Raw genomic sequence first — 230,686 nt, forward strand, 5'->3', positions numbered from 1 at the left:
GTCTTTCTGTTCGGCAATTTTTTCCTGATGGTCGGCGCGAAGCTTGCTGTCAGTACAGTTAGCTTTGACTTCGCTTAACGCCTTTTTCAGGCCGCTAATGCGGTTCTGATTGTTATGCTTTTCGGCATAACCAATTTCACGCTGAATGTCTTGCTCTTTTTCCTGACAGAGTGATGTTGCTGCTGCACTCGCACTAAGAGACGCGAGGGCGAGCGCAAAGACGATGCGGTATTTCATGTATGAATCTTCCATTTTGCGTAGTACATCTGGAATGTACTTTCCCAGTAAGTGAGCACCGCGATGGCGCTCACATTACTAAGCATAGTAAGTAAAAGGCGAAATGACCAAAGTAAGTGAAACTATTCAGATTCCTGGAAGTTTTTAGCCAAATCGGTGTGACGTATCGCGCAGCAGTGATAGCCAGCCCACGGGGTCGTTTTCTTCTTCCTGTAGCGAAACGACGTAGACGTGCGGCAGCGTGCTATCCAGTACGCGCTTCGCCGCAGCGCTTTGTTCGCTGGATTCAAAGGTGATCAGCAGCGAATCATTGTGCGGGGTGATGCTCTTAAAACGAATACCGTTGGCATCCAGATGGTGTGAGATAGAAAAACCATCGGGCATGCTGGCTTGGCTCATTGGGCGAATCGCCAGCGTAGACTCTTCACGCTGCAGCGCGGCCCACATCCAGAGAAGCGCGCATAACAACAGCAGCACGCTCATGCTGAATGCAAACCGGCGAAGATGAATGCGGCTCGGCACCATAGTTAGCCTCGGTTACCGTATTTTTTCTTCCACACCACGACCAACGAACCGCACAGGCCAAAAATCAGCAGCGCCACTGGCAGCAGCATCAGGCAGGACATCAGTGCGTCTTCATACTTCTGGAACACCGGCGTTTTGCCCAGCAGGAAGCCCAGGGTGGTCAGAATCAACACCCACAGCAGGCCGCTCATCCAGTTAAAGAACTGGAAGCGTGCGTTGCTCAGGCCGGACAGGCCCGCGATGGTAGGAAGCAATGTGCGAACAAAGGCAATGAAGCGCCCTACCAGCAGTGCAGAGAGGCCGTGTTTGTGGAAAAGATGATGCGACCGCTGATGATAATGCGCGGGGAGGTGTGACAGCCAGTTCTGGACGACACGGGTATTACCTAGCCAGTTGCCCTGGATGTAGCCCACCCAGCTGCCGAGGCTGGCGGCAACCGTCAGCAGTATAATCGTCTGCGGGAAGCCCATTGCACCTTTAGCAATGAGAACGCCGACCAGCACCAGCAGGCTGTCGCCCGGCAGGAAGGCGGCCGGCAGCAGCCCGTTTTCCAGAAACAGGATCATAAATAAGACGAAATACAGCATGCCGATCATGGAGGGATTCGCGAGCGTCTCGAAATCCTGGCTCCATAAGGCATTTAAGAGTTGGGTTAGTAGTTCCATTCACGATTCCTGTTACTTCGATTAAGGTCATGCCTGAATGCGCTGCGATATCTTCTCTATTTCTATTTTAATAGCATCGCGGTAAATACGCGCTGAACAGTCCCTGTTTTGGCGAAATAATCTCAAACGGATTGTCGAAGCGACAAAATGCATTCAATTGTAACAAACGGTGCAGTTTTCCGTCATAGAAATTGCAATGTGTTGCTGTTTGATTTTGCGGTTTAGCGCGGGGAGAGGCTAGGGGATTTACAAAGGCTTACCCACACAGAATGTCGGGCAAGCCTCGTTGAACAACTGAGGGACTTATTTACCGCCGAGGGCGACGGTATCAAGGTGGACGACCGGGTTCTCAGCGAACAGATAGCGGTCGGCGTTGAATTCAAAATCATCGCTGGTTTCGTTGAACAGCATCAGCTTGGTATTTTCCAGATGCTGCCACATGGCCAGCTTCGCCGCGTGCGGGTCTTTGCGAATCAGCGCCTTGAGGATCTGATCGTGGTCATCGCACCAGTTATCGACGGTGCGGGCATCGATATGGTCGTGCAGTTTTTTCCAGTACGGGTTATGTACTCGCTGGGTCCACATTTTTTCAACGATGGCGGCCAGCGCGGTGTTCTGAGTTGCCAGCGCAACCTGCACGTGGAACTGGAGATCCCACTCGGAGTCGCGGAAGCATTTCTCTTTGCGCGCCTTCTCCTGGATCTCCATTAGCTTCATGATGTCCTGCTTGGTGACCTGGGTGGCGGCAAATTCGGCGATATTGCTCTCAATGAGCTGACGCGCCTGCAGCAGTTCGAAAGGACCGTAGTTGGCAAATTCCAGATTTTCGTCCGGCACCTGGTGGTGCTTCGGCTGATTAGAAATAACGTGGATGCCTGAGCCTTTACGTACCTCAACATACCCTTCCACTTCAAGCATGATGATGGCTTCACGCACGACGGTGCGGCTGACGCTTTTTTCATCAGCAATAAAACGCTCAGCGGGAAGCTTGTCGCCCACAAGGTAAACGCCTTGCTCAATGCGTTCTTTTAGCTCAGCGGCCAGTTGCTGATACAAGCGACGTGCGTCGGCGATTTCCATATGCTCTCCAGGCAGGGTACGGCAGAATGAATTTGTTATACCACTTTTACGAGCAGCTAACCACAATTTGACATGAAAAAAGCCGCCTTGATCAAGGCGGCTTAGGAGAAAACCTACTTCGCTCGCAGACTTAGTTTTGCGTCGCCTGCTGAGCCGGACGGTTAGCGCCGGATTGACCGTCGTCAGCCTGTTTATTTTGCAGGACGGTCCAGATAACCACTGCGCCTAACAGGTCGAAGATAGCCAGTACGGCGAACAGCGGGCTGAAGCCAATGGTGTCGGCCAGGGCGCCAACGACCAGGGCAAACATGGTGCTTGCCATCCACGCCGCCATCCCGGTCAGGCCGTTTGCCGTTGCCACTTCGTTACGACCGAAGACGTCAGAAGAGAGCGTAATCAGCGCGCCGGACAGGGACTGGTGAGCAAAGCCACCGAGGCACAGCAGGGCGATGGCAATGTAAGGGCTGGTGAACAGACCGATCAGGCCAGGGCCAATCATCAGCAGCGCACCCATGGTTACAACCATTTTACGGGACACAATCAGGTTAACGCCGAACCAGCGCTGGAACAGCGGCGGCAGGTAACCACCGATAACGCAGCCGAGGTCAGCAAACAGCATCGGCATCCACGCAAACATCGCGATTTCTTTCAGGTCGAAGCCGTACACTTTAAACATGAACAGCGGGATCCAGGCGTTGAAGGTACCCCATGCTGGTTCTGCCAGGAAGCGCGGCAGGGCGATACCCCAGAAACGACGGGTCTGAATAATCTGCCACGGAGACATTTTCTTCGCGTTGTTGGTCTGGTGTGCTGCTTCCTGACCGCCAATGATGTATTCACGTTCTTCGTCGGTTAGTTTTTTCTGATCGCGTGGGTGTTTGTAGAATACCAGCCAGCACATTGCCCAGATGAAGCTCAGCGCACCGGAGATGATGAACGCCATCTGCCAGCTGTGCATCACGATAGCCCAGACCACCAGCGGCGGAGCAATCATGCCGCCGATAGAAGAACCGACGTTGAAGTAGCCGACAGCGATAGAACGCTCTTTTGCCGGGAACCACTCGGAGCTGGCTTTCAGGCCCGCAGGGATCATTGCGGCTTCAGCGGCACCAACCGCACCACGTGCGATAGCCAGTCCGCCCCAGCTGCCTGCCAGCGCGGTTGCGCCGCAGAAAATAGCCCAGGCAACGGCGAAGAAGGCGTAGCCAATTTTGGTACCGAGGATATCCAGAACATAGCCGGCAACCGGCTGCATCACGGTGTACGCTGCGGAATAAGCAGCGATGATGTATGAATATTGCTGTGTGGAAATGTGCAGCTCTGCCATCAGCGTTGGCGCCGCTGCTGCCACGGTATTACGTGTCAGGTAGCCCAGCACGGTGCCCATCGTCACCAGTGCGATCATGTACCAACGTAATCCTTTAATTTTTCGCATGTAAACCTCATCGTGTTGTTATAACTGCGGGTCCTGCAGCCATCTTCCCGTTTGCTCGGAAGATGTCATTCTCGAAGGGCTTACCGTGGAAATGATCCCCGGTACGGCCCGAACTTGCCAGTAAATCAGCGTGCTTAATTCGGTATCCGTACCGCTCAATCAAGTGTCTGTATCGACCACCGCTAATGTATTCTGTCGCTCAATGTGTTTCGACGGAGGGCAAGATAACTTGTCATACAACTTTAAAAGGTGAATACCGTCACAAAAGAGGTATTTTCCATAGAGTTTAAGGGGTAGATAGGGCACACCAGGCGTGGCGCGGCTTGCAGCGTTGTTTTGGCGATTTTTATGTCATTTTTTGTCAAGGTTTATTGATCTAACTCACGAAAAAATCTTCGGTCTGGCGAAATTGGTGTGATAACTTTGTCTGCATTACAGATAAACATCTGACCCACTCGCTGAGAGGAAGACGATAATGACCCCGTTTATGACTGAAGATTTCCTGTTAGATACCGAATTTGCTCGCCGTCTGTACCACGACTACGCAAAAGACCAGCCGATTTTCGACTATCACTGCCACCTGCCGCCGCAGCAGGTTGCTGAAGACTATCGTTTTAAAAACCTGTATGACATCTGGCTGAAGGGCGACCACTACAAGTGGCGCGCGATGCGTACCAACGGCGTAGCAGAACGTCTGTGTACCGGCGATGCGTCTGACCGCGAGAAGTTTGACGCGTGGGCGGCGACCGTTCCGCACACTATCGGTAACCCGTTATACCACTGGACTCACCTGGAGCTGCGCCGTCCGTTCGGCATTACCGGTAAACTGCTGTCTCCGGCAACCGCAGGTGAAATCTGGGACGAATGTAATGCGCTGCTGGCGCAGGACAAATTCTCCGCGCGCGGCATCATGAAGCAGATGAATGTGAAAATGGTCGGCACTACCGATGATCCGATCGATTCTCTGGAGCATCACGCGACCGTCGCGAAAGACGGTTCCTTCGACGTGAAAGTGCTGCCGAGCTGGCGCCCGGATAAAGCCTTCAACATTGAACAAGCGACCTTCAACGACTACATGGCGAAGCTGGGTGAAGTGTCTGACACCGACATCCGCCGTTTTGCTGACCTGCAAACTGCACTGACCAAGCGTTTGGATCACTTCGCGGCTCACGGCTGTAAAGTTTCTGACCATGCGCTGGACGTTGTCCTGTTCGCGGAATCTAACGAAGCCGAGCTGGACAGCATTCTGGCCCGTCGCCTGGGCGGCGAAACGCTGAGCGAGCATGAAGTGGCGCAGTTCAAAACTGCCGTGCTGGTGTTCCTGGGTGCGGAATATGCTCGTCGTGAATGGGTACAGCAGTACCACATCGGCGCGCTGCGTAACAACAACCTGCGCCAGTTCAAACTGCTGGGCGCGGACGTTGGCTTTGACTCCATTAACGACCGTCCGATGGCGGAAGAACTGTCTAAGCTGCTGAGCAAACAGAACGAACAGAACCTGCTGCCGAAAACCATTCTTTACTGCCTGAACCCGCGCGATAACGAAGTGCTGGGCACGATGATCGGTAACTTCCAGGGCGAAGGTATGCCGGGCAAAATGCAGTTCGGTTCCGGCTGGTGGTTCAACGATCAGAAAGACGGTATGGAACGTCAGATGACGCAGCTGGCACAGCTCGGCCTGCTGAGCCGATTCGTCGGTATGCTGACCGATAGCCGTAGCTTCCTGTCTTACACCCGTCACGAATACTTCCGCCGTATTCTGTGCCAGATGATCGGCCGTTGGGTTGCTGCGGGCGAAGCGCCTGCCGACATCCAACTGCTGGGTGAGATGGTGAAAAACATTTGCTTTAACAATGCGCGTGACTATTTCGCCATTGAATTGAACTAAGGTCTGGGTGAAGGTATGCAATACATCAAGATCCATGCGCTGGATAACGTCGCGGTAGCGCTCGCTGATTTGGCTGAAGGAACCGAAGTCACCGTTGACGGTCAGGTGGTCACCTTGCGCCAGGCGGTGTCCCGTGGCCATAAATTCGTCTTATGCAATATTGCGAAAGGTGAAAACGTCATTAAATACGGTTTGCCAATTGGTCATACGCTGGTGGACGTCGCGGCGGGTGAGCATATTCATGCCCATAACACGCGCACCAATCTGAGCGACCTGGACACGTATCGCTACCAACCGGATTTCCAGGCCGAAGTCGCCCAGCCAGCCGATCGCGACGTGCAGATTTATCGCCGCGCAAACGGTGAGGTTGGGGTACGTAACGAACTGTGGATCCTGCCGACCGTCGGCTGCGTTAATGCGATGGCGCGCCAGATGCAGAACCGTTTCCTGAAAGAGACCAATGACGCCGAAGGTATCGATGGCGTGCATCTCTTCAGCCACACTTACGGCTGTTCGCAGCTGGGCGACGACCATATCAACACCCGTACCATGCTGCAAAATATGGTGCGTCATCCTAACGCGGGTGCGGTGCTGGTGGTGGGCCTGGGCTGCGAAAATAACCAGGTAGATGCGTTCCGCGAAACCCTTGGCGAGTTCGATCCTGAGCGCGTTCACTTCATGGTCTGCCAACACCAGGAAGACGAAGTGGAAGTCGGGATCGAACATCTCCATCAGCTGTACAGCGTGATGCGCAATGATAAGCGCGAGCCGGGCAAACTGAGCGAGCTGAAGTTTGGTCTGGAATGCGGCGGGTCTGACGGCTTGTCCGGTATTACAGCCAACCCGATGCTGGGCCGTTTCTCTGACTACGTGATTGCCAATGGTGGCACCACCGTGCTGACCGAAGTGCCGGAAATGTTCGGCGCCGAGCAACTGCTGATGGATCACTGCCGCGATGAGGCGACCTTCGAGAAGCTGGTGACCATGGTCAATGACTTCAAGCAGTACTTCATTGCTCATGACCAGCCCATCTACGAGAACCCATCGCCGGGTAACAAAGCAGGCGGGATCACCACGCTTGAAGATAAATCGCTGGGCTGTACGCAAAAAGCGGGCTCCAGCCAGGTGGTTGACGTGCTGCGCTACGGCGAGCGTCTGAAAACCCACGGCCTGAACCTGCTGAGCGCACCGGGCAACGATGCGGTTGCCACCAGCGCGCTGGCGGGCGCGGGCTGCCATATGGTGCTGTTCAGCACCGGCCGCGGCACGCCTTACGGCGGCTTTGTGCCTACGGTGAAAATCGCCACCAACAGCGAGCTGGCCGAGAAGAAGAAACACTGGATCGACTTCAACGCCGGCCAGCTGATTCACGGTAAAGCGATGCCTCAACTGCTGGAAGAGTTCGTTGACGTTATCGTCGACTTCGCCAACGGCAAGCAGACCTGCAACGAGCGCAACGACTTCCGCGAGCTGGCTATCTTTAAGAGCGGCGTCACATTGTAATCAAAGTGTGATCTGATACGATAAAACGGCGTTTCATCTTTTGAAGCGCCGTTTTTTTATGCTTGTTTAACAAGGACCCCCTCCATGACTGCGTATTGGCTTGCCCAGGGCGTAGGCGTTCTGGCGTTTTTGATTGGTATTACCACCTTTATCAACCGCGATGAACGACGCTTTAAATTTCAGCTGTCTCTCTACAGCGCTACGATTGGCGTGCACTTCTTTTTGATGGGGGCATTTCCCGCCGGAATGAGCGCCGAGCTGAACGTCATTCGTACCATTATTTCGGTCTATACGCGTCGTATCTGGGTGATGTTTGTGTTTATCGCGCTGACGTTGATCCTGGGGCTGGGCAAACTTCAACACGCCATGGAGCTGCTGCCGATTGCCGGTACCGTTGCCAGCACCTGGGCGCTGTTCCGCTGTAAGGGTCTCACGGTACGCTGCGTGATGTGGTGCTCTACCGCCTGCTGGGTAATTCACAACTTCTGGCTCGGTTCGATTGGCGGCACGCTGATTGAGGGGAGTTTCCTGGTGATGAACGGGCTGAACATCATTCGCTTCTGGCGCATGCAGCGCAAAGGCATCGATCCGTTTAACGTCGAGAAGAAAGTGCAGGAAGAAAACCCCTCCGCCTGACGGCAAAGGGGCTGGTGTGATTAGCTGCGCAGCGCGTTTTTCGCCAGACGCTCGTCTTCCGCCTGACAGGCGGCTGCGGTAAACAGTACGTCGGTTGACGAGTTCAGCGCGGTTTCACAGGAATCCTGCAGGACGCCGATGATAAAGCCCACGGCAACGACCTGCATGGCCACATCGTTCGGAATACCGAACATGTTACAAGCCAGCGGGATCAGCAGCAGGGAACCGCCCGCTACGCCGGAAGCGCCGCAGGCGCACAGTGAGGCCACGACGCTCAGCAGCAGCGCGGTCGGCAGATCGACCGGAATACCGAGGGTATGCACGGCCGCCAGCGTCAACACGGTAATGGTGATAGCGGCACCGGCCATATTGATGGTTGCACCCAGCGGGATGGACACGGAGTAGGTGTCGCGGTCGAGGTTCAGTTTTTCGCACAGGCTCATATTGACCGGAATATTGGCCGCTGAGCTACGGGTAAAGAAGGCGTAGACGCCGCTTTCACGCAGGCAGGTCATCACCAGCGGGTAAGGGTTGCGGCGAATCTTCCAGAACACCAGCAGCGGGTTAATGACCAGCGCAACCAGGAACATACAGCCAATCAGTACCAGCAGCAGCTGTGCGTAGCCCCACAACGTGCTAAACCCGGTCGTGGCCAGCGTCGAGGCCACGAGACCGAAGATCCCCAGCGGCGCAAAGCGAATCACCACCTTCACGATAAAGGTCACGGCATGAGAGATGTCGTTGATTAAATTCTTCGTGGTTTCATTCCCATGGCGCAGGGCGAAGCCAAGGCCGACCGCCCATACCAGAATACCGATGTAGTTGGCGTTAAGCAGGGCGGCAATCGGGTTAGATACCATGCTCATCAGCAGGCCGCGCAGCACCTCAACGATGCCGGAAGGTGGTGCAATATCTTCTGCTGCCGCGCTGAGGTGTAGCGTAGACGGGAAAAGGAAGCTGAACAAAACGGCCGTTAATGCCGCGGCAAACGTCCCCAGCAGATAGAGAAACAGAATGGGGCGGATATTGGTTTTTTGCCCCTGCTGATGGTTAGCAATAGAGGCCATAACCAGCATCAGTACCAGCACCGGCGCAACCGCCTTCAGCGCGCCAACGAACAGCGTGCCCAGCAGCCCAGCGGCCTCGGCGGCAGGCTTGGAAACGACAGCGAGAAGTACGCCCAGGATCAAACCCACCAGAATTTGTTTCACCAGGCTACCAGCCATCAGTACACGCAAAAATCCGGGAAGCGAGGATTTTGTTGTCATTTATGCATTCCTTAATGTGATGTGTCGTGTCTTTCCAGTGACGTATTATTTGTTACGTTTATGTCTGGATGTAAAAAAATGTTTGCCAGATCGAGTATAAGGAAAGTCGTCGTTTGGGGAAGTACAAAATGCTGGAATTTACGCCATGCGTCATATTTTTTAACCAATAATTCACATTTCGTGACGCCAATCGCGTACAAAAGAGGGGCAGGGCGAGGCGTTCACGCCGGGGGATGTGGTAGGAGATATCCCCGGCATCGCAGTGCTCTGCCGGGGACGCCATTACAGGGCTTTATTTTTTATATCATGGCGATGGTTAACCCACGCATTGATCAGGAGCGTAACGACCAGGATCCCACCCACGACGCCGAGTGAGATGGCGATAGGGATATGGTAGAACTCGACGATCAGCATCTTGATGCCGATAAACACCAGGATCACCGCCAGACCGTACTTCAGCATCGAGAAGCGCTCTGCTACGCCCGCCAGCAGGAAGTACATCGCACGCAGGCCGAGGATAGCGAACAGGTTCGAAGTCAGTACGATAAACGGATCGGTGGTGACAGCAAAGATGGCCGGGATGCTGTCGACCGCGAAGATCACATCGCTCAGTTCGACCAGAATCAGCACCAGCAGCAGCGGCGTGGCAAACAGTACGCCGTTCTTACGCGTGAAGAAGTGCTCGTTTTCGATTTTGTCGGTCATGCGCAGATGCCCGCGCAGCCAGCGTACCAGCGGTTTGTCGCCGATGCCGCCTTCGTCTTCTTTTGCCAGCGCCATCTTGATGCCGGTGAACAGCAGAAACGCGCCGAACACGTACAGCAGCCATTCAAACTGGGAAATCAGCCAGCTTCCGGCGAAGATCATGATGGTACGCAGCACAATCGCGCCAAGCACCCCGTAGACCAGCACCCGACGCTGCAGCGCCGCAGGCACCGAGAAGTAGCTAAACAGCATCAGCCAGACGAAGACGTTGTCCACTGCCAGCGATTTTTCGATCAGATAGCCGGTGAGAAACGCCAGCGCCTGTGGATCGGCGACCGCGCGCCCCTGGGTTTGCACCAGATACCACCAGAATGCGGCGTTAAACAGCAGCGAGAGGGTAACCCAGACCAGCGACCAGCTTGCCGCCTGCTTCATTGACATGGTGTGAGCGCCACGGCGCCCCTGTAATAACAGATCGATGGCAAGCATGATCACCACGACGACAGCGAATCCGCCCCAGAGCAACGGTGTGCCGACAGTATTCATAGAAATTTCCTTACGCATAAAAAAAACGGCTAACGTCAGAAGACGATAGCCGCTGCTTTTTTATGCATAGACCTCGCCTTCCGGCAAGGTCTCACTTACAACAAAAAAAGAATGCGCTGACGCATTCCTTTTTCGTTGCCCGGCGACCGGATACGGTTTTGCACGTATCGTAATGACGATCCACCGACAAGGAAGTTACTCCCCTTTGCACGTAACAAAATATGACAGGCCATTGATTTCGTCAATGGCCGACAATATCCGTTTACGTTGCTTTACGCAGCAGGCGCATCCGCCGGGAACACGACGCCGGTCTGGCGACGAATTTCGGTCTGAACTTTGGCGGTAATACGGCTGACTTCAAGCCCCGGGTGGTCCACTTCGTTGTTTTCGACCAGCCGTGCAAACGCCTCGGCTTCATACAGCATAGTATTAATATGCTGCGGCTGGCTAAGATCCTGCGCTTTGCTGCCGCGCGGCACGAAGGAAACCTTCTGGCACTCGGAGATTTTCTCAATCACCAGCGCGCCCGCTTCCCCCTGGATTTCGCTCGGCAACGTGGAATCGCTGACTTTCGAGTGCTGTAACGTCACGCTGAAGTCGCCGTAGTCCATCACCACCACGCCGTGGGCGTCTACGCTGCTGTCCAGCAGGCTTGCTGAAGCCTGAATCTGCTTTGGCTCGCCCCACAGCGCAATGGCCGAGGCCAGGCAATAAAAGCCGATATCCATAATCGAGCCGTTCGAGAAGGCTGGGTTAAAGGTGTTTGGGTTTTCGCCATCAAGGTAGCGCTGGTAGCGTGAAGAGTACTGGCAGTAGTTGATGAACGCTTTACGAATCTGCCCCAGCTTCGGCAGCGCCTGCTGAAGCTGCTGGAAGTTTGGCAGACTGGCGGTTTTAAACGCTTCGAACAGCACCACCTGGTTTTCGCGCGCAGCGGCAATGACCCGCTCGGCTTCGTCAATATTGGAGGCCAGAGGCTTCTCGCAGATAACGTGCTTTTTATGTCGCAAGAATAGCTCGGTCTGTGGAGCGTGGAGCGAGTTTGGGCTGGCAATGTACACCGCATCAATATCGTCGCTCTGCGCCATAGACTCCAGCGAGGTGAAAAGGTGCTCAACGGGATAATCATTGGCGAAGCTTTGCGCCTGCTCAAGGCTGCGGGAATAAACGGCGGTCAACTTATACTTGCCGGTCTCATGGGCGGCATCGACAAACTGGCGGGTGATCCAGTTTGTTCCAATCACAGCGAAACGTATCATAAACGCCTTCAGGCTCCATAAAGGGATTCTTTGGTCAATGTACCATGCCTTTATGACAATGCCAGTGCCCGACTACGCAGTTTCCTTTAGCGAAAGGTGCGTCAGCCACAGACGAGTATCAAACTCCAACTGATGGTACTGCGGCTCCATATGACAGCACAGCTGATAGAAGGCCTTGTTGTGATCCTTCTCTTTCAGGTGCGCCAGCTCGTGCACCACGATCATCTTCAAAAAGGCTTCCGGGGCGTTGCGGAACACGGTCGCGACGCGAATTTCCGCTTTCGCTTTCAGTTTGCCGCCCTGCACGCGCGACACGGCGGTATGCAGCCCGAGCGCGTTCTTCAGCACGTGGATCTTATTGTCGTACATCACTTTATTGATCGGCGGTGCGTTGCGCAGATATTGGCTTTTGAGATCCTGTGTGTACTGCCAGAGGGCTTTGTCGGTGGCGAAATCATGCGTGCCCGGGTAGCGCTTTTCCAGCACCGCCCCCAGGCGCTGCTCCGCAATCAGCGTACGTACCTGAGAAAGCAGATGCTCGGGATAGCCCTGGAGGTAAGTTAGTTGGTTCATCTTTGCCCATGCCAATCATAAAAAGTGTATACTCACGCACCCTTTTCAGGGATACGCCGAAATTTTACCATTCAGGAGGGCCGATGAGCCACACAGACAACGGTTTCCGTTCACTGACACTTAAACGTTTCCCGGATACGGACGACGTTAACCCGCTGCTGGCGTGGGAAGCGGCAGATGAATATCTGCTGCAACAGCTGGACGATACCGAGATTAGCGGCCCAGTGCTTCTCCTGAATGATACTTTTGGCGCGCTGGCCTGTGCGCTGGCGGAGCACACGCCATACAGCATTGGCGACTCCTACCTGAGCGAACTGGCAACGCGTGAAAACCTGCGCCATAACGATATCGCCGAATCGAGCGTGAAATTCCTCGATAGCACCGCGGAGTACCCGCAGGCACCGGGCGTCGTACTGATTAAAATTCCGAAAACCATGGCGCTGCTGGAACAGCAGCTGCGCGCGCTGCGCGACGTGGTGACGCCACAAACGCGGATTATCGCCGGGGCTAAAGCCCGTGATATTCACACTTCCACGCTGGAGCTGTTTGAAAAAGTGCTTGGCCCGACGACCACCACGCTGGCGTGGAAAAAGGCGCGTCTGATTAACGGTACTTTCACCAGGCCTGAACTGGCTGAAACCGCGCAAACGCTGAGCTGGAAGCTGGAAGGCACCGATTGGACCATTCACAACCACGCTAACGTTTTCTCCCGTACCGGGCTGGATATTGGCGCGCGCTTCTTTATCGAGCATCTGCCGGAAAACCTCGAAGGGGAGATTGTTGACCTGGGCTGCGGCAACGGCGTGCTGGGCATGACGCTGCTGGCGAAGAACCCTGAGGCTAGCGTGGTATTCGTTGATGAATCGCCGATGGCGGTGGCGTCAAGCCGTCTGAACGTGGAGACCAACCTGCCGGACGCGCTGGATCGCAGCGAGTTTATGATCAACAACGCGCTCTCCGGCGTTGAGCCGTTCCGCTTCAACGCCGTGTTCTGCAACCCGCCGTTCCACCAGAAGCACGCGCTGACCGATAACATTGCCTGGGAGATGTTCCACCACGCGCGCCGCTGCCTGAAGATCAACGGCGAGCTGTATATTGTGGCTAACCGCCATCTCGATTATTTCCACAAGCTGAAGAAGATCTTCGGTAACTGTGAAACCATCGCCACTAATAATAAGTTTGTGATTCTGAAGGCGGTGAAGCTGGGCCGTCGTCGTTAAATAGCTAAATATCGGTGCCGGACAAGACATGAACGTCTTATCCGGCCTGGTTCTGGAATCGTGTTCGCAAACGATAAATTCTCCCCGTTATCCCCCCTCCTTCTCTTGTTATCTCTGGCGTATCGTCACGTTGATTCCTACAAGGTCATGAGTTGCCAAATTGGCAACTCATGTTATTATGTTGCCAATTTGTCAACGGACGTGATAAAGAATGCATCTGATATCAATGGCTGCAATTGACGAGGGATGTGGCAGATTTCCCCAGTTTGCGAAAGAAATTAAGCTGTTAGGTAAGGTGATTGCGAAAGCAAACTGTCCAACGCCAGAAGCGTTGAGGGCATTTTATCCCTCATTGGATAACTTCAAATATCTTGATAAACACTATGTTGTGAACATTGCTAACAATAATATCAGGGTGATTGCGTTGATTTTTTTCGAAAGCCAGAAGTTTTATATCCGGCACATTTTTAACCACGCTGAGTACGATAGGTTCACAGATAAACACAGAACGAAGGGGAAGAAATCATGATTATGATGACGGCAAAAGCCCTGAAAGCCACAAAAACGCTGGTTGCTGAAATTCCTCTTCTGGGAGATAACCCCACAGAGGCCGATCATCGTGACGCACTGGAACTGCTGGCGGAACTGCTGATGGACGACCCAACAAATCCGTTGGTTGATCTACTGTGCGTTCGCATCCGTGCGTATGAGGACAACCAGCCGAAATTACGTGCGTTACGTGAAGAGATTGAGGCTATTCCCACGGGCATCGCGATTTTGCGAACCCTGATGGAGCAGCATAAACTGACGCTTTCCGATTTTGCCGATGAGATTGGCAGCAAGTCGATGGTTTCACGCGTACTCAGCGGTCAAAGAAAATTAACGCTGGATCATGTCAAAAAGCTGGCCGCTCGATTTGGCATTTCACCCGCGTTATTTATTGATTAACCGCTAAATCCCCAGCGCCAGCTTCGTTCCCTGCGCAATAGCCCGTCGTGCGTCCAGTTCACCGGCCACATCGCTGCCGCCAATCAAATGCACAATCTTCCCTGCCGCCAGCAGCGGTTCTTGCAGCGCGCGGTTCGGTTCCTGCCCGGCGCAGATAATGACGCTATCTACCGCCAGCAGCTGACTTTCGCCGCCGATTTCCACGTGTAATCCCGCATCGTCGATCTTCTGATAGCTGACTGCCGGGATCATCTTCACGCCGCGTGAAAGCAGGGTGGTGCGGTGGATCCAGCCGGTGGTTTTGCCTAACCCCTCGCCCGGCTTGCTGGCTTTACGCTGTAGCATCACAATCTGTCGCGGGCTGCGGGCCAAATGCGGACCTTCCGGGCGCAGGCCGCCCGCCTGCTGCAGGCTAGTATCGATCCCCCATTCCACGCAGAATTCGGCAATATTCTGGCTGGTGGGGTTGCCCGGCTGGCTGAGATACATGGCCGTATCAAAACCGATGCCGCCGCAGCCAATAATGGCCACACGTTGCCCAACCGGCGCTTTGTCACGCAGCACGTCCAGATAGCTCAGCACCTTCGGATGGTCGATCCCCTCGATCGGCGGCGTGCGTGGCGCGATCCCGGTGGACAGGATCACTTCATCAAAGCCGAGTAAGTCGTCGGCGTTAACGCGCCGGTTTAGCTCCAGGGTCACGCCGGTGACGTCGATCATGCGGCGGTAGTAGCGCAGCGTCTCGTAAAACTCCTCTTTACCGGGGATCTGTTTGGCGATATTAAACTGCCCGCCGATCTCGGCGCTGCCGTCGAACAGCGTGACGTGATGGCCGCGTGCAGCGGCGTTGATCGCAAAGGCAAGGCCCGCGGGACCCGCGCCGACCACCGCCAGGTTTTTACGCACGACGGCAGGGACGATCGGCATTTTGGTTTCATGACAGGCGCGCGGGTTCACCAGGCACGAGGTCACTTTACCGACGAAGATCTGATCCAGGCAGGCCTGATTACAACCGATACAGGTGTTGATCTCGTCGGCGCGCCCGGACTGTGCTTTGGACAGCAGCTCGGCGTCGGCGAGGAACGGGCGTGCCATCGACACCATATCGGCGTCGCCGCGCGACAGAATGTCATCAGCGACCTGCGGATCGTTAATACGGTTGGTGGTGACCAGCGGGATCGTCACCCGGCCTTTCAGCTTGCGCGTCACCCAGCTAAACGCACCGCGCGGCACCGGCGTCGCAATGGTGGGGATCCGCGCTTCGTGCCAGCCAATACCGGTATTGATGAGCGTTGCGCCTGCCACTTCAATCGCCTGTGCCAGTTGGACGGTTTCATCAAAGATGCTGCCCTTATCGACCAGATCGAGCATCGACAGGCGATAGATGATAATAAAATCGTTACCTACCCGCTGGCGTACCGCGCGAACGACTTCGACGGCAAAGCGCATGCGGTTGGCGTAGTCGCCGCCCCATTGATCGTCGCGCAGGTTGGTGCGGGCGGCGAGAAATTCGTTGATCAGGTAGCCTTCCGATCCCATCACCTCCACGCCGTCATAGCCTGCCTCCCGGGCCAGCTGAGCGCAGCGGGCAAAATCGTCGATCAGCATCAGGATTTCCTGGTGGGTGAGCGCGTGTGGGGTGAAGCGGTTGATCGGCGCCTGAAGGGCCGAGGGTGCCACCAGGTTTGGCTGATAGCTGTAGCGGCCGGTGTGCAGAATTTGCAGGGCAATTTTACCGCCTTCCTGGTGTACCGCATCGGTAATCGTGCGGTGATGCGGCAACTGGCTGACATCGTTAAGCATCGCGCCGCCCGCCATGCCTACGCCGGTGGGATCGGGGGCTATCCCACCGCTGACGATCAGCGCCACGCCGTGGCGCGCGCGCTCGGCGTAAAAGGCGGCCAGGCGCTCAGCGCCGTCAGGGTACTCCTCCAGCCCGGTATGCATAGACCCCATCAGCACACGGTTTTTCAGCTGGGTAAAACCCAGATCGAGCGGGGCGAACAGCGACGGATAGCTCATAAGAATGTCCAGTATGTGAAATTATTGTTATGTGGTCGGATGAGTTACTAATTTAGCCGTCGGCGGGGAAAAGGGAAAAGGGGATTGCGATGATTGTGATGGGATTCAAAGAACGCCCCCGCAGCCGGGGGCGTGACTCAGGCCGTAGGATCGCTAAAGGTGACACGTTTTCCAATGGAATCAAAAAGATGAAGGTGCGATTCCTGCACGGTCAGGGTCAGCGCGCTTTGCGCCGGGAAGCTGAGCTGCTGGAAGGACTTCAGGCAAATCGAATGTCCGGCAACGTCCAGCCATACCAGCGTGGAATCGCCCTGCAGCTCGCACAGGCGGGTGTGCCCGCTGAGGCTAAAGTCGCCGGGCTGCTGGAGCTGCATGTGCTCCGGGCGGATGGCGACAAACATCTTATCGTTTTCACGCACGCCGAGCGGCTGACGAGAGAGCGGGAAGATAATGTTCTCGGCAATATGCAGCGCGCCCTGCCGCCAGACGGCGGGCAGAATGTTGATTTTAGGCGTACCGATAAACTCGGCGACAAACAGGTTGGCCGGGGTGTTGTACAGCTCCAGCGGCGTGCCGACCTGCTCAATTTTTCCCTTATACAGCACGACGATACGGTCCGCGAGGGTCATCGCTTCAACCTGATCGTGCGTCACGTAAATCATGGTGTTTTTCAGCGTGTTGTGCAGCTGCTGGATTTCCTGGCGCATCTCCACGCGCAGGGCGGCGTCCAGGTTTGACAGCGGTTCGTCGAACAAAAACAGCGCCGGTTGCTGAACGATAGAGCGCCCGATGGCCACGCGCTGACGCTGGCCGCCTGAGAGATTCTGTGGCAGCCGGTCGAGCATTTCATCAAGCTTGAGCATGGTGGCCGCATGGGCGACGCGGCGGGTAATTTCCGCCGGCGGGGTGCGAATATTGCGTAGCCCAAAGGTCAGGTTTTCCCGCACCGTCATGTGCGGGTAAAGGGCGTAGGATTGAAAGACCATCGACAGGCTGCGTTTGCCAGCAGGCAGATGGGTGACGTCCTGGTCGCCCATCATCAGCTTGCCGCTATCGGGCATTTCCAGCCCTGCCACCATGCGCAGCAGCGTCGACTTGCCGCAGCCTGAAGGGCCGACCAGAACGATAAATTCCCCCGACGCGATCTCCAGCGAGAGGTTCTCGATGATGGTGGTTTTATCGTATTTTTTATGGATGTTGCTGAGGGAAAGGGCGGTCATAGCGTCTCCTCCGCGCCGCGCTGAGCGGCAATAAACGTTAAAATCTCATCGGTTTTGGCGGCCAGCAGAGCGGTATCGCCGCGCGTTTCAACGTTAAGCCGCAGCAGCGGTTCGGTGTTGGAGGCGCGTAAATTAAAGCGCCAGTCGGCAAAGGCCAGGCTGATGCCATCGCAATCATCGCGCTGCGGTGCTGCCGACTGATAGTGCTCGGTAATGTTGCGGACCATCGCCAGCGGATCCTTCACCTGCAGATTGATCTCGCCGGAAACCGGGTAACGCGCCTGCGCGGCGGTAATGTGGGAAGAAAGCGGCTGAGGGTCGCCGCCGAGGATTTGTAGCATTAGCATCAGTGGGATCATGCCGCTATCGCAATAGCCGAAGTCGCGGAAGTAGTGATGGCCGCTCATTTCGCCACCGTACACGGCATCTTCCTCGCGCATTCGGGCCTTGATAAACGCATGGCCGGTTTTACTGACGACGGGCGTACCGCCGCAGCGGGTGACGATATCCAGCGTGTTCCACGTCAGGCGTGGGTCGAGAATAATGCGGCTGTCGGGATACGTGCGCAGGAAATGCTCGGCGAACAGTCCGACCAGATAGTAGCTCTCGATAAAACTGCCGCGCTCGTCAAAGAAGAAACAGCGGTCGAAGTCGCCGTCCCAGGCGATGCCGAAATCGGCCTGATGGTCGATAACGGCCTGCTGGGTAACCAGACGGTTTTCCGCCAGCATCGGGTTGGGTACCCCCGCAGGGAAGTGGCCATCCGGGTGATGGTGAAGACGTATAAACTCCACCTGCACGCCCGCGTGGGCCAGCCCTTCAGCAATTGCATCCAGCGCAGGCCCCGCGGTGCCGTGCCCGGCATTAGTCACGATGCGCAGCGGGCGGACCGGCGGGCGTTGCAGGAAACGCAGCAGGCAGTTAACCCAGGACGGGCGATTATCAAAATCTATCAGGCTACCGCGATGTACCACGGGAGAAAAAGCGTTCCGCTCGGCGAGCGCTTTAATCTCCAGCAGGCCATTGTCATTACTGATGGGCCGCGCCTCTTCACGCACCAGCTTCATGCCGTTGTACTGGGCGGGATTATGGCTGGCGGTGACCTGAATGCCACCGTCAGCCCGTAGCTCGCGGGTGGCGAAATAGATCTCCTCGGTACCGGAAAGACCAATATCAATGACGTCAACGCCGCTGGCGGTCAGACCTTCCGCAAGCGCCGCCTTCAGCGATGCTGAGCTCAGGCGCACGTCGCCGCCGACGACGACTCGCCGCGGGCGCAGCCAGGTCGCGTAGGCGCGGCCAATGCGAAAGGCGATCTCCGGCGTAAGGTTAATACCGACTTCACCGCGAATGTCGTAGGCTTTAAAACAGGTTAGTTCATCCATAATCCACTCTTCTGTTAAGCAATAGGCACTCAGGCCGTCTCCCGCACGATGAGCTGATATTCCAGCGCATAGTGGGTGACAGGCCCGTTTTTCAGGAGCAATTCCACCGCAATTTCGCCTTTATGTTCGGCGTCCTGAGCGATGGTGGTGAGGCCAAGGCCGCCAACGACGGGCATGATGTTGTCGAAGCCGGTGACGGCGACCCGCTGCGGAATGGCAAGATGGTGCTGCTGGCAGTAGCGCACCGCGCCGAGTGCGAAGCGGTCAGAGAGGCAAATCAGCGCGCTGATTTCCGGGTGTTCGCTCAGCAGCGCCTCGGCGGCCAGCTCGCCGTGCTGCTCGTCGTGCTGGGTTTCAAACAGCCAGCAGTGGGTCAGCGGAATGCCGTGCTGGCGAAAGGCGTCGCGGCAGGCGTTAACGCGCGTCAGCATCAACGTATTATCGCCGGCGACGGCGCGGCTGAGGTGTCGCATACCCTGCGCGCCGGGGCGCGAGGCGAAGGCGATAATGCCAAAGCGGCGGTGCCCTTTGCCGATCAGATAGGTGGCGATATCGCGCATTGCGGCGGCGTTATTTATCGACACGCTGCTGTATTGCGGCAGCTGAAAATCGAGCGTGACCACCGGCAATTGGCGGGCGAGGGTTTGCTGAATAACGGCCGCGTTATTGTGGGTGGCGTTCAGGATATAGCCGTCGACCAGCGTGGTCAGAGAGGGCGTCTGGTTTTCTGCACCTTTACGCAGCGGAATGAGCACCAGGTTTATACTCTGCGCTTCGCAGCGCACGGCGATCCCGCGCATCAGTTTAATATCGTGGGGGTCGATAAAGACGTAGCTCATCGAATCGTTAAAGATGACGCCGATGGTGTCTGATTTTCCGGTTCGCAGCGCGCGGGCAAGCTTATCCGGCCCCTGAAAGCCAATCGTCTGTGCATAATTTAAAATACGGTCGCGCAGCTCGGCGGAGAGTTTCTCAGGATTATTCCATGCATTTGAAATTGTAGTATGAGAAATACCCATATCTTTCGCCAATGATTTAATGGTTATTCTTTCTGTCTTTGGCCTTGGGTTATTATTATGAATTATATTTTTATTTTTTATATTCATTGGTTTTATGTATTTATATTTTCTCTTATTCGATATAGGTGGCTGAGTTTATCGTTAAACAAAAATAGTTTTGTGATTTGTTTAACGTTAAACATAAAAAAGGGATGTTAGCTTACGCAGCATTCAAAGCAGGGTAGCGGTAAGCCAATAACACTTATTGAGAGTTAGGGAGAAATATCGTGAAAGTTGCAGCGGTTGCTAAATTAACGGCGTCAATATTACTGAGTCTATGTATTTCCGGATGTGGTCCGGATGATAAACAAGATGCGCAGGATAATGCCAAAACACCGATTAAAATGTGGGTGGCGCCCAATGAAAATGAAGAAGCCTTCTGGAATAAAATGGTGGCGGAATGGAATAAAGACCCGTCCCATACGCCCGTTGAATTTACAACTATTCCTGCGGCTAATAGTTCTGAAGAAGCGATTATGAATGCCCTGGCTTCCGGAACGGAGCCGGATATTTCCAGTAATATTTTTATTGGCTTTGCCAGTCAACTGGTTGATGTCGGGCAAATTGAAGATTTAGCCAAAATGCCGGGCTTCGATGAACTGGTGAAAACGCGGCAGATGTCGTCGATTATTCCGGCCTGGCAGCTCAACGGTCAGCAAAACGTGCTGCCGATTTATGTTAACCCGATAGTCTGGTGGTGGCGCGGCGACCTGTTGAAAAAGTACGGCTTTGACCATGCGCCGACCCGCTATGAGGAGCTGTATCAGCTGGCAGAACGCCGGGCGGCGGATAACAACGGCTACGTTATGCAACTGACCGCGGGTAAAAACTGGTGGGAACGTTGGTTTGACTTTATCCCGCTGTACTACGCGCAGAACGGCGGCAAAGCGTACATTGCGGACCAGAAAGCACAGTTTAATAACCCTGCGGGTCAAGCCGTGCTGACGTTTATGGGCAAAGTATTTAACAGCAAGTGGAGCAGCTATGACTTCACTTCCGCCGATGACCCTCTGGCGACCGGCCAGGTGCTGGCGTCCGCTCGCGGGCCGTGGGACCTGGCGCGCTATCGTAAGCAGTACCCTGAGGTGCTGAAAACCATCCAGATTGGCCCGATGTTAACCGAAAGCGGCGTCGACCATCCGCACACCTTTGGCGACAGTAAAGGGATGGTTGTATTCAGCTCCAGCAAGCACAAAACGCAGGCCTGGGCCTTTATTCAGTGGGTCTTCGGCGATGCCGAGCACGACCGCACCTGGCTTGAACTGACCGGTATGCCGCCTGCGCGAGCCGATCTGATGAGCAACCCGCTGTTTACCGACTATTTCGCACAGAACCCGCTGGAAAAAGACATCGCTTCCTACGTTGACGTTGCGCTGCCGCCGGTTGCCACCACGCAAACTACGGAGATCCAGCGCAGCATGACGCAGATGCTGGAGCGCGTCATTTTCAACAATGATGCCCCAGCGAAGGCGCTGGAACAGTCGCAGCAGGAAATTGATAAGCTGCTGGCGAAATAAGGGGCGCGTCATGGCTGGATATGATTCCCGTACCGGAGGCCTGCTGGCCTCCACATGGATCGGTTATTCATTGCTGTTCTGGTTTTATCCGCTGGCCTGGCTGGCGGTGCTGAGCGTGACCCAATGGCAGTTTATCGGTACGCCCCGTTTTTCGGGGCTACAAAACCTGCTTGGCGTGGTCAATGATGCGCTTTTCTGGACGTCGATGTGGAATATCTGTCGCTTTCTGATGTGGTATATCCCGATTGTCTTTATCGCTTCGCTGCTGTTTGCCGCCGGGTTGCGGCGAATTAAATACGGCAAAAGCTTTATTGCGCTCAGTTTTTTATTAGCCAATATTTCGTCTGGCGTCGCCTATTCCATCGTTTTCTCGAGGCTGTTTAGTGAATATGGGCCAGTGAATCAATTTCTTCGTGAATCTATTGGCGTCTCGGTGCCGTGGTTTACCAACCCCGACTGCGCCATGTTATCGATTGCGCTGATCGTTACGTGGAAATTTGTCGGCTATTACGGGCTTATTCTTTATTCCGGCATGCAGGCTATTCCTAATGATATTTACAGTGCGGCAATGCTCGATAAAACCGGGCGTTTTAAACAAGGCTGGGCCATTACGCTGCCGATGATGAATCCGCAGATTGTGATGGTCATGGTGCTGGCGATAACCGTGGCGTTCAGCATTTTTACCGAGCCGTATTTAATTACCGGCGGCGGCCCGCTGAACAGCACCACCAGCCCGATGGTCGTGATGTACGAAGCGGCCTTCCAGAATATGAAACCCACCTGGGCGGCAACGATGTCCATTATTGTCGCGGGCTGCAGTTTCCTGGCCATTTGGGTTTTCCGTAAACTGTTTGAGAAGAATATCGAGATTGTGTGAATGAAAAAACTCACTCCCCTGAGCCTGGTAATTCATGCGGTGATGTTTTTACTGGCGCTAAGCTGGCTCTATCCGTTTATCTGGATGACGATTTCTTCGCTGAAGCCGACGGCGGAGATTTACACCACCGGGCTGTTTTCCGGCCATCTGACGCTGGAGAACTACACCTTCTTGTTTGATAACAGTAACCGGGCGGATAAACCCTTCCTGCGCACGTTGGTTAACTCGCTGTTTGTCTCCATGACCATTACCGTCTGCGTGACCGTGACCTCGATGCTGGTGGGCTATGCGCTGGCGAAAACTGAGTTTCGTGGGAAAAGTGCTTTCCGTAACCTGCTGATTGTGCAGATGGTTTTCCCGGTATTTATGTTCATTATTCCGCAGTTTGTGCTGATGCGTGAGCTGGGGCTGGTGAATGGCTATAGCGCGATGATTCTGCCCTACGCCATGAGCGCATGGGGGATTTTCATGGTGTCGCAGAGCTTTAAGGGCACGCCGAACGATTACCTGTACGCCGCACGCCTTGACCACGCCAGCCTGTGGGGCATTCTGCGCCATGTGATGATGCCGCTGAACAAATCCATTCTGGCCATCGTTGCACTCTTCACTTTCTCCAGCTCGTGGGACAACTTTCTGTGGCCGCTTATCGTGATGCGTGACGTCGACAAGATGCCGTTCTCGGTGCTGCTGGCGACGTTCAGTAAATCCTACGGCGTCTATCTTGGCCCGGTGATGGCGGGCGCAGTCGTGCAAATGCTGCCGGTAGTGGTGCTGTTTATCCTCTTCCGCAAATATTTCCTGCAGGGCATGTCGTTATCATTGAAATAAGGAATTAACCGGTGAGTCATCAACCCTGGTGGCAGGCGTGCACCTGCTACCAAATCTATCTGCCGTCGTTTTGCGACGGCAACGGCGACGGGCTGGGTGATTTTCCCGGTCTGCTGTCCAAAGTGGGCTACCTGAAAGCGCTGGGCGTCGGCGCTATCTGGATAACGCCGTTTTACCCTTCGCCGCTGGTGGATAACGGCTACGACATCAGCGACTACTGCGCCGTCGACCCGCGCTTTGGCACGCTGGCCGATTTCCGTGAGGTCGTGGCGCGCTGCCACGCCTGCGGCATTCGCGTGATTATCGATCTGGTGGTAAACCACGTCTCTTCGGCGCATCCGTGGTTTCGCGATGCCTGGAATAACCCTGACAGCCGCTATCGTAATTACTTCCTGTTCAGCAAGCAGCCGAACAACTGGCAGTCGTTTTTTTCCGGCAGCGCCTGGCAGGCTGAGCCGGACACCGGCGAGTACTACTACCATAAGTTCGCACCGGAACAAGTTGACCTGAACTGGGCGAATCCCAAGGTCGAGCAGGAAATCTACCGAGTGGTTGATTTCTGGAAAGCGCTGGGCGTCGACGGCTTCCGTTTTGATGTGATTAACTTTCTGACCACCAACGGCATCGGCCCGGACAACCCGGATGAGCACAACGAACAGCGCCATGCGTTCGATGTCAACCAGCCCGATATCATCGCCACGCTGGGGCGCTTGTGCCGCTACGTGCGCCAGCAGGGCGAGACGTTTCTGATTGGCGAAATCGGCAGCGATGAACTGGATGTTCTGGCGCGCTACCAGCGCCGCGATCTGATGGACGTGGTGTTCAATTTCAATATCGGCAGCCAGAAGACCTTCGATATTGCGCGGCTGTGCGAGCAGATTAACGCCACGCGGGTCCAGCAGAGCGGGCTGCCGACGCTGTTTTTCTCCAGCCACGACATGCCGCGAATGATTAGCCGCTTTGGCGAAGGCCCGCGTGATACCGAACGCGCGCTGGCGGTGCTGGCGCTGCAGCTGACGGTGCGTGGCGTACCGTTCATCTTCCAGGGCGAAGAGTTGGGTATGCCGGACTACCGTGCGCAGACCGTGGAGCAGATCTTTGATATTCAGGGAAAAACCCACTATCACACCGCCAGGCAGCAGGGGGCTAAGGCAGACGACGCGCTGGCGCAGGCCATTGCGCATTCGCGCGATGCTTCGCGGGCGCCGCTGCTGTGGTGCGATGCGCCGTATGCGGGGTTCTCAACCGTTGAACCCTGGATGCCCGTGTGCGCCGACTACCCCGAACTCAATGCGCAATGGCAGCAGGAGACGCCGGGCTCCCTCTGGCGGCAGTTCCAGTCGCTGATTGCGCTGCGCGCCGCTACGGCAGCGCTCCGCGAGGGAGAGAGCAGCCCGCTGTCGCTGACGGACGACTGTATCTGCTTTACGCGCCAGACGGCCAGCGAGTGCGTCTGGGTCGCCATCAATTTTGGCTCGCCGGTGCCGAACCCCTTACGGGATATCGCCGCCGACGTGCTGTACGGCACAGACGCCCAGCGGTTGGGCAAAAATCAAATTCTGATGAAAAGGAGCGTTCATGAACAGACACAGCGGTAATCCACTTATCACCCCAAAAGACGTGGTGCCTTCTCTGCCGGGGCGCAAAGTTGAGTGTGTCTTTAATACCGGCGTGACCGAATACAACGGCGAAATTATTCTGCTCCTGCGCGTGGCGGAAAGCGTGCTGAGCGATAACCCGCAGCAGATCGTCGTGCCGCTGCTGGAACGGCAGGCGCAAGGCTGGCAGCAGGCGACGAAAACCTTCGATCGCGGCGACGACCGCTTCGACTTTAGCGATCCCCGCACCATCGTACTGAAAAGCGATCCGGCGGTGGTCTGGCTGACCTCGATGTCCCATCTGCGTCTGGCGCGCAGCAAGGACGGCGTAAATTTCACCATTGATACCCAGCCTTTTATCATCGCCGATAGCCGCTATGAAGAGTTTGGCTGCGAAGATGCGCGTATTACCCGGATCGACGATCTCTGGTACATCAACTACTCCGCCGTTTCGTCGCTGGGGATCTCTACGGCGCTGGCGACCACCCGCGACTTTATTTCGGTAGAAAAGCGCGGGCTGATTCTGTGCCCGGATAACCGCGACGTGTGCTTCTTTCCGGAAAAAGTCGGTGGCCGTTATATGGCGCTTACCCGTCCCGCGCCGTGCCACTTTGGCCATCCGGAGATTTGGATCTGCGAGTCTCCCGATATGCTGCACTGGGGGAACCATCAGCATCTGCTGGGTCGCTCTGGCGACGAGTGGGACTCACGTAAGTCCGGCGGCGGCGCGCCGCTGATTAAAACCGATCGCGGCTGGCTGGAGATCTACCACGGCGTTGATGCCGATCAGCGTTATTGCCTGGGGGCGCTGTTGCTCGATCTTCACGATCCGCTGAAGATTCTGGCCAAATCGCCGGTACCGCTGCTGGAGCCCACCGCCCCGTACGAACGCGAAGGTTTCTTTGGCAACGTGGTGTTCACCTGTGGGGCGCTGGTCCGCGATGATACGCTGCACGTCTGGTACGGCGCGGCGGATGAATGCACCGCGCTGGCGACGCTGCCGATGGATGCCCTGTGGCAGCATCTCGGGCTGGCGTGATGCGCGACAACGTTGACGACCTCTACCAGCACTACCGGGCGCGGCCGCAAACGGGACGCCGTGGCAAAATACGCTTCTCAGGCGTTGATGGGCTGGACGTCTATAACCCCACCGCACCGTTCAGCGATGGCGAGCGATGGTGTATTGCCGCGCGGACGGAGGCGCGCGACAGCGAGGCATCTCAGGTACGCTTTTTCGCCTGGGACGGCCTTAATGCTGCCGCGCTGCTGGACGATATGCCGACGTATGCGTTGCAGGATCCTTTCGTGGGTCGGATTGGCGGACATCTGCTGTTCGGCGGCGTAGAGGTTGCCTTTATGCCGGAAGGCGAGGTTTGCTGGCGGACGCAGTTCTTCGCGGGCCCCTGCATTTCGGCACTGCGTCCGGTGGCAACCGGCCCGTGGGGGATGAAGGATATCCGCCCGGTTGAGCTGCCCGATGGGCGTCTTCTGGTCTTTACCCGTCCACAGGGAGAGCCCGGCGGACGCGGCACCATCGGCTGGGTACTCTTATCGCGGCTGGAGGATCTCAACGCGCAGACTCTCGCTAACGCTACGCTCATCGATCACGTTGATCCGTTGTGCTGGTGCGGGGTGAACGAAGCGCGGGTGTTGCCGGATGGGCGGGTCGGCGCGCTGGCGCACGTGGCGCGATATGACGAGCAGGGCAACCGGCATTACTACGCGGCGCGCTTTCTCTTTGACTATCAGCAGGGTGTGAGCAGCCCGATGGCCATTATCGCCTGTCGGGACGATTTTTTGCCCGGCGAGGGCAAACGTGATGATTTACGGGACGTGGTATTTCCAGGCGGTTTACTGGAAAGTGAAACGGGCGAAACGCGTCTGTTTTGCGGCACTAGCGATTGCGAGGTGCAGTGGCTGGACATCGCTTCACCGTTTAGCGGCGAATAAAAATAACGCCCCCCTACGCTGTCGTAGGGGGCGTGAGTTTACTGCTCGGTGGTAAGCTGATCCTGGCTAACGCGCAGAGCTGCCAGCGCTTTACGTGCCGCTTTCAGCACCTGGTCACACTGTTCCATCGTCAGCGTTAACGGCGGCTCAACGCGGATAGTTTTCGCGTTGTTGAGCGTGCCGGCCACCAGAACGCGCTGGCGGAACATCTCGCTGGCAAAGTTGTAGCCGATTTCGTTATCGACAAACTCGATAGCCATCAGCATCCCCTTACCGCGCGCTTCCCGCACCAGGTCTGGATATTCACGCGCCATTGAGCGGAAACCGTCCAGCAACATATCGCCCTTCTGTTCCGCCTGGGCAGGCAGATTTTCAGTCAGCAGTACGTTGATGGTTGCCAGCGCTGCCGCGCAGGCCAGCGGATTGCCGCCAAATGTGGTTGTGTGCAGGAACGGGTTGTCGAACAGCACGGAGAACACCTCTTCGGTGGCGATTGTGGCACCGATCGGCATGACGCCACCGCCAAGGGCTTTCGCCAGGCACAGAATGTCCGGCTGCACGTTTTCATGCTCACAGGCGAACATTTTACCGGTACGGCCCATGCCGGTTTGCACTTCATCAAAAATCAGCAGCGCGCCGAACTCGTCGCACAGCTTACGCACCGCGGGCAGATATCCCTGCGGCGGCAGGATCACACCGCCTTCACCCTGAATAGGCTCCAGAATTACCGCCGCGACGTCGTCGCCCGTTTTCTGGCACTCGCTGAGCATCGTGCGCATCGCGTCAATATTGCCGAACGGTACGTGGCGGAAGCCTGGCAGCAACGGCATAAAGGGCTTGCGGAAGGTTGACTTGGCGGTGGCGGAAAGCGCGCCAAGCGATTTACCGTGAAACGCGCCGCTGGTGGCGATAAAGGTAAATTTGCCGCGCGGCGATTGATACGCCTTCGCCAGCTTCAGGGCGGCTTCGACGGACTCGGTGCCGCTGTTGCTAAAGAAGCTGTATTTCAGTTTGCCCGGTGCCAGTGCGGCCAGCGTTTTGGCGAGCATGGCGCGCAGCGGATCAAGCAGTTCCTGGCTGTGAAGCGGCTGTTTGGCGAGCTGATTCTGTACGGCGGAAACCACAGTTGGATTACGGTGCCCCACGTTGAAAATACCAAAACCGCCCAGGCAATCCAGAAACTCCTGGCCCTGGGTGTCGACAAGCGTATTTAATCCTCCCGCCTGCCACTCTACGGCTCCGTAATCCCCACCGGCAGTTACAGATTTTCGGTACTCTAAAAACCCCGGATTCACATGCTCTTTAAAGTATTCCCTGACCTCCTGGTTAAGTGCTTTCATCTCCTCATGGTCAAGCGTGCGCTTTTCAATGAGATTCAGTGCGTGTGCGCTGCAGGCTAAAGCCGATGCGCTGGAAGGTAACCTGTTCAAAATATGCTCCTGGGGGTCACGTATCACACGATACTGAGATTAAGTATTGCAGGGATTACGCCACTTCAGTGGCGGCAATGAAAATCGGGATAAACGCCTGTGAATAACGGGGGTGTACAAGATTTAATCGTCCAGCGCAGCGGAGGGGCATTTGGGGGCGGTATCGGAAGAGGGCACGCTGCGCCATGAGAGGGCAGGTTTTGCGCCAGGATAGCGCGGCATAAAAAAAGTAGGGCTTTTGCTCATTTTGCGATCTAACGCAAAATTAACAATTAAGATTAATTAAAATCCCTCCGATATAACAATTGTAATACATTTTCTTTCTGCACCTGAAAAGGATGTCCGTATGTCTACCCTGTCCGATCTGAACGCGTCCGCCTCCCTGCTGGACGAACACACCACGCTTATGTCGACCACTGACCTCAATAGCTACATTACCCACGTCAACGATGACTTTGTGAAGGTCAGCGGCTACAGCCGCGAAGAGATGCACGGCAAACCGCACAACCTGGTGCGCCACCCGGATATGCCCAAGGCGGCGTTTGCCGATATGTGGCGCACGCTCAAGCAGGGGGAACCGTGGAGCGGCATTGTCAAAAATCAGCCAAAAAACGGCGGCCATTATTGGGTGCGCGCGAACGCTATCCCGCAGGTGCGTAATGGTAAAACGATCGGCTATATGTCGATTCGGACGCGTGCGACGGCCGAAGAGGTGGCCGCCGTCGAGCCGCTGTATCAGGCGCTGCGTGAAGCGCGCAGCCATAAACGCCTCGATAAAGGTCTGGTCGTAAGCAAACGCTGGTGGGGCCGTCTGTCTGCGCTCCCGCTGCGCTGGCGCGCCAGAAGCGTAATGCTGGGATTTTATCTGCTGCTGGCGGCGAGTCTGCTGGCGCTGAGCGCGCCGGTGTCGGCGGTACTGGTGTCAGCGCTGATTCTGCTGCTGACAACGGCGGTGTTTGAATGGCAGATCGTTCGCCCGATTGAAAACGTTGCGCGTCAGGCGCTGAGCGTTGCGACCGGCGAGCGTAATAGCGTAGAGCATCTGCAGCGTAGCGATGAACTGGGGTTGATGCTGCGCGCCGTAGGCCAACTGGGCCTGATGTGCCGCTGGCTGATTAACGATGTCTCAAGCCAGGTCAATAGCGTGAGCAACGGCAGTGATGTGCTGGCGCGCGGTAACGAAGACCTGAATCAGCGCACGCAGGAAACGGTGGTTAACGTCCAGCAGACCGTGGCCACCATGAGCCAGATGGCCACGTCGGTGCAGAATAACTCGCAGACCGCAGCGGAGGCCGACAAGCTCTCGCTGGCCGCCAGCGGCGCGGCGGCGCAGGGCGGCCAGGCGATGCACCGGGTGGTACAGACGATGGAAGAGATTGCCGACAGCACCCAGCGTATCGGCTCGATTACGACGTTGATTAACGATATTGCCTTCCAGACCAATATCCTGGCGCTAAATGCGGCAGTAGAAGCCGCGCGGGCGGGAGAGCAGGGGAAAGGGTTTGCGGTCGTGGCCGGCGAGGTGAGACATTTGGCCAGTCGAAGCGCAACGGCGGCCAACGAAATTCGTCAACTGATAGAAGCCAGCGCCAGCAAGGTACGGTCGGGATCCGAGCAGGTGCATGCGGCAGGGCAAACGATGGATGACATTGTCTCGCAGGTACAGAATGTCACCCAACTGATTGCACAGATTAGCCAGTCAACCTCCGAGCAGGCGACCGGGCTTTCTGAGTTAACCCGTGCGGTATCGAAGCTCGATGAAATCACCCAGATGAATGCCGGGCTGGTGGCGGAAAGCGCCAACGTATCGGCGATGGTTAAGCACCGCGCCAGCCGACTTCAGGATGCCGTCACCGTACTGCACTAATCCAGCTGTGAAATCTCCAGCGCCGCGCGGTCGATGACGCCGACAATCTGCTTGAGCTGCGCGTCGCTGATTTCTTCCTGGTTAACTTTCAGGTCGAGTACGGCCTTGAAGTTATCCAGGGCGCGCTTCATTTGTGGGTGCTTACGCAGTTCGTGACCGACCATTCTGGCCTTCAGACGCACCTGAATCTGCGCCAGCTGTTCTTCGCTCTCCGCCAGCGCCTGCGTTCCTTCGGCGGTAATGGCGATCTTTTTGCGGCCGCCATCCTCTTCGTGCACGGTAATCAGCCCCTGATCTTGCAACAGATCAAGCGTCGGATAGATCACTCCCGGGCTCGGGCTATAGTGGCCCTGGGTCAAGGCTTCAACGGCCTTAATCAGCTCGTAGCCGTGGCTGGCGTTATCCTTCACGATGTTGAGAATGACCAGACGAAGCTCACCGTGGCCGAAGAAACGCTGGCGACGTCCGCCGCCGTGGCCCTCACCATGCCCGCCGCGGTGTTCGCACTCGCGATGCCCGCCGCGATGACCACGGCCACGATGTTCAGTATCAGAGAAAGGTTTCATTGTTTTTTCCTTATCGTTATTTAGATATATCTAATTTATATCTAATAATGATAATTTAGCAATGCAGAAATAAGTAATTTTTTTAATTGATTGATAATATTTGTTATTTTTTGTTGTGTCGGTTTTTTGTTACTCATTTATCGCTATATCATAAAAACTGCTTGCTTTCTGTTTAACTAGCAATCATTATCATTTGCAAATTGTTTAGATATATCTATTTGTGAGAGAGACGCCAGATGAAAGAAAAAAAGTACCCACAGCGCGTACGTAATGAACTTCGCTTTCGCGAACTGACGGTGCTGCGCGTCGAGCGTATCAGCGACGCTTTTCAGCGCGTTGTGCTGGGCGGTGAAGCGCTTGATGGCTTTAGCTCGCGCGGTTTTGATGACCACACCAAGCTGTTTTTCCCTGAGGCCGGGATGAACATCACGCCGCCGACGGTGACTGATGAAGGGATTGTGTGGGCCGAAGGCGTTCGCCCACAGTCGCGAGACTACACCCCGCTGTACAACGCTGAGCGTCATGAACTGGCCTACGATTTCTTTATTCACGAAGGGGGCGTCGCCAGCCGCTGGGCGATGAATGCCAAAGTGGGCGATACGTTAACCCTCGGCGGGCCGCGCGGCTCGCTGATTGTGCCAGAAGATTATGCATGGCAGCTTTACGTTTGCGATGAAACCGGTCTGCCGGCGCTGCGTCGCCGCTTGATAGCGCTGAGTGCGCTAGCAAAGCGTCCGCAGGTGACTGCGCTGGTGATGGTGGGGAATACGGCGGACAAAGCCTATCTGGCCGGATTTGATGACGTGAACATCGAGTGGATTAGTGGATATGATAGCGCCGCCGTGGCCGCGCGGTTGGCGCAGCTTAAGGTTCCTGAGTCAGATTACTTTATCTGGCTGACCGGCGAGGGTAAGGTGGTCAAAAAACTGACCGACGATTTTGTGACCGACGACCTCGACCCTCAGTTGGTGCGTTCCAGCGCCTACTGGCACGCAAAATAACGCTATTTTTCCTCCTGCGGCCGCCGATGATTTTGCTGCGGCTGCCGATATCAATGGCGCGTTCTTGCGCCATTTTCAAGGCCTCCCGACAGCAGCAATCTTGCTGCGATCATTATTGCCACTTATCGGTTATGTACCGTTGAAGAGGCTCTTTTCCCTACTTTTTATACTTTTATTTTCCCCGTCTTTGACGCAATTATTGTCGAGTTTTGATTTGATAATTGTTTGTTTTATATGGTAAATAAAACAATGTTTGCATGATATTGTGATGTCAATCACCTTAAGCGTTTTGCCAATGCAAAATCTATAAAACTAGATGTTTGTCGAGTTTTCATCTAAAAATAGCGGTGAAGGGGCTAGACATGACCATATTATGGTTATCAAATGGTTAAAAAACACCGAGTTTAATGTGAAATTTCGACAAAATTAGAAAATGACTAGCCTGCTTACACGACTTACCTGCGTTACAACGCACCTTCTCTGGAGAAACTATGCATTCCTCTGTTAACAAACACGAAAGCCGTACCTTTTTCGGTCACCCGTATCCGCTCGGGTCGCTGTTCTTTACCGAAATGTGGGAGCGCTTTTCGTTTTACGGCATTCGCCCGCTCCTGATCCTGTTTATGGCCGCGACCGTGTATGACGGCGGCATGGGGTTAGCGCGTGAGAATGCGTCGGCCATTGTGGGTATCTTTGCCGGCACGATGTACCTGGCGGCGCTGCCGGGCGGTTGGCTGGCAGATAACTGGCTTGGTCAGCAAAAAGCCGTATGGTACGGCTCAATTCTGATTGCGCTGGGTCACCTGTCGATTGCGCTCTCCGCCTTTATGGGCGACAACCTGTTCTTTATCGGCCTGATGTTTATCGTTCTGGGATCGGGGTTGTTTAAAACCTGTATCTCCGTGATGGTCGGTACGCTGTATAAAAAAGGCGACGCCCGCCGCGACGGCGGTTTCTCGCTGTTTTACATGGGCATCAACATGGGCTCGTTTATCGCGCCGTTGATTTCCGGCTGGCTGATCAAGTCACACGGCTGGCATTGGGGCTTCGGTATCGGCGGTATCGGGATGCTGGTGGCGTTGGTTATCTTCCGCGTGTTCGCTGTGCCGGCGATGAAACGTTACGACAGCGAAGTTGGGCTGGATTCCACCTGGAATAGCCCGGTCGCTAAGAAGAACGGCGTGGGGGCCTGGCTGCTGGCGCTGGCGGTTGGCGTAGCGGTCATTATCACTCTGATTGCCCTGGGTATCATCGTGATTAACCCGGTCGCGGTGGCGAGCGTGCTGGTGTACGTGATCGCCGCGTCGGTCGCGTTGTACTTCGTTTATCTGTTTGCCTTTGCGGGCCTGAGCCGTAAAGAACGCGCGCGCCTGCTGGTGTGTTTTATCCTGCTGGTGTCCGCCGCGTTTTTCTGGTCGGCGTTCGAGCAGAAGCCCACCTCCTTCAACCTGTTTGCTAACGACTACACTAACCGCATGATCGGTGATTTCGAGATCCCGGCGGTGTGGTTCCAGTCGATTAACGCGCTGTTTATCATTCTGCTGGCTCCGGTGTTTAGCTGGGCCTGGCCTGCGCTGGCGCGTCGGAACGTGCGTCCAGGCAGTATCACCAAGTTTGTTATCGGTATTCTGTGTGCGGCGGCGGGCTTTGGCCTGATGATGCTGGCGGCACAGAACGTGTTGAGCAACGGCGGGGCTGGCGTATCGCCGCTATGGCTGGTGGGCAGCATCCTGATGCTGACGCTCGGTGAACTGTGCCTGAGCCCGATTGGCCTGGCGACCATGACGCTGCTGGCGCCGGAAAGAATGCGCGGCCAGATGATGGGCCTGTGGTTCTGCGCCAGCGCGTTGGGTAACCTGGCAGCGGGCCTGATTGGTGGCCACGTTAAGGCTGACCAGTTGGACATGCTGCCGGATCTGTTTGCCCGCTGCTCTATCGCGCTGCTGATTTGCGCGGCAGTGCTGTGCGTGCTGATTGTGCCGGTACGCCGGATGCTGGAAAACAGCAAATCCAGCGCGGAGCAGAGCCCGACCACTCACGCCTGATTGTTCTTTCTGCGGTATCAGCCGGCGCTTGGGTGCCGGCTTTTTTTTGTCCGTAAAACGATAAAACGGGGGATACTTCACGAAAAAGTGCAATAACGTGAGCTGTTTCTTTGTAATCGCTGCTGATTCCGGGCAATAGTATAGACTTGTTTACTACGTGGTTAATTTAAGGACATGAATATGCCAGCAGTCATTGATAAAGCATTGGATTTTATTGGTGGTATGAATACGTCTGAGCCGGTGCCACAGTCTATGGACGAAAGTACAGCGAAGGGAATTCTCAAGTATTTGAACGAACTGGGTACGCCGGTGAGCGCTGCCGACATTACGGCACGAGGCGATCGCGATGGCTGGAACGCCGGGTTTACCCAGAAGGTTGTGGGCTGGGCCGAGAAGGTCGGCTCTGGCGATCATATGCTGATTAAAAACCCGGAATATTTTTCCGATTACATACGTGAAGAGCTGCGCGCTCTGGTATAAACCGTCCTGTATGCCGATAAGGCGGATGTGAAAGCATCCGCCTGCCGAAGCCACTCATTGTAGTGGCTTTTTGTTGCCTCAAATACCGATAAATAGCCCGGACAGCGAGTATGATGATGGCGGTTATTTAATCTCTACGGCGGTTAAGCTATGCCATAAATGTGATTCAGTTGCCGTGAACTGTATTGTGGATATATTTTGTGGTGAACAGCGGAATTATCCTGAATTGGTTTTTATTATGATTTCAGATGTATTGATTAAAATATGAATTATTCAAAACCTTATTTTCATCTTCTCCTGCTTTGATTGTCAGGAAGGCAAGAAGGTGCAGGCGGCAAGCGCACTGTGAAAGATTCATTAGTCAGTTAATTATTTCAATGTTCTTCTGAAAAATAATGCCTTATCCGGTGCGTAACGTGGCAATATTATTCACGAAACAGTAAAGGGGCATTTCTATTAAATGGATTTCATTCGAAATTCATTGTGTTGAATCATTTGTTATTTTTTAACAATATTATTTCCATTGAATAACAAAGTATAAATAACATGGCGTTTTTTTAGCGTTATGATCTTATTTTATACATGTTCATGTGTTTATTTATTAATGTTGTTTGAGCGTGATGCCGATGAAACATTCCAATATTAATGCGAGCAGTTTTAACCCCTGATTTCACGCATGATGTGGTTAGCGTTACCCATTTCAACATTCACAGCGACAGGCTAAAAAACCAGCGCATTTCTGGCGCCGGTTTTACTTTATTATAAGTTTAACAAGATATTACTAATGAGATTTCACATTCTGGCTGCCATAGTCATAACTACCGCGTCACATACCGCTTGGGCAAAACAGCACGCCGATGATTGTCTGCAGGTCGTGGGCCAGGCCTATGCCTTTATTGAACAAGCGCTAAAAGAGAAGCCCGAACTGGCATATTCCCCCGTTCGTACGAATGAAACGTCCGGCATGCTGATGGAGGCTTGTATGGACGGTATGACGCAAGGCCATCACCACGACACGGGCAAACTCACTATGTTATTTGAAAATGTCGAAACCGAGTCCCACAGACTGCATCCGAGCCTGGAGCAGTCGCGTTTTTTAGTCAACCACGAAGCGATGGCGCAGGCATATCTGGACGGTTACGAAATCGGTAACGATGGCGGGGCCCGCTAAGCGCGATGGCGGGATGCCGCTTATGATCGGGCTTCGGGGCGGCAATCGCCGCCCCTGTTTGTCGTCAGGATTTTGGAAACACCCAGACGTGCTGTTCCGGCAGTGCCAGATGACAGTGCTGTGAACCGCGTACATCGTTACCGTAAGCGCGGATAACAAAGTTATCGCCCGGCGTGCGGAACAGGTACTCCCAGCGGTCACCAAGATACATGCTGGTGAGCAGCGGCAGCGCCAGCTGATTCTCCCCCGGTCCCTCGACCAGCGCCACGCGCTCGACGCGGATCACCGCGGTGCCTTCATGACCCACCTGTATCCCTTCACCCGCCTGGCCCCACAGCGTCCAGCCCTGGCCTTCAATACGCGCTTTGCCGTCCCGAATCTCGGTCACTTTGCCGTGCAGCCGGTTGTTGCTGCCCATAAACTCGGCCGTGAAGAGCGTTTTCGGTGACCCGTACATCTCCTGCGGCGTGCCCTGTTGCTCAATTTTGCCGTTGTTGAGCAGCAGAATACGATCGGAAATTGACATCGCTTCGTTCTGATCGTGGGTCACCATCAGCGCAGAAAGCCCCAGTTTGATGATCAGCTCGCGCAGGAACACGCGCGCCTCTTCGCGCAGCTTCGCATCAAGGTTGGACAGCGGTTCATCGAGCAGAATCACGGGCGGGTTGTAGACCAGCGCGCGGCCAATGGCAACGCGCTGCTGTTGGCCGCCGGAGAGCTGGTGCGGGTGGCGCTTGCCCAGGTGCCCCAGACCCAGTTGATCCAGCACGTCCTGCACGCGTTTGTTGATCTCCGGACCGGGAACCTTGCGCAGCTTCAGCGGATAGGCCACGTTCTCAGAAACGGTTTTGTGCGGCCACAGGGCGTAAGACTGGAACACCAGCCCCAGATTGCGCTCTTCGGCCGGAATTTCGCTGCGCGGCGTGCCGTCGTAGACTTTGCGATTGCCGATGGTAATTGCGCCCTGCGTGGGCTTTTCCAGCCCGGCCACCGCCCGTAGCAGCGTGGTTTTCCCGCTGCCCGAGGGACCCAGCAGAGAAACCACTTCGCCGCGTTTAAGGTTCATGGTCACGCCCTTTAACACCGGGTTATCGCCGTAGGTTAAGTGCAGGTTTTCGACCGATAATTCAATCATGTAATTTCACTCCAAAACGAAGGGCCACACCCAGACCGACCACCACCAACAGAATGTTAATAAACGAGAGCGCAGCAACGATATCAATTGCGCCAGCCGCCCACAGGGACACCAGCATCGAGCCGATGGTTTCCGTCCCCGGCGACAGCAGGTAAACGCCCGTTGAGTATTCCCGTTCGAAGATCAGGAACATCAGCAGCCATGAACCAATCAGGCCGTAGCGTGAAAGCGGAATGGTGACGTGGCGGGTGATTTGTCCACGCGTCGCGCCGGTACTGCGCGCCGCTTCTTCCAGCTCCGGCCCGACCTGCAGGAGCGTTGAGGAAATCAGCCGCAGGCCGTAGGCCATCCACACTACCGTGTAGGCCAGCCAAACGCTGAAAATGGTGCTACGTAACGAGCGCAGCCAGACTATCAGGGTATCGCGCAGCCACTGTGACCACGGCATGCCCGAAAGCCAGCCGGATTTCAGCGCGTTATCGAGCCACATCGGCAAAAACAGGAAGACCCACAGAAATGCCAGACCGGCGAGCAGGCCTGGTACCGCACGGGGGACCAGCACGCTGTAGTCGAGGAAGCGCGTGGTGTTATCCGGTTTACGGTGCATCGCGATGCCAATAAACAGATAGCAGCCCACCGCCAGCGCGCCGCCGATCACGCCAATGGCCATGGAGTTGACGATGGCCCGCAGCAGGTTCGGCTGCGCCCAGATGGTGCGGAACGTATTGAGCGAGAGCTCGTCCCAGAGCGACACGCCAACGCCCCAGTTGGAGATAAAAGCGCGGAGCACCACGCCCATCAGCGGGACGCCGATGGTCACGGTGAGCCAGAAGGCGACTACCGCCCCTGCCACCCAGCGCCATTTCCCCAGCGGCAGCGCGCGCGCCTGTGAGGCCTTTCCCTTCATGGTGACAAAGCGGTTCGCCGTACGCATCAGGCGGCGTTGCAGCATGACCAGCGGAATAGTCAGGCAGATAAGCACCACCGCCACCGCGGCCATCAGATGGTAAGACGGCGTACCAAGCTTATTGGTGAGCTGATACAGGTAAGTCGCCAGTACCATGTTGCCTTCCGGATCGCCCAGCACCAGCATCAGGCCGAAGACTTCCAGGCCGAGGAAAAACAGCAGCACAATGGCATACAGAATGGACGGCCGGACCATCGGCAGGCTGACCGAGGTCATGACCTGTAGCGGAGACGCACCGGCGATCCGCGCGGCTTCTTCGACGTCCGAACTCACGCTGCGCAGCGCCGAAGAGATGTACAGATAGGCGTGCGGAACGTGGGTCAGCCCGGCGATGACCACGATGCTCGACATGTCGTAAATGTTCCACGGGACGAAGCCGATCAGCGACTGCGCCCACAGCGACAGGAAACCCACGGGACCGGCGGCGACCACGTAGCCAAATGCCAGCACCATCGGCGAGACAAAAATGGGGACCAGGATCAGCGGTTCAATTAACCGTCTGCCGGGGAGATCGGTGCGCACCATCAGAAACGCCAGCACGCCGCCGAGAGGGATGGCGATGATGACGAGGCCGAAAGCCAGAATAAACCCGCTTTTCAGCGCCTTGTAGAAGTCAGGGTCGGTAAAAATGAAGCCGAAGGATTCCAGGCTCCAGGTCTTTGCCGGTGAAAAGAAGGGCGCGGACAGGAAGCTTTGGATCACAATAAAGGACAGCGGCGTGTAGATAACCAGCGCGGTGAGCAGCACGACGACGCCGCGCGGCAGGCTTTGCCACTTTCTGCGTAATGCATTCATAAGCGAAGAGATCCGATAACACGAATTCAGGTAGCGAGCAGCAAGCGCGCCGGCGAACGGCGCGCTTAGGTTACGCGTTTATTTGGCCGCGGCTTCACGCCACTGTTTGATGTAGTCCAGACGTTTTTTCGGCTGCAGGTATTCAAGCAGCGACTCATCAACCGGGATCGGTTTCAGCGCGTTGCCCAGCATTTTGGTCATGCCGTCGATGTCATTTTTGCCATCGATGTCGTTACGGATGGAGGGGATATCCGCTTGGTTGGCCAGAATGTTTTGCCCTTTTTCAGACAGAACGTAGTCCAGCCACAGTTTTGCGGCGTTAGCATGTTCTGCCTGCTGGCTGATGAAGGAGACGCGCGACAGCACCAGGGTGTAGTCCTTCGGATAGGCAATGCCCAGCGACGGATCGGTTTTGGCTCGCGCTTCAGCGTAGGACCCCAGGATATTGAAGCCAATTAAGTTTTCGCCGGAGGATACCCGCTCCATCATCGTGCCGGTAGATGACTGCACGGCTAAGCCGCCTTTAGCGACATCGGCCAGCGTTTTGAAGTAGTGCGGATCGGCCTTGTAATCCTGTACCGACAACATGAAGCCGAGCCCGGATTTTTCGATATCGTAAGTGGTGACCTTACTTTTAAATTTGTCGACCTGGCTGGCGATCAGCTTGGCCAGCGCGGCGTGAGAATCCGGCACTTCATTCACCGGGATGAGGCGCTTATTGTAGATAAACACCACCGGCTCGTAGGTGGTGCCATAGGCTTTATTGCTCCAGACCGCCCATTTTGGCAGTTGGCTTTGTTCCGGCGAAACGTACTGCTGGGCGTAGTCGGTCGCCAGCTTCAGCGCGGTGTCCATCGAGGAGCTCCAGACGACGTCGCCGCTGCCGCCACCGGCGGCCTGTTCACTGATAAAGCGATTGTACAGCTCGGTGCTGTTCATATCGTTGTATTCGACTTTGATGCCGGGATAGAGGGCTTCAAAACCCTGAATAAGCGGCCCGGCCGCTTTGGTGTCGGTGGTAGAGTAAATCACCACTTTGCCTTCTTTCGTGGCGGCATCAACGACCTTCTGATAGTCGGCCGGATAGCCCTGCGGCAGAGCGGACAGCGCGGAGGATGACATGAACACAGCAGCAGAGAGCAGAGAAATACGGAATACGTTCGACATTATTATTAACCTTTTAGTTACGTTTGAGGAACTAAAAGTCAACATAGCTGACGCGGCAAAGGTGACAAGAGGGGGGCCAGCGCGGGCTGGCCGAAATGTGATAGTTGGCGTTTTTTCAGCAATTAACACCATAGAAACCGCGTGCGCGAAGTTAATTAGCGTCGTTTTTTTTACGGTATAAACGGCGTGGATGACCAATATTGCCGTACTGAATTTCGATGGTAATAAAGCCGATTTCCACGCAGTATTCCAGATAGCGACGTCCTGTCGTTTTGCTTATCCCGGCTTCTTCTACGATCTGTTCGACGGACCAGCTAAACTCCGGGCGCTCGCTGAAAAGACGTTTGACGCGTGCCAGCGTGGCGGGCTCGATCCCCTTTGTCGACGGTGCTGCTGAGGCATCGCCTGCGGGTAAATTAAACAGTTTGTCCAGCGCGCGCTGGTCGACAACCTTCACCTGGCGCAGCGTGTGCTCCAACAGCATAAAGCGTTCAAGCGAAGCGCGCAGACGATGGGAAAAAACCGGCTTAATGAGATAGTCAAACGCGCCGCTGCGCATGGCATGGCTACAGGTTTGCATATCGCTGGCGGCGGTTATAAAAATGACGGCACAGCCAAACTGCTTGAGCAGCGGGCTGTCGATGAGTTCAACGCCCTGACCATCCGGTAAATAGTTGTCCAGTAGTACCAGACGCGGCTGGTGGCGGGAAATCAGCTCGCGGGCCTGTTCCAGCGAACCGGCGATGCCGACCACTCGCAGATGAAAATTTTGCTCAATATACTCCCGATGCAGCTGCGCCAGATGCGGCTCATCTTCAACAATCACAACCTCAAGAGGACGGATATCAGTCATAGGAAAATCCTGCACAAGGAGGGGCATTGAATGGGAGGAAAACCGTAAACACGGTTCCCTGCGGAGCGTTATCGCTCATTTCGATGCTGCCGCCGGCACGCCGGACGTAGCCCGCCACGAGGTAGAGGCCGATGCCATGTTCTGCACCGGTGAGTTCGCATCCTGTGGACGTTTTGCTGGTGAAGCCTTGCTCGAAGATATACGGCTTCATGCTTTCATCGACGCCGCAGCCCTGGTCGGCGACCTCGATAACCAGCTCGTGGTTTCTATCTGAAATGTAGACGTCAACCGGCGTGGCGCGTGCGGATGTTTTTAGCGTGGCATCGACGGCGTTATCCACCAGGTTGCCGATGACTGACATCAGCTCGGTTTCGCTCAGCCCTTCCGGCAGACGAGAAAGCTGGCAGGCCGGGTCGAAAAGTAGCTCTACGCCCTTTTCGCGGGCGCTAACATATTTCCCCAGCAGCAGGCCGCACAGGGCAGGAGAGACAAACTGCGTGGAGAGAAAATCCAGCACCTGCTGGGCACCTTCCGCCTGTACCTGAATGTAGCGTAGCGCATCGTCATAGCGCTGCATTTGCAGCAGGCCGACCAGCGTGGCGGTCCAGTTAAGCTGCTCATGGCGCATGATGCGCAGATTATCGGCGTAGCGGGTTACCTGACTCAGCTGGCTACTGAGCGTATTGATATCGTTTTTATCGCGAAAACTGAATACCCAGCCGCTGGGAACCCCGGGCTCGACTTCAATGGCGACCCGGTTGACGATGGTTTCCCGTTGATTCAGGACGGTGATGTGATCGTGATGGCGGCTATCATAAGCGGTATTACCTGGTGCAAAAAACGACGGCGGCAGTTGAATAACCTTATCAAGCGGCTTGCCCAGCAGCGCTTGCTCGCTGTGGGGAATATTGAGCATTTCCCTCGCGGCGCGGTTGATCAGGATTAATTGTTTATCGACGTTGACCGCAAACACCCCCTCATACATGGCCTCAAGCAGCGCTTTTTGCTGCAATACCAGTTGGGCAATATCTTTGGGCTCCAGGCCGAACATCTGCTTTTTCAGCGTGCGAGCCAGCAGCCAGGAAAAGATAAACAGCATCAGGAGCAGGGCGAAGCCATACAGCGCGGTTCGCCATAGCAAACGGGCGTTAATATTGGCGATATAAGAGGTGAGGTAGCCAACGGAGACGATACCGATAACCCGATGTTGGCTATCGAAAATGGGGGCTTTGCTGCGCAGCGACACGCCAATCCCTCCTTTACGCACCGAGATAATGGTTTTGCCGTTGAGTACGTCGCGGTTATCCCCGCCGATCATCGGCAGATTAAGGCGCTCCGGTGATTCCGAGTGGTACAGATGCTGTTCGTGAACGTCGCCAATCACAATATAGCTGGCATCGCTTTCGGCGCGCAGCGGCTGAATAAGCCGCGCAATGCCGGGAATATCGCGCTGCAGCACCTTTTCCGCAAGCCCGGGCATTAATGCTATCTCGCTAGCCTGTACGCGGGCGCGCTGACCTAAATCATGGTGCAACTGGCGGTCAATAAAGTGGAAGAGCAGCGTGCCCAATAGCGCCAGCAGCAGACAGGAAAAAACCACCAGTGCGAGAAAGAGCTTCATCTGGAAGGATAATTTGAGTTTCATAGGATCCGCAGCGGCCTGAGCTGAAAGGGTCGTTCGGAAAGCCTATCATGCGAAAATCCGCAGCGTAATTGAGGGACTGCAGAGTTGTGAACTGCCTACGTTCTGTGATGATGGGCCGCGGTGGGGACAAAAAGGAGCCGGGTAGGAAAACCAACAAAAAAGCCACTTCGCTGGAAGTGGCTTAATGATATGACGTTAAAGCTAAAATTTGGTGGCCCCTGTTGGGTTTGAACCAACGACCAAGCGATTATGAGTCATAAAATCGGCATGTTTCTAATCGTTCGCTATTGACGCTTATTGTATTTTTAATTGTCTATAATCAATCAGTTATGATGTTGTTTTTGTTTCTGATTGGTTGTCTCGTCTCCCCATTGTACTATCGTTACCTGACCCATTACCTGACCCAAAATGGGCATCGGGTCAGGTAACGCTTATCCTTAGAAAGGTAACCTCATGGCCGCTAATCTTACCGAGACTGCTATACGTGGATTGAAGACAAAAAGCACGTCGTACTACGTGTGGAGCAACAGTGCTCAGCGTGGTACCGGCAGGCTTGGCGTTAAGGTTCAGCCTTCAGGCAGCAAGGTTTTTTATTTCCGTTACTACGTTGAGAAAGGGAAGAAAGAAAAATTCATTCAGTTAGGCATCTGGCCTGAGATGAAACTGGTGACGGCCAACGAGCTGGCGAAAAAGTACGGAGCTTGGCTTGTTGAAGGAAAAGAACCCCAGCAAGAACTTGAGCAACAACGCTTGGCCGAGCAGCACATCATGCAGCTTCATCGTTCACAGGGATCGTTTAAAGAACTAGTGTATGGTTACGTTAATAAGATGAAGCTCGACAATAAGCGGACCTGGGCCGATGTACTGAAGCGTCTTGAAAAAGAGTGCTATTCAGTCATTCCTCGCGAGACCAAAGCGAAAGATGTCACGCCCTTACAGATCAAAACGATCTTGTCAGGCATTATCCAGCGTGATGCGGTGGTCCATGCAAACCGAGTTCGTTCCTATCTGATGGCGGCATTCAACTATGGGCTTAAAGCCGATAACGATCCGATGAATACCAGCGTGGGCATTACGTTCGGGCTTGAAGTTAATCCGGTATCGGCTATACCGAAGCAGTCCTCGGCGGAGAAAGTGGGTGATACATGGTTAACGCTTGAAGAGCTACGTTTTGTCATGGAACAGTTCGCTGGGGCAACCAACGTTGGGCCGTTGATGCAGCATCTTATTCGCTTCTGTGTTTATGCTGGCGGGCAGCGCCCGTTTGAAATGATTGCCAGCCAGTGGAGTGCGATTGACTGGCAGCAAAAGACGTTACTGGTCATAGCTGATGTATCGAAAAACAAGCGCGAGCATCTGATCCCGCTGACTGAATCGGCATTACAGGAATTAGCCTCAGTGAAAGAGCTGACTAAGGAAAGTAACAGTCCGTATATTTTCCCGCTATCAACCAACGGTGAGCGCCCGGTACGTACCGATAGCCTGGCCCGTTCCATCATGTATTTCCGTGCTTTTAATCCTGAGTTTAAAGTTTTCACGGCGCGAGATTTACGCCGGACCTGTAAAACGCTGATGGGGGAGGCGGGGATCAGTAAAGAGATCCGTGACCGCATTCAGAATCACGCTTTAAATGACGTCAGCTCGAAACACTATGACCGCTATGATTATCTGACTGAAAAGCGCAGGGCGCTTGAGATCTGGGAAGATCGGGTTAATAACTATCAACGGCAGCAGGAAAACAACGTTGTTAACTTGTTTGGGCGGAGGTAAGAGCTTGTCAAAATATGAGCTTAATTCAGCGGAAGAGCGTTATCAGCCAGGCTCTAACGACCTGGTGCTTGCCAATAAATTGGGGATAGTTGATGAGCAGGAAATGGAGGCGCTGGAGTCTGGCTTGCTGTTGATGCTTTATGAGCAGTTATTTATCGAAGGCCAGCCGCCTGCTGAGCTGGCTTTTGAACATATCAGCGGCTGGCATCGTCAATGGCTGGGGAATGTGTACGACTGGGCAGGGAGGCTACGTAACGCTAACCTGACTAAGGATGGTTTTCAGTTTGCGGCTGCCGACAGGATTCCGCTGCTGCTTGATGGCTTCGAGAAGCAGTTTCTTTCTCTGTCTGGTGAACTCAAATCCCTGGCTCGTCTGGAGCTGGTAAGTTATCTGGCTGTATGCCATGTGGAGTTTATTTTGATCCACCCCTTCAGAGAAGGTAACGGGCGTCTGTCGAGGCTACTTTGCGATGTGCTGTCGGTTCTGGCAGGGAAGGGCTTACTTGATTACAGCCTGTGGGATGAGCACAAGGCGTTTTACTTCAAGGCAATACAGGCGGGTGTTTCAGGGAACTACAGCCCCATGATACAACTGGTGAACGATATCTTGCCAGACTAGCGAGCGAGTCCAACGGCTTTCGCTTGTGCCCGATTTTTTTTGAGTTGCTGCTCAATTTTTTGCACTGAAGCACCGGTTTCGATCGCGGTTGAGCTGGCAACGGCGCGATAAATCTGTGCTTTTGTAACTTGCGGTAATGTTGATTGGCTACTCATCTGAGGACTCCTTATGCTATCTGGCTATAATAGTGGTACAGGCTAAGTCTAGCAAGGTTGCTGAATGTGTTATAAGGCTTTCAACTACAGCATATTCGATTAGAAAAAAATTAACAATTTCTTAATATTTATTGAGCCTGCTCGGATTACTTTTTCAGTATATCTCATTATCAATTTGTAGTTTGTTAAAAGTGATATGTAAAAAAGTCCCATGTAAGTTAGGTTTTTTAGTATTGTACTAATTAGTTATCAATTACAATGATAGCAATGCATTAAAAAATACAAATGAATTAAAGTGTTATGTGATGGGAGTTGATAATGAAGTTCTTCTATTCTTTATCCGAAGTTGTTGATAAGTTTGGTCTAGATATTGAGTTTATTATTAGCGAGTGGATAAAAGGAAAGTTTTATATTTTTATTAATTTTGATGGTGAACCATGTACGTTAAGGCATTGTCGCGAAAATAAGGATGATTTTGAATATGATGTCCGTAATGGAATGGATTTATTTCAGCACGAAAGTAACCCGCTTCATGAATATTTATCGTTTACACCTGAACAGAACTTAGAAAAACACTTTCAATGGAAATTTAAACATGAGTGGTCTATTCGCTTCTTTAAAGGATATAACGAGTACAGATATGATGGAATGGCGTATGGTTATTGGCATATAAAACCGACAAAGACTACGCATTTTAGCCGTGCACAGTATGTATTGTCTGATAAAGAAAAATATAATGATTTGAAAAACAAAGCTGGAGTTGTTTTTGTTTCTCCTTTTCATAATGCTGATTATGACTATTTGGTTTTCCGTAAATCTTTAACATCGGAAATAAAAAATCTTTATATTGAAAGAGAAGCGATTGAGTCATTTTATAATGATTTTATATCTGAATCTACTATTAAAAATGTTGATGGTAGTATTAATTTTTCTGAGGAATATGAAGATGTAATAGTATCTTACTACCCACCGAATAGTAGGTTTGCATTATACATTCTAATCAATGAGATTTTTTCTCGAAATGGAAAGGTCCCTCCAGGTAAAGTTGCTTGGTTTTTTCAAAAAAAAGGTATTCCGATAAACCCATCAACGGTGAAATTGTGGATGGATAATCCACCAGTCGAACGTAATGTACAGTTTCGAGAAAAAACAAGAGACAGTGAGATGATCTATATCCTACTGCGTGAGCATTTTAAAGATAAAAAATTTTTGAGAAATCCTTCTGCTGTAACTGAAGTGCTAACAGAAATAGCACAGTCAAATACTTACAATTTTGATGTTAACTTTACTTACGAAGATGTATGTAAATGGTTGAAATTAAATAAAAAATAATCATCACCACCACTTGCTAAGCACTTGCTAAGCCTTAGCAAGTGGTGTGCCGCTTTTTTTAAGCTCATCCATAGTTCATTCTTCTTCTGCCAAAACGAAGGAGTCAAAATGGATACAATATTTATCAAACCCACATCTCAACAGCGGCTACAGGTCTTGAAAGATTACGGTGAGCCTTGTGACCGACTCGTTAGAGAGAAAGAACGTCAATATATTACTTCTGTATCACGTTCAACTGCTTGGAAGCTTGAACGCTCAGGCCTGTTCCCCCAACGTAAAATGCTTGGGGCTAAGTCGTGTGGTTGGTTGCTTAGTGATCTACTCTACTGGATAAATGAAAAGTAGTGGCTATACACATCCTAATTCATCATTATTTTTTTTGCCAAAAATAGAGGGTAGATACCATGCATGTTTAAAAGAACTAAGAGTAAGCAGAATAGAGAACTTTGCTTGGAGTTTCTGACGCTCCCCACTTTTGCACAACGATTGATACGCTATATACATTATAAAACAGGCGCCGCAGCTGAGCTCATTTTAATAGTGTTGCTTGGTGTAATGGCGTATGCCTGTCAGGATAAATTTGATGTTCAGCTTAAAAATGGGAAAACCTTTACATCGCTTTACCTCCTATTTTTAGCAAGATCAGGTAGCAGGAAATCAACCGTCTTCAGGTTGTTGATGGAGGAAATCTATCGTCTGGAAAAAGAACTGAAAGATGATTTCCTGTTAAAGGAGAAAGTTTATGAGCAGAAATTCGCATCCTGGGAAGTAGAATTAAAAGAGTATAAAAAACAATACAGTAAAGCTATTCGTCAGAAGAACGGTGTAACTGAAACGCTTGAAGCGCTGGAGGAATGCCATGCAAGAAAACCGGTTGCCCCGATAAGAAAGTTTCTTACTAAAAACGATTCAACAAGTGAGGGACTTAGAAAGGTATTAGCGCAGGGCTCTCCGTCGTTGATGCTCGGGTCTGATGAGGCCGGAGGGTTATTCGACGGTAATCTTTTCCGTAATACACCAGTACTCAACTCTCTTTGGGGAGAAGGGAAAATAGCAGACAGCAGGGCTTCACGCGACAGCTACGATGTTGATGATGCACGGCTAAGCATGTTGCTAATGATGCAACCTGGTTTGTTTGATTACTATCTTGGAAAACAGGGCAAAATTGCAAAAGACTCAGGATGGTTAGCTCGTTTATTACCAATTGACATGGAACAAATACCTGAACTATGCAACATCCCTGATGATGCCTGTTCATGGTCTGATGAGCCAGAGCTTGAAGAATTTTTCTCTATTCTCACTAAGCATCTGCAAGATGGAATGAGACGTAGAGGGAAAAATGAAGAAAGAATCTGTATTACTTTATCTGAAGAGGCGAAAACGTTATGGGATACACAAAGTCAACGAATTCGGGAACTAATGAAACTAGGAGAGGAGCTGCACCATTACGATGATTTTGGTGCCCGATTTATGGAGCATGCTTCAAGAATTGCAGCAGTAATGCAAATGTTTATTACACCTGATTTACCAATAATTACTAAGGAGACATTAGCGTCAGCCTTTAAAATAACTGAGTGGTGCCTTAATCATTTAATTGTAAAAATAGACTCTACCAGAAAGCCTAGTGATTCTGAAATATTGCTATTTTGGCTCGAGGAACATGTTATCAGTAATCAATCTTTCGATTTCAGGAGGCATAGTATTCGTAGAGATGGTCCAAATTGTCTTAGGAATATCGAGCGCCTGATATCTGTTTTAAATAAGCTTGAAAGTGAGGGGAAGGTTCAGTTATTCAAGGAGGGTGGCGTTGATTACGTGAAATTTATAGGTTCAGAAATGAAGCCTGAAAATCTCGCAAATGCATTAAATATACCGACACTTTCATCTGGATCAGTTGTTTTTAATAAATTACCACGATCTGAATAACTTCAGAGTAATTATTTTTTTTCTGGTTAATATTTTTTGTTCTTAAGGCTAGTAACACTGAGGCTTCGGTTTAAATTATTGAGGAGAGTAACCTATGGGTTTTAACTGGTATATGTAATATACCTTCGTCAGTGATTTACTCTTATACCCGTACATCCCCCTACAGGGATTATATCCAACATCACATGGGTAGCGTGAGGGCTACCCATTACCTAATGATTAATATTTACAGAATGAAGGATTATTATGGAATCACTATATTCACTTACCAATGAAGAAACCGATAGCTTGGTAGAAATAGCCTCCAGAAAGTATAGATCGCCTATTGACCTCGATATTCTCAATCCACTACTCAACATGGCCTACAGCACACTGGAGCAGCATAACCGAATACTAGCTATTCGTACTGACACAAGGTTCGCTCAATCCTATGTACCGGGAGAGCCTGATCTACCAATATGCTTCCAGCGCGATGATGCGCAGGCAATCACTCGCTTCTTCGAGTCACTGAAAAGCCAGTTACGGGCAGATCATAACCGGTCCAGGAGACCGGGTAACCCAACATTTCCATCTTATGGGTGGTGTAGAGAGCGCGATAGCAGCGTACACCCTCATTATCACCTTGCGTTATTGTTCAACGCAGACGTCTATGGGTACTTGGGCAATTACCATGACTCCGATGCTGACAATATGGCTACCCGGATACAGAAAGCCTGGTGCAGTGCTCTAGGGCTTGCTCACGAAGATTACTCAACATTAGCTGAATTCCCACCGAATGCTGTTTACAGGTTTAGCCGATTTGATGCACTGGATCGTAATCCAGTCTACTGGAATTTTCTGGTTCGACTGGCGTACTTCGCCAAAACCAGAACTAAGGATGTCCACAGCGGTTACCGGAACTTTGGTACAAGCCAATACTCGGGCTAATTATTCGTAAGGCATAGTGCTCAACCCAATAACCGTTGCGCCGGTAAAGGTGTGATCTTACCCGCATAAAAAGCACTCTCCCTAGTGAAGAAATTTTAAATCGTAAATCCAAACCCTGCTACAACCCGCTACATGTAGCAGCTGTAGCAGCCTTCCAGAAAACAAGACATGCATTTTCAGCTTAAGCGATACGGCTTACAACAACCGGCTTGAACGTTCAAATATCACCTATCAGCGTAAACAGGCAATGTACATGCGGATGGCAGCCTTCCCGGCGGTGAAGACGTTCGAGGAGTACTACTTCACCTTCACCACCGGTGCCCCTCAAAAGCAAATCCAGTCGTTACGATCCCTGAGCTTCATCGAGTGTAACGAAAACATCATGTTGCTGGGGCAATCAGGCGTGGGGAAAACGCATCTGGCGATAGCCATGGGTTACGAAGCAGTGTGGGCGGATATCAAGGTTCGTTTCACAACAGCAGCAGACCTACAACTACAGCTGTCGACTTGACAGCGCCAGGGCCCCTACAAAATTACACTCAATCACAGTGTCATGGCCCCAAAGCTGCTTATCATCGATGAAATAGGCTATTTGCCGTTCAACCAAGAGGAAGTCAAGATGTTCTTCTAGGTAGAAGAGCGCGATGATCCTGACCTCCAACCTGCCGTTCGGGTAGTGGGAACAGACGTTCGTAAGTGATGCATCCCTGCTCATTTCAAAAAGTAATCCTCTGGCTGAGAATTACCCTGAATAGCTTAAAGCAGAACAGGTTATAATATTTTCCCTCATAGGCTATCGCCCAAAGTTACTGGAAAGGATAAGTAAGGGATGCAATTCATCACTAATGGCCAATAACCGTGCTGTGTCTTTCCACTGATTTTTTTTATTATTGCGACATAGTCTGTCGCATGCATCTAGCATACTCAGGTCGTTATCTGGTGGAGAATAAACCGGTTAAGTATTGACGGCTATTGCCGATAAATCTGATATATATATAAGTGTGTTACACATTCAGCGTGCTGCTACAGGAACCGTAATGGCAAAGCGAACAAATAGCGTCGATACCACATTTTTTTCTCTTGAGCTGTTGCGTCGTATTCCGCGCAGTCAGCGCATTACCGCCCAAGAGTTGCATCAGCAACTTACAGATGCGGGAATTGAGCGCAATGTGCGTACCATTCAGCGCCAGCTTGAACGCCTTAGCCAGCACTTCGATCTAGAGTGTGATGATCGCTGCCGCCCCTATGGCTGGCGATGGCGGGCAGGTTCGCGAGGCCTGAGCATGGCGCAGCTATCGCCAGCAGAATCGCTGCTGATGCAAATGGCGCAGGCGCATTTAAAGCATCTGCTACCTGCGCATCTGATGGCTTCATTCTCGCCGTTTTTTAGTCAAGCAGGACACACTCTTAACCACAGCGAACAGGCGCATCGAGAGCGGGAATGGTCACAGAAGGTGCGGGTGGTCGCTGCCAGCCAGTCGCTCCTACCACCAGTGATTCAGGAAGGCGTGTTTGACGCGGTCAGTGAAGCGCTTTATCACAACCGTTGGCTGAATATTGATTACAGCAATGCTCACGGTACTCGCCGTCAGGCGGAGGTGATGCCCCTCGGGCTAGCGCAACAGGGCTCGCGGCTTTATCTGGTTTGCCGCTTTAAAGGCTACGATAACGAACGCAGTCTGGCCCTGAACCGCATTGCCTCGGCGGTCTGCAGTACCTTTCACTTTACACGCCCCGCAGATTTTAACCTCAAACGTTACGACGATGATGGGCGCTTCGGATTTGGCGAGGGGAGAAGTATCCGCATTCATTTCACCCTCGAAACTGCGCGGGCGCAATTGTTGCTGGAGTCACCACTATCAGCGGATCAACAGGTCAGCGAGCTTGAAGACGGGCGGCTGCATTTTAGCGCCACGGTCATCGACAGCCCGATGCTTGATGGCTTTCTTGCCACCTTTGGCAACACCATTAGCAACATTAAACGCGAAACAAACAATGTCAGTACAGAACAGGAAAACAATGATGAGTGATGGTGATCGTCAACTGCTGCCAGTATTACGCGATGCATCGGATAGCGAATTGGCCCCGCTGGTGGAATACATTACGAAGGCGTTCAGCAACGGTATTGAGAGTAAAGCACGTTATAAAACCCATTACCCCGCGCACAGTCAGTATACCGATCTGATTGCCCATGAGCTGTGCGAGTTTGGTGGCAATACTGTCGTCAATCTGTTTCGCGGTGGCGGCCCGGAGTGGAAAACCGTGGTGATTGATGTGGCGGACAAGTTTGACGCGACCTACGAGAAGGATTGGAGCGTTGATCGTATCGAACTAGCTGTGCTGGCGGCAATTACTCGCAAGGCTTGGTCGGATATGGACCAAGCTCAACGCAAAAATCTGCTTGAAAAAATGGATCTTACTCAGAGTAGTACGATGCTTTTCCCAGAAGCAAAATTAATGACGCAGTTGCAGTCTAGCCGCTTCTCAAGCTTGCTCTTGGCATCGTTAATTGCCAACGTCTTTGCCAGCCAACTGCTCGGACGGACGGTGGTGATGTCCGCAGCCTCGTTTGTGGCTGCGCGAGGGGCAGCTTCTTTCTTGGGGCCGATTGGCTGGGTGATTACTGGGCTATGGACCGCCCTAGACCTGGCGGGACCAGCGTTTCGCGTTACGATTCCTGCAGTGGTTCAGGTAGCACTACTTCGCCAACGGATTCACGCTACGGCGCAAGCCGATAAAGTTTGGTGGGAGTATCATCGCTGGCAGGATGAGAAAGATGCTGACAGCTGGGTGGCGAACATGTTTCGTATGGTAGGACTTTCTACTGCAGCCAGTGTAAGGCGTGAGCGCAATATGGCGTTTGAGCAGGGAGTAGTGGCCGGGCAACAGCAGACGACGGAAGAGTATGCAGATAAGGTCCTCAAACAAATGGATGAAGTTCAGCGTTTTGAAAAACGTTGTGAGGCAATGCTGGCTGTTGCCTTTGCTTGTGCTAAAGAGGAAGGTATCGCGCCGTCTGACGTGCGTAGCGATATCGAAACCTGCTGCTTGGGGATGATGAGCTGGCATCTTTCCTCGATATTACAAGCCACAATTAATCGTCTTATTGCCAATCCGCCTGATATCCACACTGCGCTTGAACAGGCGTTCGAGTTAGGTATTCAGGAAACTGAGGCTGCTGAGCTAATGGCGGTGCTTCGTGAGGCATTTAGCCAGCGTGCAGATGTGTTTTAAGGGGAGATTATGGACAGAAAAACACTTTTATTGCGTCTGAACCAGCAGCGTCAACGACAGACAAGAGAGCTCATACCATCACCAACAAAAGAGGTCGTTACAGTATCCGATGTCAGTGTTTGGCAGGCACATCAGCAAGTTCGGCAGTATCAACAGAAGTGGCGCACGGAACAAACAACATTGATGCTGGCTGAGTGCCGACAGCGTCTTCTGCATAGCATTATTGGTCCGTTTGGGCTGGGGAGTATTGTCTCTGCATGGGACAAGGTGGGGGGGAATGTCGATACCATTCATAATGTTCGCTCCGGGGTGTATGCCACGGAAGAGGAGCAAGTGCGTTATGAAAGCCGCGGTAAGTACAACAGTGATCCATACCATAAGCACGACAACTACAAGAAGACCAACGCCGAAAACAGTAAAAAACAGGATGCAGGCGAAGCAGTGGATGCCTATACCGGACAGGCACTGAGCAGGAATACCGATGCGGAGCAGGATCACCTTATTTCTGCCGCCTCAATCCATAACGACCCTGCGGTTTGGCTGGCGGAAGCAAATGGAGCTGATCTGGCGAACCACAAAACCAATCTGCATCAGACGCACCACTCGATCAATGAATCGAAGTTGCAAAAGAGTGCAGAGGAGTACATCGCCTGGTTGAACAAAAACCGCGCCGATCGCGATTCCAAAATTGCCCGGTTGGAAGAGAAAGCCAAAAATGAGCCCCTGAGCAAAAAAGATCAGAACGCACTGGAGAAGTACAAACAGCAGAACGCCGTCGATCAGGAAAAATTGCGCGAGCTGGATGAAGTGGCGCGCAAGCAGTATGAAAGCAGTCTTCGTTGGGGCTACTACGGTAGTGCGAAATTCGGTGCATATTTACTGAAAACCAGCGCTGTAGAAGCGGGGAAAATGGGCCTACAGCAGGCGATTGGCTTGGTGTTGACGGATTTTGTCGACGGCCTGTTGTTGGAAGTTCACGACAGCTGGCATAACGGGTTTTGTGATGGAGTGGATCAGGAGCATGTCTGGGAGGCATTAAAAATCCGTGCTGGGCGGGTGGCCAAGAGTTGTCTCGATAACTGGCGCAACGTGCTAACGGCGTTTCGTGACGGGGCCATTAGCGGAATCATTAGTAACTTGATGACAACGCTGATCAACACCTTCTTCACAACTGCTCGCAACCTGGTGCGAATGATCCGCGAAGGGGTTTTTTCGCTGTTCCGCGCAGCCAAAACTGTATTGATGCGACCAGAGGGTACAAGTCGTTCCGAAGCACTAGATGCAGGGCTAAAGATTGCTGTCAGCGGCGCATTCGTCATTGGTGGCGTACTGCTTGAAGAGTACCTCAGCAAAACTCTCGGTGCGCTGTTTACTGTTCTGCCCGGTGGGCTGATCACTACTCTAGTGGCTGTGCTGACGGGGTGCGTCACCGGCCTTGGTACCGTATTAACGGTCTATATGCTTGATCGATTAGATCTGTTTGGTGCGCAGCACCAGCAGGAAGACAATGCAGTACTAACGATGTTACAGGACGGCAGGGCGCAGGCCGATGCGCGTTTACAGGCTTTGTTGGGATCGGACCCGGAACCTGTCTAAATGCATCAAAGGCACCGAGGAGATATACGCAGAGAATTGGTGTTTGAAACATACACTGCAAAAGAGTTTGATTTGTACCAAATTGAATTTTTTTTCAAAAATATGGCGGAATATTATATATGGATTTAAATGGTCATTTGCTTTATGTGGATATCACCCAGATCTGCGGCATCGGCTGTGCGTTCTGCATGTATGCGGATAAGCACGTAACGGGTAAGAGTATGGTGCTGTCAACGCAGGCACGTGACAACCTGTCGGCGCTCATTAATGATCCATCTGTAAAGCGTATTTCCGTGAGTGGCGAAGGTGAACCGCTCAATAACATTCATACCTTTTATGACTTACTGGCGTTGTCCCGAGGGGGCAACAGCTTTGAGTTTATTACCAGCGGTTTTTTTCGCCATGAGAAGATGGAAAAGATCTTTGATGAGATCAATCGTCTTATCTCCGCCAATGGTGATACCTGTAATATTCGCCTGAGTTCAGATAGCCACCATATTGAAAAAGTAAAATGGCGTGCACATGGATTTAGCCTAGATTATGTTCAGCGCAAAAAACCGTCATCGCTCAGTTTTTCATTTCGCTCAATTGATATCGATCGGGCCTTCACTCGCGAATATCTGGTGAGTGAACTGGCCTCATGGGGAATTAACGCCAGCATAAAGCCAGTCAGCGTACTGGAAGACAAATTATTAATAGGTGCGGACACGTTTAACATCGACTACAAAAATCTGGTTCATCCGGCAAGAGATACGCCGGAGGGTTATCTGGACTTACAGGGATATATTGCCGCGATTGAGTCCAAAGTGGATAAACCTTTTACCTTTGGCAGCCTGAACCGTGCACCCCAGCCCAATGGCATGGACGTGACAATTAAACCCAACGGCGATGTGTTTCTGTACGGTATTGAGACCGAGCGTGTTGCAAATATCCATTCTGATGCGATCGACTGGCATCATCTGGCGAGCCATGTGCGGGAGAATCCCTTGTCGCGCGCGTTATATACCCAGCCGTTAACTGAACTGCTGGCGCGGCTGGAAGACACCCCGCAGCTTCGCGCGATCATCGCGACCGCCAATAATCCTTACTGGCTGGTCAAAGAGATGGGGAAGCATTCCGGGTTGCTTGAACAATGGAAGGCAGCATGATTGATTCGCACTGCCACTCGTTCTACTCGAAACATGCTGTAGGTACCATCGACGAACTTGTTTGTGCCTCGATTGCTGCGGGGGTGACGGTACTCACCATCACTGATCATGCTCCGTTCCCGGTGGATGCGCAGAACCGTTTGCTGGAATCGGAACTGGAGAGCTATTTCACCGATATTGATAAGGCGCAGCAGGACTATAAAGGAGAGATCACGCTGCTACGCGGTCTGGAACTCGATTATATGCCGGGTACTGAGCGTTATAACCGGCAATTACTTGCCCGCTATCCAATGGATTTTGTCATCGGTTCAATTCACTACGTCACTGTTGCCGAAGAGCCGATGGTGAAGGTCTGGGAACTGCCCCGGTTAGCGGCAGACTCCTTTCTGGACAAGTACTTTGCTCAGCTTGAAGCGTTGCTGGAAAGCCGGTTGTTTGATGCGGTTGGGCACGCTGACACGCTACTGCGCGCAATCCCAGAGGATGTGTTTTTGCGTCGCTTTGAACCGTTGATTGCGCCGCTCGTACGCAGCGGTATTGCATATGAACTGAATGCTTCGGGCCTGCGAAAATCCAGCCTTGATCCTACGACGGGTAAAGAAATTGCAGGAAGATGGTCCTATCCTTCCCGCGCTTTGCTGGAGAAATTACTGAGGAACAATGTTCCATTGACCATCGGATCCGATGCGCATGATCCTCGTGATGCCGGAACGGGGATCGCCGAGTTGATGGAGGCACTTAGGCCATTAGGGCTTCAATCCATCAGCTATTATCAGCAGCGTCAACGTATTGATGTTCTGTTGGATGACCTTCAATTTCACACTGTGCCAGTGTCTCTCTAAGGATCTTCACCATGAATGGACTAAAAACTCCGCATTCACTTGCGTGGAACACGTTGCACAACGAACCGCTCGCAACCCAGTTGGCAATGTTTCGCCAGGCCAGTGCACAGATCAATGCGCAGGATGTTAAATCCGGTTTTCGCGCGTTTGCGACCGATTTGCTGGCGCGCGGTTTGATCGACATGTCCGATTACGTCGCTATTTTTGGTGGTAAGGCGCTGCATTATCTGACGCCGAATGCGACTGGATCATTTTGCGATATGCGCACTGGTGCTGACGCTACAACATTGGCGGGCATTTATAGCCGTGCGAAATATGGCGGAGTGAGCGAGATACGCTATCTGGCACGGTGCGTTATCGACTATCTTGCCGCAGAACTGGATGACACCTCCTCTTCATGGTCAGGGTTGTTTTGCAAGGCCAAAGAGGAGGGAGAGAGTGTTGTGATGATGACCACGGGCTGGCGTAATGTGCCTTCCACGGCCAATGTGCTCTACGATATCGTGGTTGAGGAAATTAATCTCACGTTGGCGCATAAAGGATTGCCCACCATTATCAACGTTAAACTGCCCAGGATTGCGCCTCCGTGTGAAAATTATGCCAGCCTCAGCCAGGCCGAGCGCGATCGGGTCAATCTTGTGCAGGATCATGTGATTCCAGCGGAGAATTTTTACCGATGGAGCGGCGTGCATGTCATTTTCGGAGATGACGTGCTGGTGACTGGGGCAACGGCGGACAAAGTGTTGTATGAATCGCTGTGTAACGGCGCCCGATCATTTCGTGCCATTTACCCAGTGGCGCTAGATCCCCGGGTGGCATTAACTGATGCGTCGGTGGAGGATCGGCTGAACAGCGTGAGCGTAAAGCAGCATTTGGATGAAAACGTCGCGCAACTGCTCTCTGTTCCGGGCTATCAGCCCATTCTGCGTGCGTTGCGTCTGTTATTTGGCGAAGACAACCGGGATAGTTTACCGGCTTTCCTGCCAAATGTGCCGGTGCTGACCTGGCTTAATCTGTATAAATCAGCGTTAAATAATGAGTTTTTGGCTCAGCCTGCATGCGCGCCATCACTGGTGATGCTCAGAACATATCTGATGCAAAATGGGCTGTTGTGTGCGAAAGGTAAGGTGCTGGTGAAATGACGTCCGACACTACCCATTACGTTAGTTACTGGGAAAACGCACCGGGTCAGACTATGCCGGCTTATGTTGCCCTGGCACTGGTTTCTATGCGCAGAGCTCTGGGCGATCGTTTTCTTCTGCTTACGCCGCGAACGGTAAGCGAGCACATCGATGCTGACATCATGAATAAAGCTTGGGCTTTTGAACCGCTGAGCTTTACGCTGGCGAACGGCATTGAAGCTATTGTGGCGAAGAGCGATTTCATTCGCATGGCGTTTGTACATCGCTGGGGCGGGGCATGGTTGGATGCGGATACGTTGCTGTTTAGAGATCCGAGTGTTGAGTTATTTCCGACAGGGCTGAGCGATAAATTGCACTGGCATAGCGAGTGTATTTTCGCGTCCCTGCCGGGAAACCCCATACTTGCGCAAGCCTTAGCTATAGGGCTTGAGAGCGAGAATCACGCTTGGGGTAATCCTGGGAGAATCAAAAATATCATTGCCCAGGCTGCCGATGCTGCCATCCCGATTGGCGGGGAGGTCATCGATCCCGGATACCGTCCTCTTTACAACTTTGCTGGTTGCGAGGTGATGCGTCGCACCGATATTGCCGTCGGGGCATTTTTGATTAACGACGTGGCCATTCTCAAACTTTACAACACCTATTTCCGGCGTACCGAAGCCCGGAGAGAAACCGTGGCTGAATTCCTGGCGGGTGGCTCGCTGCTGGCAAAACTGTTTTTGCATATTGAGGCGAATGCGGATTACTGGGTTGATGGAAGTGACAAATTGATAGCTTCCGTTGCCTGAGTACCGCTTTCGCCCAGTACGATAGCCTCAGCGGGTAAGTGGAGTCGACAGTGCGTGGCGCCATTGAGGTTAATGTGCGGCGCGATTGCTTCGTGAATGGTCGGCGTCCGGCGGTGTGGCGAGCTGTGGGCAATATACAGCCATGCGGGGATTCGTTCAGTTAAATGGCTGAATTCAAGTTCAATGCGCAGTAGATCGAATATCTCGGTGGTGCGTCCACTGGGAGTCCAGGCCAGCGGTGCGGTACGGTGATCGGGCCGCACGACTGCGACAGGAACGCTGAATTCAAGGTTGATCGTCCCGGCATAACAGCCTGCAACTTCAGGAAATTTTTCACAGATTAAGGGCAGTTGTCGCGCCAGCGTGCCCGTCGCTACCCCTAGCCCAGGGATGATTCTGGCGTTAAGCGACATGCTGTTTTTCGCTTGTGCTGGCAGTGTTAAGAGAGTCTGCAATGCGTTCATTAATGACGTTAGCGAAAAAGCATCCATATTTTTTTTGCCCGTACGACGGAGTGTGTCTGGCTGTTGCTCGCTGTAGATCACTTGTGTAAAAGGTGAGCGAGGCGGCAACCATGGGTTGTGTTGACCTGCAATCAACGGGTAGATCGCCACCAGCTTCGCTTTCAGGCCAACAGCCATATGCACAATGGCAGTATCCACACTAACAACTGCCTGCGCGCGGCGAATATAGCCTGCAACCTTTTCGGGTGTTAGCCCGTCGTGCAAGACTGCCACATTATCGCGTGCAACTGAGTTTTCCAGATGCTGTGCGCTGTGCAGCGTTGAAGGGCTGCAAAGAATTCCCACGGAATGGCCGGGAAACTCGTCGGTGATAGCTTGTAGAGCTGCGGTTGCACGGGAAGGGGATAGCCCCTTGTCTCTTCGGCTGGCATAAGGATTAAAAAGTATTTGGGGGGAAAGTGCCGCAGGCGGGAGCTCGGCAGGCAACGGCACAATGTACTGGGTGTCGATCACTTTCGCGCCTAGATCCTGCAGAATATATTTGTACTGCTCCACGATATTGAGCGTGTTTGCAGAAAAACCCATTTTACGATTCACACAGCGCAGCGAATCATCAAGGGAATAGAGACTCCCCGGGCGGAGTAACCGCATAAAAACGATTTCGGCAGGTTGCAGTCGTCCAACCAGATGAACAACGACATCGACATTACTTAGCTGGTTCACCAATCTGCGTAGTTCACCAAGCCCTGGATGCGGATTCGTAACGATGACTTCATCCACACCGAAGGTGTTGGTATGCATTTCAGCTAACTCGTTAACCGTAAGTACAGTCAATCGGGCATTGAGCTTACGTGATTCGCGAAAAAAGAAAGAAGATACGATGGAGTCGCCCAATTTTGCGTCCCAGCGAAGCAGAAGAATATGCAGTTTTTCGCCGGGGGTTTTCGTGGGCAGAGGTTTGTCCGCCAGCAGGCGAAATATCAACCTGGAAACCGCTTTGCGTAAAAGCTTTAAACTTAACAATGTGCTCACCAGTCCTTTGCTCAGAGGGCCGATCCCGGCCACACGGTTTTTTCAGGGTGATGTGGGGTATTCTAATCGTGAATTAACATCACATTGCATCACTATTATCTCCCGGTCGGCTTTTTCCTGTTTTACATGGTGTTCATTGCGTCACAGGAACTGCTGACGGATGTAACCAGCCCCTGAATCTCATAGAAGAGATACGTTATAGTGGTGGAGGGCATTCAATGTCTCCTGAGCAACGTCAGCATCGCGTATTCATGGCTTACTATGTTTTTAAAGCCTTGTCCCTCCGGACCCCACTCCTCATAGCTCATCATGATTGCTTGTTTTAGGCTCTCTGCTCGTTCTGTTTCGACGTAGAATTTTTTCTTGTCTGCTGGCGAATAATTACTAAGTCTCGAGTTGCTGCTTGGTGAGATCAGGCAGAGGTTACCGAAACGATGGACATCATCCCCCATTTTTTTTGCGCCAGAGGGGTCGGTTTGAGGAAAGTAGTGCTCAACCGATGTTCGGCCCGATGAAAACTGAAAGCCATCAAAGTGTTTCTTAATATCTGGATTATTAAGCCCTTTACCATCGAATGATTGGCCCGTAGTAAGATCACGCCACAAACGATAGTCGAGCAGATTAAACACAAAGTTCTGTACGCTGGTACCGCGGTGCAGAGCCTCTGCATCGAATTGCTCCTTTTCACCACAAATCTCAGCCAAAAACTCATGGCTGAGTTGCTCAAGCTCTCTGAGGTAAGCCGCTCCGTCAACGTTCAGTTGACCCAAAGCCAGAGTATTCAAAATGGCCAGTGAGCGATTGAGCCATCGCTTATAAACATAGGCAGGGTGGGAGACATGGAACATCGACAAGATCATCGCTAGTTGTTTATTTACACCAGACAGTTCATCTTGATCGAAAGAGTTGTTATAGCTAAAGCTCGAATTCCTGTCTCTGGCATAGTACTCAAGCGTCAGCAGGCTCCACTTCTCAGCCTGGTCGCGCTTAATGATATAGCGATCAAATAAGACTCTAAACTTCAGCAAGTTAAAAGCAAACTGGGTGATTTTTTTTCGGTCATTTTTTATGATTTCAAATGCCTGAAGTAGCTTTTTATCGTCCAATGACACGTCATTATCCACTGTCACTTTTAGCACATGCAGTAGGAAGTTGGAGAAATCGATAATCGAATCAAAACGCTGCTCTTTTGCTTTTTCATCGTTGTCATCAGTGTGATGAAAGCGTCGTCTTTCGATAATATCCCGTATAGTCAGCTTTTCGTCTGTATCACCATTAGTTTCTATCGCGCATTTTATCTCTTCAAAACTCGCCGGGAATCCTAACCACTGCTCACCAAATAATGCTTTGCGAGCCTCTGAGCTAAAGCCCAATTGCACATAGCGATTCATATCAGCGCAGGCATCCCATATGGCAGAAAAGCCGTTTCTTGCGGCAGCTTCACCGTTGTAAACTGACATCAAATTCGCTTTCAACACTTCGTGTTTTTCTAGCTGTTCACCTCGGTTATTCATGATCTCAAAGTAGTGGTTGAGATCAGTCTCTGTTGGCACAGGAACCCGTAAAATAGTGACGTGTTTGAGTAGATATCGGCAAAAGTTGTTGGTGTCTATGTCCTCTTTCTCAAAGTAGCGTTCAATAATAGTAAACGCCGCTCGGATTGAGGGTTCTTCAGGATCATTGCTCTGATCCTGTTGAAACAGCTTATGTAGCGTTCGGGCTGATTTAGGGCGGCTGTCAAAGTCGAGATTAAGGTGAAGCGGGGATAAATCTTGTTCGCTGCAACAAGCAACTTTTTTTAAGTATGCGAGCAAAATCGACAGCGTTGTGTACCTTTGCTGTCCATCAATCGTTTCATAGACTATTACGCCTTGGTGTGCGCTATCAGCGCCATCTCTGACATATACCACCAAGCTGCCCAGATAGTATTTCGTGTCTTCCTGTTGCCCTGCATTTTTAAGGGCTTCAGCAGCATCTGCAATGTCCCGAATAAGCTGTTCAATCTCCTGCGCGCCCCAGGCGTAGTTACGCTGATAAATAGGGATAACATAATGGCTATTAGCGCTGAATAACTGTTCGATGGTCAGCAAGGCTAAATCATTACTCGTCGGCATCTACATCTCCCAGCATCTGAGCGATTGAATCTTCTACGGGTTTGGCATTTTGAAAACGAATGTTTATACAACGCTTTGGCTGAAAGCGTAGGACTTGTTGTGGGTGGATCGCTTTATCGAGCACTCTCAATAGTCCTCGGGGCTCACGCGCATGGCCATCAACACTGTCCATGCCGATTTTTTGATATTGCAAGCGCAAGTAGTAACTCCAACAAAAACAGATTGTTGCGGCTTGAATTAATTCTTTGTCGCCAAACTTATCGTAATAGGCCATCACTGCACACATAAAGAGATTTTTAATATACATATCCCCTTTGCGTGAACTGCCAGCGTAACGGGTATGTTTTTTTAAGAAATTGCCAAGCAGCGCGTTGTCACCTTCAAATAGGGTGTGATGCAGGGATTTGTAGTGCTGGATATACTCAAAAAAGCGCTTTCCGTTAATTATTAACTGATTAACTTGAAACGGATAAGGTTTATTCTGCTTGTCCCACTTCCTGATAGGGTCGTTATTGTAATGCTCAACTGCAAAATCCAGGGCGAGCAGAGACTGCAGATAGTGGTAATCAGAGGTGGAGAGGTTGACGCCTTTGAACACCTCAAGATTGTGGCGGCTGAACTGCACGCCATAATCGCCATCCAGCCATCGGCGCAGGCGGAACAAATACTCGCCCATAATGAGGTGAAGGTTAGCGGATTCATCATCCGGACTGACTCCTTGCTCCCACAGGCTAACGTGGTGTAGTCGTTCCGCTTGCTCTGTAGCATCCATCATTTCGCGCAAATGGTATGCCTTTAGTAAGTCATGGGGCGCGAGGGCCTTACCCCTGGCGTTTTGCGAGTCGAAAAACTGAAAGGCTTCGCTCAAATCATCGAGCGTCACTTCGATCAGTTCACACTTGTTACACACGAAGTGAAGTAGTGATTTGCGCTCGTTATCATTTAGTCCCACAAGGCGGTTCTCAATGACTTTGGCATTGTGCTCAAGGTTATTGATGCTAGTCCTTGAAGCAAAAGATTGTTCCAACAGAGGCGTTGAAAACTCACCACTCTGATCGAGCACTGAGCAAAGCAAGGTTAAGGTCAGAAGGCGCTGCTGACCATCAACGATATCGAGCTCACCTTCATAAGCGGGATTTAACTTATCCCGATGCAACACCACAGTCCCAAGGCGATAGCTCTGTTTATTTTGGTGGGTTAACACATCATCAATTAGTTGATTGACGTGTTTTTGTTGCCATTTGTAGGGGCGCTGGTATGACGGAATAGTGAGGCGCTGCTCTAGCAGCATCCTCGTTTTTTTTACCTGATAGGATACAGTTCCCATGGCTACATTGCCTGCTCAACAATCGCATCTGCCGGTTGGAGTTGGATATTCTGGCTGGTTCCCTGACGAGTTTTTCGAATATCCCTGAGGATCATTAGCTCATTTCCTTTTTGTTGTAGTCGGATTCAAGTCCGAAGATAAACGTTAAGCCGCCCTTTATCGTCATGCGAATATTGCCGATGACTACATGTTCTTCAGACACTGGTTCGGTCTGCTGCATCACGCGCACAGATAAGTTAATCGCAGCTAAAGTATCTTACCTCAAAGCATTGCTCGGCCGTTTTCAGATGGGAACTAACGCCGTAATACAAACGCAAACAAGAGATGCCGGACGAAAGCTCAGATGCGGCCATGTGCATAGGTGGCAATTTGTGTGCGCCATAATCTCACCACCACATGGCCAATCCTTTGTATCTTACTTTACCACTTCCATCAGCTTACCGAAGCTATCCACTACGTCATACTTCACGTTTTCTGGAGCAAACTTCTTGTTGATCTCATCGAAGAACTTACGGGCACATTTTATCTTGGTGGCTTCAATAGGCCGTAAATCCAGTGACGACATCGAGCCCTTGGTCTCAGCAACGAAATACACATGCTTGACCGAGCCTTCTTTGAAGGAAATGGCCCAGTCGGGGTTGTAATCGCCGACAGGGGTTGGGATCAGAAAACCACGTGGCAACTTGGCATATACCACCACATCCTTGCTAGTATCCAACTCTTCGACGAACTTGCGCTCAATCGCGGAGTCGGTAAGCACGTAATCATAGATGTGATTTTGCAATTTATTCCCGGCCTTACTGAGATCCTGTTTGCTCTGGCCTGTGGTAAAGATGTCCAAATCAAACTTGTCTTCTAGCGTGTCATAGGCCAAATGCTCGATAATGACATTGGCCTTTTGTTCGTTGACCAAGCGAATGGCTTCGGCAATGAAGCTTTCCGGGTTGCTCTTGAATTGTGCGAAGACGTCGGCATTGAGGCCTTTAAGAATTTCGGCAACGGTTCGTCTTGTAAGCAAAGTTCCCTCTGATAACTTGCCAATCAGATCGTACTGCACAGCGGAGTGAATGGAGGCGTTGTGCGATTCTGTTTCGGTAACTTTCAGCTCGAAGGCATTACCCTTTTTGAGGTCATCGTAAGTTGCCGTATCAGCTTGCTCGCCACGATGGATGGTGTATTGCAACGGTGTCACTCGCAACCCGGCATTCTTGTCATTAAGCGCCTTGATCGCATTGCTCACTAGTTCAACATCATCAAACAGCACGCTGTAAGTAGCCTTACGATTGATTCGCCCCCAAAGCGCCTTGAATTCCTGCTTTTCAAAGTTGGCGTTGGTCTGCAATCTTTTGGGCTTGCGACCATCGTCTATCTGCATGAGTTGGCTTTCGCTGAATACGCTATCAATCAGCTGAAATATCTGCTCTGCATAGGGTTGCAGTTCATCCGGCAATGCCTCCAGCGTGCCGTCTTTCTTAGCTTGATGGTACTTCTCCGTGATGTTGCGTTTCTTATCGACGTAGCCGTTCTGGATCAGATAAAACTCGATGTCCGTGGCCTGGTCCTCTGATACCGTAATTGAGCCTTCCTTCGTGTTCAGCATCTTGCCCGTGAAGTAGGCCTTGTCCGCCACACGCGGACGAGCTGACAAGGAGTCGCTAATGTCCTTCTGCAAGGCTGTTACGAAGTCCTTGTAACTTTCGCTGGCCACAACTGTCAGTACGTTAATGTCATGAACAATCGACGGATGATCCATGCGATCACCATTCTGATTGACAGACAAACGCAGGCCACGCCCGACCTCCTGACGACGTGAAATGGTGTTATCACTATGTTTGAGCGTACAGATAACGAACACGTTCGGGTTATCCCAACCCTCACGCAAAGCCGAGTGTGAGAAGATAAAACGCACTGGCTCAGCTAGTGATAATAACCGTTCCTTGTCTTTGAGGATCAGATCATAAGCATCTACATCATCCGACAAGCCCGCATTTTCACCACGCGCAGCAACCTTGGGATCGGTGAGGCGCTTGCTCTTCTTGTCGATAGAAAAGTAGCCGCTATGCGTCTTATCGGCCGCAATGTGGCGTAGATATTTAGCATAAGGGGCGTCCCCCTCCATAAACCCATTATCAAACGCTTCTTGAAGATGCTTAGCGTACTCCTCTTCAAAGATTTTTGCGTACTCGCCTTTTTCATCGGCAGCAGAGTAGTCCCGGTACCTGGCTACTTCGTCGATAAAGAACAGCGAGAGAACCTTCACCCCTTTATCGAAAAGCTCCATCTCCTTATCAAAGTGCGCCTTGATCGTCTCACGGATCTGAATGCGGCGCAGCGCTATCTCGGAAATATCACCAGTCGCATCACCCACCGTCAGCTCTACGCCATTGGTAAAGCTCAAGGTGTCCGTATTGGCATTGATGTCCGATACCACAAACCCATCGCGGTATTGATCCAGCTCGTTCGATAGCACAAACAGATTGTCACCCTTGCCCAGCTTGCGGGTGACGCGCTTGATATTGCCCCCGCTGAGTTTCTGTTCGAACTCCACAACCGCGACTGGCGGTTTTTTGTTTGAGATTTCGATGGCTTGTAAATAGAGATAGGCGTTGGTTCCCGCCAGTCCCTTCACCGAGATACCGCGCACCTCAATTTTCTTCACCAGCTTCTGGTTGTAGGCATCGAGCGCATCCAGGCGGTGGATCTTGTTGTGTGTGGTCTTATGGGTAGCGGAATAGCGCAACACCATCAACGGTTTGAAATTCGCAAGGGAATCCAGCGTCTTGCCTCCCTCCATCCGTTGCGGCTCATCGAGGATCAAGATGGGGCGGTTTGCGCTGATCACATCGATCGGGCGACGTGACTGAAAATCATCGAGCGCTTCGTAGATGCGGCGATTATCTTTGCCAGTGGCGTTAAACGCTTGTACGTTGATTACCATGACATTGATACCAGCATCGAAGGAGAAGCTCTCCAGATGGTGCAACTGCTTAGAGTTGTAAATAAAGAAGCGCGCCTTCTTGTGGTAGGTCTCCTGAAAATGCTCGGCCGTGATATCGAACGACTTGGCCACGCCCTCGCGGATGGCAATGCTCGGTACCACTATGACGAACTTACTCCAGCCATACTGCTTGTTCAGCTCGAAGATCGTTTTGATGTAGCAGTAGGTCTTACCAGTACCTGTTTCCATCTCAATATCAAGATTTAGCCTGGCGACCTTAGTTTTGATCAGGTTATCTGACAACGGCAGGTTTTGCTGGCGCTGCACCTTTTTGATGTTATCCCGCAAGGTATCATCATTGAGGGTTAGCTCAGCATTTTTAAAACCGGTATCTAGAGCAAACAGATCACCCATGCCGTTTTTGGTATTACCAGGGTCAAGGCGATAGCTCATGGCTGAATCAGAGGCCGGTCGCTGCCCCTGAAAAATATCTATGACCGCCTGCACGGCGGCAGCCTGATAGGGCTGATGTTTGAATTTAAGCTTCATTGCGCGCCTCCTCAGATACATTTCACTTCGGTGACGGGTGACATGAGCTTGAAAATCTGCTCGACGTTGATCTTGGCCGCGCTGTTTTTGAAGCCTGCATCGCGGAACACCACACGTAGCGGTTGATGCTTGGTTAGTTCCTTCACAAAGGCTTCGTCAATACTGCCGCTGGCGTCGAAGCAGGCGGCAAGCACATTGCCATCGACAAAGAACACGTCCTTACCTTGGATGGACTGCTTGGCGATTGGCAAAGCCAGATCGACGCCCCAATCCAGCATCACCTGGAACAACAGGTCTTCAGGAGTGCGGTCGGGCTTGATGTTGTCAACGAACAGATCGAGGTTGGCCTCGTGCAACGCGTCGGGTGCGTAATAGACGTCGGCCATGTTGGAGGTGTCGATTTTGAGAGTGCGGAAGCCGATGTCTTTTTTCCAATCCTGGTGGCATTTGCCCTCTAGAAGCTTCGTACCGACCCTACGGATACGCTCCTTACTGATATCAGCAATTGTCTTGTAGCCTGCCTTGAATGCCTCAGTCGATTCGTCGCATGTTTCTGGGAGCTGCACCAGAATGAACTTGCGATTACCTCCATCCTGCGAGTTAAGGGTCATAACGCCGTGCGCGGTGGTTGCAGAACCAGCAAAAAAATCGAGCACTATGCAATCAGGATCAGACCTGCAAGCAGATAAAGTCAGTTTTGCCAAAAGTTTTGATGGCTTTGGAAAGCTCATAAGACTTTGGGCGCCAAATATCGCATGCAACTCATCAAAGCCGTCCTCGTTCGTTCCCCATCCATCGGAGAACAAATCGTCTGAATAAACAAAATCGAATCCAGTCGACTGATCGCCTTTCATTGGAAGAAGATCCTTAAGCATCTTCTCGCGGGGCTCAGTTACGACTCTACGAAAGTAAAGGTCCTGAGTGACGTAGAGACTTTTATCCTCAGCGTACTTATTGAGCAACTCTTGCGAGTAGATCCAATTGCTTTCAACCTTTACATCCTCCACGAGCACACCATCGCTAATCACAAGATCGGACAGAAGGATCATTTCCATGTTTCCAGAACTGATCCTGCTTCCTGCTGCGACGCGATGATTTTTTTCCCGATACTTGCTAGGGATACCTTTTTTTATAACTCTTACGCCACGAGAGTTCGTGGTCTTAATCACCGGATAGGTTTCTTCGCCTCTTGCTATCTCCCCGACAAGGCCTTTGAAAGAGGCCAAGTTTTTCGCGTATGCAACCACGTACTCCTTAACATTCGTTGATGAGCCAGAAAGAAAGGCCCCCTTTTTCTTTTTCTCCCATACCAACTGGGCAACGAAATTACTTTCCCCAAATATTTCGTCCAGTACTTTCCTGATGTTTTGTGATTCGCAGTCATCAATGCTGGCAAAAATGACGCCATCTTCCCTGAGAAGAGTTCTCGCAAGGCGCAGTCGGGAGTAGATCATCGACAACCAATCTGAATGAAATCGGCCGTTAGATGCAGGATTGGCGACTAGCTTGTTTCCCTCTGCATCCTTTTGATTTGAGCGACGCAGAAAGTCCTCCGCAGACTCGGAAAAATCATCTTCGTAGATAAAATCATTCCCCGTGTTGTACGGCGGGTCGATGTAAATCATCTTGACCTTGCCAAGGTAGTTCTCCTGCAGCAGCTTCAATGCATCAAGGTTGTCACCCTCAATGAAGATGTTCTTGGTATCATCGAAATCCACGCTTTCTTCGCGGCAAGGACGCAGCGTCTTGGCAATCGGCGCGTTGGCCGCAAGCAAGGCTTCGCGCTTTCCTGGCCAGTTCAGGTGGTAGCGTTCCTGCGGCCCTTCTACAATCGATTCGGCAAGCTCTTGCCGCAACTGGTCGAAATCCACCGCCAGCTTCACGCTGCCGTCCTTGCCCTTGGCTTCGGTGACGCAGCCAGGAAACAGATCGCGAATGTGGGCGATGTTGTCTTGCGTGAGATTTGGTGAATGCATTTTTAGCTTTTCCATGTTCTTTTTCCTCTGGTCGCTATGCTTTTTATGGAAAAGGCATAGCGGCTAACAATTCAAATTCGTATTAGTAGGGTTAGTCGCCTTGTTGCCAGTTTTGGCAAAAGTGCGGGCGCAGACTTTCGATGGCGGATGGCAAGCTGCCCTGGCAGGTCACGCCCAGGTAGGTGGCAGCGCGGGTGGTACCGACGTACAGGTATTTGTCGAACAGTGCCGGGTGCAGCGTGGCGAGCTGGTCAATGCTGACAAAGAATACCGCCTCAAACTCAAGGCCTTTGATGTGCTGGATGTCGAACACACGCACGTTGCTTTCCTGCCCCACAGCCTGGCCTTCTCGGCAGGCGATGACCTGGATGTTGTGCTCCGCCAAGGCAGTGTTGAGTGCTTCGGCAACCGGGGCTACGTCGTCCTCGGTATTTACAAAAATGGCGGTGGATGGCAACTGGCCGACAAAGCGCTCAATCTCGCGAATGCGATCAGCCAGCCAGCCGACAATGGTTTCTGCGTTGGTCGCGTGCTCCAGCAAGGCCGGCGCAACGCCCATGCTGTCCATATGCGCTGGCAAGCTGGCGTTTTGCTCGGTGCCACCGACAGCGCGGATCATGGCGCGGGCCAAATCGTTCAGTTGCTTGCTCTGCCGATAGGAGACAGTGATCTCCTTGATATCGAAATCGGCGAAAACCCACTTCAAGTCGTCGGCGGAGCGTGCGCCCCAGGTGGTCAGGCGTTGATTGAAGTCGCCACAGGCGAAAAATGAGCGCAGCCGCGGATGCGTCAGCGCCGCCATGCTCGCCAGCTGGATGGGCGAGAAGTCAGTGGCTTCATCCACCAGGATCTGGTTGCAGTAATGCCCCAGAATGGGCTGGAGCGATGACCACGCGGGACTATCTATGTCGCGCTGAACGTTGGGCCGACTGAGCAGGTCGCCTGCGGCGCGCAAGATCGCAAGCAGTACTATGTCCAACTCCAGGGGGTGGATGTCGCGCGCCTCAAAGCCTTCGTGGCGATACCAGGTGTTTGCCGGTTGGCGTTCGCGCCTGAATGCACGGTAGCGCTTCGGGATGCCCTCGAGGTAGCGCTTGACCGGATTAACGAAGCGGCGTGCACTGGCCTGCACCAGAAGACTTGCACCCACCTCAACGCGATCCGCTTCTGTCAGACTACGCTCCCCTAACCACTCGATGATTTTGCCATTGCGAGAGGCTTTGCTGACTGTGCGCTTGGATGCTGCTGCCCGGGCTTGGGCGCGTACCGCTTGCATGTAGGCATTGAGCGCCGCGGTACGGCCTGTGCGGGATGCTGTGATGTCTTCTTCTTCATCGGCATCCGGGTCGTCCTGGTCGTCCTCTTCAGTCGCTTGCCCTTGTTGGAGGCTGTCGATCATGCGGGCCAACTCATCCAGAAAAGCTCGGTTGCGTTTGAGCTGCAGGTTGAGTGCGGCTTTGATCTTGGCGTCCGAGCCTTCCTTCAGGCTGCTGACGAGTGCCTGCACTTTGGCAATCTCCACCGACAGTGAGCCAAACATCGCCGCCAGTGCGCCATCGGCCGCGCGCGACAAGATGTCTTGCAGACGTGCGCCGAGACTTAGGACGTCGGGCGTTTTGGCATCGTGGAGCAGGGTTGCTGCTTCATGCAGTTCCTGCACATAGGCCTTGCGCTGCCATTCATCGAAATCGTCAAACCATTGAATGGGGCTCTCTAGTGCGGCATCGGTCATGCTGGTCAGTCCGTCTTTCAGAACAAAGGTACCGCTACCGGAAGCCCTTCTGAGGACGCCGAATACGTTTCGGGCCAGCTCGCGTCGATAGTCTTGCCACGTTCTGATGCGCTGATCCGAGGCGGGAACACCTTCACGCGCAAATGCTTCCTTGAGGTACTGCTTGAGCAATTCCGTGGGCGTGAACATCAGCCAGTTGTTGGCGTGCGCAATGCCTTGGGCTGAAGCGATTGTTTCAACCAGACGTTGTTCGCCTTCATCCAGGTAGGCGGTGTCGAGTTTTTGGCCGAGGCGGCGGATCAGGGTGGTCGTCTTGCCTGTACCTGGCGGGCCCAGGATCAAAAGACGATTGTCGATAGGGCGACGGAAAATCTCATCTTGATATTGATCGAGGATAGGCTGATCACGCAGTCCCATCTTGGTGATGACGCTGCGGCGAACACCGTCGATGATGTTGGCCTTGACTGACTCCTCGGCCAGCAATTGGCCAAGAATATCTTCGGTGACTTCTTCTCCCGCAACCGCGGTCAGCAGCGCACGCAGCGACTCGATAGTGAACGGCCCAAAATGCTCGGCTTCAACTACGGTGTCGCGTGAATCCCACCCACCGGCAAGCGCATTGGGCCGAAGCTGGGCTCGCTCAAGAACCTCAACGACGGTTCCATTGGGAAGCGTGAACTCTGTGCCTATTGCCAACGAGGCCAAGCGTCCAACCGGTGCGCGGTAGCTGGCCAAATTGGGGAAGCCCGATACCGGCGTCGTGCGGCAGATGTAGTAGGTTTTCTCTTCACCCTCTTCATCGACCACCACAACACGAGCGATGGCAGGCTCCGCCACTAGTACCTGATAGCTTTCACGGTTCTCCTGACCGATCTTATCCAGCCTTTGTATGGCTGAACTGGAAGTCATTGTGTTGATGTTTGCCAGCGCATCGGAACCAGGTGTCCGCCCATCGTACAGTTTACCCTTGGCGGTTTCAGCGATGCTTTCGAGTTGCGCCAACGCTTCATCAGCGAATTGCTCAATGTGTTTCCTTGACTCTTCATTCAGGCTTTGCGTCATGCACTCTCTCTCCCAGTCAATTCTTCAAGTTCATTTTTGAGCCGCCGCAAGTGCGCGTTGATCTCTACTTTGCGGTTGAATTGTTTTTCTTTGGCAAGTCTGCTCGCAGCTTTCTCAACCTCACGCTGCTTGGCTGCAACCAGTTCCACGCGTGAAACCAAGTCAGCGAGAGTTTCTTGTGGGCGCGCTGGCATGGGGATCAGACGGTGAAGCACCTGCTCATACAAGCTGCCCAGGTCGAGTGCTAAGGGCATGGTGGCGCGCTCATAGTCACTCGACAACCAGGCTGTGGCAAAGTAGTCACTCAAGACCCAACGACTGGCGTCTGACTCATTGGGGCGTTTGTATGCAGCGATCACCTTTGTTCGCTCATCAAAGCTCAGCTCGAAGATGACGGGAAACTGCACCGCGCCATCGATGCAACGCAAAACGTCCATATTCAGCTCCAATGTCTTGAGCTGAATTGAGAAAATCTGAAGCTCTGGTACTCCCGGCCTGGCGGGCAGGTTGATCGTTTCTGGGGCCAACTTGTATTGCCAGACGATTTGCTCCACCTGCTCGACGAACAAGTCCTTCAGCCTTGTATTAGCGCCGCTGTGTTCGTAGATCTTATTCTTTGGCAGGGTACGACCAAAGACAGCCTGCTTCGGATAGTTAATGAAGGCGGTATTCGACTCAAATCGCGCAGACTGACTCATCCGGCCTCCTGAATCACGAGGAAGGTAATCAGTTCGAAGTCGTCCAGTCCGACGATAGTATTGACCAACGCGGTGGTCTTTCCGCTGCAGAAGAGGCTGTCCAGATCCTTCTCTTCCTTCACCTCGATCATTGAGCGGATGGCCTTGCCAAGCAGGTCCGAATACATCTGCATCTTGCGGCCATCGGCCGTTTCCTTATTGAACAAGAGACAGGCATCTGTAATAGGCTGGGCTTGTCCCTTACAGCATGTGCGAACCAGATCCAGCAAACGTTTGACTTCGGTGTGATCGTGAATGACTTCCCCCTCGCGATTAATGTAGACGAGGTAATAAGGGTGCAGGCGGTTGTGTTGACTGACGTTGACGCTTGGATTCCGGTTGCGTAGCGTGAAGATCACACCCGGGCGTAGGCCCATCTCCGGCTTGGCAGGCACTACGGCGTGCATCCCGCTTGGCACGTTGCTCAATTCGCCATTGACCTTCACATAGTTGAGCAAGTCCATTCGGAAGTCATTGAGCCCGAGATCAGTAATCGACACTCCGGTTTTCAGGTCTTCCAGCTCAATCACTTCCTCTTGCAAACGTCGCAATTGCTCTTTGCGATAAGACACATCGTTGGCTTGGGCGCTCAGCACATTGTCATCACCGGTGGCTGTAACATCGGCAATCATCATTCGGCTCTCAACCCGTTCCTTCAGGTTGATGTATTCGTCGAGAGAGATGTCTGGCCAGTAGTTAACCAGTTGGATGCAACTGTTGGGTGAGCCGATGCGATCCACACGGCCGAAGCGCTGGATGATGCGCACGGGGTTCCAGTGGATATCGTAGTTGATGAGGTAGTCGCAGTCCTGCAGGTTCTGGCCTTCAGAGATACAATCGGTGCCGATCAACACATCTATCTCTGCCTCCTCATTTGGCAGCACGATGGCTTTCTCCTTCGAGTGCGGAGAGAAGAGAGTGAGCAGTTCCTGGAAGTCATAGCTCTTCTTGAGCGTGCTCTTCGGTACCCCTTTGCCGGTGACTTTTGCACTGTGCAAGGCCTGTGTAGCCAGCAATTCCTGAGCCAAATTGGCATACAGATAGTCAGCGGTGTCGGCGAAGGCGGTGAAGATCAGCACCTTCTTGTTGCCGGGATTCAGCGGTGCGGCGATCTTCTCCAGAACCAGTGTCTTGAGATGCTGTAGTTTGGCATCATCGGCAGCCGTGATCTTGTTCATCGACGTCAGCAAGGCATCAATGATTTCCAGATCAACCTTCAGTTCGTGCTCCCATGAAGGTAAGTCCATATCGGCGAGGCTGATCTTGACCTTGCCGCCAATCTCGCTGTCGCCAATATCAGGCAAGTCGTCGTCCGCATCGAGGTTTTCTAACTGGTCGGTCAGGTCATTTATTCTGCTGTCAATGCCACTGAGGTCGCCAGTCTGATTGAAAGTGCTGATCTTGCCTAGCGTATTCGTGTGGTTCGCGCGCAGGGACTGGAGCGTCAAGCGGAAAGACTCAATCGAGCTTTCCAGGCGCTTGAGCAGGTTGGTCGTCATCAATGCCTGCAGGCTCTTTTCGCGGTCGACTTGCTTAAGCTTGCCTTTGCCTGCAACCTGAGTGTCATACATCTCCTCGTACTTCTTGAGCCGACTGGGCAGGATGTAGCTGATCGGCGCGTAAACAGCGAGCTTGAGTAAAGACAGCTGCTCGAAAATTTCGTTGAAGCTCATCACATCCGTTCGCTGCGTGAGCGGGCTATGGAACGACAAGGGTTTGCGGCGCTCAGGGAATTGGCCGATTTCCTTGGTATCGTAGAAGGTTTGAATATGCTTGCGCGAACGTGCGATGGTGACGCTGTCGAGCAACTCGAAGAAGTCGAAGTCCAACGATTCCAGGATGGCCCGCGCTGTGCGCTCTTCCGATGGAAGCTTTGCCCACGCATTGAAGCTGGCCTGTGCACTACGGAAAATGTCCTCTACCGTCTTGCCGGTGCGCAGCTTCTTGCTGAGGTTTTCGGAGTCGCCTTCGTAGGCCAGCGCCAGTTGGTTGCGCAGGTCGTTGAAGCGGTTGTTCACCGGGGTGGCCGAAAGCATCAATACCTTGGTTTTCACTCCCTCCTTGATAACCTTGTTCATCAGCTTCTGGTAGCGGGTTTCCTTGTCCTTATAGGCGTCATTGTTGCGGAAGTTGTGCGACTCGTCGATGACGACGAGGTCGTAGTTGCCCCAATTGATGCGATTCAGCGGTGTGCCGAACGACTCACCGCTCGTACGGCTGAGGTCGGTATGACAAAGCACGTCGTAGTTGAACCGGTCGCGAGCAAATATGTTGGTCTTGAGGTTGCGGCTGTAGTTCAGCCAGTTGTCCGCCAGCTTCTTAGGGCATAACACCAAAACTGACTTGTTGCGTAGTTCGTAATACTTTACCACGGCCAGCGCGGTAAAAGTCTTTCCCAAACCCACGCTGTCGGCCAGGATGCAGCCGCTGTAGCTTTCAAGTTTGTTGATGATCCCGGTAGCAGCATCTTTCTGGTAATTGAAGAGTTTGTTCCAGATGAGCGTGTCTTGATAGCCCGTGCGGTCGTTCGGCAGGACATCCTCGTTGATGTCGTCCAGAAACTCATTGAAGATATTGTAGAGCATCAGGAAGTAGATGCTCTCGGGCGAGTTTTCCTGGTAGACGGATGCAATGTGGTCGCATATCTGCGCCGTTACATCCTCCAGCTTCTCGGGGTCCTGCCAGATCTGGTTAAACAGACTGAGGTAGGTCGCCGTAAATGTCGGCTCGTCCATCTTGTTGACGAAGTTGGAGACAGCGTTGCCCTGCTGGTAGCCGAGATCGACGGCGGTAAAGCCGTGCAGTGGCATGTAGGCAGTATCTGCGGCAGCAGCCTGAATGCAAGTAAATTGCTGCATCGGTGCCTTGCTGCGATTGGACTTGAATGTTGCCTTGCGCCGCATCCAGTCCGCGCACTCTTTTGCAATTGCGCGCTGGGTCAGTTTGTTACGCAACTGAATTTCGAACTCACTCCCGTACAAGCTCCGTTCGCGGTCAGCCTTCGGTATGTGGAATTCTCTGCGTTCCTTGCGAATCTTGTCGGTAACCTCGTTAGCGGTAAACGTCGGCGAGGTAAAGATGAATTGCAGCTCGTCGATTTTTTCCAGCTCTGCTTTGAGCGCTTCGAACGCGTACATCGAAAAGCAGGAGGCGGCGATCTTCAGGCGAGCACCAGGTTTGAGCGTCTGCTTTAGGTCGTCTCCGAGCAGACGGTTGATATTGTCGATCAGTTCCATTAATAGTCAGCCTTCTTAGTGGCGCTATAGCCTGGTGCCAGTAAGGCATTTTTTACGCCGTAAATTGCGAGATGATCTTTGAGCCATAACCGGTACTCCGGTCCGAGAAGGCAATGATCGGGTGAGCAGTCTACCCGCCAGCGCTGCAACATATAGCCCACCACCGCAGCGCGAACGCGCATTTTGATCGAACCATCTGTCATCCCGTAGTCCATCTTGATAATATCGGGCCGATCAACGTTCGGGTGCGGCACGAAATCCAGCTCGACGATGCGCGTCCATTGGATGTCGTTATCCTGTCGTTCGTTGGCCTGTGGCTCCTCGTCGAGCAATGTTGGTGCTTCGATGCGGGTGACGACGAAATCCCGAAACTCTCTACTCTTGCGATCAAAGGCCCGGACGTGCCAGCGTAGGCCGGTATCAACCAAGGCAAAGGGCACAATTATCCGCTCGGACTCGCCGCCGCTCATCGAGTGGTAGCAGATGGCGACAGGTCGCTTGGCGTGGATGGCTCGGCAAATCGCTGCTAACACATCCATCTTGGGGATGCACAGGGCTGCGGGGGATTCACATGGTAGCAGCGCCTGCATTGAGCCGTTCACGCCATCGCCAAAGCCGAAAGCCAGCGCCGACAGAACACGCTGCGATGCGTGTTTGAACAACGGGGAAAACGCCTGCCCGATGCGATAGATCTTGTTGCTACCATCGAAGGTGATGTTATGCGGCACGATTTCCCGGTACAAAGCCAAATCGCGTGTCGCCCCTGCTGGAGCCACGCCGAAGCGCTCAATCAGATCTGGGCGACCGATCTCACCGAAGAAATAGAGCCGAAAATCGATGTAGGCCAGCCGCTCTCGCTGGGCCACACTCAAGTCCTCAAGCCGCTTAGAAGGGGAGCTAGGCATGAATCATCACTATATGGGAAAATGAAAATTGAATACGGTAATCCATAAAGTGCCATGGTTGTAATCAAATTGATGATAATCATGCAATAATACTTATGTAACAGCAAGAAATGATGTCTCAAACATAGACAGTCATCATATTGGCTGATGTTTCTATATCGTTAGATTGATGCTAGCCAACTATAAAACCTTACTGCCCAATGCCCAATGCCCAATGCCCAATGCCCAATGCCCAATGCCCAATGCCCAATGCCCCTCGGGCAATTTGCTCTTATCCACTGATCTGGTTTGCGGAGGAGGGGGTCAAGATAACCTAACTACTCAGGGAGCGGGATCAAAGGCGCAGTGACTTAACGCTTACCTTAATTTAAATTATTTTCAGATATATATCATTCTTCTGAACATACCTGATCAACGGCAGAATCTCACGATTCTGCCGTTTTTGTATTATTTTTCAGAGGAGTAGCAATGAACAATTCTGAAGGTTTGAAGTCGTTTCGGCAATCACTTTCTGGCCTGCCACAGTGGGCATCAGAGCGGATTCTGCAGCAAATAAACCAGTTAACCGACTACGAGCCAGTGATAGGTATTCTGGGTAAAACCGGGGCGGGAAAGAGTAGCCTTTGCAATGCCCTTTTTGCTGGTGAGGTATCCCCGGTCAGCGATGTCGCGGCCTGTACCCATGAGTCATTGCGCTTTCGTCTGCAGGTCGGTGAGCGATTTATGACCATTGTGGATCTGCCCGGAGTTGGCGAAAGTGGCGCTCGCGATATCGAGTATGCTGCACTGTATCGCGAACAACTCCCCCGGCTCGATCTGGTGCTGTGGCTGATTAAGGCTGATGACCGGGCGCTGGCGGTGGATGAGCACTTTTATCATCAGGTGATTGGGGAAGCTCACCGGCATAAGGTGCTGTTTATTATCAGCCAGTCAGATAAGACTGAACCCACCAGCGGTAGTGGTCAATTGTCCACGGCGCAGAAGCAGAATATCAGCCGTAAAATCAGCCTTCTGCATGAACTGTTCCAGCCCGTGCATCCGATCTGTGCGGTGTCGGTTCGTCTGCAATGGGGACTGCGGGTAATGGCGGAGCGTATGATTCGTTGCCTGCCACGCGAGGCCAGCAGTCCGGTGGCGGTACAGCTTAGTGCTCCACTTCGTACCGATGCCGTTAATAAAAAAGCCCGTGACGATTTTGGTGAAACGGTCGGCTCGGTACTGGACACAGTAAGTTCCCTGCCCCTGGTACCGGCCCCGGTTCGGACAGTCATCCAGTCTGTACGCGACATCGTGGTATCAGTCGCTCGTGCAGTCTGGAATTTCTTCTTCTGAAAATTAACCCTCTAGCCCATTTTTCCCTCAGCCCTGCCGCGACCTTGCGGCGGGGCTTTTTGTATTTATTTTCCATCATGAGGAGTTTGCTTATGACCCGTCTGGCTTCGCGCTTTGGCGCAGTAAATCTTATCCGTCGTGACCGTCCGTTAACCCGCGAAGAACTGTTTCTTGTGGTACCTAGCGTTTTCAGCGAGGACAAACACAAATCCCGCAGTGAACGATACACATATATACCCACCATCTCTCTGCTGGACAGTCTGCAGCGAGAGGGCTTTCAGCCGTTCTTTGCCTGTCAGACCCGCGTGCGTGATCCTGGGCGTCGCGAGCATACAAAGCATATGCTGCGCCTGCGTCGGGAGGGGCAGATTACCGGTAAGCAGGTGCCGGAAATTATTCTGCTCAATTCTCACGATGGCTCCAGTTCATATCAGATGCTACCGGGACTATTCCGTGCGGTATGCCAGAACGGACTCGTCTGCGGTGAGTCGTTTGGCGAGGTGCGGGTGCCGCACAAAGGAGATGTCGTGAGTCAGGTGATTGAGGGGGCGTATGAAGTGCTGGGGATTTTTGACCGTGTGGAAGAGAAACGGGATGCCATGCAGTCGCTGATGTTGCCGCCACCTGCACAACGGGCTCTGGCACAGGCTGCACTGACGTACCGTTTCGGAGAGGACCACCAGCCGGTGACAGCACCTCAGATACTCTCCCCACGCCGCTGGCAGGATGAGAGCAATGATCTGTGGACCACATACCAGCGTATTCAGGAGAACCTGATTAAGGGCGGGCTTAGTGGCCGGAGTGCAAAAGGTGGGCGAACGCATACCCGCGCCGTGCGTGGTATCGACGGAGATGTGAGGCTCAACCGGGCTCTCTGGGTGATGGCTGAAGCGATGCTGAGTGGGTTTCAGTCCTGAGTTTGTTATCAGCATGTTAGGAAAGGACACTCCCTGTCCATTTTACCTCCATTGGATTGAGTGTTTTTTCACCGCATTTCACGGTGTGCCGCGTCATGCCTGCTTACGGAGGCAGATAAAAAATAGTTCATTCCATGTCCATACCCTGTCCGCCCTCCTCTTTAGAATCATTTCATATTCAGTCAGTTAACTATTACGGAGATTTAAGATGACACAGGCAGAGCGCCGTCATGACCGGCTGGCTGTCAGGCTGTCACTGATAATCAGCCGCCTGGTTGCAGGTGAAACGCTGAACATGGCGCGGCTGGCTGCAGAGTTTGGTGTGTCAGTCCGTACCCTGCGACGGGATTTTCGCGAACGGCTGATGTACCTCGACCTTGAGTATCGACGGGGGCAATGTCGCCTGCGCAGCACCGGTGGGGGCGTACAGGGCGAGCTTGATGCGCTGACCTTCGCGCACCGGGCCGGACTGGCCGATATTTTTCCGGGGCTGGACCGGCGTCTGGCGGGCATGCTGCTCACTGCGGGAGGGATGCCGTGTCTGGTATGGCAGCCGCCACAGTCTGTGTCACCGGCCATCTCACTGGTGTTCTACCGTCTCGTCAGTGCCATTACCGCCTGCCAGCGGGTACTACTGCTGGCCGAGGGAGAGCGCTGTGACGGGCTGGCTCCGTACCGCCTGATATCACTCGACGGCTGCTGGTACCTCACCGGTGAACTTAACGGGCATATCACCGTGCACCCTCTGGCGACCATCCATGCGGTGACAGTCCTGAACACCACTTTTACCCCGCGAAAACGTCTCAGCCAGTTAACCACACAGGCGGGCTTTATCCGGGCTCTACCGCACTTCAGCTGTATTCGCGAAATCCTGTCTCCTGGGCCCTCTGAGGAGGAGCGGGGCAACACACTGATTTAATTACCTCTGTTAAGAAGGAAAAACAATGACCTGGTATTACGAGAAAAATGGCATACGTCACGACAATGTGACCGAAGACGACATCACTGGCCTGATTGCGCGCGGTGAACTCACCGCTGCCACGCTGGTGTGGCGACAGGGAATGACGGATTGGCAACCGGTCTCCGCCACCCCGCTGGCTTCAGCGCTGCTCCACAGCACTACACCACCAACGCTGCCGAGGAACCGCATTCCGGGTGGAGTGATATGGACGCTGGCATTTGCTCCCTTCATTGGTTATACGCTCGAGCTGTGGACTGCAGGGCTGAACGGAATGTCTTTTGACGAGGCATATGAGGCTGTCTCGGGCGGGCAGTACTGGTTTATCACGCTGCTGCTCAATATCGCTCTGGGGTATCTCGATGAACGACGCCTTCGTAAGGCCGGAGTGGATACCACCATGTTCGGCAAACTGGCCTGGCTGGTGCCGTTCTATTTGTGGCGTCGAGCGAAAACTCTCGGTCAGAAACCGGCTTACTTCTGGGTATGGCTTGTGATGCTGGCCCTGACCGTATGGGCCTGAATCACCGCTACCTGATACTTTCTCTGTCAAGGACTAACGTAATGAAAACGCTGATTAAAATACTGGGCATTTCCGGCAGCCTTCTGCTTTGTGCAGGGGCTCAGGCCCAGCCCTATAACCGGACGCTACCTGCAGTCGTCAATGACAACAGCGGGAATATTTTCTGGTGTGATGCGCATCGTCAGGTTACCGGAAAATGCGAAGCCATGTCTGTTGACCGTCAGGGCGGGATGGTCACGGTGCGTTCAGCACCTTTTAAAGACTGCGAAGGCGGCCTGTGGGGCTGGATAACTATCATGCGCAACGATGTGTCGAAGGGATTCACCATTACTCCGGATAAGAAATTCGGTCTCACCGTAAAAGATCTGTGCCGTCCGGGCACGGTAGTGACCTTTAAGCCCAACCAGAAGAAGCCGGAATATGACGACCTGGTGGCACTTTACCAGGGCAAAGAGCTGTTTCGCTACCGGCGCTTCTGATAACACCCGATATCAACCACTCTTATTTTGCCCAACTGCGGGCTGGATTAATTCAGGACGAAGACCATGCTGAAAATACTGACCTCTGCTGTACCCACCCTCATTCTGTCACTTGCCGCATTCAGTGCCGGTGCCGCTCAGCTTCCGGCAAGCCTTATGGATAAAGACAATCCCGGCCAGGAATACTGGTGCCAGGGAAACGATATCAACACCTCCATGTGCTCACTGACAGGTGTCAGCGACGACCATAAATTTGCCCTGATTAACGACCTGCCGGGCCCGGCCTGTGAAGACCTAAGCTTCGGGGTTATCGACCTGGTGCGCCAGACCGGTGTCAACATTCCTTACGACGGTGGTGACTGCAAGGGCGATGTGCAGGCCGGGTTTGTGCGCGGCACAAAAGATAATGCCCTGTATGTGAAAATTGTCCGGGGCAGTAAAACCCTGCGGTTGTATAAGGTACAAACCGGTTACTGATAATCACCCCACACCTGCACACACTCATAGCCCCTGACGCTTCTGCGTCAGGGGCTTTTGCTTTTAAGGTACATCGAATGTCTGAATCTCACATGCTGCCACCGGGACCTTTCACCCGACAGCAAGCTGAAGCGGTTACCCGCCGGTATCACAACATCAGCATTGAAGACGACCAGGGTAGCCACTTCCGCCTGGTGGTTCGTGACTCTGAAGGTCGAATGGTCTGGCGGGTGTGGTGCTTTGAGCCTGATGCTGGTGAAGGACATAACCGTTATATCCACAAGTCAGGCATCCTCAGAGCATCCTCCTCCTGACCACACCCATTCATCATCCCTGTATGTCCTTTATTTCCCATACGCCAGCCATCGTCGCTGGCGTTTTTATTGACGGAGAATATCCATGACGACACAAACTCAATGCAAATTGATGTCCGCTAATGAACCTCAATTTGACCTCACTGCAACACCAGTGCCTGACGAACAGCGCCTCGATTTCTGGCCGCTGTACTTTGGCGATATCCCGCAGTGGATATCGCTGGAACCGCGTATTTTCGCCTGGATGGAGCACTTCTGCGATGAGTACAGCGGTGGAATCTGGTCCTTTTACACACTCAGCAATGGCGGCGCGTTTATGGCTCCTGATGCTGACAGTGACGATAAATGGCATCTTTTCAACAGTATGAACGGTAATGGTACGCAAATGAGCGCAGAAGCCGCAGGTATTGCTGTCTGCCTGATTGTATACAGCCATCACGCCTGTCGCACCGAATGCGACGCCATGACTAAACACTATTACCGACTGCGGGATTACGCTCTGCAGCACTCTGAATCCAGCACCATTCTGCGCATTATTGATTGAGGACACTCATGATGGAACAGTCACTGATCCCACCAGCTCCGGCACTACCACTAACCGCACAACGCACGGTAAAACGCGCCTTAACGCTGCTTGACCGACACCTGCGCGAAACAGGCGTGGCATTCACCTCCACTCAGGCTGCCCGTGACTGGCTGAAACTGAAAATGGCGGGACTGGAGCGCGAAGAGTTTATGGTGCTGTATCTGAACCAGCAGAACCAGTTGATTGCCCATGAAATCCTGTTTGCCGGTTCCATTAGCAGTACCGAGGTACATCCTCGTGAGGTGGTCAAACGCGCCCTGTACTTCAATGCGGCAGTCGTGATACTGGCGCATAACCACCCTTCCGGCGACACCACGCCCAGCCAGGCAGATAAGACCATCACGCAGCGTCTGGTGCAGGCGCTCCAGCTCATTGATATCCGTGTGCCTGACCACCTGATTGTCGGTGGCAGGCAAATCTATTCATTCGCTGAACACGGTTTGCTTTGAGGTATGACATGAAAATTATCAGTAAACGCCGGGCGATGACGATTTACCGCCAGTATCCGGCCTCCCGCATTTTTCGATACTGCACCGGCAGATACCAGTGGCACGGCAGTGTCTGTCATTACACCGGCCAGGTCGTTCCTGACATTCCCGGCGTGCTGGCGGTATACGCCGAACGCCGCCAGGACCGCGACGGACCTTATGCCTGTCTGATGAGTATCACCCTGAACTGACAATAAAGAGGTTATAAATGAGCAACACCACATGGGGCCTACTGCGGGATATTACACCGCGCATAGGGGCTCGTCTGGTGCAGGAGGGCAACCGGCTGCACTATCTGGCTGACCGGGCCAGTATCACCAGTAAGTTTAGTGATGCCCAATGCCAGAAGTTGGATATCGCATTTCCGCATTTTATCAGTCAGATGGAATCGATGCTGACCACTGGTGAAATGAATCCTCGGCATGCCCATTGCGTCACCCTGTACCACAACGGTTTTACCTGCGAAGCCGATACTCTTGGCAGTTGCGGCTACGTATACATCGCTGTTTATCCCACTCAACGCTAACTTAATTTCACGAGAACAAGCATGAAAACTCAACCTGCTACAATTTCGCGGGCGGCGAAGCCCTGTCTGTCGCCCGTTGCAGTCTGGCAAATGCTACTGACACGCCTGCTGGAACAGCACTATGGCCTGACACTGAACGACACGCCGTTCAGTGATGAAACTGTTATTAAAGAACATATTGAAGCCGGGATCACGCTGGCCGATGCCGTGAATTTTCTGGTGGAAAAATATGAACTGGTGCGTATCGATCGCAAGGGGTTTAGCTGGCAGGAACAATCGCCTTATCTTCGGGCTGTAGATATTCTGCGAGCGCGACAGGCAACTGGCTTGTTGCGACAAAGCCGTAACAATGCAGTACGGTAAATATTGCGTACAACCTTCCCGAATTACATTCCTGATCTTTCTCCCTTGTTTACTTATTGCATAATGCGCCTGCCATTACTTGGTGGGCGCGTTTGCTTTTTACGGACAAACTATCATGCAAACAGAAGCTGAAGTATTAACCGAACATAGCGAGCTAATTTACTCGACCAGTATTGAACGCATAGTGACAGGCCGCGATACAGCACTAAAAAAGATCGAGCAACTCATCCAACAACTTGATGCCATCTCACGGTTAACCTCAGAAATTGGCGGGGGTACAGCGCAAGACTGGGCGATGAAAGCCGAGCATCGTTACGATAGCTGGCTGACTGAGCAGGCTGATAAAGCGATGCTTGCCGTCACCCGCAATATAGATCGCAGTATCTGGCGAGACCTGATGCTGCGGTCCGGCATGATGGCCTTGATGGATGCGCAGGCTCGCGACCAGTGGCATAAAAACTTGGAGGAGGGGGAGCTACCCGCCATTAGCGAGGCGAATATCCTCAGTACTTTTGAGCAGCTACATCTGAACAAAATAGATGTATTTGAGCGCGGCATTATCAATGTCTTCAAAGGCCTGTCGTGGGATTACAAAACCAATAGTCCCTGCAGCTTTGGTAAAAAGGTCATCGTCAACAATCTGGTGACGCATAACCGCTGGGGATTTAGTTTGAACTGGGGCTGGCGTAGGGATCAACTGGCGGATCTGGAGCGAATGCTATTTCTGCTGGATGGTAAACCGATACCCGACAACCGTGGCGATGTTACTACTCGATTGATGGAACATATTCGGGACAACCTTTCGAACGATGTTTACGAAGATGATTTCTTCAGTATCCGTTACTTTCAGAAGGGAACAGCGCACATCACTTTTAAGCGGTACGATCTGACAGAAAAGATGAATGATATCGTGGCGAAGCACTACCCGGGGATGCTGGCAGCGAGATGAAGAGGATAAGGGACAATTCCTTACCTGACCCATTACCTGACCCAAATCGCATCCAAAGAAAAAGGAGTCAGACGATTTCTCATCTAACTCCTTGTTTTGTTTGGTGGCCCCTGTTGGGTTTGAACCAACGACCAAGCGATTATGAGTCGCCTGCTCTAACCACTGAGCTAAGGGGCCAGGTAGCCGACGATTATAATGTAACAGCGGCCACCAATCCAGCGTTAAGCGCGCACATGCTGTTTTTATAAACAATGCATTTTCAATTCGTTATACTCGTCTCACGATGTATTAGTCGAGGATATTATGGTTAAGGACATTATTGATTCGGGGCTGCGGGTGCTGTTCTGCGGTATTAACCCGGGGCTGTCGTCTTCCTCACTGGGCTACCCCTTTGCGCACCCGGCAAACCGTTTCTGGAAGGTGCTACATCTGGCGGGGTTTACCGAACGCCAGCTAAAGCCGGAAGAGGCGGAGCAGATGCTGGAATTTCGCTGTGGCGTGACCAAGCTGGTTGAACGCCCGACGGTGCAGGCGAGTGAGGTCAGCGTGCAGGAGTTACGCAGCGGCGGGCAGGCGCTGATTGAGAAAGTTGAGCACTACAAACCTGCTGCATTAGCCGTTCTGGGTAAGCAGGCCTTTGAACGCGGCTTAGGGCAGCGCGGGGCGACGTGGGGCAAGCAGACGTACATGATTGGCGATACCGAAGTGTGGGTATTACCGAATCCGAGCGGATTGAGCCGGATTACGCTGGATAAATTGGTAGAGGCGTATCAGGAACTGGACGTGGCGTTGAAGGTGCGGGGCTTGTAGGCTGGATAAGCGAAGCGCCATCCGGCAGAGCCTGTGCAGATTGCCGGATGGCGGCGTACAGGCCAGAGTCGCCCGGCCAGGCGCAGCGCCGCCGGGGAATGTTCCGCGCTTAACAGGCAAAAAAAAGCTCCCAAAAGGGAGCTTTTTTGCATTTTACCCGGGCGATTAATCGTCCAGGAAGCTACGCAGCACTTCAGAGCGGCTCGGGTGGCGCAGCTTACGCAGCGCTTTCGCTTCGATCTGACGGATACGTTCGCGGGTCACGTCGAACTGTTTACCCACTTCTTCCAGCGTGTGGTCGGTGTTCATATCGATACCGAAACGCATACGCAGGACTTTCGCTTCACGGGCGGTCAGGCCGGCCAGAACGTCGTGCGTGGCGGCACGCAGGCTCTCGGTGGTCGCAGAGTCCAGCGGCAGCTCGAGGGTGGTATCCTCGATGAAATCACCCAGATGCGAATCTTCATCGTCGCCGATCGGCGTTTCCATGGAGATAGGCTCTTTAGCGATCTTCAGCACTTTACGGATCTTATCTTCCGGCATCAACATGCGTTCAGCCAGCTCTTCCGGCGTCGGCTCGCGGCCCATCTCTTGCAGCATCTGGCGGGAGATACGGTTGAGCTTGTTGATGGTCTCAATCATATGTACCGGGATACGGATGGTACGCGCCTGATCCGCGATAGAACGGGTGATCGCCTGACGGATCCACCAGGTTGCATAGGTGGAGAACTTGTAACCACGACGGTATTCAAACTTATCAACCGCTTTCATCAGACCGATGTTGCCTTCCTGAATCAGATCCAGGAACTGCAGGCCACGGTTGGTGTATTTTTTGGCGATAGAGATAACCAGACGTAAGTTCGCTTCAACCATCTCTTTTTTCGCACGGCGGGCTTTCGCTTCACCGATGGACATGCGACGGTTGATGTCTTTCACCTGCTCGATGGTCAGGCCGGTTTCTTCTTCAATCTGCTGCAGTTTCTGCAGGCTGCGCATAACGTCTTCTTTTACGTCGTGCAGCTTTTCAGACCACGGTTTGTTCATCGCGATAGCCGCGTTGAACCAGGTTTCGCTGGTTTCGTTGCCGGTGAACAACGTGATGAAGTTTTTCTTCGGCATTTTGCACTGTTCAACGCACATCTTCATGATGATACGTTCCTGGGTACGCACGCGGTCCATCATGGTACGCATGCTGTTGACCAGGTAGTCGAACTGTTTCGGTACCAGACGGAACTGCTTGAACACTTCGGACAGCTTCAGGATCTCTTCCTGAGCGGCAGCGTGGCTGCGGCCTTTGGCTTTGATCGTGTCGCGCGTCACTTCGTACTGAGTACGCAGCTCGGCGAATTTCTCACGCGCCAGCTCGGGGTCGATGCTGTTGTCGTCGTCGCTGTTGTCGTCGCTGTCTTCGTCTTCGTCTTCATCGTCGTCGTCCATCTCTTCCTGAGACAGCTCGGAGCCAACGTGCGTAGCGGTCGGTGCCATATCTTCTTCGGCATTCGGATCGACGAAACCGGTGATCAGGTCGGACAGACGGGCTTCTTCCGCTTCAACGCGATCGTACTGTTCCAGCAGATAGGTGATCGCTTCCGGGTATTCGGCAACGGAGCACTGTACCTGGTTGATCCCGTCTTCAATACGTTTGGCGATGTCGATTTCGCCTTCGCGGGTCAGCAGCTCTACGGTACCCATTTCGCGCATGTACATGCGCACCGGGTCGGTCGTACGCCCGATTTCAGATTCCACGCTGGACAGAACCTGTGCAGCCGCTTCTTCAGCGTCTTCATCAGTGTTGTTGGAGGTTTCAGCCAGCAACAGATCATCGGCATCCGGTGCTTCTTCCATCACCTGAATACCCATGTCGTTGATCATTTGGATGATGTCTTCGATCTGATCTGAATCGACGATATCTTCCGGCAGATGGTCATTGACCTCGGCATAGGTCAGATAGCCTTGCTCCTTACCACGTTGGACAAGAAGCTTGAGCTGTGACTGCGGGTTTTGCTCCATAAGACGGTATCCACACTTAATTCATTTGATTGGTGTCGGTCGGCGAACGAACCGCCGACATTTAAAGCGAGGGCGTACTTATATTCGTGCCGCTGCGCCTCGGGCGGCTGTCGGGGGCTTCCCGATAGGTATTCGGCAGTTAAGCCGTTAAATTCACTTTTTTTCCAGGGCCTGTCTTATTTCCCAGAATTCCCTGCGCTCTTCACTGCTCAAACCGTGCGTGCGATCGCGAGCTATCAACTCTTCCTGTCGCTGTTCAAGCATTGAATCAAAAATTCGGTTTAGCGTGTCGGTGAACATTTTTTCAACGTTCTCATCCTTTATATCGTTCCAGGTTGAGAGTTTTTCAAGTGTTGCGTATTCACTTGCTCCGCGATAATTCTCCAACAGCTGGCCGGTCGTCAGGCCCGGTTGCGCAACGCACAGGTTCACCAGCTCGGTGAACAGGTTGAGCCCCGGCAGCTTTGCCTGCGCGAGCCCATGCATAGGAGGGACGAGCGGTGCAAGATTCGGGTTTTGCACCAGTAGCCCTATAAGTATACGCATAGGCGTCTGTTTTATCTGCTGAGGCGGGCGTACCACGCCACTTTCTGCCTGTTTTGGCATTAAACGATCAAGCGCCGCATCGTCGAAGATGCCGAGCTTCAGGCCCAGCGTCTGGCGCAGCTGAATACGGTGCGCGTCGCCCGGGACCTGGCTTATCAACGGCAGCGCCAGCGCGGCGAGCTGGGTACTGCCGTCCGGCGTACTCAGGTCAACCTGTGGTAAGAGGTTGTTAAATAAGAAGACGGAGAGCGGCTGTGCGTGCTCCATCCGTGCTTCAAAAGCCTCTTTACCTTCTTTGCGTACCAGCGTATCCGGGTCTTCACCTTCGGGTAGAAACATAAAGCGTAGCTGACGACCGTCGGTCATGTACGGCATGGCGGTTTCCAGCGCGCGCCAGGCGGCGTCGCGGCCGGCACGGTCGCCGTCGTAGCAGCAAATCACGTTGTTTGTCGCACGGAATAACATATGGATGTGGTCAGCAGTGGTCGACGTACCCAGCGAGGCCACGGCGTAGTTAATACCGTATTGCGCCAGCGCGACGACATCCATATATCCTTCGACAACCAGCAGCCGCGGTGGTTCAGCGTTATGCTGCTGGGCTTCATAAAGGCCATACAGCTGGCGACCCTTATGGAAAATATCGGTTTCCGGGGAGTTCAGGTATTTCGGCGTATCGTTACCGAGTACGCGGCCACCAAAACCTATTACCCGGCCTCGTTTGTCGCGAATCGGGAACATCACGCGATTGCGGAAACGGTCGTAGGTTCTTCCCTGGTCGTTATTGACCAGCATTCCGGCATCGAGCAACAGCTTTCTGTTGTCGACATTACCCCCGAAACGTTTTAAGGCGTTATCCCAGCCCGGCGGTGCAAAACCAATAGCAAACTGCTGGACAATCTCGGCACTCAGGCCGCGTTGCTCCAGATACTGGCGTGCTGGCTCGGCAATGGGTTGGGCGAAGGATTGCTGATAAAAATCATTTAACCCTTCCATTAGCTGATAGAGATTCTGGCGCTGATGACGCTCTATCTGGCTAAGGCCTGTTCCGGCTTCATACGGCACTTCAAGATTGTGCATGGCCGCCAGTTCTTCAACGGTTTCAACGAACTCGAGCTTGTCGTAGTTCATTAAAAAGTCGATGGCATTGCCGTGCGCGCCGCAGCCAAAGCAGTGGTAAAACTGCTTATCACCGTTGACGGTGAAAGAGGGGGTTTTCTCGTTATGGAACGGACAGCACGCATGGTAATTTTTGCCCTGCTTTTTTAGCTTCACCCGTGCATCGATCAGATCGATGATGTCGGTGCGAGCCAGCAGATCATTAATAAATACGCGTGGGATTCGTCCAGCCATAGGCCCCGTTTATTTGAAGACTTATAAACGAAAACAAGCCGCGCATTCCTTTCGGAAGCACGGCCTTGCAACTACAACTCGGTCTGCAACCTGAGAGCCGATGCTCTCAACAGATTAGTACAGACGAGTACGGCGTGCGTTTTCGCGAGCCAGTTTCTTCGCGTGACGTTTCACTGCAGAAGCTTTAGCGCGCTTACGTTCGGTAGTCGGTTTTTCATAGAACTCACGACGACGAACTTCCGCCAGAACACCCGCTTTTTCACAGGAACGCTTGAAGCGACGCAGTGCTACGTCGAACGGCTCGTTTTCACGTACTTTAATTACCGGCATGTAACTCTCACCTTTAATAAATTCGGTTTGCCGCTGGCATCAACGCCAGCTTATTTCAAAATGGTGCGGAATTTTACTGCAATTGCTGCTGCTTTGTAAAGCACCGACGCGATTTTGAGAGGGACTTTTATAAGGACAGGGAGTATACACGAGCGGAACTCCAGGGGCGAACAAAGTTTTACATCAACCGGCATTGGCCCTACACTGCGCGGTATTGAAACGAGGTAAATTTAGCCATGCGTGTACTGGGTATTGAAACATCCTGCGATGAAACCGGCATCGCGATTTATGACGACGAAAAAGGTCTCTTAGCCAACCAGCTGTATAGTCAGGTGAAATTGCACGCTGACTACGGTGGCGTGGTGCCTGAGCTGGCCTCGCGCGACCACGTGCGTAAAACGGTTCCCCTGATTCAGGCGGCATTACAAGAAGCGAATCTGACGGCCAAAGATATCGATGCGGTGGCCTATACCGCCGGTCCGGGTCTGGTTGGCGCGCTGCTGGTTGGCGCAACGGTTGGCCGTTCGCTGGCGTTCGCCTGGAACGTGCCGGCGATTCCGGTACACCATATGGAAGGGCATCTGCTGGCGCCGATGCTGGAAGACAACCCGCCGGAATACCCGTTCGTTGCGCTGCTGGTCTCTGGCGGACACACGCAGCTGATTAGCGTGACCGGCATCGGTCAGTACGCGCTGCTGGGCGAGTCGATTGACGATGCGGCAGGGGAAGCCTTTGACAAAACCGCCAAGCTGCTCGGCCTGGATTATCCCGGTGGCCCAATGCTGTCGAAGCTGGCCTCACAGGGAACAGAAGGGCGCTTTGTCTTCCCGCGCCCGATGACCGACCGTCCGGGGCTGGATTTTAGCTTCTCTGGTCTGAAAACCTTTGCGGCCAATACCATTCGTAATAACGGTAACGACGATCAAACGCGAGCCGATATTGCCCGTGCATTTGAAGATGCGGTGGTGGATACGCTGATGATCAAATGCCGACGCGCGCTGGATCAAACCGGCTTCAAGCGCCTGGTGATGGCTGGCGGCGTGAGCGCCAACCGCACGCTGCGCGCGAAGCTGGCGGAAATGATGCACAAACGCGGTGGCGAAGTGTTTTATGCGCGCCCTGAATTTTGTACCGACAACGGCGCGATGATTGCCTATGCCGGAATGGTGCGCTTGAAAACCGGCGTGAACGCGTCGCTGGGCGTGACCGTCCGTCCGCGCTGGCCGCTGGCTGAGCTGCCTGCGGCCTGAGTCATGGTCATCACGATGAAAAAAGCCCTCTGTAACAGGAGGGCTTTTTTATGTCGGCTATTCGGCGTCTTTTGGCTTACTTTTTTTAAATCGCGCCCAGACTTTGGTTTCCTGGCGTCGCCATAAACGCTGAATGTTGTCATGGTGACGCAGTAAGATCAGGCAGGAAAGCATAGAGACAGGGAAAGTGTACTGGGGCTTAAACCACCAGACGTAGAACGGCGCAACCAGCGCGCTGACGATGGCGCCCAGCGATGAGTAGCCGCTTAATAAAATCGTCAGTAACCAGGTGCCGGCCATCACGCCGGTGAGATCCCAGCCGATAGGCGCAATGGCACCAAACGCGGTAGCGACGCCTTTTCCACCCTGAAAGTGGAAGAATACCGGCCAGATATGGCCCAGACAGGCGGCAATCGCCACCAGCCCAAGCCAGAAGGGGGATAAGCCTAGGGCATAGGCACCCCAGACGGGCAGCATCCCTTTCAGGATGTCGAAAACCAGGACGGCTACGGCAGCACCTTTACCGCCGACGCGCAGCACATTTGTGGCTCCGGGATTGCCGGAACCACTGGTGCGCGGGTCAGGTAACCCCGCAATGCGGCAGACCAAAATGGCGCTGGAAATTGAGCCGCAAAGGTAGGCAAGGAGGATCATTCCAGGCTCGATTGCACTCATAACGCTGTTCCATTGTGAAAATGTCGAAGTATTCTCTGCATCTGTGGATAATACGCATAATTCGCCGGAAGTGGTATCCGGTTTAGCCTAAAACCAAGCAGGTCGTGATGGATATTGTATTTATAGAGCAACTTTCGGTAATCACCACTATCGGTGTTTATGACTGGGAACAAACCATTGAACAGAAGCTGGTGTTCGATATCGAATTAGGCTGGGATAACCGTAAAGCCGCCGCCAGCGATAACGTGGAAGATTGCCTGAGCTATGCTGATATCAGCGAGGCGGTAGTGAAACACGTGGAAGGCAGCCGTTTTGCGCTGGTGGAGCGCGTGGCTGAGGAGGTCGCCGACCTGCTGATGGCGCGTTTCCGCTCACCGTGGGTGCGTATTAAGGTCAGCAAGCCGGGCGCGGTGGCGCGCGCGGCTAACGTTGGCGTTATCATCCAGCGTGGCCATATTCCTAATTAATCTTATTATTCGTCATATAACTTAAACCAAAGTGATTTATACCGGTCTTAGTGCCGGGTTTATTTTATTGTTTACTTTTTAAGGGTTTATTTAATGAGCGATATACACTCGCTGCTGGTAGCGGCCATTCTGGGTGTGGTCGAAGGATTGACGGAATTTCTGCCCGTTTCCAGCACCGGCCATATGATTATCGTTGGCCACCTGCTGGGCTTTGAAGGGGATACGGCAAAGACGTTTGAGGTGGTGATCCAGTTGGGGTCGATCCTCGCGGTGGTGGTCATGTTCTGGCGCCGCCTGTTTGGTCTGATTGGCATCCACTTCGGTCGCCCCCCGGTGCACGAGGGTAATGGTACAGGTCGCCTGTCGCTCATTCATATTCTGCTGGGGATGGTGCCGGCAGTGGTGCTGGGACTGGTGTTCCACGACGCTATTAAATCGCTGTTTAACCCCATTAACGTGATGTATGCGCTGGTGGTTGGCGGCCTGCTGTTGATTGCTGCCGAATGCCTGAAGCCGAAAAATCCGCGCGCGGTTGGCGTTGACGACATGACCTATCGCCAGGCGTTTATGATTGGCTGCTTCCAGTGTCTGGCGCTGTGGCCGGGCTTCTCTCGCTCCGGAGCGACCATTTCCGGCGGTATGCTGGTCGGCGTGAGCCGCTACGCGGCGTCCGAGTTCTCGTTCCTGCTGGCGGTGCCCATGATGATGGGCGCCACCGTGCTGGATCTCTACAAGAGCTGGCACTTCCTGACCGCAGGCGATATTCCGATGTTCGCCGTCGGTTTTGTGATGGCGTTCCTGGTGGCGCTGGTGGCCATCAAGACCTTCCTGCAGCTGATTAAACGTATTTCGTTTATTCCGTTCGCCATCTACCGCTTTATTGTGGCGGCCGCCGTGTACGTGGTCTTCTTCTGAAGACGCGCCCTCAGTCTTTCGGCTGGGGGCAACGCTTTTCCTTCCAGTTTGCGACCGCCTGAATGCGGCGTCGCGTCAGCTCCTCGCGGATTGCCGGGCCTTTAAATCCGGCCTCAATCACCTCTTTGTTCCCTACGCTTTTGGCAACGGCCCAGGCCTCGCGCAGCAGGCGCCCCTGCGGGTAATCACAGGCCTCAAAGCGGGTGCGCCCGCGCACGTCCGCCTCGCTGGTCAGCGCGATTTGCTCTACGCGCTGCGGTTTACGCCAGGCGTCGATGGCATCAAACAGTTTCACCAGCGTTTTCGGTTGGAGGATGGGCAGGGTGTGAATTAAATCGTGGAACTCGGCAACCAGCTTCGCCAGCTCGCGCATGTCATTCGGCACTTTCAGACGCTGGCACAGCTGTTCGACCAGCTTGACGCCCGCCGGGCCGTGGCCGTGATGGCGAGGCCAGAATTCTTTAGGCGTCAGCCCTTTGCCTAAATCGTGGCACAGGGTGGCGAAACGGACGTCGATATCCGGGCTCAGCATGGCTGCCATAGAGACGGTCATCAGCGTGTGGACGCCGGTGTCAATTTCCGGGTGCCATTTCTCCGGTGCCGGGACGCCAAACAGCGCGTCAATTTCCGGGAACAGCACCTTTAACGCGCCGCAGTCGCGCAGCGTCTGGAAGAACACCTGCGGGTTGCGGGTGGAGAGTGCGCTCTCGGTCTCTTTCCAGACGCGCTCCGGCGTCAGGTGCGCCAGCTCGCCGGCGTCGGCCATCGCACGCATCAGCGCGAGGGTTTCGTCGGCAATACGGAAGCTCAGATGTGCATAGCGTGCGGCAAAACGCGCCACGCGCAGGACGCGCAGCGGGTCTTCAGAGAAGGCGGGTGAAACGTGGCGCAGAATGCGCTGCTGAAGATCGCGCTGGCCGCCGTACGGATCGATGATCGTGCCGTCGGCATCCTGAGCGAGTGCGTTAACGGTGAGGTCGCGACGCAGCAGATCCTGTTCAAGCGTAACGTCCGGTGCAGCGTAGCAGGTAAAACCCGTATAGCCGGAGCCGGATTTACGCTCGGTGCGCGCCAGCGCATACTCTTCGTGGCTTTCGGGATGCAAGAAAACAGGGAAATCACGGCCTACCTGTTGATAGCCTGCATCCAGCATTTGCTGCGGCGTGGCACCGACCACGACCCAATCTTTATCTTTGATCGGTAGGCCTAATAACCCATCCCGAACCGCTCCGCCGACCAGATAACTCTTCACGCCACGCTTCTCCTCGTCAATTTCCTTCTGATAATACGAAAGAAGTCGACTTAAGGCGAGTTGGCTTAGTTCATCCAGCGATCTTTACGCTTGCGGCTTGGAATGATGTGCGGCAGCACCAGACCAAGAAGCAGGCCGATACCGAGCACGCCGCCGCCATACATAAACCACTGCATGATGATGGTGCGCTGCTTATCGTCAAGCTGCAGATTGGCGGCATTCACTTTTTTCTGCGCCACGATAAGCTCGTTTTTCAGCTTCTGATTTTCGTTTTTCAGGCCGTTAATCACACCATCGCTCTCAGCGACCTTTTTCTGCATTTCTGCCGTACGCTGGTTCCAGGTGGTGTCGATGTTGTTCAGCTTGTCGGTCAGGGTTTTTACCTGATTTTCCAGATCCGGCACGCGGGTGCGCAGGCTCGGCGTCGCGGTCAGCTCTTTGAGGGGAATCCATGCGGTGCGGCCGTTGCTGTCGCGCACCTGGCCATATTGGGTGTTTTCGTTGGTCTGTAGCAGGGTCACTTCTTCACCCGCGTTGACGGTCCCGGCCAGGCGATAGTTATCGCCCGGGCCGCTGCGAACCCAGGTGTTCAGTTCATCAGAAACGTAACGCTTTTCATCGGCGTGAGCGACGGTTGAAGCGGTAAGTGCAAGTAAAGTAATGGCAATTAAGCGTAATTTTGGCATCAGATCATCGTTTTTGTCATAAAAGTGGAACGATAGTAGTGGCAACAGTCTGACGACGCAAAGCATTCTGCGGCAATCAGAATCCTCCAGGAGGAAAAAAGGTCATCAGCAGCTGGCCTGACAAATTGCGCATTGCATGGCAATTTGTCGCAAAATACTATCTACTGACAAAAAGAATACCTGTAAGTTCGCCCTAAAGGTATTTTCCGGCAACGAAACCATAAGAATTCAGTCATGGCTCAAGAAATCGAACTCAAATTTATCGTCGATGACGCTGGCGTTGAAACGCTGCGCAACCACCTTCATACCCTTAACGCAGAGCACACCCCGCCGGGGCAACTGCTGAATATTTATTACGAAACTGCGGATAACTGGCTGCGCCGCCATGATATGGGGCTGCGCATTCGCGGCGATAACGGCCGTTATGAAATGACGCTGAAAATCGCCGGGCGTACCGTCGGCGGGCTGCATCAGCGTCCGGAATACAATATCGCTATCGACACCCCTGAGCTGGCGCTTGATAAGCTGCCGGCGGAGGTCTGGCCGAACGGTGAAATGCCTGAAGGGCTGGCCGCGCAGGTTAACCCGCTGTTTAGCACTGATTTTTATCGTGAAAAGTGGGTGGTTATGCAGGGCGGAAGCCGGATTGAGATCGCGCTGGATCAGGGGGAAGTGAAAGCGGGCGAGCACCAGGAAGCGATTTGCGAGCTGGAGCTGGAACTGCTGAGCGGTGAAACTGCCGACGTACTGGCGCTGGCGAAACAGCTGGCTGAGACCAGCCTGCTGCGTCAGGGCAGCCTGAGCAAAGCCGCGCGTGGCTACCACCTGGCGCAGGGCAACCTGGAGCGTTCGATTCAGCCGCTGGCGATTTTAACCCTGCCGCCGAAATCGACGGTAGGGCAGGCGATGGAGGCCGCGCTGGAAAATGCGCTGGCCCACTGGCAGTACCACGAAGAGCTGTGGCTGCGGGGCAATAAGAAAGCGAAGATCGAGGTGGTTAACGCTTTGGGGCTGGTGCGTCATATTCTGACGCTGTTTGGCGGCATCGTGCCGCGCAAAGCCAGCGCGAGCCTGCGCGACGGGTTGACCCAGGTTGATGCGCTGATGGCAAGCAATGCCTCCGCGCAGGATGTCGTTTTCAGCCGTGAAACTGCGTTGACCAAGCTGGCCTACACCGAGTGGTTGGTGACCCGTGGCTGGCAGGCGTTCCTCGACGCAAAAGCCGAAGCCAAACTGGCCGACTCCTTTAAACGTTTTGCCGATATCCACCTTTCACGTCAGGCCGCCGAGTTGCGCACCACCTTCGCTTACCCGCTGGGTGATGCCTATGGCGACCAGCTGCCGCGTCTGACGCGCGGCATCAACACCGTTCAACTGCTGGCTGGGTATTATCCCCTCGAACAGGCGGCTAACTGGCTGGCGAACTGGCAGGGCCTGCGTCACGCTATCGAAACGCGCCAGCATATTGAAATTGAACATTTCCGCAATGAGGCACTGTCGGTTGAGCCGTTCTGGCTACACAGCGGAAAACGTTAATTAACTTCAGGGAACCCGCGTATGACGCCGCTTTCTTCGCAGTTACAGCAGCACTGGCAAACGCTTGTGGATCGCGCTCCGGACGATTTTCCCATCCGGTCGTTGAGTTCTGAGGCGCAGGCTGTTTTCACCTTCAGTGATTTTGTTCAGCAAAGTTTAACGGCGCACCCGGCGTGGCTGGCGTCGCTGGAAAGCGAACCGCCACAGGCGGATGAATGGCGGCAATACGCGGGCTGGCTGCAGGCCGAGTTGGCAGAGGTGTACGACGAGGCGGCGCTGATGCGCGCGCTGCGTCTGTTCCGCCGTCGGATGATGGTACGCATCGCCTGGGCGCAGGCGCTGTCGCAGGTTTCTGAAGAAGAGACGCTTCAGCAGCTCAGCCATCTGGCGGAAACGCTGATTGTCAGCGCCCGCGACTGGCTGTATGACGCCTGCTGCCGCGATTGGGGGACGCCGTGCAGCGCCGACGGTGTTCCGCAGCCGCTGCTGATCCTCGGGATGGGTAAGCTGGGCGGCGGCGAGCTGAATTTCTCTTCTGATATCGATCTGATTTTTGCCTGGCCGGAGCACGGCAGCACCCAGGGCGGTCGTCGTGAGCTGGATAACGCCCAGTTCTTTACCCGCCTGGGCCAGCGCCTGATTAAAGTCCTCGACCAACCAACGCAGGACGGTTTTGTCTACCGCGTTGATATGCGTCTGCGCCCGTTCGGCGATAGCGGTCCGCTGGTGCTGAGCTTTGCGGCGCTGGAAGATTATTACCAGGAGCAGGGGCGCGACTGGGAGCGCTATGCGATGGTCAAAGCCCGCATCATGGGCGATGATGACGGCGTGTATACCAGCGAGCTGCGTGCGATGCTGCGCCCGTTCGTTTTCCGCCGCTATATTGATTTCAGCGTGATCCAGTCTTTACGCAATATGAAAGGCATGATCACCCGCGAAGTCCGCCGCCGAGGCCTGAAAGACAACATCAAGCTCGGCGCAGGCGGGATCCGCGAAATTGAGTTTATCGTGCAGGTCTTTCAGCTGATTCGCGGTGGCCGCGAACCTTCGCTGCAAAGTCGCTCATTGCTGCCGACCCTGACGGCGATTGAGGCATTACACCTGCTCTCGGAAGATGATGCGCGCGCGCTGCGCGAGGCATACCTGTTTTTACGCCGCCTGGAAAACCTGCTGCAAAGCATCAACGACGAGCAGACGCAAACGCTGCCGGGTGATGAGCTCAATCGCGCCCGACTGGCGTGGGGGATGGGCTTTGCCGAGTGGCAGACGCTCACCGAACGGCTGGATGCGCTGATGGCGCAGGTACGCCGTGTGTTTAATGAACTTATCGGCGATGACGAAGAAAACTCGCAGGAAGAGCAGCTGTCAGAAGCCTGGCGCGAGCTGTGGCAAGATGCGCTACAGGAAGAAGATTCGCCAGCGGTATTGATGCACCTCAGTCATGATGATGGCCAACGCGTGCTGGCGCAAATTACCGATTTCCGTAAAGAGCTTGATAAGCGCACCATTGGCCCGCGCGGGCGCCAGGTGCTGGACTCGTTGATGCCGCACCTGCTCAGCGAAGTATGCGCCCGTGAAGATGCGCTGGTGCTGCTGTCGCGTATTACGCCGTTGCTGAGCGGTATCGTCACCCGAACCACCTATCTTGAGCTGTTAAGCGAATACCCCGGAACCCTAAAACACCTGATTCGTCTATGCGCCGCGTCACCGATGGTGGCCAGCCAGCTGGCGCGCTATCCGCTGCTGCTGGACGAGCTGTTGGATCCGAACACGCTGTACCAGCCGACGGCGACCGATGCCTACCGTGACGAGCTGCGCCAGTATCTTCTGCGCGTGCCGGAAGAGGACGAAGAGCAGCAGCTGGAAGCGCTGCGGCAATTTAAACAGGCACAGCTGCTGCACATTGCGGCGGCTGATATCGCCGGTACGCTGCCGGTCATGAAGGTGAGCGACCACTTAACCTGGCTGGCGGAAGCGATGATCGATGCGGTCGTACAGCAGGCGTGGGTGCAGATGGTGGCTCGCTACGGCCAGCCGACGCATCTGCGCGAGCGTCACGGGCGCGGTTTTGCGGTCATCGGCTACGGCAAGCTGGGGGGATGGGAACTGGGCTACAGCTCGGATCTGGATCTGGTGTTCCTGCACGATTGCCCGATGGATGCGATGACCGACGGCGAGCGCGAAATCGACGGTCGTCAGTTCTATCTGCGTCTGGCGCAGCGCATTATGCATCTGTTCAGCACCCGAACGTCGTCCGGTATTCTGTATGAAGTGGATGCGCGCTTGCGCCCTTCCGGTGCGGCGGGAATGCTGGTGACCACCGCCGAAGCGTTTGCCGACTATCAGCAAAACGAAGCGTGGACCTGGGAGCATCAGGCGCTGGTGCGCGCCCGCGTGGTCTACGGCGATCCGCAGCTTCAGCAGCAGTTTGATGCCATCCGTCGCCAGATCCTGACCAACGTGCGCGACGGCGGGGCGCTGCAAACCGAAGTGCGCGAGATGCGGGAAAAAATGCGCGCCCACCTCGGGGGCAAACAGCGCGACCGTTTCGACATCAAAACTGACGCGGGCGGGATCACCGATATTGAATTTATTACCCAGTATCTGGTGCTGCGCTACGCGCACGAGAAACCGAAGCTGACGCGCTGGTCGGATAACGTGCGCATTCTCGAACTGCTGGCGCAAAATGACATTATGGACGAGCAGGAAGCGCTGGCGTTGACCCGCGCTTACACCACGCTGCGTGATGCGCTGCATCACCTGGCGCTGCAAGAGCTGCCGGGCAATGTCGATCTGGCGAGCTTCGCTCATGAGCGCGAGCTGGTTAGCGCCAGCTGGCAGAAGTGGCTGGTCCAACCGTGAAGTATGCTATTATCGCGCGAAAATTTTGATTCTCTCAGGAGACACGAATGAAAGTGACGCTGCCGGAATTTGAACGTGCAGGAGTGATGGTGGTTGGCGATGTGATGCTGGATCGCTACTGGTATGGCCCAACCAGCCGAATTTCCCCGGAAGCCCCGGTGCCCGTGGTCAAAGTTGAAACGATCGAAGAACGTCCCGGCGGCGCGGCGAACGTGGCGATGAACATTGCGTCTCTGGGGGCGAATTCGCGCCTCGTGGGCCTGACTGGCATCGACGATGCGGCACGCGCGCTGAATAAGGCGCTGGCTGACGTGAACGTCAAATGTGATTTCGTCTCCGTGCCGACGCACCCGACGATCACCAAGCTGCGTGTACTGTCGCGTAACCAGCAGCTGATTCGTCTCGATTTTGAAGAGGGCTTCGCGGGCGTCGATCCGCAGCCGCTGCACGATCGCATTCAGAGCGCGCTGCCGACCGTCGGTGCGCTGGTGCTGTCCGACTATGCCAAGGGCGCGCTGGAAAGCGTGCAGCAGATGATTTCGCTGGCGCGTCAGGCGAAAGTACCGGTACTGATTGACCCGAAAGGCACCGATTTTGAACGCTATCGCGGCGCAACGCTGCTGACGCCGAATCTCTCTGAGTTCGAAGCGGTGGTTGGCAAGTGCAAAACTGAAGAAGAGATCGTCGAGCGCGGTATGAAGCTGATTGCCGATTTTGATTTGGCTGCGCTGCTGGTGACCCGCTCCGAGCAGGGGATGACGCTGCTACAGCCGGGCAAAGCGCCGCTGCATCAGCCGACTCAGGCGCAGGAAGTGTACGATGTAACCGGCGCCGGTGATACGGTGATCGGCGTACTGGCGGCCACGCTGGCGTCGGGCAAAACGCTGGAAGAAGCCTGCTTCTTCGCCAACGCGGCGGCGGGCGTGGTGGTCGGTAAACTGGGCACCTCGACCGTTTCGCCTATTGAGCTGGAAAACGCCGTGCGTGGTCGCGCCGATACCGGTTTTGGCGTGATGAGCGAAGAAGAGCTGAAGCTGGCCGTCGCTGCCGCGCGCCGTCGTGGTGAAAAAGTGGTGATGACCAACGGCGTTTTCGACATTCTGCACGCGGGCCACGTTTCTTACCTGGCGAACGCCCGCAAGCTTGGCGATCGTTTGATCGTGGCAGTTAATAGCGATGCGTCGACCGCACGTCTGAAAGGCCCGACTCGCCCGGTGAACCCACTGGATCAACGTATGATCGTGCTGGGCGCGCTGGAATCCGTCGACTGGGTGGTCTCTTTTGAAGAAGACACGCCACAGCGCCTGATTGCCGGGATCTTGCCGGATCGCCTGGTTAAAGGCGGCGACTATAAGCCAGAGCAGATTGCCGGCAGCGAAGAAGTGTGGGCCAACGGCGGTGAAGTGCTGGTGCTGAACTTTGAAGACGGCTGTTCCACCACCAATATTATCAAGAAGATCCAAAAAGACAGCGATAAGTCGTGATTGCGCGAGACGCATCGAACATTTTGCTGCGCTGCGTCTCTTGCGGTTGACGCTGTTCTCTTTTCGACCTAGATTAAAGGAATAAGGGTGAGAGGGGATTTCTCCCCCCTCTGATTGACTGTTAGTAAGCGGCGAAACTTATCAGTAACAGAACAACCAGTATGATGAGTTGCTTCATCATAACCCTTTCCTTATCAAAGCCCCTTCTTCGGTAGGGGCTTTCCCGTTTCAGCCCCATGCTGACAACGCGATTGTTGGTGAACGCACTGCCAGCGACAAGCCCTTTCTCTCTCCACGTTCTCAATGCGGAATCGTGCACGCAAAAACGGTTTGCGTGGCTCCAGACCGACGAATTTTGGCTAAAAAAATCCCCGGCGTTATCTGCCAGGGATGCGGTGTTTCTGTGCTGCTCGCGCGAAGAGGCGAAGCCGACGCTGTTACTGTTCGGCGGCCGATTCGTCTTTGGTCGCCGGGGTCTGGCGGGCTTCCAGCTCGCTAATCCGCTGTTCCAGCAGCGCCAGTTTTTCGCGGGTGCGCAGCAGAACCTGCGTTTGCACGTCAAACTCTTCGCGGCTGACCACGTCAAGGCGCGTCAGCTGTGACTGGATCACCTGGCGAACTTTCTTTTCTACGTCATCCCCGAATTCACGCAGGCCTTTCGGCATGGACTCGTGGACCTGGCGGGCGATTTGTTCAATTTTTTTCGGGTCGATCATCTCTGTTTCCCTGATTCTGTCGGCATTGCGGTTATTGTAGTGTCTTCTCCCGATGCGATAAACCAGAATTGTGCGAAGCTTATGCATTGCCGAAGATAATCAATAGCGTTATAGTAAGTACGCTTATTCTCAGGGCGGGGCGAAATTCCCCACCGGCGGTAAATCAGCTACGGCTGAAAGCCCGCGAGCGCTTCCCATGTCCAATGGGAGGGTCAGCAGATCCGGTGTAATTCCGGGGCCGACGGTTAAAGTCCGGATGGGAGAGAGTAACGATTCAGTCGGGTTAAACCCCGCTCGCGTTATCCATTTGCCGCTGGTCGGCACTCCTAAGACTGCCCTGATTCTGGTAACCATAATTTTAATGAGGTTTTTTTACCATGAATCAGACGCTACTTTCCTCTTTTGGTACTCCGTTTGAACGCGTTGAAAACGCACTGATTGCTCTGCGCGAAGGCCGTGGCGCGATGGTGCTGGACGACGAAGATCGTGAGAACGAAGGCGACATGATCTTTGCCGCCGAAAACATGACCGTTGAACAAATGGCGCTGACTATCCGTCACGGTAGCGGCATCGTTTGTCTGTGCCTGACCGACGAACGTCGTAAACAGCTCGATCTGCCGATGATGGTCGAAAATAATACCAGCGCCTACGGTACCGGTTTTACCGTCACCATCGAAGCGGCACACGGCGTGACCACCGGCGTTTCTGCCGCTGACCGTCTGACTACCGTGCGTGCGGCGATTGCCGATAACGCGAAGCCGTCAGACCTGAACCGTCCGGGCCACGTCTTCCCGCTGCGCGCGCAGCCGGGCGGCGTTCTGACCCGCGGCGGCCACACTGAAGCGACCATCGATCTGGTGAGCCTGGCGGGCTTTAAACCGACTGGCGTACTGTGCGAACTGACCAACGACGACGGCACCATGGCGCGCGCGCCGGAGTGCATCAAGTTTGCGAAAGAACACAATATGGCGCTGGTGACCATTGAAGATCTGGTGGCCTACCGTCGCGAGCACGAGCGTAAAGCCAGCTAATTTCGTGGTTTGTGCCGTCAACGTGAAGGCCGGGGTTATCCCGGCCTTTGTGTCTCTAATTGTAGTTAATCTTAAAGATCACCACGGATTCAAAGTGGCCCACCTTGACCTCTTCCCCTGCGACCTTTGACAGTTCAGCCTGATAGTCCTGCGTGACCGTCAGCAGCGAGCCGGTGAAATCGGCATATTCCGCGTACTGGTTAAAGGTGTTGAGCGTATCATCCGCGCTGTTGCGGATTTGCAGCCGCAGGCCGTTGCCTATCAGCAGCGCGGTATCCTCATCGACGAGCGTTTCGGTGGTATAGAAGGATGACGAAACCTTAAACCCGTCGTTGCACATGCCGTCCTGGGTTTTGGTGGTGGTGATGGAAAAGGTGCGGTTCATCGTGCCGCTGTCGATGTCGTAGGGGTTGAACGTACCGAAATCAATCACCTGGTTGGCCGGCTCGATGTTGAAGTTGACGTTACAGTCGAGCACGCGGATGTTTTCCAGGCCGTTAACGTGATATTTGAGGTTATAGGCGTCCGGGCTTTGGTTCCAGCCGTTGGCGCCGTCAAACTGTACCAGCGTGAAGTCGCCAAGCGTACTTTGATAGCCGTGCGGCGGCATGGTTTTTATTTTCACGTACAGCCGCATGCGGGCCATAAAGGTGCGCGAGTAGTGCGGATCGTCAGCGTTTTTGCTGCAGAGACGATCTTCCCATCCCGATGCTCTGATTTGATCGGCGGTGAATTTTTGATAATAAGCGTTATCGATGCAGGTGTTGGTATCAATGCCGACCGCGCCCTGTGTCGCGTCATAATCGACGCCCGCATAGGTCACACCCAATTGATAATGGGGGTCATCCACGCTGGAATAGGGGTTTACCCAGGCAAACACGTTTTCTCCGACGCGCTTACCGCTCTCCTCCCGGTCGCCGTTGTCGCAGTAGACCGGCACTTTGATATCACCGCTTTCCCAGATTTTATCCCCCACCTGGGCGTTATTCGGCACGGCGAATTCTTCCAGGGTTTGATATTTGTCGGTGGGACCGCCGGAGGCGCCAAGGTAGCAGTGAACGGCCCATGCGTTCTCGAAGGGAGCCAGCAGTAGCATCAAGAACAGCAGCGAAGCTAATCGGCGGATCATTTTTTGGCCTCTGGCACGGTGGCGCTGCAGCTACCCTGGCAGTTCAGGCGCAGCATACGTAAGGCGCCATAATCATCCATATAGCCAAGATAGAATCCTGACCCGCTGTTCGCTCCCGCGTTCAGGCTGGCGGCGGTGAACGGCGCCAGCATGGTGGTTTTAAAACTGGGGAACACGCCGTTGAGATCTTTACCAAAATAGGCCAGCGTAATGTAGTAAGGCGTGGGGTTGTTCACCTGCAACGTTTTGCCATTCAGGCGATATGTCATGCGCTGCTCTGTGGCGTCGCCCGGTTTTTTCTTCAGCGAAGCGGGCCGCCAGAACAGCTTGATTCTGGACTGCATCGCCACCTGAACGACGGCGTGGTTATCAGCATTCTCTGGGGTGGGTGGGATTTCGCGAATGTTGTAGTAAAACAACGATTCACGATCCGTCGGCAGCGTGGCGGCGCTACCCTGCTTGACGATGCGCACCTGGCTAATCGCACCGGGTTCCAGCCGCTGCATCGGCGGCAGGGCGGCAAAAAAAGCGTCGCTCTTCTTTCCCTTATCATCTTCAATCCACGAGTACGCCAGATAGGGGAGCTCCTGGCTGGCGTTGGTCAACTTCAGGCTGGCGGCTTTGTTGGCACCATTAAAAATCACTCTGGTGCGATCGGGAGACACCGCCGCCTGAGCGATGAGCGGCGCGACAAGCGCCAGACAAAACAGATTTTTTACGATGGGCGTCATTTCTTCATCCTTAATCAATGACAGGGCAGCATTAATGGCTGCGGAATAGCGGTGAGTGAGTCAGGCAGCGTAATACGACAGCGAGTCTCGGCCCATTGAACGGTAAATTGCTGGCCAGCGTTGACGCCGCTTAGCCAGACGTGGCCTTCTTCGCTGACCATGCCGACATCGCTTTTCCCTTCCTCGCCGTGAACGACGGCCCCCAGCGGCGGGTAGCTACCGTCGACGGCGCGAATGAGCGCGTTAACGTCCATCCCCGCGCGTGAAGCCAGCGTTTTATAGCCAATCGCGCCTTCGGTCCATGTTTCTCTCAGCGCGTTTTCACTTACCGTCACGCCGTCCGGCAGGGCGTCCATATTGACGGCGACGGTGGTCGGTTGGTAGCTGGCGATCATTGGAACGACGGCGTAGCCGAACAGGTTGGTGGCATTAAAATCGCCCTGTACCGGAATATCGGCAACCCCGTCGGTGCTGACCATCAGCCGTGGTTCATTACTGATACTGCGACGGTGGAACGCCGCCCCGTGGCGAGTGGCGGTGAAAGAGCCGTTCCAGCTGGCGCTGGCGGAGGTGTAATCGCTGGCGGCATAGCTGCCGGAAAGCTGTAGGTCGCCGACGGTAGAGCGATGCTGATAATTACCGCGGAACTGGGCGCCATTATCCGGCCTATCGGTTGCCGCGCCGGCGGAAACGCCCCAGGTATTGTGCGCATCGGACGAATCGTTCCATGAGACCGTATGGCTGGTATTGTCGCCGTTGCGCATATCGTAGCTTAAGCGCTGGGCGAAACCGAATGGCACGGAAACAGAGACGTAGATCTGATTATCGTTGTCACTCTCTTCATAGTGCGTGGTGCTGAACGTGGTGGTCAGTGAGATATTCTTCCAGCTACCGGCATCGAAATTAAAACCGGCGGTCACGCTGGCTGACGTGGAGGCATCGCCGTCCCACCACAGCTGGCGCAGCGCGGTGACGTAGAGATTCATGTTCAGTGCATCAATAGGCTGGCTGGCGGAAATACTGATGGTTTGCTTTTCGTCCTGCGTATTGTCGCTATCGATCTGGTGGTCGACAAAATTGGCGTAGCTGTGAAACGTCCGTTCGGAAAACCGATAGGCGGCCAGCGAAACCTGGCTGTCGGTGGCGTCGAAGCGTTTACTGTAGTTCAGCCGGTAGCTGGAGCCTTTATCTTGCTGGCCGTTATCAAACTGGCTGACGGCGTGCGTGACATCAAAGGAAACCGCGCCCAGCCAGAGCATATTTTGCCCCACGCCAAGCGCGGCGGAACGATAGTCGCTGCCAGCTGCCAGCAGGCCGCCATACAGCGACGTATTTGAGAGCGCCCCCCAGGACGCCTCCCCGCTGATAAAGGTGTCGTCTACCACGCTGTGTGAAAGGTCGGGGCGCATACGCCCGGTGGTGACTTTATAACGAATCTGGCCCTGACGGGTTAAGAATGGCGTGGAAGCGGCAGAAACCTGAAAGGTATTGACGCGGCCGTCCTCTTCGGTGACTTCGACGTCCAGCGTACCTTGTACCGACTGGTTGAGGTCGCTGATGATAAACGGCCCCGGCGCGACTTTGGTTTGATAAATGATCCTGCCATCGTGTTTTACCGCGACGGTGGCGTTGGTTTGCGCGACCCCGCTGATTTGCGGCGCATAGCCGCGCAGTTCCCAGGGGAGCATACGATCGTCGCTAACCAGCGATGCGCCCGCATAGGAGAAACCGTCGAAAATATCGGAGCTAAAGTCCGTTTCGCCAAGCGTTAATTTCGCGCCTAATGCGGTGAGCGGGCGGAATAAGTAGGTTCTGGAAATGGTGTGTGCGCTTTCGCTGCTATCGTCGCTGCGGGTCTGGCTAAGCTGATAGTCGCTGCGCAGCCGCCACGCGCCAGCGTTTATGCCGCTGGTGCCGTAGGCATTAAGGTTTTCGCTGTGGCCGCCGTCGTGCGGACGATAGCGGCTGGCGAAAAGATTATAGTCGAGCAGAAAACCGGCGACGCCATCGTTCCACGTTGCGGGCGGCATCCAGCCATTGACCTTCCGGTTCATCCAGGCCTGTGGAATAGCAATATCGAGCTGCTGTTGCGCTAAGTCGAACTTCAGCGTCATTTCCGGATGTGAGCGAAAACTGACGCAGCCGTTATCGACCGGCAGCGTGCGGAGAAATTCGTCTTTCAACCCTAAACTGTCGGCCAAATCGACCGGAATACAGGGTTCTACGTTTTGTTCTTCTTGTCGCCAGGTGAGCAACCGGCCAGAGGATATTTTATTTTTATTCACGGCAATCGAGACGAAATAATCGCCGGGCAGCACCGCAGGTTTATCTTTTAAAAGGGAGACATCAACGCTATTACGCATAGATTTATCCAGCACGTTAAGGTTGAACTCCGTCGCGCTAGCCGAGCAGGCGAATAATAAACCGCAGCCTGATGCAGTAATTTTGTCGATATTCACGGCGTCCCTACCTGATTATCTGAAAAAAAGGGCGGTCGAGCGGCCGCCCGGTATCTTATTTGTAAGACAGGACGTAGGTGGCGTTCGCGTTCACTGCGCCAGGGGTGGCAGGGGTGGCTTTCGTACCGTCAACCAGCTCCATATAGGCCTGGAACGGCAGCGTTTGTTCTGAAGAGGCCTGAACCAGCGTGATCTCTTTGGCGGTGCCAAGGGTGATATTCTGGCCAGTGCCGTCCAGCAGACGTACGCCCACGCCGGTTGCGCCACCGGTCATGGTGTTGGACAGCAGGCTTTCGCCTTCAGTCGTCACCGCGGTGCTGGTGAAGGTCACATCCACTTTCGTGATCGGGGAGCCCTGGCCGTTGTCTGAGCTCGGCAGGTCGCAATCGACCAGATGAATGCTGGAATCCACGGCGTCAGAGTGGCCCTTTGAGTTGATATAGCTAGCCGGGACTTCGCCGAGGTCAACCTGCTTGTCGACGTCTTCCGCTTTGATGGCGCAAGGTGCGGCGATAACGTCACCGGTAAAGGTGATTTTGCCGGAGCCGCCGTCCACGTCAGCCAGCGCTGCGGTTGATGATAAGGCTGCCGTAATCAGTGCAAACAGCGCTGTTTTTCCCATATTCATATCAAGATCCTTCATTTGTAGTATTGCCAGGTTAATTCATTTATTTCTCATATTTTATTTCTGGGAAATAAAATTCGAAATCAAAATGATAATTTCCGTTTATTGTTTAAGCGTGTTTTATCGTTAATTGAACGCGTTACGGTAGTAACTAATTTCATATTAAATAAACGTTGTTGCGGATAATAAAGGATTTTATCGCTATGAAGGAATGTAAACAGAGAAAATGGGAATTTATTTATATAATTATTGTGCGCGCTTTTTGAATAATAAATTATTTATGTAAATATATTCAATAAATGAATAGGAGCGCAGCGTGCGCTCCTGTTAAATATTTTGGCTTATTTAAGGGAGATATCAGCAGGTTAGCCGATTCCCATGGATTGCAGTATCACCAGGCTTAACCCCATTACCGACATTCCGCACAGCACGCCGTAGCTTGGATTGTTGTTGGGGTCGATCTCTTTTGCCAGCGGCATAAGCTCATCGACGGACAGTGCGACCATAATACCGGCCACCGCTGCCATGATTGATGCCATCACCACCGGCGATACCATGCTGCCGAGAATTGCCCATGCCAGCACGCCGCCCAGGATCTCAGCCATACCGGAAATACCGGCCCAGAATACGGCCTTGCGTTTCGATCCCGTCGCGGCGTACACCGGCCCGGCGACCGCCAGCCCTTCAGGAATATTGTGTAGCGCAACGGCCAGCGCGATACCAAAACCGAGTTCAAGATTATTGCTGGCAGTCACAAAGGTGGCGATACCTTCCGGGAAGTTGTGCAGGCTGATGCCCAGGGTCAGCAAAACGGCGGTACGGCGAATATTACGCGGCAGCGGTGGAGTATTTTTTTGCACCAGGTCCTGCGGATGGGCGTGCGGCAATACGCGGTCCAGCGCGAAGTAGCCGAGCAGCCCGAAGACAAACATGCCGTAGCCCAGCACCGGTGACATGCCCGGCGCATCAAGCGCTGCGGGCAGCATCTCCATCAGGGAGATCAGCAGCATAATCCCGGCGGCAAAGCCGAGGGAAAACGCCAGCACGCGGTTAGACGGTTTCTGACCAATCACCCCGAGAAAAGCGCCAATAAACGTCGCTGCGCCGGCCAATAATGTCAGAATCAGGGGTACCGACATCGTTCACTCCTTATGATAATGATTATCATTCATGATATTGAAAATCGTTTTCCCTTGCGAGGGCTGAACGCATTCTTTACGCCATCCTTACATTCAAATTTTCTGAAGATCATCATCACGCTTATCTGAGTTTATCCTCACTGAAAACAGGTTAATGTGGTGTTATTAAATCAACACCTCTGGAAGGATAACACCATGTCTCGTAGCCGAATGCCAGCACTGTTTTTAGGTCACGGTAGCCCCATGAACGTGCTCGAAGATAACCTTTATACGCGCGCCTGGCAGCACCTTGGCGAAACGCTGCCGCACCCGAAAGCGATCGTCGTGGTGTCCGCACACTGGTTCACCCGCGGTACGGGCGTGACGGCAATGGAAGCGCCAAAAACCATTCATGATTTCGGCGGTTTCCCGCAGGCGCTTTATGATACGCACTATCCGGCTCCGGGCTCTCCGGCGCTGGCGCAGCAGCTGCTTGAGCTGCTGGCCCCGGTTCCGGTGACGCTGGATAAAGAAGCGTGGGGTTTTGACCACGGTTCATGGGGCGTGCTGATTAAAATGTACCCGAATGCCGATATTCCGATGGTGCAGCTAAGCATTGACAGCACCAAACCGGCGGCCTGGCATTTTGAGATGGGCCGAAAGCTGGCCAGCCTGCGCGACGAAGGCATTATGCTGGTGGCGAGCGGTAACGTGGTGCACAACCTGCGTACGGCGAAATGGCATGGCGATTCCGCGCCTTATCCGTGGGCGACGTCGTTTAACGACTACGTGAAAGCCAACCTGGACTGGAAAGGGCCAACGGAACAGCATCCGCTGGTGAACTATCTGGCGCATGAGGGCGGCTCGCTGTCTAACCCGACGCCAGATCACTACCTGCCGCTGCTGTACGTTCTGGGCGCGTGGGACGGTGAAGAGCCCATCACGATCCCGGTTGATGGCATCGAAATGGGCTCCCTGAGCATGCTGTCGGTACAGATAGGCTGACGGTTACTCGACGAAAATGTGCGGATAGAAGCGTGACAGATCCTGAGTGATCAGCGCTCTATCCTCACGAATACCGATTCCGGCTGGCTGATCGTTAATCAGCCAGCTGCCAATCAGCATATAGCTATCGCCAAATTTCGGCAGCGGATGGAACTGCTGGACGATCATACCCTCTTCGCCGTAAGGCCCTTCTACCTGCTCAATGGTTTTGCCATTTTCTACGATCGAGATATTTGCCCCTTCGCGGGAGAAGATCGGTTTCACCACAAACTTGTCCATCTGCGGATGATCGTCTTCGGCAAAGTAGGCTGGCAGCAGGTTAGGGTGATCCGGGAACATTTCCCACAGCAGCGGCAGCAGCGCTTTGTTCGAAATAATGCTCTTCCAGGCAGGTTCCAGCCAGCGTACGCCGGCATCTTCAAGCTTGGTAGAGAACATCTCGCGCAGCATATACTCCCACGGATAAAGCTTAAACAGGTTGCCGATAACCTGATCCTGAAGATCGGTAAACTGGCCTTTTTCACCGAGCCCGATATCGTCGATATAGAGGAATTCGGTTGCGACGCCAGCTTCTGTGGCGCAGTCCTGCAAATATTGCACCGTGCCGCGATCTTCAACGGTATCGCGACAGCAGGTCATGTGCAGCAGCTGGAAGCCGTGCTGCTCGCGCAGCTCGTTAAAGCGCTCAATGAGCTTTTCCTGCAGGCTGTTGAACTGATCGCTACCCGCAGGCAGGTTGCCCGCGTTGAGCTGATCTTCCAGCCAGATCCACTGGAAGAAGGCTGCTTCATACAGCGAGGTCGGCGTGTCGGCGTTATTTTCGAGTAGCTTCGGCTCACCGGTACCGTCCCAGGCCAGATCGAGGCGTGAGTACAGCGAGGGTTGATGGGTCTGCCACGACTGGCGCACAAAGCCCCAGGTATGCTTGGGTATACGGAATTTCGTCATCAGCTCATCGCTGGCGATAACGCGCTCGACCACCTTCAGGCACATCTGGTGAATTTCGGCGGTGACGTCCTCCAGTTTTTCCACTTGCGCGAGCGAGAGCTTGTAATAAGCCTCTTCGCTCCAGTACGGCTCGCCGTACATGGTGTGGAAGTTAAAACCGTACTCGGTCGCCTTTTCACGCCAGTCCGGGCGTTCAACGATACTGACTCTTTCCATGATCGTTAGCCGCCCATTGAACGGGAGGTGGTCCCCGTTGCGCTACGCTGCATGGTGGACTGCTTCGCCACCGACTCACCAAAGCCGCCGCGGGTGACGGTGCTGGTGGTGGCCGGTTTCGGCGCCATCGCGGTTTTGGGTACGTTCATCGAGCGGCCCGGCTGCGCGGCGCCATAGTTTTTGCCGCTGGCATCGGTGTATTGACCATAGGCCGGGCTGGACGGGTTCTTCGAGGTGAAGACCGGCTGCTGTTGATAGCCGCCCATGCCGCCGCTCATCATGCGGCCCATCATGTAGCCTGCCATCAGCGGCATCCAGAAGCTGCCGCTGCTCTGATTTTGTGCCTGTGCCTGACCTTCGCCGGTTGGCGCCATGCCCGCCTGAGCCGGTGCCTGCTGACACTGGCCTTCGCCAAACTCGGCTACGCAGTCTTCACGGCTGGCATATTTCGGCGCGGTGCGCTCGGCTTCTTTGAGCGCGTTATTAAAGGTGGTTGTACACTCGGCGCTCTTGCCCGGGTTAGCGGCAGAGCAGTCGTCCGCGTTCTGGTACAGGGTGACGGTTTCGTCGGTTTTCTCACAGCCCGCGAGCATAAAGACAGCCGTCACGGCCAGGGCTACCGGCGTTAAGTGGCGCGCGCCCCAGCTTTTACGAAAAGCGGCGTGCTGAATGTTGTTTGTCCGTTTCATTTTATTCTTCCTGGACCCAGTGGAATGGTATTGCATTAGCGCTCAGGATAGTGGATGAGTGGTTGAAAATGAAGCGAAGAAGGGGATAAAGCGGGCGATCTTTACGTTGCCTTACGTTGGCGCAAAAAAAAGGTCCGCACGAAGCGGACCTTGCTGCCAGCAAACGTCAACCTTAGCGGAGACGTGCTTTGCTGGTGGCCGGAGAGGTGTAGCCGTCGGCGCTGGCATCCTGCTGCGCATTTTCAGGCGCGATGGTGGCATTGGCGGTCGAAACCGGCTTGCCCAGGGTGTTGTTCAGCGCCAGCAGATCCTGTTCGTTCAGCGTGCCCAGCGCATTTTTGATATTCAGCTGGTTGATCAGGTAGTTGTAACGCGCGCTGGAGAGCTGCTGTTTGGCGTTGTACAGCGTGGTGGTGGCGTCCAGTACGTCAACGATCGTACGCGTACCGACGGAGTAGCCCGCTTCCATGGCGTCTAACGAACTCTGCGCAGAGACAACGGCCTGTTTGTAGGCGTTGATGCTGCTGATAGACGCGTTGACGTTGTTGAAGGAGGAACGCACGGTCTGCACTACGGAACGGTGCGCGCTTTCCAGCTGCTCGCTGGCGCCGACGAAGTTGTACTGCGCCTGTTTCACCTGCGAGTTCACCATCCCGCCCTGGTACAGCGGCAGGGAGAAGCTCAGGCCCACTTTGTTCTGGCCGGCGTCGTTGTCGTTGTACTGGGAACCGTTGGTTTTAGAACCGCTGTAAGACGTATTAGACACCCCGGTAGACGCGGTTAAATCCAGCGTTGGCAGGTGGCCGTCCTGCGCCTGACGAATTTGTTCACGCGCCAGGTCCTGGTTCAGGCGAGCCTGCAGCAGGGAGAGGTTACGGTTTTCCGCTTCTTTCAGCAGCGCGTTAACGCCCAGCGGCTTGTCGGTTTTAAAGCTGTCGACGTTCAGCGACGCCAGCTCTGGGTAGTAGTTACCGGTCACCTGACGCAGCGCTTCGACGGCGTTGTCAAGATTGTTACGCGCGGTGACTTCGTTTGCCAGCACGGTATCGTACTGAGAACGGGCGTTCTGCACGTCGGTAATCGCAACCAGGCCCACGTTAAAGCGCTGGGTGGTTTGGTCTAACTGACGATAAATCGCCTGTTTTTGCGCTTCGGTGTAGGAAAGCGAATCGATGGCGCTCAGCACGTTAAAGTAAGCGGTCGCGGTGTTGAGGATCAGCGTTTGCTGGTCGGTCTGGTAGGTCACATCCTGGATGCCTGCCGCTTTTTCTTGCAGAGTCAGCGCACGCCATTTGGACATATCGAACAGCGTTTGCGTTAATTGCAAAGAGCCGCTGGTGACGTTGGAGTTCACGCCGTTACTGTCGCGGAAGCCGTTGGTATAGGTATAATCGGCCCCCAGACCAAGCTGCGGTAACAGTGGGCTACGCGCTTCGTTGATCTTCTCGAATGCCGCATCACGGTCTGCTGCCGATTTACGGAGGTCCGGGTTACTGGTACGTGCCTGCTGATAAACCTGTAACAGGTTCTCTGCCTGGCTCATTGTACTGAAACCGGTAAGGCTCAGGCCAATAAGAATAGGGAGCAATTTCTTCATTTGCATTTGCATTCCTTGTTGTGAAGCTTAGCGCTGATCTCATTCACAGAAAAAATATTCACCGATTGTACCAGAGTCCGCCACGTTAAAAAGTTGGCGTAACGTGCCATCCGGCGTTAATTTGCACCAATCTACCATAGAGTTAGTGAATCCTAAGGTAAACAGAGTTTAAATCGACAATTTCACCACCATCACTGCATAGGCCAGTCCATGACTCAATCACATAACCCAGTGGTCACACTTGCGAAAAACGATGTAGAAATTATTGCACGAGAAACGGTATATCGCGGTTTTTTTTCGCTTGATGTGTATCGTTTTCGCCATCGCCTTTTCAACGGTGAGATGAGCGGCGAAGTTCGTCGCGAAATTTTTGAGCGCGGTCACGCCGCAGTCTTGCTACCCTTTGACCCAGTGCGTGATGAAGTTGTGCTCATTGAGCAAATTCGCATTGCGGCCTACGACACCAGTGAGACACCCTATTTACTGGAAATGGTCGCTGGCATGATTGAAGAGGGCGAAAGCGTGGAAGACGTCGCCCGTCGCGAATCGCAGGAAGAGGCGGGCCTCTCCGTGGGCCGCATCAAACCGTGCCTGAGCTATCTGGCAAGCCCCGGTGGCACCAGCGAGCGTCTGACCATTATGGTGGGTGAAGTGGATGCAACAACGGCCACGGGGATTCATGGCCTGGCGGAAGAACACGAAGACATTCGCGTTCATGTGGTAAGCCGGGAGTACGCTTATCAATGTGTAGAAGAGGGAAAAATTGACAACGCCGCTTCTGTCATCGCTTTGCAATGGCTACAGCTGCATTATCAGGACTTACGAAAAGAGTGGGCAAAATGAAGCGCTATACACCTGACTTCCCAGAAATGATGCGTCTGTGCGAAACCAACTTCGCACAATTACGCCGCTTGCTACCGCGCGTAGACGAAGCCGGCGAAACGGTGAACTATCAGGTGGCCAACGCGCAATATCGCTTAACGATAGTTGAATCGACTCGTTACACTACGCTGGTAACGGTTGAGCAAACGCACCCGGCGGTGAGCTACTGGAGCCTGCCAACGATGACCGTGCGGCTGTATCATGACGCGATGGTGGCTGAAGTGTGTTCGACTCAGCAGATCTTTCGCTTCAAAGCACGATATGATTATCCAAATAAAAAGTTGCATCAACGCGACGAAAAGCATCAAATTAATCAGTTTCTGGCCGACTGGCTTAGATTCTGTTTAGCACATGGAGCGATGGCGATTCCGGTTTGTACATAGAACCGTTCAGGCTGCCACTGAGGCGCTGCCAGCGACGATGCTGCCTGAAAGGATGATGTGTATGTTTGCATCGTGAAACCTAAGGACACCATTTGGAAAGCCTTTTAAACCTTCCTCTGGCTGGTGGGGCCAGTGTCAGGGTACTGCAAATTACTGATACTCACCTGTTTGCTGAAAAAAATGAAACGCTGTTGGGCGTCAATACCTGGGAAAGCTACCACGCTGTACTGCAGGCCATCCATGCCTCGGCGCGTGACGTTGACCTTGTCGTTGCGACGGGCGATTTAGCACAGGATCACTCCGCCGCGGCCTATCAGCACTTCGCTGAGGGCATCGCGAGCTTTACTGCGCCCTGCGTCTGGCTTCCGGGTAATCACGATTTCCAGCCCTCCATGTACAGCACCTTGCAGGATGCGGGTATCTCGCCGGCGAAGCGCGTACTGGTCGGCGAACACTGGCAGATCCTGCTGCTCGACAGCCAGGTTTTTGGCGTGCCGCACGGCGAGCTGAGCGACTTTCAGCTGGAATGGTTAGAAAAACGGCTGGCGGAAGCACCGGAGCGTCATACGCTGCTGCTACTGCACCATCATCCTCTGCCGGCTGGCTGTAGCTGGCTCGATCAGCACAGCCTGCGTAACGCCGCGTCGCTTGATACCGTGCTGGTGCGCTATCCGCGGGTGAAACATCTGCTCTGCGGCCATATTCATCAGGAGCTGGACGTCGAGTGGAACGGCCGCCGCATTATGGCGACACCGTCAACCTGCGTGCAGTTTAAACCGCACTGCGCTAACTTTACGCTGGACACCGTTTCTCCCGGCTGGCGCTGGCTTGAGCTACATGCCGATGGTTCATTAACCACCGACGTGTGCCGTCTTGCCGGGGTGAAATTCCACCCTGATACCGCATCTGAAGGCTATTGATGTCGACGCTTCTTTATCTGCATGGGTTTAACAGCTCACCGTGGTCGGCTAAGGCCACGGCGCTTAAGCAGTGGCTGGCAGAGCACTATCCTGACGTCAACATGCTGATCCCGCAGCTGCCGGCCTACCCGGCGGAAGCGGCGGAAATGCTCGAAGCGCTGGTGCTTGAGCATGGCGGCGAGACGCTCGGCATTGTGGGCTCATCGCTAGGGGGCTATTACGCCACCTGGCTGTCGCAGTGCTTTATGCTGCCCGCAGTGGTGGTGAACCCGGCGGTACGCCCGTTTGAGCTGCTGGTGAATTTCCTCGGCCCGAACGAGAATCCCTACACCGGGCAGCAATATGTGCTAGAGTCTCGCCATATTTACGATCTCAAAGTGATGCAAGTCGACCCCCTTGAGGCGCCCGATCTCATCTGGCTGCTTCAGCAAACCGGCGATGAAGTGCTTGATTACCGCCAGGCCGTGGACTATTTCGCCTCCTGCCGGCAAACGGTAGAGGAGGGCGGTAATCACGCATTTACCGGCTTTGAAGATCACTTCACACAGATTATCGATTTTCTGGGGTTGCATTAAGCAGCGCCAACTACCTACGAATAGATCATGACGCAATCTTCTTATAACGCTGATGCCATTGAGGTACTCACCGGGCTTGAGCCGGTTCGCCGCCGTCCGGGGATGTACACAGATACCACACGTCCAAACCACCTGGGTCAGGAAGTTATTGATAACAGTGTGGATGAAGCGCTGGCCGGGCACGCAAAGCGTGTTGAGGTTATCCTTCATGCCGATCAGTCGCTGGAAGTTATCGACGACGGTCGCGGCATGCCCGTCGACATTCACCCGGAAGAGGGCGTACCGGCGGTAGAACTGATCCTTTGTCGCCTGCACGCGGGCGGCAAGTTCTCCAACAAAAACTACCAGTTCTCCGGCGGCCTGCACGGCGTGGGGATCTCGGTGGTTAACGCCCTGTCGAAGCGCGTTGAGGTAAACGTTCGCCGCGATGGTCAGATCTACACTATCGCTTTTGAAAATGGCGACAAGGTTGAAGAGCTGCACGTTTCCGGCACCTGCGGTAAACGCAATACCGGGACCAGCGTCCACTTCTGGCCGGACGAAAGCTTCTTCGACAGCCCGCGCTTTTCCGTCTCCCGCCTCAGCCATCTGCTGAAGGCGAAAGCGGTGCTGTGCCCGGGCGTTGAAATTGTGTTTAAAGACAAGGTTAACGACACCGAACAGACCTGGTGCTACGCCGACGGTCTGAACGACTATCTGTGCGAGGCCGTAAACGGCCTGCCGCTGCTGCCGGAAAAACCGTTTGTCGGTAACTTCTCCGGCGACAGCGAAGCGGTCGACTGGGCGCTGTTGTGGCTGCCGGAAGGCGGCGAGCTGCTGACCGAAAGCTACGTCAACCTGATTCCGACCATGCAGGGCGGTACTCATGTAAACGGCCTGCGTCAGGGGCTGCTGGATGCGATGCGTGAGTTCTGCGAATACCGCAACATTCTGCCGCGCGGCGTGAAGCTGTCGGCGGAAGATATCTGGGATCGCTGCGCCTACGTGCTGTCGGTAAAAATGCAGGATCCGCAGTTTGCGGGGCAGACGAAAGAACGCCTTTCCTCACGTCAGTGCGCGGCCTTCGTGTCCGGCGTGGTGAAAGATGCCTTCAGCCTGTGGCTGAACCAGAACGTGCAGGCCGCCGAGCTGCTGGCCGAAATGGCCATTTCCAGCGCCCAGCGTCGTCTGCGCGCGGCGAAAAAAGTCGTGCGTAAAAAGCTCACCAGCGGCCCGGCGCTGCCGGGTAAACTGGCTGACTGTACCGCGCAGGATCTGGCCCGCACCGAACTGTTCCTTGTGGAAGGTGACTCGGCGGGCGGCTCTGCTAAACAGGCTCGTGACCGCGAATATCAGGCGATCATGCCGCTGAAGGGTAAGATCCTCAACACCTGGGAAGTGTCATCCGATGAAGTGCTGGCTTCGCAGGAAGTGCACGATATTTCCGTAGCCATTGGCATCGACCCGGACAGTTCGGATCTCAGCCAGCTGCGCTATGGCAAAATCTGTATCCTCGCGGATGCGGACTCCGATGGTCTGCACATCGCCACGCTGCTGTGCGCGCTGTTTGTGAAGCACTTCCGCGCGCTGGTCAAAGAAGGCCACGTGTACGTGGCGCTGCCGCCGCTGTACCGTATCGATCTGGGGAAAGAGGTTTACTACGCCCTGACCGAAGAGGAAAAAGCGGGCGTGCTGGAACAGCTGAAGCGTAAGAAGGGCAAGCCAAACGTGCAACGCTTTAAAGGTTTGGGGGAAATGAACCCGATGCAGCTGCGCGAAACTACGCTGGATCCCAACACCCGTCGCCTGGTGCAGCTGATCATCAACGATGAAGATGAACAGCAAACCGATGCCACTATGGATATGCTGCTGGCCAAGAAGCGTTCGGAAGATCGTCGTAACTGGCTGCAGGAAAAAGGTGACATGGCCGATCTGGAAGCCTGATGCTCAGCCTCTACCCGCGATAATAAAAAAGAGACGCTTGCGTCTCTTTTTTTATGACCCGCCGCGCGCCTCACCGACCCTTTGAATGGGTCAATTAATCGATTCAATTCTAACTTCTGCACTTTCTGAAATGCCATTTTAAAATTTGGTATGACAGGTCACACTTTAGTTGTATGACTTCTACCATATTCTTCCGCTGGATATAACACACACTTTTGAACATGGACGTCAATCTATGCTGGCAAGTGATTCGCATAGGGAAATTTATCTTTAATCAAAAGAGAATCGTCTATGTTAAGAAGAAAACTGGCAGTAAGCGCTTTAACTTTCTCGTTACTGATGGGGTCCGCGGCGGCAATGGCCAAAACGGTGTTTATTGCTTCAGATGTGCATCCGGCGGATTACCCGACTACCGCAGCGGTTATTCATATGGGGGAAAAGCTCAGTCAACAGACCGACGGGCGGCTGTCCATTCGTATGTTCCCGAGCGGCCAGATGGGGGATGAAAGCACCACGCTGGAAAAGACCCGTGCGGGCGCTATTGATATTCTTCGCGTCTCTATGTCACCGGTTGGCGGCATCCTGCCGCAGGTTAGCGTCTTTAACATGCCGTTCGTATTCCGCGATACCGATCATCAGCATAAGGTGCTGGATGGCGATGTTGGCAGCAAGCTGGCGAAAGAGATCACCGACAGTAAGCTCGGGCTGGTCTTCCTTGGCTGGATGGATGCGGGCTCGCGCAGCTTGATCACCAAAAAACCGATTACCACGCTTGAGGATCTGAAAGGGGTGAAGATCCGACTGCAAAATAACCCGATTGGCCTTGATACCTTCAAAGCGCTGGGCGCGAACCCCATCGTGCTGCCGGTTGGCGACGTTTTTGCCAGTCTGCAAACCGGGGTGATCGATGCCGCGGAAAACAACGAGCCGACCTTTGACACCGAAAACTACGTCGTGGCAGGTACGAAGTATTTTGATCTCACCGAACACTTTATGATCCCGGAAGTGCTCGCTTTCTCAAAGCGCAAATGGAGCAAGCTGTCTGCCGAAGATCAGGCGCTGATTACGAAATTGGCGCAGGAAGCTCAGGCCGAAGAGCGCGTACTGTGGGCTGAATATGTCGAGAAATCCAAACAGCGCCTGCAAAGCCAGGGCGTGAAATTCCTTCCGGTCGACAAGAAACCGTTTGTTGATGCTACCGCGCCGGTCCGTGAGAAATACGGTAAGCAGTTCAGCGAGTTAATGCAGGAAATTCAGGACACCAAGTAAGACGCACAGCGGCAGGCTGGCACGGGCTGGCCTGTCCGTTTTGATCTGGAGATAACAATGAAAAATATCTATGTCCTGGTCATGGATGGCGTGTATCGGATCTGCATCTGGCTGTCAGGGATCAGCCTGTTATTTATGACGTTTATTTATCTGGTGGGGATTTACGCGCGTTTTCGCCCTGATTTTCCCGAATGGCTTGGCTTTCTGCCGCATGCGTCAACCAGCTGGCCGGAGCCGCTGTCGCAGATCTGTATGATCACCTTCTCATTCGTGGGAGCGGCAGCGGCCTATCGTGCGGGCAGCCACATTGCTATCACGATGCTGGTGGATCGCATCAACCCGGTGATGAAAAAAGGGCTGGCGGTGTTTGTCGATCTGGCGATGCTCGCGACCTGCCTGTTTATCATCCACTGGGGGATCGTTGGCTGCATGGATGCCTGGGAAGACGTGGTGCCGTCGCTGCCGTTCCTGACGTCAGGGATCACCCATCTGCCTATTCCGCTAGGCTCGTTCTTTACGCTGCTGTTTGTGGTGGAAAAACTGCTGTGCGGCCCGCAAACGCACCGCGAGCTGGTGCAGTTTGGCTCGCCGAAAGTCGGTCACTGAGGAGCGAACGCAATGGATTTAACGCTGATTATTTTTGTGACGACCTTCGTGGTGCTGATGGCTATCGGTATGCCGGTTGCCTACGCCGTGGGTCTGACTGCGGTGGTGGTGACGGCATTTGCCGACTTTTCTCTCGACGGGCTGATCATCACCATTTTCCACAGTACCGATAACGTCAACCTGCTGACCATCCCGTTTTTTGTGTTTGCGGGGGCCATTATGGCCGAAGGGGGAATGGCGCGAAGATTGGTGGATTTTGCCGGGCTGTTCGTGGGATGGATCCGCGGTGGGCTGTCGCTGGTTAACATTCTGGCGTCTACGCTGTTCGGGGCCATTTCCGGATCGTCGGTCGCCGATACCGCGTCGATCGGATCGGTGCTGATCCCGGAGATGGAGCGCAAGGGGTATCCACGTTCGTTTGGTGCGGTGCTCACCGCCAGCGCCTCGGTGCAGGCGATCCTCGTGCCGCCAAGCCATAACTCGGTGCTGTTTGCGATCGTGGCCAACACCGCGGCGGTGACCATCCCGGCGATGTTCCTCGCAGGGATCATCCCAACGCTGGTGCTATGTCTGACGCTTATCGTGATGTGTCTGATTGCCGCGCGTAAAAACAACTATCCCAAAGAAGAGCGAGTTGAACTTAAGCGCAAGATCAAGATTGCCTCGGACGCCATCTGGGGGCTGATTACCATTGTGATCATCTCCGGCGGTATCCTTTCCGGCTTCTTTACGCCAACCGAGTCGGGGGCAATTGCCTGCATCTGGGCGATGTTCGTCACGTTCTTTATCTATCGCGAATACAAGCTGAAGGATTTCCCGAAGCTGATTCACCGTACTATCAAAACCGTCACCATGGTGATGGTGCTGATCGCGTTCGCCGCTGCGTTTGGCTCGGTGATGACGCTGGTGGGGCTGCCGCAGGAGATCTCCGCTGCACTGCTGTCGTTGTCGGACAACAAGTACGTCATCTTGTTGATTATCAACATTATGCTGCTGCTATTGGGCTGCCTGATGGACATGGCGCCGCTGATCCTGATCCTGACGCCTATTCTACTGCCGGTGGTGGTGGAACTGGGCATCGATCCGGTGCATTTCGGCATCATTATGATGATGAACTTAGGGATTGGTCTTATTACTCCGCCGGTGGGATCGGTGCTGTTCGTGGCCAGCGCCGTCAGCGGGCAGAAGATCGAAACCGTGGTGAAAGCGATGGTCCCGTTCTACTGCGTGCTGTTCCTCGTGCTGGTGATCATCACCTATATTCCGATGATTTCGCTGTGGCTGCCGGCGCATTTCCGCTAGCCTGCCGACGCGAGGCGTGATTTTTTCGATACTGCAAGGGGGTCTCGCCGATCCCCTTTTTAAATGAACTAATAAAGTAGGTCACTTCGGCAAACCCGACCTGTCCGGCAATCTCATTCACCGGCAGCGTGCTGTGCAGCAACAGTTCACAGGCGCGGCGCAGGCGCAGGGTATTCAGGTAGTCGTGAATATGTTCACCGGTCTCGGCGCGAAAGCGGCGCGACAGGTAGCTGCGCGATTTTCCCAGCTCGGCCGCCAGCGCATCGAGGCTGAATTTGTGTTGATAGTTTTCTTCAATCCAGAACATCACCGGGCTGGCAATGCCGCGTGATGTATCGGTCATCTCCTCCTGCACCGGCGGCAGCATATTGAATAAGGTCATCAACATGCAGGCAATCTGCTCGCTGCTCAATGCTGAAACCTGCGCCGCGCGTGCGTACAGGCTGAACAGATGATCGATATGCGGGTGTATTTCGGCCAGATCGGCAACAAATGCCGGGCGGCCACGGGCAGAAAGCGCCAGCAAACGGCGGTAATTTTCCGGGAAATGGCGGAGAAGTTTAGCAATTGCGTGCTGATCGACATGAATAATCGTCCGGCGATAACGGTCCTGGGCTTTCTCATCGACCATGACTTTATGCAGCGTAAACGGTGGGAAGAAAAACAGCCGGCCGGGGCGCATGGTGTACTGCCGATTATCGACAATGACCACGCCAAAACCTTCCTCAACGTAGAGGATCTCCAGACACTGGTGCCAGTGGTGATAGCGCACGGTGTTAGCAAACAGACGACTGAATGACGCTACGGCGTCATTCAGCGTGATGAGCTCCAGATGTTCGGCATTCCAGGACGACGACATGTGCAATATTTTTAAATTTTTACCGGTTTAATCTTACTACTAAACCACTGTTTTAAATTTTATCAAGCGTGGGTTCAGATAATACAATCAGTTGTGACCTGGTTAACATTTCTGCATTACCCGGATTCTCTATGCTTTAGCCACTTTCGAGGATGGTTAAATTAGGGGTCAGGACAGTGACTGAAATATCAAAAATATTGTCATCACGTGAAGACGTTACGGCGACGCTGGTGACGATGCTGAGCGCTCTCGATAAACAATTTCCCGCCCATGCGGCGCAGTTCTCGCTGGGTAATACCTGCGCGCACTACACCCAGGATATCGCGGAGATGGAGGGCTTATCGAGAGCGCTTTGGGGGCTGTTCCCGCTGCTGGCGGGCGGCGCGCAGGTACCATTCAGCGAGAAGTACATCACCGCCATTAAGCTCGGCACCGACCCGCACAGCCCAGCTTACTGGGGCGAAACCGGGCCGTACGACCAGCGTCTGGTTGAGATGGCGGCCTACGGACTCGGTCTGGCGCTGTTGCAGGACAAGCTGACCCGTCACTTTAGCGCCACCGAGCTTGAAAACCTGCACCGTTGGTTGAACCAAATCACCGATGCCCAGATGCCGGACAGCAACTGGAACTACTTCGCGATTATCGTGCAGCTGGGCTTTAAGCGTGCCGGGCTACCGTATGACCAGGCCGCTATCGACCGCCGCTTTACGATGATGGAAGCCTACTATCTTGGCGGTGGCTGGTACTCCGATGGCCCGGGGCGTCCGAAGGATTATTACATCTCGATGGCGTTCCACTTTTACGGCCTGATTTACGCCACGCTGAACGCGGAAGATGACCCAACGCGCGCCGCGACGCTGCGTGAACGTGCTTGCCTGTTTGCCAAAGATTTTATCTATTTTTCCGCCGCCGACGGGGCATCTGTACCGTTTGGCCGCAGCCTGACCTACCGCTTTGCGATGGTCGCTTTCTGGAGCGGCGTGGCCTTCGCCGGGCTCGACGTGTTCTCGCCTGGCGTGGTGAAAGGCATTATCTTGCGTCACCTGCGCTGGTGGCTTGAACAGCCGATTTTCGACCGCGACGGCATCCTGACGCTGGGCTTTGCCTACCCGAATCTGGCGATGTGCGAAGACTACAACTCGCCGGGCTCGCCGTACTGGGCGCTGAAGGTATTCCTGATCATGGCGCTGCCGGAAGCCCATGCTTTCTGGCAGGCGGAAGCGCTGCCGCTGCCGAGCCTGGCGCCGGTGCATGCGATTGTACCTGCCCAGCAAATTTTGCAGCACAGCGACAACTCGCAGCATGTGGTGATGCTCACCTCCGGCCAGCTTGAGCTGAACAACTACGTCAACACCGAGGCCAAGTACACCAAATTTGCCTACTCCACGCGCTTTGGCTTCACCATCGAGCGGGGACGTTACGGTATTAAGCACGCGGCCTGCGACTCGATGCTGCTGCTGTCGGATAACGACAACTACTGGCGCGGCCGCCGCGAATGCGAGAGCGTTGAGATGCTGGACGGCGCGATTTACTCACGCTGGCTGCCGTGGCACGACGTGCAGGTGGATACCTGGCTTATTCCATGCGGCGACTGGCACGTGCGCGTTCACCGCCTGAATACGGCGCGTCGCCTGCAGACGGTGGAAGGGGGTTTTGCGGTGATGAAAGCCGAGGCGGAGCTGACCGTGCGCCAGAGCCTGGTGAACGCGGCCAACGGCGTGAGCGCGGTGGTGGATCTCTCGCCGTTGGCCGTTCGCGTTGCCGATAGCGTCATTACCCCGCCGAACAGCAGCGTGATGTTTGCTGAGTGCGCGGCGATCCCAACGTTAACGGGTGAGATAGCACCCGGTGAACACTGGCTATGCTGCGCCGTGGTGGCAAGCGCTAACCACAATATGCTGTTGCCCGCATTGCCCACGCTGCATATTGAAAATAATACGCTGAACGTGACGGATAACATCAGCGGAAAAATAACAACGCTGAATTTTTAAATACCCGGATAAAATTTAAACCGGAATACCTCCTGACAAACTCTGCCTCACCATGATGCAGAGTTTGTACCCCTACATCGTCTTGTCGAGGACCGTATGGAAAAACTATCGTCAACAAACAGGCTGGAATATTACAAAATAAGCTCATTTATCTTTTTATATTTCTTTACCTGGTCTGCCAGTATTGGTTTATTTGCTATCTGGCTTGGGCAAAAAGCAGAACTCAGCGGTGCGGTAATTGGTACCGTGTTTGCCGTAAACGGCATCTTCTCCGTTATCCTTAAACCGATTTACGGCTACATTCTCGATAAAATAGGGATGAGTAAATATCTGCTCTATTTTGTGGTCGTGATGTCCGCCCTGATGGCGCCGTTCTTTATTTATGTCTACCAACCGCTGCTGCTCTCCTACACCACCGTGGGGATTATTGTTGGTGCTATTTATCTGAGCTTTGCGTGGTATGCCGGCGTGGCGGCCTGTGAATCCTATGCCGATCGCTACAGCCGTCTGAACAACATGGAGTTTGGCCAGATTCGTATGTGGGGCTCGCTCGGCTGGGCGGTGGCGTCGTCGTTCTCCGGCCTGCTGTTTAATATCTCTCCGGCCTACAACTTTATTCTCGGCAGCGTGGCATCGCTGGTCATGCTGGCGGTGTTAATCAGCCTGAAAGTGGATACTGAAACCAGCAACGCCAGCGCGGTTATCTCGAAGGATAAGATTGTCCTGAAAGACGTATTCGACCTGCTGAAAAGCGGCAAGTTCTGGGCTTTCTGCCTGTATGTGGCAGGCGTAGCGTGGATGATGTTTGTGGCTGAGCAGCAGTTCTCCCGCTACTTCGTCACCTTCTTTAGCGATGTGCACGAAGGCAACACTATCTTTGGTTTACTGGGAACCGTACAGTCCGGCACCGAGTTTGTGATGTACATCTTTATGCCGATGTTCGTTAACTATATTGGCGCAAAACGCGGCCTGATCATTGTCGGGGCGCTCGTTGGTGCTCGCCTGGTGATTTCCGGCCTGTGCGACTCGCATCTGCTTATTTCGGTGATTAAACCGCTGTACGGTCTGGAAATTTGCCTGCTGCTGGTATCGGTCTTTAAATATATTGCCGAGCATTTCGATAAACGCGTCAATGCGACCATGTATTTATTGGGTTATCAGGCCATGTTGTATATCGGCAACGTGGTGGTGTCTTCTCCGGCAGGATTATTGTACGACCGCATCGGCTTTGAAAAGACTTATATGATCATGGGGGGTATTGCGCTGTTCTTTACGTTGATATCCGCATTTACCTTATCTGCCTGTAAACGTCAGAATCATCGTCAGCCTGCGCTTGATGTTGCTGAGAATGGTATTTCTAAATAAGTATGACTGAATGAAGGAACCGAATATGTTAAACCCTATCGTTGAGGAAACCCTGCGCGAATTTCCGGGTGCACCCGTTAATCTTCAGACGTTTAACGATGAGCTGTGCTCGGCGCGTAGCCATGTCCTTAAGCTGATTAGCCGTCATTTAACGGATTTCGGTGATAAATTCCCGGGCGAGGCCTGCGTGAACGGCTACTATCCGCTCACCGAAAACGTTGAGTGGACCACCAGCTTCTGGACCGGTCAACTGTGGCTGGCCTGGGAGATGACCGGTGAGGAGAAATACCGGGCGCTGGCGGAAAAACACGTGCGCTCGTTCGGCCTGCGTATTGCGGGCCGCTGCGACACCAACACGCATGACCTGGGCTTCCTGTACACGCTTTCCTGCGTGTCAGCGTGGCGCTTGACCGGCAATCGCGATGCGCGCGGCTTCTCTTTGCAGGCAGCGGAAGCGCTGCTGGAGCGCTTCCATCGTAAAGCGGAAATTATCCAGGCCTGGGGCGTACTGACCGACCCGGAGCAGGCGGGGCGCATGATTATCGACTGCACCATGAACCTGCCGTTGCTCTACTGGGCGACTGAACAAACCGGCGATCCAAGATTCGCCGACGCCGCACGCGCTCACGTACGCCAGTCGGCGAAGTATCTGGTGCGTGAAGACGCCTCGACCTACCACACCTACTACATGGACGTGCAGACCGGTGCGCCGCGCTTTGGCAAAACGCAGCAGGGCTATGCGGATGATTCCTGCTGGTCGCGCGGGCAGGCGTGGGGCATTTACGGCTTTATGTTGAGCTTCCTCTATACCGGCGATAAAGAACTGATTAGCCTGTCGAAAAAACTGGCCAACTACTTCCTCAACCGCCTGCCGGAAGACCACGTATGCCACTGGGATCTGGCGCTGGTGGGCACCGACGCGCTGCGGGATTCATCCTCGGCGGCGATTGCGGTGTGCGGCTTGCTGGAGCTGGTGAAGCATCTGCCGACCACCGATCCGGATCGCGAGCGCTATCAGCAGTGGGCGATGGGCATTATGTCCTCGCTGTCGAAACATTATCTGATGGGCATTGATGAGCCGGGTACCGGCGTGCTGAAGCATTCGGTCTATCACTTCGCCAGCGATAAGGGCGTGGATGAATGCTGTAGCTGGGGGGATTACTTCTATGTGGAAGCGCTGGTGCGCATGACGCAGAGCTGGAAGCTGTACTGGTAGTTCAGGGTGAGATCCCACCGGATAGCGCTGAAAAACGCTATCCGGTCTGCTGTTTTAAACGCCCTTGTCGTATGGATTCAGGGCGACTATCTGCAAGAAGGCATCTCTAAACGTATTATCACGGCGTGGGTTCCATGCCGTTCCAATCTGCCAATTTGTCTGAGTCCCTGGCAGGCTGCGCGTCGTGACCCCGGCAGGAAGAAAGTGCCGGACGCTGGCGGGCAGAATCGCCACGCCGTTCCCTCCGGCAATCAGCGCCAGCAGCGACGGGATATCATCGGCCGCAGAGATGGGGCTGGCCTCTGGATATGTGTTTTGCAAAACGTCGCGGGTTTGCTGTGCCAGGCACGGGCTGGCATCGGGATGAATTTGTAACAGCGGCGATGACGAAAGAAGCCGCTGAAGATCATCCTGAGACCTGTCATCCGGCAGCGCCAGAATGAGTTGCTCCTCATCGATAAGCGTGAACGCGAGCGTATCAGGTACCGGTAGCCGCAGAAAGCCCGCGTCCAGTTGGCCCTCATGCAGCATGTTTATCTGGGTACTCGAAGGAAGGTGGCGCAGCGTCACATGGCAGTCAGGGTGTTTTTGCCGGAACGCATTTATCCACCGGGGAACGCACTGGAATGAGGATATGCCAACGCCCAGCGTTAATGTGTTTTCGGCTTCTTTATTAATACTTTTCGCGTAATGAATAAAATCAGCGTGTGAGTGTAAGAGCTGATGGGCTCTGTCGAGCAGTTTATTTCCGGTCTCGGTTAACTGCGCCCCGTGGCGACCACGGTGAAATAGCGGGTTGCCAACAAGAGACTCTAACGCTTTTATTTGCTTGGATAATGCGGGTTGCGTGAGGTACAACGCATCCGCCGCCTGGTGATAGCTTCCCTTTTCCGCAAGCACGACGAACGCGCGCAGCAGCTTGACATCGATTCCTTTCATTTATCGCACCTGAACACAATGGAATTATACATTCCCCGCCAACAAGGCCACGATCACTGTAACGGCTAAAAGAGCGCTGAGCCAGCCTTTTCAGGCCGCAGCGCAAGACACATTCAGTGAGGGAATCTCTATGGTAAAGGCTGTCGCGGTACTGTTTGATATGGACGGTGTGCTTATTGATTCAAATGCGGTGATTGAGCGAGCGTGGCGCGAGGCGGCGGGCCTGTATGGCAAGACCATTTCCGATGACGAGATGGCGAAGCATATTCACGGTCAGCCCGGCCCGCATACGATTAAGGCGCTGTTCGGCGATCTGCCGTTGGCCGATCGGCAACGGGTTCAGCAATATATTATTGATGCTGAAAATACGGCTGACTACGATCCCATTCCCGGCGTGGGGAAACTGATTAGCGCGTTACACGCCGCCGGCGTGCCCGTGGGCATTGTCACCAGCGGCTGGCGGCAGAAAATCGATCGCGTCACCGCCATGCTACAGGTAGCGCACTGTATCTCGGTTATTGTTGAACGCGATGATGTGGCGCGTGGCAAACCGCATCCGGACCCTTATCTGCTGGCGGCACGGCGGCTGGCGGTGCCTGCCGAACAAACCGTGGTCTTTGAGGATTCGCCGAGCGGTATTAGCGCAGCCGTTTCCGCAGGGGCGTGTTGCATTGGTATTGGCGGGAAAGCATTAACAGAATTTGGCACCACGATCGCCATCGCTGACTTTACCGGCGTGGCGGTAGCCGCAAGAGGGGAGGATGAGGTGGTGATGTCATTTGGCGCTGAATATGCGCTGAGTATAGCGACCAGCAGGCCATGAGCATCATGCACAAGGCCTGAGGCAGAGCCGGGCAAGTAAAGCACCCGGCTCAAAAGCTGTGCGTTTAAACGCCCGCTTCCAGAATACGAATGGTCGTATCCAGCACGTCGCCTTTCACCGCTTCGCTCCAGGCTTTCATGTGCGGGGTTTGCAGGTGCGCTTCAAGGTGCGCGACGCTTTCCCACACTTCAACCATCACGATAGAGTCCGGCGCGGTGGTCTGGAAGCTAACGCCTGCGGCGTGGTCCACCATCGGCGCGTAGCCGTGGCAGCCGTCTTCTTTCAGTACGGTTGGGATAATTTTGGTGAACTGTTCCAGTACCGCCTGACGATGATGTTGGCCCGGACGAGTACGGATTTCAGCAATAACTGTCAACATGATTAACTCCTTCTAATTCCAGGTGACCAGTTAACCAAAAATCTTCGCAAGATGCTCGCGGTATTCTGCAACATAACGTGGAATGTCAGGCATTTTAATCACGTCGTTGGCAATAAAGGTCGGCAGCGCTTCCATTCCCAGGAACTGGTTGGCTTTGTGGAACGGCAGGTAAACGCCGTCAACGCCCACGCCGTGGAAGAACTGGTCTTTATCGGTAAAGGCTTCCATTGGGGCATTCCAGGTCAGAGACAGCATATAGGTCTTGCCCTGAATCAGACCGCCGGAGCCGTATTTTTTGCTGGCATCGGAACGGGTACGGCCATCGCTGGCATACAGCGTGCCGTGACCTTCGGTGAAGACATCATCGATATATTTTTTGACGGTCCACGGTGCGCCCATCCACCAGCCCGGCATCTGCCAGATAACGGAATCGGCCCACAGGAAGTTCTGCACTTCGGCTTTGACATCGTAGTCGCCGTCGGCGCGAACCACTCTAACATCATGCCCGAGGTCGCGCAGGAAGGTTTCCGCGACTTCGGTCAGGGTGTCATTCAGCTGGCCGTTGGAGTGGCCGAATTTTTTCGCGCCGTTAACAATCAGAATGTTGCTCATTATTTATCCTCAATAAAATGCTTTTGTCAGCCATGATACTCGGCGTGCCGAAGAGGTTAAATGTGCAAAATGTGCAAAGTCTTTTGCTAAAAGAGCAATAATCGGTCTACCAGCGAATATCAGCCTGGAATCCGCCTCCGGGGGCATTGTGAAATGTGGCCGACATCTGATGCAGCGCGGCGATGCGCTGCACGATAGACAGCCCCAGGCCGCTGCCGGTTTCATCCTGTCCCGGTGGGCGATAGAACCGTTCACCGACGCGCGCCAGCGCCTCCGGGCTGATGCCGGGGCCGTTGTCGCGCACGCTAAAACCCTCAGGCGTCAGCGTGACGTCGACCACGCTGCCGGCCGGGCTGTAGCGCACCGCGTTATCGAGTAGATTACGCACCAGCAGCCCAAGCAGCAGCGGCTGCGCGGTGCGCGATACCGGTGGCTCGCCGGTATGCAGGCGGACTTCAATGCCCGCTTTTTGTGCGGTGTGGTAGATGTCCATGACCGAAGATTGCAGCAGATCGTCGAGCACCACGGTCTGCACGTCCGCCAGCTGTTCCAGCGAATCCAGGCGTGAAAGGGTCAACAGCTGTTCGACTAAGCGGGTCGCCCGGTCGATGCCCGCGTGCAGCTGTGCCAGCGCCCGACGCTGGCCCGACGGATCGCCCTGCGAGAGTTCTGCCACTTCGGCCTGTACCCGCAGCGCGGTCAGTGGGCTACGTAGCTCGTGCGCGGCGTCAGAGGTAAAGCGTCGCTCGCGGGTCATCATGTCATGGGTGCGGCGGAACAGCTGATTAAGCGCGTCCAGCAGCGGACGAACTTCGCTAGGCACGCCGTCGGTGCTGAGCGCTTCACCGGCGTCCGGGTCGCGCTGGCGTAGCGTCCGGGTCAATTTTTTCAGCGGTGCCAGCTCGCGGCTGAGCAGGACAATCAGCAGCAAAAACATGATCGGTAGGGCGATAAGCCATGGCGTCAGCTGACCGGTGATGATATCCAGCGCCATCTCCCGGCGATAATCCCACTCCTGGCCGACCACGATACGGTACTTTTTATCGGCGGTCGTCAGCCACAGAAAGCGCCAGCTGTCGTCATCATTGCTAAGCTGGCCGTCGTCAAAGCCTTCGCGCCGGTAGTGATAAGGAATATACGGCCCGTTCTCGCCGTCGTGCAGCACCATTTTCCCATCGGTCGTGTAGATGGCGAAGGCGATGGCATCTTCGTCGAGATGGCCGTGCTTGACCTTTTTCGGCGCGCGTACCCACTGGCGTGAGGTGGTTAAATCGGCAAAATCCATGGCGCTGATGCGCTTGGCAAACAGCATCTGCTGGGTATCGAAGAGTTTATCCAGCTTATGGGTGGTTTGCTTCCAGGCAATCGCGCTGGCAAAACACCAGGTGATGGCGGAAAGCAGCATAAACAGGAGCGTCAGACGAACGCGCAGACTGAGGCGGCGGAATAGATTCATTGGTCACCCAGGGTGTAGCCGATACCGTGAACGGTGCGTATAAACGTGCTGCCGAGCTTGCGGCGCAGATGATGGACATGCACTTCAATGGCGTTACTGGAAACGTCTTCATCCCAGCTATAGAGCTTCTCTTCGATAAGCTTACGCGGCAGTACGCGCCCGACGTTACGCAGCAGCAGCTCCAGCAGGGCGAACTCTTTAGGTTTGAGGGCCAGCGGTTCACCGTTTAACGTCGCGGTGAGGCTACCGGGGTCCAGTTCGACATCGCCGTGACGCAGCGTGCTGCTGGGCTGGCCGTGGGCGCGGCGAATCAGCGCTTCCAGCCTGGCGGCCAGCTCGATCAGGGCGAACGGTTTGCACAGGTAATCATCAGCCCCGAGGCGCAGCCCCTCTACGCGCTGGCTGAGCGCATCGCGGGCGGTGAGGATCAGCACCGGCTCACGGCGGGATTTTTCGCGCCATTCGCGCAGGATATCCAGCCCGTCGATGCCGGGGAGCGTCAGGTCGAGGATGACCGCGTCATAGGGGGCGTTATAGAGCGCAATTTTCCCTTCTTCACCGCGGGTAAACCAGTCGAGCGTAAAGCCCATTTTCCCCAGCCCGGCTTTGATACCATCGCCGATAAGCTTGTCATCTTCTACCAACAAAATGCGCATCTTTTGCTCCTTGCCGACACCGTGAATGCCAAGTAAACCGCGCCTTTGCTGCTGCTGTACAGCAAAAATAATTCTTTTTTTCGCTTAAGAAGTTGTTAAGAATTGCACGGTGTAATAGCGAGCACAGACAATAAAAAGGAGACATCATCATGAAGAAACTTGCTGCTTTCGCTGCCATTCTGGCACTGGCATCCGCACCGGCCTTCGCGGCCAACCAGGGTGGTTTTTCCGGCCCCACCAGCACTTCTAGCGCGCAAACCGGCGGTTTTACCGGGCCTAGCGGGACGGTAACCACGGCGGCAAACGCCAAATCAATGCGTGACGATACCTGGGTAACGCTGCGCGGCAATATTACCGAGCGTATTTCCGACGACCTGTATATTTTTAAAGATGCCAGCGGCACCATCAACGTGGATATCGACCACAAGCGCTGGAACGGCCAGACCATCTCTCCTCAGGATCTTGTTGAAATCCAGGGTGAAGTGGACAAAGACTGGAACTCCGTGGAAATTGATGTGAAGCAGATTCGTAAAGTGAATCCATAATCGACAATACTGCGCAAGATCGGTCAGGATTCGCTGCCGCCCGGAGGGCAAAATGGGCCACATGGAGGCAGTGATGAATGACCTGATTAGCGCGGCTTATGCCAAACGCCTGCGGCGCGTTTGCGACCACATTGAGCGTCATCTGGATGAGCCTCTATCGATTGAGGCGTTAAGTCGGATGGCGCACAGCTCGCCGTTTCATTTCCACCGGCAGTTTACCGCCTGGTGCGGCCTGCCGCTGTATCGCTATATCCAGTGGTTACGTCTGCGCCGCGCTTCCTGGCGGCTGGCGTTTAACCCGCAGGATAAGGTTATCGATGTTGCGCTGGATGCCGGGTTTCAGAATCCGGAGTCGTTCACTCGCGCCTTTAAAACCGCGTTTGGCCAGAGCCCGCGCCAGTTCCGTCAAAAACCGAACTGGGCGGCCTGGCACCAACGCGTACCTAAACTGGCATTACAGGAGCAGAACGTAATGGACGTGAAAATCGTTGAATTTCCGCATACTAACGTCGCCATGTTGACCCATCAAGGGCATCCGGATCGGGTGAACGACAGCGCGGCAACCTTTATTGAATGGCGACGCAGCACCGGGTTTTCTCCGGTGAAAAGCAGCCAAACTTACGGCATTGCCTGGCACGACCCGCAAACGACGCCGCCGGAGCAGTTTCGCTTTGATATCTGCGGCAGCGTCGCAGCACCGATACCGGAGAACGCGTTTGGCGTGGTTAACGCTGAAATCCCCGGCGGGCGCTGCGCGGTGGTGCGTCATCAGGGCTCGCTGGATTCACTGTCTGACAGCGTCTGGTACTTGTTCCGCGAATGGCTACCGGGCAGCGGTGAAACGCCGCGCGATTTCCCGGTCTTCTTCCAGTACCGCAATTTCGTCCATGAAGTCCCCGAGCACGCGCTGATAACGGACATCTATCTGCCTCTGCGTTAACTTCCTCGCAACCTATCTCACGGTTTGTGACTCAGACCGTGAGATAGGGTATTATCTGCGGCAATATTGCCGTCCGAACGGTCAGCATGCAGATTGAGGATCCACTGTTAATGAGCGATATGGCAGAGCGCCTTGCGCTACATGAATTTACGGAAAACGCCTACTTAAATTACTCCATGTACGTCATCATGGACCGCGCGTTGCCGTTTATTGGCGACGGCCTGAAGCCGGTTCAGCGCCGCATCGTTTACGCGATGTCGGAGCTGGGGCTGAACGCCAGCGCCAAATTCAAAAAATCCGCCCGTACCGTCGGCGACGTGCTGGGTAAATATCACCCGCACGGCGACAGCGCGTGCTATGAAGCGATGGTGCTGATGGCGCAGCCGTTCTCCTACCGTTACCCGCTGGTTGATGGCCAGGGGAACTGGGGGGCGCCGGATGACCCGAAATCCTTCGCCGCGATGCGTTACACCGAATCGCGCCTGTCGAAGTACTCCGAACTGCTGCTCAGCGAGCTGGGCCAGGGCACGGCGGACTGGGTGCCGAACTTTGACGGCACAATGCAGGAGCCGAAAATGCTGCCTGCGCGTCTGCCAAACATCTTGCTGAACGGCACCACCGGTATTGCCGTGGGCATGGCGACGGATATCCCGCCGCACAACCTGCGTGAAGTGGCGAAAGCGGCGATTACGTTGATTGAAAAACCGCAAACCACCCTCGACGAGGTGCTGGATATCGTCCAGGGGCCGGACTACCCGACTGAAGCGGAAATCATCACCTCCCGTGCGGAAATCCGCAAAATTTACCAGAACGGTCGCGGCTCTGTGCGTATGCGCGCGGTGTGGACGAAAGAAGACGGCGCGGTGGTGATTACCGCGCTGCCGCACCAGGTGTCCGGCGCGAAGGTGCTGGAGCAAATTGCCGCCCAGATGCGCAATAAAAAGCTGCCGATGGTAGATGACCTGCGCGATGAATCTGACCACGAGAACCCGACCCGTCTGGTGATCGTACCGCGCTCCAACCGCGTGGACATGGAGCCGGTGATGCATCACCTGTTCGCCACCACCGATCTGGAAAAAAGCTACCGCATTAACCTGAACATGATCGGCCTTGACGGCCGCCCAGCGGTGAAAAATCTGCTGGAAATCCTCACCGAGTGGCTGGCGTTCCGCCGCGACACGGTGCGCCGTCGTCTGAACTACCGTCTGGAGAAAGTGCTCAAGCGCCTGCATATCCTCGAAGGCTTGCTGGTGGCGTTTCTCAACATCGATGAAGTTATCGAGATTATCCGCCACGAAGATGAGCCGAAGCCTGCGCTGATGTCGCGCTTTGGCATCAGCGAAACCCAGGCGGAAGCGATCCTTGAGCTGAAGCTGCGCCATCTCGCCAAACTCGAAGAGATCAAGATTCGCGGCGAGCAGGACGAACTGGCTAAAGAGCGCGATCATCTGCAGGCCATCCTTGCCTCCGAGCGTAAGATGAGCAATCTGCTGAAGAAAGAGCTGCAGGCCGACGCCGAAGCCTTTGGCGACGACCGTCGTTCGCCGCTGCGCGAGCGTGAAGAGGCGAAGGCGATGAGTGAGCACGACATGCTGCCGTCTGAGCCGGTCACCATCGTGCTGTCGCAAATGGGCTGGGTGCGCGGCGCCAAAGGCCACGACATCGACGCGCAGGGCCTGAGCTACAAATCCGGCGACAGCTGGAAGGCGTCGGTGAAAGGCAAGAGCAACCAGCCGGTAGTGTTTGTTGATACTACCGGGCGCAGCTACGCCATCGACCCGATCACGCTGCCGTCCGCGCGCGGGCAGGGCGAGCCGCTCACCGGCAAGCTAACGCTGCCGCCGGGAGCGACCGTTGAGCATATGCTGATGGAAGGCGACGACACGAAGCTGCTGATGGCTTCCGACGCGGGCTACGGTTTCATCTGCACCTTCAATGACCTTGTCGCGCGTAACCGTGCCGGTAAGGCGCTGATTTCACTGCCGGATAACGCGCACGTGATGCCGCCACTGGTGATTGAAGACGAGTCGGATATGCTGCTGGCCATTACCGCCGCGGGCCGTATGCTGATGTTCCCGCTGAGCGATCTGCCGCAGCTGTCGAAAGGTAAGGGCAACAAGATTATCAATATTCCGTCGGCGGAAGCCGCCAGCGGTACCGATAGTCTGGCGCACCTGTACATCCTGCCGCCGCAGAGCACGCTGACCTTCCACGTCGGCAAGCGTAAGATCAAACTGCGCCCGGAAGAGCTGCAAAAAGTGACCGGCGAGCGCGGCCGCCGTGGGACGCTGATGCGCGGCCTGCAGAAAATCGACCGTGTCGACATTGATTCGCCGCAGCGCGCGCAGGCGGCCGACAGCGAAGAGTAAGCGTTTCCCCCGTCATCGGGCGGGGGAAAAATTGCTGCAAAACCGTTGTTAATTCAACCATTGCGATTAACAATACCCCTTTGCAGGGGTCTGCAAGTAACCAAGCCCTGTCCGGTATACGTGCCCCGTCAGGCGGGCTGAAAATGTGCGTTTTACGTACATATCAGCGGTGCATCGACGGGTATAATTCTAAGCGGTTCAGGGTTCAGAGGACGCTATGCTATTTATTTTACGTGTCATTATTGTTGTCATTTACTGCATTCTGGTATGCATCTTTGGCTGTATCTACTGTCTGTTCAGCCCGCGTAACCCAAAACACGTTGCCACCTTTGGCCACATGTTCGGCCGACTGGCACCGGTCTTCGGTTTAAAAGTGGAAACCCGCAAGCCGGCCAATGCCGACAGCTTTGGCAACGCTATCTACATCGCTAACCACCAGAACAACTACGACATGGTGACTGCGGCCAATATCGTGCTGCCGCCTACCGTTACGGTTGGGAAGAAAAGTCTGGTATGGGTTCCGTTCTTCGGCCTGCTGTACTGGCTAACGGGTAACCTGCTGATTGACCGTAACAACCGCGCGAAAGCGCACGGTACGATCTCTGAAGTGGTGAACAGTTTTCAGACACGCAAAATCTCCTTCTGGATGTTCCCGGAAGGCACCCGCAGCCGCGGCCGTGGCCTGCTGCCGTTTAAAACCGGCGCGTTCCACGCGGCTATCGCCTCCGGCGTACCGATTATTCCGGTCTGCGTGTCGAACACCTCGAACAAAATCAAGCTCAACCGCTGGAACAATGGCCTGGTGATTGTGGAAATGCTGGACCCGATCGACACCAGCGCGTGGGGCAAAGATCAGGTACGCGAGCTGGCGAAACACTGCCGCGAAGTGATGAAGGCGAAAATTGACGAGCTGGACCAGGAAGTGGCCGCGCGCGAGTCTGCCGCTAAAAAATAATGACCGTCGGCGGCGCGCAAACGCGCTTGCCGTATGCCGTTTTGCTGTTGGGAAAGTGATTTCCCACGTTTGATTTGTCAGTTTTGATGGAGCTTATATGTCACTCAGTCGGCGTCAGTTTATTCAGGCTTCGGGCGTTGCGCTTTGCGCAGGCGCGGTGCCGCTGAAGGCGCAGGCCGCAGGGCAGCAGCCCGCGCTGCCGGTACCTCCGCTGCTGGAGTCTCGTCGCGGACAGCCCCTTTTCTTAACGCTACAGCGTGCGCACTGGTCTTTTAGCCAGGGCACCCGCGCGCAGGTATGGGGCGTCAACGGCCGCTACCTTGGGCCGACTATCCGCGTCTGGAACGGCGATGACGTTAAGCTCATTTACAGTAACCGCCTCACCGAAAATGTCGCCATGACCGTGCGCGGCCTGCAGGTGCCGGGTCCGCTGATTGGCGGCGCGGCGCGCATGATGACGCCTAATGCCGACTGGGCGCCGGTGCTGCCGATCCGCCAAAGTGCGGCGACCCTGTGGTATCAGGCCAACACGCCGAACCATATGGCGCAGCAGGTCTATAACGGCCTGGCGGGCATGTGGCTCGTGGAAGATGAAGTAAGTAAGTCCTTACCATTCCCCAGCCACTACGGCGTGGACGACTTTCCGATCATCATTCAGGACAAACGGCTGGATAACTTCGGTACGCCCGTTTATAGCGAACCGGGCAGCGGCGGTTTTGTGGGTGACACGCTGCTGGTGAACGGCGTGCAGGGCCCCTACGTCGAGGTTTCTCGCGGCTGGGTGCGCCTGCGCCTGCTCAACGCTTCAAACTCACGCCGCTATATGCTGCGTATGAGCGACGGGCGCGCGCTGCACGTGATTTCCAGCGATCAGGGCTTCCTGCCGGCACCGGTTTCGACGACCCAGCTGTCGCTGGCGCCGGGCGAGCGCCGCGAAGTGCTGGTCGATATGACCAACGGTGATGAAGTGTCCATCACCTGCGGCGAGTCTGCCAGCATTATGGATCGCATCCGCGGCTTCTTTGAGCCATCGAGCATACTGGTTTCCACGCTGGTGCTAACCCTACGCCCGACGGGCCTGTTGCCGTTAGTGACCGATAACTTACCGATGCGTATCCTGCCGACGGAAATACTCAGCGGTACGCCGCTGCGCAGCCGTGATATTCGACTGGGCGACGATCCTGGTATCAACGGTCAGCTGTGGGACCCGCAGCGTATTGATATTACCGCGCAGCAGGGCACCTGGGAGCGCTGGACGGTGCGCGCGGACGCGCCGCAGTCGTTCCATATTGAAGGTGTGATGTTCCAGATTCGTAACGTCAACGGCGCGATGCCGTTGCCGGAAGATCGCGGCTGGAAAGACACCGTCTGGATTGACGGCCAGGTCGAGCTGCTGGTCTACTACGGTCAGCCGTCGTGGCCGCACTTCCCGTTCCAGTTCGCCAGCCAGACGCTGGAGCTGGCCGATCGCGGCTCCATTGGCCAGATTCTGGTGAACCCCGCGCCGTAAGACATCGCTAAACAACCCGGCCGAGCGTCGCGACGCCGGGGTTATCAACGCGTTAAAAAATCCCGTTTCATAGAACGTCGATCGGGCTTATAATCCCCGACCTTTGATTATTTTTTTACCATTTTTTGGAAGCAACATGAGCGCTATCTCCCTGATCCAACCGGATCGCGACCTTTTCTCCTGGCCGCAGTACTGGGCCGCCTGCTTTGGGCCGGCGCCGTTTTTGCCGATGTCACGTGAAGAGATGGATCAACTTGGCTGGGATAGCTGCGACATCATTCTGGTAACCGGCGACGCCTACGTCGACCACCCGAGCTTCGGGATGGCAATTTGCGGCCGTATGCTGGAAGCGCAGGGCTTCCGCGTAGGGATCATCGCCCAGCCGGACTGGAACAGCAAAGACGACTTTATGCGTCTGGGCAAACCCAATCTGTTCTTCGGGGTTACCGCCGGTAACATGGACTCGATGATCAACCGCTACACCGCCGACCGGAAGCTGCGTCATGACGACGCCTACACCCCGGACAACGTGGCGGGCAAGCGCCCGGACCGCGCGACGCTGGTGTATACCCAACGCTGTAAAGAAGCGTGGAAAGATGTGCCGGTGATCCTCGGCGGTATTGAAGCCAGCCTGCGTCGTACCGCCCACTATGACTACTGGTCTGATACCGTGCGCCGCTCGGTGCTGATCGACGCCAAGGCCGATATGCTGATGTTCGGCAACGGCGAACGCCCGCTGGTGGAAGTGGCTCACCGCCTGGCGCTGGGCGAAAAAATCACTGAAATTCGCGATGTGCGCAACACTGCGATTATCGTTAAAGAAGCGCTGCCGGGCTGGTCCGGCGTCGACTCCACCCGTATCGACACCCCGGGGAAAATCGACCCCATTCCGCACCCGTACGGGGAAGACCTGCCGTGCGCCGACAACAAGCCGGTAGCGCCGAAAAAGCAGGAAGCAAAAGTGGTTACCGTACAGCCGCCGCGTCCGAAACCGTGGGAAAAAACCTACGTGCTGCTGCCGTCGTTTGAAAAAGTGAAAAACGATAAGGTGCTGTACGCTCACGCTTCGCGCATTCTTCACCATGAAACCAACCCGGGCAGCGCCCGTGCGCTGATGCAGAAGCAGGGCGACCGCTATATCTGGATTAACCCGCCGGCTATCCCGCTGTCGACCGAAGAGATGGACAGCGTATTTGCGCTGCCGTATAAGCGTGTGCCGCATCCTGCATACGGCAAGGCGCGTATTCCGGCGTATGAGATGATTCGCTTCTCTATCAACATCATGCGCGGCTGCTTTGGCGGATGCTCGTTCTGCTCGATTACCGAGCACGAAGGGCGCATTATTCAAAGCCGTTCTGAAGATTCGATCATCAACGAAATCGAAGCCATTCGCGACACGGTGCCCGGTTTTACCGGCATTATCTCCGACCTTGGTGGCCCGACGGCCAACATGTACATGCTGCGCTGTAAGTCGCCGCGTGCCGAGCAGACCTGCCGTCGTCTCTCCTGCGTGTACCCGGAAATTTGCCCGCATATGGATACCGACCATACGCCGACCATCAACCTGTATCGCCGCGCCCGCGACCTGAAAGGCATCAAAAAGATCCTGATCGCTTCCGGCGTGCGTTATGACCTGGCCGTGGAAGACCCGCGCTACATTAAAGAGCTGGCGACGCACCACGTCGGCGGCTACCTGAAGATTGCGCCGGAGCACACTGAAGAAGGGCCGTTGTCGAAAATGATGAAGCCGGGGATGGGCAGCTATCACCGCTTTAAAGAGCTGTTTGACACCTATTCGAAGCAGGCGGGCAAAGAACAGTATCTGATCCCTTACTTTATCTCCGCGCACCCAGGCACGCGTGATGAAGATATGGTGAACCTGGCGCTGTGGCTCAAGCAGCACCGTTTCCGCCTCGATCAGGTACAAAACTTCTATCCATCGCCGCTGGCGAACTCGACCACCATGTATTACACCGGCAAGAACCCGCTGGGTAAAATTGGCTATAAGAGTGAAGACGTGGTGGTGCCGAAGGGCGATAAACAGCGCCGTCTGCATAAAGCGCTGCTGCGCTATCACGATCCGGCTAACTGGCCGCTGATCCGTACCGCGCTAGAGGCGATGGGGAAAAAGCATCTGATCGGCAGCCGTCGCGATTGCCTGGTCCCGGCGCCAACGCTGGATGAGATGCGCGAAGCGCGTCGCCAGAATCGCAATACGCGCCCGGCGCTGACCAAGCATACGCCGGTGGCACATCAGCGCCAGACGCCGACAGCGGCGAAAAGAGCTCCTGCCGCACAGCCGCGTAAGCCATCGGCCGACGCGATGAAAAAACGGGCCAAACCGGCGCGTTAATGCGCTGAGACCCGCGGTGTGTCATCAGGTTGATGGCGTGCCGCGGGTTGCTCTGTCCTCAGCGGCCACGCTGCGCAGCCGCTGTAAAAGGCTGCCTTCCCCGGGAAGAATCACATCTTCTATCACCCAATTATTCTCTATTTTGCTTAGCACGATATCGCGCTCGCCGGGTGTATTTTCGTTGAGCCAATACGCAACGTGAATTTTGGCCTGCCCGGTATTTTGCTCCACCACGTTCATGGCGATGATTTTTTGAAAGTCGCCCTCGCTGCATCCGCATAATGGGTTGCTATTGATATATTCCAGCGTGTGGGGATCTTCAAACGTTTTACCGCTATTGCCTTCCGCATGTTCATAATCGATGAGCGCCTGAAGCAGCGTTGGAGTCGCCATCGCCGTCCAGGGGACGGGAGAATGAGCAAGCTGCGCATAGACGCGCTGGACAAAAATCTGCGGCTGCGGATGCTGTAATCCCACGAGACTGGCGCGCATCCGTTGGTTTTCGGCATGGAGTCTTTGGTAGAGCGTAACGCCATTGCTGTCGCTATCGATTACGTCATCAATCCTCCAGCGATCGCCTTCGGCAATCAGCGTCAGCGTAATGAGCGTGAGGACCGCGCTATCGCTTTTTAGCGGATGAAAGCGCACCGTGACCTCGGCGTGCGTGGCATCACTTTGCGTGGCCTGGATGCTTTCCACAAAGGGGGATTCAAAATCCTGGCAGCCGCACATCGGGTCGTAATCCAGAAAGCCTTCATCACCCGGCAGGATATAGCGATCGTTTTCGTTTAATTCTTCGACCAGGCGCTGAGAGATAATTCGCGTTTCGCCCGTTTCACCAAAGTAGACGAACTGCTCATCGTTCAGATAGGCGTGGTAAAGCTGTTCAACGGTTTGTTGTGGTGAAAGCGTCGGCTGCGCCAGGGCGCTGGTGCTCAGCCACAAGAGCGGCAGTAAAAACAACCCACGGATCATTTTTCCCATTCTGCATTTCCTTTGCATGATGCATGTTATCCCGACGCGCCTTAATGTTACCGGCTCTCCGATTTTTCCTGCATATCTCTGATTCTTTTTGCCAGCGCCGCCAGCTGTTCGTCATCCGCGCGTTCATGATCGTGTGAGGATAAATACCCTTCATACTGCGTGAAGAATTTTGTCTGCCGGTTTTCGATCGGCCGCCACTGGCGCATATCGCCGGTGCCGTGCATCGGGCTGAGCTTACTGTGCACATGATCGACGCCGAAGCCTTCAAAGAACATCCCCGTGCGCCCCACGTCGTCGAAGGTGTTATCCAGTAATTTGGCGACCTTCTGCGTCGCCAGCACTAAGTCTGCCAGCGCCTGCGGCGGCATATCGAATGCGTAGCTGGGGTAGTGTTTTTTAGGGATCACGACGGTGAAGCCTTCGGTATTGGGGAAAATCGATAAAAAGGCGAGATGATGTTCGTCTTCCCAGACCTTATGGCAGGGGGCTTTACCTTCAACAATCTGGCAAAAAATGCAGCTCATGGCGTCCTCTCCGTTAACGTAGAATCGTTACTGTAGCAGACGCAGGCAATAAAAAACCCGGCGTGAGCCGGGCTTGAGAGATTAACCGCCGAACTGGTCAGGATCCGGCCCTAAACGCTTGCGTTGATCCAGCGCGGCGATAGCGGTGAGCTCGTCTTTATCCAGGCGGAAGTCCCAGACGTCGAAGTTTTCGGCGATGCGCGACGGCGTCACCGATTTTGGAATCACCACCAGACCGCTGTCGAGATGCCAGCGAATGACGATCTGCGCCGGGGTTTTACCGTACTTGTCGGCAAGATGACGAATCACTTTCTGATCGAACACGCCTTCGCCCCCCTGTGCCAGCGGGCTCCACGATTCGGTCTGAATTTTGTGGGTGGCGTTCCACGCATTCAGCTGGCGTTGCTGCATCAGCGGATGCAGTTCAATCTGGTTAATCACCGGCGCAACGCCGGTTTCGTCAATCAGCCGCTGCAGATGCGGAACCTGGAAGTTACACACGCCAATGCTCTTGACCAGCCCCTGTTGTTGCAGCGCAATCAACGCTTTCCATGCGTCGATGTAGTGATCCGATGCGGGCACTGGCCAGTGGATCAGGTACAGATCGAGATAGTCGAGCTGCAAATGTTCCAGGCTTTCCTGCAGCGCGTCGGCGGCGCGCAGATGGGAGTCATTCCATAGCTTGGTGGTGATAAACAGATCTTCACGCGCAATGCCTGCGCTCTTAATCGCTTTACCCACGCCTGACTCATTTTTGTAGGCGGCGGCAGTATCAATGGAACGGTAACCGACCTCAATCGCCTTGTGGATTGCGGTCACGACTTCTTCATTACTGGCCTGCCATACGCCCAGGCCCAGCTGCGGCATTACATTGCCATCGTGCAGTTTAATCACGGTTGGTTGTGTCATGCATTTCTCCTTTTCATCAGCTTATCGGGGCGTGCCCCGATAAGGTTTGTAGGATTAAGTCTGGTCTAAATATGCCAAAACGAAAGGTAAAGCGAGGATGGATTAGCGAGCGGCTTCGTAAATACGACGGCTCACGTCGAGGGTAATATCCTGATTTTCACCAAGTTTAGTCATACCGTGCTCTTCGAGTTTTTTCAGCAGCGCCGGGATGGAGCTGCCGTCCAGACCGTAGTCAGACAGGCGGGTTGGTACGCCCATTTTTTCAAAGAAGCTGCGGGTTGCGGCGATGGCGGCATCGATACGCGCATCGTCTGTGCCTTCGGTAATGTTCCATACGCGTTCGGCATATTGCAGCAGCTTAGCGCGCTTGGTGTCGCGTTTTTCATTCCACAGTGCCGGCAGCACGATAGCCAGCGTCTGCGCGTGATCCAGACCGTGCATTGCGGTCAGCTCATGCCCCAGCATATGGGTTGCCCAGTCCTGCGGCACACCCGCGCCGATCAGACCGTTAAGCGCCTGGGTGGCGGCCCACATAATGTTGGCGCGCACGTCGTAGTTTTCCGGTTCCTGAAGCGCTTTCGGGCCATCTTCGACCAGGGTCAGCAGAATGCCTTCGGCAAAGCGGTCCTGAATTTTACCGTTAACCGGGTAGGTCACGTACTGTTCAACGGTGTGAACGAAGGCGTCGACAACGCCGTTAGCGACCTGGCGCGGCGGCAGGGTGTAGGTGTAAACCGGGTCCAGAATGGCGAACTGCGGCTGGACGTGCGCAGACATAAAGGCTCGTTTGTCGCCGGTGGTTTTACGGGAGATGACCGCGCCTTTATTTGACTCAGAACCGGTCGCCGGCAGGGTCAGGACGGAGCCCATCGGGATAGCGCTTTTTACGTTGCTGCCGTAGGTTTCGAGAATTTCCCACGGATCGATGCTTTCATCGTAGTGCGCCGCAGCGGCGATAAATTTAGTGCCGTCGAGTACGGAACCGCCGCCGACTGCCAGCAGGAAAGTCACCTTTTGCTCGCGGGCAATCTTCACCGCGTTCATGAGCGTTTCATAGGACGGGTTTGGCTCGATGCCGCCGAATTCCAGCACATCCAGGCCTTTCAGCGCGGCCAGAACCTGATCCAGTACGCCGGTTTTTTTCACGCTGCCGCCGCCGTAGGTAATCAGTACGCGGGCGTCTGCCGGGATCTGAGCGCGCAGATTTTCGATAGCGCCTTTACCGAACAGGATGCGGGTCGGGGTGTGAAGATCAAAATTAAACATTGCTCGTTCCCTTCTTGGTGGGTGAAAAACAAGGTGGCGAAAGGTCGCCGCCGAATGACATCATTGTGGTCCTCGTCGCCGTACCTCTCAATGCACATTTCTGCGTTTGTCTTGCCCATTTCTCCATATGGCTGGAGAATTACGTTAATCATGGTCACAATGATTGCGTTGGAAAAGGCATCTGGAGCCCCCGTTGATGAACCGTGACGAAATCTGTGCGCTGCTGACAGAGAAAATTAAGCAGCTGAAAAATAACGAACAAAATCTTCAGGCGCTGCTGCCGGAGATTCAGCTTATCTACGGCACCCGGCCAAACGGGCGCACGCCGGTGATGTACCGGCCGGGCATCGTTTTTCTCTTTTCCGGCTATAAAATCGGTTATATCAACGACCGTACCTTCCGCTACGATGCGAACGAATACCTGCTGCTGACGGTACCTTTACCCTTCGAATGTGAAACTTTTGCGACTGAAGATGCGCCGCTGGCCGGTCTGCGGCTTGATGTCGATCTGTTTCAGCTTCAGGCGCTGCTGATGGACATTGGCGAAGACCCACTGTTTCGCCCCTCGGTGGCGGAAAGCGGCATCAACTCGGCGACGCTGTCTGAGGAGATCCTCTGCGCCGCTGAGCGCCTGCTGGACGTGATGGAACGCCCGCTGGACGCTCGTATTCTCGGCAAACAGATTATTCGTGAGATGCTGTACCACGTGCTGACCGGGCCGCGCGGCGGCGCGCTGATGGCGCTGGTCAGCCGCCAGACGCACTTTAGCCAGATAGGCCGGGTACTGAAGCGCATTGAAAGCCAGTACACCGAATCGCTGAGCGTCGATCAGCTGGCCGCCGAAGCAAACATGAGCCTGTCAGCGTTCCACCATAATTTTAAGTCAGTCACCAGCACTTCGCCGCTGCAATATCTGAAAACCTATCGGCTGCATAAAGCACGGATGATGATGGCGCACGATGGGCTGAAGGCCAGCGCAGCGGCCATGCAGGTGGGTTACGAAAGCGCGTCGCAGTTTAGCAGGGAGTTTAAGCGGTACTTCGGGCTCACGCCGGGGGAGGATGCGGCACGACTGCGTGGCATGTAATCAGGAGCCGGATAAAGAGGTTTGCCTGATAAGCGCAACGCCATCAGGCAAACCCGGCGCACGTTGCCGGATGGCGGCGTAAATGCCTTATCCGGCCTACGTGTGCTATGCGATCAGGCGTCGCAATACTTTTTCTTGATAACCACAATCACCGTGCCGAGCAGCCCGACAACCAGCAGGAAAATCGGCAGAATCATCAGGAAGGTCATCACCTGATCTTCATGGCGCTTCACGAACGGAATCATGCTGATGGCGTAGCCCAGACTGGTGACCACGCCCACCCACAGCAGCGCGCTTAGCCAGTTAAACAGCTGGAAGCGACGATTCGGCAGGCCGGAAATGCCCGCCATTGTTGGCAGCAGGGTGCGCACGAATGCCAGGAAGCGCCCGGCGAGCAGCGCCAGCAGGCCGTGGCGGTCGAACATACAGGTTGCGCGCTGATGGTATTTTTCCGGCAGCTGTGCGAGCCAGCCTTTTACCACTCGGGTGTTGCCCAGCCAGCGCCCCTGAATATAGCTCAGCCAGCAGCCGAGGCTGGCGGCGGTGGTCAGGATGACGAGGGTAGGGACGTAGCCCATCACGCCCTTGGCGATGAGCGCGCCCGCCAATAGCAATAGGCTATCGCCGGGGAGGAAGGAGGCGGGGAGCAGGCCGTTTTCCAGAAACAGAGTGGCAAACATGACCAGATAAACAACCCCCACGACGTGCGGATTCGCCAGGGCAGCAAAATCGTGCTGCCAAAGCGCGGCGACTATATCTTGAATAACGACCATGGACATTCCTGTGGAACAGCGTTTTCACTTATTGTACGCCCGAATTCTTAAGAACACCTTGATCCCGGGCGCAACAAATGAAGCCGTATTGTTCAGCCAGGCTGACAATCACGTGAAATTTGTTTACGCCTGGCGACGAGGGCACTCGGGAACCGACTGTTCTCAACATCGGTGACGCCGCCGTAGGCTGCGCCAAAAACATTGCTAACCCGCCCGGCACTGACCATGCCGGACCCGGCTATGTTACACGATGCGGGCGAATCCTGCCGCTAAATCCTCAATCAGATCGTCAACGTTCTCCAGGCCGATGTGAACGCGGATGAGCGTGCCCTCAAAATCAATCTTACCTTCAGGGCGGATGCTGGCGAGCTCTTCCGGTTGGTTGGCCAGAATGAGCGATTCAAAGCCGCCCCACGAGTACGCCATGCTGAACAGCGAAAAGTTATCGAGATACTGCGCCAGCTCATCGTTATTCAGACGTTTATTCAAAACGAAGGAGAACAGGCCGCTGCTGCCGGTGAAGTCGCGCTGCCAGAACTCATGGCCTTTGCTGCCCGGCAGCGCCGGGTGGTTAGCGCGCGCCACCTGCGGCTGCTGTGCCAGCCATTCGGCAATTTTCAGGCTGCTTTCATGGTGCTGGCGCAGGCGCACGCCCAGCGTGCGCAGGCCGCGGCTGGTCATATAGGCGGTATCCGCGTCGAGCATCTGACCCATCAGGTAGGCATTTTCGCGCAGCTGCGCCCAGCAGCGTTCATTGGCTACCGCCGTACCGACCATGGCGTCTGAGTGACCAATTAAATATTTTGTGCCGGCCTGAATGGAAATATCGATATCGAAATCGAGCGCTTTGAACAGAATCCCCGCCGCCCAGGTGTTGTCGATCATGATGATCGCCTCGGGCGCAACGCTGCGCACGGCGGCAACAATCGCCGGTACGTCATGCACTTCCATGGTGATCGAACCCGGTGATTCCAGGAACACCACTTTGGTGTTGGGCTGGATCAGGCCAGCAATGTCGGCGCCAATCAACGGGTCGAACCAGCCGGTGCTCACGCCCAGCTTGCCAAGAATTTTGGTGCAAAAATCCTGCGTCGGCTCATAGGCGGTGTTGGTCAGCAGGACGTGATCGCCCTGCTCGACGAAGGCCAGAATGGTGTTGGCGACCGCCGCCGCACCGCAGGGGAAGAGCGCGCAGCCGGCGCCGCCTTCCAGCTCGCACATGGCCTCCTGGAGTGAGAAATGCGTGAGCGTCCCGCGACGGCCATAAAACAGCTCGCCGTTGGCGCGGTTACGGGTTGCCTGTTTCTTGGCGGCAACGGTCTCGAAAACCAGCGAAGAGGCGCGCTGAATCACGCTGTTTACCGATCCCTGGGTGTATTTTTTGCTGCGTCCGGCGTTAACCAGCGCGGTATCAAGGTGCTTGTCTGCCATCTTGGGTCTACCTGTTTTTATACGTCTGGACGTCTAAACTATCATGATTGTTCATGCGATGGCGCGTTGCAAACGCATACAGGAGAAAATTTTGCCAAAAAGCGCGCAGAAAACTTTTTTACTGCGTAAGCGCAAGGAAAATAAGTGTGATTTGAGTCAATATGTAAATACTAATGAGAACTACTATCAATTCGACGTTGTTTTGATATTATTGGTCTCAGATTTTGTGATTTATGTCCTGGAGATACACAGTGGGTAATAATTTGATGCAGGCGGATCTCTCCGTTTGGGGTATGTATCATCATGCCGACATCGTGGTTAAAGTGGTCATGATTGGCTTGATACTGGCATCCGTCGTCACCTGGGCTATTTTCTTCAGCAAGGGCGCCGAGCTCATTTCTCATAAGCGCCGCCTCAAGCGCGAACAGAAGCTGTTAGCCGATGCGCGTTCACTCAATCAGGCGCACGAAACGGCCGCCGCATTCGACGCCCGCAGCCTGAGCAGCCAGCTGATTAATGAAGCGCAGAACGAACTCGAGCTTTCGGCCGGTTCGCAAGACAACGAAGGCATTAAAGAACGTACCGGTTTCCGCCTTGAACGTCGCGTTGCGGCGGTAGGCCGTCACATGGGACGCGGTAACGGCTTCCTCGCGACCATCGGTGCTATCTCTCCGTTCGTCGGCCTGTTCGGCACCGTATGGGGCATCATGAACAGCTTTATCGGTATCGCCCAGACCCAAACCACTAACCTGGCGGTGGTGGCACCGGGTATCGCAGAAGCCCTGCTGGCGACTGCGATTGGCCTGTTTGCCGCGATTCCGGCGGTGGTGATTTATAACGTCTTCGCGCGTCTCATCGGCGGCTTCAAGGCCAACCTTAGCGATGTGGCCGCCCAGGTTCTGCTGCTGCAGAGTCGCGATCTGGATCTCAGCGCCAGCGGCGTGCATCCGGTCCGTACCGCCCAGAAATTACGAGTAGGTTAATGCCCCATGGCAATGCGTCTTAATGAAAATCTGGACGACACCGGCGAAATGCATGAAATCAACGTGACGCCGTTTATCGACGTCATGCTGGTGCTCTTGATTATCTTCATGGTTGCCGCACCGCTGGCGACCGTCGATGTCAAAGTGAATCTGCCGGCGTCTTCTAGCCAACCGCAGCCACGCCCGGAAAAACCGGTCTACCTGTCGGTGAAAGCGGATAAATCGATGTTCCTCGGTAATGATCCCATCACCGATGACAACATGGTCACGGCGCTGGAAGCGCTGACGGAAGGCAAGAAAGACACCACCATCTTCTTCCGCGCCGATAAAACGGTGGACTATGAAACGATGATGAAGGTTATGGATACGCTTCATCAGGCGGGCTATCTGAAGATTGGCCTGGTTGGCGAAGAGACCGTCGCGAAAAAATAATCACACCGGATGGCGCGCTCTGCGCCATCCGTTATATCTCCCTGGTAATATCATATTTATCTTAAGTCTTATTTTCTGCACGGCATTTCTGCTGATATTTAAATGTTATTTAGCAGTGCTTCATTCGCGTTATATATTTTTAACGTTAGAGTGGCTAGCCTGAAATAACCTTTCTACGCTTAATTCTGAACGCTAACAATAATATATAAACCTGCAGCGGACGGACATTATCATGGCCATAATATCTTTGCGACAAGCTGAAGGTACGCATCGTGACCTCATCTCGTTATCGACAATTCGTCAGAGGGCGGACCGCCTGCTGTTGGTGCTGGTTTGGGTTATGTGGTTTATTTCGCTCGCGGTGGGATGGCGCCATGATAATCCTGCTCTGGCGTTGCTGGTGGCAAGCTGTCTGACTGTCCTTGGCACCATCATGACGCTGCTTTTCTCCGGCAGACTGATCGCCCGGCTGGTTTATGCTGTTATTTTGATGGCCTACTCTGCACTACTTATTCAGCTTGGTGAAGGGGAAACTGAATATCATTTTTCGGTATTTGTACTGCTCTCTGCGCTGCTGGCCTGGCGTGATTGGCGGCCGTTAATTATGGGCGCGGCGGTGATTGCGCTGCATCATCTGGTGTTTAATTATTTACAGCAATATGGCTTATTTCATATTGCCGTCTTTATGCACCCCGGCCTGCATATGGTGATTATGCACGGCCTGTTTGTGGTCGTGCAGACGGTATTCCTGGTCTTTCTGGCAGTACGCATGGAGCAGGATGCTCGCTCGGCTAGCGAGGTGGCGAAGCTGGCGGCGGTGATTAACCGCGAGTCGGGTTACCTGACGCTTGAGCGCGACAGCAAAACCAGCCGTTCGCCTTTTGCCCGTACCTTTAGCCTGACGCTCGACGCCATGCGAACGACGCTGGAGCAGGTCAGCGGCAACGTTTCTCAACTGCTGGATGCATCGCAAACGCTGCTGCAGCGCAATACGGCGCTGTCTGAACGTACGGACAGCCAGGCGCGTTCGTTGGCAGTCACCGCCAGCGCCATGGAACAGCTCGCCGCCGCCGCCTCGCTCACCAGCGAGAAGGCCAGCGAAGCGCGATCGCTGGCAGAGCAGGCCAGCGGCGTAGCGCGAGAAGGGGGAGAGAATATCCGCGCGGCGATGGCGTCCATGACGCACATCCGTGATGAATCGCAAAAGATCAGCGGCATTCTGGAGATGATTGACGGCATCGCCTTCCAGACGAATATTCTGTCGCTCAATGCTTCCGTTGAAGCGGCCAGAGCCGGCGCGCACGGCAAAGGGTTTGCCGTCGTGGCTGCCGAAGTGCGCACGCTGGCGCTCCGCTGTGAAGGCGCTGCACGCGATATCCGCCAGCTCATTTCCGCCTCAGTCGAGCGTACGCATCAGGGGAGTGAGCAGGTTGAGCGGGCCGGGAAAACCATGGCGGCGATCATCAGCAACATTGATAGTCTGCAATCCTGCGTCGACGTGCTTTCATCCATGAGCGACCAGCAGCGCGCCAGCGTTCTCCAGATGAAGGGCAGTATTGCCCACATTGATGCCAGCGTGCAGGAGAACGCACAGCACGTGGCGCAAACTATTCAGGTGGCGCATCAGCAGCAGCAGCAAACCGGGGAACTGAAGTCGGCGATTTCGGTATTCAGGCTGGTGTAGGCTCACAAAATCGAAAGGTGTATGACAAATCGTCCAGTTATGTGACAACTTTCGCAGTTGCCAGAAAACGTAATGCCAGTATGAAAAATGACAATAGGATTGCCATTTTCATCCTCCTACATTGAAGCCTCTTCAATTCAGGAGGAATTACGCATGGTAAACGAGAGGAAATTGTCTTTCACCGAAAAGCTGGGATACGGCATGGGCGATGCTGCTTGCGGCATCGTCTATTCATCGGTCACGATGTTTTTAACCTGGTTTTACACCGATATTTACGGCCTCTCCGCGGCGGCGGTGGGGGTGATGTTCCTGGTAACGCGCGTGCTGGACGCGATTACCGACCCGCTCACCGGCATCGTTGCCGACCGGGTGAAAACCCGCTGGGGCCACTTCCGCCCTTGGCTTATCTGGTTCGCTATTCCCTACGCCGTGCTGGCGGTGATGACCTTCACCACCCCCGCCTTTGGCGCATCGGGTAAGCTGGTTTACGCCTACCTGACTTACACCTTACTCATGCTGTGTTACACCTTTATCAATATTCCGTACTGCGCGTTAGGCGGTGTTATCACCCGCGATGAAAAAGATCGCCTGTCGGCGCAGTCCTACCGCTTTACCATTTCGTCGATCGCCGGGCTGATGGTTTCAGTCGCCACGCTGTTCCTGGTGGACTATCTGGGCAAAGAAGACAAACAGTTCGGCTTTCAGGCCACCATGGGCATTATGGGGGCGATCGCCATTGTGATGCTGGCGTTCTGTTTCTTTTCCACCAACGAGCGCGTGGCGCCTGCGGTGGAACAGCAGGGGAGTATTCGTGAAGATCTGCGCTCGCTGTTGGCGAACGATCAGTGGCGGATCGTGGCAATCATTACCTTCTTTTCCAGTATGGCTGGGGTGATGCGCAGCGCGGCGACGCTGTATTACGCCACCTACCTGATGATGGGCGGCGTTGAGTCTGCCGCCGGTACGGCGATGAAATCGGCGTTTGTGTCAACCAGCGTGGTCGGCACCATTGTCGGCAGCCTCGCGGCGGGCTGGCTGGCGAAGCGCTATCGTGCGGTGTCGCTGTTTAAAAACATCAACCTGCTGCTGGTGGCGGTGGGCGTCGTGATGTTCTTTGTGCCGCCGACCTGGCTGCCGGTGGTGTTCCCGCTGTATTTCCTGGTGGGCTTCTTCCATCAAATGTATCAACCGTTTAAGTGGAACATGATGGCCAACGCCGCCGACTACGGCGAGTGGAAGTTTGGTCGTCGCATCACCGGCCTTTCGTACTCGGGCAACCTGTTTGCGCTCAAAATGGGCATGGCGGTCGCGGGCGCGGTGGTCGGCTTTTCGCTGGGGCTGTTTGGCTATCAGGCTGGCGTGGCTGAACAAACGCCGATGGCGACCATGGGCATTGTTGGCCTGCTAACGCTGGGGCCATCGCTTTCCTATCTGGTGCTGTGGTGGCTGTCGCGCTTCTATACGCTGGACGACCGCGCAATGGCGACCATCCAGCGCGATCTTTCCGCGCGCCAACAGGCGGCGACCGTCGCTGAGCCTGAAACCGTCAGCGGCGTTTTGCATAAAGCCTGAGGAAGATGAAATGATACCGAATGACTACCAGAACCCCATTCTCTGCGCTGATTATTCAGACCCGGACATTGTACGGGTTGGCGATGACTTCTTTATGGTCTCATCCAGCTTTAACCATATGCCTGCGCTGCCGATACTGCACTCGACTGACCTGATCAACTGGCAGATTATCAACCACGTTTTCCAGGCGTTACCGCTGGCCGGATATGATGAATACCAGCCGGGAAAAGGGGTATGGGCCCCTTCTCTTCGCTGGCATGACCATAAGCTGTGGGTCTTTTTCAGCACGCCGGATGAAGGCATTTTTATGTGTCACACCGATGACCCGTGGGGCCAGTGGAGCGCGCCGCACTGCGTGCAGCCCGCCAAAGGCTGGATTGACCCCTGTCCGTTCTGGGACGACAACGGCGACGCCTGGCTGGTGCATGCTTTCGCCCATAGCCGCAGCGGAATCAAGCATCAGCTTCAACTTTTTGCCATGGCGCCAGACGGCACAACGCTGCGCGGCGAAGGGCAAATTATCTACGACGGTTGCTGCGACCAGCCGACGCTGGAAGGGCCAAAGGTCTACAAGCGCGGCGAGTGGTACTATATTTTCGCTCCGGCGGGCAGCGTGGAAACCGGCTGGCAGACGGTGCTGCGCGCTCGCAGTATGACCGGTCCCTGGGTGGCGAAGAATGTGCTGTTCCAGGGCAATACGTCGGTTAACGGTCCGCACCAGGGCGGTTGGGTTGAACTCGACGACGGCGAGTGCTGGTTTGTTCATTTCCAGGACGCGCATCTTTATGGCCGTGTTGTGCATTTACAGCCGATGCGCTGGGCGGCTGACGGTTGGCCGCGTCTGGGAGAACCGCTGGGGGACGATGGAGAAGGGCAGCCGGTACTACGCTGGCCGCGCCCGGCCAGCCTGTCGCCGTCGCCGACGATAAGGCCGCAAACCAGCGATAACTTTACCGCTGGTTTACCCGGGTTACAGTGGCAGTGGCAGGCGAACCCAAACTCGCATTGGCTGCTGCCGGGGACGAATACGCTGAATCTCCGCTGCGTCTCGCTGCCGCAGCCGGAAACGAAACGCAGCATCTACTGGCAGCCCAATTTGCTGCTGCAAAAGTTCCCGGCCTGGCGGTTCAGCGCTGAAACCTCGCTGAAGCTGTGCGATGGTGCCAGCGGTGATGCCGGTGGATTGATCGTTTACGGTGAGCGCTATGCCGCGCTGCTGCTGGAAAAACGCGGTGCAGCGTATCAGTTGCTATGGGTGACGGGCTGGATGAGCGATGCGGGCGTTGTCCGTGAGCATCGTCAGACGGTGGCCCAGCTTGAGGTTGCGGCCTGCGCGCTAAAAGTCGACGTATCTTACGGCGGCATTTGTCGCTTTGCCTGGCGTGAGGAAAGCTCCCCGTGGCAGACGCTGTCTCAGCCTTTCGCCGCCGGTAAGGGCAAATGGGTGGGGGCAAAAGTGGGGCTGCTGGCGGTGTCGCTGGAGGAACACGAGCGTCGGGGTCACTGCGCGTTCGATCACTTCGCCATGGAGATAATCGGCTGATCCGGGCGTTTTTCGCCCTCTTTTTCGGTCTTCAGGATCACGTTTGAAGTGCGGTAATCACCATCTGCAAGGCCGCGGCTGATCTCAAGGGTCGCGGCCTCGCGGTTCAGCACGTGCTGATAGCAGGATTCGGTATGTGCCAGAATTTTGTCGCGCAGGTGCGGGTAGCGGGCCATCACTTCACACAGCGCGGCGCCCAGAATCTCTTCTTTTACCTGGTAGGCGTATATTTCGTGGCGATGCTGCCACTTCATCTTGACCAGCGCCGCGGGGATAGGCTCAGAGAGGCCGGAAATACGCCGTCCTTCGGAGTTTTTTTCCTCGCGTAACGTCTGGAGATTACGCTGAAGGATAGTCTCATCACTGATCTGTGGGCTTAACGGTATATTAGCCGCACTAACATCGACAAGTTTCATGTTCACTTATCCGTCAGATTATAAAATAAGGGAACGGTTCTTTCCTGGGTCATTAAATTAAGCCAGATTTTATTACCGTCTTCATTTATCTCCTGGGTTTTTATCTCCATAATTTGGCTTAGCTCCAGCGCGGAGATCTCCCCCTGAACCACCAGGTTATTTAGCATAAGTGCAAAAGCTTCAATTTTTGCAATACGATATAACCTGTCTTTTATATGACGATCGCGCTCTTCCAGCAGCGGGTTACGTGACTGGCCGCCGCCAATCAAGACGTCGTCCTGCCAGAACGCGAGCGAGACTTTCTCAGGCTCGCCCCCCTGGCTGGCCTGTGCATCCTTGTTTTCTGCGTCCAATGCCGGTATGCAGAAACGGGCTGGGATAAGGGTTTCAGCAATCATATAGGCGTCGTTTGTCGAATGGCTGGGGCGTATTTTTTATTATAGTGAGGTTCGTTGACATTAACATGGTGCACTTTTAAAATCAAAAAAAGTGGAGAAAGCCATGAGCGGTATTATTTATTTTGTGATGCTGTTGCTGTTACTTACCGTCGTTATTTTAATTTTTATGTATGGCCAAAATAACGAAACATCTGAAACCAATAATGAAACCGTTCCCTCCCCGGCGGCGGCACCGCTGGACAAAGACGAAGGCGAAAACCATTTTGCCGCGCTGATGAGCCGGATCACGCCTGCCTGGTACTGGCGTATTAATCATGAATATATCGATTTTGTCCAGTCGACGATTAAGCGTATGTCCACCGAACGCTTGAAAGAGACCCCCGGCCTGTTTGAAGCGCAGGAACGTTGTCGCAATCTCAACGGCGCAGTTTATGAATATTACGATGAGATTAAGCGCCGCTGCCTGAAAGGCGAGCGGGTCACCGACGTTGACCCGGTGGTGCTTGGCCTGCAGCAGTGCTACGAGGAGTTTGCCGAGGAGGCCTATCCCGAGCTGGTGGCGCTGGTGTGGCCGGACTTACAGCGACCGTTTGTCCGCACACATGATGTGTGATCTGAAGTGTTGATGTGATGTTGCCTGATTGAGATATACTAGGGCGAATCTGACTCAAAAACAGGACATTATGGAACGCTTTCTGGAAAATGCGATGTACGCATCGCGCTGGCTTCTGGCCCCGGTTTATTTCGGTCTTTCTCTGGCGCTGCTGGCCCTGACCCTGAAGTTCTTTCAGGAGATTCTGCATGTACTGCCGAACATTTTCAGCATGGCGGAAGCCGATCTGATCCTGACGCTGCTGTCGCTGGTGGATATGACGCTGGTGGGTGGCCTGCTGGTGATGGTGATGTTTTCTGGCTATGAAAACTTTGTCTCGCAGCTGGATATCAGCGAGCACAAAGAGAAGCTGAGCTGGCTGGGCAAAATGGATGCCACTTCGCTGAAGAATAAAGTGGCGGCGTCGATTGTTGCTATCTCGTCTATTCACCTGCTGCGGGTGTTTATGGACGCTAAAAACGTACCGGATAACAAACTGATGTGGTACGTGATTATTCACCTGACCTTTGTTCTGTCGGCCTTTGTGATGGGCTATCTCGATAGCCTGACCCGCGGGAAAAAGTCGTGATGTAGGCCGGATAAGGCGTTCACGCCGCCATCCGGCAGCGTGCGCCGAAATGCCTGATGGCGCTATGCTTATCAGGCCTACAGATTCTCCCAGCGCGGCTGTGGTGATATGCACGAGATGTAGGCCGGATAAAGCGTTCACGCCGCCATCCGGCAGAGTGCGCCGAAATGCCTGATGGCGCTATGCTTATCAGGCCTACAGATACTCCCGGGCGCGCTTACTTATCCGACGACGCCTGCCACAAATTCAACTGCCCATCGGCGACATGCTTGTCAATCTGCGCCAGTTCCTCTGCTGAGAAGCTCAGGTTCGCCAGCGCCTTCACGTTCTCTTCGATTTGTTCCGGCCGGCTGGCACCAATCAGCACGGATGTCACGCGGCTGTCCTTCAGCAGCCAGCTTAGGGCCATCTGCGCCATCGACTGCCCGCGCCGTTGCGCCATTTCGTTGAGCAGGCGCAGGCTGCTGAGGTTGCTTTCGCTCAGCATATTTTCCGTCAGGCCGCGCGCCTTTTTGCCTTCCGTTTGCATGCGCGAACCGTCCGGAATGCCGTTAAGGTATTTGCCGGTCAATAGCCCCTGCGCTAGCGGGGTAAACGCGATGCAGCCGACGCCGTTGTCCGCTAGCGTATCCAGCAGACCGCTCTTATCGACCCAGCGGTTGAGCAGGTTATAAGAAGGTTGGTGAATCAACAGGGGGATTTTCCACTCGCGCAGCAGCGCGACCATCGCCTGCGTACGCTCAGATGAGTAAGAGGATATGCCGACGTACAGCGCCTTACCGCTCTGTACCGCCTGAGCCAGCGCGCTGGCGGTCTCTTCCATCGGCGTTTTCTCATCAACGCGATGAGAATAGAAAATATCGACGTAGTCCAGCCCCATCCGCTGGAGGCTCTGGTCGAGGCTTGCCAGCAGATACTTGCGCGAGCCGCCGGAACCATAAGGCCCCGGCCACATATCGTATCCGGCTTTGGTGGAGACGATCAGCTCGTCGCGGTAGCTGGCGAAGTCCTCCTTCAGCAGGCGGCCAAAGTTCTCTTCGGCGCTGCCCGGCGGCGGGCCATAGTTATTCGCCAGATCGAAATGGGTGATCCCGCAGTCAAAGGCTTTACGCAGCAGCGCGCGCTGGCCTTCTAACGCGTGGATGTGGCCAAAACTGTGCCATAGGCCAAGGGACAGTGCAGGGAGCTGTAAACCGCTGCGGCCGCAGTAGCGATACTGCATGTCTTCATAACGGGCTGGGTTTGCTTGCCAGGCCATAGTTTCTCCTTCTTTTTTTGAAACGCTGTTTCCAGAATACTGGCTTTACGCCAGGCCGCCCGTCGTCGCGATCACACTGCCGCGAATTGGCGCACGAAAAGGCGCGGCTTTCCCCTTTGGGGGTAGCGCCGAAATAGCGCTAGGCATCGCTTAAAAAATCGCTATATAATTTTATATATAACGATTGAGGAGACGTCGATGGATAACCATTTTGGCAAAGGGTTGATCGCGGGTCTGAAGGCGCCTTATGCCGACAGCGCGCAAAAAGTGATTGGTTTTTGCACCGATTATAAACGCGGGTTTGTGCTGGGATTTTCGCACCGGATGTTTGAGAAGACGGGGGACCGCCAGCTGAGCGCCTGGGAAGCGGGAATTCTGACGCGGCGCTATGGCCTCGACAAAGAGATGGTCATGGATTTTTTCAGAGAGCACGATTCCAGTACTACCGTGCGTTATTTTATGGCGGGATACCGTCTGGAAGGGCAATAAAACCGGGCGCAGAGCGCCCGATTAACGCCGCTACTGCTGACGCTTATCTTCCGTGTTGGTGTCAAAATCGCTAGCGTCATGCCGCTCGTGCAGCTGTTCATTCAACGGGCCGCTGGTGCGGTTCACCATGCGGCCGCGCTGCACGCCCGGGCGGCTGGCGATATCTTTCGCCCAGCGCATTACGTTCTTGTAGCTTTCGGCATCCAGGAACTCCGCCGCGCCGTACACGTTGCCCAGCACCACGTTACCGTACCATGGCCAGATGGCGATGTCGGCGATCGTGTACTCTTCGCCCGCCACGTAGCGACCGCGTGCCAGCTGTTTATCCAGCACGTCGAGCTGGCGTTTGGCTTCCATCGTGAAGCGGTTGATTGCGTACTCAATTTTCACCGGCGCATAGTTGTAGAAGTGGCCAAAGCCGCCGCCGAGGAACGGCGCAGAGCCCTGAAGCCAGAACAGCCAGTTAAGGGTTTCAGTACGCCCTGCCGGATCTTTTGGCAGGAAGTGGCCAAACTTTTCCGCCAGATACAACAGAATATTGCCGGACTCAAACACGCGGGTTGGCGGGGTGGTCGAGTGGTCGCGCAGCGCCGGGATTTTCGAGTTCGGGTTCACCTCGACAAAACCGCTGGAGAACTGGTCGCCCTCACCAATACGGATTAACCACGCATCGTACTCAGCCTCCGTAACGCCCAGTGCCAGCAGTTCCTCAAGCATAATAGTGACTTTCTGACCGTTCGGCGTGCCGAGGGAGTATAGCTGTAACGGATGATGGCCAACCGGCAGCGTCTGTTCATGCGTTGCGCCGGAGACGGGGCGGTTAATATTGGCGAATGCGCCGCCGCTGTTTTGCGTCCACTCCCAGACTTTGGGTGGCTGATAGGTGTTCTCTGACATAATCGCTCGCCTTATATTGATGATGTGTTTGGACAATCAAGTTTAGCAGCCTCAGGCAAAAATCCGCGCTAACCTGCCGCGCATCCCGCGTACTGAAACCGCCAGGTATTGTGGATGCCCATTTTTCAGATGAATATTTTTCCTCCGCAGCGGCCATCCTCGCCTGCACGGGTGTATGATTAATCCACTTTTGTTGGATTAATTTCAACGTGCGGGGCGATAAAAATCGCGACGCGCGTTTGAGGAAGGTTCATGAGCACGGGAAGTACCAATAGTGACGCCCCATTTGGCACGTTGTTGGGGTATGCGCCGGGTGGCGTAGCGATTTACTCTTCGAATTACAGCAGCTTAAAACCGGGCGACATGCCTGACGACGCCTCGTTTCGTAGCTACATTGATAACGAATACATGGGCCACAAATGGCAGTGCGTTGAGTTTGCCCGCCGCTTCCTGTTTATCACCTACGGTTTTGTCTTCACCGACGTCAGCATGGCCTATGAAATCTTCTCCCTGCGCTATCTGCGCCAGGTGGTGAACGACGCCATCCTGCCGCTACAGGCTTTTGCCAACGGCTCCCGTCGCCCGCCGCTCGTCGGCTCGCTGCTTATCTGGCAGAAAGGCGGCGAGTTTAACGAAACCGGCCACGTGGCGGTGATTACCCAGTTGCTGGGGAATAAGGTGCGTATCGCCGAACAGAACGTGCTGCATTCGCCGCTGCCGGCAGGGCAGCAGTGGACGCGCGAGCTGACGCTGGAAGTAAAAGACGGGCACTACACGCTGCATGATACCTTCGACGACACGACGATTCTGGGCTGGATGATCCAGACCGACGATGCGCGTTACAGCCTGCCCCAGCCGGCCATTGCCGGTGAAGCGCTGAAGCTGGGCGGCGCACGCCTCGACAACCACGGTCAGTTCGACGGTGAATGGTTGAACGAAAAAGACTCGCTCCAGCAGGCCTATATCGCGGCAAACGGCCACGTGATTAACCGCGATCCGTACCAGTACTTCACCATGACCGAGAGCGCGGAGCAGGAGCTTATCAAGGCGACTAACGAGATGCATCTGATGTATCTCCACGCCACCGATAAAGTCATGCGCGACGATAACCTGCTGGCGCTGTTTGATATTCCGAAAATTCTTTGGCCGCGTCTGCGCCTTTCGTGGCAGCGCCGCCGCCACGACATGATTACCGGGCGCATGGACTTCTGCATGGATGAGCGCGGGTTGAAGGTGTACGAGTACAACGCCGACTCCGCCTCTTGTCATACCGAAGGCGGGCTGATCCTCGAACAGTGGCTGAAAACCGGCTATCGCGGCAACGGTCATAACCCAGCGGAAGATCTGCTGGGTGAGCTGGTCGGCGCGTGGAAGCACAGCCTGGCACGGCCGTTCGTGCACATCATGCAGGACAAGGATCTGGAAGAGAACTACCACGCGCAGTTTATGCAGCGTGCGCTGGAGCAGGCGGGCTTTGAGAGCAAAATTCTTCACGGTCTTGATGAACTGCACTGGGATGCTGCCGGCCAGCTGATTGACGGCGACGGACGGCTGGTGAACTGCGTGTGGAAAACCTGGGCATGGGAAACGGCCATTGAGCAGGTGCGCGAGGTCAGCGAAGACGAGTACGCGGCGGTGCCGATTCGTACCGGCAGCCCTGATGGCGAAGTCCGCCTGATCGACGTGCTGCTACGCCCGGAAGTGATGGTCTTTGAACCGCTATGGACGGTGATCCCCGGCAACAAAGCGATCCTCCCGGTGCTGTGGTCACTGTTCCCGAACCACCCATACCTGCTGGATACCGACTTTGAAGTCAGCGAGCATCTGGCGAAAACGGGCTACGCCATTAAGCCGATTTCCGGGCGCTGCGGCAGCAATATCGATCTTGTCAGCGGCCACGACCAGCTGCTGGATCAGACCAGCGGGAAATTCGTCGATCGGAAAAATATTTACCAGCAACTTTGGTGCTTGCCAAACGTGGCCGGAAAATATATTCAGGTATGTACCTTTACCGTCGGCGGTAACTACGGCGGCACCTGCCTGCGCGGCGATGATTCTCTGGTGATAAAAAAAGAGAGTGATATCGAACCGCTGGTGGTCATTAAAGATAACGAATAAAGGCAAGCAGGCCGGATAAGGCGGAGCCGCCATCCGGCAATCTGTGTTGGGTTGCCTGATGGCGCTTCGCTTATCAGGCCGACGTAAAGAAAGCCTGCAATCAACACAACAACAAGACAGAAAAGGAACATAGTATGCACGACAGGCGACTCGCCGCCCGCGCGCGGGAGCTTAAACCCTCCGCCGTCCGCGAACTCCTCAAACACAGTAAACTGCCCGGCGTTATTTCGCTCGGCGGCGGCATTCCGGCACCGGAGCTTTTTGATACCGAAGGGCTGGAGCTGGCGGTGCAGAAGGTGATGCGCGAACGCTTCAACGATGCGTTCCAGTATGGGCTGACCGAAGGCTATCCGCCGCTGCGTCAGGCCGTCAGCGAACTGTGTCAGGCGCGCGGCGTGGCCTGTCAGGCAAGCCATGTTTACATCACTTCCGGTTCGCAGCAGTCGCTCGATATCGTGGCGCGCACCCTGCTCGATCCGGGCGACACGATTGTTGTTGAACGCCCGACCTATCTGGCGGCGCTACAGGTGTTCCAGCTGGCGCAGGCCAATATTCTGAGCGTTGATACCGACGACAACGGAATGCTGGTAGAACAGCTCGCCGAACGGCTGGCGACCACGCGGGTTAAAGCCGTGTACCTGGTGCCCACTTTCGGCAACCCGGGCGGCAAAACCCTGAGTGACGATCGCCGCCGCCGTCTGGTTGAGCTGGCGAAGCAGTATGACTTTGTCATTATTGAAGACGATCCGTACGGTGAAATCAGCTTTACGGACGAAGTGCAACGCCCGTTGTACCAGCACGCGCTGGAATTGGACTGTGAAGATCGCGTGGTTTACACCTCAACCTTCTCGAAAATTCTTGCGCCGGGAATGCGTATCGGCTGGATCGTGATGCCGGACTGGCTGGCACAGCAAACGGTGATCGTGAAGCAGGCGGCGGATCTGCATACCAACATGCTGTCACAGGTGATTACCGCGGAGTATCTCACCATGAATCGCCTGGAAAGCCAGATCGCGCTGATTCGTGAAGATTACCGTAAGAAGTGCGATGCGCTGGCCGACGCGCTGGAAAGTCGTCTGGGCGAGCATCTGGAATTCAGTCGTCCGAAAGGCGGGATGTTCCTGTGGGCGCGTTTCCGCTATCCGTTTGATACCATGAAATGGCTGGAAAAAACGCTGGAAAATGGCGTGGTGTATGTGCCGGGTGAAGCGTTCTATAACGACAATCCGGATACCCGCACGCTGCGTTTATCCTACTCAACGGTGTCGCAAGACGGGCTGATGACCGCCGTAGAACGTCTGGCTAAGTCACTGTAGTATTTGATATTCCGCGCCAATGGCTGGCGCGGAACCCCCTCCCCGAATTTATTCCGGTTCGGCAATTCTGTCGTCAAGCCAGATCAGCATCAGCGATGCCAGAAAGGCGACGGCGGCGGTGCCAATAAATAACAACATAAGAAATTCCTCAGCTTATTTTTATTATTATTCTGCTGCTTACCAACGTGTTCGATTTTGTCATCGTCGACATCACAGGGCCCAGTGAAAAAAGAGACAAGAAAATAAGAGGTTGTTCGTATCAGATCAACCCCTTTTTTCATGTGGAGTCCGTGCGTGTTTTACGTCATGACCAGGCAAAAACGCGCGCGCTATGCCACCCGTTGGGAGCAGCGCACTAACCCGTTGAGCGTACGCCCACCGTACCCCGTGAAGAGGAAATCATTAGGCAAGGGAACTTGCTACCGTATTCGCTATTGAAAGGGCGTACAAAATAAGCGGTAAAAATGAACAACGGCGTTCCGGGTGTAAGCGGTTATCAAGGGCCGGCAGGGGGATGGGGGGCGGTGAAAGCGGTCGCCGCTTCGGTATTTTCACAAAAGGCCGTTGCGCGCGATATTATCGCCATGTTCCGCATGAACCAGGTGAAGGGCTTTGATTGCCCCGGCTGCGCCTGGCCTGACCCGGGCCATCGTTCGCCGATGGAGCTGTGCGAGAACGGCGTAAAAGCCGTTTCCTGGGAAACGACCAGCAAGAAAGCCTCGGCGGAATTTTTTCGCCAGCATACCGTCGCTGAACTGTGGCAATACAGTGACTATGAGCTGGAAAACAGCGGCCGGTTAACCCATCCGATGAAGTACGATCGTGAAAGCGATACCTGGCAGCCGGTTGACTGGCAGGTGGCCTTCGCGGAAATCGGCGCGCGCCTGCGCAGCTATGCCTCTGCGCAGCAGGTCGAGTTTTATACCTCCGGGCGTACCTCCAACGAAGCGGCGTTTCTGTACCAGCTTTTTGCCCGGGAATACGGCAGCAGCAACTTCCCTGACTGCTCCAACATGTGCCATGGGCCGACCAGCGTCGGGCTGACGCAGGCGATTGGCCTGGGCAAAGGCACCGTTGAGCTGGCGGATTTTGAACATTGCGAGCTGGTCATTTGTATTGGTCATAACCCGGGGACTAACCACCCGCGTATGCTGAGCACCTTACGGGAAGTTGCGCAGCGCGGCGCACGCATCATCGCGATCAACCCGCTGGCAGAGCGTGGCCTGGAACGCTTTAGTTTCCCGCAAAGCCCGACCGACATGTTCAAAGGCCATTTCACGGCGCTCAGCCATGACTATTATCAGGTCAAAATGGGTGGCGATGCTTCGCTGCTAAAAGGGGTGATGAAAGCGCTGATTGAAATGGATGAAGCCCGTATTTTGCTTGGCCAGGAACCGTGCCTCGACCGCGCGTTTCTGGCTGAGCATACCCACGGCTATCAGGCGCTGTATGATGATCTGCACCGCTGCCAGTGGGCGGATCTGGAGCAGGATTCCGGCCTGACCCGCAGCCAGATGGAGGATCTTGCCTACCGCTATGATAAATCTAACGCCACCATCATTTGCTATGGCTTAGGGATCACGCAGCATAAGAACGGCACCGAAAACGTTCAGCAGCTGATCAATCTGCTGCTGCTGAAGGGAAATATTGGCAAACCCGGCGCGGGAATTTGCCCGCTGCGCGGCCACTCAAACGTGCAGGGCGATCGTTCGGTAGGCATCAACGAAGCCGCCTCAGAGGATTTCCTTCAGCGTCTGGAAGCACGCTTTGGTATTCAGGTATCGCGTGAGCACGGGCGCGCCAGCGTAGAGAGCATTCGCGCGATTGAACGCGGCGAGGCGAAGGCGCTGATCTGCTTGGGCGGTAACCTGGCGGTGGCGATGCCGCAGCCGCAGCGTACTTTTGAGGCGATGAAAAAGCTGGATCTCCAGGTTCATGTGGCGACCAAGCTGAACCGCTCGCATCTGCTGATGGCACAGCACAACTATCTGCTGCCGGCGCTGGGTCGCACCGAGCGCGATATACAGGCAGGCGGCATTCAGTCTGTCACCGTGGAGGACGCCATGTCGATGGTGCACGCCTCTTGCGGTGCGCTCAAACCGGCCTCGCGCTGGTTGAAGTCGGAACCGGCCATTGTCGCCGGGCTGGCGCGGGCCACGCTGCCGGACTCGCCGGTCAACTGGGAAGCGCTGGTGGGCAACTACGACCTGATTCGCGAAGCGATTGCCGACGTGATTCCGGCGTTCGCTGATTACAATGCCCGCATTGTCGCGCCGGGTGGTTTCCGTATGGATACGCCGGCATCGCGCCGCGAATGGCATACGTCGACGGGCAAGGCCAATTTTGTGGTCAGCCAGCGGCGCGCCGTCGAGCGCGAGCAGCAACCCGCCGAAGCCTTAGTGCTGGCAACGCTGCGCAGCCACGATCAGTACAACACCACCATTTATGGTATGAACGATCGCTATCGGGGTATTAGCGGCCGCCGCGATGTGGCGTTTTTAAGCCAGCAAGAAGCCGACGCGCGCGGGCTGGCGGAAGGCGACGTGATTAACATCCAGGCGCTGGATGAGAGCGGAACGCCGAGCGTCGATCGCGCGATGTACGGTCTGACCGTGGTGATTTACAGTATGGCCGCGGGATCGCTCGGCGCCTATCTGCCGGAAGCCAATGTATTGCTCTCGCTGGACGCGGTAGACAGCCAAAGCCTGACGCCAGCGTATAAAAGCGTACCGGTGGTGATTGCTAAAGCGTCGGCTCGCTAGCGGTGCAACAGGAACCAGATACCGGCGAGTACCACGCTCAGGGACAGCCATAAGTGTCGGCCTATCACTCGCGCGTTGACGCAGATTTCCGGTTGGGCCAGCTCCTTTTTGCGGGCGCTGACGGCGCCCAGAATCAGCCGTAGCCCTATCAGGACCAGCGCCAGTTGAAAGGCAGAAAACGCGCCGAGCTTGACCAGCATCATCACCATCGCCGCCAGTACCAACGAGCTGCGCCCCCAGGAAAGCTGGGTGCGCTCTTTTTGTAACCCCGGATCGCGCGAGATCATAGCGCCAGGCCAATCACCAGCGCGCCCAGCAGCATCAGTACGCCGGTCAATAGCGACAGGCTGCGGCTATAGCAAAAAGCCTGTTCCAGCCGCATTGCTTTTTCGTTTTGATACCAGCGCAAAAACGCCCAGCCACCGGCGAAAATGGCGACCAGCGCGAGCAGAATAACCAGCCACTGGCCGTGACGCATGACCCCCAGATGATGCTCGCGCAGCAAGATATCGACGCCGATTGCGGTGGCGAGAAACGCCAGCGCGGTCCGTATCCATGCGAGGAACGTGCGCTCATTGGCGAGCGAAAATCGGTAGTCGGGATCTTTGCCCATTTTCATGACGTGCCGCCTTTTTGCTGGCGTCGATCGATGGTGCGCAGCGCGGTGGACATGCTGTCCGGCGAGACCAGGCTGTTGATGCGGAAGAACAGAATATCGAAGGCGATCATCTGTAAGATTTGCGGCGTGACCATGCCGAGCTTCTCGTGCGCCTCGCTATAGCAATAGGGGATCACATATTCAGCAAGCTGGCTAACTTTGTTTTTACCGTAGCGGGTAATCGCCATCGTGTGCGCCCCGCGCTCGCGGGCCAGGCTTAGCGCCTCAACCACTTCCGCCGTTTCGCCGCGCGCGGATACCGCCAGCAGGACGTCGCCGGGCTGTAGCAGAGAAGCCTGCACAATCTGCGTATGGTAATCGTAGTTGAACTGGACGTTCAGACCGCAGCGGATCAGCTTGTGGTTGATATCCAGTGCGATCAGCGCCGAGGTGCCAATACCGACCAGCACGATCTTACGGCTGTCGATCAGTCTCCGGGCGCAGGTGTCGATAATGGGCGCGTCGAGAAGATCCAGCGACCGCTCGATCTTACTGGCGAACAGTACTCTGGCCTTCTCAATCATCAGATCGGTGGGATCGTCCGCCTCAATACCCTCATAGATTTCCTGCCGGCCAGCGGTTTGCTGGGGGCGGCTGGCGGCGGCAAGCCGCAGCTTCAGCTCGGGGAAACCGCTACAACCCAGCGCCTTGGCATAGCGAATAACCGACGAGTCGCTGATGCCCAATTCTTGCCCCATACGGGTAGCGCTGAGATCGGAAATATCAAAATTTCGTGCAATCAGGAACGTCGAGATACGACGATCGCCGCCGGTTTTGGCATTTGCCAGGGCCTGAATTTTGCTGATGATCGATTCCATTACGTACCTTATCTCTCGTCGTGGGAAAGGGCGCGGTGCGCCCAGTGCCTGATTATGACTATTCTTGCGGATCGGTAAAGCCCAGGATCATGGCGGCGATGAAACCTACAATCCATGCGCTGAGTACCGCCAGCAGGAAAGGCAGAATTTGTCCGGCGCCAACCAGCGGCAGCAGCGACAGCCCGGCGGTGCCGAAGGGAATGATAATGCCCACTTTGCAGGCCGCCATCACTGCGCCGCCCGCCGCGCCGCCGATGCAGCCGGCGATAAACGGTTTACCCAGCGGCAGAGAGACGCCGAACAGCAGCGGCTCGCCGACGCCGATGATGCCGACCGGTAACGCGCCGGAGATGGTTTTTTTCAGGCGCGGATTTTTCGTTTTCAAATAAACGTAGGCCGCTGCGCCAACCTGACCCATGCCGCCCATCGCCAGAATCGGGAACAGATAGTTGAGCCCGAACGTGTCGAGGATCTGCGCATGAATCGGAATCAGCCCCTGGTGTAAGCCGGTCAACAGCAGGAACAGGAAGCCGCCGCCGAGCAGCGCGCCAACGGCGACCGAGCCCGCGGAGTTATTCAGCAAAGACAGCGCCACCAGATCGCCCAGCCACTGGTTTACCGCGTGCGCCAGCGGCTGGAGAATCAACAGCGCGGCGAGCGATGACACAAGGATCGTGACCATCGGCGTTAAAATCAGATCGAGACTCTCTTTGCAGTAACGACGGAACCACAGCTCAAATTTTGCCGCAAAGACGCAGACCAGCAGCACGGCGAAAATCCCGCCGCCGCCCGGCGTCAACGCACTGCCGAAGAGTTTAATATTGGCCAGATCCGGCGCGGCAAGCACTGCCGCCATAACAGCGCCGATAGCGGGGGAGGCCTGCAATTCTTTCGCCGTATTCATGCCGATCATCACCGCCAGTACGGTAAAGACCGCTTTACCCATCACCGTCAGTAGCGCAAACAGATCCTGATGGCTGGCGACAAACTCGGGGCCAATCAAGCGGCAGACGTTGACCAGCCCAAGGATCAGCCCGCAGCCGATCAGCGCGGGGATCGTGGGGACAAAAATGGCGGCCAGGATATTCAGGCTGCGGCGAATGGAGAAGGGTTTACGCACATTGTCGTCTACCGCTGGCGTGACGCCGGCGTGATTCAGGCGTTTGGTCAGGATGCCGGTCACTTTCGAGGCGGTACCCGCACCGACAATAATCTGGAATTGCTCCCCGGCGTCTACCACGCCCTTCACGCCGTCGGTTTTACGCAGCGCTTCGGCGTTAAACCGGCCGCGATCGCGCAGCACCACGCGCACGCGGGTCATACAGTGGGTCAGCGTGACGACGTTGTCGAAGCCGCCAATATGTTTCTCAATGGCGTCAGCGATATGCTCCAGATGTTCTATTTTATTGGCCATGAGCGGCTCCTGATAATAGCTGATCTTTTAGGGCGACAAAGGGTTGAGCGGCTAACGCCAGCGCTGCCTGCGGGGAGAGATTCAGCAGGTTGCTCAGCACCGCCGCACGTACGTTGTAGTTCACCGGACGTAGTAGCGATTGCGCCTCGGCATTATCGACATCGCAAATCTGCGCCACCATATGTTCAGCCCGGCGCAGCAGCTTTTCGTTGGAGGCTTTAACGTCAATCATCAGGTTGCCGTGAACGCGTCCCAGCTGAATCATGGTGGCGGTGCTGATCATTCCGAGCAGCATTTTTTGCGCGGAACCGCTTTTCATCCGTGTTGAACCGGCCAGCGCTTCGGCTCCGACGTCCGGGGCTACCGCGACATCTGCCTGCTGCGAGATGAGACCTGGGCCACGGGTAGTGAGGGCAATGGTTTTTGCGCCAATCTGGCGCGCGTAGTCGAGCGCCGACATCACGAACGGCGTGCGCCCGCTGGCGGCAATACCGAGAACAACATCCTGCGCGTTCAGCCCGCGAGCGCGTAGTTCGGCTACCGATGCTTCGGTGTCATCTTCGACGTTTTCCACGGCGCGCAGCATGGCGTCCAGCCCACCGGCAATGACCGACTGTACCCGATCCGGGTCGGTGCCAAAGGTTGGCGGGCATTCGGCGGAGTCCAGTACGCCCAGGCGACCGCTGGTACCGGCGCCGACGTAAAACAGCCGGCCACCGCTTTTCATCTGCGCGACAATCAGCCGTACAGCCTGTTCAACCTGCGGGAGCACGCGGCTAATGGCCTGCGGTACGCGAGCGTCGTGTTCGTTCAGCAGCGACAGCATTTCGGCCAGCGGCAGGTCAGCCAGGTGGCAGGTATCGACGTTCTGTTCTTGCGAGATGGTAAAAGCGAGCGGATTCATGCGTAGCCTCTGTTGTTTTTCGACATTTAAATTGTATATAAATGTCGATTGTCGACAAATGGCGATGTGCAAAAGTGTGATGGCTGACGAAGAATGTTGTTCATTTGATAATGAGATTTATTATCAAAATGGCTTTACAGGTAAAATTATAAGATGTATTTTAAATGCATCTTATAGAGCTGGAGGTGAATATGAGCCATCGCAGAATCCCGAAAAACTGGACCATCAAACGTTCAACCCCGTTTTTTACCAAAGATAATGTTCCTGCGGCGCTGCTGAGCCACCACAATACTGCCGCCGGCATTTTTGGTCAGCTGTGCGTGATGGAAGGGACCGTGACCTACTATGGTTTCGCCGACGAGCAGGCAACCGAGCCGGAAGTGAAAGTGGTCATCAACGCCGGCAGCTTCGCAACCAGTCCTCCGCAGTACTGGCACCGTATCGAGATGACCGACGATGCGCAGTTTAATATCAACTTCTGGGCCGAGCCGACATTCTCCGGCGAAGACGTATACAGCGCGAAAAAATCATAGCCCGACGCTCCCCCTGTAAAGAGGGGGAGCCTGCCTAAGGATAGTGCAATGCAGATTGTTGCCATTGAGGCGAATATCGCCGCAGGAAAAACCACGCTGCTTGAACCGCTGGCCCAGGCGCTGTCGAAACTGACGGGTAGCGTCTGGACGGTTGTTCGGGAGCCTGTCGATGAAGACCCGGTATTTCTGGAACTGCTTCAGCTTTTTGTGGAAAGCCCCAATGATGCGGATGCCCGGGTGGCTTTTCAGCTATATATCACTCGCAGCCGCCAGGCGCTGTTGAGCAATATTGCGGAGGGAAATTATGTGATTGAGCGTTCGCTATTTAGCGATATTGTGTTCTGCCACGCGAATTTTCTGACCACCGAACAACCGTCGGCCCGCTATATGTCCTACTTTTATCAAATTAAGCATTATCTTAAGTGTTACCCGCCGATCGATCTGGTGGTGTACATCGACCGTGATGCAAGGGCCTGCTTTGATGCCTGCCGGGCAAGAGGTCGACCCGGAGAAAGCCAGTATTCGCTGGACTACTTTGCCGATCTTAAGGCGTTTCATGATGCCTGTCTGCCGCAAATCACCCGCCAGTACGGTTCGAAACTGCTGACGCATCGGGTAGGCGCAGGATTTGCCAACCCGGAATCGCTGGCCGGCGAGGTGCTGCAACAACTGCGCTAATCGTTTCTTCAGGCGTGGCGTTTATCATGGGACGCTATGCTTGGTCATTTCTGTTATTAGATTGTAACCCCCCTCTTTGTTATTCCCGCATCGCCACGCCAGCCTGCACGCGTTTATCCAGGTCGTAAAACGACGTCTATACTCTTTATCAGGTAGTTAGCTGTCGTAATAGATACGCTTTCAGGGGTAAATTCTGCAGCGCGAATCCCTTGCGAATCAATTATGGTATTTTTGTTTAAATCGCGTTAATTGATCTAGATCAATTTATATGTTTGTAAAAATTAAGTTAAATTGCGCATCAGGATATAAATTTTACATAAAATTACAATTTGCGCGTGGCGTATATCAATACGTATAACTTCTTATTCTTAGGGAAGGTGCGAATAAGCAGGTCATTTCTTCCCAAGCTGACTCGCTGATTAAAATTTCGCGGATCTGGGCCGATTTTTTTCCCGCAAACACATCGAATCAGCCTATTTAGGCTATTTTTTCCACCATTTCTGGCGTTATTTCCGGTTTTTACTGAGATCTCTCCCACTGACGTATCATTTGGTCCACCCGAAACAGGTTGGCCAGGGTGAATAACATCGCCAGTTGGTTATCGTTTTTCAGCAGCCCCTTGTATCTGGCTTTCACGAAGCCGAACTGCCGCTTGATGATGCGAAACGGGTGCTCCACCCTGGCACGGATGCTGGCTTTCATGTATTCGATGTTGATGGCCGTTTTGTTCTTGCGCGGATGCTGCTTCAAGGTTTTTACCTTGCCGGGACGCTCGGCGATCAGCCAGTCCACATCCACCTCGGCCAGCTCCTCGCGCTGTGGCGCTCCTTGGTAGCCGGCATCGGCTGAGACAAATTGCTCCTCTCCATGAAGCAGATTACCCAGCTGATTGAGGTCATGCTCGTTGGCCGCGGTGGTGACTAGGCTGTGGGTCAGGCCACTCTTGGCATCGACACCAATGTGGGCCTTCATGCCAAAGTGCCACTGATTGCCTTTCTTGGTCTGATGCATCTCCGGATCGCGTTGCTGCTCTTTGTTCTTGGTAGAGCTGGGTGCCTCAATGATGGTGGCATCCACCAAAGTGCCTTGGGTCATCATGACGCCTGCTTCGGCCAGCCAGCGATTGATGGTCTTGAACAATTGACGGGCCAGTTGATGCTGCTCGAGCAGGTGGCGGAAATTCATGATGGTGGTGCGATCCGGCAGGGCGCTATCCAGGGATAATCGGGCAAACAGGCGCATGGAGGCGATTTCGTACAGGGCATCTTCCATGGCACCGTCGCTCAGGTTGTACCAATGCTGCATGCAGTGAATACGCAGCATGGTCTCCAGCGGATAGGGCCGTCGGCCATTGCCCGCCTTGGGATAAAACGGCTCGATGACAGCGGTCATATTCTGCCATGGCAGAATCTGCTCCATGCGGGAGAGGAAAATCTCTTTTCGGGTCTGACGGCGCTTAGTGCTGAATTCACTATCGGCGAAGGTGAGTTGATGGCTCATGATGTCCCTCTGGGATGCGCTCCGGATGAATATGATGATCTCATATCAGGAACTTGTTCGCACCTTCCTTAGAAAAATCCTAAAAACAAATTCTCTATTTCATTGATCTTCTTGTTTTTATTAAGCAATTGATCGATTAGGGCGATCTATATTCATAAAATCAATTGATGATATCTATCAATAATAATGAATTGATCGTTTTTGACGATATATATTGGCTGTGTATATAATTAAACCGAAGTTTAGGTAACTCAGTTTTAGAATCAGGAATTATGGATACTAAATAAAAAATTCGGACATGGTCGTTGGGGTAATATATGAGGCAGTGTATTATCTCGGATAACAGTTTTTTTCTTTTGGCATTGCAAGACGACGAAGTTATTCAGGATGGTAACGTTTCGACAATCCACTCCTGGCAGCTGCGGTCGAAGTGCTATTTACGCACCTCGATCAGCGACATTTTTATTGTTTATATTTCTGATATCGTTGAGCGACATCGGATACTCGGCTTATTGGCTTCGTCTACGTCTCATTGCCGAATTATACTGTTATACAAGATGGATGTTTCCTCCAGCTATGCTTTTCAGGGGCCGTTTCCTTGGCTAGTCTCTGAAAAGATTAGCTTTTCAGAGCTTTACTCATGTCTGTATAAGGCGAGTAAAACTATTTTTGACCAGAGAGGTTTCTCTGAACAAGAGATGATTGTCTTTCGCTATCTCTGCGAAGGGTATTCCGTCTCACAAATAAATAAACTGGCAGGGCTCAGCGAAAAGCATATTTATTATTTGAGGCAGAAGACCAAAAAGATGTTTGGTCTGCGTGGGAATAGTGCCGCGACAATCTCGTTTTATCTGGATATATCAAAGCTAAACCCTCGATGGTAGCGCTATTGCAGCCATCCGGATAATCATGCCTATTGTTGGGAACGAGTCGTTTTTACATAAATAAATTTAGTACGTCAGGTGGAGCCTTTGGTGCCCGCCTTCATCGTTGTTTGTAACACGCTGAGAATAATATTCTCAATTAATAAGGAGTAGGTTTTATGGGCTTTCATAAAGTTGCGCTGGTAATTATTTCTGCGCTGTCTCTGAGTTCAGCGGCTGCGCTGGCGGCAGATACTACCACCGTTAACGGCGGCACCGTTCATTTTAAAGGGGAAGTGGTTAACGCGGCCTGCGCCGTCGATGCGGGCTCTGTTGATCAGACCGTACAGATGGGTCAGGTGCGTTCAGCAAAACTGGCAACGGCGGGCAGCACCAGCTCGGCGGTCGGTTTCAACATCCAGTTGAACGACTGTGATACCAACGTATCGACCAAGGCGTCCGTTGCCTTCTCCGGTACTGCGATTGATACCACCAATACCACCGTGCTGGCTCTGCAGGGCTCCGCTTCCGGCGGCGCGACCAACGTAGGCGTGCAGATCCTGGATAACAAAGGTACGCCGCTGGCGCTGGATGGCGCAACCTTCAGCAACGCGACCACGCTGAACGACGGCACCAACGTCATTCCGTTCCAGGCGCGCTACTACGCGACCGGTGCGGCAACGGCCGGTACCGCGAACGCCGACGCAACCTTCAAAGTGCAGTACGAGTAATCCCTAAAGCAGGGATGCTGACCGGGCCAGGATGGCTCGCTATTGGTAAAGGAACAGAGGTGATAACCATGCAATGGATGAAATGGGGACTGCTGATTTTTCTGCTGCCTACCGTCACCCTGGCCGGGAATCGCTGGAACGTCACGCTGCCTGGCGGAAGTATGCGGTTTCAGGGCGTTGTTATCGCCGAAGCCTGTAGCGTCGCGGCAAGTGACCGCATGATGACGGTGACCATGGGGCAAATCAGCAGTCATCGTTTTCACGCCGTAGGTGAAGAATCCAGGCCGATTGCGTTTGATATTCATCTGGAAGATTGCAGTACGGAAGTCAGCCAGCGCGTGGGCGTGTCGTTTCAGGGCGTCGCCGACGGTAAAGATCCCAACATTCTCTCGGTAGGTGAGGGCGCGGGGATCGCCACCGGTATTGGCATTGCGCTGTTTGATGACCAGGGCGGCTCCATCCCGCTCAATCAGGCTCCGGTTCGCTGGACCAAACTCAACGACGGACCGACGACGCTGCATTTTGTGGCGAAATATCGCTCGACCGATCGTCAGGTTGTGGGGGGCACGGCCAACGCACAGGCCTGGTTCGCTCTGACCTACGAGTAATTAACCGAATACAGGATATGACGGTGAGTACAACAAGGGTAAACATGAAAATAACGTTGATGATGCGTGGCCTGCTGGTGGCGGCGCTGCTGATGGCCGCAAACGGGCTGGTTTCCCGTGCGCAGGCCGGCGTTGCGCTGGGCGCCACTCGGGTCATCTACCCGGCGGGGCAGAAGCAGGTGCCGCTGGCGGTAACCAACACCGACGATAGCAGCACGTATCTGATCCAGTCATGGGTGGAAAACGCCGCTGGCGCGAAAGACGGGCGCTTTGTCGTTACGCCGCCGCTGTTTGCCATGCAGGGTAAAAAAGAGAACACCCTGCGCATTCTTGATGCCACGAATAATCAGCTACCGCAGGACCGTGAGAGCCTGTTCTGGATGAACGTGAAGGCCATTCCGGCGATGGATAAATCAAAACTCAGCGATAACACGCTGCAGCTGGCGATTATCAGCCGTATAAAGCTCTATTACCGACCGGCCAAACTGGCTATGCCGCCGGAGCAGGCTGCGGAAAAACTGACGTTTCGCCGCGATGCCGGCACGCTGACGCTTATCAACCCCACGCCTTACTACCTGACGGTGACCGATTTGAATGCCGGAACGCGGGTGCTGGAAAATGCGCTGGTGCCGCCAATGGGGGAAACACGGGTCAAAATACCGGCAGATGCAGGTGGTGAGATTACCTACCGAACTATTAATGACTATGGCGCACTGACGCCGCGCATGATCGGCGCGATGCGATAAGCCGCGAGAGCGTCTTCGTTTTCCCAGAACAGAATAATAACTGACGGCCGGGCGATGTCGAACCGGAGGGACTATGCCATATCTGAAATTTGGCCTCGACCATTTGGAGGCCCGTCGCTTGCGACAGCTGGCGTCACGCTCGGTCAGCGCGCTTGCGCGGCTTCCGGTGGCTATTATGCTGGCGTCACCGACTTTTTTCGCCCAGGCGGAGCTGTATTTTAACCCCCGTTTTCTGGCCGATGATCCTGCCGCAGTAGCGGATCTCTCCGGTTTTGAGAAGGGGCAGGAACTGCCGCCGGGGACCTACCGCGTCGATATCTACCTGAACGATGGCTACATTACGACCCGTGATGTGACGTTCAACGCCGGCGAACACGGCCAGGGGCTGCTTGCCTGCCTGACGCGCAGCCAACTGGCCGCTATGGGGCTGAATACCGCGGCGGTCGGCGGCATGAGCGCGCTGGCGCCCGATGCCTGCGTGCCGCTGGCCGAAACGATTAAAGATGCGACTCAGCGCCTGGACGTAGGCCAGCAGCGGCTGTATCTGACCATTCCGCAGGCCTTTATGGGCAACCGTGCGCGCGGCTATATTCCGCCGGAGCAGTGGGATGACGGGATTACCGCCGGGTTGTTGAACTACAACTTTACCGGCAATAACGTGCATAACACGGTTGGTGGCAGCAGCCAGTACGCCTATTTAAACCTGCAAAGCGGGCTTAACGCGGGCGCGTGGCGGCTGCGCGACAACAGTACCTGGAGCTACAGCAGCGGCGGCAGCGGTTCGAGCAATCAGAACAAATGGCAGCACATTAACACCTGGGTTGAGCGCGATATTCGAGCGCTACGCTCGCGTTTGACGCTTGGCGACAGCTATACCAACGGCGACATTTTCGACGGCATTAACTTCCGCGGTGCACAGCTGGCTTCTGATGACAATATGCTGCCGGATAGCCAGAAAGGCTTTGCGCCGGTTATCCACGGTATTGCCCGCGGCACGGCGCAGGTGTCTATCAAACAAAACGGCTATGAGATTTACCACAGTACGGTGCCGCCTGGCCCTTTCACCATTAACGATCTCTATGCCGCAGGCAACGGCGGTGACCTGCAGGTCACCATTAAGGAAGCGGATGGCAGCAGCCAGAATTTCAGCGTGCCGTACTCTTCGGTGCCGGTGCTACAGCGTGAAGGCCACACGCGCTATGCCCTGACCGCCGGGGAATATCGCAGCGGCAACGATCAGCAGGAAGAGCCGACGTTTTTTCAAAGCACGATACTGCACGGGATGGCGGCAGGATGGACGCTGTATGGCGGCACCCAGTTGGCGGACCGCTATCGCGCCGTTAACGTCGGGGTCGGTAAAAACATGGGCGATCTGGGCGCGCTGTCGGTGGATATCACCCAGGCGAACGCCACGCTGCCCGACGACAGCCGACAGCAGGGTCAATCGATTCGTTTTCTGTACAACAAATCGCTCAGCGATCTGGGCACCAATATCCAGCTGGTGGGCTACCGTTATTCCACCCGTGGCTACTATAGCTTCGCGGATACCACCTATCAGCGGATGAGCGGCCACAGCGTTGAAACCGAAGATGGTCCGGTCTACGTGAAGCCAAAATTCACCGACTATTACAACCTGGCCTACAGCAAACGCGGCAGGTTACAGGCGAGCATCACCCAGCAGTTGGGGCGTACCTCCACGCTTTATGTGAGCGGCAGCCACCAGACCTACTGGGGAACCGGCAATGCGGATGAACAGTTTCAGGTTGGCCTGAACACGGCGGTTAACGACATCAACTGGACGCTGAGCTACAGCCTCACTAAAAACGCCTGGCAGGAAGGCCGGGATCAGATGCTGGCGATTAACGTCAATATTCCGTTCAGCCACTGGCTGCGTTCAGACAGCCAGTCCGCCTGGCGGCACGCCAGCGCTAGCTACAGCATGTCGGACGATCTTAATGGGCGAATGAGCAACCTCGCGGGGCTGTACGGCACGATGCTGGAGGGGAATAACCTGAGCTACAGCGTGCAGACCGGCTATGCGGGCGGCGGGGATAGCAGCAGCGGCAGCACCGGCTACGCCTCGTTGAACTATCGCGGCGGCTACGGCAACGCCAACGTCGGCTACAGCCGCAGCGACGGCATCAAACAGCTCTATTACGGCATGAGTGGCGGCGTACTGGCTCACGCCAATGGGATTACGCTGAGCCAGCCGCTGAACGACACCGTCGTGCTGATTCGCGCCCCGGGTGCGGAAGGCACAAAAGTGGAAAATCAGACCGGGGTACGTACCGACTGGCGTGGCTATGCGGTGCTGCCGTACGCCACTGAATACCGGGAAAACCGCGTGGCGCTGGATACCAACTCGCTGGCGGATAACGTCGATCTGGACGATGCGGTGGTCAGCGTTGTGCCGACTCATGGCGCGATTGTCCGCGCGGAATTTAAAACCCATGTCGGTATGAAGCTGCTGATGACGCTCACCTACGACGGTAAAGCCGTGCCGTTTGGCGCGATGGTGACTTCAGACAGCAACCAGAACGGTAGCATCGTCGCCGATAACGGCCTTGTGTACCTGAGCGGGATGCCGCTTGCCGGAAAGGTACGAGTCAAATGGGGTGACGGTGCGAACGGCAGCTGCACGGCGGACTACCGCCTGCCGGCCGATAGTCAGCAGCAGCCGTTAGTTCAGCTATCGGCCGTGTGCCGCTAAGGAAAGGAAGATGAGGAAACCCCAGTACTGGCTGAGCGCCATTTTCGCGCTGGCCGCTGCGAACGCGTATGCCGCCGATAGCACGATCACCATCAGCGGCAACGTCAGGGATAACGGCTGCGCCGTCGCCGGTGAATCCAAAGACTTTACCGTCGACCTGATGAACAACGCGGCTAAGCAGTTCAGCACGGTAGGTGCGACCACGCCAGCCGTTCCGTTTCGCATTGTGCTTTCCCCCTGCGGCGGCGCGGTGAGCGCGGTGAAGGTGGGTTTTGTTGGGGTAGCCGACGCTGAAAACACCCGGTTGTTGAAGGTGGATGGTGGAACATCAGCCGCGGCGGGGATGGGGATTGAAATCCTCGATGGGCAGCAGACCACGCTGCCGCTTAATGCGGCGTCTTCTGCGATTGACTGGACCACGCTGACCCCCGGCCAGACCAATACGCTGAACTTTTATGCCCGCCTGATGGCCACGCAGCTCCCGATTACGCCGGGCCACGTGAATGCCACGGCGACGTTCACTCTTGAATTTCAGTAAGCGGAGGCGCTGATGAAACGCACCTGTTACAGCTGGCTGCTGGCGGTATCGCTGGTGACGGCTTCTCCAATGCTGTTGGCCGCCGATGTGACCATTACCGTCAACGGTAAAGTGGTGGCGAAACCGTGTACGGTTTCAACCAGCAATGCGGCCGTTGAGCTCGGCGATTTGTATACCTTCAGTTTAATGTCGGCGGGATCGTCCTCCGCCTGGCACAGCGTCGCGCTGGAGCTGAGCAACTGTCCGGTGGGAACGTCGCGGGTAACCGCCAGCTTCAGCGGCACCGCTGATGCCACCGGCTATTACCAGAATCAGGGTACGGCCCGTAACATCCAGCTTGAGCTACAGGATAACGGAGGCAATACGTTGAATACCGGGACCAGTACGGCAGTGCAGGTGGATGAGTCATCACAGTCCGCGCGTTTTCCGCTGCAGGTGAGGGCGCTGTCGGTAAACGGCGGTGCCACCCAGGGAACTATCCAGGCGGTGATTAACGTTACCTATACCTACGCCTGACCAGGAGAAGAGAGTCATGAAAAAAGCGATAACCCTGCTGACGACGCTGCTGCTGGCCGTTTGGTCTGTGAATGCCTGGTCGTTTGCCTGTAAGACCGCCAGCGGGGCGACGATCCCTATCGGTGGCGGCAGCGCTGACGTTTACGTCGACCTTGCGCCCGCGGTGAACGTCGGGCAAAACCTGGTGGTCGATCTCTCCACGCAGATCTTTTGCCATAACGACTACCCGGAGACCATCACTGACTACGTCACCCTCCAGCGCGGATCGGCCTACGGCGGCGTGTTGTCGAGCTTCTCTGGCACCGTGAAGTACAACGGCAGCAACTATCCGTTTCCGACCACCAGTGAAACCTCGCGCATTATCTACAACTCGAGAACCGATCAGCCGTGGCCAACCGTTCTGTACCTGACGCCGATTAGCTCTGCGGGCGGCGTGGCGATCACCTCCGGGACGCTGATCGCGATTCTGATCCTGCGTCAGACCAACAACAAAAACGGCGATGACTTCCAGTTCGTCTGGAACATTTACGCCAAAAATAATGTGGTGGTGCCCACGGGCGGCTGCGACGTTTCTGCGCGTAACGTGACGGTTACGCTGCCCGACTACCCGGGCTCAACGGCGATTCCGCTGACGGTGTACTGTGCGCAGAGCCAGAAGCTGGCCTATTACCTCACGGGGACAACGGCGGACTCCGCCAACTCGATTTTTACCAATACCGCGACCGCCTCTCCGGCGCAGGGCATTGGCGTGCAGCTCACCCGCAACGGTAACATTGTTCCAACCAATAGCACGGTGTCGCTTGGTACGGTCAGCACGTCGGCGGTCAGCCTGGGCCTGACGGCTAACTACGCGCGAACCAGCGGCCAGGTGACGGCGGGCAACGTGCAGTCAATTATTGGGGTGACGTTTGTTTATCAGTAGATTAGGGTAACTTCCCTGGCAAGGGGCGGGAAGGTTTGGGCGGCGAGGGAACACGATCGTGATGGGATCGTGTTCCCTTTTTGATATACGCGCTGTTTGTGCCTGTAAAGAAAGATGAATACCGTGCGTTTGCGAGCGGTGAGTATGCCCATGCGCGGTTGCTGGGCGAAAGCCACCTTCTAAGAAGGTGGCCTTTTACTCATCAACCCAATCGCTATCTCAGCTCAGGGAGATCGCCGTGTGCGGATGATGGGGATTTTGCCGTTTCAATGGGTTGTGCGGCTGATGGTGCCTGGACGTTAAGCTGCTTTAACAGATCGCCAATGCGCGCATTGATACGGTAAGTTGTGAACATTTCGACAAACTGCATTTCGACATAGCGGCGCTGGGCGTTGAACACTTCGTTTTCACTGTCCAGCATATCCAGCAGGCTACGCTCGCCAATGCTGAACTGCTCCTGATAGGCAGTGCGTACCACGGCGCTGCGCTCGGCATAGTCTTTGGCGATAGGCACCTGCTGTTTGGCATTTCGCCAGGCGTTCCAGGACAGACGCAGTTCTTCGTCCAACTGACGCAGAGCGTTACGTTTGACATCATGCGCTTCCTGCATTTTGTAGGCATAAGAAGAGAGCTGCGCTTTATCGCTGCCGCCGTTAAACAGGTTGTAGCGCATTCTCAGCATGGCCTGCCACTCTTGATCGTGACCGCGCGTACCGTCAATGTTGTTATCCATCCGACGGCCAAGGTCGATATCAACGCTCGGGTAAAAGCGGGATTTCGCCGCTTCATACTGCTGACGCGTTGCTTCTACGTCCGCATCGGCCTGCTTTAACAGCGGGCTGTTTTCCAGCATTTGCTTATGTGCTTCGGCCTGGGTCGCCGGAATGTTGGTGGCCATTGGCATGGATAGCCCGGTAGCCTCTCTACCCACCACGCTAAAGTAGTTTGCCTGCGCATCTTCCAGGTTGGTCTGTTCGGTCAGCAGGTTGTTTCTCGCTTGCGCCAGACGCGCCTGAGCCTGTTCATAATCCGCCTTGCGCCCTACTCCCTGCTGGGTGCGTAAGCTTATCTGGTCGAACACGCGCTCATGGCTTTTCAGGTTATCTTCCGCCAGCTTCACCATACGCTGGCGCATCAGCACATCCAGGTAACTCTGGATGGCGTTCAGCGCGGTAACTTCACTTGTGTTCAGCACCGAATAAGCACGGGAGTTAACGGTCGCCCTTTGGCGATCAACTTCACTGGTCGTGGCAAAACCGTTAAACACGTTTTGGCTCAGGTTGATACTCGACTCGCTGCGGTGCAGATTACGTCGGTGATCGTTTGCGGCGCGGGTGCTGGAGTTATCCGTCTGTTCCCAACCGGTCCCTGCAGAGAGATTTAAGGTTGGTAAAAAACCGCCTCTCGCCGCACGGAGATCTTCATCCGCAGAGTAGCGGCTGTTCACCGAGGCGCTCACCTGTGGATGCCACAGCAAACTCTCTTTTACCGCCTGTTCCAGCGACACGGCGCTGGCCGTGTGCGAAAACAGTAAGGGTAATGAAATACCGGTCAGGGCCAGAATATGTTTGCTCATCATTTCGTCCTTTTATTAATTTCCCTTTTGCCGCCATACGGCAGCATTAACTTTTTGATGTTTCCTGAATGTGCAGGATTACCGCTCACGCAGCGCTTCTGCTTTTGCGCGTAAAATCGGCTTGAGCAGATAACTCAACACGGTCTTTTGCCCGGTAATAATGTCGACTGAGACAACCATGCCAGGAATAATCAATAACGGTTTATCTTCACTTCCTAGATAATTGCGATCGGTTCTGAGGCGAATTTGATAAAAACTCCGCCCTTCGTTATCGGTGATGGTATCAGCGCTAATATGCTCTAAAGAGCCTTTCAAACCGCCGTAGATGGTGTAGTCATAGGCAGTAAATTTAATCATCGCTTTTTGCCCCGGGTGCAAAAATGCAATGTCCTGCGGCCGTATTTTTGCCTCAACTAGCAGGCTGTCATCAAGCGGGACAATTTCAACCAGCTCACTGCCGGGCTGAATGACACCGCCTATGGTGGTCACCAGCATTTGCTGGATAACGCCACGCACCGGCGATGTGACCAATGTACGGTTGACCCGATCCTCAATTGCTTTACCGCTGGCTTCAATTTTTGTCAGATTGGTGCGCGCTTCATTGAGCTGCCCCAGCATTTCACTGCGATAGCGACCCCGTGATTCTGCGATTTTATTTTCTATTTCCTTAATTGCCGACAGGGCTCGAGGAATAGCAAGCACGATGGAATCAAGTTGCCCACGCGTTTCAACTTCAGAGCGTCGAAGACGCAGAATTTCAACTTTTGAGATCGCACCGGCGCTGACTAACGGCTCCGACATTCTGACCTCTTGTTGAATCAGCCCCAGGCTGTGGCTGAACTGCTTTTTCTTCGCTTCAAAATCGAGATGCTCTTGTTTTTTTTGCGATAACTGCTCTTCCAGACCGGCTATTTCGCTGTTGAATTGCGCACGCTGCGTATTGAACAGCTCACGCTCACCGCTGGCAATGCCCGGCGCTTCACGCTCAATGTCTTCGCTAAGGACGAGGGGCTTATCCTCAATTTGCGCTTCCAGCCGCAAAATTTGCGCCATTAACGCGTAACGATCGGCTTCGCTTTCGCCGACGTTAGATTGAAAGCGGGTATCATCCAGCCTTAACAGGGGCTGCCCGGCTTCAACTATCTGCCCTTCATGAACGAAAATTTCAGACACAATGCCGCCTTCCATGTTCTGAATTTTTTGCAGCCGCGATGAAGGAATCGCTTTGCCTTCGCCTCGGGTAACCTCATCAATCTGCGCGTTAGCTGCCCAGACGATCAGCACAATAAAGAACGCCAGGCACGACCACAGCGTCGTCCGGGTGGAGCGAGAACCATTACCCATCACCAGGCCATTGATCCCATTAATGGTGAGATCGTTGTTGTTATCGCCAAATCCCAGCCAGTGCAGCAGTTTTTTCAGCCATTTATTGTGTCGCATGGATTTGCCCCTTCTTCAGTGCCGTCAGGACATTCTCCCTTGGACCATCCGCAATAATGCGTCCCCGGTCGATGATGATCAGCCTGTCGACAAGCGACAGCATCGACGCGCGATGCGTCACCAGCAGCATTGTGCGTCCCTTGCTTGACTCCATCAGCGCGCGGCGTACGGCATCTTCGGTGGTGTTATCCATCGAGCTCGTGGGTTCATCGAGTAACAGCACCGGAGGCTCAAGCAGCAGCGCACGCGCCAGCATTACCGCCTGGCGCTGGCCGCCCGAGAGATTCAGGCCGCGTTCGCCAACCTGCATGTTGTAACCGTCCGGATGTTTACGGGCAAACTCGTGCACGCCCGCCAGCTGAGCGGCCCGGAGCATAGCCTCTTTTTCCACATAGCTGGCCCCACAGAGCAAGTTGTCCCGCAATGTGCCGCTAAACAGGTGGATATCCTGCGGCCCGTAGCCAATGTTATGGCGGACATCGTTGACGTCAATTTGGTTGGAATCCATACCATCGAGCAGGATTTCGCCGGAATCCGGCTGATAAAAGCCGACGAGCAGTTTGGCCAGTGAGCTTTTCCCTGAACCGCTGCGCCCGATGATGCCGACATGCTCGCCCGGGGTGATGGTGAAAGAGATGCCGTTGAGCGAGGGCCGCTTTTGGCCTGGATAGGTAAAGGTCACGTTCTGGAAGCTAATGCTGCCCAGCAGTTTTTCACGTGCGACGAGCGGACGATCGTCCTGGCGTTCCTGAGGCAGATCCATCATCTCCTCGGTGGTTTTCATCGTCATTCTCGCCTGCTGGTAACGGGTTACCAGCCCGCTGAGCTGTCCCATAGGTACCAGCGCGCGGCCATTGAGCATGTAGCAGGCGATAAGTCCTCCCATGCTGAGGTTGCCGTCAATAATCAGGTACACGCCCGCCACAATCATCGCAACGCCGGAGAACTGTTGTAACCATGAGGTGAAATTGATAGCCAGCGTGGAGAGCGTTTTTACCCGCAGCTCTTTTTTGCTCAGGGCCACTAGCGTGCTTTCCCACATGTGCTGGCGCTCGCTCTGCACATTGTTGACCTTGATTGCATCCAGCCCGCTAAGCGTTTCAATCAGCACCGCCTGGCGCTCCGAGGCCAGCTTCATGGTGTCATCAATGGTCTTGTTCAGTGGTTTCTGGATAGCCCAGCTCACTACCAGCGCTAAAGGAAATGCGACCAAAGGGATAAAGACCAGCGGCCCGCCGATAATGCCAATCACCAGCAACATCAGCAGCGTGAAGGGCATATCGATTAAGGTCGCCATGGTTAATGAAGAGAGGAAATCCCGCAGTGATTGGATCTCATGAATATTCTGGGCAAAGCTGCCCATCCGCGACGGGCGCGCTTTCATTGCCATCCCGGTGATGCGCTCAAACAGCGATGCCGAGACAATCATGTCGGTTTTCTTTCCGGCAATGCCCAGACAGCGCGTACGCAACGTTTTGAGCAACAGGTCGAATAAAAACGCGACCGTGATACCAATAGCCAGAACCCATAAGGTGGAGGTGGCCTGATTGGGCACGACGCGGTCGTAAACGTTCATCACGAACAGGGGCGTACATAAGGCAATGACATTAATCAGAAAGCTGGCGACAATCGCATCGACATACAGAAAGCGCGACAGTTTCAGCGTATCGCGAAACCAGGTTCGGGTGCGTGGCAGCAGCGTGGCTTTGGTTCTTTCGCTTTGGTGAATAGGTTGGATAAACAGCGTAACACCGGAGTACTCTTCCGCCAGCACCGCCCGATCGACCACGATCTCGCCGCCATTGGTGTCACCAGGCAGGATCCGCGCCTGCCCGTTCTCATTCCAGCCAAACAGCACCGCCGTGCGGTTATTTTTGAGGATGAGGATGGCCGGTAGTGATAACGCCGTGATTTTGCTCAGCTCACGTTTAAGCATCCGTACACGTAGCCCGGCACGCGCCGCAGCACGTGGAAAAATAGGCAGCGTCAGACGATTATTTTTCAGCGGCAATCCCGCCGTAAGCGATACGCGGCTGGAGGCTTTTCCGTGCAGCGTACAAATGGCCATCAGGCTATCAAGAAGCGGATCATCACACAGCTCGCGCGGGTCAATTTTGATCTCTTCTTGTAATTCAATTACCTCATGCTCGCCTGGAGCAGGTGAATGTAGTGTCATACGTTATATCCTTAATAACAGACCCGGTTAAGGTAGTTAGCTCTTTCTCATCCGTAAATTCCGGGCAATGACGCAAAAGACATTACAATACTTATTGCTCACTCAAGTTACCAGATATGTTCACGGGAATCATTTATAATATCCTTCAATAATTCTTTATATTTATGACACGCAATAACAAATCATTAGGGTTAGTAAATACCTATTAGAATAATAAATTAAGTGATAAAAAAATAAAACATACCATCGTATGTATAGCAATCACAAAAAACAAATAATGAAAAAATAAATAAATAAAATCAATTATTTGGCTGAGGTCTGCATTTAACGGGAAGTGAATCATGACAATCAGGGAACACTTGTTTCATTAATCCTGAATCTTAATTAAAACTGATATTAAGGATTTGAAAAGCAATGAAAATCAAAGTGCATACAAAATAAATTCAGGGCGTTATTACAAATGCAAAAAAGGATATATATACTCGAAGAAAAAATAGCCATCATGATTACCACCTCACGAAATATACGTAATTAATCTTACAAAGATGATTAATAAGTAGATTGTATCTACTTACTACCACGTAATTTGCACTCTAAGGAGAGACCGCTATGTCAGCGATTATAGGAACGATAAAGGCAGTTATGGGGCAAGTATGGATCGTCGCGTCTGACGGTACTCGACGCCTGGCAACAGAAGGTGAGCAGGTTATGCGCGGGGAAGTTGTCGTTACTGACCAGGGGGCGGCCACCATCACGCTGCCCAATGGTAAAGATATGGATCTGGGCCGTGGAAGTGAATGGGGAAGTGACGCCACTGCCATCTCCACCACCGCAGATGTTGACGCCCAGGCGATTGCGGCATCGCAGCAAGCCATTGCCGAAGGTGCTGACCCGACCCAGGTGCTTGAAGCAACCGCTGCGGGTAATAGCCCAATTATTGACTCATCCTCCGCACCGACAGGAGCCGAAAGCGGTCATACCCATGTCATTCTCGATCTGACGGGGGAAATACTCGATCCTACCGCCGGTTATCCGACGGAAGGATTGGATACATCGGTCATTGCGCCGGTCGAAGAAATCACACTGATCAGGCCGGAAGCTGACACCAGCAGTGATGAAACCGTAACACCGCCAACGCAGCCAACGTCCCCGATAACATTACCCGAAGCCAGCATCACGATTGATATGATTGCTGGTGATAACGTCATCAACAGACAAGAGGCCGCTCAGGAGAAAACAGCGATCGGCGGCACGACCGGGAAGGATGTGCGCCCGGGTGATACGGTGACTGTCACCATTAACGGCAACCAGTATCAGACTCAGGTTGACGCCGACGGGCGTTGGTCAGTCGAGGTGAATACCAGCGATTTGGTGGCGGCTGGCGATGTGCATGCCAGCGTGACGACCTACGATCAGTATGGCAATCAGGCCAGTGCGAGTGCCGATAGCGCGGTGTCTATTGATACGATGCCACCAACGGTCACTATTACCATCGACCTTGTCACCGGTGACGGCGTTATCAACCAGCAGGAAAGCGAGGATGAGTTCACCGAGCTGACCGGCAAGGTGACGGGCAGGGACGTGGTGCAGTGGGACGAAGTGCAGATCACCATCGGTGACCAGACTTACACTGCCGTGGTCCAGGAAGACCTGAGCTGGTCGGTTAAGGTGCCGACCAGCCAGCTGCAGGACGGCACCGAGATTGAGGCCAGCGTCACCGGCTATGACAAAGCCGGTAACTCAGCGGATGACACCGACACCACCGAGGTCAGCCTCGACCTGAGCGCGCCGGAAGTCACTATTACCATCGACCTCGTCACCGGCGACGGCGTTATCAACCAGCAGGAAAGCGAGGATGAGTTCACCGAGCTGACCGGCAAGGTGACGGGCAGGGAGGTGGTGCAGTGGGACGAAGTGCAGATCACCATCGGTGACCAGACTTACACTGCCGTGGTCCAGGAAGACCTGAGCTGGTCGGTTAAGGTGCCGACCAGCCAGCTGCAGGACGGCACCGAGATTGAGGCCAGCGTCACCGGCTATGACCAGGCCGGTAACTCAGCGGATGACACCGACACCACCGAGGTCAGCCTCGACCTGAGCGCGCCGGAAGTCACCATCACCATCGACCTCGTCACCGGCGACGGCGTTATCAACCAGCAGGAAAGCGAGGATGAGTTCACCGAGCTGACCGGCAAGGTGACGGGCAGGGACGTGGTGCAGTGGGACGAAGTGCAGATCACCATCGGTGACCAGACCTACACCGCCGTGGTCCAGGAAGACCTGAGCTGGTCGGTTAAGGTACCGACCAGCCAGCTGCAGGACGGCACCGAGATTGAGGCCAGCGTCACCGGCTATGACCAGGCCGGTAACTCAGCGGATGACACCGACACCACCGACGTCAGCCTCGACCTGAGCGCGCCGGAAGTCACCATCACCATCGACCTCGTCACCGGCGACGGCGTTATCAACCAGCAGGAAAGCGAAGACGAATTCACCGAGCTGACCGGCAAGGTGACGGGCAGGGACGTGGTGCAGTGGGACGAAGTGCAGATCACCATCGGTGACCAGACCTACACCGCCGTGGTCCAGGAAGACCTGAGCTGGTCGGTTAAGGTGCCGACCAGCCAGCTGCAGGACGGCACCGAGATTGAGGCCAGCGTCACCGGCTATGACAAAGCCGGTAACTCGGCGGATGACACCGACACCACCGAGGTCAGCCTCGACCTGAGCGCGCCGGAAGTCACCATCACCATCGACCTCGTCACCGGCGACGGTGTTATTAACCAGATGGAAAGCCAGGATGAGTTCACCGAGCTGACCGGCAAGGTGACGGGCAGGGACGTGGTGCAGTGGGACGAAGTGCAGATCACCATCGGCGACCAGACCTACACCGCCGTGGTCCAGGAAGACCTGAGCTGGTCGGTTAAGGTACCGACCAGCCAGCTGCAGGACGGCACCGAGATCGAGGCCAGCGTCACCGGCTATGACAAAGCCGGTAACTCGGCGGATGACACCGACACCACCGAGGTCAGCCTCGACCTGAGCGCGCCGGAAGTCACCATCACCATCGACCTCGTCACCGGCGACGGCGTTATCAACCAGCAGGAAAGCGAAGACGAATTCACCGAGCTGACCGGCAAGGTGACGGGCAGGGAGGTGGTGCAGTGGGACGAAGTGCAGATCACCATCGGTGACCAGACCTACACCGCCGTGGTCCAGGAAGACCTGAGCTGGTCGGTTAAGGTGCCGACCAGCCAGCTGCAGGACGGCACCGAGATCGAGGCCAGCGTCACCGGCTATGACAAAGCCGGTAACTCAGCGGATGACACCGACACCACCGACGTCAGCCTCGACCTGAGCGCGCCGGAAGTCACCATCACCATCGACCTTGTCACCGGCGACGGCGTTATCAACCAGCAGGAAAGCGAAGACGAATTCACCGAGCTGACCGGCAAGGTGACGGGCAGGGACGTGGTGCAGTGGGACGAAGTGCAGATCACCATCGGTGACCAGACTTACACTGCCATCGTCCAGGAAGACCTGAGCTGGTCGGTTAAGGTACCGACCAGCCAGCTGCAGGACGGCACCGAGATTGAGGCCAGCGTCACCGGCTATGACAAAGCCGGTAACTCGGCGGATGACACCGACACCACCGAGGTCAGCCTCGACCTGAGCGCGCCGGAAGTCACCATCACCATCGACCTCGTCACCGGCGACGGCGTTATCAACCAGCAGGAAAGCGAGGATGAGTTCACCGAGCTGACCGGCAAGGTGACGGGCAGGGACGTGGTGCAGTGGGACGAAGTGCAGATCACCATCGGTGACCAGACCTACACCGCCGTGGTCCAGGAAGACCTGAGCTGGTCGGTTAAGGTACCGACCAGCCAGCTGCAGGACGGCACCGAGATCGAGGCCAGCGTCACCGGCTATGACAAAGCCGGTAACTCGGCGGATGACACCGACACCACCGACGTCAGCATCGACATAAATGCTGATGTTGAAATCTTTATTGACCCTATCACCGGCGACGATTATCTCGATATTTCCGAAACCACCCACTGGCAGGGACAAGAAGCGCCAACAACCACCATTACGGGTTATGTCACTGGTGAAGCAACAGAGAACGATACTGTCAGTATCACCGTAAACAACAAGACCTATGATAATGTGGCCCTCAAGCAAGTCGGCGATAAGTTAGTTTGGGAGTTAACGGTGGATACGGCAGACCTGGTCGAAACACCGAAAGTTGACGCCAGTATCACTATCACCGATGCAGCCGGAAATACCGCAACGGATCACGCCGATCGCACCGTGGATAGCGAGACCGCCACCGAGCAATTAGGTACCGCCGCCGACGATACCATTCATGGCAATGAAGGCAGTAGCAACGTGATTATCGGCGATGTTGAAGGATTCCAGGCGCAGCCAGGGCAGGACTACAATATTGCCTTCCTGGTGGATACCTCCGGCAGCGTCTCATCAAGCGATATCAAGGCATTAATTGCCTCTCTGAAAACCGTCTTCTCAACATTGGCTGCGGGCACCGAGCACGAAAGTTCAGGGACGCTCAATATCCTGTTGGTGGACTTTGATTCCAAAGTGCAGTTTGCCTATGACGTGTCGTTCTCCGCAGACATGACCGAGGCACAACGAGACAAAGCGCTGAACGATCTTTATACCCAACTCAATAAGATGACGAGCGGCGGCAGCACGAACTACGGTGCCGCTTTTGAAAGCGCGGCAGACTGGTTCTCGCAATTTGAAGGGGATGACAGCACCAACCTCACCTATTTCATCACCGATGGAAAGCCGACAATCTTTACGGGTACAACCAAAGTTGTCGATGTGGACGCGCGTTCAAATTACGAAACAAAACTGGATATGAGTACTCTCCAGTATCAGCCTGGTACCGCCGTTACGTTAAGGATCAATGGCGTTAATCGCGAGGTTATTGATAAAAATGGCAACGTCTACGAGTGGAATGGAAGTAGCAAAACTAAAATCGGTACCGTCGTTTCAGATGGCGCCGGGGGCTATACGATTTCAGGATCGTTTGGTAACGGTACTGCGTCTAGCGCCAATAACCCTAACCTGACCTACGGCTCAATGGAGTCATTTGCGCTGTTACTGGCCGTCTGCGGTTCGATTGAAGCATTAGGCGTTAACAGCGCTATCGGTGCTGACGATCTAAAAGCCTATGATTCCGATGGTAACGTTCAGACCGATATTAAAGCGAATGAACTTGCGGACGCCATTCTGGGTAAGAACGATGTTCGGGTAGAGGGCGCGGAGGATATTGTCCAGGGTAAATCCGGTAACGACATTATCTTTGGCGATGCCGTCGAATTTGCGGGAATCGCAGGCAATGGTTTTACCGCCATTCGGGAACTGATCGCGAAAGAGATGGGCGTTAGCGTTACGTCCATCACATCTGCCCATATCCATCAGTATATTACTGAACATCCTGACGTCTTCGACATGTCGCGAACCGACGGCGGCGACGATATTCTGTTCGGTGGCGCAGGTAACGATATTATCTATGGCGGGGGTGGCGAAGATATTCTCGCGGGCGGTGATGGCGACGACCTCCTTTATGGCGGCGTAGGCAATGATATTCTGTTTGGCGATGGCTACAACGCATTTAGCGAACTGTTTGACTATATCGCGGGTAAATTGGGTACCGAAAACATCACTCTCGCCGATGTGCAGAAGTACATCACCGACAATAGTCATGAGTTCGATATCAGCGCGCCGGGCGGCGGTGACGATATTCTCCATGGCGGTAGTGGAAACGATATCCTGTACGGCGGCGGCGGTAATGACATCCTGCACGGGGACGAAGGCAACGACCTGCTTTACGGTGGCACAGGCGATGACATCCTGATCGGCGGCGCTGGAAACGATATTCTTATCGGCGGTCAGGGCAACGACACGCTTTATGGCGGCAGCGGCAGTGACACCTTCACCTGGCTTAAAGGTGATGGGGGCCACGACGTGATTAAAGATTTCCGTGCGGATGAAGGCGATCGCATTGATTTAAGCGATCTGCTTGGCGACATTGCCGATACCGATCTGGCCTCGTATATCAGAGTCACTAACGATGATAACGGTAATGCGGTGATAGAAATCAACACCAATGGGCAGATGCAGAATAATGGTTCAACAATGAGTATCACCGTTGAGAACTGTTCTTCCGCAGATATCGATATCAATAGCCTGATTGCAAAACCGGACGCGCCGGTACTTTAATGGCTCACGACCTGTGAGCTATCACTAATAAGATGACCGCCGAAGCGGTCATCTTATTTCAACAATCATGCGCCTTATCACTAACGGAACAAGCACCATCAAAACCGCCGGCTCACGCCGGTTAGCAAGGTAAAACTATTGTCACGATCGACCATCGGGCTATTTTTTCTCGTCAGACAGCACGCTGTAAGTTGCGTTCGCGAGCACCATAAGATAGCGGGGGCACACATTCTGGCTTCGCTGGCGTCTTTGGCATCAAGGGTGAACTTGATTTCACGTTTGTTAAGGATGCCCCGAAGGCGATCAGGGACGACTTTACGGACGTGATAAACGCCGAAGCGGTTCTTAGTTGGTTCATAATGCCCATTTTGTACCACCGGGAAGCGGGGCCGGAGGAGAAATAAGGGCGGTAACTACTGATAAACCAACAAGTTGTTGACTCAAAAAGCAAAAACCCCCGCCGAAGCGAGGGTTATAAATGAGTGGTGCCCGGACTCGGAATCGAACCAAGGACACGGGGATTTTCAATCCCCTGCTCTACCGACTGAGCTATCCGGGCAACGGGGCGCATTAAACCGTAATCGCCGCGCCTCGTCAATGAAATTTATAAAATTTGCGGCGAGTTGCACAACATATCACCGCTTTTCCTGTTTTGCACGCTGCATCAGGCAAAAAATGCCGTCCAGGCGGCGGAAATCGGCATTGCCAGCAGCAGTGCGGGCAGCATATTCACCACCGCAAACATCTTAATGCCGCAGATGCGCAGGCCGGTTGCCAGCAGCAGCAGGCCACCGACGGCGGTAAAGTCGGCCATCATCGCCGGAGTGGTCAGTGGCAGGATCATAAACGCGCAAAACGCCAGCGACAGCTGAATGACCAGCATCGGCACGCTGATGATGCAGACCGCAAAACCCAGCGAGCAGGCGAAAATCATGGCGGTGAAGAAGTCGAGAAACGACTTGGCGATAAGAATGGTGGGATCGCCGGTCATCCCTTCGTGCATCGAACCAAAAATCCCGGTACCGCTGGCGCAAAACAGTACGATGATCGCCACGAAGCTCTGAATAAACGTCTCGTGTTCGGGGTTTTTCCCCGGTTTGATCAGCCGCTTTTGCGCCCGCGCCACCGCGTTGTTAATGCCTTTTTCCAGATGACAAAACTCGCCGATCAGCGCGCCAATCAGCGTCGCCAGCACCATTACCGGCATATTGACGCACTTGATGACCAGCAGCAGCCCAATGCCCAGCGAAGCAAGGCCGAAAATAGAGGTCATCGAAACGCGAATGCGTTCCGGCAGACGCTGGCTGAGCAATGCGCCGATCAGCCCGCCGACGAGCACCGCGCTGGCATTAATAAAGGGACCTATTACCACGTTAACTCCTGTTAATTATCGCTAACTCCTGCATTATTATGGACCGATTAATCGGTTCAGTATTTGTTTCTTCGTAGGGTTAGTGCATAAAAATTTCGTCTTGCGCCCTCTGGTCAATGGTGCCATGATTGCGCGAAATTTCTCCTTTCCTCCACGGGGGCAGCCTGCAATGACATTATTGCCATTACATCGCCAATGCCGCTTCGCTTGCTTGCGAAAGCCTGCCCGTTCCGTTTTGCTCACCATGCGGTGAGGTCAACGCATGCTCACTGCAGGACAACAGTAAGATTAGACGCCGTCTGCTTTTACTGATGTCTGGCGGTCGGAGCTGTAACCCAGTTGCACCCAGACGCTTTGTGGGGCAAGGCCAGTAGCTTTGTCCGGGGCTTTTACTCTCCCTGAGTGGGTCGTTGCGCTTATGAAATCAATGAACATTGCTGCCAGTCGTGAACTGGTCTCTCGCCTGTCCAGCCCCCGTGGCGTGGTGGCGCTGGATAGTACCGACTTTACCGATGTGGCAGCAGTCGTCATTACCGTGGCCGACAGCCATAGCGGTATTCTTGCGTTGCTCAAGCGCACCGGTTTTCATCTGCCGGTGTTTGTGTTCTCGACGGACGACCTTCGCGCGCCGGACGGCGTGGAAGCGGTCATCAGCGGCAAAGAGCAGGAGTGGCTGGCGCTGGAAGCGGCCGCCTGTCGCTATGAAGAGAATTTGCTGCCGCCGTTCTTCAACACCCTGACCCAGTACGTTGAGATGGGCAATAGCACCTTCGCCTGTCCTGGGCACCAGCACGGCGCATTCTTTAAAAAGCATCCGGCGGGGCGTCAGTTCTACGACTTCTTCGGCGAAAATGTTTTCCGCGCCGACATGTGCAACGCTGACGTGAAGCTTGGCGATCTCTTAATCCATGAGGGATCCGCCAAGCACGCGCAGAAATTTGCCGCTAAAGTATTCCACGCGGATAAAACCTATTTCGTGCTGAACGGCACTTCGGCGGCCAACAAAGTGGTGACTAATGCGCTGCTGACGCGTGGCGATCTGGTGCTGTTTGACCGTAACAACCACAAATCAAACCACCACGGTGCGCTGATCCAGGCCGGGGCGACGCCGGTTTACCTGGAAGCGGCGCGTAACCCGTTTGGTTTCATTGGCGGTATTGACGAGCACTGTTTTGACGAACGCTACCTGCGCGAGCTGATTCGTGAAGCGGCGCCGGAGAAGGCCGACGCGCCGCGTCCGTTCCGTCTGGCGGTGATCCAACTGGGCACTTACGACGGCACCATCTATAACGCCCGTCAGGTAGTGGATAAAATTGGCCATCTGTGCGACTACATCCTGTTTGACTCCGCATGGGTAGGCTATGAGCAGTTTATCGATATGATGGCGGATACCTCGCCGCTGCTGCTGGCGTTAAACGAAAACGATCCGGGCATTTTTGTGACGCAGTCGGTGCATAAACAGCAGGCGGGCTTCTCGCAAACCTCGCAGATCCACAAAAAAGACAACCATATTCGTGGTCAGGCGCGCTTTTGCCCGCACAAGCGGTTGAACAACGCCTTTATGCTGCACGCCTCAACCAGCCCGTTTTATCCGCTGTTCGCGGCGCTGGACATTAATGCCAAAATTCACGAAGGGGAGAGCGGTCGCCGCCTGTGGGCCGAGTGCGTCGAGCTGGGTATTGAAGCGCGCAAAGCAATTATTGCCAGCTGTAAGCTGATCCAGCCGTTTATCCCGCCGATGGTTGACGGACGCCCGTGGCAAGAGCATTCCACCCAAACCCTCGCCAGCGATAGACGTTTCTTCAGCTTCGCGCCGGGCGCGCGCTGGCATGGTTTTGAGGGCTACGCCCAGGATCAGTACTTTGTCGATCCGTGCAAGCTGCTGCTGACGACGCCTGGGATCGATGCCGAAACCGGAAAATACACCGAGTTTGGTATTCCGGCGACCATTCTGGCCCACTACCTGCGCGAGAACGGGATCGTCCCGGAGAAGTGCGATCTGAACTCGATCCTCTTCTTGCTGACCCCGGCGGAAACGCCGGAGAAAATGGCCCAACTGGTGGCGATGCTGGCCCGCTTTGAGCAGCATATCGAAGATGACACGCCGCTGGCGGAGGTACTGCCGAGCGTTTACAGCAAGCATCCGCTGCGCTACCGCGACTATACGCTGCGCGAACTGTGCCAGGAGATGCACGATCTGTACGTCAGCTTTGAGGTGAAAGATCTGCAAAAAGCGATGTTCCGTAAGGAGAGCCTGCCGAAAGTGGTGATGAACCCGCAGGACGCTAACGGTGAGTTTATTCGCGGCAACGTCGAGCTGGTGCGCATTCGTGACGCGGAAGGGCGAATTGCCGCCGAAGGGGCGCTGCCATACCCACCGGGCGTGCTGTGCGTGGTGCCGGGAGAAGTGTGGGGCGGGGCGGTGCAGCGCTATTTCCTGGCGCTGGAAGAGGGCGTTAACCTGCTGCCCGGTTTCTCGCCGGAGCTTCAGGGGGTGTACAGCGAGAAAGACGCCGACGGCATTAGCCGACTGTACGGCTACGTGTTGAAATAATGGGCGCTAGCCCCTCATCGCGTGGTGAGGGGCTAGGCCGCACTGCGGCGGTACATGCGGCGCGGGTGGCCAATCTTGCCATACAGCATTTCAACGCTTAAATACCCGGATTCCACGCAGTGCTCAAGATAGCGACGGGCGGTGGTTTTACTGAGCCCGGTTTCGCTGACCACTTCGTCAACCGAGAAACAGTGGTTTTCCCGGGCGTTAAACAGCGTTTGTACCCTGGCCAGCGTATTTTCCTCAATGCCCTTGCTGCCGTTGTCCTGACGGTAGTTTTTCGCCTGCAGTAAATAGAGTGAGTCCACGTTTTGCTGGTCGACGATTTTCCACACCCGCTGCTGTTCGGCAAACTGCACGAAGCGTTCAAGCGACTGGCTCAGACGTTTCCACGATACCGGCTTAAGGATGTAGTCAAAGGCGCCGTTACGAATGGCCTGACTACAGGTGTCCATATCGCTGGCGGCGGTGATGAAGATAACCGAGCAGTTGGCGCGGGCCAGCATCGGGTCGCTGATAAGCGTAATGCCCTTACCGTCCGGCAGGTAGTTATCCAGCAGCAGTAGCTGCGGCTGCTTGCTCTGTAGCTGTTGTTGCGCGTCGGCCAGCGAAGAGGCAATACCGACCAGCCGCAGACGCGGGTGCTTGTCGATGAGCTCCGCGTGCAGCTGCGCCAGCTCATTCTCATCTTCCACAATCAGTACATCGATAAGTTCATGTTGCATAGTCGGTATCTTCCAGTTGCTGTGCGGTACGCCGGGCAGGCCCTGCGGCGGGAATGAATAAAGAGAAAATCGTGCCGCTGGGCGCGTTATCAGACACTTCGATCAGGCCGCCCGCCTGGGTGACATAGCTGTCGATAAGGTAGAGTCCGATACCGTGGTCGCCTCGGGTTTTGGTGGTAATGCCGCGCTCAAAAATATGTTCGCGGATCGCCGGCGTAATGCCAATTCCCCGATCTGCGACTTCGATAATCAGCTCCTGTTCGCTGAGCTTAATCAAGATCTCGACCGGCGCGTGCGGCAGCGGCGATCGCTGGGTCGCTTCGATGGCGTTATCAATCAGATTACCAATAATCGAGATCGTCTCCGACTCGCTCAGCGGCGGGAAGGGACGTCGCATCTCGCAGGCCGGGTCGAACTCCAGCACCACGCCTTTTTCGCGGGCGCGCGCGGCTTTCCCCAGCAGCAGCCCGCATAACGTGGGGGAACTGAAGCGTGAGGAGATGAAATCCAGTAGCTCCTGCGCGTGTTCCGACTGGGCCTGAATATAGCCAATTGCTTCGTCGTAGCGCCCCATATGCAGCAGACCGGAGAGGGTGGTCATACGGTTAAGCTGCTCATGGCGCATAATGCGCAGGTTATCGGCGTAGCGTTTTACCTGGCTTAGCTGAGCGCTAAGCGAATCGATCTCGTTACGATCGCGAAAGGTAATCACCCAGCCCTGAAGCGCATTTTCCAGCATGATTCGCACGCGGCTGGCGATGACCGTCAGGTCGTTAAAGTGACAGATTTCGTCGTGCGTATCCTGCCTGAGCATGGCGCTGCGCTCGAAAAAGGGCACGAGGGCGATGACGTCGCCGATAGGCTTTCCGCGCAGCTGGCGCGCCGGCAGGCTCAGGCCAAGCAGCTTACGCGCCGCCTGGTTAATGACCTCAATGCGCAGGTTGTCGTCGATAGCGATAACGCCTTCATAGATAGACTCCATCATCGCTTTCTGCTGGCGAACCAGCAGGCCAATCTCGCGCGGTTCAAGAGAGAAGATTTGTTTCTTGATGCTGCGGGTAAAGAACCAGGAGAAAACAAACAGCGCCATCAGCAGAAGCACTGCGGCGATCAGGATATTGACCACTTTGTTGACGGTAATGCTGTCGAGGTAGCTGGTAAGGTAGCCCACGGAAACAATACCGATAACCTTGCCGTGGTCGTCGAAAATAGGCGCCTTGCTGCGCAGGGAAATGCCTAAACCGCCCTGCCGAATGGTGGTGGTGCTTTTGCCCTGGAGCACTTCTTCATTATCGCCGCCGACCAGAGTTTTACCTATCCTGTCGGCAAATACCGAGTGGAACAGATGAAGGCCTTTATTATCACCAATGACGATAAAACTAGCGTCACTACGGGCGGCTATTTTTTGCATAAAGTCACGGATGGCTGGAACGTTTTTCTCGGCAACCTGTTTACGCAAACTGGGAATCACAGCTATTTCTTCTGCCTGTATTTTTGCCCGCCCGCTCATTTCCTGATATAGCTGCTGGCCGACGTCAATATAATAATAGCTACCCAGTAGCGCAAACAGCACCGAGAAAAAGGCAACCAGGGAAATAAACAGTTTTATCTGGAACGATACTTTCATCAGACTCACGCACGGCAGCGACGGAAGCCGACAATATATCATCTTTTTTATCGCCGCTGCCGGGCTTTGCCAGAAACTTGTGATCCCTTGCACAGCCTGGCGCAGAACGAGAGTTATCTGAAAAGTACTCTTTATTAAGGCTAAATTAATAAATCCGCCTGTGGCATTCAGCGCAGAATAGAAACCATAAAAACCACGCCTTTAAATAAGGCGCTAATCACATTAAATAAAAGAAACCATTAAAACCATAGGCGCCATTAAAACTTCGGTTTTAATATGCTATCACTCACATAAAGTAAGCCTTTTGGCCCTTAAGCTAGCCTCACAAAATAACCAAAGGGCTTCATTATGAGCACTACTGATGATTCATTCTCTGTTACCCACGACCCGATAGAAATTCAGCGACCGGCCCTCAAGGAGCGCTGGTGGCATATTATGGACACCTGGAAAGTTGGCATTATTCCGCTGCCCCTGTTCCTGTTGGCCGGGGCGCTTATCGCGATTGATTGCCTGGGCGGTAAGCTACCAAGCGATATCGTGGTGATGGTTGCGACGCTGGCATTTTTTGGTTTTGCCTGCGGTGAGTTCGGTAAGCGTCTGCCGATCGTCGGCAAGCTAGGGGCGGCGGCAATTTGTGCCACCTTTATCCCTTCCGCGCTGGTCTACTACGGGCTGCTGCCGGACGTGGTGGTGGAGTCGACGACGAAATTCTACAAATCGACCAATATTCTGTACCTCTATATCTGCTGCATCATCGTCGGCAGCATCATGAGCATGAACCGTACGGTGCTGATTCAGGGCTTCCTGCGGATCTTCTTCCCCATGCTGTGTGGCGAAATCGTCGGCATGATCGTTGGGATGGGCGTCGGCATGGCGCTGGGCCTTGAGCCGTTCCAGATCTTCTTCTTTATCATTCTGCCGATCATGGCGGGCGGCGTCGGCGAGGGGGCGATCCCGTTATCCATCGGCTATGCCACGCTGCTGCATATGGATCAGGGCGTAGCGCTGGGCCGCGTGCTGCCGATGGTGATGCTGGGCGGGCTGACGGCCATCATTATCTCCGGTTGCCTGAACCAACTGGGCAAACGCTACCCGCACCTGACCGGTGAGGGCCAGTTGATGCCTAACCGCGCCAACGCCGATACCGCATCCGCACAGCCGGCGCTGTCGGGCAAAACTGACGTGACCACCATTGCTTCAGGCGCGCTGCTGGCGGTGCTGCTGTACATGCTCGGTATGTTAGGTCACAAGCTGATTGGCTTGCCGGCACCGGTTGGCATGCTGTTTATGGCGGTGCTGGTCAAGCTGTGCCACGGCGCCTCTCCACGCCTGCTCGAAGGTTCGCAGGTGGTTTATAAATTCTTCCAGACCTCAGTGACTTATCCGGTGCTGTTTGCCGTCGGCGTGGCTATCACCCCGTGGCAGGAGCTGGTTAACGCTTTCACCCTCAGCAATCTGCTGGTGATCGTCAGCACCGTGTCTGCGCTGGTTGCGACCGGTTTCTTCGTCGGCAAAAAAATCGGCATGCACCCGATTGATGTCGCCATCGTCTCTTGCTGCCAGAGCGGCCAGGGCGGCACCGGCGACGTCGCGATTCTGACCGCCGGTAACCGCATGAGCCTGATGCCGTTCGCGCAGATTGCGACCCGTATCGGCGGTGCAATTAACGTCTCCGTGTCGCTGCTGGTGCTGGGCAACTTCCTCGTTTAATGGAATAGAACAATGAAACTCGCAAGCTTTATCTATCAGGGCGTTCGCAGCTACGGCATCGTGAATGCAGAAGGAATGATTGATCTGGGACGCCGTCTTGGCGACCGCTACGGCGACCTCAAGGCGCTGCTTGATGGCAACGGGTTGGCCGATGCGACCCGCTATCTTCACGATGCCGTCGATGTGCCCATGGAGGCCGTGACCTTCTTACCGGTGATTGAGCATCCGGAAAAGATTCTCTGCGTGGGCATGAACTATGCCGAGAAACGCAAAGAATTTGACCAGCATAACCCGGCACCGACGCTGTTTGTCCGCTTCCCCGACTCGCAGACCGCGCACAACGCACCGGTGCTGAAGCCGCGCCACTCTCGCGAATTTGACTATGAGGGCGAGCTGGCGGTGATCATTGGCAAGGGCGGCGAGAACATTTCGCGTGAGGATGCGCTGCGCCACGTGGCCGGCTACAGCTGCTATATGGACGGCTCCGCTCGCGACTGGCAGCACACCTGGTTTACCGCCGGGAAAAACTGGCGACAGACCGGCGCTTTTGGGCCGTGGATGGCGACCGCCGATGAGATCCCCGACCCGCATAGCCTGGCTATCCGTACCTGGTTGAACGGGCGGATGGTGCAGGAGGACAACACCAGCAGCATGATTCATAAAGTGGCCGAGCTGATTGAGTACATCAGTACCTTCACCCGCTTAAGCCCTGGCGACGTCATCATCACCGGCTCGCCGGGCGGCGTCGGCAAGAAACGCAACCCGCCGCTGTTTATGAAGGAGGGGGACCGTATCGAGGTGGAGATTGAACATATTGGCCATCTCAGCAACATCATCATGGAAGCGCCAGCGAATACGCTGACGGCGGCGCACTAAGTAAGGCAGGCGGCACGATGTACACGCAACCCACTCTCGATTTTCGGGTCAGCATGGTGGCAAAACACCCGGAACGTTTAAGCCCTATTCGTGCGCTGCTGGTGGACAGCGGCCTCGGGCTGGATAGCGATATTACGCTGTTCGTTGAAGCCTGGGACGGCACAAAGCTGGTGGGCTGCGCAGGTCTGGCGGCAAACGTGATTAAGTGCGTGGCGGTCGATGAACAACAGCGCGGCGCGAATCTGAGCGCTCGGCTGCTGGCCGAGGTGGAGAACGTAGCGTTAGCGCAGGGTTATTTCCATCTTTTTCTTTGTACTCGCCCCTGCAACATTGCGCGCTTCGCCCGCAGCGGCTTCTGGCCGATTGCCCAGAGCGGCAACAATGCGGTGCTGATGGAAAATACGCCGCAGGGGATTGAACGCTACTGCCGTACGCTGAGCCTCCAGCGCCAACCGGCTACCCAGGTTGGGGCCATTGTGATGAATGCAAATCCCTTCACCCTGGGACACCGTTATCTGGTGGAACAGGCGGCGGCACAGTGCGGCTGGCTGCATCTTTTCGTGGTGCGTGAAGATGCATCGTTCTTTCCGTTTCGCGCTCGTCTGGAGATGGTGCGTGCCGGCGTCGCGCATCTGGCGAACGTCACGGTGCACGAGGGATCGCAGTACATCATCTCGCGCGCCACCTTCCCGGCCTATTTCTTAAAGGAAACCGGCAAGGTGCAGCAGGCGTGGAGTGAAATCGACGTGCTGTTGTTCCGCAACTACATTGCGCCCGCGCTGGGGATCACGCATCGCTTTATCGGTTCGGAGCCGTTCTGCGATGTGACCCGCCAGTACAACCAGACGCTGCATACGCTGCTTGGCGACAACATGACCGTGGTAGAGATGCCGCGCGTGAAAGCCACCGGGAGCGCGATTTCGGCTTCGGAAGTCCGCCGTTTATTAACATTGCAGCAGTTTTCTCGTATCCGGGACATTGTTCCGGCATCCACTTTCGCGCATCTCGAAGCGCATTACAGCGCGGAAGTTGCATAACTATCAGGACATTATCATGAAAATCATAAGGGAGGCGCTGGCCGGAACGCAGGAGTCCAGCGACCTGATGGTGAAAATCGCCCCCGCCGACGGCGAGCTGGAGATTGTCATCCACAGTGAGGTGATGAAGCAGTTTGGCGAACAGATTCGCCAGGTTGTTGAGCAGACACTGCGCGCGCTGGACGTGCAGCAGGGGCTGATTATCGTGGAAGATAAAGGGGCGCTGGACTGTGTGATTCGCGCCCGTTTGCAAAGCGCGATTCTGCGTGCCGCAGAAGAGCAGACGATCGTCTGGGGGGCGCTGCAATGAGTCAACTTCGTCGCAGTATGCTGTTCCTGCCCGGGGCCAACGCCGCCATGCTCTCCACCGCCTTTATTTACCGCCCGGACTCGATCATGTTCGATCTGGAGGACGCGGTCGCGCTGCGTGAGAAAGATACCGCCCGCCTGCTGGTCTTCCACGCGCTTCAGCATCCGATGTATCAGGATATTGAGACCGTCGTACGCATTAACCCGCTTAGCACGCCGTTCGGCTTGCTTGACCTGGAAGCCGCCGTGTATGCCGGTGTGGACGTGATTCGCCTGCCGAAAACCGACACGCCTGAAGATATCTTTGAGCTGGAAGGCCATCTTGAACGTATTGAGCGCGCCTGTGGGCGTGAGGTGGGCTCGACCCGCGTGATGGCGGCAATTGAATCGGCGGTTGGCGTGATTAACGCCGTGGCGATTGCGCGCAGCTCGCCGCGCCTGATCGGCATCGCGCTGGCGGCATTCGACTATGTCATGGATATGCAGACCGAACGCGGCGATGGCACCGAGCTGTTTTATGCCCGCTGTGCGGTACTGCACGCGGCGCGTGCCGCCGGTATTGATGCCTTTGACGTCGTGTGGTCTGACGTCAACGATGAAGCCGGCTTCCTGCGTGAGGTGGAACTGATTCGCAAGATGGGCTTTAACGGTAAATCGCTGATTAACCCGCGTCAGATTGACCTGCTCCACAATGCCTATGCGCCAACGCAGCAGGAAGTGGATCACGCCAGACGGGTGATTGAAGCGGCAGAAGAGGGCGAACGCAACGGCCTGGGCGTGGTATCACTCAACGGCAAAATGGTCGATGCCCCGATTATTAACCACGCGCAAATGGTACTGGAACGTGCAGCCGCCTCCGGCGTGCGTCGTTAAGGACTTGATAATGAATCAGACAGAACTTCTCCACCTTCATTTCCCCCACCTGCGGGCGCTAAAACCCTTTGATTCGGCCCACAGCACAACGCCGTGGCTGAACTCTCCGCAGGAGAAACGCACCCGAAAACTGTGCGCCTCGATTGAAGACGCGGTGGCGCGCAGCGGCTTAAAAGATGGCATGACCATTTCGTTCCACCACGCATTCCGCGAAGGCGATCGGGTCATTAATCACGTGGTCGCGCTGCTGGCGAAGATGGGCTTCAAGAACCTGACGCTGGCTTCAAGCTCGCTGATGACCTGCAACGATGCGCTGATCGAGCATATTGAAAGCGGCGTGATTACGCGTATTTATACCTCCGGTATGCGAGGTAAGCTGGCGGACGCTATCTCTCACGGTTTGATGGATGAACCGGTACAAATCCATTCCCACGGCGGGCGCGTGAAGCTGCTGCAGGACGGCGAGCTGAAAATCGACGTGGCGTTTCTCGGCGTGCCGTGCAGCGATGAGTTTGGTAATGCTAACGGCACCCACGGTAAGTCATGCTGCGGTTCGCTGGGGTACGCCATGGTTGATGCGCAATTTGCTCGTCACGTGGTGCTGCTGACCGAAGCGCTGGTGCCGTTCCCGAATATGCCCGCCAGCATTGTGCAGGACCAGGTTGACTTCATTGTGCCGGTGGACAGTGTGGGTGACCCGGCGAAAATCAGCGTCGGGGCGGCACGCGTGACCAGCAACCCGCGTGAACTGATGATTGCCCGCTATGCGGCGGATGTGATTGAACACTCGGGCTACTTTACGCCGGGCTTCTCGATGCAGACCGGTTCCGGTGCGGCCGCCACCGCCTGCACGCGCTTTATGGAAGAGAAGATGGAGCGCAGCGGCGTGAAGGCGCGCTTCGCGCTGGGCGGCATTACCGGCAGCCTGGTCGACCTGCATGAAAAAGGGCTGATTGAAAAGCTGCTCGATACCCAGTGTTTTGACGGGCAGGCGGCGGCGTCGCTGGCGCGTAACCCCAATCACGTAGAGATTTCCACCAACGTCTACGCCAATCCGGGCAGTAAGGCTGCCTGCTGCGATCGGCTTGATGTGGTCATCCTCAGCGCGCTGGAGATTGACGTTGATTTTAACGTCAACGTGATTACCGGTTCCGACGGCGTGATGCGCGGCGCATCGGGCGGCCACTGCGACGTGGCGGCAGCGGCTAACCTGACTATCGTCGTGGCACCGCTTCTGCGCAGCCGTATTCCGACGGTCGTCAAGCGGGTGACAACCCGATTGACCCCGGGGGAAAGCATCGATGTGCTGGTGACCGACCACGGTATTGCGGTAAACCCGGCGCGTCCGGAAATTCGCGAACGGCTTATCGCCGCAGGGCTGAAAGTGGTTGAGATTGAGGCGCTATATGCGCGGGCTATCTCGCTGACCGGCCAGCCGAAACCGATTGAGTTCACAGATAAAATTGTCGGTGTGATTCGCTATCGCGACGGTAGCGTGATTGATACCGTGCGTCAGGTTAAGGAGTAGCATGATGACGACGGCGACACCCGTTAGCCCGGGTGTCAGCCTCGAAGCGCTGCTGGCGGCAAAAGAGAGCCGCGCGGCGCGTCAGGCTGACTGGCTAACCCATTATGGACAACCGGTTATCTCGCTCACGCTGGTGACGCCGGGCGCGGTAAAAAATAATCTGCGCTATCGCAATACCATGGGTGTAGCGCTACAGATGTGCGATCAGATGCTGTGGCAAAACGACTGGCAGGTTCTGGACAGGCAGGTGCTGTGGCTGCCTACCGGCCCGGAAGCCCTCTGGTGCGTGGGGCATCAGGCGCCGGAGATCAAAGCCCACTGCGCGGCGCTGGAACAGTCCCATCCGCTGGGAAGGCTCTGGGATCTGGACGTCATCTGTCCGCACGCCGGGCATATTGGCCGGCTGGCATTAGGCCGCCATATGCGCCGCTGTCTGATCTGCGATGAGCCAGCGCACGTCTGCTCTCGTTCGCGCCAGCATCCGCTTGAGCAGGTTATTGGCCGCGTGGAGGCGCTGATCGATGGCTGGTTTATTCGCGATTAATACCCGCAACGTCGATGTGCCGGCGCTGGCCGAAGAGGCGCTGTGGCAGGAACTGGATCTGACGCCGAAGCCAGGGCTGGTGGATAAATACAACAACGGCGCGCACCGGGACATGGACCATGCGCTGTTTGTTCGCAGCATTGCGGCCATTACGCCGTGGTTCACCCGGTTTGCCGAACTGGGCGATAAACATGCGCATCGCCCTGCTGGCGAACAGCTGCGAATGATTCGCCCGATGGGTATCGCTTGCGAACAGGCGATGTATGCAGCAACCGGTGGCGTGAATACGCATAAAGGCGGTATTTTCGCGCTGGGGCTGCTTTGCTTTGCCGCGGGCCGGTTGGGTGAGGTAAACCCGCAGCGGCTGTGCCGTGAAGTGAGCGATATCTGCCGCGGTCTGGTTGAACGGGAGCTGGCTTCCCGCTCATCGCTGGCGACCGCGGGCGAGCGCCAGTTTCATCAGTTTGGCCTGACCGGGGCGCGGGGGGAAGCAGAGAGCGGATTCGCCACGGTTCGCAAGGCGCTTTCAGGCTGGAATCGTCGCCATCTGCACGCGCTGCTGCTGCGTTTAATGGCGGTGAACCCGGACAGTAATCTGGTCTCGCGCGGCGGAATGAACGGTCTGCGCTACGTACAGGATTACGCCCACGATTTACTGGAAAACGGTTGGGATGAAGGCGCGCTGATAGCAATGGATAACGCGCTGATTACGCGGAATTTAAGCCCCGGCGGCAGCGCAGATTTGCTGTCAGTAGGATGGGTGCTATCGAAGGTGTCGGCCTGATAAGCGCAGCGCCATCAGGCAGAATGGAACAGATTGCCGGATGGCGGCGTAGCCTTATCCGGCCTACTATTTTGAACCCGGCGTCGCTTTGCTCGGCCGGGTTACGTGGGTAGGAAACTTAGTGGGCAACCGTCTGTACGCCAGCTGGCGTACGTTCATGTTTGTATTTAAACAGCCCCACAAATGCCACCGCCAGAACCAGAGAGTACGCGGCGAAAATCAGCCACACGCTCTGCCAGTCGGTAATGCCGTCCACGGTGTACATCTCAACAACCTTGCCGCTGGCCATACCGCCGAGAATGCAGCCAAAGCCGTTGGTCATCATCAGGAACATCCCCTGCGCGCTGGCGCGGATTTCCGGCTTCACTTCTTTTTCCACAAATACCGAGCCGGAGATGTTAAAGAAGTCGAAGGCGCAGCCGTAAACAATCATCGACAGAACCAGCAGCACGGTGCCGAACGGCGTTGGGTCGCCGTAGGCGAACAGGCCAAAGCGCAGCATCCATGCGAAGATACTAATCAGCATCACGTTCTTGATGCCGTAGCGGCTTAAGAAGAACGGAATGGTGAGGATGAACAGCGTTTCGGAGATTTGTGAAATCGACATCATTACCGAGGCGTGCTGCACGATAAAGCTGCTGGCAAACAGCGGATCTTTATCGAAACTGTGCAGGAAGGTGTTGCCAAACATGTTGGTGATCTGCAGCTCGGCACCCAGCATCATGGAGAAAATAAAGAAGATCGCCATGCGTTTGTTTTTAAACAGCGCAAACGCGTCCAGCCCCAGCATGCTGCTCCAGCTCTGCTTTTGCTGCTGGTTAGAGACCGGAATATGCGGCAGGGTCAGGGTAAACAGCACCAGGACGACTGACAGCGCGGCGCCGATGTAGAGCTGCATATGGCTCAGCTCGAACCCGGAGAAGCTCACCGCCCACATCGCCAGAATAAAGCCGATGGTGCCCCAGATACGGATTGGCGGGAAGTCGGTCACGATATCCATGCCTGCCGTTTTGAGACGATAGTAGGAGATGGTGTTGATCAGACCCAGCGTTGGCATATAGGCCAGCGAGTTGAGCAAGATAACGAAGAACATTTCTCCCGGCGTGGTGACCTGGGCGGCCATAAACAGCGTGCCTGCGCCCACCAGATGGCAGAAGGCGTAGACCCATTTGGCGCTAATCCACTTATCTGCCACGATGCCCAGCAGCGTCGGCATAAAGACGGCGGCAATACCCAGCGAGCTGTACACCGCGCCAATAGACGCGCCGTCAAATTTCAGCGTCACAAACATGTAGGAACCGAGTGTGGTCAGCCAACTCCCCCACAGGCAGAACTGCAGGAAGGACAGTATCTTAAGCTGCAGCTTTAAATTCATGTTATTTTCCTCACAAAAATGGCCGGATACGCGTTCGTTTAATAACATCCGAAAGCATTATTTGTGCTGATTCTATCAACGGCATAGATGTGACATTGTTAAGCGCCGCAAAAAATTGCAATTATTTTTACTTTGCATAACGAAATAGTGACAAAACTAACATTTTTGTATGAGGTTCAGGCGGAGAGGCCGCCACGCGCGGTGAACATCAGCGCTTGTGACGGCCATATTTGTGAGAATTGTTACTTACGACGATAGCCTTTCTGCGCGGTATTCACTTTGTAGAGATAGCGCCGCGACTCGGCGGACGGATGGCGGCTGGTCAGCGTCTGGTAGACGTCGCCCGGCGTCATGCTGTTGATAATATTCGCCGCCTGCACTTTATCGTTGGAGAACACGCGCAGCACGCTGCCCGCACCGCCGTTATAGGCGGTGATGACCGCATAACGGCGCGAGGTTGGGTTGTCGATGCCGCCGAGATAAATATTGCTGAGAATCGCCAGATAGGCGGTCCCGGTATCAATGTTGCTGGCCGGGTCGAACAGGAAGCTGCGGCTTGGCGTACCGGATTTACCCTGTGAACGGAACACGTCTTTACCGGCGGTATGCTGCACCACCTGCATCAGCCCCAGCGCATCGGAGCGGCTGACGGCGTAGGGGTTAAAGGATGATTCGGTCTGCATAATCGCCAGAATAAGCGATTCGTCGACGCCGTATTTACGCGAAGCCTGGCGTACCATGCCGAGGTATTTATGCGCACGTTTGTCGAGGTGGTTTGGAACAAGGTTAATGGTGATGCTGTAGATGATATGCAGGCCGTTACTGCGTTTTTTCATCCGCGTTTGCAGCAGATAGTCGGCAAAGCGCGCCGCGCGCCATTCCCAGCGAATGGCCTCGCCGGTGTTGTCCACCACCTGGCCGTACAGGAACGGCTCTTTAGAAATTTGAATATCGTCGGCGTCGGAGTAGAGATCGACCGAACCGGGATCGTCGCCCATCAGCAGCGTGGTGATAATCGCCTGACGCAGGCGGGCGGCGGGATCTGTACCGGCAATGGTCTCGACGGTGATGGTGCCTTCATCGAAGTTGATATGGCTACGGGTCTGGTAGCCGTCGGTGTATTTTACGTAGTCTTTCGGTCCGGCGATCAGGACTTCGTTAAAACCCCAGATGTTTTCAATGTTATGGGCGAATTGCCCCATCAGGATATCAAAGCCGTTGGTGTCTTTGACCCACGCCTCATTGTAGGCATCGCCCTTTTTATTTGAGGAACAGGAAACCAGCAGCGGTGCTATCAACGCCAGTGCATAAATTCTTTTTTTCATCATTCCGGGAGCGCGTGTTGTTGTTGTCTTAAAGGCCCGCAGGGCCCTTACTGTTTTTCTGGCGGCGTGTAGCCTTCAATGTGCACATCTTTGCCTTCAAACAGGAAATTAACCATTTCTTCTTCCAGAAGCTTACGGTGCTCCACGTTCATCATATTGAGTTTCTTTTCATTGATGAGCATGGTCTGCTTTTGCTGCCACTGCTTCCAGGCCTCTTTCGAAATCTCGTTATAGATGCGCTTTCCCAGCTCGCCAGGGTAGAGCTGGAAATCCTGTCCTTCGGCGTCGCGCTGCAGGAAAGTACAAAAAATGGTTCTGCTCATAATAAATCCTCTTAGTTCGCCGCTCGCTAGACGAGTGAATCGGCGCGTAACTGCTGCAACAGGCGCTCAACCGGTGCGGCCAACCCGACGACGGGCGGCTGGGCTAAGTTATACCAGAGAGCGCTGCCTTCATCCATGCATGAGGCGAATGAGGACACACTAAGCCACATAGGCACAATGTCCAGATGGAAATGGCTGAAAGTATGGCGGAAGGCGGTAAGCTGGGTCAGGTTTTCGGCCGGAATATGCCGCTCGGCCAGCCACTCGCGCAGCGCCGTTTCATCTGCAAACTGCGGGAAACAGTATAGACCGCCCCACAGACCGCTGGGCGGGCGCTGCTGAAGAAACACGTCGCGCTCGTGCTGCATCATCAGGAAATAGCCGGTACGTTCGGGGATCGTCTGCTTCGGTTTTTTACCGGGATACTGTGCCCAACTGCCGTTGGCGGTGGCGATACAGCCCTTTTCCAACGGACAAAGCGAACATTTGGGCTTCGAGCGGGTGCAGACCATCGCACCAAGATCCATCATGGCCTGGTTAAAGCGCGAAACGCCTTCGGCGGGCGTAACCTGCTCGCTGATGTCCCACAGCCGCTTCTCAACGTCTTTTTTACCCGGCCAGCCGCCGACGGCATAGCAACGGGCCAGCACGCGCTTAACGTTGCCATCGAGAATCGCGAAATGTTTGCCCAGCGACAGCGACAGTATCGCGCCTGCGGTTGAGCGTCCTACGCCGGGCAGCGCCGCGACTTCATCGAAGGTTTCCGGAAAACGGCCGTGGTGCAGCGTCGCCACCTGCTGGGCCGCTTTGTGTAGATTGCGCGCGCGCGCATAGTAACCGAGCCCCGTCCACAGGTGCAGCACGTCGTCGAGGGGGGCATTCGCGAGATCGGTGACCGTCGGGAAGCGCGACATAAAGCGTTCGAAATAGGGGATAACGGTGGCAACCTGCGTCTGTTGCAACATCACCTCTGACAGCCATACTTTGTAAGGCGTTTTTTCGATTTGCCAGGGCAGGGTTTTACGCCCGTATTTGTCGTACCAGTCCAGCACCTGGGCTGAAAATTGAGACGCTTGCATGGTCAAAGCAGTGCTTCCGTTATCGTGCGATTAGGGGGCCAGATTGCAGCACAGCGGTACTATGCTGTAAACAGGAACTTTCCGGTGCTTGCATCCGGCAACTAACTTTGGATAATGCCCGTTTCCCGAACACTCTCACAAGCAGACATATTTTTATGAAGAACGACGTCATTTCACCGGATTTTGATGAAAACGGCCGCCCGCTGCGCCGCATTCGTAGTTTTGTGCGTCGCCAGGGGCGACTGACCAAAGGGCAGGAACATGCGCTGGAAAACTACTGGCCGGTGATGGGCGTTGAGTTCAGCGAAGAGCCTGTCGATTTCGCCGCGCTGTTCGGTCGCGAAGCGCCGGTGACGCTGGAAATTGGTTTTGGCATGGGGGCCTCGCTGGTGACGATGGCGAAAGCACGTCCGCACCAGAATTTCCTCGGTATTGAGGTACACTCACCTGGCGTTGGCGCCTGTCTGGCTTCGGCGCACGAAGAGGGCGTTGATAACCTGCGCGTCATGTGCCACGACGCGGTCGAAGTGCTGCACAAGATGATCCCGGACAACTCTCTGAACATGGTTCAGCTCTTTTTCCCTGACCCGTGGCACAAAGCGCGTCATAATAAACGCCGTATCGTGCAGGTACCGTTCGCTGAGCTGGTGAAGACGAAATTAAAGCTGGGCGGCGTTTTCCACATGGCGACCGACTGGGAAGCCTATGCTGAGCATATGCTGGAAGTGATGTCCTCCATTGGTGGATACCAGAACCTGTCCGAAACAAAAGATTACGTACCGCGCCCGGAATCGCGCCCGGTAACCAAATTTGAACAGCGTGGCCATCGTCTTGGCCACGGCGTATGGGACTTAATGTTCGAGAGGGTGAAATAAATGGCAAAGAATCGTAGCCGTCGTTTGCGTAAAAAAATGCATATCGATGAATTTCAGGAAATCGGCTTCTCCGTCGCGTGGCGTTTCCCGGAAGGCACCAGCGAAGAACAGATCGATCAAACCGTCGACCAGTTTATCGATGAAGTGATCGAGCCGAACAAGCTGGCGTTTGACGGCAGCGGCTATCTGGCCTGGGAAGGTCTGATTTGCACCCAGGAAGTGGGCAAGTGTACTGAAGAACATCAGGCGCTGGTTCGTAAGTGGCTGGAAGACCGTAAGTTTGAAGAGGTGCGCACCAGCGAACTTTTTGACGTTTGGTGGGACTAAGATCTTATATGCACAATATCGTTCAGACGCAGCCAACGCAGAGGCCGCTTGAACGATGACGCGTGTACGGGGCCAGCATTTGCTGGCCCGATTTATCTTGAGGGAAAGTTATGATGCGCAAAACGCTGCTGACGGCAGTTCTTACGTTCACGGCGACCGCCGCCCACGCTGACTACCAGTGCAGCGTCACCCCGCGTGATGACGTGGTGCTCAACCCGCAAACCGTGCAGGTGAAAGGGGAAAACGGCAATCTTATTATTACCCCCAACGGCGACGTCACCTACAACGGCAAGGCGTACACGCTCACCGCGGCCCAGCGCGAGCAGGCCAAAGATTATCAAACGGAACTGCGTAGCGCGCTGCCGTGGATTGACGAAGGCGCGCGTAACCGGGTTGAAAAAGGCCGCGTGGCGCTGGACAAAATTATCGCCAAAGAAGTCGGCGAGGACAGCAATATGCGCGGTCGTCTGACCAAACTCGACGCGCAGCTGAAAACGCAGATGAACCGCATTATTGAGCGCCGCAGTGACGGCCTGACCTTCCACTATAAAGCGATTGACCAGGTGCGTGCCGACGGCCAGCAGTTGGTGAATCAGGCGATGGGCGGCATCCTGCAGGACAGCATCAACGAGATGGGCGCCAAAGCCGTACTGAAAGGCGGCGGTAACCCGCTGCAGGGCGTGCTGGGCAGCCTGGGCGGCCTGCAAACTGCGATTCAGAACGAGTGGAAAAACCAGGAAGCGGATTTCCAGGCGTTCGGTAAAGACGTGTGCAGCCGCGTGGTGTCGCTGGAAGACAGCCGCAAGGCGCTGGTGGGCACCCTCAAGTAAGTGGTTATCGGCTACCTGTGTTCTACGGGTAGCCAGAATCAGATTTCGTTTATCCTTCCCTCCGCCGCAAATTCCGTATGATGCGCTTTTCATACCTAAAAGGAATTTGCCGATGAAGCTCGCCTGGAAATGCGGGACGCTCCTGCTGTGTAGTTTTTCCCTGTCGGTTATCGCCGACAGCAATACCCCCACCGACGACGTTATCAAACAGCAGTTCGCGAAACAGTCTGGCGGCATGATGCATCTTGAGCGCATCAGCCTGCGCCAGCTGGATGCGACAGGAAACCAGGCGACGTACACCCTCGAAGGCGATATGGCTTCTGACGATAATCTCTACACGCCGGTTGGCATGGCCGGGGATTATCTTTTCTATGAAAAAACCTGGACTAAAGGGCGTCCGGTCAAATTTTCGGCGATGATGACCGCCGTGGGAACCCCGGCTTCCGGCTGGACGACGACCTTCTTTTCGATGCAGATGGCCGCCAAAAATGCGGGAAGACCGTTCAGTGAAAGAGAGGATTTAAGCAAATTGCTGGTGGTGAACGATAGCGGCTTTATGGCGCAGTTCGCCAGGCTTGACGCCCAGTTTGCCGACAGCCGCACAACGATAGAAAAGCAGAAAAAACAGTATGATGTATTGAAAACACAGGTGGTCGAGTTAGATGAACAGATGGCAAGCTCGTGGGGAACGGACGCCAACGGCAAGCCGCTGGACCGCAGCGCGGTACAGCAGGCGATGAACGCCGAAATCTACGCCGTTGACCGCCGAAACGATATGGCGAAGTTTAGTAATCAATACTATATCAACGTGTATGAGCCCGCGCTGGTGGCCTGCCAGAAGAAAGCGGTGTGTGATGCAGAGCCCATTCGTGCCGCCCGCGATAAGGCGCTGGAGGAACAGAAGCAGGAATATTATCGCCAGCATAAGGCGATCGGCGACAAGATCAATGCGCGCATGGCCGCGATGGAGGAAAAGGTTGAGCCGCTGCGTAAGAAACGTGAAGCGCTGCGTGGGCAAATGGTGGTGCTGGAGTCGAGTAATGACGAATTGCAATATGAGGCAACGCGCTGGCAGGAAGGGGTCGAGAGAATGCGTGAGAAGGGGGTGATTCCATAAGGCGCCCTGCGCGAGCGGAAATACCCCGGCTTCGCTGCGCTCGGCCGGGTTATTTCCTGGAATTACATCAGCCCCAGCAGCTGCGGAATGAACAGCGAAATCTGCGGGATGTAGGCAATCATCATCAGCGCAACCAGCAGGGCGGCGTAGAACGGCAGCAGCGGTTTAATCAGCTGCTGAATTTTCACACCGGAGATCGAGCAGCCGACAAACAGCGCGCTGCCGACCGGCGGCGTGAGCAGGCCGATACACAGGTTAGCCACCATCATGATGCCGAAATGTACCGGGTCCATCCCCAGGTCCTGGGCAATCGGCAGGAAGATCGGCGTAAAGATCAGCACCGCCGGCGTCATGTCCATAAAAATACCGACGATCAACAGCACGATATTAATAAGCAGAAGGATCACCAGCGGATTCTCGGAGATCCCCATCAGCGTGTCGCTGATCATGTAGGGAATATCCGCGTTGGTCATCGCCCACGACATGCCGACGGAGAAACCAATCAGCAGCAGCACGATTGAGGTTGTGACCACCGACTCTAAAATCAGCTTCGGCAGATCGCGCCATTTAACCTCACGGTAGATGATGACCGACAGGATAAAGGTGTAGACCACGGCAATAGCCGAGGCTTCCGTGGCGGTAAAGATCCCCCCCAGAATGCCACCCATTACGATAAGCACCAGCAGCAGGCTCGGCAGCGCATCAAGGAATGCTTTTGCCGCCTGGGCGCAGGTCGGGCGTTCCGACACGGGATAGCCGCGACGTTTGGCGATGATGGCGCAAACCACCATGATCGACAGGCCCATCAGAATGCCCGGCAGGTAGCCCGCCATAAACAGCGATGCGACCGAAACGCCGCCTGCGGTAAGGGAGAAGACGATCAGCACGTTGGAGGGCGGGATAAGCAGCCCGGTAATGCACGATGAAACGTTCACCGCAGTGGAGAACGCTGGGTCATAGCCCTTCTTGGTCTGGATAGGATGCAGGGTGCCACCGACGGCCGCCGCCGCTGCAACCGCAGACCCTGAAATCGAGCCGAACATCATATTGGCCAGCACGTTAACGTGGCCCAGCGAACCGGGCACGCGGCCGACCATCACCTGCGCGAGGTTAATCAAGCGTATGGCGATCCCCCCGCTGTTCATCAGTGTACCGGCAAAAATGAAGAATGGAATCGCCAGCAGGGCAAAGTTGTCCAGGCCGTTGGCCAGGCGCTGAGAAACGGTGATGACGGCAATATCCCAGGGGAACATCAGCAGCATCGAGGCGACGGTCGCGATCCCGATAGAAAATGAAATAGGCACGCCAATAAACACCAGTACGAAGAAGGCGCCGAACAGCGTGAGTGCGATATACCCGTCCATTAACACGCTCCTTCCGCGGTTTGTTTCAGGCTAAGCAGGCCATTGGCGATAAACCAAAGGGCGTAGAACATCATAATGAGGCCGGACAGCGGCAGGATCAGATAGACGTAGCCCATCGGAATTTGCATCGCCGCAGAGACCTGCGCGGTGGCCAGCGTTTTCGCGATTAGCTTCAGGCCGCCGGTGACGATCACCGAACCAGAGAAGATAAAAATCAGCAGGTTAATCACCACGCCCAGCAGCGTTTGCTTACGCGGCTTGAGCGTCATGGCCAGCAGGTCGATGGCCAGATGGCGCTGGGCGCCAACGGTATAGGCTGCGCCGAGCAGGCCGACCCAAATCATCAGAAAACGCGCCAGCTCGTCGGTGAGGGTACTGGGCTGGTTTAACACGTAGCGGCTGAACACCTGCCAGACGACGCAGACGACCAGCGCCACCATGACCGCGATGGAAAACGCGGCGATCGCGCGGTCCACCGCCTGTTTAGTGCGGGTAAAAATCATCGTTTAGTATCCTGGTGAACGCGGGCCAGAGGCTGGCCCGCAGGGCGGTTATTCTGCGGCGGCTTCAAATTTGGCCAGCAGCGCGGCCTGTTTTGGATCTTTCTTGAAATCGTCGAACAGCGGCTGAACGGCGGCGCGGAACGGCGCTTTGTCGACCTTCACGATTTCACCGCCCATGGCTTTCGCCTGTGCACGGGTATCGGCGTCAATTTTGTCCCACAGCTTCTGCTGGTAGGTTTCTGAGGCTTTGGCGGCCTTCATCAGAATCTGCTGTTGCTCCGGGGTCAGCTTGTCCCACGTTTTGGTCGAGATGACCAGGAAGTCGGGAATAGAGGCGTGCTCGTCTTCAGAGAAGACCTTGGCTATTTCAATATGACGCGTTTGCACCCAGGACGGGACGTTATTTTCCGCGCCGTCAACCACTCCCTGCTGCATTGCGGTATAGACTTCACCGAAAGAAATTGGCGTCGGCGAGCCGCCCATTAATTCAATCATTTTCAGCGTCGTTGGGCTGGCCTGGACGCGAATTTTTAAGCCTTTTAAATCTTCTGGTTTGGTAATCGGTTTTTTCGCATAAAAGCTGCGGGTGCCGGCAACATAGGCGGAAAGCGCAAAGAATCCTTTATCTTTTGTCGACTCCATTATTTCTTTGCCAACGTTGCCAAATACCACTTTATTAAAATGCGCCTGGTCTTTAAATAAGAAAGGCAGGTTATAAATGGCATAGACGTTATCGAAGGATTCAAGATCGCTGGCTGACCCCTTGGTTAAATCGAGTGCGCCGTTTTGTAGCAGTTCCATGGTTTCACGAGCGCTGCCCATCTGGCTGCTGGGATAAATACGAATGGTCATTTTGCCGTCTGATAACTGCTTGACCTCTTTGGCCATTTCCTCAAATGCCTGGTGAACGACGTGGCTGCGCTCGAGGTTATGCGCCAGCTTCAGCGTGACTTTTTCAGCGGCGCTGACTCCGGCAGAGAGTAAGGCAAAAAGTGAGGCACAGATCAGCGTTTTGCGAAAAGTGAGAGATTTCATTAATAGGCTCCATGCACATTTATTATGGTGGTTTATATCTATGGGTATAGCTGTATTTTCTGTATGACATATTATCCTGGTTGTCAGACATCTTTACGCTATCCCTCTCACACTTTTAAATTATCTACGCATTAAATGCGGTTTTTGTGCGCTGCATTATATTTATGGAGTATGTGTAATTAGCTATTAATATTTCTATTAAATATTAGCGTTAGAATTGTTCGGGAAGTATTTTGGTTATTACTCGGAAAAGACGATGTTATATATTTCGCCATTATGAATTAATGGCGAAATATACTTGAACTTATTCGTTGAGGAACAGTTCCAGCAGCGAGTTGAGGAAGAGCTTGCCGTGTTCAGTAATCTGCCAGTACTGGTTGCACTCGGTCAGATAGCCTTGCGCGAGCGCCTCATCAAGCTGCGGGCGAATCACCTGCTCGTTAAGGCCCGTGTAGGCCTTGAACTCTGCACGCGGAGCCGGCTCCAGCAGACGGAAGCGGTTCATAAAGAACTCGAACGGTTTATCGGCATTTTCAACATCGTGCTGGCGTTCAAGGTAGCGCCCTTCCATATAGCCGCGCGGATGGCGGGTTTTCGCCGTGCGCAGAATACGGCCGTCCGGGAACGTCACTTTGCCGTGCGCGCCGCAGCCAATGCCCAGATAGTCGCCAAAACGCCAGTAGTTGAGATTGTGCTGGCACTGATAGCCCGGCTTCGCGTAGGCCGAGGTTTCATACTGCTGATAACCTGCGGCGGTCAGCAGGCGATGCCCCTGCTCGAAGATATCCCACAGGTCGTCATCGTCCGGCAGCACCGGCGGGCGTGAACCGAACAGAGTGTTCGGCTCGATGGTCAACTGATACCAGGAAAGGTGCGGTGGCGACAGCTCGATGGCCTGGCGCAGGTCGCTGAGCGCTTCTTCCAGCGACTGATCCGGCAAGCCGTGCATCAGGTCGAGGTTAAAACTGCGTAGCCCAAGCCCGCTCGCCAGATGCGCGGCGCGTTTGGCTTCTTCCGGACCATGAATTCGGCCCAGACGCTGGAGCTTGGTTTCGCTAAAGCTTTGAACGCCGATGGAGATACGGTTCACGCCCGCCTGTTGGTATTCGACAAAGCGGTCGGCTTCGACGGTGCCCGGGTTGGCTTCCATGGTAATCTCCACGTCAGCGGCCAGCGGCAGACGTGCGCGAACGCCGTCCAGCAGGGCCTGCATCGCCGGGCCGGAGAGCAGGCTCGGCGTCCCGCCGCCGATGAAAATGGTCTTCACTTCACGTCCCTGCGCATAGGCTACGTCAGCGTCTAAATCGTTGAGCAGATGCTGCACATAGTCATCGTGCGGCACTTCGCCCTTGAGCGCGTGCGAATTGAAGTCGCAGTACGGGCATTTCTGCACGCACCACGGGATATGAATGTAAAGACTCAGCGGCGGCAGATTAACCATTGCGCATCGCTTCCAGTAACTGTTTCAGCGCCTGACCGCGGTGGGAGATGGCGATTTTCTCTTCACGGGTGAGCTCGGCGGCGGTTTTACCTTCCGACGGGACGAAGAAAATCGGATCGTAGCCGAAGCCACCCTGACCCGCCGGCGAACGGGTAATGACGCCCGGCCAGCGGCCGTGGCACACCAGCGGCGTGGGATCTTCCGCGTGGCGCAGATACACCAGCACGCAGTGGAACTGCGCCTGACGCTGCTCGTCCGGCACGTCTTTGAGCGTTTCCAGCAGCTTTTCCAGGTTCTGCTGGTCGCTGGCGTCGATGCCGGAATAGCGTGCGGAGTAAATGCCCGGTGCGCCGCCGAGCGCATCGACCGCCAGCCCGGAATCATCGGCAATGGCCGGTAAGCCGGTCACCTGCGCAGCGTGACGCGCCTTGAGAATGGCGTTTTCAATAAAGGTCAGCCCGGTTTCCTCGGCGGACTCCACGCCAAGCTCGGTCTGAGCGACGATATCAAGACCAAAATCGCCGAGCAGCGCGGCAAGCTCGCGCACTTTACCGGCGTTACCGGTCGCGAGGACAACTTTTTGCATGGGATATCCTAATGTGTCAGGGCGTCGACGCCCGATGGGATTTGTTGCGGATGAATAATTTTAACCTGTTTATGCCGCCCCAGTTCACCTTTCTCAATGATGACCTGGCTTTTGGCGACCTTAAACTGTTTGGCGAGGTACTTCACCAGATGGGCATTGGCCTGCCCATCCACGGGCGGGGCGGTAATGGCGACTTTTAATTCGTCGCCATGAACCCCAACAATTGCGTCCCGGCTGGCCTTTGGCTGAATGTACAGCCGCAGCACCAGCCCGTCATCGCAAAGTGTCACGGCACTCATAGCGCCATCCACAGTCCTGGCAGCAGCATGTTGCCGGTGGCTTGCAGGACTTCAGCAATGCCCATATTGATAACGTACAGCAGCAGCACCAGCACCATCGGCGAGAAATCAATGCCCCCCATCGACGGCAGCAGACGGCGAATCGGGCGCAGCAGCGGTTCAGCAAGCTGCATCAGCACGAACTCAACCGGGCTACGTCCCTGGCTGACCCAGCTCATGATGGCCATCAGCAGCAGAACCCAGAAGATCAGCAGACCGATGGTCTTGAGCAGAATGAGCACCGCAGAGATCCAGATGATCGGCTGGAAGGTGATGACCATAAACAGCACGATAGCTTTTATTACGCACAGGATAAATGCCAGCAGCACAGAGGCGCTGTCCAGCGGCCCCATCGGCGGAATGATACGGCGCAGCGGACCAACAATGGGCTGCGTGATCTTCACCACGAACTGCGAGAACGGGTTGTAAAAGTCACAGCGCGCCCACTGCATCCAGACGCGGAGCAGCAGCACCATTGTGTACAGTTCAATCACTGTAGAGAGCAGGAAGGTCAACGTCTTCATGGCGTTCCTTGGGGTTCCTTATTTTTTTGTGTAATCACGCGCACCAAAAATCGCGGTGCCAATGCGTACCATTGTACTACCTGCCGCAACAGCGGCTTCCATGTCGTCAGACATGCCCAGAGAGAGGGTGTCTACGGTCGGGTAGTCTGCTTTCAGTCGCGCAAATGCTACCGCCATTTGGCGAGCGACTGCAAACTGCCGGTCGTACTCTTTTTCCGGCGCGGGAATGGCCATCAGGCCGCGCAGACGAACATTCGGCAGTGCGGCGATGTCGGCTGCCAGCGCGTCCAGCGATTCCAGCGCAATACCGGATTTACTTTGCTCATCGCTGATGTTGATTTGAATCAGCACGTTGAGCGGCGGCAGGTCGGCCGGGCGCTGCTCGCTTAAACGCACGGCAATCTTCAGCCGGTCCACGGTATGGCACCAGTCGAAGTGCTCGGCAACCAGGCGACTTTTGTTGGACTGCAGCGGGCCGATAAAGTGCCATTGCAGTGAGGTGATTCCCTGCTCGCGGAAGTGGAGGATTTTTTCTACCCCTTCCTGAACATAGTTTTCGCCGAACGCGGTCTGGCCCGCGGCAACGGCTTCTTCGACGGCGCTCGCAGGTTTCGTTTTACTGACTGCAAGCAGCGTTACTTCTTCTGAATCCCGGCCGCAGCGCGCTGCTGCCGCTGAGATTTTCTCCCTGACCTGTGCCAGGTTATGCGCAATATCGTTCATATGGGCTGGTGGGTCTATGGATATACAAGAAATCGTGACGCTTAGTGTAAAGCATAACGTGTCCGATCTACACCTATGTAGCAGTGGAAACGCGCGCTGGCGTAGGGCGGGTAAGCTGGAAATAGCGCCGTTTAGCGCCCCGCATCTCGGCGTGCTAATGGACGGCTGGCTAAGTGAAAGCCAGCAACAGACGTGGCTGCGGCAGCGACAGCTTGATTTTTCACTGTCGCTGACCGGCTGCCCGCGCCTGCGTGCCAGTGCGTTTGCCCACAGCGGCGGTGTCTCGCTGGTGCTGCGCATACTGCCGACGCGCTGCCCTACGCTTGACGAACTGCATCCGCCGGTGGCGTTAGCGGAGATGCTACAGGAGGAGAGCGGGCTGATTCTGGTGACCGGGGCGACGGGCAGCGGAAAATCCACCACGCTGGCGGCGATGGTGGATTACCTTAATCATCATCAGGCCGGGCATATTTTGACGCTGGAAGACCCGGTTGAGTTTCTGCATACCAGCGAGGGGGGTCTGATTCACCAGCGCGAGGTCGGTGAGCACGCCGCGTCTTTTGCCGATGCGCTGCGAGTCGCACTACGTCAGGATCCGGATGTGATTCTGCTGGGTGAGCTGCGCGATAGCGAAACCATTCGTCTGGCGCTGACGGCGGCGGAAACCGGGCACCTGGTGCTGGCAACGCTGCATACGCGCGGCGCGGCACAGGCCATAGAGCGGCTGGTGGACGTGTTCCCCGCACAGGAAAAAGAGCCCGTGCGCAATCAGCTGGCCAGCAGCCTCTGCGCGGTGCTGGCGCAAAAGCTGCAGCCGGACAATCGCGGCGGGCGCGTCGCGCTGTTTGAAATGCTGATTAACACGCCGGCGGTGGGTAATCTCATTCGCGAAGGGAAAACGCACCAGATAGCAGGCGTGATGCAGACCGGGTTGCAAAGCGGCATGCAGACCTTCAGCCAAAGCTATCAACAGCGAGTTAAGGCGGGGATGTTATCGTGAGAGAAAGCGCGTATAGTCCTGCGTAGCACGATCTTCTGGTTATTTTTGTACAGATGAATTCGGAAATATTTATTTTCAGCTATCACATTGGAATATTAAATAATGTGATGGCTGTTTTATTTCTGGCTAACTGATTAATTATTCAACCGTCAGTTTTTTAAATTTGTAAATATTACTTTTTTCGTTGTTGCCGGAATGTATTTTTTTGTGATTATCGGGTGATGTTTTATAAGGCGGAAGAAAAACTTCCTACGACATTTATTCTAATACGATTTTTGCGCGTAAGCCATCGGTATGTTTTGTTTGTAATTTGTCGATTACATTATGTTGCGTAGGCTTACAAAAAAAGGTTGATATTCTGGTAATGACTCCAACTTACTGATAGTGTTTTATGTTCAGATAATGCCCGATGACCTTGTCATGCAGCTCCACCGATTTTGAGAACGACAGTGACTTCCGTCCCAGCCTTGCCAGATGTTGTCTCAGATTCAGGTTATGTCGCTCAATGCGCTGAGTGTAACGCTTGCTGATAACGTGCAGCTTTCCCTTCAGGCGGGGTTCATACAGCGGCCAGCCATCCGTCATCCATACCACGACCTCAAAGGCCGACAGCAGGCTCAGAAGACGCTCCAGTGTGGCCAGAGTGCGTTCACCGAAGACGTGCGCCACAACCGTCCTCCGTATCCTGTCATACGCGTAAAACAGCCAGCGCTGACGTGATTTAGCACCGACGTAGCCCCACTGTTCGTCCATTTCAGCGCAGACAATCACATCACTGCCCGGTTGTATGCGCGAGGTTACCGACTGCGGCCTGAGTTTTTTAAGTGACGTAAAACCGTGTTGAGGCCAACGCCCATAATGCGTGCACTGGCGCGACATCCGACGCCATTCATGGCCATATCAATGATTTTCTGGTGTGTACCGGGCTGAGAGACGGTGTAAGTGAACTGTAGTTGCCATGTTTTACGGCAATGAGAGCAGAGATAGCGATGATGTCCGGCAGTGCTTTTGCCGTTACGCACCACGCCTTCAGTAGTGGAGCAGGAAGGACATCTGATGGAAATGGAAGCCACGCAAGCACCTTAAAATCACCATCATACACTAAATCAGTAAGTTGGCAGCATTACCTGATATTCTTTTGACACTTCTAAGGTCTTCGTTCTATCCTGTTTATGTAATTAGGACTAATCTTATGAAATAGGTTTTCCTGGACTGGTTGGTTTTAATTGCTAATGGTATTAGGTTTGCCTTTGCTTTGACTTATTAAATCACCATGATGGTGGATATAGACTATGGAGAGTTTCGAAATGTTTGAAGTAACTGAGAGTGTATCTAATTCCCGCAAGATTATCTTAATCACCCACCCGTCAGTACAAGCAAACGCGTTTGCAAACTATCTTACTGAATTACTGTCAGTTTCTGTTGATGTTCATAATATCAACAAGCCGCTGGTTCAGCGCCTGAGTAAAGGTGCCGTGGTATTGTTTGATATTGCTGTTTCCAACAAAAAGCTGAATGGCATCTGGCGCGATATTATCCGCACCCAGTTTGATGCCCCACGTCTGTTGATTATTAATAGCGCGCAGAAGTATGAATTGTACGAAATGGCACAATGGCCAGCGCTGTATGGCGTATTCCGTCATGACGACGAAGAATCGCGCTTAATTGAGGGCGTCAAAGCGGTGCTGAATGGCGAGCAGACGGCTGAATTGAGCGTGATGCATCCGGCAATGTATGCCGTTGAACATACTCCGGAAAATCACGATAGCGTACCGCTGACCGAGCGTGAATGTGAAATTCTTAATGAATTACGTCACGGTGCGACCAATATGGATATCGCGCGTGCATTGTTTATTAGTGAAAATACAGTACGTACGCATCTGTATAATGTTTTCCGCAAATTAAGCGTGAAGAACAGAACCCAGGCAGTAAGCTGGGCGAACGAAAATCTGCGTCACTGATTGGCGAGATAGCTATTCTGGTGTGCTCCCGGGAATCATTCCCGGGGCTGCCTGTTTGTTAGTAACCCTGCTCGAAATAACTTTCCAGAATCACCACGGCGGAGGCGGAATCTACGCTGCTTTTATTCAACGCCCTAAACCCCCCGTGTTCAAACAGCCCGGCACGCGCCTCGACGGTGCTCAGACGTTCATCGTGCAGCGTAATTGGCACGCCAAAGCGGCCGTGAATTTTATTGGCAAAATTACGTGCGCGAGCGGTCAGCGGCTGTTCGGTGCCGTCCATATTCAGCGGCAGTCCGACGATAACCGTTTCAGGCTGCCATTCCTTAAGCAGGCGAGCAATGATATTCCAGTCGGGCGTACCGTCCTGCGCCTTAATGGCGGCGAGCGGACGGGCCGTGCCGGTAATACGTTGGCCAATCGCCACGCCGATGCTGCGCGTACCAAAATCAAAAGCCAGCAGTGTGCCACTCATTACGCGTGCCCCGCAGCGCCTGACATGGTCAGGATATTAATGCCAATCAGCTTCGCTGCTTCTTTCCAGCGCTCGCTAATCGGAGTTTTAAACAGAATATTGAAATCGGCCGGAGCGGTTAGCCAGGCGTTATCGAGGATCTCCTGCTCCAACTGGCCTTTTTCCCACGAGGCGTAGCCTAAGGCAACCAGCACTTCAGACGGCTGGCGTTCAGTGCCAAGGGTTTCCAGTACGTCACGTGAGGTGGTGACAATTGTATTGTCGGAAATACGGATACTGGATGAGAACGAGTCCGGCGGCGTATGCAGGATAAAACCACGATCTTCCGCCAGCGGGCCTCCGAGCATAACGGGCTTATCCAGACGAATGGACGGATCGCGGGGCTCCGGAGCGATCTTCAGCTTTTCGAGGATGCCTTCGACCTGTAAATTTTCCAGCGGCTTGTTAATGATGATGCCCATCGCGCCGTCGTCGTTGTATTCGCAGATGTAGACTACGGAACGGCGGAAGATAGGATCCTGAAGGGATGGCATAGCAATAAGAAAATGATGCTGTAAATTCATTATCAGAGGTTCTTGTCCTGTTTCAAAAAGCAGCAGCGCCCAGTATGAGGGGAAAGCGGACCGCTGTCACCAGGCTAGCCTGCGTATACGCAGGGCACAACGCCCGGCTGGCGGCGGGATCCCTCCCGCCGTCTTCAAACAACGTCTTATTTTTGCAGACGTTTTTCGATGGCGTCCATCAGCATACCGGTGATAGAAATCGGATATTCCGCTTCAATTTCCCGCACGCAGGTTGGGCTGGTGACGTTAATTTCCGTCAGACGATCGCCGATAATATCCAGACCGACGAAGATAAGCCCTTTCTCCTTCAGCGTCGGGCCGACTTTACGGGCGATAGCCCAGTCGCTCTCGCTTAACGGGCGCGGCTCGCCGCGGCCGCCGGCGGCCAGGTTACCGCGGGTTTCGCCACCCTGCGGAATACGTGCGAGGCAGTACGGTACCGGCTCACCGTCGATCACCAGCACGCGTTTGTCGCCGTCTTTAATTGCCGGCAGGTAGTTCTGCGCCATGCAGTAGCGGCTGCCAAGCTCGGTCAGGGTTTCGGCAATGACGCCAATGTTCGGATCGCCTTCCTTCACGCGGAAGATTGAGGCGCCGCCCATGCCGTCCAGCGGCTTCATGATGATGTCACCGTGTTTTTCCCAGAACGCTTTCAGCTGGGCTTTATTACGGGTGACCAGCGTTTCCGGCGTCAGGTCGGCGAACCACGCGGTGAACAGCTTCTCGTTACAGTCGCGCAGGCTCTGCGGCTTGTTGACGATCAGCGTACCTTTCTCTTCAGCGCGCTCAAGAATATAGGTGGCATAGATGAATTCGGAGTCGAATGGCGGATCCTTACGCATCAGAATCACGTCGAGATCGGCGAGCTTAATTTCCTGCTCATGACCGAATTCGTACCATTTGTCGTAGTTCTGCTCGACGCTCAGCAGACGCGTACGGGCGTGCGACTCGCCGTTGATCAGATACAGATCGTTCATCTCCATATAGTGGAGTTCGTAGCCGCGACGTTGTGCCTCCAGCAGCATAGCGAAGCTGGTGTCTTTCTTGATGTTAATGCTTGCGATGGGATCCATCACGATGCCGAGCTTGATCATTATTGTTCTCCTTTAACCCAGGTCGCCAAAGCGCACCTGCAGTGCGGTAATGGCGGTGAGTGCGGTAGTCTCTGTGCGCAGAACGCGAGGCCCTAACAGAATATCAGTAAACTGGTAGCGAGCGGTCATGGCAATTTCATCGGCGGACAGGCCGCCTTCCGGGCCAATCAGCAGGCGTACGCGCTCCACCGGCAGCGGCAGCGTATTGATGCTGGCGCTCGCGCGCGGGTGCAGGTTGAGCTTCAGCGCATCATCCTGCTCGGCGCACCAGTCTTCAACGTCCATTGCCGGGCGAATTTCCGGCACGACGTTACGGCCGCACTGCTCGCAGGCGGCGATGGCGATCTTCTGCCACTGCTGAATTTTTTTATTCAGGCGTTCGGCGTCCAGTTTAACGCCGCAGCGCTCGGAAAAAAGTGGCGTAATGAGGCTTACACCCAGTTCAATCGATTTCTGGATGGTGAATTCCATTTTATCGCCTCGCGACATCACCTGGCCCAGGTGAATATGGATAGGCGATTCACGATTGTCCATCGTCGCGCTCTGGACATCCACCATCACATTTTTCTTGCTGGCGTCGGTAATGACGGCCTCAAACAGCTGGTTACTGCCGTCAAACAGCTGTACGGCCTGGCCTTTACCCATCCGCAGGACGCGGCCAACGTGGTTGGCGGCATCTTCGCAAAGCGCAATCTGCGCGCCGACGGTAAGAGGTTCCGGGTGGTAGATGCGAGGGATACGCATAAGTCTGACTTCCATCTGTGGCTGTATGCCCCCTCCGCCGGGAGAGGGCTGGAGCAAATTAACGATTGTCGCTAGTGTAGGTTAGCTCTTTTGCGCCTGGCAAGCCTGCAGCACATAAGGATTATGATTGCCCTGTACTTTGGCGATGCGCTGGTCGCGTTCGCACTCCCAGGCGCTGACCGGATACATTTTATCCCACGCGTTGAACAGCTGGGTCTGTTGACGGGAAAGCGTCAGATGATATTGATCGCGCATATAGAAGTAGATACGCGCAATCGCACCGCGTGAGCGCTCCGGCGGCTCGGCCACTTTTTCTTTGAAATCGACTTTCATCGCGCACTGACCGTACTGGCCCTCGCCGCCGTTCCACTGTCCGTACATAAAGTTACCGCGGTCGCCGTTCACCTCGCCCACGGCGGGCTGCAGGTTATGCATATCGCTTTCCATCTTGCGATATTCCGGATCTTTGGCGCAGTTTTTTCTGCCGCCGTCCTGCCAGCACTGGCGCTGATGGCCAAACTGCCATGCAGGAACGACGTGCTCCCATTCGACGCGGCTGGCGCGGTTCTCATTTTTACGCACTTTGTAGCCACACGATTCCAGATCGATAACGCCTTTTTTCCCCTGCCAGTTAATTTTGCAGCCGCAGTAGAAGTCGCCGGGGACATCGTTATTGATCTTAACGCCGGCGCTTTTCGCCTGGGAGAAACTGTTGATCCCTTCGGCCATAGCCTGGCCGGAGAGTGCCGCTGCCAGAAACGCGGCGGCTAAAGACACATTACGGTACATCACGAACTCCATCTCAAAACGAGCCCGCAACGTAACGAATGTGGTTGTCAGATGCAATCAGTTAGAACGGAAAACTTCCTGTTATTTCCGGTGGTTACATTTCTGCAACTAATGGCTCGCCGCAGTGTACACAGCGGTAGGTGGCTTCACCACGCAGCACGCGGTTATGCCGACGCACGGTGAGCTGGTGCTGCTGGCAGCGGCAGCGGTAGGGGAAGGTATTTTTGCGCACGGACTCCAGCTCGAACTGATGGGTACGACGCGCCGGTACGCCGAGCACGCTTTCCATCATCCACTTCCACTCTTTGCCGTGCGGTGCGACGCGGCCAAAGTGTTTCCAGACCAGCAGGTGCGCCAGCTCGTGCGGCACCACTTCATCAATAAACGCCTGCTGGTTTTCCTGTAACAACACCGGATTGAGGCGAATTTCATACTGCTGAAGCCAGGCGGTGCCCGCCGACGTACCGCGCTGCTGGTAAACCAGTTTTGGCTCCGGGTAATTGCGGCCCAGCGCCTGGTTGGCCTGTGCGAGTTTTTCTCGCAGGCTGCGCATGATGTTTTGCTGGATTGCGATAGGAATTCGAGGGGTTTTCATAACGGCTGAGAATAGAGCGAGAAGCGGGGGGGCGCAAGAAGAAGCTTCCTCCCTGGCGGGAGGAAGCGTTGTTCAGGTTAGTCGCGTGCGCCAATTTCGCGCAGTGGACGGCCCTGCATCAGGTTACGTTCAATGTGTTCCAGAGAGACGTTTTTGGTTTCCGGAATCAGCCACAGGGTCAGGAAGATGAACAGCACGTTCAGACCGCCGTAAACCCAGAAGGTGTTGGCGCTGCCGAGTGAGTTCAGCATGGTCAGGAAGGTGGCCCCGACGATCATGTTCGCAATCCAGTTGGTGGCGGTAGAGCAGGTGATACCGAAATCACGGCCTTTCAGCGGCTGGATTTCAGAGCACAGTACCCAAATCAGCGGACCGGCGCTCATCGCAAAGCCGACGATGAACATCAACAGCATCAGGACGGCGACGTACTGCGCCACTGCTGAGTGGATGCCGACGTGCATCATTGAGCCCAGTACGCCCATACCGACGGCCATAACGATAAAGCCCAGAATAAGGGTTGGCTTACGACCCCAGCGATCAACCAGACCGATGGCGATAAAGGTGGCCAGCACGTTGGTCAGGCCGACGATGACCGTCCCCCACATCTGTTCGGTGGTGTTGGTGTAGCCCGCCAGTTCAAAGATTTTCGGCGCGTAGTACATGATGACGTTCATACCGGTGAACTGCTGCATCACCTGCAGCAGTACGCCGAGGAACACCGCGCGACGGAAGTTGCTGTTTTCTTTGAATAACGCCCAACCGCTCTGTTTTACCTTCAGGCTTTCACGAATTTCATCAAGCTCACGTTTGGCCTCGGCGCTGGTATCACGCAGACGCATCAGCACACGTTCAGCGTCGTTAAAGCGTCGTTTCGCGGCGAACCAACGCGGGCTGTCCGGCAGGAAGATCACGCCGATCAGCAGCAGAATCGCCGGAATGATGATAACGCCTAGCATCCAGCGCCATGCGCCGCTGTAGCTGAATGCGGTATCCGACAGGTACGCGCCGAGAATCCCGATGGTGATCATCAGTTGGTACATGGAAATCATGCTTCCGCGGATTTTTTCCGGTGCAATTTCAGACAGGTACAGCGGCGCGGTGTAAGAGGCCACGCCCACCGCCAGCCCCAGCAGAACGCGGGAAATCAGTAGTACTTCAACGTTTGGCGCGGCGGCGGAGAACAGCGAACCGGCAACGAACAGGATCGCCCCGATCATCAGGCTTTTTTTACGGCCCAGCTTGAAGGAGAGCCAGCCGCTGCCGACGGCGCCGACGGCGGCGCCGAACATCATGGAGCTGACAACCCATTCCTGCGTATGCGAGCTCAGCTGAAAATCGGTCGTAATAAACGGTAGGGCACCGGCAATAACGCCGATATCAAGGCCGAACAGCAGTCCGGCCAGCGCCGCCAGGAAGCAGACAAAGAAGGTCATTGTCTTGTTCGAGCGACCCTGTTTTTTATTGTTAGGCATGATGCTCTCCAAATGAGTCATTGATTCTATCGATGCTTAGGGTAGGAGACTGTGAGGTAAAAAAATGTGATAACAATCACGACTGTGTAATCGGTTACACTGGTGTTTGTGTTATTTAATGGTTAAATTTAAATAAAATCATAACGATAGATTTGGTTTGGCTGAGGCGGAAATCACGATAATAAGATTTTACTGAAACACAGCACAATAAAATGAAAGACTGTTTCATTGAGGGTATTGAGGGCTTTGCCAGCCATGGGTATGTATGTGTAATCGCTTTCATTAAATTGTCTGAGAATGTAACCGAGCGTACGGTATGCAGGTAACAGACATAAAAAAAGCCAGCGCGAGGCTGGCTTCTGGAAAAGGGGGGCTGGGATTATTTCAGACCGGCTGCTTCGCGCAGCTGCGCGGCTTTGTCGGTTTTTTCCCACGGGAAGGTTTCGCGACCGAAGTGACCGTACGCAGCCGTCTCTTTGTAGATCGGGTGCAGCAGGTCCAGCATCTGAATCAGGCCGTATGGACGCAGGTCGAAGAACTCGCGTACCAGCCCAATCAGCTGTTCTGCAGGCACTTTCTCGGTACCGAAGGTTTCCACCATAATGGAGGTCGGTTCTGCTACGCCGATAGCGTAAGAAACCTGAATCTCACAGCGATCAGCCAGGCCAGCCGCAACGATGTTTTTTGCCACATAGCGTGCGGCATAGGCTGCGGAACGGTCCACTTTTGATGGATCTTTACCGGAGAACGCGCCGCCGCCGTGGCGAGCCATGCCGCCGTAGGTATCAACGATAATTTTACGACCGGTCAGGCCGCAGTCGCCCATTGGGCCACCGATAACAAAACGGCCGGTCGGGTTGATAAAGAATTTGGTTGACGCATTCAGCCATTCGGTCGGCAGAACCGGCTTGATGATCTCTTCCATCACCGCTTCCTGCAGTGATTTTTGATCAATGCTTTCAGTGTGCTGGGTTGACAGGACTACCGCATCAATACCGACCACTTTACCGTCGTCGTACTGGAAGGTAACCTGGCTTTTCGCGTCCGGGCGCAGCCACGGCAGGGTGCCGTTTTTACGCACTTCTGCCTGACGCTGCACCAGACGGTGGGCGTAGGTGATTGGCGCTGGCATCAGCACGTCGGTTTCGTTGGTGGCATAGCCAAACATCAGGCCCTGGTCGCCCGCGCCCTGTTCCAGCGGATCGGCACGGTCAACGCCCTGGTTGATGTCTGGAGACTGCTTGCCAATCGCGCTCAGTACGGCACAAGAGTTGGCATCAAAGCCCATATCAGAATGCACATAGCCAATTTCGCGAACGGTGTTACGGGTGATCTCTTCGATATCAACCCATGCGCTGGTGGTGATTTCACCGCCGACCAGCACCATACCGGTTTTGACGTAGGTTTCACACGCTACGCGGGCTTTCGGATCCTGCTCGAGGATGGCGTCCAGCACGGCGTCGGAAATTTGGTCTGCGATTTTGTCAGGATGCCCTTCAGATACAGACTCGGACGTAAAAAGGTGTTTTGCCATATTAAATTTCACCCAATAGGAATTTGGTTAGCTCAAACTGTTGTGCTGCATAGTCACGGTGGCGGATTATACCACAGACGAATAGATGACTGTCACTGGCAGTCTGAGTGTTAATCGGTATAGATGGATTAACATCTGGATGGCTATTCTAGGTTACTTCTTCACCTCTTTGCCAGTTTTTTTTGATTGGGCTCCCATTCTGCTGCTCAATGAGATGGAAATTTTTCCTGACAGTGTTGGCAATGCCCACATTTATATTTTGCTTTTTGGGTGGGTTCTCGGTATAAAACGCCGCGCGCGGCTCATACCAAAAAGCACACGACGTTTTCCTCGTGTCGCCACTTCCAGCCGGGCTAAAACACTGCTTTGGCTTAAAGGTTCGTCTTACGAGGCGGCCGTGGAGGTGATACGAGATAATGAACCGTTGTATTCTGCTGATTCTATCGTGCCGTCCTGGCGCGAGCATGTTCCCCGCAACCCCCATTTCTACTTTGCATACCAGCCGATGTTATACCCATTTCGGCGCTTCTCAGGACTCCAGAGCCGGTAGGTAACGGAAGACTGAACAAGGGCGCTCTTGTTACGGCAAGGGTTTTCTCGTGGTTTCGCTGAACCGTCATACCGGGTTCAGGTGCGTGTTTTACAATGATATGAATAAGAAACCGGTCGCACAGTCGGCGCGTCAGCATGTTCTGCTGTCTCGGCGGGCTGTTTATGGGTTGTTATCGCAACGTTACGCTGCGATAGTAGTTAACTGTTTTACACTTGGTATAAATAATTGAGGTTCGCTATGTCTGACGACATTTCATTGGATTCGCCTTCGTCAGCAGGCGAACGCGGTGTACTACGTTCCATGCAGGAGGTTGCGATGAGCTCCCAGGAAGCCAGCAAAATGCTACGCACATACAACATTGCCTGGTGGGGCAATAACTACTACGACGTCAACGAACTGGGGCACATCAGCGTCTGCCCGGACCCGGATGTACCAGAAGCGCGCGTTGACCTCGCCGAGTTGGTAAAAGCCCGTGAAGCGCAGGGGCAGCGTCTGCCTGCACTGTTCTGCTTCCCGCAGATCCTGCAGCATCGTCTGCGTTCGATTAACGCCGCGTTCAAACGCGCGCGCGAATCTTACGGCTATAACGGCGACTACTTCCTGGTCTACCCGATTAAGGTGAACCAGCACCGCCGCGTGATTGAGTCGCTGATCCACTCCGGTGAGCCGCTGGGTCTGGAAGCGGGTTCAAAAGCCGAGCTGATGGCGGTACTGGCGCATGCTGGCATGACCCGCAGCGTGATCGTCTGTAACGGCTATAAAGACCGTGAATACATTCGTCTGGCGCTGGTGGGCGAGAAGATGGGCCACAAAGTCTATCTGGTCATCGAGAAGATGTCTGAAATTGCCATCGTGCTGGAAGAAGCTGAGCGTCTGAACGTGGTGCCGCGCCTTGGCGTGCGTGCGCGTCTGGCCTCTCAGGGCTCTGGTAAATGGCAGTCCTCCGGCGGCGAAAAATCTAAATTTGGCCTGGCGGCAAACCAGGTACTACAGCTGGTGGAAATTCTGCGCGAGCGTGGCCGTCTGGACAGCATCCAGCTGTTACACTTCCACCTGGGCTCGCAGATGGCGAACATCCGTGATATCGCCACCGGCGTGCGTGAATCCGCCCGTTTCTACGTTGAGCTGCACAAGTTGGGCGTGAACATTCAGTGCTTCGACGTGGGCGGCGGCCTGGGCGTGGACTACGAAGGGACCCGCTCACAGTCAGATTGCTCCGTGAACTACGGCCTGAACGAATACGCCAACAATATCATCTGGGCGATTGGCGATGCCTGTGAAGAGCACGGGCTGCCGCACCCGACGGTGATCACCGAGTCGGGCCGCGCGGTGACCGCGCACCACACGGTGCTGGTGTCGAACATTATCGGCGTTGAGCGTAGCGAACACACCGAAGCCACGCCGCCGGCTGACGATGCGCCGCGCGCGCTGCAAAGCATGTGGGAAACCTGGCAAGAGATGCACGAGCCGGATAACCGCCGCTCGCTGCGTGAATGGCTGCACGACAGCCAGATGGATCTGCATGATGTGCACGTCGGTTACTCTTCTGGCACCTTCAGCCTGCACGAACGTGCCTGGGCCGAACAGCTTTACCTGAACATGTGTCATGAAGTGCAGAAGCAGCTCGACCCGAGCAACCGTGCGCACCGTCCGATTATCGACGAGCTGCAGGAACGTATGGCGGATAAGATCTACGTCAACTTCTCCCTGTTCCAGTCAATGCCGGATGCGTGGGGTATCGATCAGCTGTTCCCGGTGCTGCCGCTGGAAGGGCTGAACCAGGCGCCGGAGCGCCGCGCGGTGCTGCTGGATATTACCTGTGACTCCGACGGTGCCATCGACCACTACGTCGACGGCGACGGGATTGCCACTACTATGCCGATGCCGGAATACGACCCGGAGAACCCGCCGATGCTGGGCTTCTTCATGGTTGGCGCGTATCAGGAGATCCTCGGCAACATGCACAACCTGTTCGGCGATACCGAAGCGGTGGACGTGTTCGTCTTCCCTGACGGCAGCGTCGAAGTTGAGCTGTCCGATGAGGGCGATACCGTGGCGGATATGCTGCAGTACGTGCAGCTGGATCCGAACACGCTGCTGACCCAGTTCCGCGATCAGGTGAAAAACACCGATCTCGACGCTGAGCTGCAACAGCAGTTCCTCGAAGAGTTTGAAGCGGGGCTGTACGGCTATACTTATCTGGAAGACGAGTAACGGTAATGGCCCGGTGGCGCTGCGCTTACCGGGCCTACGATGTAGGCCGGATAAGGCGAAGCCGCCATCCGGCATTGACGATGCTAGCTTGAATCCGTACAAAATAACGGCGATAATTTGCCGCAAATATGCAGATACCAAATCAATCCCTTCCTCGTCGGGCCTAACGACGCGGAGGGGATTTTTTTTACAGTGATTTTAAAAGAGGTCAGCACATGAGCACCTTAGGGCATCAGTACGATAACTCCCTGGTTTCCAACGCGTTCGGTTTTCTTCGCCTGCCGATGAACTTCATGCCGTACGACAGCGATGCGGATTGGGTCATCACCGGCGTGCCGTTTGATATGGCCACGTCGGGTCGTGCCGGCGGCCGTCACGGCCCGGCGGCGATTCGTCAGGTTTCGACTAACCTGGCTTGGGAGCATAACCGCTTCCCGTGGAACTTCGACATGCGCGAGCGCCTGAACGTGGTGGACTGCGGCGACCTGGTTTATGCCTTCGGTGACGCTCGTGAAATGAGTGAGAAGCTGCAGGCGCACGCGGAAAAACTGCTGGCGGCCGGTAAGCGTATGCTCTCCTTCGGCGGCGATCACTTCGTGACGTTGCCGCTGCTGCGCACACATGCGAAGCACTTTGGCAAAATGGCGTTGGTGCACTTTGATGCCCACACCGACACCTACGCTAACGGCTGCGAGTTTGACCACGGCACCATGTTCTTCACCGCGCCGAACGAAGGTCTGATCGACCCGAACCACTCTGTACAGATTGGTATTCGTACCGAGTTCGACAAAGACAACGGCTTCACCGTGCTGGATGCGGGCCAGGTGAACGATCGCAGCGTGGACGATATCATCGCGCAGGTGAAGCAGATTGTTGGCGATATGCCGGTCTACCTGACCTTCGATATCGACTGCCTGGATCCGGCGTTTGCACCGGGTACCGGCACGCCGGTTATCGGCGGTCTGACCTCCGATCGTGCGATTAAACTGGTACGCGGACTGAAAGATCTGAACATCGTTGGCATGGACGTGGTGGAAGTGGCTCCGGCCTATGACCAGTCCGAGATTACCGCGCTGGCCGCGGCGACGCTGGCGCTGGAAATGCTCTATATCCAGGCGTCGAAAAAAGGCGAGTAAGGCGGTGTTTGTGCCGGATGGCGGCTAACGCCTTATCCGGCCTACGGAACCCTTCACGGTAGGCCGGATAAGGCGTTAGCCGCCATCCGGCGGTCTTACAATAGTTAGAATGCGTTAAACGGATACTCGACGTACACGCGCACTTCATTCCCGCTGACGTTATAGTCGCTGGCGTTGCTGGACACACGCAGCACCGAGTAGCGCACTTTAAACTTCAGATCTTTTGCCGGGCCGTCCTGAACCTGGTACTGCACCTGGTTAAACGACTCGTGCTCTTTACCGTTATTGGTCTCAGCCGTCTTGATGTTATCGCCGCGAACGTAAGCGGTGGTCCAGCTCAGACCCGGCAGGCCGAGGCCGCCGAAGTCCAGGCCGTAGGATGCCTGCCATGAGCGCTCATCTTCGCCGTTAAAATCAGACCAGTAGGAGTTCGCCAGCCAGATGGTGTTGCCGCCA

209 protein-coding genes, 2 tRNA genes, 2 pseudogenes and 1 riboswitch (2 of these 214 only partly in view) are annotated in these 230,686 nt (G+C 54.7%); of the genes and pseudogenes, 113 read left to right on the forward strand and 100 right to left on the reverse strand.

The window, feature by feature from the left end; translation table 11 throughout:
• The 5 genes from H7R58_RS03360 to H7R58_RS03380 form a co-directional block, all read right to left on the reverse strand.
• Positions 1-237, reverse strand: partial view of a DUF1090 domain-containing protein gene (locus tag H7R58_RS03360; protein ID WP_106927125.1) — the 5' portion only. It extends 132 nt beyond the left edge of the window; the window shows 237 of its 369 coding nt (coding positions 1-237); it begins with the start codon at positions 235-237; its stop codon lies beyond the left edge, outside the window.
• A gap of 144 nt (positions 238-381) precedes the next feature.
• Positions 382-762 (reverse strand): EnvZ/OmpR regulon moderator MzrA, encoded by a 381-nt coding sequence (mzrA, locus tag H7R58_RS03365; RefSeq protein WP_182929972.1) that lies wholly within the window; start codon positions 760-762, stop codon positions 382-384.
• Between the two features lie 2 nt (positions 763-764).
• Complete coding sequence (gene yqjA, locus H7R58_RS03370; protein ID WP_106927121.1) at positions 765-1,427, reverse strand: DedA family general envelope maintenance protein YqjA; 663 nt, start codon at positions 1,425-1,427, stop codon at positions 765-767.
• A 303-nt stretch (positions 1,428-1,730) separates the two neighbouring features.
• On the reverse strand, positions 1,731-2,507 hold the full coding sequence (gene exuR, locus H7R58_RS03375; RefSeq protein ID WP_182929973.1) for a transcriptional regulator ExuR: 777 nt from the start codon (positions 2,505-2,507) through the stop codon (positions 1,731-1,733).
• 130 nt (positions 2,508-2,637) lie between these two features.
• Positions 2,638-3,942: an MFS transporter gene (locus H7R58_RS03380; RefSeq protein WP_106927117.1), complete on the reverse strand. Its 1,305-nt coding sequence runs from the start codon at positions 3,940-3,942 to the stop codon at positions 2,638-2,640.
• 475 nt (positions 3,943-4,417) lie between these two features.
• Here H7R58_RS03380 and uxaC point away from each other — a divergent pair, with 475 nt between their 5' ends.
• From uxaC to H7R58_RS03395, 3 genes are all read left to right on the forward strand, one after another.
• Positions 4,418-5,830, forward strand: a complete 1,413-nt coding sequence (gene uxaC / locus H7R58_RS03385; protein ID WP_182929974.1) for a glucuronate isomerase — start codon at positions 4,418-4,420, stop codon at positions 5,828-5,830.
• A gap of 15 nt (positions 5,831-5,845) precedes the next feature.
• Positions 5,846-7,333: a UxaA family hydrolase gene (locus H7R58_RS03390; RefSeq protein ID WP_182929975.1), complete on the forward strand. Its 1,488-nt coding sequence runs from the start codon at positions 5,846-5,848 to the stop codon at positions 7,331-7,333.
• Between the two features lie 84 nt (positions 7,334-7,417).
• Complete coding sequence (locus H7R58_RS03395) at positions 7,418-7,969, forward strand: YgjV family protein (RefSeq protein WP_182929976.1); 552 nt, start codon at positions 7,418-7,420, stop codon at positions 7,967-7,969.
• A gap of 20 nt (positions 7,970-7,989) precedes the next feature.
• Here H7R58_RS03395 and sstT read toward each other — a convergent pair whose 3' ends face one another.
• The 4 genes from sstT to H7R58_RS03415 form a co-directional block, all read right to left on the reverse strand.
• Positions 7,990-9,237, reverse strand: coding sequence for a serine/threonine transporter SstT (sstT, locus tag H7R58_RS03400; protein WP_106927109.1), 1,248 nt, complete (start codon positions 9,235-9,237; stop codon positions 7,990-7,992).
• A 282-nt stretch (positions 9,238-9,519) separates the two neighbouring features.
• Complete coding sequence (locus H7R58_RS03405) at positions 9,520-10,488, reverse strand: TerC family protein (RefSeq protein WP_106927107.1); 969 nt, start codon at positions 10,486-10,488, stop codon at positions 9,520-9,522.
• 272 nt (positions 10,489-10,760) lie between these two features.
• A complete protein-coding gene (locus H7R58_RS03410; RefSeq protein ID WP_182929977.1) occupies positions 10,761-11,747 on the reverse strand; it encodes a Gfo/Idh/MocA family protein in 987 nt (328 codons plus the stop codon).
• 72 nt (positions 11,748-11,819) lie between these two features.
• On the reverse strand, positions 11,820-12,320 hold the full coding sequence (locus H7R58_RS03415) for a M48 metallopeptidase family protein (RefSeq protein ID WP_106927103.1): 501 nt from the start codon (positions 12,318-12,320) through the stop codon (positions 11,820-11,822).
• Positions 12,321-12,403: 83 nt separating this feature from the next.
• Here H7R58_RS03415 and rlmG point away from each other — a divergent pair, with 83 nt between their 5' ends.
• The 3 genes from rlmG to H7R58_RS03430 all read left to right on the forward strand — a co-directional run bounded on the left by rlmG (position 12,404) and on the right by H7R58_RS03430 (position 14,488).
• Positions 12,404-13,540, forward strand: coding sequence for a 23S rRNA (guanine(1835)-N(2))-methyltransferase RlmG (gene rlmG, locus H7R58_RS03420; protein WP_182929978.1), 1,137 nt, complete (start codon positions 12,404-12,406; stop codon positions 13,538-13,540).
• A 211-nt stretch (positions 13,541-13,751) separates the two neighbouring features.
• Positions 13,752-14,069 carry a type II toxin-antitoxin system HigB family toxin gene (locus H7R58_RS03425; protein WP_182929979.1) on the forward strand — a complete coding sequence of 106 codons (318 nt, stop codon included), beginning with the start codon at positions 13,752-13,754 and terminating at the stop codon, positions 14,067-14,069.
• A gap of 2 nt (positions 14,070-14,071) precedes the next feature.
• A complete protein-coding gene (locus H7R58_RS03430) occupies positions 14,072-14,488 on the forward strand; it encodes a helix-turn-helix domain-containing protein (protein WP_181358007.1) in 417 nt (138 codons plus the stop codon).
• A 3-nt stretch (positions 14,489-14,491) separates the two neighbouring features.
• Here H7R58_RS03430 and H7R58_RS03435 read toward each other — a convergent pair whose 3' ends face one another.
• The 4 genes from H7R58_RS03435 to H7R58_RS03450 all read right to left on the reverse strand — a co-directional run bounded on the left by H7R58_RS03435 (position 14,492) and on the right by H7R58_RS03450 (position 20,134).
• Entirely contained in the window at positions 14,492-16,510 is a 2,019-nt protein-coding gene (locus tag H7R58_RS03435; RefSeq protein ID WP_182929980.1) for an NADPH-dependent 2,4-dienoyl-CoA reductase, read from the reverse strand.
• A gap of 137 nt (positions 16,511-16,647) precedes the next feature.
• On the reverse strand, positions 16,648-17,730 hold the full coding sequence (locus H7R58_RS03440; protein WP_182929981.1) for an ABC transporter ATP-binding protein: 1,083 nt from the start codon (positions 17,728-17,730) through the stop codon (positions 16,648-16,650).
• Positions 17,727-19,115, reverse strand: coding sequence for a phosphohexomutase domain-containing protein (locus H7R58_RS03445; protein ID WP_182934592.1), 1,389 nt, complete (start codon positions 19,113-19,115; stop codon positions 17,727-17,729). The genes H7R58_RS03440 and H7R58_RS03445 overlap by 4 nt, the downstream gene beginning before the upstream one ends.
• A gap of 29 nt (positions 19,116-19,144) precedes the next feature.
• Positions 19,145-20,134, reverse strand: coding sequence for a LacI family DNA-binding transcriptional regulator (locus H7R58_RS03450; RefSeq protein WP_320108693.1), 990 nt, complete (start codon positions 20,132-20,134; stop codon positions 19,145-19,147).
• Positions 20,135-20,400: 266 nt separating this feature from the next.
• Here H7R58_RS03450 and H7R58_RS03455 point away from each other — a divergent pair, with 266 nt between their 5' ends.
• Genes H7R58_RS03455 through H7R58_RS03480 form a run of 6 tightly spaced genes read left to right on the forward strand, consistent with a single transcriptional unit; the run spans position 20,401 to position 26,943 of the window.
• Positions 20,401-21,690: an ABC transporter substrate-binding protein gene (locus H7R58_RS03455; protein ID WP_182929984.1), complete on the forward strand. Its 1,290-nt coding sequence runs from the start codon at positions 20,401-20,403 to the stop codon at positions 21,688-21,690.
• A 10-nt stretch (positions 21,691-21,700) separates the two neighbouring features.
• The gene (locus tag H7R58_RS03460; RefSeq protein ID WP_182934593.1) at positions 21,701-22,567 is read left to right on the forward strand and encodes a carbohydrate ABC transporter permease; all 867 of its coding nucleotides are present in this window, start codon (positions 21,701-21,703) and stop codon (positions 22,565-22,567) included.
• Entirely contained in the window at positions 22,568-23,395 is an 828-nt protein-coding gene (locus H7R58_RS03465) for a carbohydrate ABC transporter permease (protein ID WP_182929986.1), read from the forward strand.
• An 11-nt stretch (positions 23,396-23,406) separates the two neighbouring features.
• Positions 23,407-24,993, forward strand: a complete 1,587-nt coding sequence (locus H7R58_RS03470) for an alpha-amylase family glycosyl hydrolase (protein WP_182934594.1) — start codon at positions 23,407-23,409, stop codon at positions 24,991-24,993.
• The gene (locus H7R58_RS03475; RefSeq protein WP_182929988.1) at positions 24,974-26,032 is read left to right on the forward strand and encodes a glycoside hydrolase family 130 protein; all 1,059 of its coding nucleotides are present in this window, start codon (positions 24,974-24,976) and stop codon (positions 26,030-26,032) included. The genes H7R58_RS03470 and H7R58_RS03475 overlap by 20 nt, the downstream gene beginning before the upstream one ends.
• Positions 26,008-26,943: a DUF1861 family protein gene (locus H7R58_RS03480; RefSeq protein WP_227674950.1), complete on the forward strand. Its 936-nt coding sequence runs from the start codon at positions 26,008-26,010 to the stop codon at positions 26,941-26,943. The genes H7R58_RS03475 and H7R58_RS03480 overlap by 25 nt, the downstream gene beginning before the upstream one ends.
• Positions 26,944-26,981: 38 nt before the next feature.
• Here H7R58_RS03480 and ygjG read toward each other — a convergent pair whose 3' ends face one another.
• Positions 26,982-28,373, reverse strand: coding sequence for a putrescine aminotransferase (ygjG, locus tag H7R58_RS03485; protein WP_182929989.1), 1,392 nt, complete (start codon positions 28,371-28,373; stop codon positions 26,982-26,984).
• Between the two features lie 346 nt (positions 28,374-28,719).
• On the opposite strand from ygjG, the gene H7R58_RS03490 reads away from it, so the two are divergent.
• Positions 28,720-30,240 carry a methyl-accepting chemotaxis protein gene (locus tag H7R58_RS03490; protein ID WP_106927091.1) on the forward strand — a complete coding sequence of 507 codons (1,521 nt, stop codon included), beginning with the start codon at positions 28,720-28,722 and terminating at the stop codon, positions 30,238-30,240.
• On the opposite strand, the gene H7R58_RS03495 is transcribed toward H7R58_RS03490, so the two are convergent.
• Positions 30,237-30,806, reverse strand: coding sequence for a PadR family transcriptional regulator (locus H7R58_RS03495; RefSeq protein WP_106927089.1), 570 nt, complete (start codon positions 30,804-30,806; stop codon positions 30,237-30,239). The genes H7R58_RS03490 and H7R58_RS03495 overlap by 4 nt on opposite strands.
• 236 nt (positions 30,807-31,042) lie before the next feature.
• Between H7R58_RS03495 and H7R58_RS03500 the strand changes: the two genes are divergently transcribed.
• The 4 genes from H7R58_RS03500 to H7R58_RS03515 all read left to right on the forward strand — a co-directional run bounded on the left by H7R58_RS03500 (position 31,043) and on the right by H7R58_RS03515 (position 35,503).
• Positions 31,043-31,807 (forward strand): siderophore-interacting protein, encoded by a 765-nt coding sequence (locus H7R58_RS03500; RefSeq protein WP_182929990.1) that lies wholly within the window; start codon positions 31,043-31,045, stop codon positions 31,805-31,807.
• A 491-nt stretch (positions 31,808-32,298) separates the two neighbouring features.
• Complete coding sequence (locus tag H7R58_RS03505) at positions 32,299-33,852, forward strand: peptide MFS transporter (protein WP_182929991.1); 1,554 nt, start codon at positions 32,299-32,301, stop codon at positions 33,850-33,852.
• 180 nt (positions 33,853-34,032) lie between these two features.
• Complete coding sequence (locus tag H7R58_RS03510; protein WP_106927083.1) at positions 34,033-34,332, forward strand: DUF1889 family protein; 300 nt, start codon at positions 34,033-34,035, stop codon at positions 34,330-34,332.
• A gap of 784 nt (positions 34,333-35,116) precedes the next feature.
• Positions 35,117-35,503, forward strand: a complete 387-nt coding sequence (locus H7R58_RS03515; protein ID WP_106927081.1) for a hypothetical protein — start codon at positions 35,117-35,119, stop codon at positions 35,501-35,503.
• Positions 35,504-35,567: 64 nt separating this feature from the next.
• Here H7R58_RS03515 and H7R58_RS03520 read toward each other — a convergent pair whose 3' ends face one another.
• The 5 genes from H7R58_RS03520 to H7R58_RS03540 all read right to left on the reverse strand — a co-directional run bounded on the left by H7R58_RS03520 (position 35,568) and on the right by H7R58_RS03540 (position 42,065).
• Positions 35,568-36,638, reverse strand: a complete 1,071-nt coding sequence (locus H7R58_RS03520) for an ABC transporter ATP-binding protein (RefSeq protein WP_106927079.1) — start codon at positions 36,636-36,638, stop codon at positions 35,568-35,570.
• On the reverse strand, positions 36,631-38,400 hold the full coding sequence (locus H7R58_RS03525) for an ABC transporter permease (RefSeq protein ID WP_182929992.1): 1,770 nt from the start codon (positions 38,398-38,400) through the stop codon (positions 36,631-36,633). The genes H7R58_RS03520 and H7R58_RS03525 overlap by 8 nt, the downstream gene beginning before the upstream one ends.
• Positions 38,401-38,478: 78 nt before the next feature.
• Positions 38,479-39,522, reverse strand: a complete 1,044-nt coding sequence (locus H7R58_RS03530) for an ABC transporter substrate-binding protein (RefSeq protein ID WP_413774315.1) — start codon at positions 39,520-39,522, stop codon at positions 38,479-38,481.
• Between the two features lie 196 nt (positions 39,523-39,718).
• Positions 39,719-40,420 carry a response regulator gene (locus tag H7R58_RS03535; RefSeq protein WP_182929994.1) on the reverse strand — a complete coding sequence of 234 codons (702 nt, stop codon included), beginning with the start codon at positions 40,418-40,420 and terminating at the stop codon, positions 39,719-39,721.
• Complete coding sequence (locus H7R58_RS03540; RefSeq protein ID WP_182929995.1) at positions 40,413-42,065, reverse strand: ATP-binding protein; 1,653 nt, start codon at positions 42,063-42,065, stop codon at positions 40,413-40,415. Before H7R58_RS03540 ends, H7R58_RS03535 begins: the two co-directional genes overlap by 8 nt.
• 453 nt (positions 42,066-42,518) lie before the next feature.
• Here H7R58_RS03540 and H7R58_RS03545 point away from each other — a divergent pair, with 453 nt between their 5' ends.
• Together H7R58_RS03545 and H7R58_RS03550 are read left to right on the forward strand one after the other, a co-directional pair.
• The gene (locus tag H7R58_RS03545) at positions 42,519-43,835 is read left to right on the forward strand and encodes a tyrosine-type recombinase/integrase (protein WP_182934595.1); all 1,317 of its coding nucleotides are present in this window, start codon (positions 42,519-42,521) and stop codon (positions 43,833-43,835) included.
• Positions 43,836-43,839: 4 nt separating this feature from the next.
• Positions 43,840-44,454 carry a Fic/DOC family protein gene (locus tag H7R58_RS03550; RefSeq protein ID WP_182934596.1) on the forward strand — a complete coding sequence of 205 codons (615 nt, stop codon included), beginning with the start codon at positions 43,840-43,842 and terminating at the stop codon, positions 44,452-44,454.
• Here the strand turns inward: H7R58_RS03550 and H7R58_RS03555 are convergent.
• Complete coding sequence (locus H7R58_RS03555) at positions 44,451-44,609, reverse strand: hypothetical protein (RefSeq protein ID WP_182934597.1); 159 nt, start codon at positions 44,607-44,609, stop codon at positions 44,451-44,453. The genes H7R58_RS03550 and H7R58_RS03555 overlap by 4 nt on opposite strands.
• Before the next feature lie 318 nt (positions 44,610-44,927).
• Between H7R58_RS03555 and H7R58_RS03560 the strand changes: the two genes are divergently transcribed.
• From H7R58_RS03560 to H7R58_RS03615, 12 genes and pseudogenes are all read left to right on the forward strand, one after another.
• On the forward strand, positions 44,928-45,941 hold the full coding sequence (locus tag H7R58_RS03560) for a hypothetical protein (RefSeq protein WP_182934598.1): 1,014 nt from the start codon (positions 44,928-44,930) through the stop codon (positions 45,939-45,941).
• A gap of 108 nt (positions 45,942-46,049) precedes the next feature.
• Entirely contained in the window at positions 46,050-46,286 is a 237-nt protein-coding gene (locus tag H7R58_RS03565; RefSeq protein WP_182934599.1) for a helix-turn-helix transcriptional regulator, read from the forward strand.
• Positions 46,287-46,349: 63 nt separating this feature from the next.
• Positions 46,350-47,867 carry a YfjI family protein gene (locus H7R58_RS03570; RefSeq protein WP_182934600.1) on the forward strand — a complete coding sequence of 506 codons (1,518 nt, stop codon included), beginning with the start codon at positions 46,350-46,352 and terminating at the stop codon, positions 47,865-47,867.
• Between the two features lie 246 nt (positions 47,868-48,113).
• Positions 48,114-48,794: an inovirus Gp2 family protein gene (locus tag H7R58_RS03575; RefSeq protein WP_182934601.1), complete on the forward strand. Its 681-nt coding sequence runs from the start codon at positions 48,114-48,116 to the stop codon at positions 48,792-48,794.
• 229 nt (positions 48,795-49,023) lie between these two features.
• Positions 49,024-49,468: pseudogene (locus H7R58_RS03580) on the forward strand (ATP-binding protein); the annotation flags it as partial.
• A gap of 363 nt (positions 49,469-49,831) precedes the next feature.
• A complete protein-coding gene (locus H7R58_RS03585; protein WP_182934602.1) occupies positions 49,832-50,824 on the forward strand; it encodes a helix-turn-helix transcriptional regulator in 993 nt (330 codons plus the stop codon).
• A complete protein-coding gene (locus tag H7R58_RS03590; protein ID WP_227674951.1) occupies positions 50,790-52,028 on the forward strand; it encodes a YaaW family protein in 1,239 nt (412 codons plus the stop codon). The genes H7R58_RS03585 and H7R58_RS03590 overlap by 35 nt, the downstream gene beginning before the upstream one ends.
• A gap of 9 nt (positions 52,029-52,037) precedes the next feature.
• Entirely contained in the window at positions 52,038-53,624 is a 1,587-nt protein-coding gene (locus H7R58_RS03595; RefSeq protein WP_182934603.1) for a hypothetical protein, read from the forward strand.
• A 119-nt stretch (positions 53,625-53,743) separates the two neighbouring features.
• The gene (locus tag H7R58_RS03600; protein ID WP_182934604.1) at positions 53,744-54,772 is read left to right on the forward strand and encodes a radical SAM family protein; all 1,029 of its coding nucleotides are present in this window, start codon (positions 53,744-53,746) and stop codon (positions 54,770-54,772) included.
• Positions 54,769-55,614 carry a histidinol-phosphatase gene (locus H7R58_RS03605; protein ID WP_182934605.1) on the forward strand — a complete coding sequence of 282 codons (846 nt, stop codon included), beginning with the start codon at positions 54,769-54,771 and terminating at the stop codon, positions 55,612-55,614. The genes H7R58_RS03600 and H7R58_RS03605 overlap by 4 nt, the downstream gene beginning before the upstream one ends.
• Positions 55,615-55,625: 11 nt before the next feature.
• Positions 55,626-56,756 (forward strand): hypothetical protein, encoded by a 1,131-nt coding sequence (locus H7R58_RS03610; RefSeq protein WP_182934606.1) that lies wholly within the window; start codon positions 55,626-55,628, stop codon positions 56,754-56,756.
• On the forward strand, positions 56,753-57,544 hold the full coding sequence (locus H7R58_RS03615) for a glycosyltransferase family 32 protein (RefSeq protein WP_048217133.1): 792 nt from the start codon (positions 56,753-56,755) through the stop codon (positions 57,542-57,544). Before H7R58_RS03610 ends, H7R58_RS03615 begins: the two co-directional genes overlap by 4 nt.
• Here H7R58_RS03615 and H7R58_RS03620 read toward each other — a convergent pair.
• The 9 genes from H7R58_RS03620 to H7R58_RS03660 all read right to left on the reverse strand — a co-directional run bounded on the left by H7R58_RS03620 (position 57,499) and on the right by H7R58_RS03660 (position 75,616).
• Complete coding sequence (locus tag H7R58_RS03620; protein WP_227674952.1) at positions 57,499-59,040, reverse strand: glycosyltransferase family 9 protein; 1,542 nt, start codon at positions 59,038-59,040, stop codon at positions 57,499-57,501. The genes H7R58_RS03615 and H7R58_RS03620 overlap by 46 nt on opposite strands.
• Positions 59,041-59,255: 215 nt before the next feature.
• A complete protein-coding gene (locus tag H7R58_RS03625) occupies positions 59,256-61,154 on the reverse strand; it encodes a GmrSD restriction endonuclease domain-containing protein (protein ID WP_070552925.1) in 1,899 nt (632 codons plus the stop codon).
• On the reverse strand, positions 61,141-62,481 hold the full coding sequence (locus tag H7R58_RS03630; protein ID WP_070552926.1) for a DUF262 domain-containing protein: 1,341 nt from the start codon (positions 62,479-62,481) through the stop codon (positions 61,141-61,143). The genes H7R58_RS03625 and H7R58_RS03630 overlap by 14 nt, the downstream gene beginning before the upstream one ends.
• Before the next feature lie 415 nt (positions 62,482-62,896).
• Positions 62,897-65,968: a type III restriction-modification system endonuclease gene (locus H7R58_RS03635; RefSeq protein ID WP_182934608.1), complete on the reverse strand. Its 3,072-nt coding sequence runs from the start codon at positions 65,966-65,968 to the stop codon at positions 62,897-62,899.
• A gap of 11 nt (positions 65,969-65,979) precedes the next feature.
• Positions 65,980-67,959: a site-specific DNA-methyltransferase gene (locus tag H7R58_RS03640; RefSeq protein WP_182934609.1), complete on the reverse strand. Its 1,980-nt coding sequence runs from the start codon at positions 67,957-67,959 to the stop codon at positions 65,980-65,982.
• A gap of 76 nt (positions 67,960-68,035) precedes the next feature.
• On the reverse strand, positions 68,036-70,738 hold the full coding sequence (locus H7R58_RS25235; RefSeq protein WP_182934610.1) for an ATP-binding domain-containing protein: 2,703 nt from the start codon (positions 70,736-70,738) through the stop codon (positions 68,036-68,038).
• Positions 70,735-71,436, reverse strand: a complete 702-nt coding sequence (locus H7R58_RS03650; RefSeq protein ID WP_065904830.1) for a DUF4391 domain-containing protein — start codon at positions 71,434-71,436, stop codon at positions 70,735-70,737. Before H7R58_RS03650 ends, H7R58_RS25235 begins: the two co-directional genes overlap by 4 nt.
• Positions 71,433-74,711, reverse strand: coding sequence for a helicase-related protein (locus tag H7R58_RS03655; RefSeq protein ID WP_065904831.1), 3,279 nt, complete (start codon positions 74,709-74,711; stop codon positions 71,433-71,435). Before H7R58_RS03655 ends, H7R58_RS03650 begins: the two co-directional genes overlap by 4 nt.
• Positions 74,711-75,616, reverse strand: a complete 906-nt coding sequence (locus H7R58_RS03660; RefSeq protein ID WP_182934611.1) for a helix-turn-helix transcriptional regulator — start codon at positions 75,614-75,616, stop codon at positions 74,711-74,713. The genes H7R58_RS03655 and H7R58_RS03660 overlap by 1 nt, the downstream gene beginning before the upstream one ends.
• Before the next feature lie 468 nt (positions 75,617-76,084).
• On the opposite strand from H7R58_RS03660, the gene H7R58_RS03665 reads away from it, so the two are divergent.
• The 13 genes from H7R58_RS03665 to H7R58_RS03725 all read left to right on the forward strand — a co-directional run bounded on the left by H7R58_RS03665 (position 76,085) and on the right by H7R58_RS03725 (position 83,528).
• The gene (locus tag H7R58_RS03665) at positions 76,085-76,948 is read left to right on the forward strand and encodes a GTPase family protein (RefSeq protein WP_182934612.1); all 864 of its coding nucleotides are present in this window, start codon (positions 76,085-76,087) and stop codon (positions 76,946-76,948) included.
• A 92-nt stretch (positions 76,949-77,040) separates the two neighbouring features.
• Positions 77,041-77,865, forward strand: a complete 825-nt coding sequence (locus tag H7R58_RS03670; RefSeq protein ID WP_182934613.1) for a DUF932 domain-containing protein — start codon at positions 77,041-77,043, stop codon at positions 77,863-77,865.
• Between the two features lie 208 nt (positions 77,866-78,073).
• Positions 78,074-78,784, forward strand: a complete 711-nt coding sequence (locus H7R58_RS03675) for a DeoR family transcriptional regulator (RefSeq protein WP_089522299.1) — start codon at positions 78,074-78,076, stop codon at positions 78,782-78,784.
• Positions 78,785-78,809: 25 nt separating this feature from the next.
• On the forward strand, positions 78,810-79,346 hold the full coding sequence (locus tag H7R58_RS03680; protein WP_089522300.1) for a DUF4339 domain-containing protein: 537 nt from the start codon (positions 78,810-78,812) through the stop codon (positions 79,344-79,346).
• A gap of 41 nt (positions 79,347-79,387) precedes the next feature.
• Positions 79,388-79,825: a hypothetical protein gene (locus H7R58_RS03685; RefSeq protein ID WP_163282084.1), complete on the forward strand. Its 438-nt coding sequence runs from the start codon at positions 79,388-79,390 to the stop codon at positions 79,823-79,825.
• 66 nt (positions 79,826-79,891) lie between these two features.
• On the forward strand, positions 79,892-80,302 hold the full coding sequence (locus H7R58_RS03690) for a hypothetical protein (RefSeq protein WP_182934614.1): 411 nt from the start codon (positions 79,892-79,894) through the stop codon (positions 80,300-80,302).
• A 77-nt stretch (positions 80,303-80,379) separates the two neighbouring features.
• A complete protein-coding gene (locus H7R58_RS03695) occupies positions 80,380-80,616 on the forward strand; it encodes a DUF905 domain-containing protein (protein WP_182934615.1) in 237 nt (78 codons plus the stop codon).
• A gap of 85 nt (positions 80,617-80,701) precedes the next feature.
• The gene (locus tag H7R58_RS03700) at positions 80,702-81,160 is read left to right on the forward strand and encodes an antirestriction protein (protein ID WP_182934616.1); all 459 of its coding nucleotides are present in this window, start codon (positions 80,702-80,704) and stop codon (positions 81,158-81,160) included.
• Between the two features lie 8 nt (positions 81,161-81,168).
• Positions 81,169-81,651 (forward strand): RadC family protein, encoded by a 483-nt coding sequence (gene radC, locus H7R58_RS03705; RefSeq protein WP_182934617.1) that lies wholly within the window; start codon positions 81,169-81,171, stop codon positions 81,649-81,651.
• Between the two features lie 8 nt (positions 81,652-81,659).
• On the forward strand, positions 81,660-81,881 hold the full coding sequence (locus H7R58_RS03710) for a DUF987 domain-containing protein (RefSeq protein WP_131056732.1): 222 nt from the start codon (positions 81,660-81,662) through the stop codon (positions 81,879-81,881).
• A 17-nt stretch (positions 81,882-81,898) separates the two neighbouring features.
• Entirely contained in the window at positions 81,899-82,216 is a 318-nt protein-coding gene (locus H7R58_RS03715; RefSeq protein ID WP_182934618.1) for a type IV toxin-antitoxin system YeeU family antitoxin, read from the forward strand.
• Between the two features lie 21 nt (positions 82,217-82,237).
• Entirely contained in the window at positions 82,238-82,579 is a 342-nt protein-coding gene (locus tag H7R58_RS03720) for a TA system toxin CbtA family protein (RefSeq protein WP_182934619.1), read from the forward strand.
• A 115-nt stretch (positions 82,580-82,694) separates the two neighbouring features.
• Positions 82,695-83,528 (forward strand): DUF4942 domain-containing protein, encoded by an 834-nt coding sequence (locus tag H7R58_RS03725; RefSeq protein WP_182934620.1) that lies wholly within the window; start codon positions 82,695-82,697, stop codon positions 83,526-83,528.
• Positions 83,529-83,629: 101 nt separating this feature from the next.
• Here the strand turns inward: H7R58_RS03725 and H7R58_RS03730 are convergent.
• Positions 83,630-83,705 (reverse strand) — tRNA-Ile (locus tag H7R58_RS03730).
• 126 nt (positions 83,706-83,831) lie between these two features.
• Here H7R58_RS03730 and mug point away from each other — a divergent pair.
• The gene (gene mug / locus H7R58_RS03735; RefSeq protein ID WP_106929606.1) at positions 83,832-84,338 is read left to right on the forward strand and encodes a G/U mismatch-specific DNA glycosylase; all 507 of its coding nucleotides are present in this window, start codon (positions 83,832-83,834) and stop codon (positions 84,336-84,338) included.
• Between the two features lie 165 nt (positions 84,339-84,503).
• On the opposite strand, the gene rpoD is transcribed toward mug, so the two are convergent.
• From rpoD to rpsU, 3 genes are all read right to left on the reverse strand, one after another.
• Positions 84,504-86,348, reverse strand: coding sequence for an RNA polymerase sigma factor RpoD (gene rpoD / locus H7R58_RS03740; protein ID WP_106929608.1), 1,845 nt, complete (start codon positions 86,346-86,348; stop codon positions 84,504-84,506).
• A gap of 153 nt (positions 86,349-86,501) precedes the next feature.
• Positions 86,502-88,244 (reverse strand): DNA primase, encoded by a 1,743-nt coding sequence (gene dnaG, locus H7R58_RS03745; RefSeq protein WP_106929610.1) that lies wholly within the window; start codon positions 88,242-88,244, stop codon positions 86,502-86,504.
• Between the two features lie 114 nt (positions 88,245-88,358).
• Positions 88,359-88,574, reverse strand: coding sequence for a 30S ribosomal protein S21 (gene rpsU / locus H7R58_RS03750; RefSeq protein WP_001144069.1), 216 nt, complete (start codon positions 88,572-88,574; stop codon positions 88,359-88,361).
• Positions 88,575-88,810: 236 nt separating this feature from the next.
• On the opposite strand from rpsU, the gene tsaD reads away from it, so the two are divergent.
• The gene (tsaD, locus tag H7R58_RS03755; protein ID WP_106929612.1) at positions 88,811-89,824 is read left to right on the forward strand and encodes a tRNA (adenosine(37)-N6)-threonylcarbamoyltransferase complex transferase subunit TsaD; all 1,014 of its coding nucleotides are present in this window, start codon (positions 88,811-88,813) and stop codon (positions 89,822-89,824) included.
• Positions 89,825-89,881: 57 nt separating this feature from the next.
• Here the strand turns inward: tsaD and plsY are convergent, their stop codons facing one another.
• Positions 89,882-90,499 carry a glycerol-3-phosphate 1-O-acyltransferase PlsY gene (gene plsY, locus H7R58_RS03760; RefSeq protein WP_106929614.1) on the reverse strand — a complete coding sequence of 206 codons (618 nt, stop codon included), beginning with the start codon at positions 90,497-90,499 and terminating at the stop codon, positions 89,882-89,884.
• Positions 90,500-90,606: 107 nt separating this feature from the next.
• Between plsY and folB the strand changes: the two genes are divergently transcribed.
• The gene (gene folB, locus H7R58_RS03765; protein ID WP_182929996.1) at positions 90,607-90,966 is read left to right on the forward strand and encodes a bifunctional dihydroneopterin aldolase/7,8-dihydroneopterin epimerase; all 360 of its coding nucleotides are present in this window, start codon (positions 90,607-90,609) and stop codon (positions 90,964-90,966) included.
• A gap of 93 nt (positions 90,967-91,059) precedes the next feature.
• Positions 91,060-91,881 (forward strand): undecaprenyl-diphosphate phosphatase, encoded by an 822-nt coding sequence (gene bacA / locus H7R58_RS03770; RefSeq protein WP_106929617.1) that lies wholly within the window; start codon positions 91,060-91,062, stop codon positions 91,879-91,881.
• Between the two features lie 10 nt (positions 91,882-91,891).
• Here the strand turns inward: bacA and H7R58_RS03775 are convergent, their stop codons facing one another.
• Both H7R58_RS03775 and H7R58_RS03780 read right to left on the reverse strand, forming a co-directional pair.
• Positions 91,892-93,133, reverse strand: coding sequence for a multifunctional CCA addition/repair protein (locus H7R58_RS03775; protein WP_106929619.1), 1,242 nt, complete (start codon positions 93,131-93,133; stop codon positions 91,892-91,894).
• Between the two features lie 65 nt (positions 93,134-93,198).
• Positions 93,199-93,819: a TIGR04211 family SH3 domain-containing protein gene (locus H7R58_RS03780; protein ID WP_182929997.1), complete on the reverse strand. Its 621-nt coding sequence runs from the start codon at positions 93,817-93,819 to the stop codon at positions 93,199-93,201.
• Between the two features lie 234 nt (positions 93,820-94,053).
• Here H7R58_RS03780 and H7R58_RS03785 point away from each other — a divergent pair, with 234 nt between their 5' ends.
• From H7R58_RS03785 to hldE, 3 genes are read left to right on the forward strand one after another with little or no spacing between them, the layout of a single operon-like run.
• Positions 94,054-95,355, forward strand: coding sequence for a CYTH domain-containing protein (locus H7R58_RS03785; RefSeq protein WP_182929998.1), 1,302 nt, complete (start codon positions 94,054-94,056; stop codon positions 95,353-95,355).
• A gap of 21 nt (positions 95,356-95,376) precedes the next feature.
• Positions 95,377-98,217 carry a bifunctional [glutamate--ammonia ligase]-adenylyl-L-tyrosine phosphorylase/[glutamate--ammonia-ligase] adenylyltransferase gene (gene glnE / locus H7R58_RS03790; protein ID WP_106929623.1) on the forward strand — a complete coding sequence of 947 codons (2,841 nt, stop codon included), beginning with the start codon at positions 95,377-95,379 and terminating at the stop codon, positions 98,215-98,217.
• Positions 98,218-98,264: 47 nt separating this feature from the next.
• The gene (hldE, locus tag H7R58_RS03795; protein ID WP_106929625.1) at positions 98,265-99,701 is read left to right on the forward strand and encodes a bifunctional D-glycero-beta-D-manno-heptose-7-phosphate kinase/D-glycero-beta-D-manno-heptose 1-phosphate adenylyltransferase HldE; all 1,437 of its coding nucleotides are present in this window, start codon (positions 98,265-98,267) and stop codon (positions 99,699-99,701) included.
• A gap of 121 nt (positions 99,702-99,822) precedes the next feature.
• Here hldE and H7R58_RS25580 read toward each other — a convergent pair whose 3' ends face one another.
• Together H7R58_RS25580 and ubiK are read right to left on the reverse strand one after the other, a co-directional pair.
• Complete coding sequence (locus H7R58_RS25580) at positions 99,823-99,939, reverse strand: type I toxin-antitoxin system Ibs family toxin (protein ID WP_353654618.1); 117 nt, start codon at positions 99,937-99,939, stop codon at positions 99,823-99,825.
• Positions 99,940-100,138: 199 nt separating this feature from the next.
• Entirely contained in the window at positions 100,139-100,417 is a 279-nt protein-coding gene (gene ubiK / locus H7R58_RS03805) for a ubiquinone biosynthesis accessory factor UbiK (protein WP_106929629.1), read from the reverse strand.
• A 121-nt stretch (positions 100,418-100,538) separates the two neighbouring features.
• Positions 100,539-100,689: riboswitch (FMN riboswitch) on the forward strand.
• A gap of 105 nt (positions 100,690-100,794) precedes the next feature.
• On the opposite strand from ubiK, the gene ribB reads away from it, so the two are divergent.
• Positions 100,795-101,448 carry a 3,4-dihydroxy-2-butanone-4-phosphate synthase gene (gene ribB / locus H7R58_RS03810; protein WP_182934621.1) on the forward strand — a complete coding sequence of 218 codons (654 nt, stop codon included), beginning with the start codon at positions 100,795-100,797 and terminating at the stop codon, positions 101,446-101,448.
• A gap of 55 nt (positions 101,449-101,503) precedes the next feature.
• Here ribB and H7R58_RS03815 read toward each other — a convergent pair whose 3' ends face one another.
• The 5 genes from H7R58_RS03815 to zupT form a co-directional block, all read right to left on the reverse strand.
• The gene (locus tag H7R58_RS03815) at positions 101,504-102,577 is read right to left on the reverse strand and encodes a fimbrial protein (RefSeq protein WP_182929999.1); all 1,074 of its coding nucleotides are present in this window, start codon (positions 102,575-102,577) and stop codon (positions 101,504-101,506) included.
• A complete protein-coding gene (locus H7R58_RS03820; protein WP_106929632.1) occupies positions 102,574-103,308 on the reverse strand; it encodes a fimbrial biogenesis chaperone in 735 nt (244 codons plus the stop codon). The genes H7R58_RS03815 and H7R58_RS03820 overlap by 4 nt, the downstream gene beginning before the upstream one ends.
• A gap of 14 nt (positions 103,309-103,322) precedes the next feature.
• The gene (locus H7R58_RS03825) at positions 103,323-105,767 is read right to left on the reverse strand and encodes a fimbria/pilus outer membrane usher protein (RefSeq protein ID WP_182930000.1); all 2,445 of its coding nucleotides are present in this window, start codon (positions 105,765-105,767) and stop codon (positions 103,323-103,325) included.
• A 55-nt stretch (positions 105,768-105,822) separates the two neighbouring features.
• On the reverse strand, positions 105,823-106,395 hold the full coding sequence (locus H7R58_RS03830) for a fimbrial protein (RefSeq protein ID WP_182930001.1): 573 nt from the start codon (positions 106,393-106,395) through the stop codon (positions 105,823-105,825).
• A 362-nt stretch (positions 106,396-106,757) separates the two neighbouring features.
• Positions 106,758-107,531: a zinc transporter ZupT gene (zupT, locus tag H7R58_RS03835; RefSeq protein WP_106929637.1), complete on the reverse strand. Its 774-nt coding sequence runs from the start codon at positions 107,529-107,531 to the stop codon at positions 106,758-106,760.
• 195 nt (positions 107,532-107,726) lie between these two features.
• Here zupT and ygiD point away from each other — a divergent pair, with 195 nt between their 5' ends.
• Entirely contained in the window at positions 107,727-108,515 is a 789-nt protein-coding gene (ygiD, locus tag H7R58_RS03840) for a 4,5-DOPA-extradiol-dioxygenase (RefSeq protein WP_182930002.1), read from the forward strand.
• A 3-nt stretch (positions 108,516-108,518) separates the two neighbouring features.
• Here ygiD and H7R58_RS03845 read toward each other — a convergent pair whose 3' ends face one another.
• The 3 genes from H7R58_RS03845 to tolC all read right to left on the reverse strand — a co-directional run bounded on the left by H7R58_RS03845 (position 108,519) and on the right by tolC (position 111,965).
• Positions 108,519-109,679: a glutathionylspermidine synthase family protein gene (locus H7R58_RS03845; RefSeq protein WP_106929641.1), complete on the reverse strand. Its 1,161-nt coding sequence runs from the start codon at positions 109,677-109,679 to the stop codon at positions 108,519-108,521.
• A gap of 5 nt (positions 109,680-109,684) precedes the next feature.
• A complete protein-coding gene (locus H7R58_RS03850; protein ID WP_182930004.1) occupies positions 109,685-110,368 on the reverse strand; it encodes a DUF1190 family protein in 684 nt (227 codons plus the stop codon).
• A gap of 172 nt (positions 110,369-110,540) precedes the next feature.
• Positions 110,541-111,965, reverse strand: a complete 1,425-nt coding sequence (tolC, locus tag H7R58_RS03855; protein ID WP_106929759.1) for an outer membrane channel protein TolC — start codon at positions 111,963-111,965, stop codon at positions 110,541-110,543.
• 210 nt (positions 111,966-112,175) lie between these two features.
• Here tolC and nudF point away from each other — a divergent pair, with 210 nt between their 5' ends.
• The 8 genes from nudF to H7R58_RS03895 all read left to right on the forward strand — a co-directional run bounded on the left by nudF (position 112,176) and on the right by H7R58_RS03895 (position 119,825).
• The gene (gene nudF, locus H7R58_RS03860) at positions 112,176-112,808 is read left to right on the forward strand and encodes an ADP-ribose diphosphatase (RefSeq protein WP_106929644.1); all 633 of its coding nucleotides are present in this window, start codon (positions 112,176-112,178) and stop codon (positions 112,806-112,808) included.
• The gene (locus tag H7R58_RS03865) at positions 112,805-113,230 is read left to right on the forward strand and encodes a DUF1249 family protein (RefSeq protein ID WP_106929646.1); all 426 of its coding nucleotides are present in this window, start codon (positions 112,805-112,807) and stop codon (positions 113,228-113,230) included. The genes nudF and H7R58_RS03865 overlap by 4 nt, the downstream gene beginning before the upstream one ends.
• A 92-nt stretch (positions 113,231-113,322) precedes the next feature.
• Complete coding sequence (gene cpdA, locus H7R58_RS03870; protein WP_182930005.1) at positions 113,323-114,150, forward strand: 3',5'-cyclic-AMP phosphodiesterase; 828 nt, start codon at positions 113,323-113,325, stop codon at positions 114,148-114,150.
• A complete protein-coding gene (gene yqiA, locus H7R58_RS03875) occupies positions 114,150-114,725 on the forward strand; it encodes an esterase YqiA (protein ID WP_106929649.1) in 576 nt (191 codons plus the stop codon). Before cpdA ends, yqiA begins: the two co-directional genes overlap by 1 nt.
• 27 nt (positions 114,726-114,752) lie before the next feature.
• A complete protein-coding gene (gene parE / locus H7R58_RS03880) occupies positions 114,753-116,648 on the forward strand; it encodes a DNA topoisomerase IV subunit B (RefSeq protein ID WP_106929651.1) in 1,896 nt (631 codons plus the stop codon).
• Between the two features lie 291 nt (positions 116,649-116,939).
• Entirely contained in the window at positions 116,940-117,917 is a 978-nt protein-coding gene (locus H7R58_RS03885) for a TRAP transporter substrate-binding protein (RefSeq protein WP_106929653.1), read from the forward strand.
• 57 nt (positions 117,918-117,974) lie between these two features.
• Positions 117,975-118,523, forward strand: a complete 549-nt coding sequence (locus H7R58_RS03890) for a TRAP transporter small permease (protein WP_106929655.1) — start codon at positions 117,975-117,977, stop codon at positions 118,521-118,523.
• Between the two features lie 12 nt (positions 118,524-118,535).
• Entirely contained in the window at positions 118,536-119,825 is a 1,290-nt protein-coding gene (locus H7R58_RS03895; protein ID WP_106929656.1) for a TRAP transporter large permease, read from the forward strand.
• Here H7R58_RS03895 and H7R58_RS03900 read toward each other — a convergent pair.
• The gene (locus H7R58_RS03900) at positions 119,776-120,684 is read right to left on the reverse strand and encodes an AraC family transcriptional regulator (protein ID WP_182930006.1); all 909 of its coding nucleotides are present in this window, start codon (positions 120,682-120,684) and stop codon (positions 119,776-119,778) included. The two genes, H7R58_RS03895 and H7R58_RS03900, sit on opposite strands and share 50 nt — an antisense overlap.
• Positions 120,685-120,836: 152 nt before the next feature.
• Here H7R58_RS03900 and H7R58_RS03905 point away from each other — a divergent pair, with 152 nt between their 5' ends.
• From H7R58_RS03905 to H7R58_RS03915, 3 genes are all read left to right on the forward strand, one after another.
• Positions 120,837-122,675, forward strand: coding sequence for a DUF2264 domain-containing protein (locus H7R58_RS03905; RefSeq protein WP_182930007.1), 1,839 nt, complete (start codon positions 120,837-120,839; stop codon positions 122,673-122,675).
• A 96-nt stretch (positions 122,676-122,771) separates the two neighbouring features.
• Positions 122,772-124,040 (forward strand): oligosaccharide MFS transporter, encoded by a 1,269-nt coding sequence (locus H7R58_RS03910; RefSeq protein WP_106929661.1) that lies wholly within the window; start codon positions 122,772-122,774, stop codon positions 124,038-124,040.
• 25 nt (positions 124,041-124,065) lie between these two features.
• Entirely contained in the window at positions 124,066-125,256 is a 1,191-nt protein-coding gene (locus tag H7R58_RS03915) for a glycoside hydrolase family 88 protein (protein WP_106929663.1), read from the forward strand.
• A gap of 54 nt (positions 125,257-125,310) precedes the next feature.
• On the opposite strand, the gene H7R58_RS03920 is transcribed toward H7R58_RS03915, so the two are convergent.
• Positions 125,311-126,195 carry a LysR family transcriptional regulator gene (locus H7R58_RS03920; protein ID WP_182930008.1) on the reverse strand — a complete coding sequence of 295 codons (885 nt, stop codon included), beginning with the start codon at positions 126,193-126,195 and terminating at the stop codon, positions 125,311-125,313.
• A gap of 130 nt (positions 126,196-126,325) precedes the next feature.
• Here H7R58_RS03920 and H7R58_RS03925 point away from each other — a divergent pair, with 130 nt between their 5' ends.
• Positions 126,326-127,018, forward strand: a complete 693-nt coding sequence (locus tag H7R58_RS03925; protein ID WP_182930009.1) for an HAD family hydrolase — start codon at positions 126,326-126,328, stop codon at positions 127,016-127,018.
• Positions 127,019-127,082: 64 nt separating this feature from the next.
• Here H7R58_RS03925 and H7R58_RS03930 read toward each other — a convergent pair whose 3' ends face one another.
• The 4 genes from H7R58_RS03930 to qseB all read right to left on the reverse strand — a co-directional run bounded on the left by H7R58_RS03930 (position 127,083) and on the right by qseB (position 130,121).
• Positions 127,083-127,397, reverse strand: a complete 315-nt coding sequence (locus H7R58_RS03930; protein ID WP_035896943.1) for a putative quinol monooxygenase — start codon at positions 127,395-127,397, stop codon at positions 127,083-127,085.
• A 30-nt stretch (positions 127,398-127,427) separates the two neighbouring features.
• Positions 127,428-128,009 carry an NAD(P)H-dependent oxidoreductase gene (locus H7R58_RS03935; RefSeq protein ID WP_106929666.1) on the reverse strand — a complete coding sequence of 194 codons (582 nt, stop codon included), beginning with the start codon at positions 128,007-128,009 and terminating at the stop codon, positions 127,428-127,430.
• Between the two features lie 106 nt (positions 128,010-128,115).
• Positions 128,116-129,465, reverse strand: a complete 1,350-nt coding sequence (qseC, locus tag H7R58_RS03940) for a quorum sensing histidine kinase QseC (protein ID WP_106929667.1) — start codon at positions 129,463-129,465, stop codon at positions 128,116-128,118.
• Complete coding sequence (qseB, locus tag H7R58_RS03945) at positions 129,462-130,121, reverse strand: quorum sensing response regulator transcription factor QseB (protein ID WP_182930010.1); 660 nt, start codon at positions 130,119-130,121, stop codon at positions 129,462-129,464. The genes qseC and qseB overlap by 4 nt, the downstream gene beginning before the upstream one ends.
• Before the next feature lie 149 nt (positions 130,122-130,270).
• On the opposite strand from qseB, the gene H7R58_RS03950 reads away from it, so the two are divergent.
• The 6 genes from H7R58_RS03950 to H7R58_RS03975 all read left to right on the forward strand — a co-directional run bounded on the left by H7R58_RS03950 (position 130,271) and on the right by H7R58_RS03975 (position 138,793).
• Positions 130,271-130,666 (forward strand): YgiW/YdeI family stress tolerance OB fold protein, encoded by a 396-nt coding sequence (locus tag H7R58_RS03950; protein WP_106929671.1) that lies wholly within the window; start codon positions 130,271-130,273, stop codon positions 130,664-130,666.
• Between the two features lie 73 nt (positions 130,667-130,739).
• On the forward strand, positions 130,740-131,606 hold the full coding sequence (locus tag H7R58_RS03955) for an AraC family transcriptional regulator (protein ID WP_182930011.1): 867 nt from the start codon (positions 130,740-130,742) through the stop codon (positions 131,604-131,606).
• A 110-nt stretch (positions 131,607-131,716) separates the two neighbouring features.
• Positions 131,717-133,975 carry a DNA topoisomerase IV subunit A gene (gene parC / locus H7R58_RS03960; RefSeq protein ID WP_182934622.1) on the forward strand — a complete coding sequence of 753 codons (2,259 nt, stop codon included), beginning with the start codon at positions 131,717-131,719 and terminating at the stop codon, positions 133,973-133,975.
• 217 nt (positions 133,976-134,192) lie between these two features.
• A complete protein-coding gene (locus tag H7R58_RS03965; RefSeq protein ID WP_106929675.1) occupies positions 134,193-134,930 on the forward strand; it encodes a 1-acylglycerol-3-phosphate O-acyltransferase in 738 nt (245 codons plus the stop codon).
• A gap of 97 nt (positions 134,931-135,027) precedes the next feature.
• Positions 135,028-136,440 (forward strand): cell division protein FtsP, encoded by a 1,413-nt coding sequence (ftsP, locus tag H7R58_RS03970; protein ID WP_106929677.1) that lies wholly within the window; start codon positions 135,028-135,030, stop codon positions 136,438-136,440.
• A 136-nt stretch (positions 136,441-136,576) separates the two neighbouring features.
• Positions 136,577-138,793, forward strand: coding sequence for a YgiQ family radical SAM protein (locus tag H7R58_RS03975; protein ID WP_106929679.1), 2,217 nt, complete (start codon positions 136,577-136,579; stop codon positions 138,791-138,793).
• Between the two features lie 24 nt (positions 138,794-138,817).
• On the opposite strand, the gene H7R58_RS03980 is transcribed toward H7R58_RS03975, so the two are convergent.
• From H7R58_RS03980 to yqhD, 4 genes are all read right to left on the reverse strand, one after another.
• Positions 138,818-139,777 carry a DUF3828 domain-containing protein gene (locus tag H7R58_RS03980; protein ID WP_182930013.1) on the reverse strand — a complete coding sequence of 320 codons (960 nt, stop codon included), beginning with the start codon at positions 139,775-139,777 and terminating at the stop codon, positions 138,818-138,820.
• Between the two features lie 47 nt (positions 139,778-139,824).
• Complete coding sequence (locus tag H7R58_RS03985) at positions 139,825-140,301, reverse strand: HIT family protein (RefSeq protein ID WP_106929683.1); 477 nt, start codon at positions 140,299-140,301, stop codon at positions 139,825-139,827.
• Positions 140,302-140,382: 81 nt separating this feature from the next.
• Positions 140,383-141,210, reverse strand: coding sequence for a 2,5-didehydrogluconate reductase DkgA (dkgA, locus tag H7R58_RS03990; protein ID WP_182930014.1), 828 nt, complete (start codon positions 141,208-141,210; stop codon positions 140,383-140,385).
• A 102-nt stretch (positions 141,211-141,312) separates the two neighbouring features.
• Positions 141,313-142,476 (reverse strand): alcohol dehydrogenase, encoded by a 1,164-nt coding sequence (gene yqhD / locus H7R58_RS03995; RefSeq protein ID WP_182930015.1) that lies wholly within the window; start codon positions 142,474-142,476, stop codon positions 141,313-141,315.
• Positions 142,477-142,672: 196 nt separating this feature from the next.
• Here yqhD and H7R58_RS04000 point away from each other — a divergent pair, with 196 nt between their 5' ends.
• Positions 142,673-143,563, forward strand: coding sequence for an AraC family transcriptional regulator (locus H7R58_RS04000; RefSeq protein ID WP_106929691.1), 891 nt, complete (start codon positions 142,673-142,675; stop codon positions 143,561-143,563).
• Between the two features lie 113 nt (positions 143,564-143,676).
• On the opposite strand, the gene yghB is transcribed toward H7R58_RS04000, so the two are convergent.
• Positions 143,677-144,336, reverse strand: coding sequence for a DedA family general envelope maintenance protein YghB (yghB, locus tag H7R58_RS04005; protein WP_106929693.1), 660 nt, complete (start codon positions 144,334-144,336; stop codon positions 143,677-143,679).
• A gap of 243 nt (positions 144,337-144,579) precedes the next feature.
• On the reverse strand, positions 144,580-145,767 hold the full coding sequence (gene metC, locus H7R58_RS04010; protein ID WP_182934623.1) for a cystathionine beta-lyase: 1,188 nt from the start codon (positions 145,765-145,767) through the stop codon (positions 144,580-144,582).
• Positions 145,768-146,018: 251 nt separating this feature from the next.
• Between metC and exbB the strand changes: the two genes are divergently transcribed.
• The 5 genes from exbB (at position 146,019) to H7R58_RS04035 (ending at position 151,981) form a co-directional block, all read left to right on the forward strand.
• The gene (gene exbB / locus H7R58_RS04015) at positions 146,019-146,750 is read left to right on the forward strand and encodes a tol-pal system-associated acyl-CoA thioesterase (RefSeq protein WP_106929699.1); all 732 of its coding nucleotides are present in this window, start codon (positions 146,019-146,021) and stop codon (positions 146,748-146,750) included.
• A 6-nt stretch (positions 146,751-146,756) separates the two neighbouring features.
• On the forward strand, positions 146,757-147,182 hold the full coding sequence (gene exbD, locus H7R58_RS04020) for a TonB system transport protein ExbD (protein ID WP_106929701.1): 426 nt from the start codon (positions 146,757-146,759) through the stop codon (positions 147,180-147,182).
• Between the two features lie 232 nt (positions 147,183-147,414).
• Entirely contained in the window at positions 147,415-148,866 is a 1,452-nt protein-coding gene (locus tag H7R58_RS04025) for a methyl-accepting chemotaxis protein (protein ID WP_182930017.1), read from the forward strand.
• A gap of 153 nt (positions 148,867-149,019) precedes the next feature.
• On the forward strand, positions 149,020-150,438 hold the full coding sequence (locus H7R58_RS04030; RefSeq protein ID WP_182930018.1) for a glycoside-pentoside-hexuronide (GPH):cation symporter: 1,419 nt from the start codon (positions 149,020-149,022) through the stop codon (positions 150,436-150,438).
• Between the two features lie 10 nt (positions 150,439-150,448).
• Entirely contained in the window at positions 150,449-151,981 is a 1,533-nt protein-coding gene (locus H7R58_RS04035) for a glycoside hydrolase family 43 protein (protein ID WP_182930019.1), read from the forward strand.
• Here the strand turns inward: H7R58_RS04035 and H7R58_RS04040 are convergent.
• Both H7R58_RS04040 and H7R58_RS04045 read right to left on the reverse strand, forming a co-directional pair.
• Positions 151,954-152,397: a cytoplasmic protein gene (locus H7R58_RS04040; RefSeq protein WP_182930020.1), complete on the reverse strand. Its 444-nt coding sequence runs from the start codon at positions 152,395-152,397 to the stop codon at positions 151,954-151,956. The genes H7R58_RS04035 and H7R58_RS04040 overlap by 28 nt on opposite strands.
• Positions 152,398-152,399: 2 nt before the next feature.
• A complete protein-coding gene (locus H7R58_RS04045; RefSeq protein ID WP_106929707.1) occupies positions 152,400-152,795 on the reverse strand; it encodes a hypothetical protein in 396 nt (131 codons plus the stop codon).
• A gap of 103 nt (positions 152,796-152,898) precedes the next feature.
• Between H7R58_RS04045 and H7R58_RS04050 the strand changes: the two genes are divergently transcribed.
• From H7R58_RS04050 to H7R58_RS25585, 3 genes and pseudogenes are all read left to right on the forward strand, one after another.
• The gene (locus H7R58_RS04050) at positions 152,899-153,408 is read left to right on the forward strand and encodes an ESA_00282 family adhesion-associated protein (RefSeq protein ID WP_182928514.1); all 510 of its coding nucleotides are present in this window, start codon (positions 152,899-152,901) and stop codon (positions 153,406-153,408) included.
• A 70-nt stretch (positions 153,409-153,478) separates the two neighbouring features.
• A complete protein-coding gene (locus H7R58_RS04055) occupies positions 153,479-153,976 on the forward strand; it encodes a TIGR00645 family protein (protein ID WP_106929711.1) in 498 nt (165 codons plus the stop codon).
• A gap of 16 nt (positions 153,977-153,992) precedes the next feature.
• A pseudogene (locus tag H7R58_RS25585) lies at positions 153,993-154,151 on the forward strand (hypothetical protein); the annotation flags it as partial.
• A 42-nt stretch (positions 154,152-154,193) separates the two neighbouring features.
• Here the strand turns inward: H7R58_RS25585 and H7R58_RS04060 are convergent.
• Complete coding sequence (locus H7R58_RS04060) at positions 154,194-155,234, reverse strand: aldo/keto reductase (RefSeq protein WP_182930021.1); 1,041 nt, start codon at positions 155,232-155,234, stop codon at positions 154,194-154,196.
• 198 nt (positions 155,235-155,432) lie between these two features.
• On the opposite strand from H7R58_RS04060, the gene H7R58_RS04065 reads away from it, so the two are divergent.
• Positions 155,433-155,723 (forward strand): DUF2623 family protein, encoded by a 291-nt coding sequence (locus H7R58_RS04065; protein ID WP_106929715.1) that lies wholly within the window; start codon positions 155,433-155,435, stop codon positions 155,721-155,723.
• A gap of 30 nt (positions 155,724-155,753) precedes the next feature.
• Here H7R58_RS04065 and yghU read toward each other — a convergent pair whose 3' ends face one another.
• The gene (gene yghU / locus H7R58_RS04070) at positions 155,754-156,620 is read right to left on the reverse strand and encodes a glutathione-dependent disulfide-bond oxidoreductase (RefSeq protein ID WP_106929717.1); all 867 of its coding nucleotides are present in this window, start codon (positions 156,618-156,620) and stop codon (positions 155,754-155,756) included.
• Positions 156,621-156,872: 252 nt separating this feature from the next.
• On the opposite strand from yghU, the gene gss reads away from it, so the two are divergent.
• The 3 genes from gss (at position 156,873) to H7R58_RS04085 (ending at position 162,816) form a co-directional block, all read left to right on the forward strand.
• On the forward strand, positions 156,873-158,738 hold the full coding sequence (gene gss / locus H7R58_RS04075) for a bifunctional glutathionylspermidine amidase/synthase (RefSeq protein WP_106929719.1): 1,866 nt from the start codon (positions 156,873-156,875) through the stop codon (positions 158,736-158,738).
• A 134-nt stretch (positions 158,739-158,872) separates the two neighbouring features.
• Positions 158,873-160,054, forward strand: coding sequence for an aminotransferase-like domain-containing protein (locus H7R58_RS04080; protein WP_182930022.1), 1,182 nt, complete (start codon positions 158,873-158,875; stop codon positions 160,052-160,054).
• A gap of 464 nt (positions 160,055-160,518) precedes the next feature.
• Positions 160,519-162,816, forward strand: a complete 2,298-nt coding sequence (locus H7R58_RS04085; protein ID WP_182930023.1) for an FdhF/YdeP family oxidoreductase — start codon at positions 160,519-160,521, stop codon at positions 162,814-162,816.
• On the opposite strand, the gene H7R58_RS04090 is transcribed toward H7R58_RS04085, so the two are convergent.
• From H7R58_RS04090 to murQ, 5 genes are read right to left on the reverse strand one after another with little or no spacing between them, the layout of a single operon-like run.
• A complete protein-coding gene (locus H7R58_RS04090) occupies positions 162,813-163,103 on the reverse strand; it encodes a DUF202 domain-containing protein (protein WP_106929725.1) in 291 nt (96 codons plus the stop codon). The genes H7R58_RS04085 and H7R58_RS04090 overlap by 4 nt on opposite strands.
• Positions 163,100-163,435, reverse strand: coding sequence for a YidH family protein (locus tag H7R58_RS04095; protein ID WP_106929727.1), 336 nt, complete (start codon positions 163,433-163,435; stop codon positions 163,100-163,102). The genes H7R58_RS04090 and H7R58_RS04095 overlap by 4 nt, the downstream gene beginning before the upstream one ends.
• A complete protein-coding gene (locus H7R58_RS04100) occupies positions 163,432-164,292 on the reverse strand; it encodes a MurR/RpiR family transcriptional regulator (protein WP_182930024.1) in 861 nt (286 codons plus the stop codon). The genes H7R58_RS04095 and H7R58_RS04100 overlap by 4 nt, the downstream gene beginning before the upstream one ends.
• A gap of 58 nt (positions 164,293-164,350) precedes the next feature.
• A complete protein-coding gene (locus H7R58_RS04105) occupies positions 164,351-165,706 on the reverse strand; it encodes a PTS transporter subunit EIIC (protein ID WP_182930025.1) in 1,356 nt (451 codons plus the stop codon).
• Positions 165,696-166,610 (reverse strand): N-acetylmuramic acid 6-phosphate etherase, encoded by a 915-nt coding sequence (gene murQ / locus H7R58_RS04110; RefSeq protein WP_106929733.1) that lies wholly within the window; start codon positions 166,608-166,610, stop codon positions 165,696-165,698. Before murQ ends, H7R58_RS04105 begins: the two co-directional genes overlap by 11 nt.
• Positions 166,611-166,801: 191 nt before the next feature.
• Here murQ and H7R58_RS04115 point away from each other — a divergent pair, with 191 nt between their 5' ends.
• The gene (locus H7R58_RS04115; protein ID WP_106929735.1) at positions 166,802-167,143 is read left to right on the forward strand and encodes a TehB family protein; all 342 of its coding nucleotides are present in this window, start codon (positions 166,802-166,804) and stop codon (positions 167,141-167,143) included.
• A 48-nt stretch (positions 167,144-167,191) separates the two neighbouring features.
• Positions 167,192-167,821, forward strand: a complete 630-nt coding sequence (locus H7R58_RS04120) for a deoxynucleoside kinase (protein WP_182930026.1) — start codon at positions 167,192-167,194, stop codon at positions 167,819-167,821.
• 322 nt (positions 167,822-168,143) lie between these two features.
• Here H7R58_RS04120 and H7R58_RS25485 read toward each other — a convergent pair whose 3' ends face one another.
• Both H7R58_RS25485 and H7R58_RS04125 read right to left on the reverse strand, forming a co-directional pair.
• Positions 168,144-168,359, reverse strand: a complete 216-nt coding sequence (locus H7R58_RS25485) for a hypothetical protein (RefSeq protein ID WP_320108694.1) — start codon at positions 168,357-168,359, stop codon at positions 168,144-168,146.
• Entirely contained in the window at positions 168,341-169,321 is a 981-nt protein-coding gene (locus tag H7R58_RS04125; protein WP_000019445.1) for an IS5-like element ISKpn26 family transposase, read from the reverse strand. Before H7R58_RS04125 ends, H7R58_RS25485 begins: the two co-directional genes overlap by 19 nt.
• Positions 169,322-170,363: 1,042 nt before the next feature.
• On the opposite strand from H7R58_RS04125, the gene fimA reads away from it, so the two are divergent.
• The 7 genes from fimA to H7R58_RS04160 all read left to right on the forward strand — a co-directional run bounded on the left by fimA (position 170,364) and on the right by H7R58_RS04160 (position 176,955).
• Positions 170,364-170,915 carry a type 1 fimbrial major subunit FimA gene (fimA, locus tag H7R58_RS04130; protein WP_106929741.1) on the forward strand — a complete coding sequence of 184 codons (552 nt, stop codon included), beginning with the start codon at positions 170,364-170,366 and terminating at the stop codon, positions 170,913-170,915.
• 68 nt (positions 170,916-170,983) lie between these two features.
• Entirely contained in the window at positions 170,984-171,523 is a 540-nt protein-coding gene (locus H7R58_RS04135; protein ID WP_106929743.1) for a type 1 fimbrial minor subunit FimI, read from the forward strand.
• A 44-nt stretch (positions 171,524-171,567) separates the two neighbouring features.
• Positions 171,568-172,269 carry a fimbria/pilus periplasmic chaperone gene (locus H7R58_RS04140; protein ID WP_413774305.1) on the forward strand — a complete coding sequence of 234 codons (702 nt, stop codon included), beginning with the start codon at positions 171,568-171,570 and terminating at the stop codon, positions 172,267-172,269.
• Positions 172,270-172,342: 73 nt separating this feature from the next.
• On the forward strand, positions 172,343-174,979 hold the full coding sequence (locus tag H7R58_RS04145) for a fimbrial biogenesis usher protein (RefSeq protein ID WP_182930027.1): 2,637 nt from the start codon (positions 172,343-172,345) through the stop codon (positions 174,977-174,979).
• Between the two features lie 10 nt (positions 174,980-174,989).
• Positions 174,990-175,517 (forward strand): type 1 fimbrial adaptor subunit FimF, encoded by a 528-nt coding sequence (locus tag H7R58_RS04150; RefSeq protein WP_182934624.1) that lies wholly within the window; start codon positions 174,990-174,992, stop codon positions 175,515-175,517.
• A gap of 12 nt (positions 175,518-175,529) precedes the next feature.
• Positions 175,530-176,033: a type 1 fimbrial minor subunit FimG gene (locus H7R58_RS04155; protein ID WP_182930028.1), complete on the forward strand. Its 504-nt coding sequence runs from the start codon at positions 175,530-175,532 to the stop codon at positions 176,031-176,033.
• Positions 176,034-176,049: 16 nt separating this feature from the next.
• Positions 176,050-176,955, forward strand: coding sequence for a fimbrial protein (locus tag H7R58_RS04160; RefSeq protein ID WP_106929751.1), 906 nt, complete (start codon positions 176,050-176,052; stop codon positions 176,953-176,955).
• A 214-nt stretch (positions 176,956-177,169) separates the two neighbouring features.
• Here the strand turns inward: H7R58_RS04160 and H7R58_RS04165 are convergent, their stop codons facing one another.
• From H7R58_RS04165 to H7R58_RS04175, 3 genes are all read right to left on the reverse strand, one after another.
• Positions 177,170-178,531 carry a TolC family outer membrane protein gene (locus H7R58_RS04165; protein WP_413774316.1) on the reverse strand — a complete coding sequence of 454 codons (1,362 nt, stop codon included), beginning with the start codon at positions 178,529-178,531 and terminating at the stop codon, positions 177,170-177,172.
• A gap of 78 nt (positions 178,532-178,609) precedes the next feature.
• Positions 178,610-179,971 (reverse strand): HlyD family type I secretion periplasmic adaptor subunit, encoded by a 1,362-nt coding sequence (locus H7R58_RS04170; RefSeq protein WP_182928518.1) that lies wholly within the window; start codon positions 179,969-179,971, stop codon positions 178,610-178,612.
• A complete protein-coding gene (locus H7R58_RS04175) occupies positions 179,958-182,147 on the reverse strand; it encodes a type I secretion system permease/ATPase (RefSeq protein ID WP_182934625.1) in 2,190 nt (729 codons plus the stop codon). Before H7R58_RS04175 ends, H7R58_RS04170 begins: the two co-directional genes overlap by 14 nt.
• A gap of 609 nt (positions 182,148-182,756) precedes the next feature.
• Between H7R58_RS04175 and H7R58_RS04180 the strand changes: the two genes are divergently transcribed.
• Positions 182,757-188,396 carry a retention module-containing protein gene (locus H7R58_RS04180; RefSeq protein WP_182934626.1) on the forward strand — a complete coding sequence of 1,880 codons (5,640 nt, stop codon included), beginning with the start codon at positions 182,757-182,759 and terminating at the stop codon, positions 188,394-188,396.
• Between the two features lie 98 nt (positions 188,397-188,494).
• Here H7R58_RS04180 and H7R58_RS25590 read toward each other — a convergent pair whose 3' ends face one another.
• The 3 genes from H7R58_RS25590 to H7R58_RS04190 form a co-directional block, all read right to left on the reverse strand.
• The gene (locus tag H7R58_RS25590) at positions 188,495-188,773 is read right to left on the reverse strand and encodes a DUF6538 domain-containing protein (protein ID WP_374956735.1); all 279 of its coding nucleotides are present in this window, start codon (positions 188,771-188,773) and stop codon (positions 188,495-188,497) included.
• 106 nt (positions 188,774-188,879) lie between these two features.
• Positions 188,880-188,955, reverse strand: a tRNA-Phe gene (locus H7R58_RS04185).
• Positions 188,956-189,060: 105 nt separating this feature from the next.
• The gene (locus H7R58_RS04190) at positions 189,061-189,768 is read right to left on the reverse strand and encodes a DUF554 domain-containing protein (RefSeq protein WP_106925648.1); all 708 of its coding nucleotides are present in this window, start codon (positions 189,766-189,768) and stop codon (positions 189,061-189,063) included.
• 418 nt (positions 189,769-190,186) lie between these two features.
• Between H7R58_RS04190 and H7R58_RS04195 the strand changes: the two genes are divergently transcribed.
• Positions 190,187-192,322, forward strand: a complete 2,136-nt coding sequence (locus H7R58_RS04195; RefSeq protein WP_106925650.1) for an ornithine decarboxylase — start codon at positions 190,187-190,189, stop codon at positions 192,320-192,322.
• Positions 192,323-192,354: 32 nt separating this feature from the next.
• Here the strand turns inward: H7R58_RS04195 and H7R58_RS04200 are convergent, their stop codons facing one another.
• Both H7R58_RS04200 and H7R58_RS04205 read right to left on the reverse strand, forming a co-directional pair.
• Positions 192,355-193,047, reverse strand: coding sequence for a response regulator (locus H7R58_RS04200; protein ID WP_106925652.1), 693 nt, complete (start codon positions 193,045-193,047; stop codon positions 192,355-192,357).
• Positions 193,037-194,674, reverse strand: a complete 1,638-nt coding sequence (locus tag H7R58_RS04205) for an ATP-binding protein (protein WP_106925654.1) — start codon at positions 194,672-194,674, stop codon at positions 193,037-193,039. The genes H7R58_RS04200 and H7R58_RS04205 overlap by 11 nt, the downstream gene beginning before the upstream one ends.
• Positions 194,675-195,022: 348 nt before the next feature.
• On the opposite strand from H7R58_RS04205, the gene H7R58_RS04210 reads away from it, so the two are divergent.
• The 8 genes from H7R58_RS04210 to citG are packed head-to-tail and all read left to right on the forward strand — an operon-like array spanning position 195,023 to position 202,335.
• On the forward strand, positions 195,023-196,384 hold the full coding sequence (locus H7R58_RS04210; protein ID WP_106925656.1) for a 2-hydroxycarboxylate transporter family protein: 1,362 nt from the start codon (positions 195,023-195,025) through the stop codon (positions 196,382-196,384).
• A 12-nt stretch (positions 196,385-196,396) separates the two neighbouring features.
• Positions 196,397-197,260, forward strand: coding sequence for a fumarylacetoacetate hydrolase family protein (locus H7R58_RS04215; RefSeq protein WP_106925658.1), 864 nt, complete (start codon positions 196,397-196,399; stop codon positions 197,258-197,260).
• Positions 197,261-197,277: 17 nt separating this feature from the next.
• Entirely contained in the window at positions 197,278-198,297 is a 1,020-nt protein-coding gene (citC, locus tag H7R58_RS04220) for a [citrate (pro-3S)-lyase] ligase (RefSeq protein ID WP_182930038.1), read from the forward strand.
• A gap of 16 nt (positions 198,298-198,313) precedes the next feature.
• Entirely contained in the window at positions 198,314-198,607 is a 294-nt protein-coding gene (citD, locus tag H7R58_RS04225; protein ID WP_106925662.1) for a citrate lyase acyl carrier protein, read from the forward strand.
• Entirely contained in the window at positions 198,604-199,479 is an 876-nt protein-coding gene (gene citE, locus H7R58_RS04230) for a citrate (pro-3S)-lyase subunit beta (protein WP_106925664.1), read from the forward strand. The genes citD and citE overlap by 4 nt, the downstream gene beginning before the upstream one ends.
• 10 nt (positions 199,480-199,489) lie before the next feature.
• The gene (gene citF / locus H7R58_RS04235) at positions 199,490-201,007 is read left to right on the forward strand and encodes a citrate lyase subunit alpha (protein WP_106925666.1); all 1,518 of its coding nucleotides are present in this window, start codon (positions 199,490-199,492) and stop codon (positions 201,005-201,007) included.
• 4 nt (positions 201,008-201,011) lie between these two features.
• A complete protein-coding gene (gene citX / locus H7R58_RS04240; protein WP_182930587.1) occupies positions 201,012-201,551 on the forward strand; it encodes a citrate lyase holo-[acyl-carrier protein] synthase in 540 nt (179 codons plus the stop codon).
• Entirely contained in the window at positions 201,529-202,335 is an 807-nt protein-coding gene (gene citG / locus H7R58_RS04245) for a triphosphoribosyl-dephospho-CoA synthase CitG (protein WP_106925668.1), read from the forward strand. The genes citX and citG overlap by 23 nt, the downstream gene beginning before the upstream one ends.
• 118 nt (positions 202,336-202,453) lie before the next feature.
• Here citG and H7R58_RS04250 read toward each other — a convergent pair whose 3' ends face one another.
• The 4 genes from H7R58_RS04250 to mutY all read right to left on the reverse strand — a co-directional run bounded on the left by H7R58_RS04250 (position 202,454) and on the right by mutY (position 206,437).
• A complete protein-coding gene (locus H7R58_RS04250) occupies positions 202,454-203,710 on the reverse strand; it encodes a nucleoside permease (RefSeq protein ID WP_106925670.1) in 1,257 nt (418 codons plus the stop codon).
• A gap of 242 nt (positions 203,711-203,952) precedes the next feature.
• On the reverse strand, positions 203,953-205,035 hold the full coding sequence (gene mltC / locus H7R58_RS04255) for a membrane-bound lytic murein transglycosylase MltC (protein WP_106925672.1): 1,083 nt from the start codon (positions 205,033-205,035) through the stop codon (positions 203,953-203,955).
• Between the two features lie 47 nt (positions 205,036-205,082).
• Positions 205,083-205,358, reverse strand: coding sequence for an oxidative damage protection protein (locus tag H7R58_RS04260; RefSeq protein WP_106925674.1), 276 nt, complete (start codon positions 205,356-205,358; stop codon positions 205,083-205,085).
• Between the two features lie 26 nt (positions 205,359-205,384).
• Positions 205,385-206,437, reverse strand: coding sequence for an A/G-specific adenine glycosylase (gene mutY / locus H7R58_RS04265; RefSeq protein ID WP_182930039.1), 1,053 nt, complete (start codon positions 206,435-206,437; stop codon positions 205,385-205,387).
• A gap of 155 nt (positions 206,438-206,592) precedes the next feature.
• Between mutY and trmB the strand changes: the two genes are divergently transcribed.
• The 4 genes from trmB to H7R58_RS04285 all read left to right on the forward strand — a co-directional run bounded on the left by trmB (position 206,593) and on the right by H7R58_RS04285 (position 209,586).
• Positions 206,593-207,312 carry a tRNA (guanosine(46)-N7)-methyltransferase TrmB gene (gene trmB, locus H7R58_RS04270; RefSeq protein WP_106925678.1) on the forward strand — a complete coding sequence of 240 codons (720 nt, stop codon included), beginning with the start codon at positions 206,593-206,595 and terminating at the stop codon, positions 207,310-207,312.
• Positions 207,313-207,639 (forward strand): YggL family protein, encoded by a 327-nt coding sequence (locus H7R58_RS04275; RefSeq protein WP_065356020.1) that lies wholly within the window; start codon positions 207,313-207,315, stop codon positions 207,637-207,639.
• Positions 207,640-207,749: 110 nt separating this feature from the next.
• Positions 207,750-208,469, forward strand: coding sequence for a YggN family protein (locus tag H7R58_RS04280; RefSeq protein WP_106925680.1), 720 nt, complete (start codon positions 207,750-207,752; stop codon positions 208,467-208,469).
• 112 nt (positions 208,470-208,581) lie between these two features.
• Positions 208,582-209,586, forward strand: a complete 1,005-nt coding sequence (locus tag H7R58_RS04285) for a DUF1202 family protein (RefSeq protein WP_106925682.1) — start codon at positions 208,582-208,584, stop codon at positions 209,584-209,586.
• Positions 209,587-209,648: 62 nt separating this feature from the next.
• Here the strand turns inward: H7R58_RS04285 and H7R58_RS04290 are convergent, their stop codons facing one another.
• From H7R58_RS04290 to H7R58_RS04325, 8 genes are all read right to left on the reverse strand, one after another.
• Positions 209,649-210,950, reverse strand: coding sequence for a TRAP transporter large permease (locus H7R58_RS04290; protein WP_106925684.1), 1,302 nt, complete (start codon positions 210,948-210,950; stop codon positions 209,649-209,651).
• The gene (locus tag H7R58_RS04295) at positions 210,950-211,453 is read right to left on the reverse strand and encodes a TRAP transporter small permease (protein ID WP_106925686.1); all 504 of its coding nucleotides are present in this window, start codon (positions 211,451-211,453) and stop codon (positions 210,950-210,952) included. Before H7R58_RS04295 ends, H7R58_RS04290 begins: the two co-directional genes overlap by 1 nt.
• Before the next feature lie 48 nt (positions 211,454-211,501).
• Complete coding sequence (locus H7R58_RS04300) at positions 211,502-212,488, reverse strand: TRAP transporter substrate-binding protein (RefSeq protein WP_182930040.1); 987 nt, start codon at positions 212,486-212,488, stop codon at positions 211,502-211,504.
• A gap of 304 nt (positions 212,489-212,792) precedes the next feature.
• Positions 212,793-213,929, reverse strand: a complete 1,137-nt coding sequence (hemW, locus tag H7R58_RS04305) for a radical SAM family heme chaperone HemW (RefSeq protein WP_182930041.1) — start codon at positions 213,927-213,929, stop codon at positions 212,793-212,795.
• Complete coding sequence (locus H7R58_RS04310) at positions 213,922-214,515, reverse strand: XTP/dITP diphosphatase (protein WP_106925692.1); 594 nt, start codon at positions 214,513-214,515, stop codon at positions 213,922-213,924. Before H7R58_RS04310 ends, hemW begins: the two co-directional genes overlap by 8 nt.
• Positions 214,516-214,523: 8 nt before the next feature.
• Positions 214,524-214,814: a DUF167 family protein YggU gene (yggU, locus tag H7R58_RS04315; RefSeq protein WP_106925694.1), complete on the reverse strand. Its 291-nt coding sequence runs from the start codon at positions 214,812-214,814 to the stop codon at positions 214,524-214,526.
• Entirely contained in the window at positions 214,811-215,377 is a 567-nt protein-coding gene (locus tag H7R58_RS04320) for a YggT family protein (protein ID WP_106925696.1), read from the reverse strand. The genes yggU and H7R58_RS04320 overlap by 4 nt, the downstream gene beginning before the upstream one ends.
• Before the next feature lie 18 nt (positions 215,378-215,395).
• Positions 215,396-216,100 carry a YggS family pyridoxal phosphate-dependent enzyme gene (locus tag H7R58_RS04325; protein ID WP_106925698.1) on the reverse strand — a complete coding sequence of 235 codons (705 nt, stop codon included), beginning with the start codon at positions 216,098-216,100 and terminating at the stop codon, positions 215,396-215,398.
• Between the two features lie 16 nt (positions 216,101-216,116).
• Here H7R58_RS04325 and H7R58_RS04330 point away from each other — a divergent pair, with 16 nt between their 5' ends.
• The gene (locus H7R58_RS04330) at positions 216,117-217,100 is read left to right on the forward strand and encodes a type IV pilus twitching motility protein PilT (RefSeq protein ID WP_182930043.1); all 984 of its coding nucleotides are present in this window, start codon (positions 216,117-216,119) and stop codon (positions 217,098-217,100) included.
• A gap of 375 nt (positions 217,101-217,475) precedes the next feature.
• Here the strand turns inward: H7R58_RS04330 and H7R58_RS04335 are convergent.
• Positions 217,476-218,173, reverse strand: a protein-coding gene (locus tag H7R58_RS04335) for an IS1 family transposase (RefSeq protein ID WP_227674953.1) whose coding sequence is annotated in 2 segments (ribosomal slippage) — positions 217,476-217,924 and positions 217,924-218,173 — 699 coding nt in all. Because the reading frame shifts where the segments join, the coding sequence is not laid out codon by codon here.
• 234 nt (positions 218,174-218,407) lie between these two features.
• On the opposite strand from H7R58_RS04335, the gene H7R58_RS04340 reads away from it, so the two are divergent.
• Positions 218,408-219,061, forward strand: a complete 654-nt coding sequence (locus H7R58_RS04340) for a LuxR C-terminal-related transcriptional regulator (protein WP_106925702.1) — start codon at positions 218,408-218,410, stop codon at positions 219,059-219,061.
• 58 nt (positions 219,062-219,119) lie between these two features.
• On the opposite strand, the gene ruvX is transcribed toward H7R58_RS04340, so the two are convergent.
• From ruvX to metK, 8 genes are all read right to left on the reverse strand, one after another.
• Complete coding sequence (ruvX, locus tag H7R58_RS04345) at positions 219,120-219,536, reverse strand: Holliday junction resolvase RuvX (RefSeq protein ID WP_182934627.1); 417 nt, start codon at positions 219,534-219,536, stop codon at positions 219,120-219,122.
• Complete coding sequence (locus H7R58_RS04350; protein ID WP_106925704.1) at positions 219,536-220,099, reverse strand: YqgE/AlgH family protein; 564 nt, start codon at positions 220,097-220,099, stop codon at positions 219,536-219,538. The genes ruvX and H7R58_RS04350 overlap by 1 nt, the downstream gene beginning before the upstream one ends.
• 146 nt (positions 220,100-220,245) lie before the next feature.
• Positions 220,246-221,193, reverse strand: coding sequence for a glutathione synthase (gene gshB / locus H7R58_RS04355; RefSeq protein ID WP_182934628.1), 948 nt, complete (start codon positions 221,191-221,193; stop codon positions 220,246-220,248).
• Positions 221,194-221,205: 12 nt separating this feature from the next.
• A complete protein-coding gene (gene rsmE, locus H7R58_RS04360; RefSeq protein WP_106925708.1) occupies positions 221,206-221,937 on the reverse strand; it encodes a 16S rRNA (uracil(1498)-N(3))-methyltransferase in 732 nt (243 codons plus the stop codon).
• An 81-nt stretch (positions 221,938-222,018) separates the two neighbouring features.
• Positions 222,019-222,726, reverse strand: coding sequence for a deoxyribonuclease I (endA, locus tag H7R58_RS04365; RefSeq protein WP_182930044.1), 708 nt, complete (start codon positions 222,724-222,726; stop codon positions 222,019-222,021).
• Between the two features lie 94 nt (positions 222,727-222,820).
• Entirely contained in the window at positions 222,821-223,321 is a 501-nt protein-coding gene (locus tag H7R58_RS04370; protein ID WP_106925712.1) for a SprT family zinc-dependent metalloprotease, read from the reverse strand.
• Positions 223,322-223,398: 77 nt separating this feature from the next.
• On the reverse strand, positions 223,399-224,793 hold the full coding sequence (locus tag H7R58_RS04375) for a sugar porter family MFS transporter (RefSeq protein ID WP_106925714.1): 1,395 nt from the start codon (positions 224,791-224,793) through the stop codon (positions 223,399-223,401).
• A 379-nt stretch (positions 224,794-225,172) separates the two neighbouring features.
• Positions 225,173-226,327 (reverse strand): methionine adenosyltransferase, encoded by a 1,155-nt coding sequence (metK, locus tag H7R58_RS04380; RefSeq protein WP_182934629.1) that lies wholly within the window; start codon positions 226,325-226,327, stop codon positions 225,173-225,175.
• 139 nt (positions 226,328-226,466) lie between these two features.
• Between metK and H7R58_RS25445 the strand changes: the two genes are divergently transcribed.
• The 4 genes from H7R58_RS25445 (at position 226,467) to speB (ending at position 230,230) form a co-directional block, all read left to right on the forward strand.
• Positions 226,467-226,877, forward strand: a complete 411-nt coding sequence (locus tag H7R58_RS25445; protein ID WP_146145703.1) for a hypothetical protein — start codon at positions 226,467-226,469, stop codon at positions 226,875-226,877.
• Between the two features lie 100 nt (positions 226,878-226,977).
• Positions 226,978-227,109, forward strand: coding sequence for an acid stress response protein YqgB (gene yqgB / locus H7R58_RS04395; protein ID WP_146145709.1), 132 nt, complete (start codon positions 226,978-226,980; stop codon positions 227,107-227,109).
• An 8-nt stretch (positions 227,110-227,117) separates the two neighbouring features.
• Positions 227,118-229,094: a biosynthetic arginine decarboxylase gene (speA, locus tag H7R58_RS04400; RefSeq protein WP_106925719.1), complete on the forward strand. Its 1,977-nt coding sequence runs from the start codon at positions 227,118-227,120 to the stop codon at positions 229,092-229,094.
• Positions 229,095-229,309: 215 nt separating this feature from the next.
• Entirely contained in the window at positions 229,310-230,230 is a 921-nt protein-coding gene (gene speB / locus H7R58_RS04405) for an agmatinase (protein ID WP_182934630.1), read from the forward strand.
• A gap of 104 nt (positions 230,231-230,334) precedes the next feature.
• On the opposite strand, the gene H7R58_RS04410 is transcribed toward speB, so the two are convergent.
• Positions 230,335-230,686, reverse strand: the 3' end of a protein-coding gene (locus H7R58_RS04410) for an OprD family porin (RefSeq protein ID WP_182934631.1). The gene runs 917 nt beyond the window's last position; only the last 352 of its 1,269 coding nucleotides appear in the window; its start codon lies off the right edge, out of view — the gene reads right to left on this strand; it ends in the stop codon at positions 230,335-230,337.

Source organism: Klebsiella sp. WP4-W18-ESBL-05 (assembly GCF_014169075.1).
Taxonomy (GTDB): Bacteria; Pseudomonadota; Gammaproteobacteria; order Enterobacterales; family Enterobacteriaceae; genus Kluyvera; species Kluyvera ascorbata_B.

What these genes read in the sequence shown, in the direction of transcription:
- mzrA (WP_182929972.1), bottom strand. Translation starts at nt 762, where the DNA reads ATGGTGCCGAGCCGCATTCATCTTCGCCGGTTTGCATTCAGCATGAGC.
- yqjA (WP_106927121.1), bottom strand. Translation starts at nt 1,427, where the DNA reads ATGGAACTACTAACCCAACTCTTAAATGCCTTATGGAGCCAGGATTTC.
- exuR (WP_182929973.1), bottom strand. Translation starts at nt 2,507, where the DNA reads ATGGAAATCGCCGACGCACGTCGCTTGTATCAGCAACTGGCCGCTGAG.
- H7R58_RS03380 (WP_106927117.1), bottom strand. Translation starts at nt 3,942, where the DNA reads ATGCGAAAAATTAAAGGATTACGTTGGTACATGATCGCACTGGTGACG.
- uxaC (WP_182929974.1), top strand. Translation starts at nt 4,418, where the DNA reads ATGACCCCGTTTATGACTGAAGATTTCCTGTTAGATACCGAATTTGCT.
- H7R58_RS03390 (WP_182929975.1), top strand. Translation starts at nt 5,846, where the DNA reads ATGCAATACATCAAGATCCATGCGCTGGATAACGTCGCGGTAGCGCTC.
- H7R58_RS03395 (WP_182929976.1), top strand. Translation starts at nt 7,418, where the DNA reads ATGACTGCGTATTGGCTTGCCCAGGGCGTAGGCGTTCTGGCGTTTTTG.
- sstT (WP_106927109.1), bottom strand. Translation starts at nt 9,237, where the DNA reads ATGACAACAAAATCCTCGCTTCCCGGATTTTTGCGTGTACTGATGGCT.
- H7R58_RS03405 (WP_106927107.1), bottom strand. Translation starts at nt 10,488, where the DNA reads ATGAATACTGTCGGCACACCGTTGCTCTGGGGCGGATTCGCTGTCGTC.
- H7R58_RS03410 (WP_182929977.1), bottom strand. Translation starts at nt 11,747, where the DNA reads ATGATACGTTTCGCTGTGATTGGAACAAACTGGATCACCCGCCAGTTT.
- H7R58_RS03415 (WP_106927103.1), bottom strand. Translation starts at nt 12,320, where the DNA reads ATGAACCAACTAACTTACCTCCAGGGCTATCCCGAGCATCTGCTTTCT.
- rlmG (WP_182929978.1), top strand. Translation starts at nt 12,404, where the DNA reads ATGAGCCACACAGACAACGGTTTCCGTTCACTGACACTTAAACGTTTC.
- H7R58_RS03425 (WP_182929979.1), top strand. Translation starts at nt 13,752, where the DNA reads ATGCATCTGATATCAATGGCTGCAATTGACGAGGGATGTGGCAGATTT.
- H7R58_RS03430 (WP_181358007.1), top strand. Translation starts at nt 14,072, where the DNA reads ATGATGACGGCAAAAGCCCTGAAAGCCACAAAAACGCTGGTTGCTGAA.
- H7R58_RS03435 (WP_182929980.1), bottom strand. Translation starts at nt 16,510, where the DNA reads ATGAGCTATCCGTCGCTGTTCGCCCCGCTCGATCTGGGTTTTACCCAG.
- H7R58_RS03440 (WP_182929981.1), bottom strand. Translation starts at nt 17,730, where the DNA reads ATGACCGCCCTTTCCCTCAGCAACATCCATAAAAAATACGATAAAACC.
- H7R58_RS03445 (WP_182934592.1), bottom strand. Translation starts at nt 19,115, where the DNA reads ATGGATGAACTAACCTGTTTTAAAGCCTACGACATTCGCGGTGAAGTC.
- H7R58_RS03450 (WP_320108693.1), bottom strand. Translation starts at nt 20,134, where the DNA reads ATGGGTATTTCTCATACTACAATTTCAAATGCATGGAATAATCCTGAG.
- H7R58_RS03460 (WP_182934593.1), top strand. Translation starts at nt 21,701, where the DNA reads ATGGCTGGATATGATTCCCGTACCGGAGGCCTGCTGGCCTCCACATGG.
- H7R58_RS03465 (WP_182929986.1), top strand. Translation starts at nt 22,568, where the DNA reads ATGAAAAAACTCACTCCCCTGAGCCTGGTAATTCATGCGGTGATGTTT.
- H7R58_RS03475 (WP_182929988.1), top strand. Translation starts at nt 24,974, where the DNA reads ATGAACAGACACAGCGGTAATCCACTTATCACCCCAAAAGACGTGGTG.
- H7R58_RS03490 (WP_106927091.1), top strand. Translation starts at nt 28,720, where the DNA reads ATGTCTACCCTGTCCGATCTGAACGCGTCCGCCTCCCTGCTGGACGAA.
- H7R58_RS03495 (WP_106927089.1), bottom strand. Translation starts at nt 30,806, where the DNA reads ATGAAACCTTTCTCTGATACTGAACATCGTGGCCGTGGTCATCGCGGC.
- H7R58_RS03500 (WP_182929990.1), top strand. Translation starts at nt 31,043, where the DNA reads ATGAAAGAAAAAAAGTACCCACAGCGCGTACGTAATGAACTTCGCTTT.
- H7R58_RS03505 (WP_182929991.1), top strand. Translation starts at nt 32,299, where the DNA reads ATGCATTCCTCTGTTAACAAACACGAAAGCCGTACCTTTTTCGGTCAC.
- H7R58_RS03510 (WP_106927083.1), top strand. Translation starts at nt 34,033, where the DNA reads ATGCCAGCAGTCATTGATAAAGCATTGGATTTTATTGGTGGTATGAAT.
- H7R58_RS03515 (WP_106927081.1), top strand. Translation starts at nt 35,117, where the DNA reads ATGAGATTTCACATTCTGGCTGCCATAGTCATAACTACCGCGTCACAT.
- H7R58_RS03520 (WP_106927079.1), bottom strand. Translation starts at nt 36,638, where the DNA reads ATGATTGAATTATCGGTCGAAAACCTGCACTTAACCTACGGCGATAAC.
- H7R58_RS03525 (WP_182929992.1), bottom strand. Translation starts at nt 38,400, where the DNA reads ATGAATGCATTACGCAGAAAGTGGCAAAGCCTGCCGCGCGGCGTCGTC.
- H7R58_RS03530 (WP_413774315.1), bottom strand. Translation starts at nt 39,522, where the DNA reads ATGTCATCCTCCGCGCTGTCCGCTCTGCCGCAGGGCTATCCGGCCGAC.
- H7R58_RS03535 (WP_182929994.1), bottom strand. Translation starts at nt 40,420, where the DNA reads ATGACTGATATCCGTCCTCTTGAGGTTGTGATTGTTGAAGATGAGCCG.
- H7R58_RS03540 (WP_182929995.1), bottom strand. Translation starts at nt 42,065, where the DNA reads ATGAAACTCAAATTATCCTTCCAGATGAAGCTCTTTCTCGCACTGGTG.
- H7R58_RS03545 (WP_182934595.1), top strand. Translation starts at nt 42,519, where the DNA reads ATGGCCGCTAATCTTACCGAGACTGCTATACGTGGATTGAAGACAAAA.
- H7R58_RS03555 (WP_182934597.1), bottom strand. Translation starts at nt 44,609, where the DNA reads ATGAGTAGCCAATCAACATTACCGCAAGTTACAAAAGCACAGATTTAT.
- H7R58_RS03560 (WP_182934598.1), top strand. Translation starts at nt 44,928, where the DNA reads ATGAAGTTCTTCTATTCTTTATCCGAAGTTGTTGATAAGTTTGGTCTA.
- H7R58_RS03565 (WP_182934599.1), top strand. Translation starts at nt 46,050, where the DNA reads ATGGATACAATATTTATCAAACCCACATCTCAACAGCGGCTACAGGTC.
- H7R58_RS03570 (WP_182934600.1), top strand. Translation starts at nt 46,350, where the DNA reads ATGTTTAAAAGAACTAAGAGTAAGCAGAATAGAGAACTTTGCTTGGAG.
- H7R58_RS03575 (WP_182934601.1), top strand. Translation starts at nt 48,114, where the DNA reads ATGGAATCACTATATTCACTTACCAATGAAGAAACCGATAGCTTGGTA.
- H7R58_RS03585 (WP_182934602.1), top strand. Translation starts at nt 49,832, where the DNA reads ATGGCAAAGCGAACAAATAGCGTCGATACCACATTTTTTTCTCTTGAG.
- H7R58_RS03590 (WP_227674951.1), top strand. Translation starts at nt 50,790, where the DNA reads ATGTCAGTACAGAACAGGAAAACAATGATGAGTGATGGTGATCGTCAA.
- H7R58_RS03595 (WP_182934603.1), top strand. Translation starts at nt 52,038, where the DNA reads ATGGACAGAAAAACACTTTTATTGCGTCTGAACCAGCAGCGTCAACGA.
- H7R58_RS03600 (WP_182934604.1), top strand. Translation starts at nt 53,744, where the DNA reads ATGGATTTAAATGGTCATTTGCTTTATGTGGATATCACCCAGATCTGC.
- H7R58_RS03605 (WP_182934605.1), top strand. Translation starts at nt 54,769, where the DNA reads ATGATTGATTCGCACTGCCACTCGTTCTACTCGAAACATGCTGTAGGT.
- H7R58_RS03610 (WP_182934606.1), top strand. Translation starts at nt 55,626, where the DNA reads ATGAATGGACTAAAAACTCCGCATTCACTTGCGTGGAACACGTTGCAC.
- H7R58_RS03615 (WP_048217133.1), top strand. Translation starts at nt 56,753, where the DNA reads ATGACGTCCGACACTACCCATTACGTTAGTTACTGGGAAAACGCACCG.
- H7R58_RS03625 (WP_070552925.1), bottom strand. Translation starts at nt 61,154, where the DNA reads ATGCCGACGAGTAATGATTTAGCCTTGCTGACCATCGAACAGTTATTC.
- H7R58_RS03630 (WP_070552926.1), bottom strand. Translation starts at nt 62,481, where the DNA reads ATGGGAACTGTATCCTATCAGGTAAAAAAAACGAGGATGCTGCTAGAG.
- H7R58_RS03635 (WP_182934608.1), bottom strand. Translation starts at nt 65,968, where the DNA reads ATGAAGCTTAAATTCAAACATCAGCCCTATCAGGCTGCCGCCGTGCAG.
- H7R58_RS03640 (WP_182934609.1), bottom strand. Translation starts at nt 67,959, where the DNA reads ATGGAAAAGCTAAAAATGCATTCACCAAATCTCACGCAAGACAACATC.
- H7R58_RS25235 (WP_182934610.1), bottom strand. Translation starts at nt 70,738, where the DNA reads ATGACGCAAAGCCTGAATGAAGAGTCAAGGAAACACATTGAGCAATTC.
- H7R58_RS03650 (WP_065904830.1), bottom strand. Translation starts at nt 71,436, where the DNA reads ATGAGTCAGTCTGCGCGATTTGAGTCGAATACCGCCTTCATTAACTAT.
- H7R58_RS03655 (WP_065904831.1), bottom strand. Translation starts at nt 74,711, where the DNA reads ATGGAACTGATCGACAATATCAACCGTCTGCTCGGAGACGACCTAAAG.
- H7R58_RS03660 (WP_182934611.1), bottom strand. Translation starts at nt 75,616, where the DNA reads ATGCCTAGCTCCCCTTCTAAGCGGCTTGAGGACTTGAGTGTGGCCCAG.
- H7R58_RS03665 (WP_182934612.1), top strand. Translation starts at nt 76,085, where the DNA reads ATGAACAATTCTGAAGGTTTGAAGTCGTTTCGGCAATCACTTTCTGGC.
- H7R58_RS03670 (WP_182934613.1), top strand. Translation starts at nt 77,041, where the DNA reads ATGACCCGTCTGGCTTCGCGCTTTGGCGCAGTAAATCTTATCCGTCGT.
- H7R58_RS03675 (WP_089522299.1), top strand. Translation starts at nt 78,074, where the DNA reads ATGACACAGGCAGAGCGCCGTCATGACCGGCTGGCTGTCAGGCTGTCA.
- H7R58_RS03680 (WP_089522300.1), top strand. Translation starts at nt 78,810, where the DNA reads ATGACCTGGTATTACGAGAAAAATGGCATACGTCACGACAATGTGACC.
- H7R58_RS03685 (WP_163282084.1), top strand. Translation starts at nt 79,388, where the DNA reads ATGAAAACGCTGATTAAAATACTGGGCATTTCCGGCAGCCTTCTGCTT.
- H7R58_RS03690 (WP_182934614.1), top strand. Translation starts at nt 79,892, where the DNA reads ATGCTGAAAATACTGACCTCTGCTGTACCCACCCTCATTCTGTCACTT.
- H7R58_RS03695 (WP_182934615.1), top strand. Translation starts at nt 80,380, where the DNA reads ATGTCTGAATCTCACATGCTGCCACCGGGACCTTTCACCCGACAGCAA.
- H7R58_RS03700 (WP_182934616.1), top strand. Translation starts at nt 80,702, where the DNA reads ATGACGACACAAACTCAATGCAAATTGATGTCCGCTAATGAACCTCAA.
- radC (WP_182934617.1), top strand. Translation starts at nt 81,169, where the DNA reads ATGATGGAACAGTCACTGATCCCACCAGCTCCGGCACTACCACTAACC.
- H7R58_RS03710 (WP_131056732.1), top strand. Translation starts at nt 81,660, where the DNA reads ATGAAAATTATCAGTAAACGCCGGGCGATGACGATTTACCGCCAGTAT.
- H7R58_RS03715 (WP_182934618.1), top strand. Translation starts at nt 81,899, where the DNA reads ATGAGCAACACCACATGGGGCCTACTGCGGGATATTACACCGCGCATA.
- H7R58_RS03720 (WP_182934619.1), top strand. Translation starts at nt 82,238, where the DNA reads ATGAAAACTCAACCTGCTACAATTTCGCGGGCGGCGAAGCCCTGTCTG.
- H7R58_RS03725 (WP_182934620.1), top strand. Translation starts at nt 82,695, where the DNA reads ATGCAAACAGAAGCTGAAGTATTAACCGAACATAGCGAGCTAATTTAC.
- mug (WP_106929606.1), top strand. Translation starts at nt 83,832, where the DNA reads ATGGTTAAGGACATTATTGATTCGGGGCTGCGGGTGCTGTTCTGCGGT.
- rpoD (WP_106929608.1), bottom strand. Translation starts at nt 86,348, where the DNA reads ATGGAGCAAAACCCGCAGTCACAGCTCAAGCTTCTTGTCCAACGTGGT.
- dnaG (WP_106929610.1), bottom strand. Translation starts at nt 88,244, where the DNA reads ATGGCTGGACGAATCCCACGCGTATTTATTAATGATCTGCTGGCTCGC.
- rpsU (WP_001144069.1), bottom strand. Translation starts at nt 88,574, where the DNA reads ATGCCGGTAATTAAAGTACGTGAAAACGAGCCGTTCGACGTAGCACTG.
- tsaD (WP_106929612.1), top strand. Translation starts at nt 88,811, where the DNA reads ATGCGTGTACTGGGTATTGAAACATCCTGCGATGAAACCGGCATCGCG.
- plsY (WP_106929614.1), bottom strand. Translation starts at nt 90,499, where the DNA reads ATGAGTGCAATCGAGCCTGGAATGATCCTCCTTGCCTACCTTTGCGGC.
- folB (WP_182929996.1), top strand. Translation starts at nt 90,607, where the DNA reads ATGGATATTGTATTTATAGAGCAACTTTCGGTAATCACCACTATCGGT.
- bacA (WP_106929617.1), top strand. Translation starts at nt 91,060, where the DNA reads ATGAGCGATATACACTCGCTGCTGGTAGCGGCCATTCTGGGTGTGGTC.
- H7R58_RS03780 (WP_182929997.1), bottom strand. Translation starts at nt 93,819, where the DNA reads ATGCCAAAATTACGCTTAATTGCCATTACTTTACTTGCACTTACCGCT.
- H7R58_RS03785 (WP_182929998.1), top strand. Translation starts at nt 94,054, where the DNA reads ATGGCTCAAGAAATCGAACTCAAATTTATCGTCGATGACGCTGGCGTT.
- glnE (WP_106929623.1), top strand. Translation starts at nt 95,377, where the DNA reads ATGACGCCGCTTTCTTCGCAGTTACAGCAGCACTGGCAAACGCTTGTG.
- hldE (WP_106929625.1), top strand. Translation starts at nt 98,265, where the DNA reads ATGAAAGTGACGCTGCCGGAATTTGAACGTGCAGGAGTGATGGTGGTT.
- H7R58_RS25580 (WP_353654618.1), bottom strand. Translation starts at nt 99,939, where the DNA reads ATGGGGCTGAAACGGGAAAGCCCCTACCGAAGAAGGGGCTTTGATAAG.
- ubiK (WP_106929629.1), bottom strand. Translation starts at nt 100,417, where the DNA reads ATGATCGACCCGAAAAAAATTGAACAAATCGCCCGCCAGGTCCACGAG.
- ribB (WP_182934621.1), top strand. Translation starts at nt 100,795, where the DNA reads ATGAATCAGACGCTACTTTCCTCTTTTGGTACTCCGTTTGAACGCGTT.
- H7R58_RS03815 (WP_182929999.1), bottom strand. Translation starts at nt 102,577, where the DNA reads ATGATCCGCCGATTAGCTTCGCTGCTGTTCTTGATGCTACTGCTGGCT.
- H7R58_RS03820 (WP_106929632.1), bottom strand. Translation starts at nt 103,308, where the DNA reads ATGACGCCCATCGTAAAAAATCTGTTTTGTCTGGCGCTTGTCGCGCCG.
- H7R58_RS03830 (WP_182930001.1), bottom strand. Translation starts at nt 106,395, where the DNA reads ATGAATATGGGAAAAACAGCGCTGTTTGCACTGATTACGGCAGCCTTA.
- zupT (WP_106929637.1), bottom strand. Translation starts at nt 107,531, where the DNA reads ATGTCGGTACCCCTGATTCTGACATTATTGGCCGGCGCAGCGACGTTT.
- ygiD (WP_182930002.1), top strand. Translation starts at nt 107,727, where the DNA reads ATGTCTCGTAGCCGAATGCCAGCACTGTTTTTAGGTCACGGTAGCCCC.
- H7R58_RS03845 (WP_106929641.1), bottom strand. Translation starts at nt 109,679, where the DNA reads ATGGAAAGAGTCAGTATCGTTGAACGCCCGGACTGGCGTGAAAAGGCG.
- H7R58_RS03850 (WP_182930004.1), bottom strand. Translation starts at nt 110,368, where the DNA reads ATGAAACGGACAAACAACATTCAGCACGCCGCTTTTCGTAAAAGCTGG.
- tolC (WP_106929759.1), bottom strand. Translation starts at nt 111,965, where the DNA reads ATGAAGAAATTGCTCCCTATTCTTATTGGCCTGAGCCTTACCGGTTTC.
- nudF (WP_106929644.1), top strand. Translation starts at nt 112,176, where the DNA reads ATGACTCAATCACATAACCCAGTGGTCACACTTGCGAAAAACGATGTA.
- H7R58_RS03865 (WP_106929646.1), top strand. Translation starts at nt 112,805, where the DNA reads ATGAAGCGCTATACACCTGACTTCCCAGAAATGATGCGTCTGTGCGAA.
- yqiA (WP_106929649.1), top strand. Translation starts at nt 114,150, where the DNA reads ATGTCGACGCTTCTTTATCTGCATGGGTTTAACAGCTCACCGTGGTCG.
- parE (WP_106929651.1), top strand. Translation starts at nt 114,753, where the DNA reads ATGACGCAATCTTCTTATAACGCTGATGCCATTGAGGTACTCACCGGG.
- H7R58_RS03885 (WP_106929653.1), top strand. Translation starts at nt 116,940, where the DNA reads ATGTTAAGAAGAAAACTGGCAGTAAGCGCTTTAACTTTCTCGTTACTG.
- H7R58_RS03890 (WP_106929655.1), top strand. Translation starts at nt 117,975, where the DNA reads ATGAAAAATATCTATGTCCTGGTCATGGATGGCGTGTATCGGATCTGC.
- H7R58_RS03895 (WP_106929656.1), top strand. Translation starts at nt 118,536, where the DNA reads ATGGATTTAACGCTGATTATTTTTGTGACGACCTTCGTGGTGCTGATG.
- H7R58_RS03900 (WP_182930006.1), bottom strand. Translation starts at nt 120,684, where the DNA reads ATGTCGTCGTCCTGGAATGCCGAACATCTGGAGCTCATCACGCTGAAT.
- H7R58_RS03905 (WP_182930007.1), top strand. Translation starts at nt 120,837, where the DNA reads ATGGTTAAATTAGGGGTCAGGACAGTGACTGAAATATCAAAAATATTG.
- H7R58_RS03910 (WP_106929661.1), top strand. Translation starts at nt 122,772, where the DNA reads ATGGAAAAACTATCGTCAACAAACAGGCTGGAATATTACAAAATAAGC.
- H7R58_RS03915 (WP_106929663.1), top strand. Translation starts at nt 124,066, where the DNA reads ATGTTAAACCCTATCGTTGAGGAAACCCTGCGCGAATTTCCGGGTGCA.
- H7R58_RS03920 (WP_182930008.1), bottom strand. Translation starts at nt 126,195, where the DNA reads ATGAAAGGAATCGATGTCAAGCTGCTGCGCGCGTTCGTCGTGCTTGCG.
- H7R58_RS03925 (WP_182930009.1), top strand. Translation starts at nt 126,326, where the DNA reads ATGGTAAAGGCTGTCGCGGTACTGTTTGATATGGACGGTGTGCTTATT.
- H7R58_RS03930 (WP_035896943.1), bottom strand. Translation starts at nt 127,397, where the DNA reads ATGTTGACAGTTATTGCTGAAATCCGTACTCGTCCGGGCCAACATCAT.
- H7R58_RS03935 (WP_106929666.1), bottom strand. Translation starts at nt 128,009, where the DNA reads ATGAGCAACATTCTGATTGTTAACGGCGCGAAAAAATTCGGCCACTCC.
- qseC (WP_106929667.1), bottom strand. Translation starts at nt 129,465, where the DNA reads ATGAATCTATTCCGCCGCCTCAGTCTGCGCGTTCGTCTGACGCTCCTG.
- qseB (WP_182930010.1), bottom strand. Translation starts at nt 130,121, where the DNA reads ATGCGCATTTTGTTGGTAGAAGATGACAAGCTTATCGGCGATGGTATC.
- H7R58_RS03950 (WP_106929671.1), top strand. Translation starts at nt 130,271, where the DNA reads ATGAAGAAACTTGCTGCTTTCGCTGCCATTCTGGCACTGGCATCCGCA.
- H7R58_RS03955 (WP_182930011.1), top strand. Translation starts at nt 130,740, where the DNA reads ATGAATGACCTGATTAGCGCGGCTTATGCCAAACGCCTGCGGCGCGTT.
- parC (WP_182934622.1), top strand. Translation starts at nt 131,717, where the DNA reads ATGAGCGATATGGCAGAGCGCCTTGCGCTACATGAATTTACGGAAAAC.
- H7R58_RS03965 (WP_106929675.1), top strand. Translation starts at nt 134,193, where the DNA reads ATGCTATTTATTTTACGTGTCATTATTGTTGTCATTTACTGCATTCTG.
- ftsP (WP_106929677.1), top strand. Translation starts at nt 135,028, where the DNA reads ATGTCACTCAGTCGGCGTCAGTTTATTCAGGCTTCGGGCGTTGCGCTT.
- H7R58_RS03975 (WP_106929679.1), top strand. Translation starts at nt 136,577, where the DNA reads ATGAGCGCTATCTCCCTGATCCAACCGGATCGCGACCTTTTCTCCTGG.
- H7R58_RS03980 (WP_182930013.1), bottom strand. Translation starts at nt 139,777, where the DNA reads ATGGGAAAAATGATCCGTGGGTTGTTTTTACTGCCGCTCTTGTGGCTG.
- H7R58_RS03985 (WP_106929683.1), bottom strand. Translation starts at nt 140,301, where the DNA reads ATGAGCTGCATTTTTTGCCAGATTGTTGAAGGTAAAGCCCCCTGCCAT.
- dkgA (WP_182930014.1), bottom strand. Translation starts at nt 141,210, where the DNA reads ATGACACAACCAACCGTGATTAAACTGCACGATGGCAATGTAATGCCG.
- yqhD (WP_182930015.1), bottom strand. Translation starts at nt 142,476, where the DNA reads ATGTTTAATTTTGATCTTCACACCCCGACCCGCATCCTGTTCGGTAAA.
- H7R58_RS04000 (WP_106929691.1), top strand. Translation starts at nt 142,673, where the DNA reads ATGAACCGTGACGAAATCTGTGCGCTGCTGACAGAGAAAATTAAGCAG.
- yghB (WP_106929693.1), bottom strand. Translation starts at nt 144,336, where the DNA reads ATGGTCGTTATTCAAGATATAGTCGCCGCGCTTTGGCAGCACGATTTT.
- metC (WP_182934623.1), bottom strand. Translation starts at nt 145,767, where the DNA reads ATGGCAGACAAGCACCTTGATACCGCGCTGGTTAACGCCGGACGCAGC.
- exbD (WP_106929701.1), top strand. Translation starts at nt 146,757, where the DNA reads ATGGCAATGCGTCTTAATGAAAATCTGGACGACACCGGCGAAATGCAT.
- H7R58_RS04025 (WP_182930017.1), top strand. Translation starts at nt 147,415, where the DNA reads ATGGCCATAATATCTTTGCGACAAGCTGAAGGTACGCATCGTGACCTC.
- H7R58_RS04030 (WP_182930018.1), top strand. Translation starts at nt 149,020, where the DNA reads ATGGTAAACGAGAGGAAATTGTCTTTCACCGAAAAGCTGGGATACGGC.
- H7R58_RS04035 (WP_182930019.1), top strand. Translation starts at nt 150,449, where the DNA reads ATGATACCGAATGACTACCAGAACCCCATTCTCTGCGCTGATTATTCA.
- H7R58_RS04040 (WP_182930020.1), bottom strand. Translation starts at nt 152,397, where the DNA reads ATGAAACTTGTCGATGTTAGTGCGGCTAATATACCGTTAAGCCCACAG.
- H7R58_RS04045 (WP_106929707.1), bottom strand. Translation starts at nt 152,795, where the DNA reads ATGATTGCTGAAACCCTTATCCCAGCCCGTTTCTGCATACCGGCATTG.
- H7R58_RS04050 (WP_182928514.1), top strand. Translation starts at nt 152,899, where the DNA reads ATGAGCGGTATTATTTATTTTGTGATGCTGTTGCTGTTACTTACCGTC.
- H7R58_RS04055 (WP_106929711.1), top strand. Translation starts at nt 153,479, where the DNA reads ATGGAACGCTTTCTGGAAAATGCGATGTACGCATCGCGCTGGCTTCTG.
- H7R58_RS04060 (WP_182930021.1), bottom strand. Translation starts at nt 155,234, where the DNA reads ATGGCCTGGCAAGCAAACCCAGCCCGTTATGAAGACATGCAGTATCGC.
- H7R58_RS04065 (WP_106929715.1), top strand. Translation starts at nt 155,433, where the DNA reads ATGGATAACCATTTTGGCAAAGGGTTGATCGCGGGTCTGAAGGCGCCT.
- yghU (WP_106929717.1), bottom strand. Translation starts at nt 156,620, where the DNA reads ATGTCAGAGAACACCTATCAGCCACCCAAAGTCTGGGAGTGGACGCAA.
- gss (WP_106929719.1), top strand. Translation starts at nt 156,873, where the DNA reads ATGAGCACGGGAAGTACCAATAGTGACGCCCCATTTGGCACGTTGTTG.
- H7R58_RS04080 (WP_182930022.1), top strand. Translation starts at nt 158,873, where the DNA reads ATGCACGACAGGCGACTCGCCGCCCGCGCGCGGGAGCTTAAACCCTCC.
- H7R58_RS04085 (WP_182930023.1), top strand. Translation starts at nt 160,519, where the DNA reads ATGAACAACGGCGTTCCGGGTGTAAGCGGTTATCAAGGGCCGGCAGGG.
- H7R58_RS04090 (WP_106929725.1), bottom strand. Translation starts at nt 163,103, where the DNA reads ATGATCTCGCGCGATCCGGGGTTACAAAAAGAGCGCACCCAGCTTTCC.
- H7R58_RS04095 (WP_106929727.1), bottom strand. Translation starts at nt 163,435, where the DNA reads ATGAAAATGGGCAAAGATCCCGACTACCGATTTTCGCTCGCCAATGAG.
- H7R58_RS04100 (WP_182930024.1), bottom strand. Translation starts at nt 164,292, where the DNA reads ATGGAATCGATCATCAGCAAAATTCAGGCCCTGGCAAATGCCAAAACC.
- H7R58_RS04105 (WP_182930025.1), bottom strand. Translation starts at nt 165,706, where the DNA reads ATGGCCAATAAAATAGAACATCTGGAGCATATCGCTGACGCCATTGAG.
- murQ (WP_106929733.1), bottom strand. Translation starts at nt 166,610, where the DNA reads ATGAATCCGCTCGCTTTTACCATCTCGCAAGAACAGAACGTCGATACC.
- H7R58_RS04115 (WP_106929735.1), top strand. Translation starts at nt 166,802, where the DNA reads ATGAGCCATCGCAGAATCCCGAAAAACTGGACCATCAAACGTTCAACC.
- H7R58_RS04120 (WP_182930026.1), top strand. Translation starts at nt 167,192, where the DNA reads ATGCAGATTGTTGCCATTGAGGCGAATATCGCCGCAGGAAAAACCACG.
- H7R58_RS04125 (WP_000019445.1), bottom strand. Translation starts at nt 169,321, where the DNA reads ATGAGCCATCAACTCACCTTCGCCGATAGTGAATTCAGCACTAAGCGC.
- fimA (WP_106929741.1), top strand. Translation starts at nt 170,364, where the DNA reads ATGGGCTTTCATAAAGTTGCGCTGGTAATTATTTCTGCGCTGTCTCTG.
- H7R58_RS04135 (WP_106929743.1), top strand. Translation starts at nt 170,984, where the DNA reads ATGCAATGGATGAAATGGGGACTGCTGATTTTTCTGCTGCCTACCGTC.
- H7R58_RS04140 (WP_413774305.1), top strand. Translation starts at nt 171,568, where the DNA reads ATGAAAATAACGTTGATGATGCGTGGCCTGCTGGTGGCGGCGCTGCTG.
- H7R58_RS04145 (WP_182930027.1), top strand. Translation starts at nt 172,343, where the DNA reads ATGCCATATCTGAAATTTGGCCTCGACCATTTGGAGGCCCGTCGCTTG.
- H7R58_RS04150 (WP_182934624.1), top strand. Translation starts at nt 174,990, where the DNA reads ATGAGGAAACCCCAGTACTGGCTGAGCGCCATTTTCGCGCTGGCCGCT.
- H7R58_RS04155 (WP_182930028.1), top strand. Translation starts at nt 175,530, where the DNA reads ATGAAACGCACCTGTTACAGCTGGCTGCTGGCGGTATCGCTGGTGACG.
- H7R58_RS04160 (WP_106929751.1), top strand. Translation starts at nt 176,050, where the DNA reads ATGAAAAAAGCGATAACCCTGCTGACGACGCTGCTGCTGGCCGTTTGG.
- H7R58_RS04165 (WP_413774316.1), bottom strand. Translation starts at nt 178,531, where the DNA reads ATGAGCAAACATATTCTGGCCCTGACCGGTATTTCATTACCCTTACTG.
- H7R58_RS04170 (WP_182928518.1), bottom strand. Translation starts at nt 179,971, where the DNA reads ATGCGACACAATAAATGGCTGAAAAAACTGCTGCACTGGCTGGGATTT.
- H7R58_RS04175 (WP_182934625.1), bottom strand. Translation starts at nt 182,147, where the DNA reads ATGACACTACATTCACCTGCTCCAGGCGAGCATGAGGTAATTGAATTA.
- H7R58_RS04180 (WP_182934626.1), top strand. Translation starts at nt 182,757, where the DNA reads ATGTCAGCGATTATAGGAACGATAAAGGCAGTTATGGGGCAAGTATGG.
- H7R58_RS04195 (WP_106925650.1), top strand. Translation starts at nt 190,187, where the DNA reads ATGAAATCAATGAACATTGCTGCCAGTCGTGAACTGGTCTCTCGCCTG.
- H7R58_RS04200 (WP_106925652.1), bottom strand. Translation starts at nt 193,047, where the DNA reads ATGCAACATGAACTTATCGATGTACTGATTGTGGAAGATGAGAATGAG.
- H7R58_RS04205 (WP_106925654.1), bottom strand. Translation starts at nt 194,674, where the DNA reads ATGAAAGTATCGTTCCAGATAAAACTGTTTATTTCCCTGGTTGCCTTT.
- H7R58_RS04210 (WP_106925656.1), top strand. Translation starts at nt 195,023, where the DNA reads ATGAGCACTACTGATGATTCATTCTCTGTTACCCACGACCCGATAGAA.
- H7R58_RS04215 (WP_106925658.1), top strand. Translation starts at nt 196,397, where the DNA reads ATGAAACTCGCAAGCTTTATCTATCAGGGCGTTCGCAGCTACGGCATC.
- citC (WP_182930038.1), top strand. Translation starts at nt 197,278, where the DNA reads ATGTACACGCAACCCACTCTCGATTTTCGGGTCAGCATGGTGGCAAAA.
- citD (WP_106925662.1), top strand. Translation starts at nt 198,314, where the DNA reads ATGAAAATCATAAGGGAGGCGCTGGCCGGAACGCAGGAGTCCAGCGAC.
- citE (WP_106925664.1), top strand. Translation starts at nt 198,604, where the DNA reads ATGAGTCAACTTCGTCGCAGTATGCTGTTCCTGCCCGGGGCCAACGCC.
- citF (WP_106925666.1), top strand. Translation starts at nt 199,490, where the DNA reads ATGAATCAGACAGAACTTCTCCACCTTCATTTCCCCCACCTGCGGGCG.
- citX (WP_182930587.1), top strand. Translation starts at nt 201,012, where the DNA reads ATGACGACGGCGACACCCGTTAGCCCGGGTGTCAGCCTCGAAGCGCTG.
- citG (WP_106925668.1), top strand. Translation starts at nt 201,529, where the DNA reads ATGGCTGGTTTATTCGCGATTAATACCCGCAACGTCGATGTGCCGGCG.
- H7R58_RS04250 (WP_106925670.1), bottom strand. Translation starts at nt 203,710, where the DNA reads ATGAATTTAAAGCTGCAGCTTAAGATACTGTCCTTCCTGCAGTTCTGC.
- mltC (WP_106925672.1), bottom strand. Translation starts at nt 205,035, where the DNA reads ATGAAAAAAAGAATTTATGCACTGGCGTTGATAGCACCGCTGCTGGTT.
- H7R58_RS04260 (WP_106925674.1), bottom strand. Translation starts at nt 205,358, where the DNA reads ATGAGCAGAACCATTTTTTGTACTTTCCTGCAGCGCGACGCCGAAGGA.
- mutY (WP_182930039.1), bottom strand. Translation starts at nt 206,437, where the DNA reads ATGCAAGCGTCTCAATTTTCAGCCCAGGTGCTGGACTGGTACGACAAA.
- trmB (WP_106925678.1), top strand. Translation starts at nt 206,593, where the DNA reads ATGAAGAACGACGTCATTTCACCGGATTTTGATGAAAACGGCCGCCCG.
- H7R58_RS04275 (WP_065356020.1), top strand. Translation starts at nt 207,313, where the DNA reads ATGGCAAAGAATCGTAGCCGTCGTTTGCGTAAAAAAATGCATATCGAT.
- H7R58_RS04280 (WP_106925680.1), top strand. Translation starts at nt 207,750, where the DNA reads ATGATGCGCAAAACGCTGCTGACGGCAGTTCTTACGTTCACGGCGACC.
- H7R58_RS04285 (WP_106925682.1), top strand. Translation starts at nt 208,582, where the DNA reads ATGAAGCTCGCCTGGAAATGCGGGACGCTCCTGCTGTGTAGTTTTTCC.
- H7R58_RS04290 (WP_106925684.1), bottom strand. Translation starts at nt 210,950, where the DNA reads ATGGACGGGTATATCGCACTCACGCTGTTCGGCGCCTTCTTCGTACTG.
- H7R58_RS04295 (WP_106925686.1), bottom strand. Translation starts at nt 211,453, where the DNA reads ATGATTTTTACCCGCACTAAACAGGCGGTGGACCGCGCGATCGCCGCG.
- H7R58_RS04300 (WP_182930040.1), bottom strand. Translation starts at nt 212,488, where the DNA reads ATGAAATCTCTCACTTTTCGCAAAACGCTGATCTGTGCCTCACTTTTT.
- hemW (WP_182930041.1), bottom strand. Translation starts at nt 213,929, where the DNA reads ATGGTTAATCTGCCGCCGCTGAGTCTTTACATTCATATCCCGTGGTGC.
- H7R58_RS04310 (WP_106925692.1), bottom strand. Translation starts at nt 214,515, where the DNA reads ATGCAAAAAGTTGTCCTCGCGACCGGTAACGCCGGTAAAGTGCGCGAG.
- yggU (WP_106925694.1), bottom strand. Translation starts at nt 214,814, where the DNA reads ATGAGTGCCGTGACACTTTGCGATGACGGGCTGGTGCTGCGGCTGTAC.
- H7R58_RS04320 (WP_106925696.1), bottom strand. Translation starts at nt 215,377, where the DNA reads ATGAAGACGTTGACCTTCCTGCTCTCTACAGTGATTGAACTGTACACA.
- H7R58_RS04325 (WP_106925698.1), bottom strand. Translation starts at nt 216,100, where the DNA reads ATGAACGATATTGCGCATAACCTGGCACAGGTCAGGGAGAAAATCTCA.
- H7R58_RS04330 (WP_182930043.1), top strand. Translation starts at nt 216,117, where the DNA reads ATGGATATACAAGAAATCGTGACGCTTAGTGTAAAGCATAACGTGTCC.
- H7R58_RS04340 (WP_106925702.1), top strand. Translation starts at nt 218,408, where the DNA reads ATGTTTGAAGTAACTGAGAGTGTATCTAATTCCCGCAAGATTATCTTA.
- ruvX (WP_182934627.1), bottom strand. Translation starts at nt 219,536, where the DNA reads ATGAGTGGCACACTGCTGGCTTTTGATTTTGGTACGCGCAGCATCGGC.
- H7R58_RS04350 (WP_106925704.1), bottom strand. Translation starts at nt 220,099, where the DNA reads ATGAATTTACAGCATCATTTTCTTATTGCTATGCCATCCCTTCAGGAT.
- gshB (WP_182934628.1), bottom strand. Translation starts at nt 221,193, where the DNA reads ATGATCAAGCTCGGCATCGTGATGGATCCCATCGCAAGCATTAACATC.
- rsmE (WP_106925708.1), bottom strand. Translation starts at nt 221,937, where the DNA reads ATGCGTATCCCTCGCATCTACCACCCGGAACCTCTTACCGTCGGCGCG.
- endA (WP_182930044.1), bottom strand. Translation starts at nt 222,726, where the DNA reads ATGTACCGTAATGTGTCTTTAGCCGCCGCGTTTCTGGCAGCGGCACTC.
- H7R58_RS04370 (WP_106925712.1), bottom strand. Translation starts at nt 223,321, where the DNA reads ATGAAAACCCCTCGAATTCCTATCGCAATCCAGCAAAACATCATGCGC.
- H7R58_RS04375 (WP_106925714.1), bottom strand. Translation starts at nt 224,793, where the DNA reads ATGCCTAACAATAAAAAACAGGGTCGCTCGAACAAGACAATGACCTTC.
- metK (WP_182934629.1), bottom strand. Translation starts at nt 226,327, where the DNA reads ATGGCAAAACACCTTTTTACGTCCGAGTCTGTATCTGAAGGGCATCCT.
- H7R58_RS25445 (WP_146145703.1), top strand. Translation starts at nt 226,467, where the DNA reads ATGGCTATTCTAGGTTACTTCTTCACCTCTTTGCCAGTTTTTTTTGAT.
- yqgB (WP_146145709.1), top strand. Translation starts at nt 226,978, where the DNA reads ATGAATAAGAAACCGGTCGCACAGTCGGCGCGTCAGCATGTTCTGCTG.
- speA (WP_106925719.1), top strand. Translation starts at nt 227,118, where the DNA reads ATGTCTGACGACATTTCATTGGATTCGCCTTCGTCAGCAGGCGAACGC.
- speB (WP_182934630.1), top strand. Translation starts at nt 229,310, where the DNA reads ATGAGCACCTTAGGGCATCAGTACGATAACTCCCTGGTTTCCAACGCG.